This window comes from Tabrizicola sp. (assembly GCF_030373185.1).
Taxonomy (GTDB): domain Bacteria; phylum Pseudomonadota; class Alphaproteobacteria; order Rhodobacterales; family Rhodobacteraceae; genus Tabrizicola.
In genome coordinates this window covers 734,881-961,241 of the sequence record NZ_JAUCZH010000001.1, presented here as the reverse complement: position 1 = coordinate 961,241, position 226,361 = coordinate 734,881, and the positions used below count along the sequence as shown (strand labels likewise).

Below are 226,361 nucleotides of genomic sequence, written 5' to 3'. Positions count from 1 at the left end.
GGCAAACGCGACCTTCGTGATGAATTCGAAGACCACGGGTGCGGTGCGCAAGATGAAGGATGCCGACGGACGATTCCTGTGGTCGGACGGCCTGGCAGCCGGTGAGCCTGCGCGCCTGATGGGCTATCCGGTCCTGATCTGCGAGGACATGCCCGATATCGAAGCCGACGCCTTCGCTATCGCGTTCGGCGATTTCCGGTCGGCCTATACCGTGGCCGAACGCCCGGACCTGCGGATCCTGCGTGATCCGTTCTCGGCCAAGCCGAACGTGTTGTTCTACGCAAACAAGCGTGTTGGCGGCGACATCACCGACTTTGCGGCGATCAAGCTGCTGCGGATCGCCGTGTCCTGATCCGGGCAAATGTCCGGTCCCGCAGACGCGGGGCCGGGTGTCTGGGGCTGACTTTCTGGGGGCGTGCCAGATGGCACGCCCTGCTGACTTCTGGACCCCGCGGCGGGTGGAGATCTGACCATGATGTTGACCGAAGAAACCCCGGTGCTTGTGGCCGCCCTGCCGCTGGCCGAGTTGAAAGATCACCTGCGGCTTGGCAGCGGGTTTACCGATGACGGCCTACAGGATGGGCTGATCGAAAGCTATCTGCGTGCGGCACTTGCTGCGATTGAAGGGCGCATTGGGAAGGTGCTGTTTCGCAGGCGCTTTCATTGGGTGCTTGAATGCTGGCGTGACCAGGATGAGCAGGCCCTGCCGGTAGCCCCGGTCGCCGGAGTTCTGAGCCTGACCCTTGTCGATGCAGATGGCACGGAGGCGCTGGTTCCTGATACCACCTATCGGTTGATTCCCGATTTGCACCGCCCCCGGATTGGCAGCAAGTCGGCCACGCTTCCCAGCATTCCGACCAATGGCCTGGTGAAGGTGGTCTTTGACGCGGGCTTTGGCCCGGGCTGGACTGATGTGCCGGTGGATTTGCGGCAGGCGGTGCTTCTGCTGGCCAGCGAGTATTATGAGCATCGGCATGAGGGCGGCGAACAGTCGGCCGGCCTGCCGTTCGGCGTGGTGACGTTGATCGAGCGGTGGCGGACGGTGCGGATCCTGGGAGGGGGCCGGAAATGAGGCCCCCGCATCTGAACCGCGCGCTGGTGCTGGAGTCTGTGGTGCGAAACCTGGACGGTGGGGGCGGCTATGTCGAGACATGGACTGCGCTTGGCACGCTTTGGGCCGCATTCAATCCCGGCTCCGGCAGCGATGTGCCGGGCGAGGAGCAGATCCTTGGGGCGGTTCGCTACCGGATATCAGTGCGGGCCGCGCCCTCCGGGTCTGCCTCGCGTCCGAAGGCGGGGCAGCGGTTTCGCGAGGGGGACCGGGTGTTCCCGATCCTTGCGGTGGCCGAGGCAGATCCGGCGGGGCGGTTTCTGACCTGTTTTGCGCGTGAGGAGGTGGCGACATGAGCTATGCGGCAGCGGCAGCGCTTCAGACCGCGATCTACCAGCGGCTGACAAGTTTTCCGGCCCTTGCCTCGGTGGCGATCCATGACGCGGTGCCGCCGGATGCGACCGGAACCTTTGTGCTGATCGGCCCGGAGGAAGCGCGCGACCAGTCGGACAGGTCGGGCGCGGGGGCGGATCATCAACTGGTGATCAGTGTGATTACCGATGCGACCGGGTTTCTCTCGATCAAGACCATCGCCGCTGACATTTCGGATGCCTTGATCGGCGTGCCTTTGACCCTGACGCGGGGGGCATTGGTGACCCTTCTGTTCCTGCGCGCCTCGGCCCGCCGGATTTCCGAGGGCGAGACGCGGCGGATCGACCTGACCTTCCGGGCGCGAGTTCAGCTTTGAGCGCCAACAAACATCTGAGGACGGAGAACGGACATGGCTGTGCAAAGCGGCAAGGATCTGCTGATCAAGATCGACCAGACGGGGGATGGACAGTTTGTCACCATCGCCGGGCTGCGGGCAACTCGGATCAGCTTCAATACGGAATCGGTGGATGTGACCAGCCTTGAAAGTCAGGGCGGGTGGCGTGAGCTGTTGGCCGGGGCCGGGGTGAAATCGGCCTCGATCTCTGGGTCGGGGGTCTTTCGCGATGAAAACACCGATGAGCGCGCGCGGCAGATCTTCTTTGACGGGCAGATTCCGGGGTTTCAGGTCGTGATCCCGGATTTCGGTGTGATCGAGGGGCCATTCCAGATCACCTCGATCGAATATGCGGGCAGCCACAATGACGAGGCGACCTATGAGATGGCCATGGCCTCGGCGGGCGCGCTGACCTTTACGGCGCTTTGAGATGGGCGACATGGCCAATCCCTGGGCTGGAGAGGTGGCGATCTGGCTGGACGGCCAGCGCCATGTGGCAAAGCTGACGCTGGGGGCGCTGGCGGAGCTTGAGGAAACGCTGGAGGCCGGATCGTTGATCGATCTGGTGGAGCGGTTCGAGAGCCATCGCTTCAGCACGCGGGATGTATTGGCGCTGATCGTGGCTGGGTTGCGTGGCGGCGGCTGGCAGGGGACGGCTGCAGACCTGCTGTGTGTCGAAATCGGGGGCGGACCTGTTGCTGCGGCACGGGCGGCGGCGGAACTTCTGGCTCGGGCGTTTTCCCTGCCGGGTGAGCCATGAGCGGGATCGACTGGCGGGGTCTGATGCAGGCGGGCTTGCATGGGCTGGGGCTTGAGCCAGCCACCTTCTGGCGGCTGACGCCGGTTGAATTGCGGATGATGCTGGGGCGGGAACAGATGGTCCCGCCCCTGACGCGCGCGCGGCTGGCCGAACTGGCCGCCGCATTCCCCGATGCAAGGGAGGATCAGGGTGATGGCGGATATCGGAACGATGCAGGAGCAGCTGGAAGCGCTCGAGGCGCAATTGGGGTCATCCGTGTCGATGGTGGCGGCGTTTGACGGGGAGCTGGCCCGGATGCGGGAGACGATGGTCTTTACCGGACGCGAGGTGAACACCCTGTCCAGCGGGATCAGCGGTGGTCTTCGAAAAGCGTTCGATGGGCTGATCTTTGACGGGATGAAGTTGAACGACGCACTGAAGACCGTGGCAAATACAATCGTCGATTCCGTTTATGCCATCGCGATGAAGCCCGTGACCGGGGCGCTGGGCGGGTTTCTGGCCCAGGGGGTGTCGTCCCTCATGGGGGCGGGGATGCCGTTTGCCGCTGGAGGTGCCTTTGCCCAAGGCAGGGTGATGCCCTTTGCCAAGGGTGGGGTGGTGTCTTCCCCTACAAGTTTTCCGATGCGGGGTGGGCGCGGCCTGATGGGTGAAGCAGGGCCAGAGGCGATCATGCCGCTGGCACGCGGCCCAGACGGGCGGCTTGGCGTGCAGGCTGGCGGCGGTCGGGCGGTCAGCGTGGTGATGAACATAACGACGCCGGACGTTCAGGGCTTTCAGCGCAGCCAGTCTCAGGTCGCAGCGCAGGTGAGCCGCGCTCTGGCGCGTGGCCAGCGTAACCGTTGAGGGAGAGATCATGGCTTTTCACGAGATACGTTTCCCAGCGAACCTGAGCTTCGGATCGGTTGGTGGACCTGAGAGGCGCACCGAGATTGTCACTTTGGCGAACGGCTTCGAAGAGCGAAACACGCCTTGGGCGCATTCGCGCAGGAGATATGACGCTGGGGTTGGTCTGCGGTCGCTGGACGATATTGAAACGCTGATCGCGTTTTTTGAGGCGCGTGCGGGCCAGATGCACGGCTTTCGCTGGAAGGATTGGTCGGACTACAAGTCTTGTGCGCCATCTGGAACGCCGGGCCCTGAGGATCAGTTGATCGGGACGGGTGACGGGGTGACAACCGTCTTTACGTTGCAGAAGACCTATTTTTCCGGCCTGCAAAGTTACTCGCGCCCGATCCTCAAGCCTGTGGCCGGGACGGTCTTGGTTGCGGTGGCCGGCGATCCGAAGGTTGCGGGGTTGGAGTTCACCGTGAATCACGACTCTGGCGAGGTCAGCTTTGTCCTTGCCCCTGACCTCGGAACGCGGGTGACGGCGGGGTTCGAATTTGACGTGCCAGTGCGATTTGATGCGGACAGTATCCAGACATCGGTCGCTTCGTTTCAGGCAGGCGACGTGCCGGTGGTGCCGATTGTGGAGATCCGGCTATGAGCGGCGCAGCCCTTTACGCGCATCTGGAAAGCGGCGCGACGACAGTCTGCCGGGTCTGGACGGTGCATAGGCGGGATGGCACGGCAATGGGCTTCACCGACCATGATCGCGATCTGTTGGTGGATGGGGTCCACTGCCGAGCCGACACTGGCATGACGGCCCGCACGCTGCAACAGACGACGGGTTTGTCGGTCGACAACTCGGAAGCCATGGGCGCGCTGAGTGATACTGCAATTACCGAGGCAGGCCTGCTTGCGGGCCGGTTTGACGGGGCCGAAGTGCGGGCCTTCTTGGTAAACTGGGCGACGCCAGAGGAGCGGATCGAGCAATTCCGAGGGTCGTTTGGAGAAGTCACGCGATCAGGTGGGGCATTCAAAGCAGAACTTCGCGGATTGAGCGAAGCGCTGAACCGACCTCAGGGATTTGCGTATCAGCCGGGGTGTTCTGCCGTTCTGGGGGACGCGCGCTGCCGCTTTGCGACGGACACGCCCGGATATTTCGCGGCAGGACTGGTCGAGAAGGTGGACGACGGTCGGGTATTCGACTTTGCAACTTTTCCAGGCTTTGACGAGCGCTGGTTCGAGCATGGACGCTTCGAGATACTTTCCGGGCAGGCGGTGGGGCTGGTCGGTGTTGTGAAGAATGATCGTTTGAACGGGGGCGCCCGCCGGATCGAGCTTTGGCAGTCAATGGGTGCGCCGGTCGCTGTGGGTGACAGTTTTCGCATGGTCGCAGGGTGCAACAAGACTGCCGCCACGTGTCGGACCAAGTTCGCCAATTTTCTGAACTTCCGCGGCTTTCCCCATATCCCGGGGGAAGACTGGCTGGCATCCTATCCCGTTCCAGATCGCCCCAGCACAGGAGGCGCACGAGTTTCGGCGACAGATGGATGAGCCATGGTGATCGCATTCTGGCCGAGGCGCGCAGATGGATTGGCACACCTTACCTGCATCAAGCCTCTGTCAAGGGGGCTGGTGCGGACTGCCTGGGCCTTTTGCGTGGGGTCTGGAGGGCGGTCAACGGCGATGAACCCGAAACCGTCCCCCCTTATACTGACGACTGGGCCGAGCCATCGCACAGCGAAGTGCTGATGGAAGCTGCAAACCGCCTGCTGCTTTGCAAGGGACTTTCTGATGTCGCCCAAGGGGATGTGCTTCTGTTCCGGATGCGGGACGGAAGTATTGCCAAGCACCTTGGCATTCAGGCGAACGTCGGGGCGGTGCCGAGCTTTGTGCATTCCTACACCCGACATGGCGTGATCGAGAGCCCGCTGTCGTTGCCTTGGCAGCGCCGGATCGTCGCGCGTTTTGCAATTCCTGAAGGAGCCGGATGAATGGCGACACTTCTACTTTCCGCAGCTGGAGCTGCTGTCGGCGCCGGATTCGGCGGCACTGTTCTGGGCTTGTCTGGTGCGGTGATTGGGCGCGCGATCGGTGCAACACTGGGTCGGGTGATCGACCAGCGGCTTTTGGGCGCAGGATCAGACCCGGTTGATGTCGGCCGGATCGACAGGCTGCGACTGACCGGGGCGGGCGAGGGCGCGTCGATTGGTCAGCTGTGGGGCCGGATGCGGTTGGGCGGACAGATCATCTGGGCCACGGAATTCGCCGAAACCGTCCAGCGTCGCCGAACGGGTAAGGGGGCGCCCAAGCCGAAGGTGAGCGAGTACAGCTATTCGGTCAGTCTCGCGATTGCGCTTTGCGAGGGCGAAATCTTAAGGGTTGGCCGTATCTGGGCCGACGGAAACGAGATTTCGCCACGCGATCTGAACCTGCGGATCTACAGCGGAACCGAAGCCCAGTTGCCCGATCCGAAGATCGAGGCGGTAGAGGGGGCAGGGAGCGCGCCTGCCTATCGCGGCTTGGCCTATGTGGTGATCGAGGATCTTGAGCTTGCCCCCTATGGCAACAGGGTGCCGCAGTTCTCATTCGAAGTCATTCGTGCGGCACAAGGTCCGGCAGTTGACGGTTCAAAGCTGCTGAGTGGTGCCTTGCGCGGAGTCGCACTGATCCCGGGGACAGGGGAGTACGGGCTGGCAACGACCCCCGTTCACTACGCCGAAGGTCTTGGGCGCAATCGGTCTGCGAATGTACATTCTCCTTCGGGGCTTACCGATTTCGCCACCAGTCTTGAACACCTGACCGAGGAATTGCCAGTGGTCGGCTCGGTCGTGATGGTGGTGTCCTGGTTTGGGAATGACTTGCGCTGCGCGAGTTGCGAGATCAGGCCGAAGGTTGAACAAAGCCAGATCGACGGGGTTGGAATGCCTTGGCGCGCTGGTGGAATAGGTCGCTCGGCGGCTCTTGAGGTGCCGAAGGTGGCTGGGGCATCAGTTTACGGAGGGACGCCATCCGATGCTTCCGTCATTCAGGCAATCAGGGCGCTTCGGGAGGCTGGCAAGGAAGTCGTATTCTACCCGTTCATCCTGATGGACCAGTTGGACGGAAACGGTCTTCCAGATCCATGGACAGGTGCCGACACGCAGGCAAAACTGCCTTGGCGCGGGCGCATCACCCTGTCGGCCGCACCAGGGCAGTCTGGATCGCCGGACCGGTCAGCCTTGGCGCAGGCCGAGGTTGACGCATTTTTCGGTGGGGTTGATGGCTCTCAGTTTACGGTCAGCGGCGAAACCATCGGGTTTTCCGGCCCCGCTTCTGATTGGGGCTATCGGCGGTTCATCCTGCATTACGCCCGGCTTTGCGCTGTTGCAGGTGGGGTAGATGCATTCTGCATCGGGTCCGAGATGCGGTCCCTCACCCAGATCCGCGGCGCAGGTGACAGCTTTCCGGCAGTTGCAGCCTTGCGTGCGTTGGCAGCCGAGGTTCGGCAAATCCTTGGACCGGAAGCGAAGATTGGCTATGCGGCCGACTGGTCGGAATACTTCGGCTATCAGGCGGGCGAGGATCTGTACTTCCACCTCGATCCATTGTGGGCAGATTCCAATATCGATTTCATCGGGATCGACAATTACATGCCTCTGTCCGACTGGCGCGAGGGTGAGACCCATGCCGATGCGGATTGGGGATCGATCTACGATCTGGACTATCTGAAAGCCAACGTTGCCGGAGGCGAGGGGTTTGACTGGTACTATGACGGCCCCGAAGGGGCGCTTGCCCAACGACGCATACCAATTACCGATGGTGCCTATGGCGAACCTTGGGTTTTCCGCTACAAGGATTTGAAATCCTGGTGGTCCAATCCGCACCATGACCGGATTGGCGGGGAGCGCGTCGCTGATCCGACTGCCTGGGTTCCCGGGTCGAAGCCATTCTGGTTTACCGAATTCGGTTGCCCGGCAGTAGACAAAGGGACAAACCAACCAAACAAGTTCGTCGATGCAAAATCGTCTGAATCCGGTCTGCCGCTTTGGTCAAACGGCCGCCGCGATGATCTCATTCAGATGCAGTATCTGCTGGCCGTCACATCTTTCTGGGCTGATCCGGCCAATAACCCGGCCTCTGCCCTTTATGATGGTCCGATGGTTGACATGAGCCATGCGCATGCCTGGGCTTGGGACGCCCGACCGTTTCCCGAGTTTCCCGGGCAGATTGACGTCTGGAATGATGGTGACAACTACACCCGTGGCCACTGGCTGAACGGGCGGGCGACGAACCAGCCGCTTGCCGCCGTTGTGTCGGAAATCTGCTACCAATCCGGCGTGACTGACATTGATACCTCCAGCTTGTTCGGATTGGTTCGTGGATTCCAGCAGCCGGACGTCACGACTGCGCGCGCGGCATTGCAGCCCTTGCTTCTGGCCTTTGGATTCGACGTGATGGAGCGTGACGGCAAGCTGAGATTTCGCAACCGGGACGGGCGCGTGATTGCCGAACTCAGGCAAGAGGATCTGGCGCTCTCGCCTGATATGGACGGGTCATTCGAGACGTCGCGCGCAGCGGAAGTCGAGACAGCGGGCCAGGTTCGGCTGGGCTTCATAGATGCGCAGTCAAGCTACGAGGTTCGCGCGACTGAGGCTCGTTTTCCGGATGAGGAAGCACGGGGCGTTTCGCAAAGCGATCTGCCACTAGCACTGACGCGCGCAGAAGGTCTTGCCACTGTCGAGCGTTGGCTGGCAGAAGCCCGTGTCGCCCGCGACGGGGCGCGGTTTGCGTTGCCAAAGTCCAGACTAGGCCTTGGTGCGGGGGACGTGGTTGGCCATGGCGGCCATCGCTACCGCATTGATCGGGTTGAGCAGGCAGAAGGTCAGCTTCTGGAAGCCGTTCGAGTTGAACCCGGGGTCTACTATGCTTCTGACAATGCGGGTGAGAGAATCATAAGCCGTGCTTTCATTCCGCCTGTCCCGGTATTTCCGGTCTTTCTTGATCTGCCGCTCCTGACAGGTGACGAAGTTGCTCATGCGCCATATGTTGCTGTCGTGGCTGACCCTTGGCCTGGCTCGGTCGGGGTGTGGTCGGCCAGTCAGGATTCGGGCTATAACCTGAACCGGTTGATCGCGGCAGCCGCGGTCATCGGGGTCACTGAAACCCCGCTGTCGCGGGCGCGTACCGGGGTCTGGGATCGTGGTACACCTCTGCGTGTCCGCATCGCAGATGGCGAGCTTGCTTCGGCAGATATGGTGTCGGTTCTGAACGGTGCAAATGCTGTGGCGATTGGTGATGGCAGCTCTTCGAACTGGGAAGTGTTCCAGTTTGCCGCAGCCCAGGTTGTTGCCCCAAACACATATGAGCTTTCCAACCGGCTCCGCGGTCAGCTTGGAACGGACGGATTGATGCCAGATGTCTGGCCCGCCGGTAGCACCGTAGTTGTTCTTGACCTTGCGTTGACACAACTGGACCTGCCACTGTCCACGCTTGGTCTTGCCCGATATTACCGGATTGGTGCCAGTTCCCGCGGGTTCGACGACCCAAACACTGTCTTGCGGGTCGAGGTGTTTGACGGTGCAGGGTTGCGACCGTATCCGGTTTCACATCTTCGTGCCGCGATCGGTAGCCTTGCGAGCGTTTCGCTGAAATGGAAACGCCGGACAAGGATCAATGGCGACAGCTGGCAAGCGGTCGAAGTGCCGCTGGGAGAGGAGACTGAAGCCTACCTGATCCGGATCCTTCAGGGCTCAGCGACCATCTCCGAATACAGTGCTTTGGCACCCCAGTTCAGCTATACGGAGGCAATGAAGTTGGCTGACGGGGTGGCTGGTCCCTACCGGGTCGAGGTGGCGCAGGTGTCGGCCCAGTTCGGACCAGGACCCTTCCGGGCAATTGAGGTTGACGGCTGAAATGCGGGATCCTTCCGTCGCGGAGTTGTTGCTTTTCGGGCGGGTTCTGACCCGGGTTCCGGTCACACATCGACCGGCCTTTGCGGGTCGCACTCTGGTCGAGGTCAAGGCTGCGGCGGATCACCTTAGGCTGACCGGGCGATGCCATCCGGAATTTGGTGACGGAAGTCTGATGGCCAGATGCCGCCAGCTTTTCCCGGCGAAGGAACCCATAGCAGATGATCGGGATTTTCTGTCAGCCATGATTGAAGCCTGCAAGGCGCTGTTGCGGCATTCCGGACCTTGATCGATGTCCACACATTTTTGCGTGTCGCTTCCGGTTGCAGATATGTTAGAAGAAGTCTCGTTCAGGAGGCGTCGCAATGTTCGAGACCAAGGCGAAAGTCACCGCAGTCGATCCGGTCTGGCGCCGGGTTTGCGAGGAGGCCGTCGAGGCGATCAGGACTGAACCGCTCTTGGGCGGGCTGATCCATTCCGGCCTTCTGCACCACTCGTCGATGGAACGGGCGCTGGCTTACCGCTTTTCGCTGAAGCTGGCTTCCGGCGAGATGAGCGAGCAGATCTTGCGCGAGATTGCCGACGAAGCATTTGATTCCGATCCGGAACTTGGGGCTGCTGCGCGGTCTGATCTGATGGCGGTCTACGAACGTGATCCGGCTTGCCACCGCTTTTTGCAGCCAATTCTGTTCTTCAAGGGCTATCAGGCCGTGCAGGCCTATCGTGTTGGCCACTGGCTTTGGGTCAACGGGCGCACCGATCTGGCCTATTTCGTCCAGATGCGGGTGTCCGAAATGTTCGGTGTCGACATTCATCCTGCCGCACGGGTCGGAAAAGGGATCATGATCGACCACGCCCATTCCATCGTCATCGGGGAAACAGCGGTGGTTGGCGACAATGTCTCGATGCTGCATTCGGTCACACTGGGCGGGACCGGTAAGGAAGATGGCGACCGCCACCCGAAAATTGGCGACGGTGTCCTGATCGGGGCAGGAGCCAAGGTGCTTGGCAATATTACCGTTGGCCAGTGCTCACGGATCGCGGCGGGGTCGGTGGTGCTGGAGGATGTGCCACGCAATACCACCGTAGCCGGCGTTCCGGCGCGGGTGGTGGGCAAGGCGGGCTGCGCGCAACCGGCGCTCACCATGGACCAGATCCTGAAGTCCGAATGAACCTTCTGGAATGATCCTGTCTCCAAGGTCGATTGCGGCACTGTTCACTGGGCAGGCGATTTCGATTTTCGCGCGTTTCATGACCGCGCCGCGTGCGATCTGGCAGGGCATAGCACCAGAACAGCACCAGCGCGTTTATTTCGCCAATCACAGTTCCAACGGGGATTTCGTGCTTCTTTGGACGGTGCTGCCCGCGCCACTCCGCCGTCAGACCCGGCCAGTTGCCGCGCTGGACTATTGGCTGAAATCGCCACTTCGCGCATTCATCGGCCGCGATGTGTTCAACGCGGTCCTGATCGACCGCCGCCCCGAAGCGCGCACCACGGACCCGGTCGCGCAGATGACCGAGGCGCTGGATCAGGGTGCCTCTCTCATCCTGTTTCCCGAAGGCCAGCGAAACGGCACCGATGCACAGCTTCTGCCCTTCAAGTCAGGCCTCTACCACCTTGCCAAGGCCCGGCCCGAGGTTGATCTTGTCCCCGTCTGGATCGCCAACCTCAACAAGGTCATGCCGAAAGGTGAGATCATCCCTGTCCCCCTGATCTGCACGCTTACATTCGGGGCGCCTCTGCACCTTGCCCCCGATGAGGCGAAGGACAGCTTCCTTGCCCGAGCCGCAGCAGAGCTTCTGGCCCTTGCCCCAGCATCGCAGGTTCAGGAATGACCAGCCCGCATCTTCTTTGGCTGTTGTCGGGGGTCGCGGGCATCCTGATCCTCGCCTCGATCGTGGGCGAGGTTTTGCGCCAGCGCCTGTCGCCCGATGGTGGCAACCCGGTGATCGAGAACCTGAATGCCCGCATCACCGCATGGTGGGTGATGGTAATCCTGCTTGCCATTGCCTTTCTTGCCGGAAAGACCGGCGTCGTTCTGCTGTTTGCGCTTTGCTCTTTCGCCGCATTGCGGGAGTTCTTGACCCTGACCACCCATTCGCGGGCTGATCACTGGTCGTTGGTGGCCTGTTTCTTCGTCGTCTTGCCGCTGCAATATTATTTCGTGCTGATCGACTGGTATGGAATGTATGCGGTCTTTGTGCCGGTCTACGTCTTCCTGCTTTTGCCAGTGCTTTCCGCCCTGCGCGGGTCAACCAAGGATTTTCTGGTCCGCGTGTCGGAAACCCAATGGGCGTTGATGATCTGCGTCTATTGCATCAGCCATGTCCCCGCCCTTCTTTACCTCCAGATCCCGGGGTTCGAGGGGCGCAACGTCATCCTGATCGCCTACCTGATCTTCGTCGTACAACTGTCCGACGTGATGCAATATGTCTGGGGCAAGCTGATCGGCCGCACCAAGATCGCCCCCACCCTCTCGCCCTCAAAAACCTGGGAGGGTTTCATCGGTGGCGCTCTGACCGCCACAGCCATCGGCACCTCGCTTTGGTGGATGACACCCTTTACCGTGGTGCAGGCTGCTGGCATGTGCCTGATCCTGACATTGATGGGCTTTTTCGGCGGGCTTGTCCTGTCGGCCATCAAGCGTGACCGCGGAGTCAAGGATTGGGGCCACCTGATCGCGGGCCACGGCGGTTTTATCGACCGGTTGGATTCGGTGATTTTCGCGGCACCGATCTTCTTTCATATCACCCGCTATTTCTGGTCCACGACATGACAGATCCCGCCCCGGACAACCGCCGCCCGCTGGCCTCGCGGCAATCGGCTTGGGCCGCAGGCCTTGCAAGACTTGCGGTCCAGCGCGGCATTACCCCGAACCAGGTTTCGCAAACCTCTGTCGGCTTCGCAGCACTCGGCTTCACTCTTTACGCGCTGTCGTCCATTGGTCCCGGCCCCATACAGTTGCTGTTGCTCGTCCTCGCCGCAGCGACGATCCAGGCCCGCCTGATCTGCAATCTGATCGACGGCATGGTCGCGGTTGAAGGCGGGCAGGGCGCCAAGGACGGCCCGTTCTGGAACGAAGCCCCGGACCGTGCCTCGGATTTCCTGCTTCTGCTTGGCGCGGGTGTCGCTGCGGGCAGCCCCACCCTTGGGGCCATCGCCGCAACCCTCGCCATCGCTGCGGCTTACATCCGCGAACTTGGCCGCGCCGAAGGATTCCCGTCCGACTTTTCCGGCCCCATGGCCAAACCGCACCGGATGGCCGCGCTGACCATCGGCACTGTCATCGCGGCTTTCTACGCGACAGACTGGACCCTGAACCTGACGCTCTGGGTCATCCTTGCCGGAACCGCAGCCACCATCCTGCGCCGGGCCACCCGCCTGATCTCGGCGATGAAGGCCAGATAAAAAGGGGACGCACGCGGCACCCCCTTGTTCTTTTTCCAAATACTCCCAGGGGGTGCGGGGGGTGTGACCCCCCCCCCGCTTCCGACGTATCAGGCAAGCATTGCCACCGGGTTTTCCAGCCCTTCGATCACCGCCTTCAAAAAGGCCGCCCCAAGAGCGCCGTCGATCACCCGGTGATCGACCGAAAGGGTCATCGACATCACCGTCGCCACGCCCACGGTTCCGTCGGCCAGCACCACCGGCTTTCTGACCCCGGCACCGATCGCAAGGATCGACCCATGCGGAGGGTTGATGACGGCGTCGAAGTTTTCGACACCCATCATCCCAAGGTTAGAGATGGCAAAACTTCCGCCCTGATATTCATGCGGTGCTAGCTTCTTGGTCTTCGCCCGTCCGGCCAGATCCTTCATCTCGGCCGACAGCGCCGACAGTGACTTCTTGTCGGCGTCGCGCAGGACGGGCGTGAAAAGCCCCCCCTCCACCGCAACCGCAACCGCCACGTCCGAAGGCTTCAGCCGCAGCATCCGGTCGCCTGCCCAGACCGCATTGGCGTCCGGAACAGTCTGCAAGGCCATGGCACAGGCCTTGATGATGAAGTCATTCACCGACAGCTTCACGCCGCGCCCTTCAAGCTGCTTGTTCAGCGTCTCGCGGAAGGCCATCAGCGCATCCAGCCGCACCTCGCGACGCAGGTAGAAATGCGGGATGGTCTGCTTGGCTTCGGTCAGGCGGGCCGCAATCGTGCGGCGCATCCCGTCCAGCGGAACTTCCTCGAACTGGCGATCGGCATACATCTTCAGCACGGTTTCGGCTGCCATTCCGGTCGGCATCGCCGCCGCCGCGGGCTTCGCTGGGGCAGGGGCCGCCGCGGGTGCTGCCGCAGGTGCCGAGGCGGGGGCTGCTGCCAGGGGCGCTGCGCCTTCGACATCAGCCCGCACTATGCGACCATGCGGACCCGATCCAGAAACCTTGGTCAGATCGAGGCCCTTCTCCGCAGCAATCCGCCGCGCCAGGGGAGAGGCGAAGACCCGCGCGCCACCGGATGCCGGAGCCGCAGGGGCAGGTGCCGCCGTGGCAGCCGCAACCGGAACTGCCGTCGAAACCGGGGCGCCCACCACTGCCGCAGGGGCAGGGGCCGCATCCGAAACGCTCTCGCCCTCTTCGACCAGAACCGCGATTGGCGTGTTGACCTTCACGCCCGAGGTACCCTCGGCGATCAGGATCTTGCCCATGATCCCCTCATCGACCGCCTCGAACTCCATCGTGGCCTTGTCGGTCTCGATCTCGGCCAGGATCATGCCGGATTTCACGGCATCCCCTTCTTTCACCAGCCATTTGGCCAGCGTCCCCTCTTCCATCGTCGGGGACAGTGCGGGCATCAGAATTTGAACAGCCATTTTCCCCTCCTTACCGGTAGCAGACGGATTTGACGGCGGTCACAACTTCCGCCGGAGTGATCAACGCGAACTTTTCAAGGTTCGCGGCATAGGGCATCGGCACATCCTTGCCCGTGCAGGTGATGACCGGCGCGTCAAGGTAGTCGAAGGCCTTCTGCATGATCGTCGAGGCGATATGATCCCCGATCGATCCGACCGGGAAGCCTTCCTCTACCGTCACGCAACGGTTGGTCTTCATCACCGAGGTCAGCACCGTGTCATAATCGATGGGCCGCAGCGTCCGCAGGTTGATCACCTCTGCGCTGATCCCGTCCTTGGCCAGTTCTTCAGCCGCCGCCAGCGCATGTGCGCAGCCGATCCCGAAGGAAACCAGCGTCACATCAGTGCCTTCGCGCAGGATGCTTGCCTTGCCGAACGGCACGATGAATTCAGGATCGGTCGGCACCTCGAAGGTCCGGCCATACAGGATCTCGTTTTCAAGGAAGATCACCGGATTGGGGTCGCGGATCGCTGACTTCAGCAAGCCTTTCGCATCCGCCGCCGAATAGGGCATGCAGACCCTCAGGCCGGGGATGGCAGCATACCAGGCCGCGTAGTCCTGACTGTGCTGAGCGCCAACCCGCGCCGCCGCCCCATTCGGGCCACGGAACACCATCGGGCTGCCCATCTGGCCACCCGACATGTAAAGCGTCTTGGCCGCCGAGTTGATGATGTGATCCATCGCCTGCATGGCGAAGTTGAAGGTCATGAATTCGACAATCGGCTTCAATCCGCCCCAGCTTGCCCCCGTCGCGATGCCGGCAAAGCCGATTTCGGTGATTGGCGTGTCGACCACGCGCCGGGCGCCAAACTCATCCAGAAGGCCCTGGCTGATCTTGTAGGCACCCTGATATTCGCCGACTTCCTCGCCCATGAGGAACACAGTCGGATCGGCGCGCATTTCCTCGGCCATCGCCTCGCGCAGGGCTTCCCGTACGGTCATCGTCTTGGTAGGGCCTTCGGGCAGGTCGGCATGGGGCCAGCCCTTGACGGCCTGAACCGGGGCAGGGGCCGCCACAGCCGCAGCCACCGCCACGGGGGCCGCAACCGGTGCCGCCGTTTCAGCCGCGGGTGGCGCGGCAGCCGGGGCAGGGGCCACATCGGCGCTTTCGCCTTCCTCAACCATCACCGCAATTGGCGTGTTCACCGCCACGCCTGCCGTGCCTTCGGCGACCAGCAGCTTGCCGACGATCCCTTCATCGACCGCTTCGAATTCCATCGTCGCCTTGTCGGTCTCGATCTCGGCCAGGATCTGGCCGGATTTCACCACGTCACCCTCTTTCACCAGCCATTTGGCCAGTGTGCCTTCCTCCATTGTCGGAGAAAGCGCGGGCATCAGAATTTGCGTTGCCATGATTTCCCCTCCCTCAGGCGTAGATGTCGGTCCAGAGTTCCTCCAGCGGAGGCTCCGGGCTTTCTTTCGAGAACTCGGCCGCCTCATTGACGGTGGCCTTGATCTCCTTGTCGATGGCCTTCAGCTCTTCGTCGCTGGCCAGCCCGCCTTGCGTCAGCAAGTCCCGCACATGTTCGATGCAGTCCTTTTCCGTGCGGATTTTTTCCACTTCCTCGCGCGTGCGGTATTTCGCCGGGTCAGACATGGAGTGGCCACGATAGCGGTAGGTCATCATTTCAAGGATATAGGGGCCTTTTCCAGCCCGGCAGTGCGCCACGGCCTTCTCGCCCGCCGCTTTCACCGCCAGCACATCCATCCCGTCAACCTGTTCGCCCGCAATGCCATAGGCCAGCCCGCGACCGAAGTAGGTGGTGGATTTGGTGGACCGCTTGACCGATGTCCCCATCGCATAGCCGTTGTTTTCAATCACGAAAATCACCGGCAGCGCCCAAAGTTCGGCCATGTTGTAGGTCTCGTAGACCTGGCCCTGGTTGGCGGCCCCGTCACCGAAATAGGTAAAGGTCACGTTGTCATTGCCCAGATATTTATCGGCAAAGGCCAGACCCGCGCCCAGCGGCACCTGCGCACCAACAATCCCGTGTCCGCCGTAGAAATGTTTCTCTTTCGAGAACATGTGCATCGACCCGCCCTTGCCCTTGGAGTAGCCCCCGATGCGCCCGGTCAGTTCGGCCATCACGCCCTTGGGGTCCATCCCGCAGGCCAGCATATGCCCGTGGTCGCGGTAGCTTGTGATGCGCTTGTCGCCTTCCTTGGCGGCGGCTTCCAGACCGACGACCACCGCTTCCTGCCCGATGTAGAGATGGCAGAAACCACCGATCAGGCCCATGCCGTAAAGCTGGCCGGCCTTTTCTTCGAACCGGCGGATCAAAAGCATCTCGCGGTAATATTTCAGCAGGTCTTCCTTCGAGACATTCGGTCTCGCGTCAGGCTTCTTCGCCATCGGGCTCCTCCCAGGGGCATTGGATATGTGGCAGAAAATGGTTGAACGTTAAACCATCCATACACTAACGGGGTTTATTGGGTCAAAGCAAAATTCTGCCAAAGCTTCGTGCAGATGGAATGGCACCCATGCGCCAGACGAAGGGCTTGGGTGCGCTGATGCGGGCTGGTCTGGCAGGTGTTGGAAGGAGGTCTAGCGAATCGCAATCTCATCCGACCGCATGTAACCCAACACGTCGCGGGTTTGCTGGTCGAGAAGATCGAGATCGAGATACTGGTCGGAAAGCCGTCTTGTCAGATTCTGCATCTCGGCAAGCTCATTGGCCAGACGATCGCGCTCTGTCGCCAGATTGGCAGCTTCGGCGTCGATCGCGACACGGCGGAACATGCCGTAATCGCCCTGGACAGCGGCAAAGGTGAAATAGACCCCCAGCGCTGATGCCAGCACCAGATAGATCAGCCCACCCAGCCCCCGTCTTGCCCCTGGTCTTGATTGCGCAGTGCTCATGCTTGCCTCGAATGCCCCTCTTCTTCGGGGGCCTTGGCAGAATCATGACACATTGGGAATCGCTTGTGAATCCCGAAAATGCACCGCTGTCAGAGCCTTGGGCGCCCTGCTTTCGCTAGGCGCCCCCGTGTGTCAGGTGATCGACGCTGCATAGATGCTGTCGATCGCATCTTTCAGCGCCGCGTCGAATTCGGCATCCGTTTGCTGCGCCGACAAGCCTTCGCTAAGCGCGCGGCTGAAGCTGGCGATGATTCCGTGGTTCTGCGCAAGGATCTCGTTCGCCTTCGCGCGCGAATGGCCACCCGAGAGCGCGACAACCTTCAGAACCTTGGGGTGTCGCACCAGCGGCTGATAGAAATCCGGCACCGTCGGCAAGCTCAACTTCAGCATGACCTGGCCTTCAAGCCCCTCCAGCGCTTTGAGGATTTCGTCTTGCAGGATCGCCTCCGCCTCGGGCTTGTCGGTGATCGAGATCGTCACCTCCGGCTCAAGGATCGGCATCAACCCATGCGCTGCAACCTGACGGCCAATGTCGAACTGTTGCGCCACGATGGCCGCAATACCCTTGCGGTTGGCGGCATTGATGACTGACCGTTCCTTGGTGCCGAAGATCCCTGCCTTCACGGCGCGGTCCAGAAGGGCATCAAGGCCGGGCATCGGCTTCATCAACTGCACGCCGTCCGCTTCAGCCTCCAACCCCTTGTCGATCTTCAGGAACGGCACCACCCCGCGCTGTTCCCAAAGGAAGGTCGCGGTCGGAATGCCGTCGATGGTGCGGTCCATCGTTTGCTCGAAGAGGATCGCGCCCACCACCTTGTCACCGGTAAAGGCGGGGGATTTGATGATCCGGGCGCGCATCGCGTGGATCATGTCGAACATCTGCTCTTCGCCGGAATATTCCGTTTCGGCCACGCCATAAAGCTTCAGCGCTTTCGGAGTTGATCCGCCCGACTGGTCAAGGGCCGCAATGAAGCCCCGGCCGTTGCGCACCTGTTCGGTCATCTTCGCATTTGTCATGTCCGTCTCCCACTGGTCCTTTTCGGCATAGCGCGGGCGGGGTCGCCCCTCAAGCCATCAGCGCCTGAACACCGGGCAATTCCTTGCCTTCCATCCATTCCAGAAACGCCCCGCCCGCGGTCGAGATGAAGGTGAAGTCCTCCGCCGCACCCGCCGCGTTCAGCGCCGCCACCGTATCGCCCCCCCCGGCAACCGAGATCAACCCCCCGGCCTTGGTCAACCGCGCCGCGGCCTGAGCGGCTGCATTTGTGGCCATGTTGAACGGCTCGATCTCGAAGGCCCCCAAAGGCCCGTTCCAGATCAAGGTCTTGGCGCCAGAGAACACGACCTCCAAGGCTGCCACCGTCTTCGGGCCGGCGTCCAGAATCATCGCGTCGGGCGGGCAATCACGCACGGCCATCGTCTGACTTTCCGCCCCGGCCTTGAATTCTCGCGCTACCACGATATCCACCGGCAGGTGAATCTGGCAGCCCGCCTTTTGCGCCCGGTGCCGGATTTCCCGCGCGGTTTCGGCCATCTCACGTTCCGCCAGTGACCGACCGACCTCGATACCCTCGGCGACAAGGAAGGTGTTGGCCATGCCGCCGCCGATCACCAGATGGTCAACCTTGGTCACCAGATTGGCCAGAAGCTCGATCTTGGTGGACACCTTGGCCCCACCCACAACCGCCACAACCGGCCGCTCTGGTGCGCCCAGTGCCGCTTCCAGCGCGCGCAGTTCTGCCTCCATCAGGCGCCCGGCGGCGGCAGGCAACAGGCGCGCAAGTCCTTCGGTCGAGGCATGCGCCCGGTGCGCGGCCGAAAAGGCGTCGTTGACAAAGACATCGCCCAGTTTCGCCATTTCGGCAGCCAGTGCCGGGTCATTCTTTTCTTCGCCGGGATGAAAACGGGTGTTTTCCAGCAAGACCACCTCGCCCGAAGCCGCCCCGGCAATCGCCGCAGCCGCAACCGGCCCCACACAATCGGCACTGAACACTACCTTACGACCCAAAGACCCGGCCACCGCGTCCGCAACATGGCCAAGGCTCATCTCCGGCACGACCTTGCCCTTGGGCCGGTCGAAATGCGCCAGCAGCACGACCTTGCCGCCCTTGGCGATGATATCCTCGACCGTGGGGCGGATCTTGTCGATCCGGGTCATGTCGCTGACCCGTCCCGCTTCCATCGGAACGTTGATGTCCACCCGGACCAGCACCACCTTGCCAGCCATCGCCACGTCATCCAGCGTTTTCCAGGGCATCGTCGTCTCCTTCAATCAGGTTGCCCGCTTTTGGCCCCCTTATCACGCGCGCGTCAACAGCTTTGGACGCTTTGCCCTTTCCTTGGGCGGATGCCGCCATTACGGTCCGGCCCGACCGAAACCGAGGAGAGGCGCCGATGCCCGACATCAAGGATCCTGAAAACACCATCATCCTGACGCTCAAGGACGGTGAAGTGGTGATCGAACTTCTGGCCGACGTGGCCCCAAAGCACGCCGAGCGGATGAAGCAGCTTGCCCGCGACAAGGCCTATGACAATGTGGCCTTCCACCGGGTGATCGATGGCTTCATGGCCCAGACCGGCGATGTGGAAAACGCCAACATGGAAAGCCCGAGCTACAACCCGCGCCGCGCCGGCACGGGCGGGTCGCAATATCCGGACCTTCCGGCAGAGTTTTCCAAACTGCCGCATGACCGTGGCACGCTTGGCGCAGCCCGGTCGCAAAACCCGAATTCGGCCAACAGCCAGTTCTTCATCAACTTCAGCGACAACCATTTCCTGAACGGCCAGTATACCGTCTATGGCCGGGTGATTTCGGGCATGGAACATGTCGACAAGATCATGAAGGGTGAGCCGCCGGCCAACCCTGATCGCATGATCACCGTCAGGGTGGCTGCCGATGTCCAGGTTTGACACCTACCTTGCCGCCGGCATCTTCGCGGCCGGTGTTGCGGTCGTGGGGGCTTACGGGCTTAGCCAGTCGGCACAGGCGCAGGGCTTTGAAGACGGCCCCGGCCCGAACCTTGTGATCGACATCGCGGGCGAGGCGAATGGCACCGTGGTCATCGACCTTTTGCCGGATGTGGCCCCGCTGCATGTCGCGCAGATCACCTCTCTTGCGGCCGAGGGTGCCTATGACAACGTGGTTTTCCACCGCGTGATCGATGGCTTCATGGCCCAGACCGGCGATGTGTCGAACGGCAAGGTCGGCGGTGATCTGTCGATGGCCGGGATGGGCGGGTCGAACCTGCCCGACATCCCGGCAGAGTTCACCAAGGATCTCAGCTTTCAGCGCGGCGTCGTGGGCATGGCCCGCTCGCAGAACCCCGACAGCGCCAACAGCCAGTTCTTCATCATGTTCGCCCCCGGCGAATTCCTTGATGGCCAGTATACCATCGTCGGAAATGTCGTCTCGGGCATGGAGGTGGTGGATGCGATCAAGCGCGGCACCGGTCGCAACGGTGAAGTGTCCGGCGCACCGGATGTTATGGTGAAAGTCAGCGTTCAGGACTGACCTGATCACATTGCGGGTGGGCAAGGCTGCCCACCCCGCTTTTCAGCCCATGACGACCAGCGCGTGACGCTTCTTGCCAGCGGTCAGTTTCATCGGCTCGACCAGATGGCTGGCACCATAGCGCAGGCTGACATCGGTGACGATATCGTCATTCACCTTCGCCCCGCCTTCCGCGATCAGCCGCTTGGCGTCCTTGCCGCTGGCCGCAAGGCCCGCCCGCACGAAAAGTTGCACGATTCCCACACCATCGGCCAGTTCGGACGGCTCCAGAGTCACGGTCGGCAGATCGTCGCCAATCCCGCCCTTCTCGAAAACCTCGCGCGCCGTGGCTTCCGCCGCCGCCGCCGCCTCGGCCCCATGCAGAAGGGTGGTTGCATGGTTTGCCAGCAGGATCTTGGCCTGATTGATCTCGGACCCGCCAAGCGCACCCAGCCGGTCGCATTCCTCGACCGGAAGTTCGGTGAAGATCTTGAGGAAGCGCCCCACGTCGGCATCGGTCGTGTTGCGCCAGAACTGCCAGAACTCATAGGGCGACAGCATTTCGCCGTTCAGCCAGACCGCACCTTGCGCCGACTTGCCCATCTTGCGCCCGTCGCTGGTGGTCAGGAGCGGCGTGGTCAGCCCGTAGATTTCCTGATCGATCACCCGGCGGGTCAGGTCGATCCCGTTGATGATATTGCCCCACTGATCCGACCCGCCCATCTGCAACAGACAGCCATAGCGGCGGTAGATTTCTAGGAAATCATAGGCTTGCAGGATCATGTAGTTGAATTCAAGGAACGAGAGCGACTGTTCCCGGTCCAGCCTCGACTTCACGCTTTCAAACGACAGCATCCGGTTCACGCTGAAATGCCGCCCGATGTCGCGCAGGAAGTCCAGGTAGTTGAGGCTGTCCAGCCACTCGGCATTGTTCAGCATGATGGCATCGGTCGGCCCGTCGCCGTAATCCAGATACCGCGCGAAAACCTGATTCAGACCCTCGATATTTGCGTCGATCGCCTCGGGCGTAAGCAGCGGGCGCTCTTCGCTGCGAAATGACGGATCGCCGACCTTGGTGGTGCCGCCGCCCATCAGCGTGATCGGCTTGTGTCCGGTTTTTTGCAGCCAGCGCAGGACCATGATGTTCATCAGGTGGCCCACATGCAGGCTGGGCGCCGTGGCGTCATAGCCAATGTAGGCCGGCACGATGCCCTTGACCAAGGCCTCATCCAACGCCTGATAATCGGTGCAGTCGGCGACAAAGCCGCGCTCGAACATCACGCGCATGAAGTCAGATTTTGGATGGTAGTTCATGGCCGCCTCGGTCTAGGATAGGCGCGGTATAGCTTTGCTAGGGTGCCAAGGGAAGATGCGGAAGGATGGTCCGATCTGGGCGCTTGGCGCCATGTCCGGCACCTCGCTCGACGGGGTGGATGCCGCGATGGTCCAGACCGACGGGATCACGATCCACGGCTTCGGTCCTTCGGCTTACCGCGCCTACACCGCAGAAGAACAGGATACGATCCGCGCAGCCCTTGGCCAGTGGCCGGATGACGCGGGTGTCGCCGCCGCCGCGGAGGTGGTCGAAAACGCCCACGCCGAACTCCTGGCCCGCTTTGCCGGGGCAGAGATCCTGGGGTTTCATGGCCAGACCCTTGCGCATGATCCATCGGGTCGCGGTACCCATCAATGCGGCAATGGCGCCCTGCTTGCCGAGGCGCTTGGTCTGACCACGGTCTGGGATTTCCGGTCCTGCGATGTCACGATGGGCGGGCAGGGCGCACCGCTTGCCCCGTTCTTCCATTTCGCCTGCGCCCGTCACATCGGCGCGACTGAGCCTTTGGCCTTCCTTAACCTTGGCGGCGTCGGCAACATCACCTGGGTCAACCCGCAGGCCGCCGGCCCCGAAGCACCGGACGCGCTTCTTGCCTTCGACACCGGCCCCGCGAATGCACCCCTGAATGATCTGATCCTGCAACGCCGTGGCCTTGCCTTTGATCAGGACGGCAGTCTTGCTTCAGGAGGTGAAGTCGATGACGCCTTCCTGTCCGTGGTCCTGAAGGATGGATGGTTCGACATTCCCCCACCCAAATCCCTTGATCGCAATGATTTCAATGGACTTGTCGAGGGTGTCGAGACGCTGGCCGACGCCGATGCTGCGGCAACGCTGACTGCCATAATCGCCGCTACAGTCGCGACGGCCCAGATCCACTTTCCGGCCCCGGTCTCCCGTATCCTTGTGACCGGCGGCGGGCGGCACAATCCGGTGCTGATGGCAGAACTGCGCCGCCGCCTGGCCTGTGCGGTCGATCCGGTTGAAGCCGTCGGTCTGGACGGCGACATGCTGGAAGCGCAGGCATTTGCCTATCTGGCGGTGCGGGTGATCCGAAAGCTTCCGACCTCAAGCCCTGCAACCACCGGCGCGCCCACATTGGTCGGTGGTGGCCAGATCAGCCGTCCCGACCAACCGGCCTGAGGGGGCATGCCGTCCGCCCGTCTGATCAGCCGCGTGATCTGACCTGAGCCGACAGGAACGGCAGCGAATAAAGCACCAGCGCCGCCCAGATGAGCGAAAAGGCCAGTAGTTTGATCTGGCTGAATGGCTCGTCAAAGATGAACACCGCTGTCAGGAAGATCAGCGTCGGTGCGATATATTGCATGACCGCAATGGTCGACAGCCGCAACCGCTTGGCTCCATTGGCATAAATCATCAACGGCCCCGCCGTCACGATCCCGCAGCCGATCAAAAGCGCATCGTTCCACGCCACCCCTTGCATGAAATGCCCGGACCCGTCTGCCCAAAGCCAGACCATATAAACCAGCGCCAATGGCAACAGGATCAGAACTTCCAGCGCAAAACCCTGATTGGGTCCGATCGGCAGCCATTTCTTCAAGAACGCATAAAAGCCCCAGGTCAGCGTCAGCCCCAGCGCCACCACCGGCAGCCGCCCGGCGTCCCATGTCAGAACCGCGACGGCAACCACCGCCAGCCCGATCGCCACACCTTGCGTCCGCCCCATCCCCTCACGCAGCAAGACCGCCCCAAGAAAGATCGAGAACAACGGGTTGATGTAATATCCCAAGGCCGCATCCAGCGCATGCCCCGACCCGATGGCCCAGACATAGATCCCCCAGTTGACCGAGATCAGCGCCGCCGTCACCGCCCCCATCGCCAGCATCCGGGGGGATCGGAACGCCGCGCGCAGATCGCCCGTCCGCCGCAAGACCCAAAGCACCGCAATCGCCACCGGAACCGACCAGACCACGCGGTGCGCAATCACCTCCACCGGGGGAATATGCGCCAGCGCCTTCATGTAGAGCGGCATAAATCCCCAAAGCAGATAGGCCGTCAGCGCAAAGAGAAAGCCCGAAAGGCTGTCTTCGTTGCGCGCAGCTAGGGGCAGCGCGTCAGCAAGCGGCTGGGGGGCAGGATCGGTCATGCCTGATCCCTACCCAAACCCCGCCCGCCCGACCACGCCAATCTTGTGACCCTTACAATCGTCTAGGCCGCGCCCATTGCGGCCCTGTCCCGGCTTGCTCTTTTTCCAAATACTCCGGGGGTCCGGGGGCTGGCCCCCGGCTTGGCGCAATCCAACCGGGCTAAAGCCTGCGCTCCAGATAGGCCTTGGTAAAGGCCGCATAGCCCTCGGCCGTCACCTGCAACTTGTCGCGCATCAATTGGTGAACCTCCGGCAAGCGGTGAAACGGCACCGCGGGCCAGACATGGTGTTCGGTGTGATAAGGCATGTTCCACGCCAGAAACCGCATCAGCCGGTTGGTGAATGTCGTCCGGGTGTTTTGAAGCATGTTGGCCACGCGCGGGCAGTCGCCGTGTTCGGCCAGAAGATAAAGCCGCAAGGCCGGTTGGCCCAGCAGGACCGGCAAGATCCAGACCCACCACAACAGGGGCGACCAGATCAGGCCCACCCCGACCACAAGATACCCGACCGCCATGCCCCGCGCCTCGGCCACGATCCGCGGCTTGGCGGCTTCGGGCAGATAGTCGCCCTCGGCCCGGCCCGCAGCCAGCGCCGCCATCAGCCGCAGCCCCGACCACCAATAGGGCAGGCCGGACACATGCCACAGCCACGCCCGAAGGGTTTCAGGCTTGCCGCCCAGAAGTTCGGGATCCTTGCCGTCGATATTGGTCCAGCGGTGATGCGCCAGATGGAAATAGCGAAACCACTCGAACGGCAGCAAAAGGAGGAACCCTGCCGCCCGCCCCACCTCATCATTCAACCGGGCGCTGGCAAAGGGGGTTCGGTGCGTCGCCTCATGTTCCAGCGTGAACAGGAACACGATCAGCACGCCCTGAACGGGCAAGAGCGCCCACCAGCCCGGCACGGCGGTGGCAATCAGCCCCCCGACCAGAAGGATGGCCCCCAGATGCAGCGCCAGATGCCGCAGGCCCGGCCCGTCTGACCGGGCAGTCATCGCCTCGCGCAGCTCAGCCGGCAAAGCTGAAACAAAGGCTTTGTGATCCATCATCCCTCCAGCGGCAGATCCCAGTCCGGCGCGGCCAGTTCAAATCCGTCAAAGCGGAACCCCGGGCTGACGGTGCAACTGACCAGCGACCAGTCGCCGGTTGATCGTGCCGCCTGCCACCACCCGGCAGGCACCACCGCCTGCACGACATCCTGACCCAGCACATCCGGCCCCAAGCGATACTCTTTCGCCGCCGTCTCGCCCATCGACAGGACAAGGGGCGCACCGGCATGCCAAAGCCAGATTTCATCGGCATCGACCCTGTGCCAATGGCTGCGTTCCCCGGCTTGCAGCAGAAACAGGATCGCGGTCCCGCTTGCGCGACCGCCAACCTGCGGTCCCGCCCATGTTTCGCGGAACCAACCCCCCTCGGGGTGCGGCTGAAGCCCGAGCTTTGCGATGATCGCCTGTGCCGTCATACCTGTCTCCATTCCCCCGGCGTAAGGCCGTCCAATGTCCAGTCCCCGACCCGCCAGCGGATCAGCCGCAGGCAGGGCAGGCCAACGGCGGCACACATCCGCCGCACCTGCCGGTTCCGCCCTTCGCGCAAGGTCAACTCGACCCAGGCGTCAGGCACCGATTTCCGCACCCGGATCGGCGGCATGCGTGGCCAAAGCCAGTCAGGCTCCGCCACGGCCTGCGCTTTTGCAGGCAGGGTGGGGCCATCGTTCAGCGTCACCCCAGCCCGCAACAGCGCCAGCGCGCTTTCTGTCACCACGCCCTCTACCTGCGCCAGATATGTCTTCTCCAGCTTGTGGCGCGGGTCGGCGATCCGGGCCTGCACCTTGCCGTCATCGGTCAGCACCACCAGCCCTTCGCTGTCGCGGTCCAGCCGACCCGCCGGATAGACCCCCTTCACCGGAACGAAATCCGCCAGCGTCTGCCGCCCGTCACCACCCGAGAACTGGCACAGCACGTCATAGGGTTTGTTCAGCAGGATCAGCATGCCCCTTGCTGCCACGTTCGCGCGGAAATGCAAACGGGCGCCCAAGGGCGCCCGTTGATTTCTTGACTGAAATCTTGCCGGAGTTCTGCAAAGCCCCCTCGCCGACCTCAGCCTCTCAGGATTGACCGGCCGGCATATTCCGCCGTCTCGCCCAGCATTTCCTCGATCCGGATCAACTGGTTGTATTTCGCCAACCGGTCCGACCGCGACAAGGAGCCGGTCTTGATCTGCCCGCAGTTCGTCGCAACCGCAAGATCGGCGATCGTGGCATCTTCCGTCTCGCCCGAACGGTGGCTCATCACGTTGGTATAGCGCGCACGGTGCGCCATATCGACGGCTTGCAGGGTTTCGGTCAGAGTGCCGATCTGGTTGACCTTCACGAGCATCGAGTTTGCGCAACCGGCCTTGATACCTTCGGCGAGGCGGCGCGGGTTGGTCACGAAAAGATCATCACCAACCAGTTGGATCTTGTCTCCCAGACGGTCCGTCAACAGCTTCCAGCCCGCCCAGTCATCTTCCGAACACCCATCCTCGATCGAGATGATCGGGTAATCTGCCGCAAGCCCTGCCAGAAAATCGACGTTTTCCTCGATGGACAGCGATTTGCCTTCGCCCTTCATCTCATACCGACCGCCCTTGAAGTATTCCGTCGCCGCACAATCCAGCGCCAGATAGATATCCTCGCCCGGACGATACCCTGCCTTCTCGATGGATTTCAGAATGAAATCAAGCGCGTCTCTGGCAGAGTTAAGGTTTGGTGCAAAGCCGCCCTCATCCCCGATGCCGGTGTTGTGGCCTGCGTTCTGAAGCTCTTTCTTCAGGGTGTGGAACACCTCGGCCCCCATCCGCACCGCTTCGCGGATGTCGGATGCACCTACCGGCATGATCATGAATTCCTGAATGTCGATCGGGTTGTCGGCATGTTCGCCGCCGTTGATGATATTCATCATCGGCACTGGCAAAACGCGGGCCGAAGTGCCGCCGACATAGCGGTAAAGGGGCTGCGCGGTGAACTCGGCAGCGGCTTTTGCAACGGCCAGCGACACGCCCAGAATGGCATTCGCGCCAAGCCGGGATTTGTTCGGCGTGCCGTCCATCTCGATCATGGTTCGGTCGATGCCGACCTGTTCGGTCGCGTCAAAGCCGACGAGTTCCTCGGCAAGCTCGCCGTTCACCGCGGCTACCGCTTCCAGAACGCCCTTGCCCTTGTAGCGGCTGGCGTCGCCGTCGCGGCGTTCATTGGCCTCATGCGCGCCGGTCGAGGCGCCAGACGGCACCGCGGCGCGGCCCATGGACCCGTCTTCAAGGGTGACGTCCACCTCGACCGTCGGGTTCCCCCGGCTGTCCAGAATTTCGCGGGCGTGAATGTCGATGATCGTGCTCATGGGTCTTCCCCTCAGGCCGAATTGTGCTCTCTCGGACCCTTTACCCCGGCTCACCCCGCATGGGAAGCGCGTTTGCGCGCCCGTTCACGGGCAAAGGCATAAAGACCCGACCCCACAATCAGCCCGGCCCCCAGAAGCGTCAGTGTGTCGGGGCGTTCGGCAAGAAAGATCACCCCCAGCGCCATGGAAAACACCAGCCGCGCATAGCGGAACGGGGCAACCACCGCGACCTCGCCGGTGCGCGTGGCGGCCGTTACCGCCCAGTAGCCCGAGGTGCCAAAGATCACTGCGCCCAGCAGGATCAGCGCCTCTGGCCCCGTCACCCCCCGCGCTCCGCCGGTGATGCCAAGCATCCCGACCCCAAGCACAGTCACCGCCATCAGACCCCATGCCGACACCTGCGCCGTGGTGACATGCCTGGGGATCGCCCGCGACGCAAGATCGCGTATCGTCATGCCTGCCACGGTCACCAGCACCAAAAGCGCCTCGGGGCGAAAGCCGTCGGCCCCCGGCTGGACCACCAGAAGAACACCGGCAAACCCCACCGTAATCGCCGTCCAGCGCCGCCAGCCGACCTTTTCACCAAAAACCAGTGCCGCCCCCATCGTGACTGCCAGCGGCATCGCCTGAAGAACCGCCGCCACCGTTCCCAATGGCACCACCGCAAGCGCCGCCACAAAGCTGGCGGTGCCGATCATCTCACCGATATTGCGTGCAATAACGGCCGGATGCAGCGCGTCCTTGGTCAAGATACGGCGCCCCGTGCGCCAGGCCATCAGCACGAAGACCGGCACGCCAAGCACGCCTGAGATCAGGATTATCTGTCCCAGCGGCAAACCCGCAGCTGCCCATTTCAGGAACAGATCCTCGACCGCGAACAAGGCCATCGCGCCAAGCATCAGCAAGATTCCGGTCAGGTTGTCCCTCTGGGTGTCAGGACGGAGGGTTTCATCGCGGATCATCCCGTCTTCTAGGCGGCGCAGGTGGCGATGGAAAGGGGGGCAGGCCCGCAGGCTGCGCCTTGCCCTTCGGGCGTTCCGCATGCACAAGTTTGCCAAGCGCAAAAGGGGATCTCATGAACCGCAAGGACCGGCTTGATGCCTTCGGAGGCTCTGTCCTTCTGGGGGTGACGCTTTTGCTCGCCTTCAACCAGATCATCGTAAAGCTGGTCAATCAGGGCCTGCAACCGGTGTTCTTCGCGGGGCTTCGGTCGGTTCTGGCCGTCTTCTTCGTCTGGGGCTGGCTGGTCTACATGCGCCGCCCGCCGCGGTTGAAGCGCAAGGTGCTTGGTCCCGGCCTTCTGATGGGTGCGGTCTTTGCCGCCGAATTTCTGTGCCTTTTCATGGCGCTGGACCTGACAACCGTTGGGCGCACTTCTGTCATCTTCTATTCCATGCCGGTCTGGTTTGCGATCCTTGCCCATTTCGGCCTTGGTGAACGGATTACCCCGGTTCGCGCCATTGGCCTTGCTTTGGCATTCATCGGGGCGGCATGGGCGATCCTGACCGGCAGCCAGTCGGGCGAGGGCAGCCTTGCGGGCGATCTTTTCGCGCTGGGTGGTGCGCTTGGCTGGGCTGGAACCGCCTTCATCGCCCGTCGTCCCACAATGCGGGCCGAGGGGCCGGAGATGCAGCTGTTCTGGATGGTGTTGGTATCCGGCCCGCTCCTTTTGCTGGCCGCCCCGTTCTTCGGCCCGTTGATCCGCGATCTGCAACCCGTGCATCTGGCGTTTCTGGTCTTTCAGGCCTCGGTCGTCGTCGCGGGCGGTTTCATAGCGTGGCTTTGGCTGATGTCGGTCTATCCGGCCTCGACCGTCGCATCCTTTTCTTTCCTTACGCCGGTTCTGGCGCTGGGGCTGGGCGCGCTAATTTTTGGCGAATCCGTCACTTGGCCGATTCTTGGAGCGGCACTTCTGGTTGGAGCGGGCATTGTCCTGATCAACCGCCCGACTGGCGCGAAGGCCTGACGCAGCAAGGGAATCGCCTTGCAGATAGTCTTGGCTCTGGTTCGGGTCTGGCTGGCTTTGGCAGGCTCGGCCTTCAAGCGCCCCGGAAACCTTGCAAATCCGGCACTCTTCACAAATTGCTCGAAGGTTGTCCCCAAACCTGTCCACAAGGCCCGGGTCGCAGGGGCCGGTTGTGGCCTGTGTGCCATGCAAAGCGTCAAGCCGCAAAATTTGCATTGAAGCGAAATTTTCTCGTTGATCGGGCGGTGTGATTACGACAGTTTGACGAAGCGGCAGGGGACACCACTAAATCTAGTGCCGCGGCGAACAGGCAAGAAGATCCAGATAAACAGGCATCCCAAGCGGATGCGTCCCTCCTGTCGGTGTTGCCGACGGGAAGGGGGGAGCTTTGCCGTCTTGCCGCGACCGGACGGAACGGCCTTGCCAGTTTTGAGAGATTAATCGGCCGAAACGGCCGCAAAAACGGAGTTCAGGGGCATGAAGATCGAGCGGAAGTTCACCACCGAAGCAACCGGCGCTTATGGGGCGCTGGCGTTCAACACCACGGTTTCCGAAATTCGCAACCCCGACGGCACGGTCGTCTTCCGCAACGACGCGGTTGAGATTCCCGAAGGCTGGAGTCAGGTTGCCTCGGACGTGCTCGCCCAGAAGTATTTCCGCAAGGCCGGCGTTCCGGCCGTCTTGAAGCGCGTGAAGGAAAAGGGAGTGCCGTCCTTTCTGTGGCGGTCGGTTCCTGATGACGAGGCGCTGGCGCAACTGCCGACCGATCAGCGCTTTGTCGGCGAAACCTCGGCCAAGCAGGTGTTTGACCGTCTGGCCGGGGCATGGGCCTATTGGGGCTGGAAGGGTGGTTACTTCACCACCGAAGCCGACGCTTCCGCCTATTATGACGAAATGCGCTTCATGCTGGCCCGCCAGATGGCCGCGCCGAACAGCCCGCAGTGGTTCAACACCGGCCTCCATTGGGCTTACGGCATCGACGGCCCGTCGCAGGGTCACTTCTACGTAGACCATGAGACTGGCAAGCTGACCAAGTCCGCGTCGGCATACGAACACCCCCAGCCCCACGCCTGCTTCATCCAGTCGGTCAAGGATGACCTCGTGGGTGATGGCGGCATCATGGACCTCTGGGTGCGTGAGGCCCGGCTTTTCAAATACGGCTCCGGCACCGGCACCAACTTCTCCTCGCTGCGGGGTGAGGGCGAAAAACTGTCGGGCGGTGGCAAATCCTCGGGCCTGATGGGCTTCCTCAAGATTGGCGACCGCGCCGCTGGCGCGATCAAGTCCGGCGGCACCACCCGCCGCGCCGCCAAGATGGTCATCATCGACATGGACCACCCCGATGTCGAAGACTTCATCAACTGGAAGGTGATCGAGGAACAGAAAGTCGCGTCGCTGGTGGCTGGCTCCAAGATGCACGAGGCCCGGCTCAACGACATCTTCGCCGCGATCAAGGCGTTCGATGGTTCGATGGAAGGTGCCACCGACCCGGCAGCCAACCCCGCCCTGAAAGCCGCGATCAAGGCCGCCAAGAAGGCGATGATCCCTGACACCTACACCAACCGCATCCTGCAATACGCGCGGCAGGGTTTCACCTCGATCGAATTCCCGACCTACGACACCGACTGGGACTCCGAGGCCTATATCTCCGTCTCCGGCCAGAACTCCAACAACTCGGTCCGCGTGACCGATGCCTTCCTGCGCGCGGTCAGGGAAGACAAGCCGTGGGAGCTGATCCGCCGCACCGACGGCAAGGTCGCCAAGACTGTCTCGGCGCGCGAGCTCTGGGACCAGATCGGCCACGCCGCCTGGGCCTGCGCCGACCCCGGCATCCAGTTCCACGACACCGTCAACGCCTGGCACACCTGCCCGGAAGATGGCGCGATCCGGGGTTCGAACCCTTGCTCGGAATACATGTTCCTTGACGACACCGCCTGCAACCTGGCGTCGATGAACCTGCTGACCTTCTTCCACAACGGCAAGTTCGACGCCGAGGCTTATGTCCACGCCTCGCGCCTCTGGACGGTCACGCTGGAAATCTCGGTCATGATGGCGCAGTTCCCGTCCAGGGAAATCGCTCAGCTTTCCTACGACTTCCGCACCCTCGGCCTTGGCTACGCCAACATCGGTGGCCTCTTGATGAACATGGGCCTTGGCTATGACAGCAAGGAAGGCCGCGCCCTGTGCGGAGCGCTGACCGCGATCATGACCGGCGTCAGCTACGCCACCTCGGCCGAGATGGCGAAGGAACTCGGTCCCTTCTCCGGCTACGCCCGCAACCGTGACCACATGCTGCGCGTCATCCGCAACCACCGCGCCGCTGCACACGGCACGGCCTATGAAGGCCTGAACGTTCCCGCCGTTGACCTTGACCACGCGAACTGCCCGGACCAAACCCTTGTCGCGCTTGCCAAATCCGCTTGGGACGAAGCGCTGAGCCTTGGCGAAGCACACGGCTTCCGCAACGCGCAGACCACCGTCATCGCCCCGACCGGCACCATCGGCCTTGTGATGGATTGCGACACGACGGGCATCGAGCCTGACTTTGCGCTGGTGAAGTTCAAGAAACTGGCAGGCGGAGGTTACTTCAAGATCATCAACCAGTCGGTCCCGGCAGCGCTTGAAAAGCTTGGCTACTCTACTGCCCAAGCCGCCGAGATCGTCGCCCATGCCGTCGGCCACGGCTCGCTTGGCCAGGCCCCGGCGATCAACCACACCTCGCTCATTGGCCACGGTTTCGGCCCGCGCGAGATTGAAAAGATCGAATCCGCCCTGCCATCCGCCTTCGACATCAAGTTCGTCTTCAACCAGTGGACCCTTGGCGCCGATTTCTGCAAGGGCAACCTTGGCATCCCCGAAGAAAAGCTGAACGATCCGACCTTCGACCTTCTGCGCCACCTTGGCTTCACCAAGGCCCAGATCGACGCTGCCAATGACCATGTCTGCGGCACCATGACGCTGGAAAATGCGCCGCACCTGAAGCCCGAGCACTACTCGGTCTTTGACTGCGCCAACCCCTGCGGCAAGACCGGCAAGCGTTTCCTGTCGGTCGAATCCCACATCCACATGATGGCGGCGGCGCAGTCCTTTATCTCGGGCGCGATCTCGAAGACGATCAACATGCCGAACAACGCCACCATCGCGGAAACGCTGGCGGCCTATGAGCTTTCCCACTCGCTCGGCATCAAGGCCAACGCGCTTTACCGCGACGGATCGAAGCTGTCGCAGCCGCTGGCAAGCGCGCTGATCGAGGATGACGACGAAGCCGAGGACGTTCTGACCAACGGCTCCTTGATGGAAAAGGCGCAGGTGATTGCCGAAAAGATCGTCGAAAAGGTGATCATCAAGGAAATCGTCCGCAGCAATCGCGAAAAACTGCCGGAGCGCCGCAAGGGCTATACGCAAAAGGCCATCGTCGGCGGCCACAAGGTTTACCTGCGCACCGGCGAATATCAGGACGGCTCGCTTGGTGAGATCTTCATCGACATGCACAAGGAAGGTGCCGGCTTCCGCGCGATGATGAACAACTTCGCCATCGCCGTCAGCGTCGGCCTGCAATATGGCGTGCCGCTGGAAGAATTCGTCGAGGCCTTCACCTTCACCCGGTTCGAACCGGCCGGCATGGTGCAGGGCAATGACTCGGTCAAGAACGCGACCTCGATCCTAGACTACATCTTCCGCGAACTGGCGATCTCTTACCTCGACCGCACCGATCTTGCGCATGTGGCCCCGAAAGGCGCCAGCTTCGACGATCTTGGCCGGGGCGATGACGAAGGCAAGCGCAACATCTCGGAAGTGTCCGACGCCGCCGCGACCCGCGGGCTGGAGGTGCTGAAGCAGATTTCTTCCACCGGCTACCTCAGGAAGCGCCTGCCGCAGGAACTTGTGGTCCTGCAAGGCGGGATGGGGGCGACGGCGCTGGCCAACGGCACCGACCCGGTTTCCACCCTGAACATGCTCGTCCCTGACGCGCGGGTTTCGGGCTTTTCGGAAACGGTCTCGACCTATGCGATCAGCACGGCCAGCATCTCGACCGACGCCCGGTCGAAGGCCAAGCTGCAAGGCTACACCGGGGACTCGTGCAGCGAGTGCGGCAACTACACCATGGTGCGCAACGGGTCTTGCCTGAAGTGCAACTCCTGCGGGGGAACGACGGGGTGTAGCTGATCCCGTCGTCGCAGACGATTGAATCCAACAAGTGGCGGGCATCAAAGGCCCGCCGCCGTTTATTGATACCCAACTGAACTCAAGCGTCCCCCGCGATCTTTGCCGCGAGCAAATCCAAAAAATCTGACTAAAGCTTGCCCCCGCGCCTTTTCTGAATACTCCACGGGAGGTCCGGAGGGTGTGAGACCCTAAGGGGCCAGCTTCAGGCGCGCCACCACCCCCATTTGACCCCGGCCGCGCCGCTGGCTACCATCCGCTGATGAAACCTGATCCCGCACAAGAAATGACCAAGGCCCTGCGCGACGGAGGTGTCCGCGTGACCCGCCAGCGCGAGGCGCTTTTGCGCGTCTTGACCGAGGCGCAGGACCACCCCGACGCGGCCGAACTTCACCGCCGCGCACGCACGCTGGATGACAGCCTGTCGCTGGCCACCGTCTACCGCACGCTTTCTGTGCTGGAACGTGAAGGTGTCGTGCTGCGGCTCGCGCTGGAAAACGGTGGCGCGCGGTATGAGGTGGCGGACGCCCCCCATCATGACCATATCGTCGATCTCGACACCGGCCAGATCACCGAATTCCGGTCGGAAAAGATCGAACAGCTGCAACGTGAGATCGCAGCCGAGATGGGTTACGATATCGTCCACCATCGGCTGGAGCTTTACTGCCGCAAGAAGCGCTGACCCCGGTCAGAGGTGCCGCACCAGCCGCAGCGCGTCATAGATCGCGGCATGGGTGTTGCGCGCTGCCACTGCATCGCCGATCCGGTAAAGCGCAAAGCCGGGCTTGCCGTCGCCTTCGGGCTGGGGGCGGCCATCGATCAGCGCATCGTGGTCAACCGCACCAAGATTGGCCGACAAGGGCTTGAGATCAAAGTAGATATCGGCCAAGGGCTGCGTGCCGTGATTGACCACCACCTGATCATAAAGCGCAGTTTTCGCCAGCTTCATGTAGTCTGATCCGATCGTGGTTTTCAGCTGGTTCCCGGACTTTTCAACCGAAGAAAGCCGGTAGGTCACGGTAAAGGTCACCTCCTTGTCCTGCATCGCGCGCATGTAGGGGACAAGGTTCATCGCCATGACATCGGGGGCAAAGGTGCGGTCTGGGGTCATCACCTCAACCTTGGCGCCTGCCTCGGCAATCAATTGCGCCGCCTGCAACGCGGCATGGTCGCCCGCGTCGTCGTACAAGAGCACGTTCGCGCCTGGCTTCACGTCGCCCGAAAGGATATCCCAGGTCGACACCACCAGATCATTACCCGCGCTCAACACATCGGTTGTGGGCAGGCCACCCGTGGCGATGATCACAACATCCGGGTTTTCTGCTGTTACGTCAGAAGCTTCTGCGAAGGTGTTGAAGCGGAACTCTACCCCTCGTGCAGCGCATTGTGCCATGCGCCAATCGATGATGCCGATCATCTCGCGGCGCCTTGGGCTGCGGGCGGTCAACAGAACCTGTCCGCCCGGCTCGGCCGCAGCTTCGATGACCACGACCTTGTGGCCCCGTTCCGCCGCCACCCGCGCCGCCTCTAGCCCCGCAGGGCCGGCACCGACGATCACTACCTTCTTTTGCCGCGCTGCCGGGGCGATGGCATGGGGCTGGGTTTCCTCGCGTCCGGTCGAGGGGTTGTGGATGCACAGAGCCATTCCGCCCTGATAGATCCGGTCAAGGCAGTAGGTGGCCCCCACACAAGGCCGGATGTCTTCTTCGCGGCCTTCGGTGATCTTCTGCACGATATGCGGGTCGGCCATATGCGCCCGGGTCATGCCCACCATATCCAACTGCCCGGAAGCCACGGCATAGCGCGCGGTCGCCACATCGGGGATGCGGGCGGCGTGGAACGTGGGCAGGCCCACCTCGGCCCGAATCCGGCCCGCGAAATCAAGGTGTGGGGCGGATTTCATCCCTTGAATCGGGATCACATCAGTCATCGCGGGGTCGGTGTGGATCCGGCCCTTGATGATGTTAAGAAAATCAACCAAGCCACTGTCACGAAACAGCTTTCCAATGGCGATGCCTTCGTCGGCGTCAATGCCGCCGGGGGCATCCTCATCCGCCGTATAGCGCACACCCAACAGGAAATCCGGTCCTACGCGTTTGCGGCAGGCGGCCAGCACCTCCAGCGAAAAGCGCGCGCGGTTTTCAAGCGACCCGCCGTAGGGCGCGGGCAAGGCGTTGGTGAAGGGCGACATGAACTGGTCCATCAGATGGCCGTAGCATTCAAACTCCACCCCATCGAGGCCGGCAGCGTGCATCCGTTCAGCTGCATCGGCGTAGTCATTGATAATGCGGGAAATATCCCAATCCTCAACCACTTTCGGAAAGGCGCGGTGGCTGGGTTCGCGCGCAGGCCCCGCGGCGACCACCGGCAGCCAATCGCCCTTGTCCCAGCGAGTGCGGCGGCCAAGATGCGTAAGCTGGATCATCACCGCCGCCCCCGCCTCGTGGCAGTCATCGGCAAGACGCTTCATCCACGGCACCACCTCGTCCTTGTAGGCGAGGATATTGTTGAAGACCGGCGGGCTGTCCTTCGACACCGCAGCCGAGCCCGCCGTCATGGTCAGCGCCACGCCCGCCTTGGCCCGTTCCAGATGGTAAAGCCGGTAGCGGTCTTTCGGCATCCCGTCTTCGGGGTAGGCCGGTTCATGGCTGGTTGTCATGATCCGGTTGCGCAGGGTCAGGTGCTTGATCTGGTAGGACTGAAGAAGCGGATCGGTCGACATGGGCTTGGGACTCGCTGGTAGTGTTTCGAGCAAGACTAGCGAGGGCTGCCGTGTCGCTCAAGCAAAATCGACACATGTGTCGAGTTTGCTGATCTTGTGCCTTGGGGCAGGGAGGGCATAGGGTCTGGGCATGGACACGAAACAGAATGAACGCGGGTGGCGCGGCACGCCGGAACTGTGGCTGGACGCGGCCTATGGGGTGCTGGTGGAAGCCGGGGTCGAGGCGGTGAAGGTCATGCCCCTGGCTGAACGGCTGGGGCTGTCGCGCACCTCGTTCTACTGGCATTTCGCGGACCGCGAGGCGCTTCTGGCCGGGCTTGTCGCAAGGTGGCGGGCGAAGAACACCGGCAATCTTGTGGCGCGCTGCGAAGCGCAGGCGGCAACCATTGCCGAAGCGATGCTGAACCTGATTGATTGCTGGGTAGACCCGGACCTGTTTGACAGCAGGCTGGAATTTGCGATGCGGACATGGGCGCTGACAGATCCGGTCGTTGCCGCCGAGATGGCTGAGGCCGATGCCGTGCGGCTGGCGGCGATCACCGCCCTGTTCAGCCGCTTTGGCTATGACGAAACCGAAGCGGATACCCGGGCGCGGGCGCTATACCTGACGCAGGTCGGTTATATCGCCCTGCGGTCGGCTGAGAGCTTCGAGATGCGGATGGGCCGCATCCCTGCCTATGTGCTGACGTTTTGTGGCAAGGCCCCCACGTCGGCAGAGGTCGCCGCCTTTCGCGCGCGCCACGCCGACAGATAGGGCATCCTGCCGTCGGGCTACTCTGCCGCGTGGGGCGTGGTCTTTCGGCGTGACAACGTGTCTTCCAGCGTCGCAAGCCGCCCTTGCAACAAGGCCATATCCTGTTGCCCGCGTGCGATCCGTTCGGCAAGGACATGGGCTTCGGGGTTCTCCGGCTCCACTTCCTTCTTGCCAAGGAACCGGCCCAGCATCCAGCTGAACAGGCGCGAAAGATCATCCATCACCAGATAAAGCGACGGCACCACGACAAGGCTGAGGACGGTGGACACAATGATCCCCCCAATGACTGCAATCGCCATCGGCGCGCGGAACGCCCCGCCTTCGCCCACGCCAAGCGCCGAAGGCAGCATCCCCGCCGACATCGCGATCGAGGTCATCACGATCGGGCGGGCGCGTTTATGGCCGGCCTCGATCACTGCCGCGATCCGTTCCATCCCGCGCACCCGCATTTCGATGGCAAAGTCGATCAACAGGATGGCGTTTTTCGACACGATCCCCATCAGCATCAAGATCCCGATCAGCACCGGCATCGACAAAGGGTTTTGCGTCAGGATCAGGGCGGCGGCCACGCCGCCCACCGACAACAGAAGCGAGAAGATGATCGTCAGCGGTTGCAGCACCGAATGGAACAAGAGGATCAGGACGAACATCATCAGCAGCACGCCCAGCACCATGGCGTTGACGAAGCTGCCCAGAAGCTCGGCCTGGACCTCGGCGTCGCCCGAGGGAGTGATCTTGACCGAAGGCGGCAAGTTCAACGTCGGCAAAATCTCCATGAACCGCTCGGTTGCCTGGTCCAGCACATAGCCGGGCGCGATATCCGCTCCGAGTGTGGCAACCCGCTGCCGGTCCAATCGTTTCACCGCCGATGGCCCTTCCGCCACCTCCACGGTTGCCACGGCCGACAGCGGCACCGGGCCGGTCGCGGTCTGCACCTTCAGGGCCGAGATGCGGGCAAGGCTGTCGCGCGATGCCTCATCCAGTTGCACCCGGATCGGCACCAGCCGGTTGTCGATGGACAGCTTGCCAAGGGCGGCTGACACGTCGCCGATTGTGGCAACCCGGACCAAGGCTGCAATCTGCTGCACGGTCACGCCCAGACGCGCGGCCTCTTCGGTCTTCGGGGTGATCTGGATTTCGGGCCGGGGCAGGGCAACCTCTGTCGAGGCGTTTTGCAGCATCGGCTCGTCGCGCAGGGCGGCGTCGATCTTGGCGATCGCGTCGTCAAGCGCGCGCTCGTCGTTTGACAGGATGTCAAAGCTGAAGGGCCGTGCGCCACCGCCCATGTTCGAGGCCTTGAACGCCCGCAGATCCGGCACCGCGCGCAGGGCGGCAAAGACCTCGGTCTCGATCTCGGGCTGCGGACGGATACGGCCTTGCAGCGGTGCCTCGGGCAGCATCGGCCCGATCACTGGCAGCATCTGGCCAAGGTCGGAAAGTTTGCGGCCCAGCCCGTTGTCCAGCCGGTCAAGGATGATGGTAAAGGTCGCGCGGCGGATGTCGCGGTCGCCAAGCGGGGTGGACCCGCCCACGACCAGCACCGATTTCACCCCGTCGATATCCTTGATCGCCGCACGCATCGCCTCGGTGGTGTCGGCCGTGTCGTCCAGGGTGCTGCCGGGCGGCAGTTCGACCGAAACCACGATCCGGCTTTCATCTTCCGGCGGGAAAAGACTTCCCGGCACGGCCAGCATTGCCTGAACCGAAAAGATCACCACGACGATGGCCGCTGCCAGCGTGACATAGTAGGTCGGCAGACCCAGCCAGCGGATTTTCTGAAAACGCCACACCCGCGTGGTGTTGCGCACCAGCCAGAGATAGCCGCGCATGACGAAACCGTCGCGCTCGCCGCCCTCATGGCCGCCGGCGTCCTTGGTCCGCATCAGATACGCCGCCATCATCGGCGTGATAAGCCGCGCCACGCCCAGCGAGAACAGCACCGCAATCGCCACCGTCAAGCCGAACTGGCGGAAATACTGCCCGGGAATCCCCGGCATGAAGCTGACCGGCACAAAGACCGCGACGATGGTCGCGCTGGTGGCGATCACCGCAAGGCCGATCTCGTCGGCGGCGTCGATGGCGGCGCGGTAAGGGGTCTTGCCCATGCGGATATGCCGGGCAATGTTTTCGATCTCGACGATGGCGTCGTCGACAAGGATGCCGGTGGCCAGCGTCAGGGCCAGGAAGCTGACAAGGTTCAGCGAAAAGCCCAGCATGTCCATCAAAAGGAACGTCGGCACCGCCGACAGGGGCAGGGCCACCGCCGCAATGAACGTCGCGCGCCAGTTGCGCAGGAAGGCAAAGACCACCAGCACCGCCAGAAGCGCGCCTTCCAGCAGGGTGTGGATCGCGGCTTCATAGTTGCCGTAGGTGTAGAAGACGGAATCATCCACCAGATCAATGCTGACATCGGAATGGTCCAGCCGCAGCTGATCGACCACCGAATTGGTGACTTCGGCCACGCTGACCTCGGACGCGCCTTTTGATCGGAAGACCAGGAAACTGACCAGCGGTTCGCCGTCGATCCGGGTGAAGCTGCGCATTTCCTCATAGCTGTCGATCACCTGCCCAAGGTCGGACAGCCGCACGAAACGGCCCGAGGGCAGGGCAATGCTGGTTGCCGCCAAGGCCTCGACAGTGCCGCTGTCGCCAAGGGTGCGGATCACCTGTTCGCCGGTGCCAAGGCTCAGCTTGCCGGCCCCAAGATTGGCGTTGGTCGCCGCGATCTGCGCGCTGACCGCCTGGGCGGTCACACCGTAGCTGTCCAGCCGGACCGGATCCAGTTCCACCCGTATTTCCCGGTCAGCCCCGCCGATCCGCGTGACCCGGCCAATTCCGGGGCGGCCTTGCAGCGAGCGCGTCACGGTATCATCGACGAACCAGCTGATCTCCTCGATCGTCTTGTCGGGGGCAGAAACGGCGAAGGTCATGATCGCCTGACCTTCGACGTCGATCCTTGTCACGATGGGCGCTTCCACATCGCCCGGAAGATCGCCGCGGATCTGGTCGACCGCGTCCTTCACATCCTGCACCGCCTTGTCGGTCGGCACGTCCATGCGAAATTCGACAGCCGTGGTCGAAAGCCCGTCAGTGACGGTCGAGATGACCTTCTTTACCCCGGTGATGCCGGCCACGGCATCTTCGATTTCCTTGGTGATCTGGGTTTCCATTTCGGCCGGGGCCGCGCCGGACTGACCGACACTGACCGCAACCAGCGGCACGTCGATATTGGGAAACCGCGTGATCGGCAGAGTGTTGAAGCTTTGCCAACCCATCACCATCAACAGGAAGAAGGCCAGAAGCGGGGCAACGGGGTTGCGGATCGACCAGGCTGAAAAGTTCATCGCTGCGCCCTCAGTTCGTGTTGCCGGTGGCAAGGACCGGGTTGATCCGGTCGCCGTCCCGAACAAAGGCTCCGGCCTTGGCCACGACCAGATCACCTTCGGCAAGCCCGTCGGTCACCTCGATGAGCCCGCCATCACGAATGCCAGTTGTCACAACAACCCGTTCGACCACTCCGTCGCGCACCCGCATCACCGTGATGCCTTCGCCCGAGGATCCGACCGCCGTCACAGGCACGGCCAGCCCTTCGCGGTCTTCCACGATGATCTCTGCCTCCACGAACATGCCGGACCGCAGGCGCTCCGGGTCCGAGACCTCGATCCGCGCCTGTCCAAGCCGTGACACGGGGTCGATCGTCGGTTCCACCAGCCGCACCATCCCGGTCAGCGCATCGTCCATCCCGGCGGCCCGCAGCCGCGCCGACTGGCCGGCGGCAAGCCGCAGCAAGTCGCTTTCGGCCACATCGGCCCGCAGTTCCAGCGCGCCGTCGCGGATCAGCACGAACATCGGCAGACCCGCTGCGGTGGCGATAGCCCCCAGCTTGGCATTGCGCGCAATGACCTTGCCGCCCACCGGTGCCTTGACCTCGGTCCGGCTGAGTTGCAGTTCCACGTTTTCCAGCCGCGCTTCGGCCAGCGACAGTTGCGCCCTTGCCGATTCAAGCGACTGGCGCGCCACCGAAACCCGTGCCGTAGCCGCAACCGCATTCGCGTTGGCCGTATCCGCCTGCGCTTGTGGCGCGCTGCCCTGCTCGCGCAAAAGCGCTGTCCGGTCCGCGACCCGCTGCGCTTCGGCTGCGCTGGATTCGGCCTCCACCAGCTGTGCCTCGCCTTGCGCGATGACGGCCCTTGCCGCCGCAAGCGACGCCAACGCCTCGCTTTTCTGAAGGTCCAGCGTAGAGCTGGACAAGACCGCCAGTACCTGACCCTCGGTCACCATGTCACCAACATCGGCCAGCAGCGCCTCCAGCGGTTGGCCTTCGATCAGGGGCGCCACCTGCACCTCTTCGACCGCTGCCACCAGGCCCGAGGCAAAGACCCGGTCGGTCAGCGTGCGGGCGGTCACTTCGGCAACCGTGATGGCCGGAAGGGCTTCGGCAGGGTCTGCGGCCGCAGAGGTCGCCGCTTCGGCCTCTTGGGCGCGCAAAGTGGCAGGAGAAAGGGCCAGGCCGAAAGCCGCAGCAAGAATCAGGATCGGGGTCGCGCGCATGGTCTGTCAGCCTTTTGCGGTGTCGTTGGAAATTTCGGTCAGGATATTCTCGATCGTCTGCACCACCATCGCGGCAAGCGCCGGGCTGGCGGGGCCGCACTGGCTGGTGCGCATTGCCACGGCCTTGACCAGCATGATCAGCATCTGGCAATGCCCGGCATACCTGTCTTCAGCCTCGGTCTGGGCGCGTCCGGTCACCCGCGCGAAGATCGCCGCAAGATGGGTCACGATCATCGCTTCCATCCGCATCGAAGCCGCAGCGATTTCCGGCTTGCGGATCGCGGCAGCGGTGATTTCAGCCCAAAGCTGGCCATCGTCCATGCAGTCTTCAGTCATCCTTGCCAGTATCTTCGCGCGAAGCCCGGACATTGGATCACCCGAGACAAGGATTTCCGCGAAATCGCGCTCGATCTCGGCCAGATCAAGCCCGACCATTGCTTCCACGATTGCGGCTTTCGACGGGAAATAGCGGTAGAAATTGCCAACGCTCATCCCTGCCGCGCGGGCAAGATCCTGCATGGACGCGCCATCAAAGCCCTTTTCGGCAAAGGCCTGCCGGATCGAGAACAGGATCTCGTGGCTACGTTCTTCGGTGGCGGCGGAGGGAAGGGGAAGGGTCATCGGGTTGGGTGCGGCTCGCCGGGAATGAACGTTCATTCACGCAGATAGCCACGCGGCCCGAAAGGTCAAGCAGAATCATGCGCCGCACCCGAGGGCGCTTGGCTTTTGGGCGGATTTAGCCCAAACGGGCGGCCGGCAAGATCAAATGTTGCGCGGGGCGCTTCGGGGGCAGGCAATGGCGGCAGGGTTCAGCTTCAATGTGGCGGCAACCGATGGCGCGGCGCGGACTGGCGCGATCAAGACCACGCGGGGCGAGATTCGCACGCCCGCCTTCATGCCGGTCGGCACCGCGGCCACGGTCAAGGCGATGCTGCCCGAAAGCGTGCGCGCGACGGGGGCGGACATCCTTTTGGGCAATACCTATCATCTGATGCTGCGCCCCACGGCGGAACGGATTGCTGCGCTTGGCGGGCTCCATCGGTTCATGAACTGGGACCGCCCGATCCTGACCGACAGCGGCGGGTTTCAGGTCATGTCGCTTGGCCCCTTGCGCAAGCTGACCGAGGAAGGCGTGCGGTTTTCGTCGCATCTTGACGGTTCCAAACACATGCTTACCCCCGAACGCAGCATGGAGATCCAGCGGCTTTTAGGCTCTGACATCGTGATGTGCTTTGACGAATGTCCCGCACTTCCCGCGACCGAGGCCGAGGTGGCAAAATCCATGCGCCTGTCGATGCGGTGGGCGCAAAGGTCGCGCGATGCCTTTGGCGACAGGCCGGGCCATGCGCTTTTCGGCATCATGCAAGGCGGTGTGACAAAGGATCTGCGCGAGGAATCGGCTGTGGCGTTGACGGGGATCGGCTTTGACGGCTATGCCGTCGGCGGCCTTGCGGTGGGCGAGGGGCAAGAGGCGATGTTTTCCGTTCTTGACTACGCGCCGGGCTTCCTGCCTGCCGACAAGCCGCGCTATCTGATGGGGGTGGGCAAGCCCGATGACATCGTGGGTGCGGTCGAACGTGGCATCGACATGATGGATTGCGTGCTGCCGTCGCGGTCCGGGCGCACTGGGCAGGCGTGGACGGCGCGGGGGCAGGTGAACCTGCGCAACGCCCGCCACAAGGATGACCCCCGCCCGCTGGAGGAGGGTTGCACTTGCCCCGCCTGCACCGGATACAGCCGCGCCTATTTGCACCATGTGGTCAGGTCGGATGAGATCATCGGCTCAATGCTGCTGACCTGGCACAACCTGCACTATTACCAGACCCTGATGCAGGGGTTGCGGGATGCCATCGGGGCAGGGCGCCTTGCGGGCTTCGTGTCTGCCTTTCATGCGCTGCGGGCAGAAGGTGACATTGCCCCGGCCTGAAGCGGGATGGTCGCACTTGATGACCGGAAAAATCACAAGCCGTTAGCGCACGGGCCACATTCTGTGCCAATAATTGCACGATCAATCACTAAATCTGGCCGCATTTCTTGGCCAGCCGGATTTCCATACGCATGGTGGGATCAAGGAAAACGAAGGTGTGATAGAGCATGGCTGAACTGACTTTCTTCGCTCGCCAGGATTCCACTACTGCCAGTAACGCATCGTTGAATCCGATGGGTGGCCAAGCCGAGACTATCACATTCACTGACGCCGTCCCTGGTGGCGACCTGATCTTTGATCCGCCGGGGCCGGGTGACGCGCCGCTGCCCGATCCCGACACCCGGGTGATCATCGGTGGCGTCACCTATGAATTCACCGTCCTGCTGACCGGCACTCTTCCAACCACTGGTCAAGGCACCGCGCAGCTTACCGGGGCAGCCTTGGCGCTTCGTGGCCGTGAAGTGATGGCTATCAGGGTAGTCGTCAATGGTGTTCCGCTTGAGTATTTCTTCGTGCTTGGAGAGCCGCCTGCGACACAGGCCAAGATGGATGCAATTGGCAACGGTGCCATTTCACTACTGAACGTTGTCACCGATGTGCCGTGCTTCTGCTCTGACACCGATATCGCCACTCCGTCAGGGGACCGCAAGATTGAAACCCTGCGGGCTGGCGACACTGTGCTGACCGAGGACGGCCGCGCCGTTCAGATCGCTTGGATCGGGGCCTCGCATTACAGCCAGCAACATGCGCGCGACACGCAGGCCGTGCGCCCGGTCACGATCCGCGCCAATGCGTTCGGTGCGGGCCTGCCGCGGCGGGATCCGACGGTTTCGCCGCAGCACCGGATCGTTGTCGAAGGGCCAGAGTGTGAGCTTCTGTTCGACAGCCCCAGGGTCTTTGTGATTGCCCGCCACCTGCCGGATGCGGTTGCCCATTCGCCTGACCCGGAAGGCGATGTGTCCTACTATCACATCCTGCTCGAAAATCACGAAATCCTGCTGGCCAACGGCCTGCCGGTCGAAAGTTTCCAACCCGCCCGTCGCATGGTCGAAGCCCTGTCCGGAGATGCGCGCGCAACGCTTGACGCCACCCTTGACGTGCTTGGGGCCGAGGCGATGTTGACCCGACCGGATGCCTTGCCGACGCGCGCCTCTTACGAAGCCCACGTCTTGTCGGGTTCCATCGCGGCGCAAAGCCCGCTTGCGGCTTTGGCTTTCGCAGCCGCCGCCGGCCAGCGCCTTTTCGCCTGACCCTCGGTCGCTGATTCTGGTGGCCAGTCTGGTGTTCTCACCGGACACAGGGGCGTGATTGACGCCCGGTCAGGTCTGTTCTGTTAAACGGGTCGGGCCTTTTCCCATCTTGCGGCTACCGGCGCGCAGGTTCAAACTGGCAACAGGTGAACTTGAAACCCTGCCTCAGGGACCACAAGTTAACGCATCTTAGGCGGAGCGGGCCGGGTTGCCGATGGTCGGGGCCCCGTGCGCTGCCGCGAACGAAGGACATGATATGACCGACACCCTGTCCCCCAGCTACCCCGTGCTGCCGCTCCGCGACATCGTGGTGTTTCCGCACATGATCGTGCCGCTTTTCGTAGGGCGCGAAAAATCAGTTCGCGCGCTTGAAGAGGTGATGCAGGACGACAAGCAGATCCTGCTGTCGTCGCAGAAGGATCCGACCGTTGATGATCCGTCGACCGATGGCATCTTTGACACCGGCGTGCTGGCCAATGTGCTGCAACTTCTGAAACTGCCCGATGGCACTGTGAAGGTGCTGGTCGAAGGCAAATCGCGGGTGAAGATCACCGGCTTTGTCGACAACCCGGCTTTCTTCGAAGCAACCGCCGTGCTTCTGGACGAAACCGATGGCGACGAGACCGCCGTTGAGGCGCTGGTTCGTGCGGTGTCCGAGGAATTCGAACGCTATTCGAAGATCAAGAAGAACATCCCCGAAGAGGCGCTTGCCGCGGTTTCCGACACCCGCGAACCCGCGCGATTGGCCGACCTTGTGGCCGGCCACCTTGGCGTGGACGTGAAGCAGAAGCAGGAGATCCTGGAAACGCTCGACGTGGCCGAGCGACTGGAAAAGGTCTACGGCCACATGCAGGGCGAATTGTCCGTCCTTCAGGTGGAGAAGAAGATCAAGTCGCGCGTGAAGACCCAGATGGAAAAGACGCAGCGCGAGTATTATCTGAACGAGCAGATGAAGGCGATCCAGAAGGAACTGGGTGACGGCGAGGAGGGCCAGAACGAGGTCGCCGAGCTTGAGGCCCGCATCGCCAAGACCGCGCTTTCCAAAGAGGCCCGCGAAAAGGCGGATGCCGAGATCAAGAAGCTGAAGTCGATGTCCCCGATGTCGGCCGAGGCGACGGTGGTCCGCAACTACCTTGACTGGCTTCTGGGCGTGCCGTGGGGCGTGAAATCCCGCGTCAAGAAAGACCTTGGCAAGGCGCAGGAACTGCTGGACGCCGATCATTACGGTCTGGAAAAGGTCAAGGAACGCATCGTCGAATATCTGGCGGTGCAGGCGCGCTCGACCAAGCTGAAAGGCCCGATCTTGTGCCTTGTCGGCCCTCCGGGTGTGGGGAAAACCTCGCTTGGCCGGTCGGTTGCCAAGGCGACGGGGCGTGAATTCATCCGCATCTCGCTGGGCGGGGTGCGTGACGAATCCGAAATCCGCGGCCACCGGCGGACCTATATCGGGTCGATGCCCGGCAAGATCATCCAGACGCTGAAAAAGGCCAAGACAACGAACCCGTTGATCTTGCTGGATGAAATTGACAAGATGGGTCAGGATTTCCGGGGTGACCCGGCGTCCGCGCTGCTGGAGGTGCTGGACCCGGAACAGAACTCCACCTTTGTGGACCACTACCTTGAGGTGGAATACGACCTGTCCAACGTGATGTTCATCACCACGGCCAACTCTTACAACATGCCCGGCCCGCTTCTGGACCGGATGGAGATCATCCCGCTTGCGGGCTACACCGAGGATGAAAAGCGCGAAATCGCGCGCCAGCATCTTCTGTCCAAGCAGATCGCGGCGAATGGTCTGAGGAAAGGTGAATTCTCCGTCACGGACGAGGCGCTGAACCACGTCATCCGCTACTATACACGCGAAGCGGGGGTGCGGAACCTTGAGCGCGAAATCGCCAAGCTGGCCCGGAAGTCGGTGACCGACATCCTGAAGAAGAAGACCAAGTCGGTGACCGTCGATCCCGCCAAGGTCGAGGAATATCTGGGCGTGCAGCGCTACCGCTATGGTCTGGCCGAGAAAGAGGATCAGGTCGGTGTCGTCACCGGTCTGGCCTGGACGTCGGTCGGGGGTGATCTGTTGCAGATCGAGGCGCTGAAGCTGCCGGGCAAGGGCCGGATGAAGACCACCGGCAAGCTGGGCGATGTGATGAAGGAATCCATCGACGCGGCGGCAAGTTATGTCCGCTCGATCAGCCCGCAGATCGGGGTGAAGCCACCCAAGTTCGAGACGATGGACATTCACGTTCACGTCCCCGATGGGGCGACGCCAAAGGACGGGCCTTCGGCGGGTCTGGCGATGGTGACCTCGATCGTGTCGGTCCTGACGGGGATTCCGGTCCGCAAGGACATCGCCATGACCGGCGAGGTCAGCTTGCGCGGCAACGCCATGCCGATCGGGGGGCTGAAGGAAAAACTGCTCGCGGCCCTCCGTGGCGGGATCAAGACCGTCTTCATCCCGGAAGAAAACGCCAAGGATCTGACGGAAATCCCGGACAACGTGAAACAGGGTCTGACGATCATTCCCGTCGCCCATGTCCGCGAGGTGTTGGCCAAGGCGCTGGTCCGTCAGCCCGAAGCGGTCGAATGGGATGAGGCCGCCGAAGAGGCTGCCGCCGCCGCCCGTGCCGCACAGGCCCTGCCACCGGCGCAGACCGCCCATTGATCAGCTTGCGCGCCCCGAAACTTCGGGGCGCGCCGCAGCGTCCCGCAAATGCGGTGGTCATCCGCATCCCTTCTTTCTAAGGTTGCGCGGCAACGATAACCCAAAGCTGAAAGCAATCATGGCCCCGCGCATTTCGAAGAAAACGACCGATGACAAGCCGACAAAGGCTGTGAAGCCGTCAAAGACTCCGCAAGCTGGCAGGCTGGCCCCGGACAAGCCCACGGCATCAGCGGCCACCAAGCCCTCGCCAAAGGCTACAGACCAGACCAAGGCAGACACGGTCAGGCTCAAGGATCTTGTCGAAGCGGTGGCTGCCGCGACTGGCACCAAGAAGCCTGCGGCGAAGGCCTCGATCGAGGCTGTGCTTGTTGCAATGGGTGACGCACTGAAGTCGGGATCAGTGCTGGTGCTGCCGCCGCTGGGCAAGCTGCGTGTGGCAAAGACCGCCGGAACCACGCTGACGCTGAAACTGCGGTTGGCCGACGCACCGAAAGCGGGTGGAAAGCCCCTTGCAGACGTCGGCGAGGATAGCTAAAAGCCGCCGCACCGAATACGGAATTCGGGCGATTAGCTCAGCGGTAGAGCGCTTCGTTCACATCGAAGATGTCAGCGGTTCAAATCCGTTATCGCCCACCATTTACCGAACAAGGCGCGCCGCGACGGTGCGCCTTTTTTCTTTGCCAGACCCGGCACAAGGCTTGCCAAGAGCTGCGCCGTCAGGATAGTCAGCGCTGGCGGGCGGTTAGCTCAGTTGGTAGAGCGTCTCGTTTACACCGAGAATGTCGGGGGTTCGAGTCCCTCACCGCCCACCATTCCCCCAAGACAGACAGGAACTTTGCTTGCTGCGGTGGCCTGTTCACCCCCGCACAGACAGCGCGCGCGGCTTTCGGGGTGCTTTTGCGGTCTTCAGGCCTTATCTTGGCATCAAAGGAGACCGCTTATGAGCTGGAACCCAATCCTCGACCCCACCATTCCGATCGGCGATGCCGTTGATGCGATCGAGACGGTGATTGTCCCGCGCGCCCGCGATCTTGGCGGGTTTGAAGTGCGCCGCGCGCTGCCTTCGGCCAAGCGGCAGATGGTCGGGCCGTTCATCTTCTTTGACCAGATCGGCCCGGCCGAATTCCTGACTGGCGAAGGCATCGACGTGCGCCCGCATCCCCATATCGGGCTTGGCACGGTGACGTATCTGATGCAGGGCCGTCTGCACCACCGCGACAGTCTTGGCACCGATCAGTGGATCGAACCTGGCGCTGTGAACTGGATGAAGGCGGGCTGGGGGATCACCCATTCCGAACGCACTGATGGAGAAGTGCGCCAGAAGGGTCAGACGCTGTTTGGTCTGCAAACCTGGCTTGCCCTGCCAAAGGCGCAGGAAGATGACCCGGCGGCCTTTGTCCACACCCCCAAGGCCGCGCTGCCGGTGCTGGAGGGCGAGGGCAAGACCGTCCGACTGATTCTGGGCAACGCCTGGGGGGAGGCCGCGCCCACGCCGACCGCGTCGGAAATGTTCTATGCCGATGCCAGTCTGGCACCCGGCGCCACCATCCCCTTGCCGGATGATCAGGAAGACCGTGGCGTCTATATCCTGCAAGGTGAGGTGACGGTGGGCGGGCAGACCTTCCCGACCGGGCAGATGCTGGTCTTTCGCCCCGGCGACCGGATCGGGGTCACCGCAGGGCCGCAGGGTGCGCGGTTGATGCTTCTGGGCGGGGCCACGATGGACGGCCCGCGCTTCATCTGGTGGAACTTTGTCGCCTCGTCAAAGGAACGGATCGACGCCGCGAAAGAGGCGTGGCGGGCGGGGGACTGGACGCATGGCCGCTTCCGCTTGCCGCCCGAGGACAAGGACGAATTCATTCCGGCGCCTGACACCTGAAAATCGGTCTTCCCGCGCACAGGCCCCATTGACGCCGCCCAACCCCTTGCGTAAGACGGCGCACGTTCGGAAGGCACCTTCCGGGCAGCGAGATGCGCGGTGGTAGCTCAGTTGGTTAGAGTACCGGCCTGTCACGCCGGGGGTCGCGGGTTCGAGCCCCGTCCACCGCGCCAGCCTCGCCCGCCCAAGGTGCCGGAAAAACGCTTCGCGCGGTGGTAGCTCAGTTGGTTAGAGTACCGGCCTGTCACGCCGGGGGTCGCGGGTTCGAGCCCCGTCCACCGCGCCACTTCTTCTGCAAGACCGGGCCAATGTGGCCCCTGTCCTGGGCATTTGATGGCCATTCTTGACAAGATCCCGTTTGCTATTCTGCTGATCGCTGCGCTGGCTCTTGGTCTTGCGCCGTTCTTCCCAGAGCCGCATCTTTGGGAAAAGCTGAAGATGCTGGTGGCAGGAACGCTGGTGAAGCCGGTTGATATCCTTGACCTTTTGATGCACGCGGCACCTGTGCTGCTTTTGGTGGCCAAGATGATCCGCATGGCAACCAGGACCGGGGGCTGATATCCTGTCGTCGGTTCTTGAAGACCCGAGACAGGCTTTGGTGCCATCGGTGCAACCTTACCGACACTGGTTCGTGAACCGAGGCCGATGCTAAAGCTTCATGCGGTAGCGGACATGGCCGTCGTTCTCGCAAAACCGGTCGTAGAGCCGCCGGGCGGTCGTATTGGATATCTCGGTCATCCAGTAAAGCCGCTGCCAGCCGCGCGCCCGGCCGATGGCGACAAGATCCTCGATCAGCGCGCGGCCCAGACCCTTGCCGCGCGCCTCTGGGGCGACAAACAGGTCTTCCAGATAGCCGTCATCCCCCATCACCCAGGTCGAGGGGTGGTGCTGGTGAATGGCAAAGCCCATCGGCTGCCCGTCCATGCAGGCCAGCCGGGCGGTCATGGGGTTGGCCGGGTCCATCAGCCGCGTCCAGGTGAACTCGGTCACGCCAGGGGGCAGGGTCATGTTGTAACCGTCGGTAAAACCCTGCCAAAGCGCAAGGAACGCCTCACGGTCGGCAGGGGTTGCATCACGAATCCCGATCATCCCGCGATCCTTGCCAGAACACGCGCCCAGGACCGGATGCCGTGGTGAAAGCTGTCCAGATCGTATTTCTCGTTCGGAGAATGGATCTGGTCATCATCCTTGCCAAAGCCGATCAGCATCGCGTCCATGCCAAGGATCGACTTGAAGTAACCAGCCACCGGGATCGAACCACCGGCTCCGACAAAGGCGGCGGGGCGGCCCCATTCTTCGGTCAGGGCTTCCCGGGCAGCCTCAAACGCGGGGTCGGCGATCGCCATGACCGAGGCGGGGTCGCCGTCGGTGGCGTGCCAGACAATTTCGCAGTCAGGCGGTATCTGGGCTTCGGCCCATGCGCGGAAGGCGGTCAGGACTTTCGCCGGGTCTTGTTGCGACACAAGGCGGAAGCTGACCTTGGCGTGGGCCTCGGCCGGCAGGACGGTCTTGAAGCCCACGCCGTTATAGCCGCCCCACATGCCGTTCACCTCGGCCGTGGGGCGGGACCAGATCATTTCGAGAGGCGTGCGGTCCTGTTCGCCTGCGGGGTGCGAAAGGCCCACGTCGCCAAGATATTTGGCATGGTCGAAGGCAAGTGACTGCCATTGCTGGCGCAAGCTGTCGGGCAGTTCTGCCACGTCGTCGTAGAAACCGGGGACGGTGACGGCGCCGCTGGCGTCGTGAAGGTTGGCGAGGAGTGCGGCCATTACGTGCAGCGGGTTGCGGGCAAGGCCGCCATACATGCCGGAATGAAGGTCACGCGACGCAGCGCGGACGGTGAATTCCGCTTTCGCCAGCCCGCGCAGCATGGTCGTGATCGCGGGAACAGCGCCTTCGAACAGGCCGGTATCACAGATCAGCGCAAGGTCGGCAGAAAGTTCAGCGCGGTTTTCGGTCAGGAAGGGAATGAGCGAGGGAGAGCTGGATTCCTCTTCACCTTCAAGAAAGATCGTCAGCTTGCCGGGCAGGCTGCCGTGAACGTGCTTCCACGCACGGCACGCCTCAATGAAGGTCATCAGCTGGCCTTTGTCGTCGGATGCGCCCCGGGCGCGGATCACGCGGCCTTTCGGGGTGTCTTGCAGTTCTGGGTCAAAAGGGTCGCGGTCCCAAAGATCAAGCGGATCGACCGGTTGCACGTCATAATGGCCATAAAACAGGATATGGCGGCCCGGGCCATCGGCGTGGCCAACCACCATCGGATGCCCGGGTGTTTGGGCGGCGTGGGCGTCAAAGCCCAGCGATTTCAGATCATTGACCAGCCAGTCCGCCGCGCGTGCGCAATCAGCCTTGTAGGCCGGGTCGGTAGAGATCGACGGAATCCGCAACAGATCCATCAGCCGGTCAAGCGACTGGGGCAGGGTTTCGTCGATGCGCGCAAGGACGGCGTTCAGGGTCATGGCTGTCTCCGGAATGTGATCAATTCGCAGCCTAGCAGGCGGCATGGGACTGTCCAGAGTGGGCCAACCGGAGTATGAAGGCGTCAGCGGGCCGGGTGGAGCAGGGGTTGGGGTGACAATTCGTCCCCTTGGCCTTTCCGGCCGGTTGACCGAAATCAAGGAACCATGGCGACAGGTCCGGCAGGATCGCCGCATAGGGGACCGGAGAAGACGATGGATTACGACAGCGCGCTTGATGCCAGCCTGCAACGCCTGCACGATGAAGGCCGCTACCGGACCTTCATCGATATCGAGCGGCGGCAGGGCCAGTTTCCGCACGCGGTCTGGACCAAACCGGATGGCAGCCAGAAGGACATCACCGTCTGGTGCGGCAATGACTATCTTGGCATGGGGCAGAACCCGGTCGTGCTGGCCGCGATGCATGAGGCGCTGGACGCGACGGGTGCAGGGTCGGGCGGGACGCGCAACATCAGCGGCACCACGGTCTATCACAAACGACTTGAGGCCGAGATTGCCGATCTGCACGGCAAGCAGGCCGCACTGGTCTTTACCAGCGCCTATATCGCCAATGACGCGACGCTTTCGACTCTGCGGTCGATCTTTCCGGGTCTGATCATCTATTCCGACGCGCTGAACCACGCCTCGATGATCGAGGGCGTCCGGCGCGGAGGAGGAGAGAAGCGGATCTTCCGGCACAATGACGTGGCCCATCTGCGCGCTCTTCTGGCGGCCGATGATCCGGCTGCCCCAAAGCTGATCGCCTTCGAATCGATCTACTCAATGGATGGCGATTTCGGGCCGATCGCAGCGATTTGCGATCTGGCGGAAGAATTCGGCGCGCTGACCTATATCGACGAAGTGCATGCCGTGGGCATGTATGGCCCGAGCGGGGCAGGGGTGGCGGAACGCGACGGCCAGATGCACCGCATCGACATCATCAACGGCACGCTCGCGAAGGCCTACGGCGTCTTTGGCGGCTATATCGCCGCCAGCGCGAAAATGGTGGATGCAGTGCGGTCCTATGCGCCGGGGTTCATCTTCACCACCTCGCTGCCACCGGCTGTTGCGGCGGGGGCGGCGGCTTCGGTCCGCTATCTCAAGACCGCCCAGAACCTGCGCGATGCCCAGCAGACGCAGGCAAGGATCCTGAAGACCCGGCTCAAGGCCATGGGGCTGCCAATCATCGACCACGGTTCGCACATTGTGCCGGTTCATGTGGGCGACCCGGTGCACTGCAAGCTGATCTCGGACATGCTGCTGGAGAATCACGGCATTTATGTCCAGCCGATCAACTTTCCCACGGTGCCGCGTGGCACCGAACGTCTGCGGTTTACCCCTTCGCCGGTGCATGGCCCCGGCGATATCGACAGGTTGGTGCGCGCGATGGATGCACTGTGGAGCCACTGTGCGCTGAATCGCGCCGAAGCGGCGGCTTGACCCATACTGCGTGTGCAAAGGCTCTTGCCCTATGCTACCGTTTCCACAATACGAAAAATGAGTGAGTCGCCGGGGAAGGGCGGTTTCACGCAGAGCGGTGGCCAAAGGGGACAGGGCGCAGATGATCGGTTGGAGGTCAAAACCTTCGACAACCGAAGAGGACAAGCCCAAGGGCTTTGACGACTTTGAGTTGCGTCTTGGTGATCTCATGCGGGGCGAGCGTGCCACGCTGGGAAAATCGCTGCTTGATGTTCAGCGAGAACTGAAGATCAAGGCCACCTACATCGCCGCTATCGAGAATGCCGATCTTTCTGCTTTCGAGACTCCGGGTTTCGTGGCGGGCTATGTTCGGTCCTATGCGCGCTATCTGGGTATGGATGCCGAATGGGCGTTTGAACGGTTCTGTGCCGAAGCCGGCTATGCCGTCTCGCATGGGCTTTCGGCGGCGGCGGCACCGCAGCAGATTCTGAAAGCCCGCGCCCGGGCAGAGTTTTCCGAGCCCCTTGCCAACCCGAATGCCAGCTTCGTTCCCCAGGGCGAAGGTTTCCTGTCTCAGGTCGAACCGGCCGCTGTCGGCTCGATTGCCGTGCTTGTGGCGCTGATTTCGGCGATTGGCTATGGCGGCTGGTCGGTGTTGCAGGAAGTGCAGCGCGTGCAGCTCGCCCCGGTGGATGAGGCGCCGACGGTTCTGGCGCAGATCGACCCTCTGGCAAATGCCGGTGGCACCTCGGCGCAAGTGGTCACCACCCGCCCGACCGGCGAGGCTTTGACGGCCGCCGCAGGCCCGGATGTGATGGACCGTCTTTACCGGCCGCAGGCGCTGGATGTGCCGGTGCTGACGTCCCGCGATGGGCCGATTGCCGCGATCAATCCGCGTGATTCTGGTGTGCTGGCTGCAGCGGGTGCAGCTTCGGCCGTTGACACCGCCCTTGCCGAGGCGCTTGGCGAAGACGTGCGGGTGATGGCTGCGGCCCAGCAGGGGATCGAAGTTCTGGCCGTGCGTCCTGCATGGGTTCGGGTCAACGCGGCGGATGGCACCGTTCTCTTTGAAAAGATCCTTGATGCTGGCGAACGTTACGTCGTCCCCGCATTGGAAGAACCGCCAGTCTTCCGCACCGGAAATTCCGGCGCGGTCTATTTCATGGTAGATGGCGTGACCGTCGGCCCCGCCGCACCCGGCGCGAATGTGGTAAAAGACATCGCCCTTTCCGCTGAGGCATTGACCGAGACTCTTGCTCAGGCCGATCTGGACAGCGATCAGGATCTGGCCCGATTTGCCACGGCCGATGCCTCCGGCCTGGTCCCGTCGGACGCCGTGTCAGAGTAACGTCACTAGTCCTTGCCACAAACTCGCATGCTGTTGCCGTCGTCGGCGGCGCGGCCTATCTTCTGCCCGTAGTCGCAGCGGAGCCATGACATGACGCACAACCCCATCCGCCCCTGGCGCAACATCGAGCGTCGGGTCTCGCGGCAGATCCGGGTGGGCAAGGTGCTGGTGGGCGGAGATGCGCCTATCTCGGTGCAGACGATGACGAACACGCTGACCACTGATGTCGCCGCCACTATCGAACAGATCCAGCGTTGCGCGGTGGCGGGGGCCGATATCGTTCGCGTCTCGACCCCTGACAAGGAAAGCACGGCGGCGCTGCGCGAGATTGTGGCGGAAAGCCCGGTGCCGATCGTGGCCGACATCCATTTCCACTACAAGCGCGCGATCGAGGCGGCCGAGGCGGGTGCGGCCTGCCTGCGGATCAACCCCGGCAACATCGGTGACGCCAAGCGCGTGGCCGAGGTGGTGCGGGCTGCCAAAGACCACGGGTGCAGCATCCGCATCGGGGTGAACGCGGGGTCACTGGAAAAGCACCTCTTGGACAAATACGGCGAGCCTTGCCCGGATGCGATGGTGGAATCCGGTCTGGATCACATCAAGCTGTTGCAGGACAACGATTTTCACGAATTCAAGATCAGCGTCAAAGCGTCTGATGTATTCATGGCGGCGGCGGCCTATCAGCAATTGGCCGGGGTCACCGATGCGCCGATCCATCTGGGCATCACCGAGGCAGGGGGGCTGGTTTCAGGCACGGTGAAATCCGCGATCGGTCTGGGAAGTCTGTTGTGGTTCGGCATCGGTGACACGATCCGCGTTTCCCTGTCCGCTGATCCGGTGGAAGAGGTCAAGGTGGGCTTCGAGATCCTGAAATCGCTGGGCCTGCGGCATCGGGGGGTGACGATCATTTCCTGCCCCTCCTGCGCACGACAGGGGTTTGATGTGATCAAGACCGTGTCCGCGCTGGAAGAACGGCTGGCCCATATCACCACCTCACTCAGCCTGTCGATCATCGGTTGCGTGGTCAACGGCCCGGGGGAAGCCCTGATGACCGACATCGGCTTTACCGGTGGCGGCGCGGGCAAGGGAATGGTTTATCTTGCCGGCAAGCAGGACCACACCCTGTCAAACGACCGGATGGTCGACCATATCGTGGAACTCGTGGAACAAAAGGCCGCCGAGATCGAGGCTGCCGAAAAGCTGGCTGCCGAATAGTACTCAGCCGTCGGCACGCACTTCGGCCACGATCTGGCGCATTGCCTCCAGCGGCACATAGCCGCGCACCATCATGCCCTTGGTGACAAAGGTGGGTGTGCCAGAGATTTCCATCGCGTCGGCCAGCGCATGATTGGCCTTGATCACCGCCATCACATCATCACTGTTCATCCGGTCAAGGATTGGCTGCGGGTCATGGCCAAGGTCACTTGCCAGCCGGGCCAGAGTTTCGCCATTTGGTTCGCCACGCAGATCGATCAGCCCGTCATGCGCGGCCTTGTAGGCGAGATCACCATGCAGTTGCAGCACGGCAATCGCAAACTGTGACGACAGAAGCGAGGCTTCGCCCAGGATCGGAAACTCTTTGACAACAAAGCGGATATTGCCGTCCGACTTCACCAGTTCCTCGACCTCGGTATAGGCCTTGCGGCAATAACCGCAGCGATAATCCATGAATTCCACCAGCACGACATCCCCCTCGGGGTTTCCACCGACCCAATCGGAAGGGCTGGCGAAAATCGCGTCGGCATTTGCGGCCAGCATCTCATGATCGCGCTGTGCGGCGGATTGTTCCTCACGCGAATGCAGCACGTCCATCGCTTCGATCAGCACTTCGGGGTTTTCCAGCAGATAGGCGCGGACTTCCTCACGGAAGGCGGCGCGTTCGCTGTCGGACATCCCGGCAGGGCCTTCGGCGAATGCGCCAGTCGTGGCAAGGCTGGCAGCAAGGCCAAGGGCAAGACGGCGCATTGAAGGCTCCTTCAAGAGGTTCCGCTGCGGCAGGGGCGGGCCGGGCGCACCCTTGCGACGGCGCGGGAAGAATAGGGGCGGCTTGCCGGGAAGATCAAGGCGCTACAGGTGTGCGACATGAGACTTCGCCCAATTGTGATCCTGCTTCGGCGGGGTTTGCCTTTTCGCCGTCAAGCGGGGATAAGTCGCGCGATGCGTGTTTTGACCCTTCCTCGTTTCGCCCGGCTTCTGGCCATGCCGCTTGTGCTTCTGGCGCTGGCCCAGCCGCCCGCAGCGCAAGAGCTTTCGGCACTGGCCAGGCTTCAGGTGGCCGGGTCTTCGATCACTTCGGCCGATGGCGGGCTGGACCTTACCTTGGCCATCAGCCAGCCGGTGCCGTGGCGACTGCGCTTCATGGCCGACCCGCCGCGCCTGTTGCTTGACGCACGCGAGATCGAATGGACCGGAATTGCGGCGTTGGAGGTCTCATCCCCAGCGGTAGCGCTGCGGGCGGGGAATTTCCGGCCCGGCTGGTCTCGTCTGGTGCTGGAACTGGACGGGCCGCAGCGCCTTGCCAGCGCAGAGATGGTGACCGGCGCCGAAGGCGCAGTGATCCGGCTTGCACTGGCCCCAGCGGATGCCGCAAGTTTCGCTGCCGAGGCTGGTCGCCCGGACCTGCCGGAATGGTCCGCGCCTGATCCCGCAGAGATCATGGCACCTTTGCCGGCAGGTGGCGGGCCGCTGATCGTTGTGCTCGACCCCGGTCATGGCGGCATTGACCCGGGCGCCGAACGCGATGGCCAGACCGAAGCCGCCCTGATGCTGACCTTCGCGCGCGAATTGAAGGAATTGTTGTTGCGCGACGGCCGGTTTGCGGTGGTGATGACGCGTGAGGAAGATGTCTTCGTCCCACTGGAAACCCGAACCTCGATAGCGCGCGACGCCGGGGCGGCGCTGTTCCTGTCGCTCCACGCCGATGCCCTTGCAGAAGGCGATGCGCAGGGGGCAACGATCTACACGCTGGCAGATGAGGTGACAGATGCCGCCAGCGCCGCCTTGGCCGAACGCCATGACCGCGATGACCTTCTGGCCGGGATCGACCTTTCCGATCAGGATGATCAGGTGGCCGAAGTGCTGATGGACATGGCCCGCACCGAAACTCAGCCCCGCACCGACCGGTTGTCGGATGCAATCGTCGCGGCGATCAAGCGGGCCGAGATCCGCATGCACCGTCGCCCGCAGCAAACCGGCGGGTTTTCAGTGCTGAAATCACCCGATATCCCTTCGGTTCTGCTGGAACTGGGGTTCTTGTCGTCAGAACGTGACTTCAACCGCTTGTCAGACCCGAAGTGGCGGGCGCGGATGGCCGGGGCGATCCGCGCCGCCATCCTGCAATGGGCCGAGGAGGAAGCGGCCCTTCGCGCGCTGGTCGCGCCCTGAGCCTTTGCGGAAGGCCGCCGTCACCGGATTTGTGATCGGCCAAGGTTTTGACGCGCGCGCGCGTCTGGTATAGTGCAGAGGCTTGACCAAAAAAGGGGCAACGGGTTGCTCAGATTCATCGGCAATGTTCTGGGCGGGCTGTTCACCTCGGTGACGCTGGGACTGTTCTTTGCGGCCCTGACGGTGGGCGGCATTTTCTACATGTATTCCCGTGACTTGCCGAGCCATGAAAGCCTTGCCCAGTATACCCCCCCGACGATCAGCAGGATCTATTCGGGTGAAGGCCGGATCATCGACGAATTCGCGCGCGAACGGCGGTTGTTCGTGCCGTCCGAAGACATCCCCGATCTGGTCAAACAGGCCTTCATCAGCGCCGAGGACAAGAATTTCTACAGCCACCATGGCTATGACACCCGTGGCATGGTCGCGGCCTTGGTCGAGGCGGTCCAGACCCGGGGGGAACGGGTGCGCGGGGCATCCACCATCACCCAGCAGGTGATGAAGAACTTCCTTTTGTCGTCAGACCGCACGGCGGAACGCAAGATCAAGGAAATCATCCTTGCCGCCCGGGTCGAAACCGCGATGAGCAAGGACAAGATCCTTGAACTTTACCTGAACGAGATTTTCCTTGGCCAGAACTCCTATGGGGTGGCGGCCGCTGCGCAAACCTATTTCAACAAGTCGCTGGCCGATCTGACGGCCGCCGAGGTCGCCTATCTTGCGGCCCTCGCGCAGCGCCCCGGCACCCTGCATCCGGTCCGCGACCAGAAAGACGCGCTCGCCCGCCGTGCCTATGTTCTGGGTGAAATGCATGACAACGGCTACATCGACGCCGAGACGCTGGAAACGGCCCGGGCAGAGCCGCTTTTGACCGTTCAGGGCGGCGATTTCGAAGCATTCCGGGAATCGCTGCCTTCACGCGATTACTTCACCGACGAGATCCGGCGCCAGTTGTCCGGCAGCTTCGGGGAAGAGGAATTCTTTTCTGGCGGCCTGACGATCCGCGCCACCGTCGACCCTGACCTGCAAACCGCCGCCGCCGCTGCCCTGCGCGCCGGTCTGGAAAGATATGACCGTGCGCAAGGCATCTGGCGCGGAACCGGCAAGACCATTCCGGTCGAGCAGTTGGCGTCCGAGGAAAGCTGGCGCGCGGCGCTGGCCGAGATCGAGGTGCCGCGCGACATTGCCACATGGTTCCCCGCTGTAGTGCTTGAGGTTGGCACGAATTCCGCGCGTGTCGGCATCGAAGGCGTAGCCGATTCCGCCGAGGGCCATTTCATCCCGGCCGATGATGTCACCTGGGCGCGCAAGCGGCTGGCCGATGGCAGCCTTGGCCGCAAGGCGCGGGTGGCTGGCGATCTTCTGGAACCGGGCGAGGTGGTCCTTGTCCGGGCGGTCACCAATGACGACGGCACCTTCCGGCGCTGGTCCTTGCGTCAGGTGCCTGAAGTGCAGGGCGCTTTCATGGCCATGGACGTGAATACCGGCCGTGTTCTGGCGATGCAGGGCGGTTTCAGCTATCAGGACTCGGTCTTCAACCGCACCACTCAGGCAACGCGCCAGCCGGGCTCCAGTTTCAAGCCTTTCGTCTATGCGGCGGCGCTGGACTCGGGCTTCACCCCTGCAACCATCGTCGTGGACGCCCCGATCGAGATTGACACCCCGCAGGGTCTTTGGACGCCGAAGAACGCCTCGAACAAGTTCTACGGCCCCACGCCCCTGCGCACCGGGGTCGAACAGAGCCGAAACCTGATGACCGTGCGGATCGCGCAGGAAATCGGGATGCAGACTGTTGCGGGCTATGCCGAACGCTTTGGCGTCTATGACCGGATGGGTCCGTTCCTTGCCAACTCGCTCGGGTCGCAGGAAACCACCTTGTTCAAGATGGTTGCCGCCTATGCGATGTTTGCCAATGGTGGCGAGCGGGTGGAACCCACTCTGGTTGACCGGGTGCAGGACCGCTTTGGCCGCACGATCTATCGCCATGACCAGCGCGTCTGCGAAAACTGCGCCGATCCGATCTTGCCGGCGGGTCAGGGGGTGAAGATCACCTCAAACCGCGAGCGGGTGATGAACGCGATCACCGCCTACCAGTTGACCAGCATGATGGAAGGCGTCGTCCAGCGCGGCACCGCGGCCGGGATCAACCTGCCCGTGCCGATTGCGGGGAAGACCGGCACCACGAATGACAGCAAGGACGTCTGGTTCATCGGTTACAGTTCAACCATCGCGGCGGGCTGCTACATCGGCTATGACCAGCCCCGCACCATGAGCGGTGCCTCGGGCGGCGGGTTCTGCGGCCCGGTCTTCGAAAGCTTCATGAAGACCGCGATCAAGGAATATGGTGGTGCGAAATTCGCCGTGCCGCCGGGGGGATATTTCATCAAGATCGACCGGTTCACCGGCCAGCAGCTTCCCGATGATGCAAGCGGTGATTATGTGGTGGCCGAATATTTCCGGCAGGGCGAAGAGCCGATCTTCGGCCTTGGCGCCTTGGTCGATGGCGGCTTTGCCATGGGGTCCAATCTGCCGCTTTTCGCCTATGGCGAAGGTGAGGGCAGCGATAGGGGTACCACCGTCACCAATGCCGAAGGGGAATCCGTCGTCGTGCCGAAGAAGGCCGATTTCGGAACCGTCGCATCCGGGGGGCTTTACTAGCCATTCTCCCATTGCAGCGCCGCACCCTTGCCGGGGCGCGGGCTTGCCGTTATCACCGCCCGCTGAAACAGACTACAGGATCAGACCCGACATGCGTGCCGAGACCCAGCAACAGATCGAAGCGATCCAGAAATCGCTGAAGCTTCTGGCGCAGCGGATGGATTGGGAAACCGCGCCGCACCGGCTTGAGGAATTCGACGCCATGATCGAGGCGCCGGACCTGTGGAACGATGCCGCCAAGGCGCAAAAGCTGATGCGGGAACGGCAGGCACTGATTGATGCCGTTGGCACCTACAAGCTGATCGACAGCGGCTTGCGCGACAATGTCGAACTTATCGAACTGGGCGAGGCCGAGGGCGATGCAGAGATTGTCACCGAAGCCGAAAAGGCCTTGGCCGATCTTGCCAAGCTGGCCGCCGCGAAAGAGCTTGAGGCGCTGTTGAACGGCGAGGCGGACGCCAATGACACCTTCCTTGAAATCAACGCGGGGGCAGGGGGAACGGAAAGCTGTGACTGGGCGTCGATGCTGGCGCGGATGTATGTCCGCTGGGCCGAAGCACATGGCTATACCGTTGAACTGCAATCGGAATCCGAAGGTGACGGCGCGGGGATCAAATCTGCCAGCTACAAGATTTCCGGTCGCAACGCCTACGGCTGGCTGAAGTCCGAGGCGGGGGTGCATCGGCTGGTGCGGATCAGCCCCTATGATAGTGCGGCGCGGCGGCATACGTCATTTTGTTCGGTCTGGGTCTATCCGGTGGTTGATGACAACATCGATATCGAGGTCCTGGACAAGGATATCCGCATCGACACCTTCCGGTCGTCCGGTGCGGGTGGCCAGCACGTCAACAAGACCGACTCGGCCGTGCGGATCACCCACTTCCCGACGAATATCGTTGTGACCTCCAGCCTGAAGTCGCAGCACCAGAACCGTGATATCGCGATGAAGGCGCTGAAGTCGCGGCTTTACCAGATGGAACTGGACAAGCGGAACGCGGCCATTCTGGAAGCCCATGAAAACAAGGGCGACGCAGGCTGGGGCAACCAGATCCGGTCTTATGTGCTGCAACCTTACCAGATGGTGAAGGACTTGCGCACCGGCTATGAAACCTCGGACACGCAAGGCGTGCTGGACGGCGATCTGGACGGGTTCATGTCGGCCACGCTGGCGATGAACGCATCGGGCAAGAAGCGCAGCGATTTTGCGGATGTCGAATAGCGGCATGGGCGCGCGCAGGGGCTTGCCTGAACGGCCCGGCACCGCCTAACATTTGGGCATGACAACAACCCATCCGCCTGCAGCGCCCGAAATCAACGAGCTTGACCTTTCCGACCTGAAGGCCAGCCTTGCGCTTGGCTGGCAGGATTTGCGCCGCGCGCCGCTTTATGGCTTGGGCTTTGCCTTGGTCTATGTGTTGGGCGGCTGGCTGATCTGGTGGGCGACCACGACCAAGGGTCAGATCTGGTGGACGCTGCCCGCCAGTGCGGGGTTTCCGATCCTTGGCCCGTTCATCGCCTGCGGGTTTTATGAAATCTCGCGCCGCTTGCAGGCGGGCGAGGCGCTGGATGCGGGCATCTTCGGGGTGATCTGGCGGCAAAAGGATCGGCAGATCCCCTCGATCGCGGCGGTGATCGTGGTGTTCTTCCTGTTCTGGAACTTTCTGGCCCACATGATCTTCGCGCTGTTTCTGGGCAATGCGCCGATGACCAATGTGTCATCTTCGCTGGCGGTCTTTGCCACGCCCGAGGGGATGGCGATGCTGGCCGTCGGCACCACCGTCGGGGCGGTCTTTGCGACGCTTCTGTTCAGCCTGACGGTGGTCAGCCTGCCGATGCTTCTGGACCGTGAGGTGGATTTCGTGACCGCGATGCTGACCAGCTTTGCCTTGGTGCGGGAAAATCCGGTGGTCATGCTGGGTTGGGGCGCGTTGATCGGGGTGGCGCTGTTTGTCGGGATGTTGCCGGGATTTCTGGGCCTCTTTCTGGTGCTGCCCTTGTTCGGGCATGCCAGCTGGCACCTATACCGCCGCGCCATCACCTGACGCTGCGACCGGTGGTCAGCGCCAAGAGGGCGGCAAGTGCCGCCATCAGCGCCCCAAAGATCGCCACCTGGCCAAATGCCGCGCCGGTTGTTGCCAGATGGTCGGCACCCTGTCCCGCCGCACCAAAGCCGGGGCCATCCGGCCCGTACAAAAGACAGCGGGCACCGAGGTACCCCCCGATGCCCGCAAAAGAGTCATGTCAGGTCAATTCAGCCCGCGTCGCCCGCAGCCGGGGCGTCCAGCCGCATTGACGGGGCCGCAGCTGCCGGCCGACCGGTTGCCAGCGGATCTTCCTGCCGCTGGACCGAGCCTTCGAAATGCGCGCCCGATTCGATGGCGATGGTCTTGTGGATGATGTCGCCTTCAACCCGTGCGGTCGAGGTCAGGCGGACCTTCAGGCCGCGCACCCGACCAATCACCCGGCCATTGACCACGATGTCATCGGCGACGATTTCGCCCCGGATCGTGGCGCTTTCACCAACCGTCAACAGATGGGCGCGGATATCGCCTTCAACGGTGCCTTCTACCTGAATGTCACCGGTGGTGCGCAGGTTGCCAACCACGGTCAGATCGGAAGACAGGACCGACACCGCCGCCTTGCCCTTCGGGGCGGAGGGGGTGAAGTCCATGCTGGGTTTGGTCATCGTTGCCTCCGGGGCTTTGGGCTTTTCGATCTCGGCCTTTGGGCCCGGCTCGTTGATGCGGCTTTTAGAAAACATTTTTCGCTGCCTTTATGAAGGTCATCGGGTTCACGGCGGCACCGCCAAGGCGGACCTCGTAGTGGAGATGGGTGCCAGTCGATCGGCCTGAATTGCCCATATCACCGATCCTGTCCCCGCGCGAGACCCTTTGGCCCACCTCGACCCGGATCTGGCTGAGATGCGCATAGCGTGTCTCGATGCCGAAGTCGTGCCGGATCTTGACCAGCCGACCATAGCCATTGTCCCAGCCAGCATGCGTGACAACCCCGTCACCCGTCGCATGGATCGCTGTGCCATAGGCACCCGCCATGTCGGTGCCTTCGTGCATCCGCGTGCCGTAACCCTTGGGATCCTTGCGATAACCAAAGCCGCTGGTCCAGCGAAAGCTTCCCTTTACCGGCATCGCAAACGGCAGCTTGAAGGCGGCGATCCGATACAGGTTCATCCGGTCAAGCCCGCCAAGGATGGCGTTGGCGCGCAGTTCTTCCGGCGTTGGGCCGCTACCCGAGGTCGAAAAGCTGATCGGCGTCAGTGGTCCGCCCTGACCGGAGTATCCCTTGCGGACCGTATCCAGCAGGTCGTCGGGCGACATCCCCGCCTCGCGGAACATCTTGTCCAAGGGTTCTACCGACACGGTGACGGCTTCTTCGAGTTTCGAAAAGATCGCATCGTTTCGCAGTTCGAGGCTGCGCTTTTCTTCGGCGATGGTGCGGGTTTCTTCACGCGCCGCATTTGCTTCGGACAGCATCGCGTCACGTTCTTCCGCCGTCAGGCCAAGCGCGCCGGTCAGGATTTCCAGCGTAGCCAGCGCGTCGCGGGCGCGGCCCATTTCGGTTGCGCCGCCGGATTGTTCGTTCAGCGCCACAGTCACGCGGTCCGCCTCAAGCCGGGCTTCGTCCCGTTCCTTGATAGTGCGGCGCAAGGTGTTCTGGATCGCGTCTATCCCGGTTTCCAGTTCCCGCCGGCGGTCTTCCGAGGCAAGCAGGCGTTCCTGCATTTCTGAAACCTGCGCAAGTGCCACGTTAAAGCGCTCCTGCGCCCGGGCAGCCTCATCGGCGCGCAGGTCGCGGTCGCTGGACAGGGCATTCAGCCGCTGTTCGTAAAGCGCCTGCTGACGTGCAGATTGTTCGCGCGCCGATCCGGCGCCGATGCTGTCCATCATGATCAGCGCGGTCGCGACGATCGTCCATGCAAGCGCCAGCGTCCCGCCGACCAGCGCGATGACTTGCGTGGTCGAGCGCAAGCGGATGAATCGGGTCTCGGTGTCGGACTTCAGGAACAGCCGCTGTTCGGGAAAGTGCCGTTCAAGGCTTTGATGCATCCGATAGGCGAGGCGGTTCAGCACGTTTGGGTCATCCGGTTCATGGCCTCTTTTCGGCTGGAAGGTTCCGCGTCCCAAGGCCATGCCCGCGCGGCTTGCAGACTGCTTAGCCAGCCCGTTTCAGGGCCGCAACAATTTTGACCGGATAGAGAGTTTTTCCGCGTGCTACAGGGTTTTTATCGGCAAGAAACCGCCGATCATCATGGGCTATTGCGGGCTCCGGTGGCTGACTCGGCAATCTCGCCTTCTGCAAGCGGCCAATAGAAATCGGGCGGCAGGCCCGCGTCGGCGCGCTTTGCTTCGTTGAAGGGTGGTTTCAGGTTGCCGTGAAAATACTGGCGCACAAGGCGGTGGAACACCTCTTTGGGGTCGGTGCCGTCGCGGCCGCAAAGCCAATTGAACCACTTGGATCCATAAGCGACATGGGCCACTTCTTCGCCGTAGATCACCTCCAGCGCCGCAATGGCCTGCGCCTCTCCGGCCTTGCGGAAGATCTCGATCATGCCGGGGGTCACGTCCAGCCCGCGCGCCTCCAGCACCATCGGGACCACGGCCAGGCGACCGTGCAGATCCCTGGCCGTGTCTTCTGCCGCGCGCCACATGCCGGCATGGGCGGGCATGGCGCCATAGTGGCTGCCCATCGCTTCCAGACAGTCGCAGATCAGGTTGAAATGCTTGGCCTCTTCGTCGGCGGCCTTCACCCAGTCATCGTAAAAGCCCATCGGCATCGGCTGGTCTGAGAAGCGGGCGATGATGTCCCAGTGCAGATCGACTGCATTAAGCTCGATATGAGCCACGGCGTGCAGAAGGGCAATGCGGCCCAGCGGGCTGCCGGGGCGGCGACGGGGGACATTCCTTGGGTCCAGCAGCTCGGGCCGGGCGGGGCGCGCGGGCTGCAAGGGCGGGGTGGCCCGACCGATGGCCGGGGTCTGGCCCGCCGCACGCGCGGCGAACCAGACGGCGGCATGGCGGCGGCCAAGGGCGGTCTTTTCCCGCCCGTCGGCGGTGGCCAGCACCTCGACCGCCATTTCGGCCAGCGTCTTCGTCATGTCGTGATCCTTCCCGCGGGGCCAGAATTCTTCGACGAAGACTCTTGGCCGATCCCAGTGCCGATCTCAGTGCCGGTCACAGGGCCTGCACGGCGGCAAGAACCTCATCTGCGTGGCCCTTGACCTTGACCTTGTTCCAGACTCGCGCCACTTGTCCCGCGGCGTCAATCAGGACCGTTGTCCGCTCGATCCCCATGTAGGTCTTGCCATACATGCTTTTTTCCAGCCAGACGCCGTAATCTTCGCAGGTGTGGCCGGTTTCGTCCGAGGCCAGCACGATGCCAAGCCCGTACTTCTTGCAGAACGTGTCATGGCTCTTCACGCTGTCTTTCGAGATGCCGATGACCGTGGCCCCCGCAGCGGCAAAGTCGGACAGGCGGGCGTTGAAATCCTGCGCTTCCAGTGTGCAGCCGGGGGTGTCGTCCTTGGGGTAGAAGTAAAGCACCACCTTGCCCGGGCGCAGCGCCGACAGGGTAATCGTCGCGCCCCCTTCTGCGTCCCCGTCGCGGGGCAGGGTGAAATCAGGGGCGGTCTGTCCTGCGGAAATCATGGGCGGCTCCTTGCTGTGCGCTGCATTGTGACTTTCGTTCTAGTTGCCTTCGGGCAAAGATAAAGGCAAGCAGACGCGAACCTTTCGCCGGAGGCAAATCCGGCACGCAAGAACAAGGTCGAGCAGCAAAAGCGGGGCAAGCTGACGGACATGCAGGAAACAGGGCCGGGCCAGGATCGCGGGACAGCTCCCGGGAACCGTCTGGCTGGACTGGCCCCTGCCGCCGCCGCGCAGCCAGTCGGACCCCTTGTCGTGCCTGCGCCCCGAAAATCGCGGCGCAAGCGCACGCGGTTCAGTCTGACGGTTGTCCTGACGCTGGTCGTCCTGGCGCTGGGGTTCGGCTATCTGACCCTTGCCTATAGCGGCAAGACACTTCGGTTGCCCACCTTCGTTGTGGCCGAGGTCGAGGCGCGGATGAATGCGGGACTTGCCGGCACCCGTCTGCCGCCCGGCACCGTGGTATCCCTTGGGGATGTGGAGTTTGCGGTGGATGGCGCTTTTGTGCCGCGCTTCCGGCTGGAGGATATCCGCCTGATCGAAAGCGCGGGCCGGTCGTTGCTGACCCTGCCCGAGGCGCTTGTCACCTTCGACCCCGAGGCGCTGATGTCGGGCAAGATCCGCACCAGTTCGATCCGGCTGATCGGGGCGCGGTTGTCGGTCCGGCGCGACCGGAGCGGCCAGCTTGACCTTGAGCTGGGTGGAGCAGGGTTGGGGGCCGGGCCGAAAAGTCTGGGTGAAGTGCTGACAGCGGCTGACGCGCTGTTTTCTGCGCCTGCCTTGGCAAGCTTGCGGGTGATCGAGGCCGAGGCCCTGACCCTGACACTGAACGACGATCGGGCGGGGCGGTCGTGGCAAGTGGGCGACGGGCGTCTGACCATCGACAACAAGCCAGACGCCGTGGCCGCCGAACTGGGGCTGACCTTGCTGGATGGGTTGGTCCCGGCGCAGGCCACCGTGACCATTGTCGCTGCCAAGCGTGGCAGCGTCGAGGGGGATGCCAAGGCGGCTGGCGCGCGGCTGAGCGCGCGGGTCGACAATATTGCCGCCGCCGACCTGGCGGCCATGGCGCCACCCCTGGCCTGGCTTGGGATCTTGCAGGCACCGATCTCGGGCGCGCTTTCCGCCAGCATCGCCGCAGATGGCGCGATTTCCGGGCTGGAAGCCGATCTTGAACTTGCCACGGGCAGTATCGCTCCGGGGGAAGGGGCGCGACCGATCGCTTTTGACCGGGCCGCGATGTCGCTGCGCTATGATCCGGTGACGGCCCGTCTGACATTGACCGATCTTGCAGTGGAAAGCGCGTCCCTGCGACTGCGGGCGCGGGGGCATGGCGATCTTCTGGCACCAGACGGTGCGCCGTTGGCCGAAGGTGATCTGCCCGACAGCGTGCTGGCCCAGATTGCCTTTTCCGAAGTGGTGGTCGACCCGGAAGGCCTGTTCGAAGAACCGGTGCGCTTTTCGCAGGGCGCGCTGGATCTGCGGTTACGGCTTGACCCGTTTCGGCTGGACATCGGGCAACTCGCACTGGTCGAGGCGGGAGAACGGCTGTTGCTGTCCGGGTCGGTGCAGACGGGTGAGGCGGGCTGGAAGGCCGCGCTGGATGTCGTGCTTGACCGGATAGATTCCGAACGCCTGCTCAAGCTCTGGCCAGTGTCGGTGGTGCCGTTGACCCGTACTTGGTATGCTGAAAACGTGGGTCAGGCGACGCTCAGCGATGTCCGCGCCGCAGTGCGCCTCTCGCCCGGCACTGATCCGCGCTTCAGTCTTGGCTATGAATTCGCCGAGGCAGAGGTGCGGTTTGTCCGCACCTTGCCACCGGTTCTGAACGCACGCGGCCACGCCACGCTTGAGACGCAAAGCTATACTGTCATGCTGGACCAAGGCCATGTCATCGCGCCAGAAGGCGGGCGGATCGAGGCGGATGGATCGGTCTTTCAGGTGATCGACATCACCCAGCGCCCGGCAACGGCGAAGATCACTCTGATCACCTCATCGGCGCTGACCGCCACATTGTCGCTTCTGGATCAGGAACCGTTCAGCTTCTTTTCCCGCGCAGGCCAACCGGTAAACCTTGGTGCCGGGCGCGCTGAACTTGTGACGACCCTTCTGATGCCGCTGAAACCGAAGGTGACCTTGCCCGACGTCAGCTTTGTCGTGGCTGGCCGGATCGTTGATTTCACTTCGCCCGCGCTGGTGCCGGGGCGCATCCTGACCTCGCCTGAAGTGACCGTCGCGGTGGATACCGATGGGCTCTCCTTGTCCGGCAAGGGTATGCTGGACCTGATGCCGGTTGATCTGACTTACCTGCAAGGCTTCGGTCCGGAACAGAATGGCCGGGCGCGGGTGAACGGTACGGTGATGCTGTCCGATGCGGTGCTGCGCGACCTTGGGATCGAATTTCCCGCCGGAGCAGTGCGCGGCGAAGGGGCTGCGGCCATCGACATCGCATTGGTCAAGGATCAGCCACCGCAACTGACGCTGACCTCGAACCTTGTCGGCCTTGCGCTGCGGATTGATCCGCTTGGCTGGTCGAAAGCGGCCAATGCGCGCGCAAGCCTTGATCTTGAGGCGCGGTTGTCGGCGCAGCCAAGGGTTGACCGGCTGGCCCTGACCGCGCCTGGTCTGACGGCGGAAGGAGAGATTACCACGACCGCTTCCGGCGGGCTGGACAAGGCCAGCTTTACCCGCGTCCGGGCGGGGGACTGGCTGGATACCCCGGTCACCCTGTCGGGCAACGGGCGGGGTCAGGCGTTGGATGTGGCCGTTTCCGGTGGCAGGCTTGACATGCGCTTCATGCCAAAGACCGGCAGCGGCACCGATGCATCGGGGCCGATCCGGGTCAGACTTGACCGGTTGATCGTGTCGGAAGGGATCACGTTGACCGGCTTTCAAGGCGATTTCGGGTCACGCGGCGGCTTCAATGGACGGTTCAGTGCCGGCGTGAACGGTCAGGGTGCGGTGCAGGGGCTGGTCGCCCCGGCCAATGGCGGCAGCGCAGTCCGCATCACCTCGGACAATGCAGGCACCGTCATGGCGGCGGCTGGGATCTTCGAGAACGGGCGCGGTGGAACCCTTGACATGACCCTGTCGCCGCGCGGGCCAGAGGGACATTACAACGGCAAAGCCAGTTTCGAGCGGTTGCGGGTGCAGGGCGCGCCTGCGCTTGCCGAACTTCTCAGTGCCGTGTCTGTGGTCGGTCTGCTGGAACAGATGGGCGGCGAAGGACTGGCCTTCAACAATGGCGAGGTGAATTTCATCCTGACCCCGGATGCGGTGGAAATCACCCAGGGCTCGGCGGTGGGGGCTTCGCTTGGGATCTCGTTTGCCGGGCTTTATCTGACGGCAGGCGGGCGTCTGGATTTGCAGGGGGTGATTTCCCCGATCTATCTGGTCAACGGCATCGGCCAGATCTTTTCGCGCCGGGGTGAGGGGCTCTTTGGCTTCAACTACCGGCTGACCGGCACGGCCGAGGCGCCGAACGTGTCGGTCAATCCGCTTTCGGTGCTGACCCCGGGCATGTTCCGCGAGATATTCCGTGCCGCCCCCCCGAACCTGAAGGACAGCGGCGGATGAAACTTGCCGATTTCGATTTTGACCTGCCTGAGGCGCTGATTGCCACAAGGCCCGCGCGGCCCCGCACCTCGGCCCGGCTCTTGCTGGCTGAAGGTGACAGGATCAGCGACCGCCGGGTCAGCGACCTGTTGGATATCCTGCAGCCCGGGGATCGATTGGTGCTGAACAACACCAAGGTGATTCCCGCCCGGCTGTTCGGCACCCGCCAAAGGGGCGATGCGGTGGCCAAGATCGAGGTCACGCTTCTGGACCCCCGCCCGGATGGCTGGCGCGCGCTGGCCAAGCCCTTGCGCAAGGTGGCGGTGGGTGAGGTGATCCGGTTTTCAGACCGGCTTTCTGCCACCGTGGCCGCCAAGACCGAGACCGATCTGACCCTGACCTTCGCCCTGACGGGCGAGGATTTTGACGCGGCCCTTGCCGATGCCGGGGTGATGCCCTTGCCCCCCTATATCGCCGCCAAGCGCGCCGCCGATGATCAGGACCGCACCGATTACCAGACCGTCTTCGCCCGCCACGCCGGGGCCGTGGCCGCCCCGACCGCGAGCCTCCACTTTGACGAGCCGCTGTTGCGCGCACTTGCCGCCAAGGGGGTCGATCTCACCGAAGTCACGCTTCATGTCGGCGCAGGCACCTTCCTGCCGGTCAAGGTCGAGGATGTGACCACCCACCGGATGCATGCCGAATGGGGCCGCGTGACCGCCGCCGCCGCCGCCGAGATCAACGCGACAAAACGGGCAAGGGGCCGGATCATCCCGGTCGGCACCACCGCGCTGCGGCTGATCGAAAGCGCCGCCAGCCCCGATGGCACCCTGCACGCTTGGGAAGGTGAGACGGATATCTTCATCTACCCCGGCTACCAGTTCCGCGTTACCGATGCTCTGATGACCAATTTTCACCTGCCGAAATCGACGCTGGTGATGCTGGTCGCGGCATTGATGGGCGAGGCACGCATCCGTGCCATCTATGATCACGCGGTCCGGACCGGCTACCGGTTCTTCAGCTATGGTGACAGCTCGCTTTTGATCCCGGATGCCGGGGGCAAGGCATGATGCGCCGCTCTGTTGCCGGCGTTCCGCGGGCGGTCGTGAACCGCCCTCCGGCTGTCGCTGAGGATCGGCTGCGCCTTGACCCAGTCGTTATACCTGACAATTGTCGCTTGGTTCCGAAGTGCGGCTTGCCGCAGTGACACCCAACAGAAAGCCCGCCTCATGTTTCTTGTCCTGCGCAATTCCTGGGCCTTGCTGATCGGGATCATGCTTTTGATGCTAGGCAACGGGATGCAGGGGACACTCCTCGGCATCCGCGGCAGCATCGAGCAGTTCACCACGCTTCAGATGTCGATCGTAATGTCGTGCTATTTCGTGGGTTTCCTCTTCGGCTCGCGCATGGCACCCGAGATGATCCGCCGCGTCGGACATGTGCGGGTCTTTGCAGCACTTGGGTCGATGATTTCGGCGGTGCTGGTCATGTACGCCGTTGCGCCGAACTGGATCGCCTGGGCGCTGATGCGGGTGTTGATCGGGTTTTCCTTCTCGGGCGTCTACATTACCGCCGAAAGCTGGCTCAACAACGCCTCCACCAACGAGACGCGGGGGCAGGCGCTGTCGCTTTATCTGATCATGCAGATGATCGGGATCATCTCGGCGCAGGTTCTGCTGAACACGGGCGATCCGTCAGGCTATATCCTGTTCGTCATCCCCTCGATCCTGGTGTCGCTGGCCTTCACGCCGATCCTGCTGTCTGTCACTCAGGCCCCGGCCTTCGAATCGACCAAGCCGCTAAGCTTTCGCAAGCTTTTCAAGGCCTCGCCGCTTGGCTGCGTTGGCATGTTCCTGCTGGGCGGGGTGTTCTCGGCCCAGTTCGGCATGGCTTCGGTCTGGGGAACACAGGCCGGGCTTTCGGTCCGCGACATCTCGATCTTTGTGGCCTTCATCTATGTTGGCGGGCTGGTGCTGCAATATCCGATCGGCTGGGTGTCCGACCGGATGGACCGGCGCAAGGTGATCCTGTGGCTGTCAGTCGCGGGCGCGGTCTTCCTGATGATCCCGGTGATCTACGGCCTTCTGCCCTTTGCCTCGACGCCCTTTGTCCTTCTCGTCCTGGTCGGCGCGGTGGGGGGGGGGATTTCGAACCCGCTCTATTCGCTGCTGCTGGCCTATGTGAACGATTACCTCGACAATTCCGACATGGCGGCCGCCTCGGCGGGTCTGATGTTCATCAACGGGCTTGGCGCGATCGGCGGGCCGATCCTGACCGGCTACATCATGGCCGCGATGGGCCCGGACGGCTTCTTTCTGTTCATGGCGGTCCTGTTCGCGGCCTTGGCGGCCTATACCGCCTGGCGGATGCAGCGGCGCCAGCGGGCCCCGGCGCCGCATGCCAGCTTTACGCCGATGTCGCCGAACCTTTCGGTCATCGCCGTCGAAGCCGCGCTGGAGAAAAGCGAAGGCGCCGCGCGCCGCAACGAGGACTAGCCGGCGTTGCGCCCAAGGTTCAAACCTGTCACGATTTGACGAAAGAAGGGGCGCGCGCATGTCTGACCCATTGGAAGTGCTTGATTTCTGGCTCAACGAGATCGGGCCGAAAGGCTGGTATGCCGGGGGCGAGGCGATTGATGCCGCTTGCCGCGACAGGTTCGGCGATCTGTGGCAGGCGGCCCATGATGGCGGGCTGGAACACTGGGTCGACGGCACTGTCGGCACGCTCGCCTATCTGATCGTGACCGACCAGTTTCCCCGCAACATCCACCGCGACAGCCCGCTTGCCTTCGCCACCGACGCCCGCGCCCGGACTGCGGCGCGCAAGGCCGTGGCCGAAGGCTGGGACATGAAGGCCCCCGAACCGGAACGCCAGTTCTTCTACATGCCTTTTGAGCATTCCGAAGACCCAGCCGATCAACAGCTTGCGGTGGAATATCTGACCGAGCGGATGTCGTCCGAACCGGACATGGCCCTGCATGCCCGCGCCCATGCCGAAGTGATCCGCCGCTATGGCCGCTTTCAGACCCGCAACGCGGCCCTTGGTCGGGTCAATACGCCCGAGGAACAGGCCTATATGGACGAAGGCGGCTACATGGCGCTGGTCAAAAGCCTTGGCGCTTAGTCATGCGCCTGGCGCATAGGGCTGCGGCAACCCCTGCGTTGCTTGGGCGAAGGAAATAGTTTAAGGGCAAACTACTTTTCCAGGGAGGGAAGAATGGCAGGCCAGAACTTCGACGTCATCGTGATTGGGGCAGGACCGGGGGGCTATGTTGCCGCGATCCGGGCCAGCCAGCTTGGCCTGAAGGTCGCCATCTTGGAACGCGAACATCTGGGCGGCATCTGCCTGAACTGGGGCTGCATCCCGACCAAAGCCATGCTCCGCTCGGCCGAGGTTTATCACCTGATGCACCGCGCCAAGGAATTCGGCCTTGGTGCCACGGGGATCAGCTATGACCTGCCCGCCGTCGTTGCCCGGTCGCGGGGTGTGGCCAAACAGCTCTCGGGTGGCATCGGCCATCTGATGAAGAAGAACAAGGTCACCGTCTTCATGGGCGCGGCCACGATCCCCGCCAAAGGCACGGTCAGCGTCAAGACCGACAAGGGCGTCGAGACCCTGACCGCGAAATCCATCGTGCTCGCCACCGGCGCCCGCGCGCGGGAACTGCCGGGGCTGGAAGCCGACGGCGATCTGGTCTGGTCCTACAAGCACGCTTTGGTGGCCTCCCGGATGCCAAAAAAGCTGCTGGTCATCGGGTCAGGCGCCATCGGTATCGAATTTGCCTCGTTCTTCAACACGCTTGGCGCCGATACCACTGTGGTCGAGGTGATGGACCGGATCCTTCCGGTGGAAGACGCCGAAATCTCGGCCTTCGCCAAGAAACAATTCGTCAAGCAGGGCATGAAGATCATGGAAAAGGCGGCGGTCAAGAAGCTGGACCGCAAGCCCGGGCAGGGCGTCACAGCCCATATCGAAAAGGACGGCAAGGTCGAAACCCACGATTTCGACACGGTGATCAGCGCTGTTGGCATTGTCGGCAACGTCGAAAACCTTGGGCTTGAGGCGCTGGGGGTCAAGATCGACCGCACCCATGTCGTGACCGATGAATACTGCCGGACCGGCGTTGACGGGCTTTATGCCATCGGTGATATCGCCGGCGCGCCATGGCTTGCCCACAAGGCCAGCCATGAAGGCGTGATGGTTGCCGAGCTTATCGCCGGAAAACACCCGCACCCGATCAAGCCGAACTCCATTGCCGGCTGCACCTATTGCCACCCGCAGGTCGCCTCGGTTGGCCTGACCGAAGAAAAGGCCAAGGCCGCAGGATATACTCTCAAGGTCGGTCGCTTCCCCTTCATCGGCAACGGCAAGGCGATTGCGCTGGGCGAGGCCGAGGGCATGGTCAAGACCATCTTCGACGCCAAGACCGGCGAGCTCTTGGGCGCCCACATGATAGGTGCGGAAGTGACCGAACTGATCCAGGGCTATGTCGTCGGTCGCAGCCTTGAGACCACCGAGGAAGACCTGATGAACACCGTCTTCCCGCATCCGACCCTGTCCGAGATGATGCACGAAGCCGTGCTGGACGCCTACGGCCGCGCTCTGCATATCTGACCCCCACAGCGGCTTCCTCTCTGCTTAAATATCCCCCGCAGAGCGGGAGCCAAGCGGGCTTTGCCCGCGCAGGTGACCCAAAAGGCGCGCGGCGGCATTTGCCGCCGCTCCGCAAGATCACCGTCGCCACTGGCGCATCGCGTGGCGCAAGGCTACCAAGGCGGCATGCGCGCCCTGCCTCCGATGGTCCTTGTTCTTCTCTTGTGGTTTGCCGGGCTTGGGGCCGCGGCGCAGTTCGGCAAGATTTCCATTCTTTATGAACCCTTGCGCGGCACCTATGGTGGCTATGGCGAGGTGGCGCTTGGTCTTGTCGTGTCAATCGTGGGTATGGTCGGGCTGATCTTCGGCACCACGGCGGGGCTTCTTGTTGCCCGGGTCGGCCCGCGCCGGGCGATTGTGGCGGCCCTTGCGGCAGGGGCGGCGATGTCGGCGCTGCAATCGCTGTTCCCGTCCTATCCCTTGATGCTGGCCAGCCGGATCATCGAAGGTGCCTCGCATCTTGCCATCGTCGTGGTCGGCCCGACGATGATCGCCGCCTTGGCACCCGAGGCGAAGCGGCCCCTTGCAATGACGCTTTGGTCTTCGTTTTTCGGCGTCACCTATGCGGTTCTGGCGCTGATCGGGCCCCTGGTCACGCCAGGCGGTCTGTTTCTTGGCCATGCCGGATTCATGGCAGGGCTGGCGCTGATCCTTGCCGCGACCTTGCCCGCAGACCCAAAGGCCGCCCCGGCCCCGCTGGCGAACCTTTTGGGTCAGCATGCGCAGATCTATGCCTCGCCCCGGCTTGCGGCCCCGGCGATGGGGTTTTTCTGCTATACTTTCCTTTACGTTGCTGTCCTGACCCTCTTGCCGCCCGAAACGCCCGCAGCCCAACGTGCGCTGATTGCGGCGGGGATGCCGCTTGCTTCGATCGCGGTGTCGCTGACCCTTGGGGTCTGGCTTTTGCGCCATCTGACGCCGGTGCGGCTGGTCCAATGGGGCTATGGGGTGGCGATTCCGGGTTTTGTGCTGGTCTGGCTGTTCTGGGGCAATGGGGCAGGGATGGTGCTGGGCGGGTTCTGGCTTTCTGCGGCTCTTGGCATCGTGCAGGGCGCCAGTTTTGCCGCGATCCCGGAACTCAACGCAACGGCGCAGGACCGCGCGCGGGCAGCGGGGGCGGTGGCGCAACTGGGCAACCTTGGCACCACCAGCGGAACGCCGGTTCTGGCGGCGCTTCTTGCCTCCGCTGGCCCGCTGGGACTGGCGCTTGCCGCCGCCATTCTCTGTATGCTTGGTATCGGCTTGCATGCCGTGCAGGCAAAGCGCCGCCTCTTGCGCGCGGATTGACGCCCGTTCACTTTTCGTTCACAAATACGGGTTGGAGACTCGCCCACAAAGCCCTATCTGTTGCGGCGGTATCCGGGGGTTAGCATGGCCGAACAGAAGTTCATCGAGGTGCGGGGCGCGCGCGAGCATAACCTCAAGGGGGTGGATGTCAGCATCCCGCGCGATCAGCTGGTGGTGATCACCGGGCTTTCCGGGTCAGGCAAGTCGTCGCTGGCCTTTGACACGATCTATGCCGAAGGCCAGCGCCGCTACGTCGAATCGCTGTCGGCATATGCCCGGCAATTCCTTGACATGATGGGCAAACCGGACGTCGATCATATCTCGGGCCTGTCGCCTGCGATCTCCATCGAACAGAAGACCACCTCGAAAAATCCGCGCTCTACCGTCGGCACCGTGACCGAGATTTATGACTACCTGCGCCTTTTGTTCGCCCGCGTCGGCACGCCCTACAGCCCCGCGACCGGCCTGCCGATCACCGCGATGCAGGTGCAGGACATGGTGGATGCGGTCATGGCGATGCCGGAAGGCACCCGCGCCTATCTCTTGGCGCCGATCATCCGCGACCGCAAAGGCGAATACAAAAAGGAATTTCTCGACCTGCGCAAACAGGGGTTCCAGCGCGTCAAGGTCAACGGCACCTTTCACGAGTTGGAGGATCCGCCGACGCTCGACAAGAAGTTCCGCCACAACATCGACGTGGTGGTTGATCGGATCGTGGTCAAGGAAGGCATCGAAACCCGGCTGGCCGACAGCTTTCGCACCGCATTGAACCTTGCCGACGGCATCGCGGTGATTGAACTTGCCGATGGCAGCGATGAGCCGCAGCGCACCACCTATTCCGAAAAATTCGCCTGCCCGGTTTCAGGCTTTACCATCGCCGAGATCGAGCCGCGCCTGTTTTCCTTCAACGCCCCTTTCGGCGCTTGCCCGGTCTGTGACGGGTTGGGGATGGAGCTGTTCTTCGACGAACGGTTGGTGGTGCCGGACCAGAACCTGACCCTGATGCAAGGCGCTATCGCACCCTGGGCCAAGTCGAAATCTCCCTACCTTACGCAGACGATGGAGGCACTTTCCAACCATTACGGCTTCAACCTGAAAGCCAAATGGAAAGACCTGCCCGACACCATCAAGGAGCTTTTCCTGCAAGGGTCGAAGGGCGAGGAAATCCAGTTCCGCTACGATGAAGGTGGCCGCGTCTATCAGGTCAAACGGGTCTACGAAGGGATCATTCCCAACATGGAGCGCCGCTACCGCGAAACGGATTCCGCCTGGAGCCGTGAGGAGATGGAGCGGTATCAGGCCAACCGGGCCTGCGGTGCCTGTGGCGGGTATCGCCTGAAGCCCGAGGCATTGGCGGTCAAGATTGCCAGGCTGCACATCGGGCAGGTGGTGCAAATGTCGATCACCGAAGCCTATGCCTGGATCGAAGGCGTGGCCGAGACGCTGACGAAGCAGCAGAACGAAATTGCCCGCGCCATCCTGAAGGAAATCCGCGAACGCCTTGGATTCCTTGTGAATGTTGGGTTGAACTACCTGACCATGAGTCGCGCCGCAGGCACGCTTTCCGGCGGTGAATCGCAGCGTATCCGCCTGGCATCCCAGATCGGGTCAGGCCTGACTGGCGTGCTTTATGTGCTGGACGAACCCAGCATCGGCCTCCACCAGCGCGACAATGACCGCTTGCTGACCACGCTGAAGAACCTGCGCGATGCCGGGAACACCGTGCTGGTGGTGGAACATGATGAGGACGCGATCCGTGAGGCGGACTATGTCTTTGACATGGGGCCGGGCGCGGGCGTGCATGGTGGAATGGTGGTCAGCCACGGCACGCCCGCCGAAGTGGCCGCCGACCCGGCCAGTCTGACCGGCCAATATCTGTCAGGCGCCCGGGAAATCGCGGTGCCGAAGGTGCGGCGCAAGGGCAATGGCAAGAAACTGACGGTCGTGGGGGCCACGGGCAACAACCTCAAGAACGTGACCGCAGAATTTCCCTTGGGCAAATTCGTATGCGTCACCGGGGTTTCCGGAGGCGGAAAGTCCTCGCTGACGATCGAGACCCTGTTCAAGACCGCCGCCACCCGGCTGAACGGCGCGCATGAGACGCCCGCGCCATGCGAGACGATCAAGGGGTTTGAACACCTCGACAAGGTGATCGACATTGACCAACGCGCCATCGGCCGTACTCCGCGTTCCAATCCAGCGACTTACACCGGGGCCTTCACCCCGATCCGCGACTGGTTCGCCGGTCTGCCGGAATCGAAAGCGCGTGGGTATCAGCCGGGGCGGTTCAGCTTCAACGTCAAGGGCGGGAGGTGCGAGGCCTGCCAGGGCGATGGCGTGTTGAAGATCGAGATGAACTTCCTGCCCGATGTCTATGTGACCTGTGAGACCTGCAAGGGCCAGCGCTACAACCGGGAAACCCTGGAAGTGAAGTTCAAGAACAAAAGCATAGCGGACGTTCTTGATATGACATGCGAAGACGCGGCGGCGTTCTTTCAGGCCGTTCCCGCGATCCGCGAAAAGATGGACGCGCTGTGCGAAGTGGGTCTGGGCTATATCAAGGTTGGCCAGCAGGCGACCACGCTCTCAGGCGGCGAGGCGCAGCGGGTGAAACTCTCGAAAGAGCTTTCTCGCAGGGCCACCGGCCGGACGCTCTATATTCTGGATGAGCCGACCACGGGCCTGCACTTCGAGGACGTCAGGAAACTTCTGGAAGTGCTTCATTCGCTTGTGGAACAAGGCAATACCGTCGTGGTGATTGAACACAACCTTGATGTGGTCAAAACCGCCGATTGGGTGATCGACATCGGCCCCGAGGGCGGTGACGGTGGCGGTGAGATCGTTGCTGTCGGCACCCCGGAAGACATCTGCAAGGTCGAGGTCAGCCATACGGGCCGCTATCTGAAAGACCTTCTCAAACCCCGGAAAATGGCGGCGGAGTGATCCGCCGCCATTCTAATAAAGCATTCACGCCAAGGGTTTAATCCAGCGCCTTGAAGTTCAGGCTGGCACCATCCTTGATGCCCGAGAACCAGCGGGCGGTCACGGTCTTGGTCTTGGTGTAGAACTTGAAGGCGTCCGGCCCATACTGGTTCAGGTCACCAAAGGCCGATTTCTTCCAGCCGCCGAAGCTGAAGTAGGATAGCGGCACCGGGATCGGGAAGTTGATGCCCACCATGCCCACGTTGACCCGGCTGCCAAAATCACGCGCGGTGTCGCCGTCGGCGGTGTAGATCGCGGTGCCGTTGCCATATTCGTTGTCCATCACCAGCTTCAGCGCCTCGTCATAAGACCCGGCGCGGACGGTGGACAGGACCGGCCCGAAGATCTCCTGCTTGTAGATCTCCATGTCGGGGGTCACGTTGTCAAAAAGCGAGGGGCCAACGAAGAAGCCGTTCTCATAGCCCTGAATCTTCAGGTTGCGGCCATCGATCACCAGCTTGGCGCCCTGGTCCACGCCCGAACCGATCAGCCCCAGCACGCGTTCTTGCGCCTGCTTGGTGATCAGCGGCCCGAAATCCACATCATTTCCAGCGGTATAGGGGCCGACCTTCAACTTTTCGATCCGCGGGATCAGCCGTTCGATCAGCGCGTCGGCGGTAGCCTCGCCCACCGGAACCGCAACCGAAATAGCCATGCAGCGTTCGCCCGCAGCACCGTAGCCCGCCCCCACCAGCGCATCGGCGGCCTTGTCGAGATCGGCGTCCGGCATGATGATCATGTGGTTCTTGGCACCGCCAAAGCACTGGGCGCGCTTGCCGTTCGTGGCGGCGCGACCGTAGATATATTGCGCAATCGGCGTTGATCCGACAAAGCCCACGCCCTGAATGACCGGGTTGTCAAGGATGCCGTCCACCACTTCCTTGTCACCGTTCACAACCTGCAGCACGCCGTCCGGCAGACCCGCTTGCTTCAGCAGTTCGGCAAGCAAGAGTGAGGTTGAAGGGCAGCGTTCGCTTGGCTTCAGGATCATCGCATTGCCGGAAGACAGCGCCGGGCCGATCTTCCACAAGGGGATCATGGCGGGGAAGTTGAACGGGGTGATCCCGGCCACCACGCCAAGCGGCTGACGCATGGCGAAAAGGTCGATGCCGGGGCCGGCACTGTCCATCATCTCGCCCTTGAGCATGGCAGGCGCGCCCATGCAGACCTCGATCACCTCAAGCCCGCGCTGCACATCGCCCTTGGCGTCGGGGATGGTCTTGCCATGTTCGCGGGCCACAAGTTCGGCCAGCTTGTCCATTTTTTCATTGATCAAGGCGCCAAAGGCCATCATCACCCGCGCGCGGCGCTGCGGGTTGGTTGCGGCCCAGCCGATCTGGGCCTTGGCGGCCTCATCGATCGCGTGGTCAAGTTCGGCCAGCGTGGCTAGCGCGACGCGCGCCTGCACTTCGCCGGTGGCGGGGTTGTAGACGTCGGAAAAGCGGCCCGAAGCGCCCTTGACCCGTTGCCCGTTGATCCAGTGACCGATCTCTTGCATGGAATCCTCCCGAAGTTGCTGACACCCTATTACGCTTGCACAAACGCCAGACAAAGCGGCAAGATACCAAAAGTGTTTTGCATAAATGCAGAGGGCCGGGAGTGGACTGGGACGATCTGCGCATCTTTCTTGCCGTCGCTCGCACGGAAAGTCTGTCGGCAGCGGGCAAGCGGCTGAAGATCGACCCGGCTACAGTCGGCCGCCGCGTTGCCCGGCTGGAGGAAGCAACTGCCACCCGGCTGTTTGCCAAATCACCACAAGGCTATGCGCTGACCGAGGAAGGCGCTCGCCTGGTTCCCCACGCCGAGGCCGCCGAACGGGCTTCGCTGGCAGCGGAAGAAAGCCTGTCCGGCCCCGGTGGGTTGACCGGGCAGATCCGCCTTGGTGCGCCGGATGGCTGCGCGAACTACCTGTTGCCGCAGGTTCTGGCCCGGATCTGTGACGCAAATCCCGGTCTGGAAGTGCAGATCGTGGCCCTTCCGCGGGTCTTCAACCTGTCAAAGCGCGAGGCCGACATGGCCATTGCTGTCTCACGACCTGAAGCCGGTCGGCTGACGGTGCAAAAGCTGACCGACTATCACCTGCACCTTGCCGCCAGCCGCGACTATCTGGCCGCGCATCCCTTGACCGGCCCCGATGATCTGCCAAGCCACCGCTTCATCGGCTATATCCCCGACATGATCTTTGACAAGGAACTGGATTACCTTGCCGAAATTGGCGCAGGGCCGGCGGCTCTTGCCTCCAACTCGGTCTCGGTGCAGTTGAACTGGCTGCGCCACGGGGCAGGGGTCGGGGTGGTGCATGACTTTGCCTTGCCTGCTGCGCCGGAACTCGCGCGTGTGCTGACCGACCGGATCAGCCTGACCCGCGCCTTCTGGCTGATCCGGCACGAAGGTGACGGGCGGCTTGACCGGCTGAACCGATTCGCCGATCAGCTGACCCGCGAGGTCCGGGCAGAGATGGCGCGGCTGGAGTCGGCAGTTCGGCTGAGTGAAACGCAGGCTTGACAGAATCCCGTGCCAGCCCGACCCTTGACCTCCGGTCAGGAGGAGGGGCCGTCTCATGCTCGTGCAACAAATCCTCAAATCCAAGGGTGATGATGGTGTCGTGACCGTCCCACCCGGAACCAGTGTCAGCAAGGCGGCGGAACTGCTGTCGTCCCGACGGATCGGGGCCGTCATCGTCTCGCCCGACGGCAAGCGCGTTTCGGGAATCCTTTCCGAACGAGATATCGTCCGGGAACTTGGCAAGCGTGGCGTTCCCTGCCTGTCGGATACGGTAGATTCCCTGATGACGGCGAAGATCGTCTCCTGCACGCGCAACGAAAGCACCGACGAAGTGCTGGGCCGGATGACCGAAGGCCGCTTTCGCCACATGCCGGTGATGGAGGGCGACCAGATGGTTGGCCTGATTTCGATCGGTGATGTGGTGAAGGCCCGTCTGATGGAGCTTTCGGCCGAAAAAGAAGCGCTGGAAGGCATGATCAAGGGTTTCTGACCCCGGTCAGGGCAGCAGTCTTCCGCTTTGGCCGGTGCTGCCGCTGGCTCTTGGCAAAGGATGGGCGGCAGGTTTTCCCTTGCGCCCGGGGGCGCAATATTGTTGCGTGCGCAGGCAGCGGGGGGCAGAGGGGGCGATCCATGCGCATCGGGCTTTACCCGGGGACTTTCGATCCGGTTACCCTTGGCCATGTCGACATCATCCAGCGTGCAATGGCGCTGGTGGATCGGCTGGTGATCGGTGTGGCCATCAACCGTGACAAAGGCCCGCTTTTCACGTTGGAAGAGCGTGTGGCCATGGTGGAGGCGGAATGCTCCGCGATCACCGCCAAGACTGGCGGCGAGATCGTCGTCCATCCGTTCGAGAACCTGCTGATCGACTGCGCCCGCGATGTTGGGGCCAGCATCATCATCCGCGGCCTTCGGGCGGTCGCTGATTTTGAATATGAATTCCAGATGGTTGGCATGAACCGCGCGCTTGATGCCAGCATTGAAACCGTGTTCATGATGGCCGATGCCCGGCGGCAGGCGATTGCGTCAAAGCTGGTCAAGGAAATCGCGCGGCTTGGCGGGGATGTGTCGCAGTTCGTCACGCCGCCCGTAGTCGTGGCGCTGAAGGGCAAGTACAGCTGACATGCAAAGGGGGCCAAGCGGCCCCCGGATCGTCGCGTAGTGTGCGGCCTGTCGCTCAGGCAGCCTTGCCGTAGACGGCTTCGCGCGCGATGCGGTCGGCGTCGCCGGGGTAGATGCCGATATCCAGAGCTACGTCCAGCGGCAGGTTGGCAATCTCGTCACGGGTCTGGCGATAGGCCGCATAATTGCGGGCGGCGGTCTTCAGCATGTCGATCACGGTAATCATCTTTATCGTCCTTTCACTTGCGAAGGGTCTGCTTCTCCTCATCGCGTGGTCAGTATGTAGGAAAGGCGTTAGCGCAAACAACGGCCAATGCTGCGGTGCGGCTATGCGCAATATGCATGGCTTGAAAGTGAAAAAAGGCGCCCGAAGGCGCCCTTTCCCCAGCAAATACAGATATTTCAGATCAATTTTCCCATCACCACAGCGGTATCAGCCATGCGGTTAGAGAAGCCCCATTCGTTGTCATACCAGCTCAGGATTGACACGAAGGTGCCGTCCATCACCTTGGTCTGGTCCATGTGGAACACCGATGAATGGGGGTCATGGTTGAAATCAGACGACACCAGCTTTTCTTCCGTGTAGCCCAGAACACCCTTCAAACGGCCATCCGCCGCCGCCTTGATCGCTGCGTTCACCTCTTCGACCGAGGTCGCCCGCTTGGCGATGAACTTCAGGTCCACCACGGACACGTTCGGCGTCGGCACCCGCATCGCGAAACCGTCCAGCTTGCCCTTCAGTTCCGGCAGGACCAGCCCCACCGCCTTGGCCGCGCCGGTGGAGGTCGGGATCATCGACAGAGCCGCCGCGCGGCCGCGGTAAAGATCCTTGTGCATCGTATCCAGCGTCGGCTGGTCGCCGGTGTAGCTGTGGATGGTCGTCATCATCCCCTTCTCGATCCCGATGGCCTGGTTCAACACCTGCGCCACGGGCGACAGGCAGTTGGTGGTGCAGGATGCGTTCGAGACGATGATGTCATCCTTGGTCAGCGTGTCATGGTTCACGCCGTAGACGATGGTCTTGTCGGCGCCGTCGCCGGGGGCCGAGATCAGTACCCGCTTGGACCCGTTTTCCAGATGCGCCTGGCATTTTTCCTTGGAGGTGAAGATGCCGGTGCATTCCATCACGATATCAACATCTGACCATGGCAGGTCGGCCGGATTGCGCAGCGCCGTCACCAGCATGTTTCCGCGGCCCACGTCGATCCAGTCGGCGCCGGTGGTCACGGTGGCGGGGAAGCGCCCATGCACCGAATCGTAGCGCAAGAGGTGCGCGTTGGTCTCGACCGGGCCAAGATCGTTGATCGCCACGACCTCGATGTCCGTGCGCCCCGATTCCACGATTGCCCGCAGCACGTTGCGGCCAATGCGGCCAAACCCGTTGATGGCGACTTTAACCGTCATGATCTTTCCTCCGAAGCTGAATCGGCGCGTTCCGATAGCGCTAACAAAGCGATATCGGTCAGAAATGCAACCTCAGTCTGACGCTGTCAGCGCCAGAATGCCACCCATTCGACCAGATCAAGGAACTTGCGCGCCAGAAAGAAGACGGCTGATGCGTCATTCAATGTCGCATCGGCGACAATCGCAGTGGCAAGGATCGCTCCCAGCCAGAACGCGATGACATTGGTCAAGGCAGGCCCTCCGGTTGGGGCCATTGCCCCGTTACTGCGCGAGTCGTCCCATCACACCGGCGACATCGGCCATCCGGCATGAGAACCCCCATTCGTTATCATACCATGCCAGAACCCGCACGGAACGCCCTGCGACCTTGGTCTGGTCCGGCGCGAAGATGCAAGATTGCGGCGTATGGTTGAAATCGATCGAGACCTTGGGCTCCGGGTCATAGGCCATGACCATGCCCATGTATCCCGCGCAGGCTTCCCTTACGATTTCGTTGACCTCGGCCACAGTCACCGATTTCTCGGCGATAAAGGTCAGATCGACAGCCGAGACATTCGGCGTCGGCACCCGGATCGACGAGCCCTCCAGCCGACCCGCTAGTTCCGGCAGCACCTCGCCAATCGCCTTGCCGGCCCCGGTAGAGGTCGGGATCATCGCCATCGCCGCCGCACGGGCGCGATAAAGATCCTTGTGGCGGCGGTCCAGCGTCGGCTGGTCGCCGGTATAGGAATGGATCGTGGTCATGATGCCGGATTCGATTCCGATTGTGTCGTTCAGCACCTTCGCCAAAGGCGCGAGGCAGTTCGTCGTGCAGGACGCGTTCGAGACCACCAGATGATCGGGCAAAAGGCTGCGGTGGTTCACGCCGTAAACCACCGTCAGATCGGCGCGTTTGGCCGGGGCCGAGACCAGCACCCGTTTGGCCCCACGCCCCAGATGCACGGCGGCCTTGTCCCGGTCATTGAACTTGCCGGTGCATTCCAGCACCACGTCCACGCCCTGCCAGTCAAGCTCTTCGGGGTTGTAGGTCGACATCATCCGGATCGGCCCGCGCCCAAGGTCAAGTCCTGCATCCGATACTTTCACCGCGCCGGGAAAGCGGCCATGCACAGAGTCATAGCGCAAGAGATGCGCATTGGTTTCCACCGGGCCGGTCGCGTTGATCGCCACCACCTGCACATCGTTGCGGTTCGATTCCGCGATATGGGCCAAGGTGCAGCGCCCGATGCGTCCGAAGCCGTTGATGCCGATGGTGATGGTCATGTCTTGCCCCTGCCTTGGAATAGCCTGCCTGCGCCATAACGGCTGACCATAGGGCTGAAAAGTCGGAAAGCGACAAGAAAACAGCATGTTAGCGCAATCTTCGCCTGTTTGCGCTAACCTTTTGCAGGGCTATGCCGAATCTGCGTTCCGCGCTACGCCATGGGCCTGACCGGCAGGAGCCAGACATGAGCGGACTTCTCGCATTACTTGATGACGTGGCCGCGATTGCCAAGGTGGCCGCAGCCTCGGTTGACGATATCGCCGCTGCGGCAACCAAGGCCGGGGTCAAGGCGGCGGGGGTGGTGATTGATGACGCCGCTGTCACCCCGAAATATGTGCATGGTTTTTCAGCCGACCGCGAGTTGCCGATCATCTGGCGCATCGCGCTGGGGTCAATGAAGAACAAGCTGATCATCCTGTTGCCCGCGCTTCTGGCGCTGGATCATTTCCTGCCGCAGGCGATCACGCCCCTCTTGATGCTGGGCGGGGCCTATCTGTGCTTTGAGGGCGCGGAGAAGGTGGTCCACGTGCTGTTCCCCCATGCCGACCCTCAGGTCGAGGCGGATTTTGACACCCGAGACCCCGCCCATCTTGAAGAAGAAAAGGTCGCAGGCGCGATCAAGACCGATTTCATCCTGTCGGCCGAGATCATGACCATCGCCCTTGCCACAATTGAGAGCCCAAGCTTCTGGATGCAGGCGATCACGCTGGCGGTGGTAGGGGCGTTGATTACCGTGGCGGTCTATGGCGCGGTGGCGCTGATCGTGAAGATGGATGATGTCGGGATGCACATGGCTGCGACCGGGCGCACAACTGGCGGCCGGGCGCTGGGGCGTGGGCTCGTCTTGGCAATGCCGAAGCTGATGGCGGTCTTGTCCACCGTCGGCACGGCGGCGATGCTGTGGGTCGGCGGCAGCATCGTGCTGCACGGGCTGGAGGTGACTCATCTTTGGCCCTGGCCGTATGAGACCATCCACCACATCGCCGTGGCGGCCACGCAGTCCCTTGAGACGAGCAGGGGCTTTGCGGAATGGATCGTGACCGCCTTTTTCGACGGGGCCTTCGGGCTGATCCTTGGGGTGTTGCTGATCCCGCTGGCCACACGGATCATCGGGCCACTTTGGGCGGTCATGACCGGAAGGAAGGCCGCGGCCCATTGACCCTTCCAATCAGGCCGGGACGGGCAAGCCCAAGAATTTTTGACAAAAACTCTTGGGCGTCCAGCGTCAGAGCAGCGATTTGGCCTTGGCCACTGTCGCCTCGGCGGTGATGCCGAATTCGGCGTAAAGCCGTTCCATCGGGGCCGAAGCACCGAACGAGGACATGCCAACAAAGCCTGCCTTGGCCTCACGCCCGCGTTCGCCCAGAAGCCAGCGATCCCAGCCCATGCGCACGCCGGCCTCGATGGCCACACGCACGGGGCCTGCGGGCAGCACCTTCTTGCGCCATGCTTCGTCTTGTGCGGCGAACAGCTCCATCGACGGCATCGACACGACGCGGGTGCCGATCCCTTCAGCCTCCAGCGCCGCGCGGGCCTTGAGCGCGATTTCCACCTCGGACCCGGTGGCGATCAGGATCACCTGCCGCTTGCCCGTCGCCTCGGCCAGCACATAGGCCCCCTTGGCGACCATGTTCTGCGCCGTATGGGTCTTGCGCACCGCAGGCAGGTTCTGGCGGCTGAGTGCCAGAACCGAAGGCCGGGTCTTTTCGGTCAGCGCAATTTCCCACGCTTCGGCCACTTCGACCATGTCGGCGGGGCGGATCACAAGCGTGTTCGGGGTGGCACGCGAAATCGCCAGATGTTCGACCGGCTGGTGGGTCGGGCCGTCTTCGCCCAGACCGATGGAGTCATGCGTCATCACATAGACCACCGGCACCCCCATCAGCGCCGAAAGCCGCATGGACGGGCGGGCATAGTCGGTAAAGCACATGAAGGTGCCGCCATAGGGCCGCACGCCGCCATGCAGCGCCATGCCGTTCATCGCGGCGGCCATGCCATGTTCGCGGATGCCGAAATAGACGTAACGGCCCTTGCGGTCATCAGGCGTGAAGGTGCCAAGGTCTGCAGTCTTGGTGTTGTTGGACCCGGTCAGGTCGGCCGACCCGCCGATGGTTTCCGGCATTGCCGGGTTCACCGCTTGCAGGACCTTTTCCGATGCGGAACGGGTGGCCAGCTTCGGCATGTCGGCCACGGCCTGCTTCTTCACCGCGCGGATGGTCGCGGCCAGCTTGGCTGGAGCTTCACCCGCGAAGATGCGCGCGAATTCGGACTGCCTGGCGGGCGACAGGGCAGCCATCCGCGTCTCCCATTCTGCGCGGGCCTTGGCGCCTTTGGCCCCAAGGCTTTCCCACCAGCGCTTGATGTCGGCAGGCACCTCGAACGGGCCGCCGGGCCAGCCGTAGCCCTCCTTGGCGGCCTGAAGCTGCGCCTTGTCGGTCAGCGCGCCATGGCCTTTCGAGGTATCCTGCGCGGCATGGCCCAGCGCGATATGCGTCTTGCAGGCCACCAGCGCCGGACGGGCCGAGGCCTTGGCCGCCGTCAGCGCCCGGTCGATGTCTTCGGGATCGTGGCCGTCACAGGCAAACACATCCCATCCCGAGGCCGCAAAGCGCGCCTTCTGGTCGGTCACATCAGAGATCGACACCTTGCCATCGATAGTGATGCCGTTGTCATCCCACAGCACGATCAGCCGCGACAGCTGCTGCTTGCCGGCAAGACCGATCGCCTCCTGGCTGACGCCCTCCATCAGGCAACCGTCACCGGCGATGACCCAGGTATGGTGGTCCTGCACCTTGGCCCCCCAGCGCGCGCGCAGGTTTTCTTCGGCCATCGCAAAACCCACGGCGTTGGCGATGCCCTGGCCCAGCGGGCCGGTGGTGGTCTCCACGCCCGCAACATGGCCGTATTCCGGGTGGCCGGCGGTGATGGCACCCCACTGGCGGAAGGCCTTGATCTGGTCCAGCGTCATGTCCTCATAGCCGGTCAGGTACAGGAGCGCGTAGATCAGCATCGACCCATGCCCCGCCGACAGGATGAACCGGTCACGATCCGCCCAGCGCGGCGCCTTGGGGTCGAACTTCAGGTGCTTTTCAAAAAGCACGGTTGCCACATCGGCCATGCCCATCGGCATGCCCGAATGGCCAGAGTTCGCGGCGGCCACGGCGTCAAGCGCGAGAGCGCGGATCGCGGTGGCGCGCATCCAGTGATCGGGGTGCTTGGCGCGGAGGGTCTGGATGTCCAAGGCGGGATTCCTTTGGCTGAGGGCGTGTCTGGCTTTGCCAGCGTCCTACCCACCGCCACCGGCAAGATCAAGCACACAGCCCAAGGCCTTGGGAAGAAAGGCCCGTCCCCTTTGCCCGCTTTCGCGCTAAGATCGGTCTTGACCCCGGGCGGGCGATTCGCTTTGTGAACCGGGGGGCTGGCGCAGGATGGCCGGACTTTGACGGAAGGGGTTTGCGATGCAGGACATAGCCGCGCTCGAACAGCGGATCACGGCAGCGCTGGAACGGATTGGCAAGGGGGTGGACAAACTTGCCGCCGCACCGCGCGCCGATGCCAGCCCGGTTGCAGCCCCAGTTGCTGCATCGGTTGCTGCATCGGTGGCCGACGCCGCCTTGCGGGCGCAATTGGACGAGGAAAAGGCCCTGACCGCGCAATTGCAGGAACGTCTGCGCGTGGCGAAAGACCGCGAACCGAAAGGTGATCTGCGCGAAAAGGTGGAAAAGCTGACCCGTCTGCTTGATGTGCAGGGGCTGGAACTGCAACGGATGCGGCGCACCAATGCCGCGCTGCGCGACCAGCTTGCCGCCTTGCGTGAAGCGCAGCAGGCCGGGGTGACCGAGCCCCAGCTTATCAACAAGTCCCTCATGGCCGAACTGGAAGCCTTGCGCGCCCTGCGGCTGACCGAAGTGGCCGAGATGGACGAAATCCTTGCAGCCCTTGAACCCCATCTGACGGAGGCCGGACATGCCTGATCTAGAAGTCACCATCGGCGGCAAGGGCTTTCAGGTTTCCTGTCAGCCAGGCGAGGAGCATTTCCTGCGGTCCGCCGCCGCGATGCTGGATGCCGAAGCCGCGCCGCTGGTTGCCCAGATCGGGCGGTTGCCGGAAGCAAAGATGTTGCTTATGGCGGGGCTTCTGCTGGCCGACAAGACAGCGGCGGTCGAAGATGAACTGCGCACCCTTCGCGCCAAGCTGGCAGAACTTGAGGCCCGCCCCGCAGCAACCCGGGACGTAGCAGTAATTCCATCTCAAGTCGTTGAAACGCTTGCTGAAATTGCAGCACGCGCCGAAGCGATGGCCGCCAGAATCGAAGAAAAGGCATGATGCGCGCGCTTCTGACGGCCGCTGCTTTGCTTTTGGTCCCCGGCAACCTTGCCGCCGCTTCCGACTTCACGACCCAGCGCTATGCCTGTGACCGGGGGGTCATGGTGCCTGCCACCTATGTCAATGCGGCGGAGGGGGGCGCGGCCGAAGGGGGGGTCGTCGTCCTGCATGTCGATGGGGCGCAGCTCACGCTGATTTCCGAACCCTCGGCATCCGGCGCGCGCTATGGCTGGCCATCTGGTGGGTCGGGTTATGTCTGGTGGACAAAGGGTGACGAGGCGACATTGTATTGGAAAACGCCCGAAGGCGAGGAGCCACTTCTGACCTGCGCCGCGTCAGGCTGAGTTTGCATGACAGGGAAAACCTGAGCCTGAACAGGGCGGGCAATCCTGCCCACCCTGCCACCAGCAAGAAGAGTCAGGCGTTGGCTTCTCGGATCTTGTCGGCGGCGGCCTTGTCGAATGTAACACCCTTGGCCTCGAACAACTGGTCCAGTTCACCCGACAGGGTCATCTCGGTGATGATGTCGCAGCCGCCGACGAATTCGCCCTTCACATAAAGCTGCGGGATCGTCGGCCAGTCGGAGAAATCCTTGATTCCCTGCCGGATCTCGGCATCGGCCAGCACGTTCACATCGGCAAATTCCACGCCCATGAAGTTCAACACACCCGCCACGCGGCTGGAAAAGCCGCATTGCGGCATCATCTTGGTGCCTTTCATGAACAGCACCACGTCGTTCTTGTCGATGGTGGTCTTGATGGTCTCAACGGCGGTCATCGCACGCTCCTTCGGGTTATCTGTCATCCCGGGCGGCAAGATAGGATGCCATCCGCCGCTCCATTTCCAATTGCCGTGCCTGACGGATCTGGGCGTCCTCGTCGGTCTTGCCCCGGTTGCGGCGCGCCCGGATGACACTGACAATGCCAAACAGCGCCATCACAGCCATCCCCAACTGACCAAGTGCCGAGCCCGTCATCTTAGTCCGGTGCCTTCGTCGTCAGCGCCAGCGCATGAAGTTCGCCCTGCGCGCCGTCCATCTTGCCCTTCAGCGCCGCATAGACCGCGCGCTGCTGCTGCACCCGGTTCAACCCGCGAAAACTTTCGTCGATCACTTCGGCCGCAAAATGCGCGCCGTCGTCACCTTGCACGCTGATCCTGGCGTTCGGAAAACTGGCGCGCAGCAGGGCTTCGATGTCGCGGGCTTCGATGGGCATGGCAACTCCTGTCGTTCCTGGCAAATGTAAGCCGTGGGGCAGGGGCCTGCAAGGCTCCTTGCCGGGGCAATATCAGCCGCGACGCGCCAGCCATTCTGCCCGCATCATGCCAAACAGGTGCAGGTCCACCGCCCGGCCAAGCGAGGGTCGCCACCACTGGGCGCGCTGCACGCCTTCGCGCAGGCAGCCGGCGCGCTCGTAGACCTTCATCGCCCGGGGGTTTTCGCCGCTGGCATCGAACCAGATCCGCGCGGCACCCAGATCGCGGAAGGCGTGATCAAGAAGCGCATTGAAGAAGGCATCACCCCGCCCGGTCCCCGTACTTTCCAAGGCGATGCGGAACAGTTCCACCGCGCCAGAGGGATCGCCGATCTGGCGAAAGACGGCAAAGCCCCTGGCCGCGCCCTCCTCCCAGATCACCACTCGCGCGGCCAGGCTGTCGATCCAGCCTTGCAGCGTCACCACATCGGAATCACCGATGAACGGCGCATAGTCCGGCCGCGTCGTCAAGCTGCGGATAAAGGCGATGTCGGCCGTTGTGCCGGGGCGCAGCGTCACACCCCGACCGCTGCCGCAAAGGCGCTGCGGTAAAGGCGCGACAGATCGGCCAGCGCGGCCACATCCGCACCAAGCGCCACGTTGTCCCCGCCGAACCGCCCGACAGTTGCAACCGGCACGCCCGCTGCCTTGCCCGCCGCTATCAGGGCAGCGGCTTCGGTGGCCGCCACCGCAACCAGATAGCGCGCCTGATCTTCGCCAAAGAGCGTCGGGATATCACCTGCCTCCAGCGTCACTCCAAGGCCCGCGGCTTCAGCCATCTCGAAACCCGCCAGCGCCAGCCCGCCATCGGAAAGGTCGGTGCAGGCATGGAACGCCTTGCGGTTGGCCCCGATGAAATCACCGCAGCGCTTTTCAGCCGCAAGGTCCACCGAGGGCGCATCGCCCGCCTCGATCCCGAACGCCTCGGCCAGAAGCGCCGATTGCCCCAGATGCCCGCGCGTCTCTCCGATCACCACGGCCAGATCGCCTGCGACCGGCTGCCCCGAAATCAATTCGTCAAGGGAGCTGAGTATCCCCACCGCGCCAATCGTCGGCGTTGGCAGGATGCCCTTGCCGTCGGTTTCGTTGTAAAGGCTGACGTTGCCCGAAACGATCGGCATGTCCAGGGCCGCGACCGCCGCACCGATGCCTCTGATCGCGCCGACGAATTGCCCCATGATTTCAGGCTTTTCCGGGTTGCCGAAGTTCAGGTTGTCGGTCGTGGCCAATGGCCGCGCGCCCACGGCCACAAGGTTGCGATACGCCTCGGCCACCGCCTGCTTGCCGCCTTCAAACGGGTTGGCCTTCACATAGCGTGGGGTCACATCGCTGGTGAAGGCCAGTGCCTTGCCCGTGCCATGCACCCGCACCACGCCCGCGCCCAGACCGGGGGCGACGATGGTGTCGGCGCCGACCTGACTGTCATACTGTTCCCAGACCCAGGCCTTGTGGGCGTAAGAGGGCGAACCGATCAGCGCCTTCAACGCGTCAATCGCCCCAATCTCTGGCACCGCACCCAAAGCCGCCGCCGCAGGCGTTTCAATCCACGGGCGGTCATATTCCGGCGCTGAAGACGCCAGCTTCGACAGGGGAAGATCCGCCTTCACCTCATTGCCTTGCAGGATCAGGAAGCGGTCTTCTGGAATCGTCTCACCGACAATGGCGAAATCCAGATCCCATTTGACGAAGATCGCCCGCGCTTCAGCCTCCATTTCCGGCTTCAGCACCATCAGCATCCGTTCTTGGGATTCCGACAGCATCATTTCATAGGCGGTCATGTTGGTTTCGCGTTGCGGCACGTCATCCAGTTGCAGCTTGATGCCAAGCCCGCCCTTGTCGCCCATCTCCACCGCCGAGCAGGTCAGGCCAGCAGCCCCCATGTCCTGAATGGAAATCACCGCACCCGAGGCCATCAGCTCAAGACAGGCCTCCAGCAGACGCTTTTCGGTAAAGGGGTCGCCCACCTGCACCGTGGGGCGCTTTTCCTCGATGGTGTCGTCGAATTCGGCGCTGGCCATGGTAGCCCCGCCGACGCCATCGCGCCCGGTCTTGGCCCCCAGATAGACCACCGGCATCCCCACGCCCGAGGCGACCGAGTAGAAGATCTTGTCGGCATCCGCCAAACCGGCGGCAAAGGCGTTCACCAGGCAGTTGCCGTTGTAGCTGGCGTGAAACCGCACCTCGCCGCCCACGGTTGGCACGCCGAATGCGTTGCCATATGACCCGACACCCTCGACCACGCCCTTGACCAGATGCGCTGTCTTGGGGTGCGAGGGCAGGCCAAATGACAGCGCGTTCATCGCCGCGATGGGGCGCGCGCCCATGGTGAAGACGTCGCGCAGGATGCCGCCGACGCCGGTCGCGGCGCCCTGATGTGGCTCGATATAGGACGGATGGTTGTGGCTCTCCATCTTGAAGACCACCGCCTGCCCGTCACCGATATCCACGACACCCGCATTCTCCCCCGGCCCGCAGATCACCTGCGGCCCCGTGGTCGGTAGCTTCTTCAGATGGATTTTGGAGGACTTGTAGGAACAATGCTCGTTCCACATCGCCGAGAAGATGCCAAGCTCGGTAAAGCTGGGCTCTCGGCCCATGATCCCCAAAAGCCGCTCCCACTCATCGGGTTTGATCCCGTGCGCGGCGATCAGGTCAGGCGTGATCATGGGCTCGGTCATGGGATCCCCTCTGGCAGCTTGGCCGCCTCATAATGGAAAGACGGGGGAAGGGCAAACCGCCCCCGCTGCCACAGGCGCAAAAATTTTCGCCAAAAATCTTTCCCTCGCCCCGCCTTCCTGTCGAAATCCTCCCACCCCGCACGTCCTTGGTCTAGGATCAGGCGCAAACCCACAGCCTTGTCCGCCACCGAAAGGATAGCTGATGAAATACCTCCTCCTCCTCTACGCAGCTCCCGATGCCGAGCCCGCCTATGGCACGCCCGAATTCGAGGCCATGATGGGCGAATACATGACCCATTCCGACCGAATGAAGGATGTCGCGACCTTCATCGCGGGCGAAGGCTTGCAGCCGGTCGAGACTGCTACGACCCTGCGGAAGCGTCAGGGCAAGGTCGAAACCATGGACGGCCCCTTCGCCGAGACCCGCGAACATCTGGGCGGCTTCTACCTGATCGATGCGCCCGACCTTGATGCGGCAATGCGCTATGCGGCCGAGATTCCGGCGGCCCGCTATGGCTCGGTCGAGATCAGGCCGGTGATGGAGTACTGATGGCCCGGGCCGCGCTGGAAGATGTCCTGCGCCACGAAAGGGGGCGGCTTCTGGCCGCCCTTGTCGCGCGCATTGGCGACTTTCCCCGCGCCGAGGATGCGCTGCAGGACGCCGCCGCTGCGGCGCTGGTGCATTGGGGCAGGGCGGGGGTGCCGGCCAATCCCCTGGCCTGGCTTCTGCGCGCCGCGCTTCGCAAGGCCATCGACAGCTACCGCCGCGATGCCTCGCTGACGCGCCACCGTGACGCTGTCACGGTGCTGGCCGAAGAAGAAGCCGCCGATCCCGACCCGCAAGCCATTCCCGATGACCGCCTGCGGCTGATCTTCACCTGCTGCCACCCGGCGCTGGAGGAAAAGACCCGCATTGCCCTGACGCTGCGCAGCCTGTGCAGCCTCTCGACCGCCGAAGTGGCCGCCGTGTTCCTGGACGCCGAACCGACCCTGGGCCAGCGCCTTTCCCGCGCCCGCGCCAAGATCGCCGCCGCCGGCATCCCCTTTGCGGTTCCCGGACCCGAGGATCTGCCTGAAAGGCTGAACTCAGTCCTGACCACCGTCTATCTGATCTTCACGGCGGGGTATGCCCAAGGCCCGCGAACGGGCTTCGACCTCTGCACCGAGGCGATCTTTCTCGCGCGCCTCCTCGTCACCCTTGCGCCCGATCAACCCGAGGTCGAGGCCTGCCTCGCGCTCCTCCTGCTAACCCATGCCCGCGCCGGGGCCCGGATCAGCGCCGAAGGTGTAAGCCTGCCGCCCCGCGATCAGGATCGCAGCCGCTGGAACGCCGCGATGCTGGCCGAAGGGCAGGGGCTGCTTGACCGCGCCATCGCCCGCCGCCGCCCCGGCCCGTTTCAGCTCAAGGCCGCCATCGCCGCGCTGCATTCGGCCGACGCGGGCTCCGACTGGCCGCAGATTGCCGCCCTCTATGCGCGCCTATTGGCCATTGAGCCGACCCCGGTCATCCGCCTGAACCATGCCGTGGCCCTTGCCGAGGCCGGACATCTGCCCGTGGCCTTGCGCATTCTGGCGGACCTGTCCGAAACCCTTGCCGATTACCAACCCTATCACGCCGCCCGCGCCGAATACCTGTCGCGCCAGGGCAGCCACACCGAGGCCCTTCAGGCCTATGACCGCGCCATCGCGCTTGCCACCGCTCCTGCGGATCAGGCCTTCCTGCAGGCCCGTCGCGCCGCGCTGGCGTAAAAAAAAGGCCGAGCTTCCGCTCGGCCAAGTCCAACAGGGAGGTATGAAGAAACGAGAGCACGCTCATCGTTGCTTCGAAGCTGCAAATAGAGGCGCTTGATGGCGCAAACAAGGGCGGACTGCCCGCAAATTCGGCATTGCCGGTATGCGTTTGCTGCATGGCAGAAATTCGGCCGGCGTCAGGCGGCGGCCTCATCGTGCTGGCGGCGGCGGAAGGCCATGATCTCTTCGGTCACGAAATCCCGGAACGCGGCCACGCGCTTTGAATGGCGCAGCTCTTCGGGATAGGCAAGGAAGACCGGGACTTCGGCGCTTTGCACATCGGGCAAGACCCTGACAAGGTTTGGAAAATCCTCAATCAGATAATCCGGCAGCACCCCGATTCCCAGATGGTTCAGCACCGCCTGCAAGACGCCGAAATAGTTGTTTACCGTCAGAGTTGACGGGATGTCATGCGCCATCAGCTCTTGCACAAGGATCGCCCCTGCCGCCACCTGCGGCGTTCCGGCATGCTGGCTGATCAAACGGTGCGCGCTCAGGTCATCAAGCGTTTCGGGCGTGCCATGTCCGGCAAGATATTCCGGCGTTGCGTAAAGCCGCATCTGGATGTTCATCAGCCGCTTCCTGATCAGGTCGGCCTGTGACGGTTCCTTCATGCGGATCGCCACGTCTGCTTCGCGCATCGGCAGGTCAAGGACACGTTCTTCCAGCATGAGGTCAATCTTCAGCGCCGGGTATTTTTCATAGAGCCGCGCCAGACGCGGGGCGAGCCACAGGGTGCCGAAGCCTGTGGTCGTGGTGACGCGCAATTCGCCAAACACCTCATCCTCGCTGTCGCGGATGCGGGCTGCGGTGGCGTCCAGCCGTTTGACCATGGCTTGTGTCGCGTCAAACAAGAGTTCGCCCTGTTCCGTCAGGATCAGCCCGCGTGCATGGCGGTGAAACAAGGTCACCGCCAGACTTTCCTCCAGCGCGCGGATCTGGCGGCTGACGGCCGATTGCGACAGGTGCAGCACATCCCCGGCGTGGGTCAGGCTGCCTTTCTCCGCCACGGCGTGAAAGATCCTCAGCTTGTCCCAATCCATATGCGGCCCCTCAAAATGCGTGTGGCACCCTATCATGCCTGACCCTAGATAAGGAAACCTGAACTCAAGTAAACCCGGCCAACCTTACCCCGGCGATGGGCCGCTTGGCCCTTTCGCGGGCCGAGGCTCCGTCCTATGATCGTCAGAACGGCAGCGTGCGGCCCGTTTCAGCGCGACGCGAAGGGGAAGACATGGCGGTTGGCATTTTTGATTCGGGCCTTGGCGGGTTGACTGTTCTTGATGCGGTGACAAAGCGGCTGCCTGAGGTTCCCTTTGTCTATTTCGGCGACAATGCCCATGCGCCTTACGGCGTCCGCACCGCCGACGACATTTTCAACCTGACCTGCGCCGCGACCGAGCGGCTTTGGGAGGAAGGCTGCGATCTGGTGATCCTTGCCTGCAACACCGCCTCGGCTGCGGCGCTGAAGCGGATGCAGGAAACCTGGGTGCCGCCGGAAAAGCGCGTCCTCGGCGTTTTCGTCCCCCTGATCGAGGCGCTGACCGAACGCCAGTGGGGCGACAACTCCCCCCCGCGTGAGGTTGCCGTCAAACACGTCGCCCTTTTTGCCACCCCCGCCACCGTCGCCTCCCGTGCCTTCCAGCGCGAACTGGCCTACCGCGCCATCGGTGTCGATGTTGAAGCCCAGCCCTGTGGTGGCGTGGTTGATGCCATCGAACAGGGCGACGAAATCCTCGCCGAAGCCCTCGTCCGCTCCCATGTCGAGGCGCTGAAACGCCGGATGCCCCACCCCGAGGCGGCGATCCTTGGCTGCACCCATTACCCCCTGATGGACAAGGTCTTTCAAGAGGCGCTGGGGCAGGGCGTCAAGGTTTACTCCCAAGCCAACCTCGTGGCCGAATCGCTGGGCGATTACCTGACCCGCCGCCCGCAATTCCGCGGCCTTGGCACCCAGTCGAAATTCCTGACCACGGGCGACCCGCGCTCGGTCAGTGACCGCGCCACGCAATTCCTGCGCAAGCGCGTGGTCTTCGAAGCGGCCTGAGCCGCCCCAGATCCTTCGCACCTGATCCACGTTAGGGACAGGCCTTGGCCCATGGCGTATCCAAGGATCATACGCCCCCAACCAATTCCGGTCTGCGGGCGTTCCGGAGTTTCCCATGTACAAGCTTTCAGCGCCGCTTCTGATCTCGATCCTTCTGGCCACCGGCGCGCAGGCCAAAGAAGACAAGATCAAGGACATCAAGGTCGAGATGGACCTGGCGGCCATCGTGAACCCCCTTGCCGCCGAACGGCTGGGCACCTTGGCCACCGACCTGCAAGGCGCCATCGCGGCCCGTCTGGCCGACCGTGTCGCCGAAGAAGGCAAGGTTCTGACCGTCGACATCTCGGAAGCCGAGCTCAGCAACGCCTTTACCGACGCTGCCGGTCTGGCCGAAACGAAACTTGTCGGTCTGGTGCACGTCACCGATGAAAACGACAATTCCAACTTCAACTCGTATCAGCTGACCGTAACCGTCGATCAGGCGCGCGCCTTCTTCCCCGCTGATACCGACGAGGCCAGCCTGACCGCTTCCAGCGATGCCTATTACACCTCGCTGATCACGGCCTTTGCCGATGCCGTGGCCGTGCGCATCGACGAATGACCAAAGGGGTCTGACTGTCCCTCCAGACCCTTCCCGGTGCAGGGCGGGCCGCAAGGCCTGCCCTGTGTCCGTTCACCCCCGCATCGCCCCAAAAGCATAGCGGTAGGCCAAAGCCACACCCCCCGCACCGCCGACGATATTGCCAAGCGTGACCCAGAACAGGTTCCCCGCCACCCCCGCCAGCGTGACCTCGGCCCCCGCCCAGATCCCTGCCGGAAACAGGAACATGTTGGCCACCGAATGTTCCAGCCCCATCGCCACGAACCCCGCCACTGGCCAGAGGACCGCGAGTATCTTGTCCGTCGCCGTGCGGGCCGCGAAACTCAGCCAGACCGCAAGGCAGACTAGTGCATTACACAAGGCGCCGCGCAGGAAAGCCTCAACCGGGTCAAGGCCCGCCTTGGCCACCGCCGCCCGCGCCGCCGTGTCACCCATCGGCCCGTCCATCAGGCCTGAAAGGCCAAAGGCCAGCGCCAGCCCGACCGCGCCCACCAGGTTGCCAAGCCAGACAATCCCCCAGTTGCGCAGCAGCGCGCCGGGCGTGATCCGGCCATCCACCGCCGCCATCACCATCAGCGCATTGCCGGTGAACAGCTCGGCCCCGCCCACGATCACCAGGATCAGCCCCAGCGCAAAGACCGCGCCCCCCAGCACACGGGCCGGGCCAAAGCCGGGGTCCACTGCCGCCATCGCCACGCACCAGAACGCCGCACCAAAGCCGATGAAGGCCCCCGCCAGCAGCGCCAGCGTTCCCAGACGGTGCAAGGGCAGGGCGGCCTTGGCGACCCCCGCCGTCTCGATCAGCGCGGCGATTTCGGCGGGTTTGTAGGCGTCATGGCTGTCGGCTGGCATCCTGTCCCCTCGTTTGGCGTCAGGATAGCCGGGAATGCGCCAGCCGAAAGTGAAAAGGCACGCCGCAGGGGCGTGCCTTTCAGGTTTGAAGATGCTTCAAAGGTTCATCTTCACGCCACGGAAATCATTCGCAAAATCCAGAAGAAGGTAGACCCGCGTTCAATCCTTGGAACGGCCAACGTAGGAATTGTCTTCTGTGTTGATCTCGATCCGGGTGCCGGGGCCGATATGCGGCGGCACCATCACGCGAAGCCCGTTTGAACAGATCGCGGGCTTGTAGGAAGACGACGCAGTCTGGCCCTTCACCACTGGTTCCGTCTCGGTGATTTCGACCACCACGCGCTGCGGGAATTCGATGGCGATGGCGACGCCTTCAAAGGTCTTGAGATAGACCTTCATCCCGTCGGTCAGGAACACCTTGCCGTCACCCACCACATCGGGGTTCACGGTGATCTGTTCATAGGTCTCCGGCTCCATGAAATGGAAGCCTTCGCCGTCTTCGTAAAGATAGTCATACTCGCGTTCGTCCACGGTGGCCTTTTCGACCATTTCGGTCGTGCGCCAGCGTTCTGCCACCTTCACACCGTCCGAAATCCGCCGCATGTCCACGCTGGTGGTGGGCGTTCCCTTGCCGGGGTGGAAGTTTTCCGACTTGAGAACGACGTAAAGCCTGCCGTCCATCTCGACGACGTTGCCCTTGCGAAGCGAGGAAGCGATGACTTTCAAAGTGCGGTCCTTGTGATTGGCTGTCTTGTGAATGGCTGGCCGGAACATTAGACCGGCGTCGCCGCGCGAAGTAACGCATCCCGACCGGAAATTCCAGATGAATCCCGACAAGGCCCAGACTGGCCACCAGCCCGACACCTGGTGGACCCCCGCCCGCCACGCTGACCGCAGGCCGCTGCTCTTGGCGCGCAACCGGATTCAGGCGGCGATCCGGGGCTGGCTGGCGGCGGATGGCTTCATCGAGGTTGACCCCGCTGCGCTGGCCATTTCGCCGGGAAATGAGGCGCATCTGCACGGGTTTGTCACCGAGGCGATCGGCAATGACGGGCTGCCCCGGGCGATGTATCTGCACACCTCGCCGGAATTTGCGATGAAAAAGCTTCTAGCGGCGGGCGAGACGCGGATACACGCCTTTGCCCATGTCTGGCGCAACCGGGAACGGGGCGCGCTTCATTCGCCAGAGTTTACCATGCTGGAATGGTATCGGGTGGGCGAAGGCTATGACCGGCTGATGGCCGATACAGTGGCCTTCCTGCGCCTTGCGGCCGAGGCGGCGGGGGCAAGGCTGCTGCGGTTTCGCGACCGGACCTGTGATCCTTTCGCGGCCCCTGAACGGCTGTCTGTGGCCGACGCGTTCCAGACCCATGCGGGCGTGGACCTTCTGGCCTCGATCAACCCTGATGGCACCACCGATGCCGCGCGTCTGGCAGTGGAACTGGACCGGATCGGCCTGCGCCGAGCCGACGATGACACCTGGTCGGATATGCTGAGCCGGGTGCTGTCGGAAAAGGTGGAGCCACATCTGGGGCAGGGGCGGATCACCATCCTTGACCATTACCCCGCTGCCGAGGCGGCCCTTGCCCGCAAACTGCCGGGCGATGCCCGGCTTGCCGAACGGTTTGAGGTCTATGCCTGCGGGGTCGAACTGGCCAATGGCTTTGGCGAACTGACCGACCCCGCCGAACAACGCCGCCGCTTTGTCGCCGAGATGGACGAAAAGGCCCGGGTCTACGGCGAACGCTACCCCCTGGACGAAGATTTCCTTGCCGCCCTTGCCCTGATGCCACCGGCTGCGGGCATTGCTATGGGCTTTGATCGGGTGGTGATGCTTTCCACCGCCGCACCGCGCATCGACGATGTGATCTGGACCCCGGTTGCCTGATGCCCTTGCAATAAGCCGCCCTCCGGCGCAAAGAAGGCCCGGTATTTTACGCTTTGGGAGAGGGATCATGACCCACCGCATCGCCATCCTCGGGGCCTCGGGCTATACGGGGGCAGAACTTGTCCGCCTGATCGCCAGCCACCCCGCCATGCGGATCGTGGCGCTTTCGGCTGATCGCAAGGCAGGCATGGCAATGGCCGATGTGTTCCCCTTCCTGCGCCACCTTGATCTGCCAAGGCTGCAAAAGATCGACGAGATCGATTTTTCCAATGTTGAATTATGCTTCTGCGCTCTTCCTCATGCGACGACGCAAGAGGTGGTGGCCAGATTGCCGCGCGATCTGAAGATCGTGGACCTGTCGGCCGATTTCCGGCTGCGTGACCCGGCGGCTTATGAAAAATGGTATGGCCAGCCGCACAGCCAGCCCGATTTGCAGCGCGAAGCTGTCTATGGCCTGACCGAGTTTTACCGCGAAGACATCCGCAGCGCCCGGCTGGTGGCTGGCACCGGCTGCAACGCTGCAACCGGGCAGTTCGCGCTGCGGCCCCTGATCGCGGCGGGTTGCATCGACCTTGACGATATCCTGATCGACCTCAAGGCCGGGGTTTCCGGCGCGGGGCGGTCGTTGAAGGAAAATCTGCTGCACGCCGAGTTGTCGGGCGGCACGCACAGCTATTCCGCCGGTGGCAAGCACCGGCACCTGGGTGAGTTTGACCAAGAGTTCTCACTGGTCGCCGGACGTCCGGTTCAGGTGCAGTTCACCCCGCATCTTCTGCCGATGAACCGGGGGATTCTGGCCACGGTCTATGTCAAGGGTGACGCGAAGATCGTGCATCAGGTGTTTGAAAAGGCATATGAAAACGAGCCGTTCCTGAAGGTTCTACCCTTTGGTTCGCTGCCCTCGACCCGCGATATCGCGGGGAGCAATTTCTGCCATCTGGGCGTGATCGGTGACCGGATCGCCGGGCGCGCGGTGGTGGTGGCGGTGCTGGACAACCTGACCAAGGGGTCATCCGGGCAGGCGATCCAGAACGCCAACCTCATGCTGGGGATCGAGGAGACCGCGGGCCTGATGCTCGCGCCGATGTTCCCCTAGGCGGTCTTGATCAGGGTCAATGCATTCCTAACTCCAAAGTTGGCAGATGCCTGTCAGGGTCAAGGACGCGAAAAGATGAACGGCAAGCAGGAATTCCGGGGTCTGAAGGGCCTGAAGAAACAGCGGCGCATCCAGATCGTTGCGCTGGCCGTGGTCGCGCTGATCGGGTCAACGGCGCTGATCGGCTATGCCATGCGCGACGGCATCAACTTCTTCCGCAGCCCCAGTCAGGTGGTCGCAGAACCGCCGGACGCGGGCGAAACGTTCCGCATCGGCGGTCTGGTCGTCGAGGGTTCGATCATCCGGGGAGAAGGGACCGAGGTTGCCTTTGCTGTGACCGACACCAATGCAACCGTTCCGGTTCGCTATACCGGCGTGCTGCCGGATCTGTTCTCCGAAGGGCAGGGCATGGTGGCGCTTGGCCGGATGGAGGGGGAAACCTTCGTGGCCACCGAGGTGCTGGCCAAGCATGACGAAACCTACATGCCCAAGGAAGTGATGGACGCCTTGAAGGAACAGGGCGTTTATCAAGACCCGGAAAGCTGAAACGACACTGATCGCCGTGAGGCCCCGCAAAGGTCAGGCGCGCGCTGGGGCAGGGGCCGGTTAACCCCGATTTGCAAGGCTGCCTCCGGGAAAACCGGGGGTGCCTATGCCAGCTGTCCAGAAACCGAATGTGCGCGATATCGCCGCTGAAATCGTCGCCCGCGAAGGCGGTTTCGTGAATGACCCCGATGATCCCGGCGGGGCCACGAACCACGGGGTCACCATCCACACCCTGCGCCGTCTGGGCATCGACGTGAACCGTGACACCCGGATCGACGTGGCCGATGTGAAGGCGCTGACCCGGTCTCAGGCCGTGGAAATCTATCTGGAACATTACTATACGCGCCCCGGCATCGCCGGTTTGCCAGAGGTCATTCAGGCCTCGGTGTTCGACATGTATGTCAACGCGGGCGGCAACGCGGTGAAGATCCTGCAACGGCTGTTGTCCGACATGGGCTATCCTTGCGACCCGGATGGCGCGATTGGGCCGCAAACCATCCGTGCCGCGCAGATGGCGCATGAGGCGGCCTCGGCGCATCTGGCCGATGCCTATGGGATCGCGCGGCGGAATTACTATTACGCCCTTGCCGACACGCGCCCGGCCAGCCGCAAATTTGCCCGGACGAAGGCTGGGGGCAAAGGCGGCTGGATCAGGCGGGCAGAGGAATTCATCTCACCGCGCTATCACCTATCTGATGCCCAGCACGCGGCCCGGGTGGCAAAATGGGGGTGATCGGCAAGCTGATCGGCGGCCCCGGAGCCGTGGCCGCCCTGGGCGAGGCGGCCCGAGGCGTGGCCGAGGTCTTCACCCCATCGGCCACCCGAAGGATGGAGCTGTCGGCCGAGGCGCAGATGGCGGCGCTGCACCAGTTGGGTGAGGAGTACCAGCACCCGGCCTTGTCATGGTTCGATCGTCTGGTGAACGGGCTGAACCGCTTGCCCCGGCCACTTCTGGCCTTTGGAACACTGGGGCTTTTCAGCTATGCGATGGTGGACCCCGAGGCGTTTGCCAAGCGGATGGTCGGCCTCAACGCCGTGCCAGAGCCGCTTTGGTGGCTACTCGGCGCGATTGTCGCCTTTTACTTTGGCGCGCGGGAAACCCATTACTTTCGCCACCGGGCGGTGGCATCGCCCTTCGCCTCTTCCGCCCCTGCAGAAGAAAATGCCGCATTGGCTGACTGGCGGCAGGGCTAGGCGGTCCCGGTCCTGATCCTTGACCTCTGGCGCACCCTCTGGCATGGCCTAGGGCGTCAGAGGATGTGATCAAATGAACCTTTTCGCCGATATCCGTGCGCTTGTGGTAGCCGAACTTCAGGCCTTGATGGCCGAAGGTTTGCTGCCTGCCGGGCTTGACCTTGCCAATGTCGCGGTCGAACCGCCGCGCGATGCGGGCCATGGCGATATGGCGACAAATGCGGCCATGGTGCTGGCAAAATCGGCCGGGATGGCGCCGCGCGCGATTGCCGATGCGCTGGCGCTGAAGCTGATGGAAGACCCGCGCATTGCCGGTGCCGATGTGGCTGGTCCGGGGTTTCTCAACCTGCGGCTTGATCGCGCCGCTTGGCAGGGGCTGGTTCGCGCGGTGCTGGACGCCGGGACGGGCTATGGCCGTTCGGCGCTTGGGTCGGGCCGCAAGGTCAACGTGGAATTTGTCAGCGCCAACCCGACTGGCCCGATGCATGTCGGCCATGTGCGCGGCGCGGTTGTCGGTGACGCGTTGTCGCGGCTTCTGGCCTATGCCGGCTGGGACGTAACGCGGGAATACTACATCAACGACGGCGGCGCGCAGGTCGATGTGCTGGCGCGGTCCGCCTATGAACGCTACCGCGAGGCCAACGGCCTTGAACCGGAAATCCGCGAAGGGCTTTATCCCGGCGATTACCTTATACCGGTCGGAGAGGCGCTGAAGGCCAGATATGGCGACAGCCTGCTGGCCGAGGGCGAAGAGGTCTGGCTGGCCGATGTCCGCGATTTCGCGATTGACATGATGATGACCCGGATCCGCGAGGATCTGGCGGCCCTCGGCGTCCAGATGGATGTCTATTCCAGCGAGCGCGCGCTTTACGGCACGGGCCAGATCGAAGCCGCGATCAAGACTCTGCGCGACATGGGGCTGATCTATGAAGGCGTGCTGGAGCCGCCGAAAGGCAAGGAACCCGAAGATTGGGAACCGCGCGTCCAGACGCTGTTCCGGTCAACCGCGCATGGCGATGACGTGGACCGTCCGGTGCAGAAATCGGACGGGTCATGGACCTATTTCGCCCCCGACATCGCCTATCACTACAACAAGGTGCAGCGCGGCTTTGATGAGCTGATCGACATTTTCGGCGCCGACCATGGCGGCTATGTCAAACGGATGAAGGCGGCGGTTGCGGCTTTGTCAAACGGTCGGGTGCCTCTGGACATCAAGCTGATCCAGTTGGTGAAGCTGTGGAAGAACGGCGAGCCGTTCAAGATGTCGAAGCGGGCTGGAACCTTTGTCACCCTGCGCGACGTGGTGGAAGAAGTGGGGGCCGATGTCACCCGTTTCATGATGCTGACGCGCAAGAACGACGTGGCGCTGGATTTCGACTTTGACAAGGTGATGGAACAGTCAAAGGACAACCCGGTCTTTTATGTACAATACGCCAACGCCCGGGTTAACTCGATCCTGCGCAAGGCGCGCGAAGCGGGGATTGACGTTTCAGACAGCACGCTTGCCGCGTCGCACCTCTCCCATCTCGGGCATGAGGCTGAACTGACGATGATCCGCAAGCTGGCCGAATGGCCGCGCCTGGTGGAAATCGCCGCCAAGGGGAACGAGCCGCACCGGGTGGCGTTTTACCTTTACGAGCTTGCCTCGGACTTCCACGGGCTGTGGAATCGCGGCAATGACGACCCCTCATTGCGCTTCCTGCAAGAGGATATGGCCACTTCTGCGGCGAAAATCGCCCTTGCGCGGGCCGTGGGCGTTGTCATTTGCGCTGGCCTTGGTATCCTTGGCGTCACTCCGGTCGAGGAAATGCGCTGACCACAAGCGCCCGGTCGGGGACAAGGCGTAATGCAGGGCCGGACAAACCGACCCGCAGGCAGGGGCAGCAGATGGCAGACGCGGATTATGACGATATCGGCGGCTATCCCGAAGCGCGGCAGGGGCTTGGCATGCCCGATGCCGCACGGGTGCAGCGCTGGGTAAACCTTGCTGGCGGGGTGGCCTCGCTTGCGCTTGTGGTCGGGCTTGGGGTCTGGGGTTACCGCCTTGCGGTGCGTGATGTGACCGGGGTGCCGGTGGTGCAGGCGCTGGAAGGGCCGATGCGGATCGCCCCGGCAGACCCTGGCGGTGAAATTGCCGATCATCAGGGCCTTTCAGTCAATACCGTGGCCGAGGTGGGCATCGCGGCCCCTGTGCCGGACCGGTTGATCCTTGCGCCGCGCCCGGTGGACCTTGCACCCGAAGACATGGCCGGCATTGCAGACCCGCTTGCCTCAGGCGCGGCACCCGGGCTGGCTGATGTTTCGGCCCCATTGGCAAGTCCTGCGGCAATGGATCCGGCGGATGCCAATCTGGCGCTTGCCGCCGCCCCGCCGGTGGAAAGCGCCAACCCGACCGAGATCGCCGTTGACGCCGCCTTGGCCGAGGCCTTGGGTCTGGACATCTCTGCTGTTTCCGCGCCGGATGTATCGCCAGAACTGGCCCCTGATCTTGCCCCCGACCTTGCGGCAGAGGTCGCGGCGCTTGCCCCTGCCGGGGCGCTTGTCCTTTCGCCCCGGCCAAGGGCGCGGCCAGATCGCGCCCCTTCCAATGTCGCCCCGACCGCCCAGGCCAGCCCGACCGCCGAGGCCAGCCTGCCCGCAGCAAACGAGATTGACCCGGCCACAATCCCGATTGGCACTCGCCTTGTGCAGTTCGGTGCCTTTGACAGCGCCGATGAGGCGCGGGCAGAGTGGGCGCGGCTGGCGGGCCGTTTCGGCGATCTGATGGCAGGCAAGTCAATGGTCGTGCAACCGGCGGAAAGTGGTGGGCGCACCTTCTGGCGCCTGCGCGGTCATGGCTTTGAAGACGAGGCCGATGCCCGCCGTTTCTGTTCGGCCTTTGTCGCACAATCGGCCATCTGCATTCCGGTTCCGCAACGATGACCACCAGCACGGGTGCTGCGATCTTTGGTTGCGCTGGTCCGGTGCTTCTGGCCGATGAGCGCGCCTTTTTCCGCGAGGCGGACCCGTTCGGCTTCATCCTCTTTGCGCGCAACGTTGAAACCCCGGACCAATTGCGCTGCCTGACTGCTGATCTGCGCTCAGCGGTCGGCCGGGACGCGCCGATCCTGATCGATCAGGAAGGGGGCCGGGTTCAGCGCCTGCGCGCCCCGCATTGGCGGGAATGGACCCCGCCCTTCGACACCGTGGAAGGCGCCGGAACTCTGGCCAAGGCGGCGCGGATCATGCGGCTTCGTGCCGAGGTCATCGCGGCGGAACTGACCGATGTCGGGATTGATGCCAACTGCGCGCCGGTGGCCGATGTGGCCTTTCCCGAAACGCATCCCTTCCTGCGCAACCGCTGCTATGGCACCGATCCCGCCACTGTCACCACGATCGCGCGGGCGGTGGCCGACGGGCTTCTGGCTGGTGGCGTTCTGCCGGTGATAAAGCATCTTCCGGGGCATGGCCGGTCGCACCTCGACACCCATCTTGCCTTGCCGACGGTGGACGCGGGGCTTGAAGACCTGCGCGCTACGGATTTCGCGCCGTTCCGGGCGCTGAATGATCTGCCGATGGCGATGACCGCACATCTGGTCTTTGCAGCACTTGACCCCGACCGTCCCGCCACACAATCGTCAACCATGATCCGGCTGATCCGCGAAGACATCGGCTTTCAGGGCCTGTTGATGACCGATGATCTGAACATGGAGGCGCTGTCTGGCACGCTTGCAGACCGCACGGAGCGCTCGATGGCGGCGGGGGTGGATATTGCGCTCCATTGCAAGGGTGATCTGGGTCAGATGCAAGAGGTGGCCAGTGCCGCCGGAACCATGACCGATGCGGCCATGGCCCGGGGCAGGGCGGCACTTGCCCTCAGGCGCAAGGTGACGGCTGACCTGCCTGCCCTTATGGCGGAGCTGGCCGATGGCTGAAGATGACAGCTGGGATCAGCCCGAACGCCTGCCCACTGAAGACCGTCTGGCGGCAGAAGCCCTGATCGTCGATGTCGACGGGTTCGAGGGGCCGCTTGACCTTTTGCTGACGCTGTCACGGACACAGAAGGTTGATCTGCGCAAGATCTCGGTCCTGAAGCTGGCGGAACAGTATCTTGGATTTGTCGAACAGGCCCGCAGCTTGCGGATCGAACTGGCGGCCGATTATCTGGTGATGGCAGCCTGGCTGGCCTTCCTGAAGTCGCGCCTTTTGTTGCCGCCTGAACCGGGCGAAGCCGGGCCAAGTGCCGAAGACCTTGCCGCCCATCTGGCGTTTCAGCTTGAACGTCTGGCCGCAATGCGCGACGCCGCCGCCCGCCTGATGGCGCGGGATCAATTGGGGCGGGATTTCTTTGCCCGAGGCGTGCCGGAAGATGTGACCCACCACCGCAAGGTGACCTATACCGCCACGCTTCTGGATCTGATGCGCGCCTATGCCCGGATCCGCACCAAGGATGAATTCCGCCCCTTCGTTCTTGACCGCGAACATGTCTTCACGATGGAACAGGCGCTGGACCGGCTGCGCGGGCTGATCGGCTATGCCGGGGATTGGGCCGACCTGACCAGTTTTCTGCCTGACGGCTGGAATGTCACCCCCATGGCCCGCCGCTCTGCAACCGCGTCGCATTTTGCCGCCGTTCTGGAATTGGCCAAGGCCGGGCAGATCACCTTGCGTCAGGGCGATGCTTTCGCCCCGATCCAGCTGCGGCGGAGAGAAACGTGATGGACGCCGAAGAACAAAGCCTGTTTGACGCGCCGCCCATGGGCGAACAGGAACGCATGGTCGAAGCGATCCTGTTTGCCATGGCCGAACCGGTGACGCTTGCCGAACTGACCGCGCGTCTGCCACACGGGGCCGACCCGGCCGAGGCGCTGGTCCACTTGCGCAAGCGTTATGACGGGCGGGGGGTCAATCTGGTCAAGATCGGTGACGCCTACGCCTTCCGCACCGCGCCTGACCTGGGCCATCTGATGCGCCGCGAAACGGTAGAGACGCGAAAGCTCAGCCGCGCCGCGATCGAAACACTGGCAATCGTTGCCTATCATCAGCCAGTGACACGCGCCGAGATCGAGGAAATCCGTGGTGTCGCCGTCAGCCGTGGCACGGTGGATCAGCTTCTGGAACTGGACTGGATCCGCCTTGGCCGCCGCCGGATGACCCCGGGCCGGCCGGTGACCTTTGTCGTGACCGAGCATTTTCTTGATCATTTCGGGCTTGAATCGGCCCGTGACCTTCCGGGCCTGAAAGAACTGCGCGCGGCGGGATTGCTGGACAACCGGCCAGCGCCGGGGCAACTTGCAGCTTCCGACGACGACGAGGACTCCGGGGTCGGCCAGACCGAACTTTTCGAGGATTGAGAGGGAGCGAATGGATATCAACCGCCTGATCGGCATGGTGACCAAGATGTTCGTCCGTTCGGCGGTCGATACCGGGATCAACTTTGCCGCACGCAAGGGCAAGCCCGATGCCGAAATGTCGCCCGAAAAACGCAAGCAGGCTCAATCCGCCAAGGCAATGGCCAACAAGGCCAAGAAGGCCGCGCGGCTGGGGCGGCGGTTCATGCGCTGACCGGGGCGAGCTTGCCTGCAGATCAGCCGATGCGGAACTGCTTGGCCAGTTTCAGTCCCTGACCTTGATAATTTGACGCAATTCCAGCGCCATACAGGGTTTCGGGTCGTTCGCTCATCTTCTCATAGACCAGCCGCCCGACCACCTGTCCGTGTTCCAGCACGAAGGGGGCTTCATGGCAGCGCACTTCCAGCACGCCGCGCGATCCGGTGCCACCGGCGGCGGCATGGCCGAAGCCAGGGTCGAAGAAGCCTGCGTAATGCACCCGGAATTCCCCCACCATCGCCAGATAGGGCGCCATTTCGGCGGCATAGTCGGGTGGGATCGTCACCGCCTCGCGGCTGACAAGGATGTAGAAGGCGCCGGGGTCAAGGATGATGCGGCCATCGCGGCTGTGCAGCTCTTCCCAGAAATCCGAGGCGGGGTAATGGCCGATCCGGTCAAGGTCGACCACGCCCGCATGCGGCTTGGCGCGGTAGCCGACCAGCGTGCCGCTTGCCGGGCGCAGATCGACCGAAAAGCCCAGGCCTTCGGAAATCACCGCCTCGCCCGACACCAGCGGGTCAGCCTTGTGCAGTGCTGTCAACGCGGCGTCCGACAACACCGCCTGACCTTGCCGGAAGCGAATCTGGTTCAGCCGTTGCCCGGCGCGGACCAGCACCGAAAAGCTGCGCGGGCAAACCTCGGCGTAAAGCGGGCCTTGGTAACCTTCTGGAATCCGGTCGAATTCGATTCCGCCATCAGTGATGGTGCGGGTCAGAAGGTCCAACCGCCCTGATGAGCTTTTGGCATTGGCCACCGCCGTGACGCCCGCAGGCAGGGCCAGCCGCTCGGCCAAGGGGATCAGATAGACGCAGTTCTTTTCCAGCACCGCGCCATCGGTCAGGTTGACCTTGTGCATGGTGAATTCTTCCAGCCGATCCTGCACCCTGCGGCCCTTGCCGGCCAGAAACGACGCTCGCACCCGGTAAGCCACGGCCCCAAGCCGCAGATCAAGGCTGGCGGGTTGCAGCTGGTCTTCCAGCACCGCCGGATCAGCTGCAATGGCCCCTTGGGCAATCAGCCCGCGCAAGGCCTGAGACGGCAGCACACCATTTGTCATCGCATCCCCGCCCCAGTTGATGAATACGAAACCGCCCGCGCTGCCGGTTGGCAGGCGGGCGGCTTTGTAGTGGTCGGGCCGGAGAGATTCGAACTCTCGACCTCCCGCCCCCCAGACGGACGCGCTAACCAGGCTGCGCTACGGCCCGACACGAGGCGATACATACTGATATTCCGGGCCGGGGCAAGCAGGAAAGCACATTGCGCGGTTCAGCCTTGGCCGCCTTCGGCGCGGTTGGCCATTTGCGCCCGCAAGGCAGCAAGACGGCGCGCCAAACTGGCCAGTTCAGGCGCGGAAGCAGACCGAGCCTTGGGCGACAACCCCCTGACAAGGCTTGCAAAGCTGGCATCATCGCGCAGCGTCGGCTGGCGGCGCGTGGCGGCAGTTGGCAAAGGGGGAGCAATCGGGCCGGTATCGGGGGAAGTGGTCGCCGGAAGGTCAAACAGCGGCAGAACCTGCTGCTGTGGGGCGCTTCGTGTCGCCGAGGGCAGCGCAGCGCTTTCGTCAGTGACAATTACCTCTTTCTGCGGGCTTATTGGCCCCGCACTGACCGGAGCCGTCCCGGTTGGCGCGTTGCCTGCATCTTCTGCCGCAGTCTCTGGCTCTGCCAGATCGGGCAATCCGGTCGCAATCGGTTCAGGAACGGCGACAAGATCCTCGACACTTACCGAATCGTCTGCAAGGCCAGCAACATGGCGCACCCCATGGTCGCGCAGAATCTTTTGAACTCCGCGGATCGTCAGCCCCTCGTCATGCAACAACCGCTTGATCCCGGACAGCAGCGCCATGTCGGATGGCCGATAATACCTCCGGCCGCCGGCGCGCTTTACGGGCTTGATCTGCGGAAACCGGCTTTCCCAGAACCGCAGCACATGGGCCGGCGTTTCCAGAACCTCGGCAACCTCGCTGATGGTGCGGAAGGCGTCAGGAGACTTGTCCATCCGCTAAAACCCCTTCAGCGCTTCTTTCCGGCAGCGACGCGGTCCTTCATCAGGTGCGAGGGACGGAAGGTCAGCACACGGCGCGGCAGGATTGGCACTTCCTCGCCCGTCTTCGGGTTGCGACCGACCCGGGCCGACTTGGAGCGGACCGAAAATGTCCCGAAGGAGGAGATCTTCACCGTCTCACCCTGAGCCAAGGCGTCGGACATGTGCTGAAGCACGGATTCGACCAGATTGGCAGATTCATTGCGGCTTAGGCCAACTTCGCGAAATACGGCTTCGCTGAGGTCCATCCGGGTCAACGTCTTTTCGCTCATCTCGTCCCCCAAGAGTTTGTCTTCACGATCATTTTCATGACCATGCGGCGGATGGATTTACGAGTCAATATCAACCACTTGGGACACGCGCTTAAAGGCACTTACCAGCGCAGGACGACCGACCCCCACGCCAGCCCGCCACCGATGGCCTCGGTGACCAGAAGATCGCCCGGCTTGATCTGCCCGCGCGCCTTGCCCACCGACAGCGCCAAGGGGATCGAGGCGGCGGATGTGTTGCCATGATCCTGTACGGTCACGATCACCCGATCCATCGACACCTGCATCCGTTTTGCGGTGCCTTCGATGATGCGGATATTGGCCTGATGCGGCACGATCCAGTCAACATCGTCCGGGGTCAGCCCGGCTTTCTCCAGCGCGTGATGGGCTGTTTCTGCAAGTTTTTCAATGGCATGGCGAAACACTTCCTTGCCTTCCATCACCAGATGGCCCGTTGTCCCGGTAGAGGTGCCGCCATTCACATAAAGGATGTCACGGAAACGGCCGTCGGAGTTCAGATCGGCCGAAAGGATGCCGCGGTCAGCCGCAGTCCCTGCTCCGTCGGAGGCTTCAAGCACCAGTGCGCCCGCGCCGTCGCCGAACAGAACACAGGTTCCACGGTCCTTCCAGTTCATCAACCGGCTGAAGGTTTCCGCCCCGATCACGAGGGCCCGGTTTGCCTGCCCCGACAGGATCAGCGCATTTGCCGTGGTCAGTGCATAAACGAAACCCGCGCAAACCGCCTGCACGTCAAAGGCATAGCCGCGAGTCATCCCCAAGGCGGCCTGCACCATGGTGGCGACTGACGGAAAGGTCAGATCTGGGGTCGAGGTGGCAACGATGATTGCGTCGATATCACCGGCCACCAGCCCGGCATCCGCCAGTGCCGCAACCGCCGCACGGGTCGCAAGATCCGAGGTCATCTGCCCTTCGGCCGCGAAATGGCGCTGTTCTATGCCGGAACGGGACCGGATCCATTCATCGGAGGTCTCTATGATGGCTTCGAACTCGGCGTTCGGGACCACGCGGTCGGGCAGGTAATGCCCGACGCCCTTGACTGTGGCGCGTATCGTCATTCGGTCGGACTGCTCCCCGTCCCGCTATTGGTGCCGGACTTATCTTGCGCGGCATCCTGCCCCGCCACTTCGGCCGATGCAACCCGGGCTGCCAGCCGTTCGATGAAGCGGGCCTGCGCCAGCTGATGGGCCAGCCCGATGGCCGCTGCCACCCCGGTCGCATCGGCCGAGCCATGCGACTTTACCACCGTGCCGTTCAGCCCCAGAAATACCCCGCCATTCACCCGGCGCGGGTCGATCCTGCGTTGCAGCCGACCAAGCGCGCCCCGGGCCAGAAGCGCTCCGAGCTTGGCCATGAGCGTGCTGGTCAGCGACTGACGCAACAGGTCGCCCACCGTCCGGGCAGTGCCTTCGATGGCCTTCAATGCAACATTGCCGGTAAAACCATCGGTCACGATCACATCGACGCGGTCCGAAAGGATATCAGTGCCTTCGACAAAGCCGATATAGTCAAAATCGCCCGCCTCGGCGCGCTGACTCATGAGCGCATGTGCCTCCTGAAGCTCGGCCCGGCCCTTGTGTTCTTCTGTGCCGACGTTCAGCAGACCAACCCGCGGCCGGGCAATGGACAGGCCATTGCGGGCGTAGGACGCCCCCATGAAGGCAAACTGCAGAAGATCACCGGCATCGGCCTTCACATCGGCGCCCATGTCCAGCATGACATTCATCTTGCCCGCGGTGGGCGTAGGGAACAGGCTGGCGATGGCGGGACGGTTCAGCCCGGGCAGCTTGCGCAGCCGCAGCATGGATACCGCCATCAGCGCGCCCGTATTGCCGCAGGACACCGCCGCCTGTGCTTCGCCTTCCTTGACGCTGTCGATCGCCCCCCACATCGAGGTGCCGGCCCCGTGGCGCATCACCTGCGCGGGCTTGTCCTCCATCGTCACGACGCGTTGGGCGTGACGCAGGGTGCAGCGGTTGGCAAGAATTGCGTGGCGCGCCAGCAGGGGGGCCAGAACAGATTCATCACCATGCAGGATGGCGGCCATCTGCGGATGCTGAGCCATGGAATCAGCAAGACCGGCAACCACCGCTGCCGGCCCCAGATCGCCACCCATGGCATCAACCGAAATCACCACGCTTTCAGAAGCCGGGACGGGGGCCGTAGCAGACGCAAACTCGGGTCCGATGGCCATGGGATCTGTCGCGCGGGTGGCGCGGCTTACGCCGCGTCCTCGTCGATATCAACTTCGCGGGCCATCGAGACGATTTCGCGCGAATCGTAGTGACCGCAGGACGGACACACATGGTGCGGACGCTTCAGTTCACCACAGTTCGGGCAATCGTTCGGGTTTGCGGCAACCAGCGAGTCATGCGCGCGACGCATGTTGCGCTTGGATTTCGTGGTGCGGTTCTGCGGGACAGCCATGTCACAACCTCGGGCAGTGGGGACAGGCCCCGGGATTTCCTTTGCGAAGCGGCACGGTCAGGGATGCTACGGCAATAGCCGACCGATGCTGCTTCACAGCTTGAATGAGGCGCGATACATACTCGGATTTCGGGCATGCGCAAGCCCTTTTCCGCAGGTCGGCGCGGGCTTTCACCCATCTTTGCCACCATCCCCGTCTGGCTTTGTGGCCAGCTTTCCTGCAAGGGCGGCAAGGCCCGCAAACGGCTTCAGGTCCGCGTCCGACAAAGGTGACACCCCTTCGCCTGCATGCACGACAGAGCCCAGTTCCGCCCCCGGAGCACGGGGGTAAAGCGGCAGCGCCAGCATCAGCGCTTCGGCGGCGATCTCGGCGATGTCGATCACCTCGGGCATCGGATCTACGGTGTCGTCCTCGGGCATCTCCATCTCGTCGGCGTCGGGCTGGTCCAGACCTGCGACATAGCGGCGGCGCACCGCTTCGGTGATCCGCGACCGAACCGGGGCCAGGGTCACGATACAGGGCTGGTCACATTCGGCCGTCAGCGTGCCGGTCAACAGCATCGCATCGCGCCCGTCCGGCGCGATCTGACCGGAAAATTCCAGTTTGGGCAGCGCAAGCAGGCCCATTTCACCTGCCAACGCCTGACGCAGGGTTGCGCCGGGGGCATAGGCAAAGCGTGTCGGCTTGCGCGGGCTGAGGCCGCCGGTGCGGAACTTGGTGGGTCGAACAGGGTCGGCATCGGTCATGAATTTGGCCTTTGGCGCAGGGAATGACGGCAGTAAACCCCGATATGGCGTTCCATTCTTGAACAAGGGGCCTGCCTTCTGATATCCCGAACACCAAGGGTTTTGAAGAACCCGCGTCGGCAACGGCGTTTCAGCGGGCATGAGGGCAGTTATGGCGGTATTCCGATTGGCGCGGACGATCCTCGCGATCTGCCATGGCACGCGCAGACAAGGCGCGGTTCTGGTGCTTGCGGCAGGCATTGCCGCTTGCTCTCCGGTCTTTCGCAACCACGGTTATGTGCCGGCTGAAGACGAGCTTGCCCAGATCGAAATCGGTAGTGACACGCGCGAAACGGTGGGCCAGAAGATCGGCCGGCCGTCAACCTCGGGCCTTCTGAACGATGAAGGCTGGTACTATGTGCAAAGCCGCTATGAACACCTAGGCCCGCGCGCCCCGAAAGAGATCGAGCGTCAGTTGCTGGCGATCACCTTCAATCAGGCGGGGGTGGTCGAAAACATCGGTCGTTACGGGCTGGAAGACGGCAAGGTCGTCGAGATTTCACGACGCGTGACCGAGACAAACATCAAGGGTCTAAGCCTGATCCAGCAACTTCTGGGCAACTTCGGGCGCTTGCAGGCCGGAGATCTGCTGGGCGAGTAGCCCAGCCAGCCTCAGTCTTCCGGCTCGAACCGCAGCGCCACGCCATTGATGCAATAGCGCAGGCCGGTTGGGGCAGGGCCATCGGGAAACACATGCCCCAGATGCGCCGCGCAGCGATTGCAATGCACTTCGGTGCGCCGCATGAACCAGCTGTTGTCAGACTGTTCGCCCACCATTTCGGCATCCAGCGGCGCATAGAACGAGGGCCAGCCGGTGCCGCTGTCGAACTTGGTTGCCTGATCGAACAGGGGCGCATCACAGCAGATGCAACGATAAGTGCCGGGGGCCTTGGGAAAGTCATCATGGGTGAAGGCACGTTCGGTGGCATGTTTGCGGGTGACCTTGAAGGCCAGATCGGACAGTTGCGCCTGCCATTCGGCATCGGTCTTGGTAATCTTGTCCATTGCGGGGACTCCTGTTCTACCGCTCTAATCTAGGATGTGGTTTGGCGGGGGGAAAGGGTGTGCAGCCAGTGAAGCGGGGCGGATTGGTGGCGCGGCTGGCAGATGGGTCGGCCGACCTTGCCCGGGTGCTTGATTTCCGCCGGGCTGCCTTTTCCCGGACGAGCGGGCAGGAAGAAGATGCCCAGGACGCGCTTTCGGCGCATGTCATGGTTGAAAGCGCCGCAGGAGAACTGCTTGGCTATTTCCGCGTCATGCTGTTTGGCTGGGGTGCGGGGCTGGCGCAGGGCTATGCGGCACGCTTTTACGATGTGGCCCCGCTGGAACGCTACGGCCGACCGATTGCCGAGATGGGCCGCTTTTGCCTTGCCCCGGGTGGAGTGCATCCGGATGTCCTGCGTCTGGCATGGGGGGCAATGACGCGGCTGGTGGATGAAGGGCAGGCGGGGCTTCTGGTCGGCTGCGCGTCGTTCCGGGGTGCGGACTGGCGGCCGCATAAGGCGGGTCTGGCACTTCTGGCGGCCGAGTTTCTGGGACCAGAGGCGCACCGACCGGGGTACAAGGCGGCCGAAGTGGTCGATTTCCCGGCTCTGGCGGGGCCGGTTGTTGACCGCCGAACGTCACTTGCAGCGCTGCCACCCTTGCTGCGGACCTATCTGGGCATGGGCGGCTGGGTCAGTGACCATGCGGTCGTGGACCGCGAACTGGACACGCTCCACGTCTTTACCTGTGTCGAGGTGGACCGGGTTCCGCCCGCCCGCGCGGCATCCTTGCGGGCGGTTGCACGGTAGTGCGGGCCGATCAGGCCCGTCCGCGACGCCCGCCACGACGCCCGCCTGCGGCCTGGCTGGCGGCGGACGAGGCTTCGGCGAAGGTCATGCCGCCTTCCACCGCTTCCAGCACCTTGGCAAAGCGGATCCATTCGCCGCCGTTGGCGTCATGGTTCATGAGGAAGTTGGCGGCGCGGATCGCCTCCATTTCCTGCTGGCGGACGGGGTTCATGATCGCGGATGTCATGCCGGCACCAATCGCCATCGGCAGGAAGGCGCCGTTGATCCCGTGACGGTGCGGCAGGCCAAAGCTGATGTTTGACGCGCCACAGGTGGTGTTCACGCCCAACTCCTCACGCAAACGCCGCACCAGCGCGAAGACCTGCTGGCCCGCCGAGCCCATTGCTCCGACCGGCATGACCAGCGGGTCAACCACGATATCATGCGCCGGAATTCCGTAATCGGCAGCGCGCTCGACGATCTTTTTCGCCACCGCAAAACGCACATCGGGATCCTGGCTGATGCCGGTATCGTCGTTGGAAATCGCCACTACCGGCACGTTGTATTTCTTGACCAGCGGCAGAACCAGTTCCAGACGGTCTTCCTCGCCGGTGACGGAGTTCAGAAGCGGGCGGCCCTCGCAGGCCATCAGCCCCGCTTCCAGCGCGCCCGGCACCGACGAGTCGATGCACAAAGGCACGTCGACCGTCTGCTGGATGATCTCGATCAGGGCTTTCATGAGCGGCGGCTCGACGAAGTTGTTGTCGGCATAGCGCGGGTCGGTGGCCATCTTGTTGGTGAAGACCGCGCCCGAGTTCACGTCAAGCACCGTCGCCCCGCAGGCCACCTGTTCCAGCGCATCCTTGATCACGGTCTCGAAGTTGCCCGCCTCCAGTTCCGCCGCCAGCTTCTTGCGCCCCGTGGGGTTGATCCGTTCCCCGATCACGCAGAAGGGCTCATCAAAGCCGATGATCACGGTTTTCGTTTTGGATTCAATGACAGTGCGGGTCATTCTTCAACCTATCTCTTATGCGTTTGCGGGAACGCCAGAGGCGCCGCCATTGTCGGTGACCCACTGGGCATTGGTCTTTATGCCACCCAGGGGGAAGAAATGGACCTGTTCGATCCCGAAATCGGGATTGGCGGCCTTTTCGGCGGCAAGGCCAGCCAGAACCTCGGTCGGTTCATAGGGCAGGAGCAGTTTGGTCACGTCCATAGCCCGCTTTTGCAAAACGCGCAGGCTGGGTCCAACCCCGCAGGCAATGGCGAACTTGATCAGGGTTTGCAGCTTGGCCGGGCCGGCGATGCCGATATGCACCGGCAGCTTCACGCCTTCGGCCTGCAACCGGTTGACCCATGCGATGACCGGTTCGGCCTCAAAGCAGAACTGGGTCGCCATCGCCATCTGGGCATCCGTCCGCTCCATGAACGCCGATTTCCAGCGCGCGGCTTCCATCACCATGCGGTCCGATCCGTCGGGGTCGATATCCTTGTTGCCTTCCGGGTGACCGGCGACATGCAGACGCTCAAAGCCACCAAACGCGCCGGATTCAAGCAGTTGCATCGAGGTTGCGAAGTCGCCAACCGGCTGGGCCACGCCACCGGCCAGAAGCAGGCCCTGCTTCACGCCCACATCCTTGTAGCGCGCGACCCAATCGGTCAACGTCGCCTTGTCCTTGATGATCCGCGCCGGGAAATGCGGCATCACGTCAAAGCCTTCGGCCCCGATCCGTCTGGCGGTGGCGACCATTTCCTCGATCGGGGTGCCGTCGATATGGGCGATATAGACGCGGGTGCCGGTGGGCAGGATATCGCGGAAGGTTTCGACCTTTTCGGCGGTGCGCGGCATCACCTCGATGGAGTAGCCCTTGAGAAAGGCCTCCAGCGGCTGTGCTGCGGGTGCGTCGTCCTTGCGGCGGAAGTTGAACAGGGCCATCACGGTCTCCTTGAGGGTCGGGGGCAGGGACATGCGGCTCAGGCCTTGGCCCAGCCATCCGATTCGATCAGCAATTTCAGGCGCGCGGTGTCAAACTCGGCTTCCAGACGCGCGGCTTCGGTGGCGACGATCTGGTCGGGATCACCCTCGATCTCACCGACCACCGCCTTGCGCCATTCGGCAAGATAGCTGTCGGTATCGCGCGCACCGACCTTCATGGCGCAGCGGTCGATGGCTTGTTCGAAACGCTCGGAAAGCTGGATCTTCGATCCGCGCCGGCCCTTGCCGACGATGACCTGAGCCGGGATGTCGCGCCAGTAGACGATGGTGACTTCGGCCATGATCCGGTGATTCCCCTTGGCTTGCCTGCTGCTACTGATAGTCGCCGATCCACGACAGCCGGTGTCGGTTTTCGACATGGCGTATGATGGATGCGACCCCGCCGGTCGCATGCGGCGAGGTTAACCAACCGCATGGCCGGACGCCAGCATGCGGGATCTGAGAAATCTTCATAAAGGAAATGAAGCTCGGTCAGAAACAGAACCGGCCCCCAATCACGGGGGCCGGTTCAAGTGTCGCAGAATGCCGGTATCAGAAGCGGTAGTTCAGGCCCAGTTGCAGTCGGCCAAAGCTTACATCCGTGTAACATTGGGCAACACATACCGTCGGCAGTTCCAGCCGCCCAAGGTCCGTGTGCAGGTATTCGGCCGAGACTGTGATTTTCCGGGTGACGAAATGTTCCACGCCAATTCCTGCGGTCCAGCCCGAGAGGCTGTCCTCGCCCAAGACACTGGTGCCGTCATTGGCAGTCCCCATGGCATCGGCGCGCGTAGCACCAGCGCTGCCAAAGATCAGCGTCTTGCCCAAGGCCCACCCAAGGCGACCGCGCAGGGTAGCAAGTTTTTCCACGCTGGTTTCGCAACCGGGTCAGAAGAAGTTGACGCTCGTTGTCGGGTTGGCAGTGATCTCCCCGGAAGAAATCGCGAGCGCCACGCCGTAGACCAGATTGCCGCGCTGCCAGTCGTAGCCCGCAGAAACGGTGGGAAAGGTGCCTGAAAAATCGTCCGGGTTAGATGCGGCGCTTTCACCACGCTCGGCAAAGAAGTTGTCACCATTCGGACGTGAGGCCGCGATGCCGAAATGCAGGCCTTGCCAGTCTTGCACATCCGCAATCGGCGCGATCATCGGTTCTTCAACCGGCGTCACTGGTCCGCCGGCAGATACGGGCAGGGAAGCCAGAGCGAAAAGAAGGGCAGCGCCCAGTAGTCTGGTTTGGGATGTCATCATGATCTCCATGCACTAAATTCTGATATCATAGAGAGTCTTGGACGCTGCGCATAGTGCGGCCCTGGCCCGCTGCCGATGTGGTGACGGCAGGCATATAGAAATACGACTTTCTGCTTGGCCAGCCCGGACGGTGATGCTTGTCATGAAGGCAAAAGACAACTACCTTCCACTTTAACCAAATATGGAGGGCGGCATGACGCCCGAGCGTCCCCATAGGGCGGACGCAACTGACGCGCAGGTCGAGACGCCCGAGGATGTTTCCCGCGCCGATGCTCCGTCTGCCCTGACTGACCCAGGGTCAGCCCCGCTTTACGCGGCGCTTGATCTTGGTACGAACTCTTGCCGGATGCTGATTGCCCAACCTCAGGGCAGTCAGTTCGTCATCTTGGACAGCTTTTCTAAGTCGGTCCAGCTTGGCGTTGGGCTTGAAGCTTCGGGCCGGCTGAGCCGGTCTTCGATGCTGCGCACGATACAGGCGCTTCGGATCTGCGAAAAGAAGCTGGAAAAGCACTCTGTCCGTCGCATGCGTCTGGTTGCGACCGAAGCCTGCCGCCGCGCGCGCAATGCCCGTGATTTCATCCGCCAGGTGCGCCGCGAAACCGGCCTCTCGCTGGAGATCATCGCCCCCGAGGAAGAGGCGCGGCTTGCCGTCATTTCCTGCGCGCCCCTCGTCAGCCCCACGACCGAGCAGCTTCTTGTCGTGGATATCGGCGGCGGGTCTACAGAACTGGTGTGGATCGACCTGTCGGCCGTTGCGCCGCATGACCGGCCAAAGGCGATCATGCGTCTGCACATGGGCTTTGATGCCCAGGGCGAAGGGGCCGTGGCGCGGGTGGTGGACTGGATTTCGGTGCCACTTGGGGTGGCGACGCTGAAAGACCAGTTCATCGACGTGGATGACGACGCCGCCCGCTTTGCGCTGATGAGCTGGTTTTTCGAAGAGAACCTTGCCAGCTTCAGCCCCTACAATGCCGAAAACCCCCGCGAAGGGTTCCAGATCGTCGGCACCTCTGGCACGGTCACCACGGTTGCGGCCAGTTTCCTGAACCTCAAGCGCTATGACCGGGCCAAGGTGGACGGGTTGCAGATGACCTCGGACCAGATCGACATCGTGATCCGCGATTACCTGTCGCTTGGCCCCGAGGGCCGCCGCAATGACCCTCGGATCGGCCGTGACCGGCATGCGTTGATCATGTCGGGGGCGGCGATCTTGCAGGCGCTTATGCGGATATGGCCGACGGACCGCTTGTCGGTGGCCGACCGGGGGCTTAGGGAGGGGCTTCTTTATGCGCAGATGAGCAGCGACGGCATTCTTGGGGACGGGCCTTACACATGACGGAAAAACCGACCTCGGGCCGCGGCCAGCGGGAACTTCGGGTGCGGGTCAAGACCGCCAAGGGCAGGAAACTGTCGTCAACGCTCTGGCTCGAACGCCAGTTGAATGACCCCTATGTCATCCGCGCCAAGAAAGAGGGCTATCGCGGCCGCGCGGCCTACAAGATCCTTGAACTGGATGACCGCTACGGATTCCTGAAGCCCGGAGCGCGGGTGGTGGACCTTGGCTGCGCGCCGGGGGGCTGGTGCCAGATCGCGGTCGAACGGGTGAACGCCTTGGGGCAGAACCCGAAAAAACCCATCGGCACCGTTCTGGGGATCGACCTGCAAGAGGTGGAACCGATTTCCGGCGCCGAGATCCATCAGCTGGATTTTCTGGCCGATGATGCCGATGACAAGGTCAAGGGCTGGCTTGGGGGCCGTGCCGATGTGGTGATGTCGGACATGGCTGCCTCGGCCAGTGGCCACAAGGCGACCGATCACCTCCGGATCGTGGCACTGGTCGAAGCGGCGCTGGCCTTTGCCTTTGACGTGCTGGAAGACGACGGCACCTTTGTTGCCAAGGTTCTTGCCGGGGGCGCGGAAAACCAGATGCAGACCCTGCTGAAGAAGAACTTCCGCAAGGTGGCGAACGTCAAACCCCCTGCCAGCCGAGCCGACAGTTCGGAGAAATTTGTGGTGGCCATGGGGTTTCGCGGGCGCGAGCTGGCGGACCGGCCAGGGCAGGATGATCCTGAAGACTGATCCGATCCCTAAAATTCAAATGAAAAAGGCGCCCGAGGGCGCCGTTTTTCCACAGTAACGGCTGTTTCAGCCGCCCCAGCTGCGAACCGGACCGCAATCCATATGCACGAAGTTCGACCGCGAGTATTTTCCAACGCCACCGGAAGCACAAGCCACTGCCGCCTTGGCCATCTGGCCAACCGACCGCGACTTCAGCCGCAGGTCAGCCGCCTGACCAACCATGTGCAGCGAGTTCTTCGCCACCCCGCGCGACTTTGAGCGCAGCATCGCATTGGTCTTGGCCGACCGGTAGCCCGACAAGAGCATGTAGGGTTCAGAGACATCCATCAGCCGGTGCGACGCGGCCATGATGTCGATGGTCCGCATGTCGATCCGGGTGGTATCGTCGGAACGCCAATCACGCATGAAGTAGTTGATTTCCTTCAGGACTTCCGGAACGTATTCGCCATCGATCCAGTAGATCGTGTCAAGGCTTTCACCCGTGCGGCCCGAATACATCCGGATACGGCGAATATCGCCTGACCCTTTCAACAGCCCGAAAGCATTTGAATAGGTCGGTGCTGCCATCACTGCGGTTGCCGCGAACACGCCAAGAAGGCCACGCCGCGTGACACCGTAAGTCCGTTGATCCGTCATTCTAACGCCTGTCCCCGTAGCTGTCTTTGACTGCCTTAGCGCAGCTTTCGTGCAACTTCTTCCCCAAGTGCAACGGTGTTATTGCACAAGACGAATCGAAGCCCAAGCGCAGATTGCCCGCCGGTTCCCCAGCACAACCTTAATCGGCAAATTTTCGCTGAACGCCGGACAAATGGCACGAAAACTCGGCGGCTGTTGTCGGTTTGCATCGGTTGCCCTCAGACTGTCCATGGGGTGGAAACAATCCAACCGCAACTTCGCAGATAGACAGGTTTGTGAATGGACAGTCGTCCCATTTTCACGAAAACATGAGCCATACGCCAATTCGTTGGCCAAGTGATTGAGAATGAGGGCCGAATGAACCTTTTCCTGCTGCAAGCTCTGCCCCGGCGTGCGCTTGTCCTGTCGTTGGCCCTTGTGATGGCTCCGCTTGATGCCACACCTGTGCTGGCGCAGGCTTCAGCCTTTTCACAATCCCTTGCCGCCGCCGCGTCTGACAATGAGGTCATCGCCGAATGGTATCGCAAGACCGGCTATGAACCGCTCTGGACCGGTGCCGATGATGCAGAACGCCGTCAGGCCTTTCTGACCGCCATCGCCACTGCTGCGGATCACGGGCTTCCGGTGCAGCGCTATGACGCTGCGGCCCTTGCCGGCGCCCTGCGCGCGGCGACGACCGAAGGTGACCGGGGGCGGCTCGAAGTTGCGATGACTCGCGCCTATCTGGCATGGGCGCGCGACCTGACCTCGGGCGCGATCGACCCCGCCAGGGTTGATGCCGGCATTGTCAGAGAGATCGACCGGATCGACCCGCGGACCCTGTTGTCACGCCTTGCCAATGGCAAGGCCGAGACGGTGCTGGCCCGGCTTCTGCCCCACTCGCCCGCCTATCTGCATCTGATGAAGGCGAAAATCCGGCTTGAGGCGGAAATTGCCGCCGGTGGCTGGGGCGCGCCGCTCGCGGTCAGCCCGCTGGAGCAGGGCATGACCGGACCGGCCGTCGTGGCGCTGCGCGACCGGTTGATCAAGATGGGCTATCTGGCCCCGACCGCAACCGCCAGCTACGATCGCACCTTGCAGACGGCGGTGCAGAATTTCCAGATCAGTCATGGGCTTGTCGCCGATGGTCGCGCCGGGGAAGGCACCATCCTTGAACTGAACATCCCGGCAGAGGGGCGTCTGAAATCCGTGATCGTCGCCCTTGAACGCGAACGCTGGATGGATATCGACCGCAGCACCCGCCACATCTGGGTCAATCTGCCCGACTTCCGCGCCAAGATCATCGACGGCGGCCGCACGGTCTTTGATACCCGCGTGGTGATCGGCAAGAACGTCCCTGACCAGCGCAGCCCGGAATTTTCCGACCAGATGGAACATATGGTCATAAACCCGTCATGGGGGGTGCCACGCTCGATCATCGTCAAGGAATATCTGCCCCTGCTGCAACAGAACCCCAATGCGGTCGGCCACCTTCAGGTCATCGACGGGCGGGGCAGGGTGGTGCCGCGCGGGGCGGTCAACTTCGCCGCCTATTCGGCGCGCAGCTTTCCCTTCGGCCTGCGCCAGCCGCCATCGGATGGCAATGCGCTGGGGAAGGTGAAGTTCATGTTCCCCAATGTCCATAACATCTATCTGCATGATACTCCGTCCAAATCCCTGTTTGGCCATGACGTGCGCGCCTACAGTCATGGCTGCATCCGGGTGGCCGATCCCTTCGATCTGGCCTATGCGCTGCTTGCGCTTCAATCCGATGCCCCGGAAGATGAATTTCAGGTCCACCTGAAGTCTGGCAAGGAAACCACGGTAAAGCTGCAAAAGTCCGTGCCGGTGCATCTGGTCTATTTCACGGCCTACCCGGACGCCAAGGGCCGGATCGGGTATCGCCGTGATGTCTATGGCCGGGATGCGGCGCTGTTCAACGCGCTGGCCGAAGCCGGGGTGGCCTTGGCCGGGGTTCAGGGGTAATCCTGCCGCCAGGGACGCAGCCGGAGCTTTGCCATGCCGCACACCATCCGTGATATCGCGCTGGCCCTTGGGGCCGAGGCGGCGGGCGATCTTGACCTGACGGTTACTTACGCGGCCGAACCGCAGGCGGCTGGCCCCGATGATCTGGCGCTTGCGATGGACCCGCGCTACGGCGACGGGATCATCAGGGGGCAGGCCCGGGCTGCAATGGTCTGGCCGGGTGCCGACTGGCAGGCGATGGGCCTGAAGGCTGTGATCTTTGCCCCGCGCGGGCGGCTGGCCATGGCGGGCCTGACGCGGCTGATGGACCCCGGCCCGGATCTGGCGCCCGGCGTGCATCCGATGGCCATCGTGCATCCCTCGGCCGAGATCGGCCCGGGTGCTGCGATCGGCCCATTTGTCACCATCGGCGCGGGTGTGGTTCTTGGGCCGAGTGCGCGGATTGTCAGCCATGCCTCCATCGCCGAGGGGGCGCGGGTCGGCGCGGATTGCCTGATCCTGCAAGGTGCGCGGATCGGTGCGCGGGTCACCATCGGTGACCGCTTCATCTGCCAGCCCGGTGCCGTCATAGGTGCGGACGGGTTTTCCTTTGTGACACCCGAAAGGTCCGGGGTCGAAGAGATCCGCGAAACCCTTGGCAGCCGCGCTGACATCAAGGAACAAAACTGGACGCGGATTCATTCGCTTGGGGCTGTAAGCATTGGGGATGACGTGGAAATCGGCGCGAACGTCTGTATCGATCGTGGCACGATCCGCGACACGTCCGTCGGGTCCGGCACCAAGCTTGATAACCTTGTCCACATTGGCCACAACGTCCAGATCGGGCGCGACTGCCTGCTTTGCGGGCAGGTTGGCATCGCCGGATCGGCCCGGATCGGGGACCGGGTGGTGCTTGGCGGGCAATGCGGCGTCAATGACAACATCTTCGTTGGCAATGACGTGATTGCGGGCGGTGCCACCAAGATATTCACCAACGCTCCGGCGGGGCGCGTGCTTCTGGGATACCCGGCGGTCAAGATGGAGACGCATGTCGAAATGCAAAAGGCGCTGCGCCGCCTGCCGCGCCTTGCCAGCCGGGTGGCCGCCCTGGAGAAGGGCGTTCCCTTCGCCCCGGAAGCCGAGTAGGAAACCCTGACGGGCAGCCGGGAATTGAGGCAGACAAAGGTGCAGCCAGAAGTGCGGGCAGAAATCGAAACGGCGGTGATCGAGATTCTGGCGGCTCAGTTGCTGCTGCCCTCGTCAGGGGTTTCGCCAGACGCGCGGGTTGATGACCTTGGCCTTGACAGTCTGGGCAAGGTCGAGGCGATCTTTGCGCTGGAAGAACGCTTCGGGATCACCATCCCTTTCAACGCCAATGAACCCGACCTGCCAGAGTTCGACTTTGCCTCGGTCCCGGATATCGTTGACGGTGTGGCGAAACTTATTGCCGATCGGGCATGAGACGGGTCGTCATAACGGGCATCGGCACCGTGAACGCGCTGGCCAAGGATGTTCCGGGAACCTTTGCCGCACTCGCGGAAGGCCGTCCGGGGATCGGCCCTCTGACCTGCCGTGACGCAGACCGTCTGACCATCCGCATCGGTGCCGAGGTTCGTGACTGGGCGCCCGATCTCGACCCCGCGCGCCTGCCGCTTTTTGACCGGGTGACCCAATACGCGCTGGTCGCGGGGGCCGAGGCGATGGCGATGGCGGGCCTTCCATCGGACCATTCTGCGGGCCTTGGGCCGCGGGGTGGGGTGATCCTTGGCACGGCGGCTGGCGGGATCAGCACATGGGAGGACAGCTACCGCGCGGTCTTCGCCGAAGGGAAGTCCCGCGTCTCGCCCCTTGTGGTGCCGCGCTTGATGCACAATGCCGCCGCCTCGCACCTGTCGATTGCGCATGGGCTTCAGGGGCCGGTCCTGTCGGTGTCATCGGCCTGTGCCGGCGCCAATCACGCGATGGGCCTTGCGCTGCAACAGATCAGGCTTGGCGCGGCGGACGTGATGCTGACAGGCGGGGCCGAGGCGATGCTGTGCTTTGGCGGGGTCAAGGCATGGGAGGGACTGCGCGTGCTGGCCCCCGATGCATGCCGCCCATTCTCGCTTGGTCGCAAGGGGATGGTGATCGGCGACGGGGCCGGGATGCTGGTATTCGAGGCAGAAGACCACGCCCGCGCCCGTGGTGCGAGCATTCTGGCCGAGGTGGCCGGGTTCGGCATGAACGCTGACGCTGGCGACATCGTGGCCCCCGATCCGGGCGGTGCAGTCCGTGCCATGCTGGCCGCGCTCAAGGATGCCGGCCTGGACCGCGACGACATTGGCCATATCAACGCGCACGGCACCGGCACCTTGGTGAATGATCGGTCGGAAACCCTTGCAATCCTTGAGGTTTTCGGTGCGGCGCCGCCCCCTGTTTCTGCGACCAAATCCATGCACGGCCATGCCATCGGGGCGACCGGCGCGTTGGAGGCCATTGCCTGCATCCTTGCACTGACCAAAGGGATCCTGCCCCCGACGATCGGCTATCTCGGTGCGGATCCGGATTGTGCGCTGGATGTGGTGGCGAACGATGCGCGCGTCGCCAGCCCGAAGGTGGTGTTGTCGAATGCTTTTGCCTTCGGCGGGCTGAACGCGGTTCTGGCCTTTCGCGCGGCCTGAACGCAAACGGCCGGCCCATTCGGACCGGCCGTGCATGCGCAGTTCAGCGCTGCGCTATTCGTTGCCCGCGGGGGCTGTCGCCGCATCGGCCGCATCATTGGCAGCATCGACCGCCGCAAGCCCGGCGGTAAAGCCTTTCAGCGACACTTTCAGTTCCACCTGTTTGTCGGGTGCGACAAAAGGCACGATCACGATCGTCGCCGCCGCCCCCTTCTTCATCTGCGCCACTTCCTCGGCGGTAAAGCCAAGCCGTGCCACGCAGCCGATCTGGGTGCAGAAGGTGAAGGGATAGGCCTTGGGCTTGGCGCTGTCGATCTGCAGCGTCATGCCGGCGGTCAGCAGCGTTTCAAGCGGTGCAATGAAGGTAGCCCCGGCGACGGCTGGCCCCGGCGAGCCCTTGGGCAGGCCGAACATGGTGAACTCGGCCACCGAATTGTCATCCTGATCCTTCAACAGCATGTAAAGCTGACATGGGTCAATCCCGCTTTCGGTGCGCACGCAACGCTGTTCCCATGCCTCAAAGTTGGCGGCGGTATAGGTGTCCCCAATCCCGTCGCCGCCTCCAAGTTCCGTCCCCATCGACAGCCCGTCGGCAGTGGCAGCGTCGGCGATGGTATCCGTTGCTGCGGCTTCATCGGAGGCGGGGGCTTCTGTCGTCTGGGCCATCAACGGCGTTGCGGTCAGGGCAAGAAAAAGGGCAAGCGCAGTGGTCTTGGTCATTGCCATCTTGGGCGGATCCTTTGGTCGGACGGTAATTGTGGCAGGTCATTAGCATGACCGGCTGGCCAAGTCAGGTCGGAAAGCGCGCTTCAGCGGGGTTCTGCCTCAAGGCTTGGGCAAGCCACATTCCGCAACCGGGAAAAAGAATGAAAAAGGGCCAGCAGAACCGGCCCTTTTCGAATTTTCTTATTGCTCCCTGTCGGACTGGCCGACTTCATGGGTTCGGACGCTACGGCGGATTTTGAGGCCCGTCAACGGGATTCTGCCGGGGTCAGTCATGTGGACGTCATAAAAAAACCGCGCCTTTTCAAGGGCGCGGCCAGTCCACAGGGAGGAAGTCACCAACGGAACCATGATGAACACAGCCCCGGCACGTTCAGACTGGCACAAAGGGCTTAACAATGTATTTTGACTGCGGAAAACATCGGCGGGAAAGATGGCGGCCGGGCCGCCGGATCCGGCTCTCATCGGATTTGTGAGGTGACTTGTGGCCAATGAAGAACAGTCGGTGGACAGCATTTTTGTCGGTGGCGGTGGCGAAGCCTATGGCCAGCCGCAGTCCCTGCTGCTGAGATATGGCAACCGGCACGGGCTGGTTGCCGGCGCCACCGGCACCGGCAAGACGGTCACGCTGCAAATCCTTGCCGAAGGCTTTTCGGCGGCCGGGGTTCCGGTATTTCTGTCTGATGTGAAAGGTGATCTTTCCGGCATCGCTGCCTCTGGTTCGGCAACCCACATACTGCACGAGCCCTTCTCCAGGCGCGCGGCCACCATCGGGCTTGATCTGCAATACCGCGCCTTTCCGGTGATCTTCTGGGATCTGTTCGGCGAAAAGGGTCATCCGGTCCGTGCGACCCTGTTCGAGATGGGGCCGCTGCTGCTGTCGCGCCTGCTGGAGCTGTCCGAGGCGCAGGAAGGTGTGCTGAACGTCGCATTCCGGCTTTCGGACGAAGAGGAACTGCCGCTCCTGGACCTGAAGGATCTGCAAGCGCTGCTGACCTTCGTCGCTGAAAACGCCAACGCGATTTCTGCGCGCTACGGTCTGGTGTCAAAGGAATCGATCGGTGCAATCCAGCGGCGGCTTTTGGTGCTGGAAAATCAGGGCGGGGCCGGATTGTTTGGCGAACCCGCGCTGGATCTGGCCGACCTGATGCTGACCGACGCGGAAGGCCTTGGCCGGATCAGCATCCTCGCCGCTGACAAGCTGATGCAGTCGCCCCGGCTTTACGCAACCTTCCTGCTTTGGCTTCTGGCCGAACTTTTCGAGATGCTGCCCGAGGTGGGCGACCCAGACAAGCCAAAGCTGGTCTTCTTTTTCGACGAGGCGCATCTCTTGTTCGATGATGCCCCGAAGGCGCTGATTTCAAAGGTGGAACAGGTCGCGCGACTGATCCGCTCCAAGGGTGTGGGGGTCTACTTCGTGACCCAGAACCCCGCCGATGTGCCAGAAACCATCCTTGGCCAGCTTGGCAACCGCGTGCAGCACGCCTTGCGCGCCTTTACCGCCAAGGATCAGAAAGACCTGCGGATGGCGGCACAGACCTATCGCCCGAACCCTGCCTTTGCCATCGAAGACGCGATTCGCGACGTTGGCACGGGTGAGGCGGTGACGTCCTTGCTGGAGGCCAAGGGCATCCCCGGCGTCGCCCAGCGCACCCTGATCCGTCCGCCGTCCAGCCAGCTTGGCCCGCTGGATGAAGCCATGCGCGCTTCGATCATCGCCGCTTCGCCGGTGGCCGGAAAATATGACACCACGATTGACCGCGACAGCGCCTGGGAGCGTCTGCGCGCCCGAGCCGAAAAGACCGCGCGCGAGGCGGCCGAAACCGAAGCGCGCATCGCCGAGGAAAAGCAAGAGTTTGACCGCGCCCGCCGCTACGACGGCAAGGCCAGAACGCCGTCAAAGTCTGGCAGCAGCAGGTCCGATTCCGTCGGCACCGCCTTTGCCAAAAGCTTCGCCCGCCAGCTTGGCACAAAGTCCGGTCAGGCACTGGTGCGCGGGGTGCTTGGCTCGATCTTCGGCAAGCGATAGCCGCAAAACCTTGCGGTTTTGCATCTTGCCCGGGTGACAGTGGGCAGGATTTCAGGTCAAGTCGACCAGCCCATTTCCGGAGTCAGCAATGAAACGATCACGCATCAACGATATCATGCGCGCGGCGGACGATCTCATCCGCCACCACGGCTTTGTCCTGCCACCCTTCGCCTATTGGACGCCCGAGGCGTTCAAGGCCCGCACCGATGCCGGGACAATCGTGCAAACCCGGATGGGCTGGGACATCACCGATTACGGGCAGGGCCGGTTTGATGACATGGGCCTGTTTCTGTTCACCCTGCGCAATGGTCGGCTGGCTGATCTGCAACGCGGCGGCGGCATGTGCTATGCTGAAAAGCTGCTGATTTCCCGGCAAGATCAGCTTTCCCCGATGCATACCCATGTCATCAAGGCCGAGGATATAATCAACCGCGGCGGGGCTACTCTGGTGATCGAGCTTTACGGGTCGGACGATCACGGCAACTTCGCCGAGGATCGCGGCGGCAGCGTGCATTGCGACGGCATCGCGCGGGCCTATGGTCCGGGTGAAAAGCTGCGGCTTGCCCCCGGCGAAAGTGTCACGCTGATGCCCGGCGACTGGCACGCCTTCTGGGGCGAGGGGGGCGATGTGCTGATCGGTGAGGTGTCAACCGTGAACGACGATCTCACCGACAACATCTTCCGCGAGCCGATTGGCCGCTTTGCCGAGATCGAGGAGGACGAGCCGCCGCTGCATCTGCTGGTCAGCGATTACGACAGCTGGCTTTAATACCTTGGCCATGAATTGAAACGGGGGCGCCATTGGCGCCCCGTTTGCGTTGCAAGCCTGTGCGGTTCAGTCCACGGCAGTTGGGGGCGGGCAGGCGCCGTCAACCAGTGCCGTGGCGCAAACCGGGGTGGCGGTTGCCTCCGTTGTCTCGGGCGCCGCCACTGCCGGGGCCGCTGCCGGCACGACAACCGGGGCGGTCCCCAACGCGATCGAGGGTGGCGGAAGCACGTTCAAGGCAGGCACCGCGCCTGCCGGAATTACCGGCTCTTCGACCTTCTTCTTTGCTGGAACGATCGGCTTGGGGATATAGAGCCCTTTCGGCATTTCGCCCGCCGCAGTCAGCACGACAACCTTTTCGCCACCTTGCAGGCGGTTATAAAGGTCAATCACGTCCTGATTGATCATCCTGATGCAGCCAGAAGATGCATTGCGACCGATCGACTTCCATTCCGGCGTGCCGTGGATGCGGTAGCCGTAGTCGATGCCGTTCGATTTGAGATAGATTGCCCGCGCGCCCAAGGGGTTGGTCGGCCCGCCCGGCTGACCCTTTTCCCATCTCGCCAGCTTCGGATCGCGTTCGATCATTTCCCGGGGAGGTGTCCACGTTGGCCATTGCTTCTTTTCGACGACATCAGCCTCGCCCGACCATTCAAACCCGGCGCGGCCCACGGAAATGCCGTAGCGGATCGCCTTGTTCTTTCCGACCACATAGTAAAGCAGCCTGGTCTTGGGGTTGATGATGATTGTGCCGACCGGCTGGTCGGTTTCATAGGCCACAACCTGTCGGCGGTGGGTTTCGGGGATCTGTTCCACCGGCAGGGCCGGGATCTGGATGCCGGCATCCATTGACGCCAGATAGACATTCTCGTCCGGCTTTGGCAGCGGCTGGTTCGAGGCCGATGGGCTGACCGTTGGGTCCACGCAGGCAGCGAGGGCGAAAAGGGCAAGCGCTGCGGGAAGGGCCGCCAGCCTGCGGCCAAGGGAAATCTGCGTCTGGCGCATCAAGAAACTCACTTTTTCCGGCCCGCAAGCTTCCTGCCCGGGCTAAACTACGGCTTCACGGTAACTTAGCCGTGACTGTCCGTCAAACCGTGCAGGGGACGGAACGCGATCACGGGCGCGTGAAAACCGCGTCAAAAGGTGGAAAAAAGCGCCTTTCAGACCCTTATCCGGCTGCCACTGCGTCTACCTCGACCAAAAGCGCAGGCGATGCCAACCCCGCGACGATCAGCAGAGTCGCGGCAGGCGGCGGGTTTTCCTCCACCCAAAGGTCGCGCCGGACGCGGTAGGTGGCCACGGCCTCGGGGCTGTTTTCGGTCAGGTAGACCGTGATCTTCATCAGGTTGGCCCTGCTCATCCCGGCCGCCTCCAGCGCCCGGTCAACATTGGCCAGGGCCACGTCCAGCTGCGCGGCCAGACCCTCGGCCAGGGTGCCATCCGGGTGAATGCCGATCTGGCCAGAAATCTCCAGCCGTCGGGTCGCCCCTTCGGCCAGCGCGCATTGATTGTAGCGCGAGGCGGGTTGCGGCATCGTCGCCGGGGTCCAGAGCCTGATCATCACGTCACCGCCGCGCGGGCTTTGAACTCGGGCTTGTCCCACGTGCCGTAGTCCATGATCCGTGCCAGCACGCTGACGGCGCGCGCCACGTCATCTTCATCGATGTACAGCGGGGTAAAGCCAAAACGCAGGATGTCGGGTGCGCGGAAATCGCCAATCACGCCTTCATGGATCAGCGCCTGCATGATCGCATAACCCTCGGGATGGCGGAAGCTGACCTGGCTGCCCCGCATCAGGTGTGAACGGGGCGTTGCCAGTTGCAGCATCGGTGCGCGGCTTTCCACGCCCTTGATGAACTGATCCTGCAGCCGCAGCGACTGGGCGTGAACCTCGGCCAGATCGACGCCGTCCCAGACATCCATCGCGGCTTCCAGTGCCGCCATCTGCAACACGGGTGGCGTGCCGACGCGCATCCGTTCGATCCCCTGACCGGGGCGATAGCTCAGGTCAAAGGCAAAGGGTGCTTCGTGGCCCAGCCAGCCGGACAGGGCAGGGCGCGCCACCTCGGCATGCCGGGGGGCCACATAGATGAAGGCCGGGCCACCGGGGCCGGAGTTCAGGTATTTGTAGGTGCAGCCCACCGCGAAATCGGCACCCGCGCCAGCAAGATCCACCGGCAGCGCACCCGCCGAATGGGCCAGATCCCAGACGGTGATCGCCCCCATTTCATGCGAGCGCCGGGTGATCTCGCGCATGTCGTGCCGCCGCCCGGTGCGGTAGTCGACCTCGGTGAGCATGACCACGGCAACGGTGTCATCAATTGCTGCCATCGCTTCTTCGGGGGCCACGGTCTTCAGCCGGTATTGCCCGCCAAGTGTGCGGCACAGCCCTTCGGCCATGTAAAGATCAGACGGGAAATTCCCGGTATCGGACAAGATCACCCGGCGCTTTGGGTTCATCTCCAGCGCCGAGGCAAGCGCCTGATAGACCTTGATCGACAGCGTATCACCCAGAACCACCGTCCCCGGCGCCGCGCCGATCAACTTGCCCACCCGGTTACCAAGTGCCGCGGGTTGCGCCATCCATCCGGCCTTGTTCCAGCCGCGGATCAGCATCTCACCCCATTCGGCCTGCACCGCATGATCAACCCGTGCGGGCGCGGCCTTGACCATCGGCCCGAGGGAGTTTCCATCCAGATAAACCACCCCCTCGGGCAGGTGGAACAAGGCCTTCTTGGCTGCGAAATCGATGGGCATGGCTGTCTCCTTCTCCTTGCCGTTATCGGGGCTTCCTTTTGCAATGCCAAGCCGGAACTGCGGCGCTTGCACCTTGCGCCATGCTCTGCCTAGATCGGCCGTCACGAATGGAGGCCGATATGCGCCCGATGTTGCGCAAGATCCTTGCCCTGATCGACCTGCCGCCCGCCTGGCTGGCCGCGCATGTGGCTGCTGCATGGGTGCTTTCGCTGATCTCGCCAGCGCTGTTCGGCGCCGCCGGCGACTGGCTTGGTCGCGCCCTGGTCATTCTTGGTGTCGTCATCACCGTCATTGCCGCCGCCCAGATGACGCTGCACCGCACCACCGTCATTCCTCGCCGGAAGCCTGCCGCACTGGTGACCACCGGGCTTTTTGCCGTTTCGCGCAACCCGATCTATCTGGCCGATGCCGTGATCCTGCTGGGGGCGATCCTGTGGCTGGACGCGATCTTGGCGCTGCCCTTGGTCGCGGTCTTCGTCTTGCTGATCCAGACCCGTTTCATCCGCGACGAGGAGACGCGATTGACCATGGCCTTCGGGCCGGAGTTTGATCTTTGGGCCGCACACACGCCACGCTGGATCGGGGGCCGGACCCCAAGGAAATGAACAGCCCCGGTGCGACAAACTGGGGTTTGAAATATTGTTGCGCGGTGATAAGTGCATCAGGCTGGTTTATGGCGCAGACGGCAGAAGCGGGGGGCAGTCTTGAAAATCGGAGCACTGACAGAGGTTTTTCCGGGTGAAAACCGGGTAGCGATGACACCGGACTCGGCCACCCAACTGCTCAAGTTGGGCCATTCCTGCTGCATCGAGGCCGGGGCAGGGGCAAAGGCGGGTTTTTCCGACGCGCTTTACAGCGCGGCCGGGGTGACCGTGCTGCCGACTGCCGCCGATGTGATTGCCGCCTCTGACGTGATCGTCAAGGTGCGCGGGCCTGAGGCCGCCGAACTTGGCACGCTGGCCGAAGGTCAGACGCTGATCAGTTTCTTCTGGCCCGCCCAGAACCCTGAACTGCTGGAAGCCGCAGCGAAGAAGAACCTGACCGTGGTCGCGATGGACATGGTGCCACGCATCAGCCGCGCGCAGAAGATGGACGCGCTGTCGTCGATGGCAAACATCGCCGGCTACCGCGCGGTGATCGAGGCCGGTAACAACTTTGGCCGCTTCTTCACCGGTCAGGTGACGGCAGCGGGCAAGGTGCCACCAGCCAAGGTGCTGATCGTTGGCGCGGGTGTGGCGGGTCTTGCCGCCATCGGGACAAGCGTTTCACTTGGTGCCATTGTCCACGCCTTCGACGTGCGCCCCGAAGTGGCCGAGCAGATCGAATCCATGGGTGCAAGCTTCGTTTTCCTGGAATTCGAGGCTTCACAGGACGGCGCCGCGACGGGTGGCTATGCTGCCCCCTCGTCGCCTGAGTTCCGCGAGAAGCAACTGGCGAAGTTCCGCGAGCTTGCGCCGGAAATGGACATCGTTATCACAACCGCCCTGATCCCCGGCCGACCCGCGCCGAAGCTCTGGACCGAGGACATGGTTGCGATGATGAAGCCAGGGTCGGTGATCGTCGACCTTGCGGCCGAACGTGGCGGCAACTGTGATATGACGGTGCCGGACCAGAAGATCGTGACGGAAAATGGCGTGACCATCGTAGGTTATACCGACTTCCCCAGCCGGATGGCGGCGCAAGCCTCTACCCTTTATTCCACCAACATCCGCCACATGCTGACCGACCTTACGCCGAAGAAAGACGGCGTGATCCTGCACAACATGGAAGATGACGTGATCCGCGGGGCCACCGTGGCCCATGTCGGCGCGGTGACCTATCCGCCGCCACCGCCGAAGATCGCGGCGATTGCCGCAGCCAAGCCGAAGGAAAAGGTCAAGGAGCTGACGCCCGAGGAACGCCGCGCGCAGGAAGTGGCGGCCTTCAAGGCGCAAACCCGCAGTCAGGTTGGCCTTCTGGTGGTCGGCGGCGCGCTTTTGCTGGCGGTGGGTCTGGTGGCTCCGGCCAGCTTCATGCAGCATTTCATCGTCTTCGTGCTGGCGGTGTTCGTGGGCTTCCAGGTGATCTGGAACGTCAGCCACTCGCTGCACACCCCGCTCATGGCAATCACCAACGCGATCTCGTCGATCATCATCCTTGGGGCGTTGATGCAGATCGGGTCGGGTTCGTTCATCGTGATCGTTCTGGCCGCTCTGTCGGTATTCATGGCCGGGATCAACATCTTCGGCGGCTTCCTTGTCACCCGGCGCATGCTCGCCATGTTCCAGAAATCGTAAGGAGAGCCCGACGATGGATTACGGTTTCACCACCGCCGCCTATGTTGTTGCGGCTATTCTATTCATCCTGTCCTTGGGCGGTTTGTCGGGTCAGGAAAGCGCCAAGCGCGCGGTCTGGTATGGCATGGCCGGTATGGCTCTGGCGGTAACCGCCACGCTGATCGGGCCGGGGGCTGGGCTTTGGGCCTTGTCGCTGGTGTTGGTGCTGGCGGGCGGGACGATCGGCTGGGTCGTGGCCAACCGCGTGCAGATGACCGAGATGCCGCAGCTTGTGGCGGCGATGCACAGCCTTGTCGGCCTTGCGGCGGTGTTCGTGGGCTTCAACGCCGATATCGAGCTTGGTCGCGTGCTGGGCATGGACAGCGTCGCGCGGCAAGCGCTGGACGGTTTTGCCGCCGTTCTGGCCAAGAAGGACGCGGTCGAGGTGTCGATCCTGCGGGTTGAGGTGTTCCTTGGTGTCTTCATCGGGGCTGTGACCTTCACCGGGTCGGTGGTCGCTTTCGGCAAGCTGGCCGGCAAGGTCGACACGACGGCGAAAAAGCTGCCGGGCGGGCATTTCCTGAACGCGGCAGCGGCCATCGGCGCGGTCGTGCTTGGCGTGATGTATTTCAACGAGGCGGGTATCTGGACGCTGGCGCTGATGACGCTTCTGGCCTTCTTCATCGGCTATCACCTGATCATGGGGATCGGTGGGGCCGACATGCCTGTGGTCGTGTCGATGCTGAACAGCTATTCCGGCTGGGCGGCGGCGGCCATCGGCTTCAGCCTTGGCAATGACCTTCTGATCGTGGTCGGCGCTTTGGTCGGCAGCTCGGGTGCGATCCTGTCCTACATCATGTGCAAGGCGATGAATCGGTCGTTCATCAGCGTCATCCTTGGCGGTTTCGGTGGCACGACTGGTCCTGCGATGGAAATTGCCGGCGAACAGATTGCCATCGATACCGAAGGTGTCGCGGCGGCGCTGAATGACGCGGATTCGGTGATCATCATCCCGGGCTACGGCATGGCCGTGGCCCAGGCGCAGCAGTCGGTCTCTGAGCTGACCCGCAAGCTGCGCGCGCGCGGCAAGACCGTGCGCTTTGCGATCCACCCGGTCGCTGGCCGCCTTCCGGGCCACATGAACGTGCTTCTGGCCGAGGCCAAGGTGCCTTACGATATCGTGCTGGAAATGGATGAGATCAACGAGGATTTCCCAACCACGGATGTGGCCATCGTCATCGGGTCCAATGACATCGTGAACCCGGCAGCGCAGGAAGACCCGAACAGTCCCATCGCGGGGATGCCGGTGCTGGAATGCTGGAAGGCCAAGCAGGTGTTCGTGTCCAAGCGCGGCCAAGGCACCGGCTATTCGGGCATCGAGAACCCGCTGTTCTACAAGGACAACACCCGGATGTTCTACGGCGACGCCAAGAAGTCGCTGGATGCGCTGTTGCCGCTGATCGACTGACCGCTTGCGGGGTGGGCAGATCAGCCCACCCCGCGCATCAGCCTTCAGCGAAACTGCAACACCTGCCCGGCATACCCCGGTATTCCAGCATTTTGCTGGCAAGCAGGGACCGCGCGGCCTAACTCTTGCGGCAAGACAGCCAAAGGCCCGCCATGCCCCCGATCCCGGATCACCCGCTTCGCTATGCCACCGTGAATGAGCTGCACGCGCGGCCCTTTCCGTCGCTGGAGGTGCCATCGACCGCCGTTTATGTGGCGATCAAGGAACCGGTGCAGGCGCAGAATCGTGACCGCTCCAAGGATCTGGCCCATCTTCTGTCACTGCTTGACCGTCACGGCAGCGCCCATCCGCAACCCGGTGCCACACATTTTCAGGGGCCAATCGGCCGGGCCGATCTGAAATGGGAAAGCCACACCGAGTTCGTGACCTATACCGCCTTTTCGCGCGGCGCTTCCAAACGTCCCTTTGACCCGGCCGAGGCGGAGCTTTTGCCCGAAGACTGGTTGGCGACCGCGCCGGGTCGTCGCCTGACCTCGGTCCTGATCCGGATCGAGCCGATGCCGGCTTCGGACGAAGCGCTGTTTGCGCAACTGGATGACTGGTTTGTGCCGGAAAGCCTTGCCGTCAGCCGTGTTGTCGATGGGGCTGCCGTGATCGCCGGGGATTTCCGCATCGATCCTGCCGGACACATGCGCTTTGCGGTTTTCGTCAAGCCCGGCACTGGCCCGCGCCGGGTCGGCCGGATCGTCCAGCGCCTGTGCGAGATCGAAACCTACCGCGCCATGTCGATGCTGGGCCTGATGCGGTCGCGCGATCTGTCGGCGCGGCTGAACACGCTTGACCCGCGGCTTTCGGCGCTGGTCTCTGGTCTCGACAATGCCGAACCGGCCCCCGAAGCGGCCCTGCATGACCTTCTGACCATCTCGGCGGAACTGGAAAGCCTTGCGGTGCAGTTTTCCTTCCGATTCGGTGCCACGGCGGCCTATGAGGCGATCGTGAACCAGCGGATCGAGGTTTTGCGCGAAACCCGGATCGAGGGCCGCCAGACCTTTGCCGAATTCATGATGCGCCGATATGATCCGGCGATGCGCACGGTCAAATCCGCCGAGGGGCGATTGCAGGCCATGGCCGACCGCGCCCAGCGCGCGGCCGAGCTTTTGCGCACGCGGGTTGATGTGGAACGATCGGCCCAGAACCAGAAGCTTCTGGAAAGCATGGACAAACGCGCCGATCTGCAGCTGCGGCTGCAACGGACGGTCGAGGGGTTGTCGGTGGTGGCGATCAGCTATTATGCGGTCAGCCTTGCGGCCTATCTGGCCTATCCGCTGGCCAAGGCGTTGAACATGGGCAAGGAAGCCCTGACGGCTGCACTTGTCCTGCCGGTGGTCGGTCTGGTCTGGCTGCTGGTCCGCCGGATCCGCAAGGCGTTGCACTGACGCCACGTTGCGCAGGGTCAAGGCGGTTTGAGCCGGGGCCTGCGATCCTGCCCGTCGTCAAGCGACGGAGGCGGCGATGATCTGGCTGAAATGGGGGCTTTACGCGGCGGCAGGGCAGGCTCTGGTCTGGGCTGGATTGGCGCTTTACGGCAATTGGCGCTGGCAGGCGCGCACCGCGGCACTGGTGTCAGACCTGACAGCAAGCAGAACGCCGGTTTCCCCGGGCCGCTATGATCCGGCCGCACTTGACGACCTGCCTCCCCCCGTTCAGCGCTTCTTTCGTGCGGCCCTGACCCCCGGTCAGCCGATGGTGGCGGGGGTAACGCTTGCCCATGCCGGAACCTTCAACATGGGTGAGGTGGTGGACAACTGGAAACCCTTCACCTCTCGGCAGGTGGTTGAAATCTCGCGGCCCGGTTTTGTCTGGGATGGCACGATCCGCATGGCGCCGGGGTTGCCGGTGCGGGTCCATGACGCCTATGTCGCGGGCGAAGGCGTGCTGATCCCCGCCCTTTTCGGGCTTTTAAAGCTGACCGAGTTGCGCGGCACCGGCGATATCGCCGAAGGCGAGGCGATGCGCTATCTGGCCGAGGCCGCATGGTATCCGACCGCGCTTCTACCGGGGCAGGGTGTTGACTGGTCCGGCATTGACGATTCCAGCGCCCTTGCCACGCTGACCGATGGCCCGCTGACGATCAACCTGACCTTCCGATTTGGCCCGGACGATCTGATCGCCTCGGTCCGCGCCGAGGCCCGGGGCCGCACGCTGGCCGGCGCGGTGATCCCGACCCCTTGGGAAGGCCACTGGTCCGACTACCAGCCTCAGGACGGCATGATGGTGCCGATGGCGGGCGAGGTGGCTTGGATCCTGCCGGAAGGGCCAAAGCCCTATTGGCGGGGCCGGATCACCGACCTTGCCTTCCGCTTTGCCGATTAGCGGCCCCGGATGCGCGGGTCCAGCGCGTCGCGCAGCCCGTCACCGATGTAGTTGACGCTCAGCACCGTCAGCGAGATTGCAAGGCCGGGGAAGATCACCCGCTCGGGATACATCTGCATGTATTCAAGGCCTTCATAGAGTAGCCGTCCCCATGTCGGGAAATCTGGTGGAAAGCCAAGGCCAAGGAAGGACAGCACGGATTCCGTGATGATCGCCTCGGCCACACCCAGCGTCGCGGCCACCATCACCGGGGACACGACGTTCGGCAGGATGTGCCGCAGGATCACCCGGCGCGGCGTCGCCCCGATCGATCGTGAGGCCAGCACATATTCCCGTTCCTTCAGCGCCAGCACCTCGCCCCGGACAATCCGGGCCGCATGCATCCAGCTGGTCACACCGATGGCAAAGACGATCAGCAGGAACGCCCCCATCTCCGGCCCAAGCTGACGCGAGAGCTTGTCCCGAAAGAGCATCACCATGACAAGAAGCAGCGGGATCAGCGGCAGCGCAAGGAACATGTCGGTCAGCCGCATCAACGGGCCGTCCAGCCGCTTGAAATAACCCGCCAGCACCCCGATCAGCGTGCCAAGGAAGACCGCGATGATCATCGCCACAAAGCCCACGGCCAGACTGACCTTGCCAGCCGCCATCATCCGCTGCATCTGGTCTCGGCCCAGCTGGTCGGTTCCCATCGGATGCGACATGCCCGGACCAAGGTTCTTGCTTTTCAGTGCTTCGACCACAGTCAGCTTTTCCGGCGCCCAGACCAGCGGGCCAAGGATCGAAAACAGGATCAAGAGGCCAAGCACCACCAGCCCGAACACAGCCCCGCGATGCTTGCGAAACTGCGCCCAGACAGCGGCCCGCAGGGTTTCCGGCGCGGCGACGCCAAGATTGGTGTCAGTCATAGCGGATCCTCGGGTCAAGCATGCCATAAAGAAGGTCGGCAATCAGGTTGAACATCACGATCAGGATCGCGAAGATGAAGGCCAGCGTCTGCACCATCGGCAGGTCATTGCCTCGGATCGCCTGAATAAGCGCCGATCCGATGCCATTCACCCCGAACAGGTTCTCGGTGATGATCGCGCCGCCGAAGATCGAAGGGATGCCAAGTGCGATGACCGTGACCACCGGGATCAGCGAATTGCGCAGGACGTGTTTCAAGATCACCGTGCGTTCGTCCAGGCCCTTGGCGCGGGCGGTGCGGACGTAATCCTGGCCCATGTTTTCCAGCATGGAAGACCGCATGTAACGGCTGATCGCGGCGGCATTCGCCAGCCCCAGCACCATCACCGGCATGGCCATCTGGCGAAGTTGTTTAAGAAAGCTTTCCCAGTCGGTGACTGTCAGCGTGGTATCGTATTTCGTCGGAAACCAGCCCAGACCGACCGCGAAGATGATGATGAAAAGTGTGCCGGTAAAGAAGGTTGGCACCGAAAAGCCGATCATTGCGAACATGGTGCCGAACTGGTCGAACAGCGAATATTGCTTGTAGGCCGAATAGATCCCGATCGGCAGCGCGATCAGCACACCCACAAGATAGGCGGTGCCGATCACGGTCAGCGTCTGCGGCAGGCGTTCCCCGATCAGCGGGAACACCGGGGACCGGCTTTGATAGCTGATGATCCGCTGCATGCCCTCGGCGTAATTGGTGCCGAAGATCGCGTCGAACCCGTTTAGCGGTTCGACCCAGAAGAACTGCTTCAGCCAAAGCAGGTATCGGACGTGGACGGGTTCGTTCACACCAAGCGCTTCAAGAATCTTGGCGCGCACTTCCGGCGGCACGGTAAGCGGAATTTCTGACGCCGGGCTGCCGGGGGCAAGATCGACCAGAAGAAAGATGACAAGACTGATCAGAAGAAGCGTGGGGATGGCCAGTAACAGCCGTCTCAGCGTGAATGTGAGCATGGGGCAGGTGCCTCGGATCAGCTGTCTTGCGGGAAAAAACGGACGGAGACCATTTGGCCTCCGTCCGAAGGATGGGCAGAACCGCCCATCCCGAGGGTTCGGATCACTTCACGCGGAACCAGTCCTGGACGTTCCAAAGTTCGGTGTCCCAGGTGTTCAGAACCGCACCGCCAAGGGTGTTCGAGGCAGCCGAAAGACGGCCACGGTCCACCAGCGGCACCACGACATAGCTGTCTTTCGTCAGCATCTCGTTCAGCTTGATCGCGATTGCGCTGCGTTCGCCCATATCGGCAGTCTTGGACAGTTCGTCCACCAGCGCGTCATAGGCCGGGTCGCAGAAGCGGTTGATGTTTTCACCCTGCCACTGGTTGTCCGGGCCGGGGATCTTGTCGCACTTGTATTGTGCCAGGTAGGGCTCCGGGTCGGTACCGTCGAAGTTGTTGGCGTACATTTCAACGTCCGAATAGAACTTCTGGAACGTGTCGGGCGAGCCGGCGTCACCGCCGAAGAAGACCGAAGCGTCGATGTTCTTCAGTTCCACATCCGCGCCAAGTTCCGTCCACCAATCCTTGATGACCGCCTGAAAGTCCTGACGAACCGGGTTGGTCGAGGTCTGGTAGACCAGCTTCAGCGGCATGCCATCCTTTTCACGGATACCGTCGCCATCGCTGTCGACCCAACCCGAGGATTCCAGCAGCGCTTTGGCGCCTTCCATGTCCTGCGTGATGCAGTCGGTGTTGGGCGAGGCGAACATATCCGGTGCCGGCACCAGGTTGCACGTCGCGCGGCCAGCGGCGCCATAGCCGATGTCCACCAGGATCTGCCGGTCGATCGCCATCGACAGCGCCTTGCGGACGTTGATGTCGGACAGGAACGGGTGCGGATGCTTGGTCGTCGACCGCTCACCTTCCGGCAGGTCCGGAGAGGGGTTGGTCATGTTCATCTCGATCCGCTCGACCAGCGTGCCGAATCCGTTCAAGAGAACGCCTTTGCCAGCGGCCGACATCTGCGCCTGCTGCTCGGGGTTGATCTGGGTGTTCCAGGCATAGTCAAACTCGCCTGTTTCCAGAACGGCGCGTGCAGCGGCACCGGCATCGCCGCCGCCCTTGACGGTCATGGTGGCGAAGGCAGGCTTTGCAGGGTCGCGGTAGTTCGGGTTCGCGGCCAGCGTCACCACGTCATTCACCTTGAAATCGGTGACGACGAAAGGCCCGGTGCCGACTGGCTTGAAGTTCTGGTCGGTGCAGGTTGAAGCCGCCGCGCCAAGGCAGTTGGCAAACTGCGCCGCTTGCAAGACCGGCGAGGTGCCGCCGACAAAGGCGGTGTAGGGGTTCGGCTTCGGGGCGTTGAAAGTGATGACGATTGTCAGATCGTCCGGCGTATCGATCGAGGCGATGCCTTCATAGCGCGCAGCCTGGGCGCAACCACCCTCGGGATGGGTGCAATAGTCATAGGTGAACTTCGCGTCAGCCGAGGTCACCGGTGTGCCGTCAGACCACAGAAGGCCCGGCTTCAGCTTCCAGGTGATCTGGGTCAGGTCTTCGGTGATCCCGCCGTTGTCCACGGTCGGCACCGATTCCGCCAAACGCGGGAAGACCACGCCCTTTTCATCAAAGCCCGCGAGGCCTTCGAGAATGAGCGAGGCCGTTTCCACGTCCTTGGTGCCGGAGGACAGGTAGGGGTTCAGGATCGACGGCGCCTGCCAGTAAAGCACGTTCACGTTGCCATCGGCACCGCGCTCGGCAAAGGCCGCGGGCGCAAAGGCCATCGCGGCGGCAGCGCCCAGAAGGGCGGTTGTCAGTTTCATCGAGTCTCTCCTTGTTGGTTACGCTCTGTTGCCTCTGGTGCGCCGGTTGATCCGGCGGCGGATGTATTGGTGTAAAGGTGGCAGGCGACCAGTCGCCCCGGCTCGACCTCGGCAAGGTCGGGCTTCACGGTCCGGCAGATGTCCATGACCTTGGGGCAACGGGTGCAGAAATTGCAGCCCTTTGGCGGGTTTGCGGGTGAAGGCACATCGCCCGACAGGATGATCCGGCGCCGCTTTGCGGCGATGGCCGGATCAGGTTCGTTCACCGCAGACAAAAGCGCCTCGGCGTAAGGGTGCAAGGGGCGGGCATATAGATCGTCGCGCGGCGAAAGCTCTGCGATCTTGCCCAGATACATCACCGCAACCCGGTCCGCGATATGGCGCACCATGGAAAGATCGTGGCTGATGAACAGATATGTCAGCCCCAGCTTTTCCTGCATGTCTTCCAGAAGATTCACCACCTGCGCCTGAATCGACACATCCAAGGCGGCGATAGGTTCGTCACAGACGATGAACTTGGGGTCCAGTGCAAGGGCGCGGGCAATGCCGATCCGCTGGCGCTGCCCGCCGGAAAATTCATGCGGGAACCGGTTGGCGAAACGGCGGTTCAGCCCGACGGCATCCATCAGCTCGTGGATCCTGTCCAGCTTTTTCGCCTCGGCCCAATCGGTATGTTCGTCCAGTGGCTCACCGATGATGCGCGACAGGGTCATGCGCGGGTTCAGGCTGGCTTGCGGATCCTGAAACACCATCTGCATGGTCGGGCGCTTCTTGCGCAGGGCCTCGGGCGACAGGCTGGCAACATCCTCGCCGTCGATGATCACCCGGCCCGCCGTGGGTTCATAAAGCCGCAACAGCGCCCGGCCAACGGTGGATTTTCCGCACCCGGATTCGCCGACCAGCCCGAGGGTTTCGCCGGCGTTGATGGTGAAGGACACCCCATCCACCGCCTTCACGTCGCCGGTATGGCGGCGCAACACGCCCGAATAGATCGGGAAATGCATCGTCAGGCCTTCGACCTGCACCAGCGGGCTTGCGGATTTCGGCACAGGGCGGGCGTCAAGCATGCACGGCCTCCTGTGCTGCGGGGGCTTGCCAGTGGCAGGCGACATCATGGCCACGCCCGACGGGTTGCCCGTCAACCGCCCGCCGAGCCGGGTTGGCGGCATCGCAGGCCGCATGCCGGTATTCGCAGCGCGCACGGAACGGGCAGGCGGACAGCGCCGCTGTCAGGATCGGCGGCTGGCCTTCGATCACCTTGAGCCGCGCCTCACGCACGCCGGTGATCTTTGGCACGGTCTGCAACAGCGCCCGGGTGTAGGGGTGCTGCGGATTGGCGAAAAGCTCGGCCACCGGGGCTTGTTCCACCACTTGCCCGCCATACATCACCAGCACTCGGTCCGCGATTCCGGCAATGACGCCAAGGTCATGCGTGATCCAGATGATCGCCATGCCCAGCTTCTGGCGAAGTTCCTTCACCAGTTCCAGGATCTGCGCCTGAATGGTGACGTCCAGCGCTGTCGTCGGCTCGTCCGCGATCAGCACATCGGGGTCACAGGCCAGCGCGATGGCAATCATCACCCGCTGCCGCATGCCGCCGGAAAACTGGTGCGGATAAGACTTCAGCCGGCTCTTGGCATCGGAAATGCCGACCAGTTCCAGAAGTTCCGCCGCCCGCACCGCAGCCTCGGCTTTTGACAGGCCCATGTGCTTGCGCAACGGTTCCATCACCTGATCGCCGATCGTGAACACCGGGTTCAGGCTGGTCATCGGGTCTTGAAACACGAAACCCACCTTCGCCCCGCGCACCTGGCGCAAGGCATCGGGGGTCATCTTCAGCAGATCCTCGCCATTCAGCAAGACCTCGCCCTTGCGGATATCCGCCGGGGGCGCGGGCAAAAGCCGGATCAGCGACATCATGGTGACCGACTTGCCAGAACCACTTTCCCCCACGACGCCCAAAAGTTCACCACGTTCAAGATGAAAGCTGACGTCATTGACGGCGTGAATCTCGCCTCCGCGGGTGCGGAATACGGTTTCTAGGCCCCTGACTTCAAGGACAGGCAAGGCCTGATCGGCCATCAAAGACTCCCCGCGTCGTTTCTTAGTTCTTGTTATTCTTGGGTCTTTTTGACCCTGCCAGCCAACGGTTGCCCGCAGTCAACGCAACTGTTTCCGATTTTCCAGACTCTATCAATCCCGATTTGCAGCCCGATTCCACAGCCATCCTCCGGCAGAATGACTGATCGGCCCGTCATTCTGCCAGATATTGACAGGGACAGGGCCGCCCGACAGTCTCGCTACAACATCTTGAAAGGTGCAAAGTGAAATCCCCGACACTGTTGACGTCACGTCAGATCCTTGACCGTCTGGTCAGTTTTCCGACAGTAAGCCGCGGGTCCAATCTGGACCTGATCGACTGGCTGGAAAGCTATCTTGGCGGCCACGATATCACCGCCCATCGCCACTGGAACGAAGACGGCACCAAAGCCGCGCTTTTCGCCCATGTCGGGCCATGGGAGCCGGGGGCGGTGGTGCTTTCGGGCCATTCTGATGTGGTCCCGGTCGATGGACAAAGCTGGACGACCGACCCCTGGACCGTGACCGAACGCGACGGCAGGCTTTATGGGCGCGGCACCTGTGACATGAAGGGCTATGTCGCCCTGGCCATCTGGGCGCTGGTTGAAGGTCAGCGTCGCGGCCTGACCACGCCCCTGCAACTTGCCCTCTCGTATGACGAGGAGGTCGGCTGCACTGGCGCCCCGCCGATGATCGCCGCGATGCAGGGCATCTTGCCGAAGGGCAGCGCGGTGATCGTGGGAGAGCCTTCCCGCATGGGGCTGATCACCGGCCACAAGGGCGGGACTGGGTACCATGTTCATGTGAAGGGGTATGAGGTCCACTCCTCGCTTCTGCCTCAGGGGGTCTCGGCCATCATGGAAGGAGCGCGGCTGATCCAGTGGGTCAACGACCAGAACGCAGTCCTCCAGGCGGGCGCCCCCGGCCCGGCCGCCGCCCAGTTCAACCCGCCCTTCACCACGCTTCACGTCGGCATGATCGAAGGCGGCACCGCGCATAACATCACCGCCGCCGATTGCCGCTTTGCGTTGGAGATGCGCGTCGTGCCGGGTGAGGAAATCACCGAATACGAAGCGCGTTTTGAGGCCGAAGCCGCCCGCCTTGACGCCGCGCTGAAGGCCGTCCGTCCCGAGGCTGGCGTCCAGCTTGACCAGTTCTTCGGGGTGCCGGCCCTTGTCCCTGAAATCGACGGCCCGGCTGAAGCGCTGGTTCGTCGCCTGACCGGTGCGAACACCACCGGCGTGGTCAGCTATGGGACCGAGGCCGGCCAGTTTCAGGAAGCAGGCTACTCCGCCGTGATCTGCGGTCCCGGTGACATAGCCCAAGCCCATCAGCCCGACGAGTTTCTTGAGGTGGCGGAATTCGAAGCCGGGCAGCGGTTCATGGAAACCTTGCTGGAGGCGCTGGCATGACATTCCCGATCCATGACGCCTCGCCGATCCGCTTTGCTGGCCCGCTTCCGGCCCGGTCAGATGTCGTCATCATCGGGGGTGGCGTGATCGGGGTCATGACAGCGTGGTTTTTACGCAAGAAAGGCCTGTCCGTCACCCTGTGCGAAAAGGGCCGGATCGCGGGCGAACAGTCGGGCCGCAACTGGGGCTGGGTGCGCCAGCAGGGCCGCGACCCGGGTGAATTGCCGATCATGGTTGAAAGCCTGTCGATCTGGAAACACCTTGCCGCCGAGTTTGGCGACGGGCTTGGGTTCAAGCAGACCGGGGTGCTTTACCTTGCCAAGACTGACCGGGAAATGCAGGGGTTTGCAGACTGGACCGAACATTCCCGCGCCCATCAGCTTGATACCCGGCTTCTGACCGGGGCCGAAACCATGACGATGCTGAAAGGTGCGGTCGCCCCGTGGAAGGGCGCGCTTTACACCGCATCGGATGGTCGGGCCGAGCCTTGGCTTGCCGTCCCGACCCTTGCCGCTGCCGCCGAAGAACGCGGTGTTGCGATCATGGAATCCTGTGCGGTGCGCGCGCTTGATATCGCCGCAGGCCGTGTCATCGGCGTCGTCACCGAACATGGCCGCATCGCGTGCGATCATGTGGTGCTTGCGGCGGGGGCGTGGTCGCGGCTGTTTCTTGCCCGCCATGGGGTGAAGATCCCGCAACTGTCCGTCCTTGCCTCGGTCGCGGCCACCGAACCGATGCCCGAGATCTTTCCCGGCAATGCCGCCGACGATGATTTTGCCTTTCGCCGCCGTGCCGATGGCGGCTATTCCATCGCGCCCGGCGGGTCTGAACATGACTTCTTTCTTGGCCCCGATGCCTTGCGCAGCATCCGCCCCTATCTGCCGATCCTGAAGAAAGACCTGCGCCACGCGCGCTTTCGCCCGATGGCGCCGAAAGGGTTTCCAGACGGTTGGCGCACCCCCCGGCGCTGGTCGGAAGACGAGGCGTCCCCCTTCGAGGCCACCCGCATCCTCAACCCCGCGCCGAACCTGAAGACGCTGGGAAAGGTGCAGGACGCTTTCGCGCGCGCCTTTCCCGGTCTTGGTCGGCCAAAGTTGAAAACCGCATGGGGCGGGATGATCGACACGCTGCCCGATGTGGTGCCGATCGTCGATCACGCGCCGATCCCCGGCCTGACCATCGCCACGGGGATGAGCGGGCATGGCTTTGGCATCGGTCCCGGCATGGGCCGGGTGCTGGCCGACCTTGTGACCGGCGGTGCGGTCGGCCACGACCTTTCACGGTTCCGCTTCAAACGCTTTAGTGATGGCACAAAGATCGCGCCTGGACCCAGCCTGTGATCCCTCTTGCCGATCCGGTCCCAAAAGCCCACCCTCAGGCGTAAAGGAGTCCCCCTCATGCCCCCGAAGAACCGTTTTGCCGAACTCTTGCCCGAAATCACCGCCTGGCGCCGCGATTTCCATGAGCATCCCGAACTTCTGTTCGACGTTCACCGCACCGCTGAAAAAGTGGCCGATCTCTGCCGCTCTTTCGGCTGCGATGAGGTGGTGACCGGCATTGGCCGCACCGGGGTAGTGGCTGTTATCAAAGGGAAATCGGATACAAGGGGCCGCACCATCGGCCTGCGCGCCGATATGGATGCGTTGCCGATCAAGGAACAGACCGGGGTGCCTTATGCCTCCAAGACACCGGGCAAGATGCACGCCTGCGGTCATGATGGGCATACCGCGATGCTTCTGGGGGCCGCGAAATACCTGGCCGAGACACGGAATTTCGACGGCACCGTCGTCTGTATCTTCCAGCCAGCCGAAGAAGGCGGCGGTGGCGGGCGTGAGATGGTTCAAGACGGGATGATAACCCGTTGGAATATTGATGAAGTTTACGGAATGCATAACATGCCCGGCATTCCTGTCGGCCATTTTGCCATTCGCCCCGGTGCGATGATGGCTGCCGCCGATCAGTTCGAGATCGTGGTGACGGGCAAGGGTGGCCACGCTGCGAAACCGCATGACTGTGTGGACACGACCGTGGTCGCCGCGCATATTGTTGTGGCATTACAAACGATTGCAAGCCGCAACGTAGACCCGTTGAAGCAGGTCGTGGTCAGCGTCTGCACGGTCGAGACCGATTCCACCGCGCATAACGTCATTCCTCAGGTCGTGAAGATGAAAGGCACTGTCCGCACGATGGATCCCGGGGTGCAGGATTATGTCGAAGCGCGCATCGGCCAGATCGTCGAAGGCACGGCACTTGCCTTGGGCGCGCGGGCGGATGTGCAATATAGCCGTGGCTATCCCGTTACGATAAACGCGCCGGAAAACACTGAATTTGCAGCAGAAGTCGCGATGGCAGTCTCTGGAAAGGTCGATACTGATACGGCACCCTTGATGGGGGCGGAAGACTTCAGCTTCATGCTGAACGAACGCCCCGGGGCCTATATCTTCCTTGGCAATGGCGATACGGCGATGGTCCATCACCCGGCATACAATTTTGACGATGCCGCCATCCCCTTCGGCTCCAGCTGGTATGCCGGCATGGCCGAGGCCCGTATGCCTGCGGCCTGAGGGCCAGAGAAAGACTGACGGCCAGAGAAAGACTGAGGGCCAGAGAAAGACGCCTGCAAGCGCGGCCGATGTTGACCCCATGGCCGCTGGGGTAGGCCTTCTTGCAGGCTTGCGGGACAGGCGGCTCTGCCCGATACTCGTCAGCGATTGAGGACCACGGGAACCGCATGGGACGCACCGGCCAGCTTGACGCGGCAAAGGCTCGGTCGGCGTGTGTCGAGCTTTTGGTCATCGAATTGATGAACCGTCTGCTTGATCCCGGCCCGGACGGTATCGATGCGGCGCTGGATGATGCCTTGGCCCGACTGGGGGCGGCGTGCGGGTTTGACCGCAGCTTCCTTTTCCGCATTCGGCCAGGCGGCACGCGATACAACAGCCATGAATGGGTGGCCCCGGGTGTGGCCGCGCTGAAAGACCGGATGCAGTCAGTCCAGCCTACAGACCATTCCACATGGCAGGCGGCGTTTCTGGCCGGCAAGGCCGTGGCTGTGGCCAGCCGTGCTGCATTGCCACCGGACATGCCCGAACGGCTGTTTCTGGAAAAGATCGGCGTCCATTCCTCGCTGATGCTGCCGTTGCGGGATGGTGACAGGCTGCTGGGGATCTTCGGCTTTGACAGCGAAAGCCCGGATCGCCCCCTGACGGAAGACGAGGTTTTCCTGCTTGGGTCGGTGGGTCGTGCTGTAGCCTCGGTCCTGCTGCGGACCGATGCGGCAAAGGCCGAAGCCGAGGCCCGCGGTCATCTAGAGGCCACCTTGCGGGCGCTTCCCGATCTGGTGATCGAAATCTGCCCGGATGGCCATATCGTTGCCTGTCACAGTGACAATCTGCCGTGGCTTTCCAGTCTGGTTCATGCCGGCATGGGGCGGCATGCCCGCGATATCCTGCCTGAACCTCTGGCGCGGACGCTGACGGAAATGATTGAGGATCCACCTGCCGCCGGTACCGCCCGCACCCGAAGGGTCGGTGTGTCTACACTTGTCGCACCGCATTGGTATGAGGTTTCGGTCGCGCCGCTTGGCCTCGACCCAGCCCAGGGTCAATCAGGGGCCGTCGCGGTGATCCGTGACATGTCCTCGTCGCAGACCACAAGCGAAATGGCATCTTACCGCGAAGGCCAGTTCACCGCCTTTTTCGAGATGTGTCCGCATCCGATCCTGCTCAATGACTTTGACACCGGGGAATTGCTGGACGGCAACCGTGCCTTCAAGCAGGTGTTCGGCATTGATCCGCAGCACTCGACGGGGCAGGGCGTGCGGCACATTCTGCCGACCGATGCCTTGTGGCTGATTGACCATGCCGTCGCTGCAATGAAAGCCACCGGAAGCTATGGCCCGGTCGAGGCCACCTTGCGCCGTGGGGATGGGCGCCGCTTTCCGGCGGTGTTGCGCGGGTTCATGAGCATTGATCCGAACGGACGGCGCATGGTCTGGGCCTTGATCGAGGATGTGACCGAGATCAGGGCCAAGGAAGCTGCCCTGCTGGCCGAACAAGCCGCGCTGGAGGCGACAAGAGCGCGCTTCGTTTCGGCAATCGAGGCGTTGGACGATGGATTTGCCATCTTTGACGCCGATGATCGGCTGGTCTTGTGGAACATGCCCTATGCCAGGGTTTTTGCCGGGATTGCCGACCTTCTGGTCGAGGGCGCGCTTTATGACGATCTTTTGCGCGCCGCGATCGAGCGTGGCATCTTCGGCGCCGAGGGCGAGCGCGATGAGGCCAGCCTCCGGCGGCGTCTTGACCGCCCGCTGACCGAGATCTGGGACGGCGAAGATGTCTTCGCCGACGGGCGCCTGATCTGGGTGCGCGAACGCTCGACCCCCGAGCGTGAGACCGTGGGGCTTTACGAAGATGTCACCGCGCGCCGACTTGCCGACCGCCGCTTGCAGCAAGTGGTTGAGGGCGGCGAGGTTGCGGTCTGGGATTGGGCGGCAGAGACCGGACTCAGCGCGATGAATGACCGCTGGCGGGCGATGCTGGGCCGCGAAGATGGCATGGCTGACCTGCCTGACTTGATGGCGTTGATGCACCACCACGATCTGCCCGTCGCCCATGATCTGCACCGGGCGCTGTTTCAGGGTGGGATCGACGATTTCGACCTGCTGTATCGGATACGGCATCAGAACGGGCATTGGGTCTGGCTCTTGTCGCGCGGTAAGGTGCTGTCCCGGCGGAGTGACGGCACGCCAAGGCGGATCTCGGGGGTGACGCTGGATGTTTCGGCCAGGACCGACGCCGAACAGCGCCTGACCCGGCTGATCGACGGCGCCCGCGTTGGCACATGGGAACATGATCTGCGCCAAGAGGTGACGCTGATCAACGACAGGTGGGCGGAAATCCTTGGCTATCGGGCGGTCGAGTTGAACCCGCTGCCGCTGGAGCGCTGGTTGGGCCTGATCCATCCCGATGACTTGCCCGCAATGCTGGAAGCAACCGCCCGGTCCTTTGCCGAGGGACAATGGACGGTCGAGTATGAAATGCGTCTGCGCCACCGGGAGGGACATTGGGTCTGGGTGCTGTCGCGTGGTCAGGTGACGGAATGGGATGCCGAGGGAAATCCGTTGCAAATCAGCGGGGTGCATCTTGACATCTCGGCCGCCAAGGCGCTGGAGGCGGCGTTGGCGCGCGAACGCGACACGCTGGCGCGGATCATGGAAACCTCGGTTTCCGGGATCGTTGCGGTGGATGGCGCTGGCCGGGTGGTCTTTGCCAATGCGGCGGCGGAAGCGGTTCTGGGCCGCCCTATTTTGCCCGGCGATGACCTGCCGCAAATTCTGGCGTCTGCCAGTGTCACCGATCTTGTCGGCGCCAGCGTGGCCCCCCCGGACTTTCCGGTGAACCGGGCGCTTGCGGGGCTGGCCGTTCAGCACGACCTGCGCCACGCGATCCTTTGGCCCAATGGCACCCGGCGCGTGCTGTCGATCAACGCGGCCCGGCTTTCCGCGCCGGGGACTGATCTTGCCGTGCTGTGTTCGCTGACCGACATCACCGACGCCGTCGAAAGCGAAGACCGCTTGCGTGCCGCCATGACAGCGGCCGAGGCGGCAAACCGGGCCAAATCGGATTTCCTTGCCGCCATCAGCCACGAAATGCGCACCCCCCTCAACGGGGTGCTTGGCATGGTTGAGGTCTTGAACGCCAGACTTGCCGACACCGACCAGCGCGTGATGCTGCGGATCATCCGCGAGTCTGGCGAGCATCTCTTGTCGGTCATCAACGACATTCTTGATCTGGCCAAGATCGAGGCCGGGCGTTTCTCGCTTGATCCCGGCCCCTTGGACCTGTGCGATATCGTTGACCGGATCGTGGCCCTGCACCGGGTTCGGGCCGAAGAAAAAGGCATCCGCCTGACCGCCGATTGCCACGGCAGCCACCAAGACGCCCAGCGTTTTGGCGATGAAAAGCGGTTGATCCAGATCCTGCACAACCTTGTCGGCAATGCGATCAAGTTTACCGATGCGGGCGAAGTTGTGGTGCGGGTCGATGCAACCTCGGCCACGCTGCTGGAGATCTCGGTGTCCGACACCGGCATTGGCATGTCCGAGGCCGATATCGCCCGTGTATTCGAGGATTTCACCCAAGGTCAGGGTGGTATTTCGCGGCGCTACGGTGGCACGGGGCTTGGTCTTGCCATCGTGCGGCGGCTGGCGCGGATGATGCGGGGCGATGTGTCGCTGATCGCCGCGCCGGGGCAGGGGCTGACGGCGCGGGTGACGCTTGCGATGCCCTTGAATGACGGCCCCGCGCAGCAAGCCAAGCCGCTGCCCAATGCCGAACTGCCGCCGATGACGGTGCTGGCGGCGGAAGACAACGCCACGAACCGGATCATCCTTGCCAGCCTGTTGCAGACGCTTGGGGTCAGCGTGGAAATCACCACCAGCGGCGATGAGGCGCTGGAGCGCTGGCAACCGGGACGCTTTGACGCGGTGCTTCTGGACATTGCCATGCCGGGCCGTGACGGAATCTCTACTCTTGCCGCCTTGCAGGCCAAGGCCGCGGCGCTTGGGGTGGCCCCGCCGCTGGCGGTGGCCGTCACGGCCAATGCGATGACCCATCAGGTTGACGACTACCTGTCACGGGGTTTTGCCTGCTGCGTTGCCAAGCCGCTGCGGCCGGAACGGCTGACCGAGGCGCTGCTGATCTGTCACGCCGGACTCAGGCCAGAATGATCTCGATGCCGGCCCGGTTCAGAAGGGTGGCCAGCGCCCCCTCGGGGATTACATCAGTCACAAACCGGTGGAAGGCGTCCGGGGCTGCGATCCGCACCGGGGCGGTTTGGTCGAACTTGGTCGCATCTGCGGCGATGGTTGCCACCTCGGCACAGTCAATGATGGCACGGCTGAACTCGGCCTCGCGCAGGTCGTTCAGCATGAAGCCGGTTCGCCCGTCCACCGCCACCGCCGACAGGATCGCATGACGCACCCGGAACTGGCGCACGAAGGCCAGGGCCTCGGCACCGAAAGCGCCGCCGTCATGGGGTCGCAACTCACCCCCCGCCATGAAGACCCGGTTGCCCCCACGCCCGGCCAATGTCTGCGCCACCGCCAGCGAATTCGTCACCACCAGAAGATCGCGGTGATCGCGCAAAGCCTGCGCCACAAAGGCCGTGGTCGACCCCACATCCAGAAACAGCGAGGCCCCGTGTTCGATCAACCCCGCAAGCCGCGCAGCAATCCGCCGCTTGGCATCAATGTTGACGCCCAGCCGCAGCGCAAAGCTGGGTTCGGCTCCCCAGTCGCGCAATTGTGCTCCGCCATGGACCCGGGTCAGACCGCCCATTGATTCCAGCCGTTTCAACGTCCGGCGCACGGTTTCCTCGCTGACGCCAAGGGTGACCGACAGATCCTTGATTCGGGCCGACCCCGATTGCATCAGCAGATCAAGGATTGCGCGTTCGCGTTCATTTTGCAGCATCTGACTGCCCAGGTTCGAGGGATAATGTGATGTTATGTCTTTTCACCTGCCTAATTCAACAAGAACCACTCAACACCACACAAATGATCACAAATCCCTTTGACAGACTGCCCCTTGGCGCCCACTCTTTTTTTTCAAGGACTGTTTGCGGGCAATCCCTCATCCGCAAGTTGACCTTCATTCTTGGTGCGCCAGTGGTCTGGACCCTCTGACGCATCCTTCGGGCGGGCCTGACCCCTTGGGTCCGCCCGTCCTGCACATTGAGAAGCCGCGCCCGTGTCACGATCACACCGCCCCATTGCTTGCAGGCCGAAATGAGTGTCTTGCAGGATCCTCTGGCCCGCGCGCTGTCTCTGCCGATCTGGTCGGGGCAGGCGACGGCCGTGGCCCTAGGTGGGGGCATCACCAACCTCAATGTGTTGGTCACCGATGCCAAGCGCCGGGCGGTGGTGCGGATTGGCGACGACATTCCGGTTCACCAGATCATGCGCTTCAATGAACTGGCGGCCAGCTGCGCCGCCCATGCCGCCGGTGTTTCGCCTGCCGTGATCCACCACGAACCCGGCGCACTTGTGATCGACTTTGTCGAAGGCCGCACGATGACTGCCGAAGACCTGCGCCAGCAGGATCTGCTGGAACAGGCTTTGGCCATTGTGATGCATGCCCACCGCGACATTCCCCGACACCTGCGCGGCCCTGCACTGTGTTTTTGGGTGTTTCAGGTGCTGCGCGACTATGCCGCCACCCTGTCGGACGGGTCTTCGCGCCATCTGCCGCTTTTGCAGGGGTTGATGGACGAAGCCGCCATGCTTGAATCCGCCGTTGGCCGCATTGAACTGGTCTTTGGCCACAACGATCTTTTGCCAGCCAATTTTCTGCATGACGGCCGCCGGATGTGGCTGATCGACTGGGATTATGCCGGGTGGAACTCGCCGCTATTCGACCTTGGCGGACTGGCGGCCAACAATGAGCTGGACGCCGCACAAGAAGGTTGGCTTTTGACCGCTTACTACGGCCAGCCGCCCGATGCAGACCTGTGGCGGCGCTTTCGCGCGATGAAGGCGGCCGCGGCCCTGCGTGAGGCGATGTGGTCCATGGTCCAGGAAATCCACTCTGGCCTTGATTTCGACTATGCCGCCTATACGGCCGATTACCTTGAAACCTACCGCGCCGCCCTGGCCGCCTTCAGGACATCCCAATGACCGACCTTCCCACCACCGCCCGTGCCGTCATCATCGGGGGCGGGATCGTCGGCTGTTCCGTGGCCTATCACCTTGGCAAGCTCGGCTGGAGCGATACCGTGCTTCTGGAGCGCAAGAAGCTTACCTCCGGCACCACCTTTCACGCGGCGGGGCTGGTCGGCCAGTTGCGCACCAGCGCCAACATCACCCAGCTTCTTGGCCATTCGGTCGCGCTTTACAAGACGCTGGAGGCGGAGACCGGGCTACAGACCGGCTGGAAGATGAACGGGGGGCTGCGCCTTGCCTGCAACGCCGAACGCTGGACCGAAGTGAAGCGCCAGGCCACCACGGCACATTCCTTCGGGCTTGAGATGCACCTGCTGACCCCGAAGGAAGCGCAGGATCTCTGGCCCCTGATGACGATCGACGATCTGGTGGGGGCCGCCTATCTGCCGACCGACGGGCAGGCCAACCCCTCGGACATCACCCAGTCGCTTGCCCGGGGCGCGCGGATGGCGGGGGTGAAGATCTTCGAGGATACGCCCGTCACCCGGATCATCGTCGAAGACGGCCGGATCCGGGGGGTAGAGACCCCCTTCGGCACCATCGAATGTGAAAAGGTGGTCTGTTGCGCTGGCCAGTGGACCCGCAGCCTTGCGGCGACTGTTGGCGTCAACGTCCCCCTCGTTTCGGTTGAACATCAATACATGGTCACCGAAAGGATCGAGGGGGTGACCCCGACCCTACCCACCCTGCGCGACCCGGATCGGCTGACCTACTGGAAGGAAGAGGTCGGCGGCCTTGTCTGGGGCGGGTATGAACCGAACCCGAAACCCTGGGCGCAAAACGGCATCCCGGAGGGCTTTCACTTCGAACTGCTCACCAGCGATTTCGACCACTATTCCCAGTTCATGGATGACGCCATCGCCCGCGTCCCGGCCCTTGCCAATGCCGGCGTCAAGCAGCTGATCAATGGGCCGGAAAGTTTCACGCCCGACGGGAACTTCATTCTGGGCGAGGCCCCGGAGCTGAGGAACTTCTTCGTCGGCGCCGGTTTCAACGCCTTCGGCATCGCATCCGGCGGCGGGGCCGGTATGGCGCTGGCCGAATGGGTCGCCACCGGGTCTGCGCCCTATGACCTCTGGCCGGTGGACATTCGCCGCTTCGGCCCGCCCCACAGGGTGACGGACTGGGTCCGCAGCCGCACGATGGAGGCCTATGCCAAGCACTACACGATCGCCTGGCCGGCCGAGGAAATGCGCTCTGCCCGACCCACCCGGCGCTCGCCGCTTTATGCGCAACTGAAAGCGGCGGGGGCCTGTTTCGGCGAAAAGCTGGGCTGGGAACGTCCGAACTGGTTCGCGGCTCCGGGGGAAGTGGCTGAAGACCACTATTCCTACCAGCGCCCCGGCTGGTTTGATGCCGTGGGCCGCGAACACAGGGCCGCACGCGAGGGTTGCGTCGTGATCGACCAGACCTCCTTCGCCAAATTCGCGCTCAAGGGGCCGGATGCGGCCAAGGCACTGAACTGGATCGCGGCGGGGAACGTGGACCGGGCTGTCGGCAGCCTGACCTACACCCAGATGCTGAACGAAAAGGGCGGCATCGAATGTGACCTGACCGTGGTCCGCCGCGCGGCGGATGAATTCTACATCGTCACGGGGACCGGGTTTGCCACACATGATTTCGACTGGATTTCCCGTAACTTGTGCGGGAATGTTCAACTCTTCGATGTGACCTCCGGGTCGGCCGTCCTTTCCGTCATGGGGCCACGCTCACGCGATATCCTGCAATCGCTTTGCCCTGATGACCTGTCCAATGCAGGCTTCCCCTTTGGCTCGGCCCGCACGATTTCCATCGCCGGCTGCGCGGTCCTTGCCCTGCGTGTGACTTACGTTGGCGAACTTGGCTGGGAACTGCACATGCCCACCGAAGTTGCCGTCACGGTCTACGAGGCCCTGATGGCAACCGGCCAGGTCACCAACGCCGGCTACCGGGCCATCGAGACGCTGCGGCTTGAAAAAGGCTACCGCGCCTGGGGCAGCGACATCGGCCCCGATCACACCCCGGTCGAGGCGGGCCTTGCCTGGGCCTGCAAGATGAAATCCGGCCTGCCGTTCCTTGGCCGCGAGGCCGTGGCCGTGCAACTGGCAAAGGGCGTGAAGAAGCGCCTCGCTACCTTCAGCGCCGCGCCCGAGGTGATCTTGCTTGGCCGAGAAACGATCTACCGAAACGGCGAACGCGTCGGATGGCTTTCATCCGGCGGATTTGGCCACACTGTCGGCAAGGCCATCGGCCTCGGCTACATCCGCCACCCGGAGGGCGTGACGGAAGACTTCATCCGCTCAGGCACTTACGAGTTGGAAGTCGCGTCTGAGCGCGTCCTTGCCCAGGTCCACCTTGCTCCGCTCTATGACCCGCAAAATACGCGAGTCAAAGCCTGATCTGCTCTTTTGAGAAATACTCCACGGGGGTGCAGGGGTGTGAACCCTCCGCTTCTAGCCGTCAAACCGCGTGGCCCCCCGGCGCTTCTCGTCAACCGGTTGGGTCAGAATGGTCGCCTGATGTGCGCGCTGATCGCAATTTGCGCGCGGGCAGACCCGGCAGTTGATCCCGATCGGGACCATCCGCGCGCCCGTCACGGAAAACGCCTCGGCATAGCCGATCTCGCCGGCATGCTCGATCATGCAGCCCATCGCCACCGCAAGCCGGTTGTCCTGCGCATGCCGGATCCAGGTTGGCCGGTCCACCGTTCGCGAGAATACGAAGTACTGAGATTTATCTGGCATTTCAACAAATTGCTGGACGATCTTCCCAGGAGTCCGAAAGCTGGTATGCACGTCCAGCCGCGGACAGGCGCCACCATATTCGGCCAGATGAAAATCGGTCGCATTGAACCGCTTGGTCACATTGCCGCCCTTGTCGATGCGCAGAAAGAAGAACGGCACCCCCTGCGCGCCTTCGCGTTGCAGAGTGGTGGCGCGGTGGCAGGCTTGCTCGAAGCTGACGCCAAAGCGGGTGGCGATATGGTCAAGGTCATATTTGGTGGCCCGCGCCTCGGCCAGAAACGCCGCATAGGGCATCAGAACGGCCGCAGCGAAGTAGTTTGCCAGTTCCACCCGCAGCCGCGCCACCCCGCGCGGATCGGCAAGGCCCGTCCTGTCGATCAGCCTGTCCAGAAGCGCGCGTTGTTCGAGAAGGCCGCACATATGGACCAGCTGGAACGTGCGGTTGGTATGGTCCAGCGCTTCGGACAAAAGAATCTCGCGGCGCGTTTCGTCATATTGGCGCAGCGTTCCGGGCAGATCCTCGACGCGCGCCAGTCTGACCGAAATGCCAAGCCCATCCTTCAGACGCCGCTTCAAGGCGACATAGATTTCATCCCGCTCGACCGGAGCCGGCCAGAAGGCTTCGGCCGCCTCTTCAAGATCGCGGAAATGGTTGCGGTGCCGGCGAAACACATTATGCACCGCGGCCTCGGGCGTGGCGTTGATCGCCCGCGCGTCGCCTTCGTTCAGCGACAACAGCTGGTCTGTCGCTGCCTGCCAACTGCGATGCAGCCGCAGGAAGGCCGCAGCGAGATCAGGCGCGTGTACAAGTGCGGCACGAAGTTGGGTCAGGTCCGGCCGCGCATCTGTGAAGATCGGATCTTGCAGCGCGGCCCGCAGGTCGGCCAACTGGCCTGAACCATCCTCTTCAGCAATCTCGCGCCAGTCGACTCCGTATGCCTCAAACAGTTTCAGCATCACGTAGACAGAGACTGAACGTTCGTTGTTTTCCAAGAGGTTGACATAGGAAGGGCTGATCCCGAGCGCCCGCGCCATGGCTCCTTGCGTTTCGCCACGCTCCATCCGCAAGCGACGCAGATGCGGGCCGATAAAGGTTTTCTGCATACCGTTGCACACCTCTTGGGGTTTGTGAGATTTACAATATTACATAAAATGGCACTTGTAAATTCTCGCATTTACAGCGCGACCCGCTTTGCTTTTGCACATCTCGGGAATGGTGACAGGAGATGGTCAACCAACGGAGGAAGCCATGACCAAAGCGATGCGCACCGGAATCAACCACCTTTTCATCCCCGGCCCGACGAATGTGCCGGAAGACGTGCGCATGGCGATGAATGTGGCGATGCAGGATCAGCGCGGGCCTGAATTCGGGGCGCTGACGCTGGGCATCCTGGCCGACCTCAAGCGCGTGTTTCGCACCACGTCCGGGGAGGTGATGCTGTTTCCTGGCTCTGGCACCGGTGCTTGGGAAGCTGCCATAACCAACACCCTCAACCCCGGTGACCGGGTTCTGATGGCCCGGCACGGCCAGTTTTCCACGCTCTGGGCCGAGATGGCGACGCGGCTTGGCCTTGTGGTCGATGTTATTGACGTGGCATGGGGGGCAGGGGCGCCGGTCAACGAATTCATGCGCAAGCTGGCCGCTGATCGCAAGGGCGAGATCAAGGCCGTCTTCGTCACCCATAACGAGACCGCAACCGGCGTGACCAGCGACATCGCCGCCGTCCGCCGCGCGCTGGACGATTGCTTCCATGACGCGCTGCTCTTTGTTGACGGCGTATCCTCGGTCGGCTCGATCGACTTTCGCATGGATGACTGGGGCGTCGATCTGGCAGTGACCGGCAGCCAGAAGGGGCTGATGTGTCCGGCGGGTCTTGGGATCCTTGCGGTGTCGCAAAAGGCGATGAAGGCTTCCGAAACCTCGACCATGCGCCGCGCCTATTTCGAGTTCCGCGACTTCCGGCAGACGGTTGAGACCGGCTATTTCCCCTATACCCCGCCGACGCAGATCCTCCACGGCCTCCGCCGCGCGCTGGACCGGATCAACGCCGAAGGCCTCGACAACGTCCTCGCCCGCCACACCCGCCTTGCCGAAGGCGTGCGCCGCGCTGTCGCCGCCTGGGGCCTTCAGTCCTGCGCCGAACACCCATCGCTTGCCTCGAACACCGTCACCGCGATCCGGGTGCCGGACGGGGTGGATGCGCGCGACGTGATCCGTATCGGGTATGAGCGTTACAACACCTCTTTCGGGTCGGGCCTTGCGCGGCTGGCAGGCAAGGTGTTCCGGATCGGCCATCTTGGCGATCTCAACGAAGGCATGTGCCTGACCGCCATCGCCGTCGCCGAAATGGCGCTGGTCGAGGCCGGGGCGGATATCGAATTCGGTTCGGGCGTTGCAGCCGCACAGGCTTGGTATGCCCAAGGGCGCACCGAGCAAGCCGCCCTTCGCATGGCCGCAGAATAGCAGGGAATACAACAAGATGAGCCACACACTTCATCCGCTGCGCATGCAGCGGCTCCAGCGGTCTGAACTCGCGGTGCCGGCCTCGAACCCCGGCATGATCGACAAGGCCGCCGACGGCCCCGCCGATTACGTCTTCCTCGATCTGGAAGACGCTGTCGCCCCCCCGGAAAAGGAACAGGCCCGCAAGAACTGCATCCAGGCGCTGAACGACATCGACTGGGCGGCCAAGGGCAAGACGGTTTCGGTCCGCATCAACGGCCTGGATACCCATTACATGTACCGCGACGTGGTCGATGTGATGGAACAGGCGGGCGACCGGGTGCATACCCTGCTGGTTCCCAAAGTCGGCGTCCGCGATGACCTCTACATGGTCGAGGCCATGGTCAACCAGATCGAACAGGCGCGCGGGTTGACCACCCGTGTCGGCCTTGAGGCGCTGATCGAAACCGCCCTCGGCATGGCGAACGTCGAAACCATCGCCCAGTTCGGTGGTCGGTTGGAGGCGCTGCACTTCGGCGTTGCCGACTATGCGGCCAGCATGCGCGCCCGCACCGTGAATATCGGCGGCCTCAACCCGATGTATCCCGGCGACCAGTGGCATGCCGCGATTTCCCGCATGGTCATCGCCTGCCGCGCCTACGGCCTTCGCGCCATCGACGGCCCCTTCGGCGATTTTTCGGACCCTGAGGGCTACAAGGACGGCGCCCGCCGCGCCGCTGCCTTGGGCTGCGAAGGCAAGTGGGCGATCCACCCCAGCCAGGTCGCCTTGGCCAATGAGGTCTTCAGCCCGACCGAGGCCGAAGTCACCAAGGCCCGCCGCATCATCGAGGAACTGAAACTGGCCGAAGCCCAAGGCAAGGGCGCCGCCAGCCTCGACGGCAAGATGATCGACGCGGCATCCGAAAAGATGGCGCGAAATCTGTTGGCCGTGGCTGACGCCATCGCCGCGCGCTGACAGGGCAGGGTGGGCAATACTGCTGACCTGTCATAAGGTTACGGGAGGAACCTCATGGACATCCACGAATATCAGGCCAAGGAAATCCTCGCCCGCTTCGGCGTGCCAGTCCCCAGGGGCGGCCTTGCCTACAGCCCCGAACAGGCCGGCTACCGCGCCCGCGAACTGGGTGGCGCGGCTTGGGTGGTCAAGGCCCAGATCCACTCTGGTGGCCGGGGTGCCGCTGGCGGGGTGAAACTCTGCCGCGATGAGCATGAGGTGACCAGCTTTGCCGCCACTCTTTTCGGCAAGCAATTGGTGACCAAGCAGACCGATGCCAATGGCAAGGGCGTCTACCGGCTTTGGGTCGAGGCGGCCAGTGACATCGCCCGCGAAATGTATCTGGGCTTCGTCCTTGATCGGAAATCCGAGCGCATCATGATCGTCGCCTCGGCCCATGGCGGGATGGAAATCGAGGATCTGGCGGAAACCGACCCCGATTCGCTTCGCCGCATGACCATCGATCCCGCCGTTGGCCTGTCCGAATTCCAGGCCCGCGAACTGGCCTTTCAGCTTGGCCTGAAAGGCGGCCAGATCGCCCAGATGGTGACGATCCTCAAGGCCTGCTACCGCGCTTACCGTGACCTTGACGCCGTGATGGTGGAGATCAACCCGCTGGTCGTTACCGGATCGGGTGATCTTGTGGCCCTTGATGCCAAGATGTCCTTTGATACCAACGCGCTATTCCGCCGTCCTCAAGTGGCCGAACTTCGTGACCGCAGCCAGGAAGACCCGCGCGAAAGCACCGCCGGGGACCATGGTCTGGCCTATGTCGGGCTTGATGGTGACATCGGTTGCATCATCAATGGCGCTGGCCTTGCGATGGCGACGATGGACATGATCAAGCTGGCCGGGGGCGAACCGGCCAACTTCCTCGACATCGGCGGCGGCGCCTCGCCCGAACGTGTCGTTCGCGCCTTCCGCACCGTGCTGGCCGACCCGAATGTTTCCGTGATCCTTGTCAACATCTTCGCCGGGATCAACCGCTGCGATTGGGTGGCCGAAGGGGTTGTGAAGGCATATCAAGAGGTTGGCCTGACCATCCCGGTCGTCGTCCGCCTTGCCGGCACCAATGTCGACGAGGGCAAGCGCATCATCGACACCTCGGGCCTGCCGCTGATCTCGGCTGACACCCTCGCCGAGGCCGCCGCCAAAGCTGTCGCCGCCCGTCCCGCAAAAGCAGCATAGGGAGAAACCAATGGCCATTCTCATCACCGAATCCACGCGCGTCATCGTGCAAGGCATGTCCGGCCGCATCGGGGCCTTCCATGCCGCCGACATGATCCGGCACGGCACGAATGTCGTTGGCGGCGTTACCCCGGGCCGGGGGGGAGAGTCCCACCTCGACCGTCCGCTGTTCAACACCGTCCGCGAGGCGGTAGAGGCGACAGGCGCCGAGGCCTCGCTTGTCTTCGTGCCCCCCCCCTTTGCCGCCGACGCGATCATGGAAGCCGCCGACGCCGGGATCAAGACCGCCGTCTGCGTCACCGACGGCATCCCGTCGCAGGACATGATGAAGGTCAAACGCTTCCTGAAGCGCTACCCCGAGGAGCGCAAGATGCGCCTGATCGGCCCGAATTGCGCCGGGATCATCAGTCCCGGAAAGGGTTTCATGGGCATCATGCCGCCCCATATCTACATGCCCGGACGGATAGGCATCGTCGGTCGCTCTGGCACTCTGGGCTATGAGGCGGCCAGTCAGATGATGACGCTTGGCATTGGGGTCTCGACATCAGTCGGAATTGGCGGTGATCCGATTAACGGCAGCAGTTTCAAGGACATCCTGGCCCTTTTTGAAGCGGACCCCGACACCGACGCCGTGATGATGATCGGCGAGATCGGTGGCCCGCAAGAGGCCGAAGCCGCCGCCTTCGCCCGCGATCACATGACCAAACCCGTGGTCGCCTATATCGCTGGCCTGAGCGCCCCGAAGGGCCGCAAGATGGGCCACGCCGGGGCGATCATTTCAGCATTCGGCGAATCTGCGCAGGAAAAGGTCGAGATCCTCGAGGCCGCGGGCATCACAGTTGCCCCGAACCCCTCGGCCATGGGCGAAACCATGGCCCGGGTTCTCAGCCACCGTCAGGCGGCCTGAACCGCCCGGGCCAGAGCGCAAAAATGTTCCAGACCAATCTCCTCGGCCCGCGCGGTCGGGGGGATGCCCACGCTTTCCAGCATCGCCTCGATCCCCGGTCCCATGCCCTTCAGGCTTGATCGCAACATCTTGCGCCGCTGGTTGAAGGCCATGGCAGTTACGCGCTGCAATACACCGAAATCGCAAGGGAATCGTGGGCAGGGCAGGGCGGTCAACTGCACCACTGCCGAATGGACCTTGGGTGCGGGCGTAAAGGCCTCGGGCGGCAGGGTCATCACGATCGCCACATTGCAGCGCCACTGCGCCAGAAGCGCCAACCGTCCAAAGTGATCCGTCCGGGGCTTGGCAACGATCCGCTCGGCCACTTCCTTTTGAAACATCAGAGTCAGGCTGGTCCAGTAGGGTGGCCAGGGGACCGACAGCCAGCGGATCAACAGTTCCGTCCCGACATTGTAGGGCAGGTTCGCCACCACTTTGATCGGGGGGGTCAAATAGGACAGAACGTCCACCTCCAGCGCATCGCCGATCATCACCTTCAGCCGCCCCGGCGCGCTGGCGGCAATTTCCTCCAGCGCCGGCAGACAGCGTGCGTCCTTTTCCACCGCCAGCACCCGCCGCGCGCCCTCGGCCAGAAGGCCGCGGGTCAACCCCCCTGGACCGGGGCCAACCTCCAGCACATCGCAGCCCGAAAGGTCGCCCGCCGAACGTGCAATCTTGGCGGTCAGGTTCAGGTCTAGCAGGAAATTCTGCCCAAGCTGCCGCTTGGCCACCAGATCATGCGCCCGGATCACCTCTCGCAGAGGCGGCAGCCCGTCTATCGTTCCCAATTCCGCCCCTTGCTCTTTTCTCAAATACTCCGGGGGTGCGGGGGCTGGCCCCCGCTCCCACAGCTACCGCCGCGCCGCCATGTCACGCGCCATCCGCAGCGCCGCAATCAGGCTCGTCGCATCCGCGATCCCGCGCCCCGCAATGTCATAGGCCGTGCCATGATCGGGCGAGGTGCGCACGAAGGGCAGGCCCAGCGTCACGTTGACCCCCCCGGCAAAGTCGATGGTCTTGATCGGGATCAGGGCCTGATCGTGATACATGCAGATCGCGGCATCATAGCCCGCCCGAGCGGCAGCATGAAACATGGTGTCCGCCGACATCGGCCCCCGGATCGCCATCCCCTCCGCGGCCAGACGTGCGACGAGGGGTCGGATCATCCGCTCGTCCTCCCAGCCCATCGCGCCGCCTTCGCCCGCATGCGGGTTCAGGCCCGCCACGGCCAGCCTTGGCACGTCAAGGCCGAAATCCCGGATCAGCGCAGCATGGGTGATGCGGATGGTGTCTTCCAGTAAAGACTCGGTCAGCGCGCCAGGCACATCGGTGATCGGGATATGGATCGTCACCGGCACCACCCGCAGTTCCGGGCAGGCCAGCATCATCACCACCCGGTCTACCCCGGCCAGATGGGCAAGAAACTCGGTATGACCGGGAAAGGCAAAGCCCGCGCCATCCTTCAGCGCTTTCTTGTGGATCGGCGCGGTGCAGATTGCCGACGCCTCGCCCGCCATGACCAGCGCAACCGCCCGTTCGATCACCGCAATGACACCCGCGGCATTGGCCGGGTCAGGCTGACCGGGCAGGGCGGTTGCAGAGAAGTCGTGGCAAAGCACCGGCAGGTCGGTTGCACCAAGCGCTTCGGCGCAAGATGAGACGGCCTGCCAACGCACACCCTGCGGCAGATGCCGCGGGTCGCCCAGCCAGACGAAACGCTCACCCGCTTCCCAGGCCTTTGCTGCAACCTCCGGCCCGATGCCGGATGGATCGCCGCAAGTCAGGACAACCGGTGCCGTCACGGCGTGCGGATGATGGCAGCCGATCGCAGTTCTTCCAGATAGCCTTCGGCCATGCCTTCAAGTTTCTGGTTGATCACCTGTTCACGCACTGCATCGCGGCTGATCGGTTCTTCCTGCGTCTGTTCCCGACCGCAAAGCATCAAAAAGCGCCGGAAGCCGCTGCGCGTCAGCGCGACAGAGGTTTCTCCCGGGTCCAGCCGGGCAAGTTCCAGCCCGACATCCCCCGGCACTTCGGCTGCGGATTGCTTTGTCACTGTCAGCCGGTCTTCGGGCAAACCCTCTGCCTGACCATAAAGATCGAGGCAGCGGTCAACCGAGGCCCGCAGCCGGGCGATTTCAGCCGCATCATCGGGAACCAGAAGCTCGGCCCATTCGACGGTGACGGAAATCGGTTCTGCGCTTTGGTCTTCGGCAACGTCGCGCAACTGGAGCAGCACGACAGCACCCGGCACCACGACCGGATCCGACACCTCGCCGGGGCCAAGCGCCAGCACCGCCGCACCGATGGCCGCTGGCAGGTTGGCCAAAGGCACCCAGTCCAGACGCCCGCCGTTCCCCGCCGTAGGAGCCGCCGAGTATTGCCGTACGGCGGAGGCGAAGGCACCTTCGCCGCTGATGGTTTGCGACAGCCGATCGGCCAGCGCCAACGCCTCTTGCTCGCCACCTTCAGGGGCGGGGATCACGAGTTCCGACACCAGAACCCGCAAAGCGCGGGGCCGGGCCGATGCTTCCAGCGCCCGGTCGATATCGTTTTCGTTCACCGGGACGCGACCGACAAAGCGCGCCCGAATGGCCTTGCGCCACAAAAGACCAGCTGACACGAAATCGCGGAATGTTTCGGCCGAGATGCCGACCTTCTGGAACTCATCAATCAGGCCTTCGGCATTCAGATTGGCACGCGCGGCGAACTCTTCCATGCCTTGCAGCACTTCCTGATCGGTCAGGCTCAACCCCAGACGTTTCGCCTCGGTCTGGCGCAGCCGGTCTTCGATCAGCGCCTTCAGCGCCTCGTCTTCCGGGTTGCCGGGGGCGCGCAGAACCTGAAGGAACATGGCCCGTTGCGCCACCTCGTATTCGGTGATCACCCGATTGTTCACATAGATCCGGGGCGCGAACAGATCTTGCGCCATGCCCGGCCCGATTGGCACCAAGGTGGCCAAAGCCACGCCACAAACCAGTGCCTGCCGTCTCAGAAAGGAAAATGCCATCGCCTCAGCCGCTCTTTCCTGCTTCCCGCGGGTCTTTGCCCGCCGCTTCCACCGCCCGACCCATCAATTTCGGCATGTCCGTGCCGGCCCACCGGTCACACCACTGCCAAACCCGACCAGATCGAGCGACAAAGAGAAATCCGTCGTGGGGGTCACACTAGTCGAGGACGTGAACCGACGCGAGAGGGAAACATCAAACCGCAGGCATTCGTTCAGGAACTCCACACCCAGCCCTGCAACGGTGCCACGGTCGGCAACAAAATCATAGCGGCCGGACAGTTTTCCCGTCCAGTTGCCGTCCAGCCGCCGACGTGCATCGAAAGTCAGTTCCTGCGTCGGGTCCGGCCGGTTCTCCAGCGGGTCTGCCACGGCATAGATCATGCTGGTTGCAAGCGCTGTCTTCGGGCCGTTCAGTGCCAGCCGTGCTTCGCCCTTGGTCAGGTTCAGATCATCGTCCAGCACCGCTCGGGCGGTCAGGGCGATCCCGCTTGCCAGATCGAAGTTCACCGCCGCCAACCAGTCGGACCGGCTTCCATCAAGGCCGGAGCCCGGGCCGAACTGGCCAAGGTCCGCCTCGCGGAATACCCGGCCCAACGTCACACCGACCGACCAGCCTTGCGGGTCATGTCGGGTCCAGCTGATGCCAAGATTGGCGCGGGGACCACGTTCCACGGCATCAGATCCCGGAAAACGGTCAAGTGCATAAAGGCTGCCCTCGTCAAATTCGACCAGAACCGAATCCTCGTTCGGCAGGCTTTCGGTGTCGGAGGACGACCAAATCAGCTGCACCACCGGTTCGATTACATGGGTGGCGCCGCCGGCGCCTGCCTTCAGCCATGGCCAGCGCAGTTCAACGCCAGCGCTGCCATGGGTGCGGGTGGTGTTGCCCTGATAGACCGCATCCTGCGAGATCGAATAGGCATCTGCCGTCGCTTCGCCCAGAAATGTGGCTTCGATTCCTGCCGGCAAAAGGAAGCTGCGCCGCCAGTCGATCCGCGCCGAAATCCGCCCAAGATCACGGCCATCGGCAATCCCGTCCAGGTCGGCATCAAGCGGATTGTCCGAGGTCCGGTAATGGTTATGGGTTTGCAGCCTCAGCCCGCCTTCACCGCCAAGCGGACCCAGCGAAAAGCGGCGGTGAAAGGTCAGATTGGCGATCAGCGACGGGATGGTCGTGTTGTCTTCGCTGTCGCGGAGGGTCTGAAAGCTGATGATCCGGGCCGAGATATGCTCATTGCGGCGCGTCCGGCTGGCTTCGATCCGGCTGTCCAGCCGGTCGACGTTGCCGATGCCGTAGTCAAGAAGATAGGCCGGGTCGGTGACTGTCTGCCCCTTGAACGTCAGGCCGAAGTTAAGCGGCAGGGTGAAGGCCGCATCGACGAAAAGATAGCCACGCGTCTTGCCCGGGATCAGGTCGTCGCGGGTGAGCGCGCCGTTCAACTCGACTGCTCCGGTGGCAAACGCCTGACGATACCGCAGTTCCACCGTCTGGCTGTTGCGCAGGGTCAGGTAGGGGGTCACGGTCAGGTCGGCCGACTTCCCCAAGGTGATGAAGTAGGGCAGTTTCAATCCGGTCCCAAGGTCCGAGGTTGTCCGCACGGATGGCATCAGAAACCCGGTCGCGCGGTCCAGGGTGGGGTCGGGCATCCGCAGGCGCGGAACGTAGAACACCGGCACTCCGCCAAGGCGGAACTGGGCATTGTCAAAGTAGATCTGGCGCTCCACCTCGTCATGCACCACGCGGCGTGCGCGGATTTCCCATAGCGGGGTCGGGTTGTCGGCGCAGACCTTGCAGGACGAAGCGGCTACGGTTTCCAGCGTGGTCCGCCGACCGGCAACCCGGGTGATCCGGTTTGCGGCAAGCTGCAACTGCCGGTTCAGCACCAACCGCGCGCTGGTCAGGATGCCTTCGCTCAGGTCAGCGGCAAGTTCGGCCTGTGACGCAAGGATCAGCACGTTGCCGCTTTCTTCGGTCAGCACGATCGGTCCGGTGATTTCCAGCCGGTCGGTGGCCTGATCATAGACAATGCGCGAGGCCTTCAAACGTCGGCCCTTGTAGAACACCTCGACATTGCCTTGGGCGATGAGGCGCGTGTCGCCGGTAATTTCCAGCCGGTCGGAAATCAGCGTGGCCTGATCCTGCGCAAGGGCTGGAAAGGCCAGTGCGAGGCAAAAGCCAATCAGGGCCAGAAGACGCAACATCAGCCGTCCTCCAGGTGAAGCAAGAGCCCAAGGGCCATCAAGGAGGCGGCGAGGGGGGGCGACCAGGCAGCCACAAGGATCGGGATCTGTCCCGTATCCCCCAGAGCCTGAGCGAAATTGCGCAGAAAGTAGATGCCAAACCCTGACAGCATTGCATAAACCACCATCCGCCCGGTTCCGCCGGACCGCACATGCCGCATTGTGAACCCCGCCGCCACCAGCACCATCGCCGCCATCAAGAGGGGCTGAGCCAGTTCCATCTGAAACCAGAGCTGGTAGGCGCGCGCCGAAAACCCGGCGCGTTCCAGATCGGCCACATAGCCCGGCAGATCCCAGAAGGCGATGGCGGACGGGGTGCCGAAACTGTCGCGGATCCGTTCTGCCGTCAGGTCCGAGGGCAGAGTGATCTTGCCCGCATCGGCAATTGCTGCAAGCTCCGGGTTTGGCTGGCGCAGATCCCAGCTTTTCGTGGAGGTAAGCTCCCAAGCCCCGGCAACCAGCCGCGCCGACTGCGCCTCGATCCGCGAGATGGGCAGTCCCTTGTCATCAAAGCCAAGGAAGGTGACGCCAAAAAGCTCGGTCCCGTCCAGATTTGATCTGGCGGCCTGAATGACCGTCTGGCCGTCCTCTGCCCCCTGGCGCAGCCACAGACCGGTGTCGGCCACCGAAAGCACCGATCCGCCACCCTGCGACAGGGCCGAGCGTTCCGCGTCATAGGCTTTGGACGTGGCAGCCACCAACGGGTTGAACAAGGCGATTGTCAGCAGCCCAAGCGCGACCGCTACTGCAAGAGGGGTCAGAAGAAAACGCAAGCCAGAACGCCCCGACGCCCGCACCACCACCAGTTCCGACGAGCGCGCGAGCCCAAGGAAGTTCGCAATCGCCCCCATGATCAGGATCAGCGGCAAAATCCGGTACAGCGTTTGTGGCACATTCAGCAGCGACAGCCGGGCCGCATCACCAAGCCCGACGCCCGCGCCGGAAAAGCGGCGCAACTGTTCGATCATGTCGACCAGCATCAGGATGGCGAAGAAGATCAGGAAAACCCGCCCCACGGTGCCAAGAAACCGCCGCGCAATGTAAAGGCTGAGCGTCATGCCGCCGCCTCCGGCCTGTCACGTTCTGTGCGCCGGTGTTTCGGCCGTTGCGCCTGCCACAGGATCAGGCCTGCCAGCGCAATCCCCAGAAGTGGGGCCAGATACACCAGTGGCCAGGCCCCCGCTGTCTGGATCGCAACGCTGCCACCCCAGGTCCAGACCAGTTGCACCCCGATGATCAGGCCAACTGCCAGACCCATCTGCCGCCAAAGCCCAAAGCGCGAGAATCCGCCCAGCATCAGCGCGGCAAAGCCGATCAGCGGCGCCGCAATCGCCATGAGCGGCGCGGCCAGACGGGAATGGCCCTCTTCAAGCATTTGCGCCGGGCTTGCGCCAATTTCGGCGCCCACGGTTTCATCAGCGGCCAAGAGGTCCGGGGTCGACAAGGCGTTCAGCCCCGCCCGGCCGCCACCGGTCACCGAGACCAGCCCTGCAAGATCCAGCGTGAAATCGGCAAAGCGGGTTATGGCCAACCGCCCGTCGGCGCGCGACAGCGTCTGGGTCGACCCATCCAGCATGACCAACTTGGGTGCAATCGCGCCCCGCACCAGAAAAGCCTTCCGTGCGGTGTGGGTCACCCGCTCGTTCTGGCCGCGCTCATCTGCCAGAAACAGGTCAACCAACTCTCCGTGCGGGGTGATGTCCCGGATGTAAAGCGTGATCCCTGCGGCCGGATGCATGAATTGCCCAGCATTCAGGAACCGCGCGGTGATGTTTTCCGAAATTTCGGCGCTGCGCGCGCTCAAGGCCCGCTGACTTGCAGGCACCAGAACATTGGTCAACACCAGTTGCATCACCATCACGACCAGCCCGAAATACAGCACCGGCCGTGCCAGCCGGAATGCCGAAAATCCGGTGGCCTGCATCACCACCAGCTCACTTTCCTGCATCAGGCGGTTCACGACATAGACGCTGGCCGCAAAGGCAGCCACGGGCAGAACCAGCCGGATCGCGTTCGGCAGCGTCAGGATGGTGAACTCCAGAAACACCAGCGCCGACTGGCCATCGCCGATCAGCTGGTCAAACAGGCCAACCGCCCGGTTCACCCAGTAGACTGCCACAAGCACCAGCGCAAAAAAGCCAAACAGCTGAAGCAGTTGCGACAGGAGATATCTGTCGAATCTAGACACGCGCGCCTCAGCCCCTACAAGATGTTGTCCGACCCTAACGGAATTCGCCAGCGGCGAAAACTCATATCTGGCCATTCCCGAAGCCTGACTGTAGCCTTCCGGCGAAGGCCCGCCCAGTGTGGGGTTCCCCCTCTTTTGCATAAAGATGCTGCTCATGTCCCAACCGCTTCCGATCCAGTTCCAGACCGTTGATCTTGAAACGCTGGCCGCTGCCACCGGCCGGATAGCCGTGCTGGCCGATTCTGGCAGCCCTCTCAGCCCGGCCCTGCGAAGGCTGGACCGGCTGACCAAGGGCGCGCTGGCCCGGGCGCTGGCGTCGGACGCGTTTGGCAAGCTGAAGCCGGGTGAGGGGATGGACCTTGCCTTCCCCGCCGGGCTTGCCGCCGATGCGCTGCAACTTCTGCATCTGCCAAAGCGCACCGACGTCGCAACCGCCCGCAAGGCCGGCGCCGCAATTGGCCGGGCGCATGGGGCTGGTGGCACGCTTGTGCTGGCCGAAGCCCATGCCCGCGCGGCCGACATCGCCTTTGGCCTTGCGCTGCGGGCCTATGATTTCAACGCCCACAGAAGCGGCGAAAGGCCCACCCCCGGCCCGGTGACGATGATGGTCGCGGACGCCGAGGCCGTGGCTCGCGCCGCAGCCCCGATGGCCGCCGTGGCCGAAGGCGTGTTCTTTACCCGCGATCTGGTGAATGAACCGGCCAACATCCTGACCACCCATGATTTCGCTGCCCGCCTTGCCGCGATGCAGGAACTCGGGCTGGAGGTCGAGATTCTGGAGGAAGACCAGCTGATGAAGCTGGGCATGCGCGCGCTTTTGGGTGTGGGGCAGGGGTCTGAAAGCCCCTCAAAGGTCGTGGTCATGCATTGGCACGGCGGGGCGAAGGGCGAAGCGCCTTTCGCGCTGGTCGGCAAGGGGGTGGTCTTTGATACCGGCGGGATATCGATCAAGCCGGCCGGCGGCATGGAAGACATGACGATGGACATGGGCGGCGCGGGCGTCGTGGCCGGGGTCATGCGCAGCCTTGCACTGCGCAAGGCCAAGGCCAATGTCGTGGGGCTGGTCGGCCTGGTGGAAAACATGCCCGACGGTCGTGCGCAGCGCCCCGGCGACGTGGTCCGCTCTATGAAGGGCGACACGATCGAGGTGATCAACACCGACGCCGAAGGCCGGCTCGTTCTGGCCGATGTGCTCTGGTATGCGCAGGAACGGTTCATGCCGACCGGCATGATCAACCTTGCCACCCTGACCGGCGCAATCATCGTGGCCTTGGGCCATGAAAACACCGGCGTCTTTTCCAACAACGATGACCTGTGCAACGCCTTCCTGAAGGCAGCGGCGGCGGAAGGCGAGGGCGCATGGCGGATGCCGATGGGCGAGGCGTATGACGCCAAGCTCAAATCCCGGGTGGCCGATATGGTCAATTCCTGCGGCCGTGACGCAGGCGCGGTGACGGCGGCACAATTTCTTGCCCGCTTCGTCAAGCCGGACATGCCTTGGTGCCACCTTGATATCGCCGGGACCGCGCTCTTGAAATCCGATTCCACGCTTGCGCCAAAGGGCGCGACGGGTTGGGGCGTGATGGCGCTGGACCGGTTGATTCGCGACCGGTTCGAAAAGGGCTGACCGGGAAACCGGGGGGCGGTCATGGGCGTCGTGATGTTCTACCATCTCACCCGGTCGGCCCCGGTCGACACCTTGGCGGTGAACCTGCCGCGCGCGCTGGATCAGGGCTGGCGGGTGCTGATCCGTGGCACTGCCGCCGCCGCCCTTGACCGGCTGGATGAAGAGTTGTGGCTGAAAGGCGGCGACGCAGGCTTCATTCCGCATGGCCGCGAAGGTGGGCCGCAGGATGTCGATCAGCCGGTTCTGATCGGGCAGGGGGCCGGGACGAATGGTGCCAAGGTGCTGGCGCTGGTTGACGGGGCAGCGGCCGAGGATGCCGAGATTGCTGCGATGGAGCGGGTCTGGGTCTTGTTCGACGGGCTGGACGAAGGCCGATTGCAGGCCGCCCGCGCCCAGTGGAAGGCGATGACTGGGGCCGGTCATGCCGCGCAATACTGGTCGGAAGACAGCGGTCGCTGGGAGAAGAAAGCCGAAAGCGTCGCGGGCTGAGCTTCTTCGGTTTCCCGGTTCCGCCGAAGGCGACCTACTGGCGCAAGATCAGCCGCCCGCCGGCAAATTCCATGCGGAACTGGCCGAGATAATCCATCCCTAGCAGGGAACCCGGCATGTCACCCTCGGTCACGAAGGCCCTGAAATCGCGGTTCTGAAACGGGCCAAGCTCTACCACTGGCAGCGTCACCCGCGCGGTTCTGACCACTCCGTTCGCGGTGCGCGCTTCGCCCAGAAACATCAGGCTGGCCGGGTCGATCCCAAGCCGGGCGGCATCGTCATCGCCCAGCACCATCCCGGTCGCCCCGGTATCGACCATGAACCTGATCGGTGTGCCGTTGATCATCAGCGTCAGGTAGTAATGCCCGTCCTGCGCGCGCGGCACCTCGACCGTTCCGGCCTCGCTGACCATCTGCTGCGGCATCACATCCTGCCGGATGTCGGACCAGAGCCCATAGCCCGCCATCACGCCGATGAAGATCAGGCCCCACGCCATCCCCATCCGCAGCGCCTGACCCATGCGCTGGCGAAACTCGACCATCACCCAGCCGCCGAGGGCGACAAGGATGATGCCAAGATAGGCAATGCGTGCGAAGGAGTCCGCGTCCATGAACATCTCCGGTGTTTTCACCGATATGGGGGCTGGACCCCGCCAGCGAAAGATCAGCCGATCAATCCCGTGCCTCTTATGCCGTCAATCACGAACTGCACCGACAGCGCCGCCAGAAGCATGCCCAGAAGCCGGGTGATGACGATCGTTCCGGTCCGGCCCAGCATCCGTTCCAAAGGTGGTGAGGCGAGAAGGAAGCCGTAGGTCACCACCATCATGGCCAGCATCAGGCCAAGGACGGCCAGCGTTCCGGGCCAACCGGGGCCGGCCTGGCCGACCAGAAGGATCATCGTTGCAATCGCGCCCGGCCCGGCGATGAGGGGGATGGCAAGGGGAAAGACCGACGGGTCATGGTCGGGGTCGGCTTGCTGGCCTTCACGCCGCTGGGTGCGGCGTTCAAAGAGCATGTCGAGCGCGGTCAGAAACAACAGGATCCCGCCCGCGATGCGGAAGGCGGGCATGGAAATGCCGATGAACCCAAGGATTGCTTCGCCTGCAAGGCCGAAGAGCAGCAAGAGGACCGCCGCAATGATACATGCCCGCCGCGCCATTGCCCGGCGCTGGTCTGGCGTCATGCCCCTGGTCAGCGCAATGAACAGCGGCACAAGGCCCGGCGGGTCGATCACCACGAACAATGTAGCGAAGGCGGTGATCAGGAAGGCAATTTCCGGCATCTGGTCCTCGGGCTTGGGGGCAGGGTAGCGCGGTGAGCCTTGGTTTGGAAAGCTGAAACCTGCGGGACCGGAAGGCCAGCCCCCCGGAACCCCCCGAGATATCTGGAGACAGAAAATGCCGGTCAGTCAGGAGAGGCGTGCAAGCGCGCCCGGCTTTTGCGATCAAGGGGCAGGGTCTGACAGAAAGCGGGTTTGGCCGCTAAGCATTCACGGATTCGAGCTTTTCCTGTGCGGCCAGCCACATCGCCTCGGCCCGGTCCAGCGCGCCCATCACCTCGGCGTATTTGGCGTTCCAGGTGACCAGTTCACCCTTGCGCGCGTCTTCGTAAAGCGCGGGGTCGGCGAGTTTGGTGGCCAGCTTGTCGCGCATGTCATTCAGTTTCGCCAGCCGGTCCTCGCATTTGCGCACCTCTGACTTCAGGGACTGAACTTCGTCTCGGCTGGCTTTCCTTGGCTTTTCAACGGGTTTCGGCGCGGCCTTCACATCTTCTTCCCCGGCCAAAAGCTGGCGGCGGTAAGCCTCCAGATCTTCGGTATAGGGGATAACTGCGCCGCCTTTGACCAACCAGAGGCGGTCCGCCACAAGGCTGAGCAGGTGCATGTCGTGGGACACAAGGATCACCGCGCCGGAATACGCGGTCAGCGCCTCGACCAAGGCTTCGCGGGATTCGATGTCAAGGTGGTTGGTCGGTTCGTCAAGGATCAGAAGGTGCGGTGCGTCGATGGTGGCCAGCAGCAGCGACAGCCGCGCCTTCTGGCCACCGGACAAACGACCCACCACGGTATCGGCCTGATCGGCCATCAGGCCAAAGCCCGCCAACCGCGCCCTGAGGCGGGCCTGCATTTCGGTGGGGCGAAGGCGCTGAATATGCTGAAGCGGGGTTTCGTCGATGTGCAGCTCATCGACCTGATGCTGGGCGAAATAGCCGATGCGCAGCTTGGAAGACCGGGCCAGCTTGCCTTCGCAGGCTTGAAGTTTGCCTGCCAACAGTTTGGAAAGCGTGGATTTGCCTTCGCCATTGCGGCCAAGAAGGGCGATCCGGTCGTCCTGGTCGATCCGCAGGTTCAGCTTGCGCAGGATCGGCGGGCCGCCATAGCCCACGGCCGCGCCATCAAGGTTGATGATCGGGGGTGACAGTTCTTCAGGTTCGGGGAAGGTGAAGACGACCTTCTTGGCCTCTTCCGGGGCGGTGATCGGGGTCAGCTTTTCCAGCATCTTGACGCGGGACTGTGCCTGAACGGCCTTTGATGCCTTGGCCTTGAACCGGTCAACGAAGCTTTGCAGATGGGCGCGGCGGGCGTCGACCTTCTTCGCCTCGGCCGTCAGGACGGCGCGGCGTTCGGCCATCTGGCGCGCGAACTGGTCATAGGGGCCGGTCCAGTAGGTCAGCTTTTTTGCGTCCAGATGCAGAATGCCCTGCACGGCACGGTTCAGAAGGCCGCGGTCATGGCTGATGATCAGGACGGTATGGGGGTATTTCTGAAGATAGGCCTCAAGCCAGAGCGCGCCTTCAAGGTCAAGGTAGTTGGTCGGCTCGTCCAGAAGCAAATAGTCAGGCTGAGCAAACAGCACCCCGGCCAGCGCCACGCGCATCCGCCAGCCACCCGAAAAGGCCGAACAGGGCATCAGCTGCTGGGCCGCGTCAAAACCCAATCCTTTCAGGATGTTGGAGGCGCGGCCTTCCGCTGACCATGCATCAATATCGGCAAGGCGTGACTGGATATCGGCAATGCGGTGCGGGTCGGTGGCGGTTTCTGCCTCGGCCAGAAGACCGGCGCGTTCGGTATCGGCGGCCAGCACCGTGTCAATCAGCGAGGTTTCAGACGACGGCACTTCTTGCGCCACGCCGCCGATCTTGGCGCGCTGGGGCAGGGTGATCGTGCCACCCTCCAGCGCCAGCTCGCCGCGGATCAGGCGGAAAAGCGTGGTCTTGCCCGCGCCATTGCGCCCCACGATACCAACCTTGTGGCCGGTGGGAATGGTGGCCGAGGCCCCTTCGAACAAAGGGCGGCCTTCGACGGAATAGGTGATGTCTTCTATTTTCAGCATGGCCGCTGCCTGCCTGATACCGCGCGCGGCGTCAATGCCGCGACGTCTTTTCATCAGGGGCAGGGCATGATAGCTGCGCCGCGTCCCATTCCGGCATGCAAGTGCCACAACCTACGGAGAGCCCCATGGCCACTGAACGCACCCTGTCGATCATCAAACCCGATGCCACCAAGCGCAACCTGACCGGCAAGATCGTTGCCAAGTTCGAAGAGGCTGGCCTGCGCGTCGTCGCCTCCAAGCGCATCCACCTGACGCCCGCGCAAGCCGGTGAGTTCTATGCCGAGCACAAGGAGCGTGGCTTTTACGGCGAGTTGGTGGCCTACATGGCCTCCGAGCCGGTGGTGGTGCAGGTCCTGGAAGGCGAAGGCGCTATCCTGAAGAACCGTGAAGTGATGGGTGCAACCGATCCGGCTGCCGCCGCAGACGGCACGATCCGCAAGGAATTTGCGCTGTCCAAGGGCGAAAACTCGGTCCACGGTTCGGATTCGGAAGCTGCCGCCGCGCGGGAGATCTCGTTCTTCTTCTCGGGCCTTGAACTGGTCGGCTGATCTCGGTCGAAAAGAATGCAGGAAGGCCCGGTCGTTGTGCCGGGCCTTTTTCATTGCGGGTCGGCAGCCGGGGAGTGGGCTTTGCATGGATACGATTTTCGGATAATCAGTATTATGTCATACAAACGGGGCTGGAAAGGCTGCAATTGCCGGGATATGAGGCTTTTACAGCGAAAGGATGCCGTATTGCCCTTCAATCGTTCCATCAAGATTGCCCCCTCAATCCTTGCCGCCGATTTCGCGAATTTTGGCGCGGAATGCCGCGCGATTGAAGCCCAGGGCGCCGACTGGGTGCATGTCGATGTGATGGACGGCCACTTCGTGCCGAACCTGACGTTCGGCCCGGCGATGTGCGCCGCCTTGCGTCCCCATATCAAAGGCGTGATGGATGTGCATCTGATGATCGCCCCGGTCGACCCCTACCTTGAGGCCTTTGCCAGCGCTGGTGCCGATATCATCACCGCGCATGTCGAGGCTGGCCCGCACATTCACCGCACGCTGCAAGCCATTCGTGGGCTTGGAAAAAAGGCAGGTGTTGCCTTGAACCCCGGTACTCCGGTCGAGGCAGTTGCGGACCTTCTGGACATGGTTGACATGGTCTGCGTCATGACTGTCAACCCGGGCTTTGGCGGGCAGAGTTTCCTGTCTGGCCAGTTGGCAAAGATCGCGCGGCTGCGCAGCCTGATCGGGGATTGCCCCGTGCATATTGAAGTGGACGGCGGCGTTACGGTTGAAACGGCACCGCTGGTTGCCAAGGCCGGTGCCGATGCGCTGGTGGCCGGATCGGCGGTGTTCAAGGGCGGATCGGTAGCGGATCCTGGGGGATATGGGGTGAATATCCGGGCCATCCGCGCTGCGGCCGAGGCCGCCATTGGCTGAGCTTCCAGCCATCATTTTCGATCTGGACGGCACATTGATCGATTCGGCGCCAGATATCCATGCGACGGCAAATAAAGTGTTTTTGGGCAAGGGGTTACAACCCTTTCCTTTTGAGGTTGTCCGGGGATTCATCGGTAATGGCGTCGGCGTTCTGGTAAGCCGTCTCCTGCAATCACAGGGGCTGGATGGTGCTGGTCCATTGCAGGCCGAACTGGTGGCAAGCTTTGTGAAGTTGTACGAAGAAGCCTTTGATCTTACAGTTCTTTATCCTGGTGTTCTGGAGGCTCTGGAAGCCCTTGCCGCACAAGGGCATCCGATGGGTATTTGCACCAACAAGCCCGAGGCCCCTGCCCGCGCCGCCCTGCGGCATTTCGGGTTGGACCGTCACATGCGCATCCTGATCGGTGGCGACAGTCTGGCACAGCGCAAACCCGATCCGGCACCTCTTCAGGCCGCCATTGCGGCACTTGGGAATGGCCCGGCGCTTTTCGTGGGTGACAGTGAGGTTGACGCCGAAACGGCGCAAGCGGCGGGGATAGCTTTGGCGCTCTTCACCGAGGGCTACCGCAAGGCCCCGGTCGAAGTGCTTGGCGCGAAACTGGTTTTCAATGATTTCCGCGCCCTGCCCGGCCTTGTCTCTCATCTTTCGGTGCGTCTGTGATTGGCTCTCCCCGGCTGTTTTGCGACGACTGACGAGATCCTGAGCGATTTGCCTCTTGGCCGGGCAAAGCAGTCTCGACAGACAGGATTGCCGGTCCTATCACTCGCTGCACGGCAAGGGTGACCTTGCGGCAACGTGCTGCAACCTCTGGGGTCACATCCAGCTTGAAGGATGTAGATAATGACCGAATTGACGATCCTGCCACTTCTTAACCGTATTGCTGCTGCCTCCAGCATTGATGAGGCGTGGAAATTGGCCACTGGGTATTTTGGAGGCCTTGGTTTTCAACGGGCGAACTATGGTTTCACCCGGTTCCGGCATCTCAAGACCATTGGCGACCCGGATGATGCGCTGTTTCTGACCACCTGTGACGGCGACTATGTGAAGCGCTATTTTCTGGGCGGCTTTTACGCCAAGACGCTGGTCTTTCGTTGGGCTGAACGGTCTTCGGGCATCTGTACCTGGACCTGGGTCAAGGAGGCGTTCGAGGCGGGCCGTCTGACTGCCGAGGAAGCCGAGGCCGTGCGCCAGAATGCAGGCATGGGGGTAAGCGCTGGCATTTCGGTCAGCTTCCCCGAGGTGTCGTCGCGCTCGAAAGGGGCGCTTGGGCTTATTGCCGATCCCGGCATGACAAATGTCGAGGTTGATGCACTTTTTGCAAGGAAGCAGGCAGAGATCCTTGCCGTTGCCAACATGATGCATCTGGCCATTGTCCATCTGCCGCAACTGAGCCGACACCGTGCGCTGAGCCCGCGTCAGCGCGAGGCGCTGGAATGGGTGGCCGATGGCAAGACCACGCAGGATGTGGCCTTGCTCATGGGGGTATCGGCGGCGATGGTCGAAAAGCATCTGCGTCTGGCGCGCGAGGCGCTTGCGGTTGAAACCACGGCGCAGGCGGTAGCGAAGGGTGCGCTTCTCAACATGATCTTTCAGCGCGCGTCAGAGCCGGAACTTGCCACACTCTAGGGCGAGGTATGGATTACCCTACTCGCTTGACGGCGGGGAATCCGCCACGAAACGGAACTTGGTGCGGCAGTCATCTGCCATGTGTGGTGGTTCGGGGCCATTGCGGCCCAGCGTTCCCGGTCCTTGCAATGCGCGTGCTTATCCCCAAGGCTGGCGACAGGACAGATCGGCGCGGCTTTCCCCCGAGCCGCGCCGTTTTCTGCCTGGAAGCCCAACAGAAAAGGGCCGGAGCATTGCTGCACCGGCCCCCTGCATGAATTGCCGACAGTTCAGCCTTGAAGCGCCTTCGCAACTTCGGCGGCGAAGTCTTCCGACTTCTTCTCGATCCCTTCGCCCACGGCAACGCGCGCGTAGCCGGTGATTTCCACGCCGGCTTCCTTGGCCGCGGCTTCCACGGTCAGGTCGGGGTTGATCACGAAGGCCTGACCCATCAGCGTGTTTTCCGCAAGGAAACGCTTCATCCGGCCCGGGATGATGTTGTTGTGAATCACGGCATCGGGCTTCGGCTTGTCGGCGGCTGCGTTTTCTTCCAGCGCCTTGGCGGTCTGCACGGCCAGTTCACGCTCCAGCACGACCGGGTCAAGCGTGGCTTCCGACAGCGACAAGGGCGCCGTTGCGGCAATGTGCATCGCGAACTGCTTGCCGATGGCCTGCGCCTTGTCGGCGGGGCCTTTCAGCGCAACGAGGACGCCGATCTTGCCCATGCCTTCGGTTGCAGCGTTGTGGACGTAGGACACCACGGTGTCACCCTCCAGAACGTGCAGGCGGCGGAAAGTCATGTTTTCACCGATCCGGGCGATCGATTCCTGAATCACGTCTTCCACGGTCTTGCCGTTCAGCGCGGCGGCCTTGACCACCTCGACTTCATCGCCGGTGGTCAGCGCCACATTGGCGACATCGCGGACCAGCGCCTGAAAATCGGCGTTCTTGGCAACGAAGTCGGTTTCCGAGTTGATCTCGACCGCAACGCCGCGACCGTCCTTGACGGCAACCCCGATCAGGCCTTCGGCGGCCACACGGTCAGCTTTCTTGGCGGCTTTCGCCAGACCCTTGGTGCGCAGCCAGTCAACCGCGGCTTCCATGTCGCCATTGGCCTCGGTCAGCGCCTTCTTGACGTCCATCATGCCTGCGCCGGTGGCTTCGCGCAGTTCCTTCACCATCTGTGCGGTGATCGTCATGTTTTCCACTCCTGAAATTCGGATCCCGGCGGGGTAGACCCGCCGGGTGACAAGCTTGTGACGCGCAAAGCCGATCAGGCTTCGGCTTCGACTTCGGCTTCAGCGACGACGGCTTCTTCCGGCGCAGCTTCAAGCGCGCCAAGATCGACACCAGCCGCACCCATCTGGGCCGACATGCCGTCAAGTGCGGCACGGGCGATCAGGTCGCAGTAGAGCTGGATCGCGCGGGCGGCGTCGTCGTTGCCCGGGATCACATAGTTCACGCCCTTGGGCGAGCAGTTGGTGTCAACCACGGCCACGACCGGGATGCCCAGCTTTTGCGCTTCCAGAACGGCAAGGTCTTCCTTGCCCACGTCCACGATGAAGATCAGGTCCGGGGTGCCGCCCATCTCGCGGATCCCGCCAAGCGAGGCCTGCAGCTTGGACTGGTCACGTTCCATGCCAAGGCGTTCCTTCTTGGTCAGGCCTTCGCCGCCTGCGCCGAGAACTTCGTCCAGCTGCTTCAGGCGCTGGATCGACTGGGAAACGGTTTTCCAGTTGGTCAGCGTGCCGCCCAGCCAGCGGTGGTTCATGTAGAACTGCGCGCAACGCTCGGCCGCTTCGGCGACGGGCTTTTGCGCCTGACGCTTGGTGCCGACGAACAGGATGCGGCCGCCCTTGGCAACCGTGTCGCGCACGACTTTCAGCGCCGCGTCCAGCATCGGGACGGTCTGGGTCAGGTCGATGATGTGAATGCCGTTGCGGTCACCATAGATGAACTCGCCCATCTTGGGGTTCCAGCGAGCGGTCTGGTGGCCGTAGTGAACGCCAGCTTCCAAGAGCTGACGCATGGAGAACTCGGGAAGAGCCATGCCTTATCCTTTTCCGGTTTGATCCTCGGTGCGGCCGTCTTCACCCCCGGATGGGGGCAACCGGTGGACCCCACGGGATTTCTCCCCGCAAAAGCCCCAGCCACACCTGTGAAGTGGCGGGGCATTACCCCGCCCCACCCGGCGTTGCAAGCGGAAATCGCCCGTAATTGGCTGTAAACTGGGCTGGACCGGGCCGAAAGCGGCCCTTTGTTGTCGCAAGCCATGGCGCAAGGCCGCCTCGGGTGGCTAAAGTTGCCACTGGGGTCTGGCGTTGCAAGGGGTTGCCATGAAAATCAGGTCAGTCACGGCGGTGCCGGTCAACATCCCGTTTCACGCGCCTTACCGGTTCAGCTATGGCGCGATTGCGTCGCTGACCAAGACGGTGATCCGGCTGGAAACCGAAGACGGGGTGACGGGCCTTGGCGAATGTGCCGATGGTGACCGCGCGGCTGATGTGATCGCGGCGGGTGCGCGGCTGGTGGGCATGGACCTGCGCGACATCCATCTGGCCGAGGCAAAGCTGGTTCCCGCCATGCGCTATACCCCTTGGGGCAATGTGCTTTCGGCCCGCAGAGTGTTCGCGGGGATCGAGATGGCCATGTGGGACGCGCGGGGCAAGACCGAAGGCGTGCCGCTTTACCGGCTTTTGGGTGGCGCGGTCCGGCTGGAAATTCCGCTGACCGAGTATTTCAGCTATCGCTGGCCCGGGGCCAACCACCCCGGCGAAGGCTCACCCGTCGAGGTGGCGCGCTATTGTGCTGCGATGATCGAACGCCACGGCGCGACGATCTTTGAAGGCAAGGTCGGGGCCGTGGCGCTGGAGGAAGAGGTGCAGATGGTGCGCGAGGTGCGCGCAGCCATCGGCGACCGCACCCTGCAACTGGATGCCAACGGCGGCTGGACGGTGCCAACAGCGCGTGACGCCTTGCGCCGCCTTGCGCCGTTCGACATCAGCTGGTTTGAAGAACCGGTTGAAACCTATGAGGAAATGGCGGATCTTCGCCGCCATTCAGACATCCCGTTTTCTGCCCATATGATCGACTTGCCAAAGGCTGTTGCTCTGCGCTGCCCCGATTGTATCGTGACCAACGTAAACGAACACGGCGGCATCCGCCGCACCGCCGATTTTATCCGCGCCTGCGAGGCGTTCGGCGTGGGCTTCCGCTTTCACAGCGGCGAGACGGGGATCGCAAGTGCCGCCTACCTGCACCTGTCGGCCGCAATGGAACATGTGCGCGGGGCCAGCCAGACGCTGTTTCACTGGTACGCCGATGACGTCATCGAAGGCGGCCCGCATGCGCTTGAAGGTGGCGTGACGCGTGTGCCGGATGGCCCCGGCCTTGGCGTAACGCTGGATGAAGGCGCGCTTGCCCGTTGCCACGAACGCTATCTGGCCGAAGGGGCGTTTCCCGATGGCCGATCGGGTGGCTATGGCAGCCTATTCCGCAAACGTTGAACCGGTCTGGATGAACCGATTACCGCGTGTGATGCCGGTGGAAATGACCTGACGCCGCCCCGACATGGCGGTGATCCGACCCGCAACAGCCGCCGATGACCCTGAGGTTCGGCAAAAGCGCCCCGAGGTCTCGGTATAGCTGGCCAAACTCGTCAGGGTCGCCCGCGTCCAGTTCGGTGGACTCGTCAAGCTCGGCATGGCTCATGCGCGACGCGTTGGCCCTGATACCGCCGATCCGCGACACCCAGCTCCCCTCCAGCACGCCGCTGAAATGGGTGGGATGCGCGCAGTTGACCATATAGTAGACCGGCGCGCCGTCCGTCGCGGCATCTGTCGTGGCAATCGCTTGCGACAGCGTTTCGCGCGAGGGCAGCCTGCCATCCGTCTCAACCGTGAAGGATACTGCCACTGGCACCCCTGCGGCTTGTGCCGCCCGCACCACGCCGATTGCTTCGCCGGAATGGGTCATGGTGGCGGCGGTGATCAATTCTACTCCGGCTTCTGCCAAAGCCTCGACCTGTACCCTGTGGCAGGCATTGGCTTCGTCCCCGGTCAGCGTGCGCTCCAGCGCGTAGCCGTCACCCGAAGGGCCAAGCACGCCGTTCAGCAGGACCGGCATCCCCTCCGCCTCTGCCCCGGCCCGGAAGCCTGCGCAAAATGCCGCCGCCTCGGCATTGATCCGCCGGATCGCGGTCCCATCAAGGCCCATTACCGCGCCCCAGGAGGTGCCAGCGCGCCAGGTCGGCGTATCCAGCACCAACCCGGTGTCCGCGTTCCGTGCAAGCGCCGCATAGACATGGAAATAGCGGGTCAGGGCGTCGCGACCGGTTTCGCTGTCCAGCAAGGTAAATGCCGCGAAACTGGGCAACTCCTGCCCTTCGTTGAAGATCATTGTCGTCTCCAGTCCGCCGTCCGTCAGCCATGGCGTCCGGGCTGCAAGCAATTGTTCCAGTCTTTGCATGGCGATATCCCCGAAATTGCAGGGTTGGCCAATCCATGACGACGGGGGTGGCAGACCTGCGGACGGGTCGCAAAAAAAATCAGAACGGGTTCGCAAAGGGGGCAGACACCGGCGACCGCAGCTTGCAGTTTAGCACGTTCTTTCACATTCAAGAAACCTGCTGAACGGCGCAGTAGGTTGGCCGGTGAGTTCATTTGCCCTCCAGACCTTGCCACCCGGGCAGGCACCCGCGCCAAGGCCACCTGCTGACGTCACAAAGCCTCGGATAGCGGCTTGCCCGCCCCGCCAATTCGCGGCAGAAGGCAGGCATGTCCGCTCCTCCTGACATCCTTTGCATCGGTTCGATCCTTTGGGACATCATCGGTCGCAGCCCGACGGCGATGCGGCTTGGGTCCGATGTGCCGGGCCGGATCACCCGGCTACCGGGCGGTGTGGCGATGAACATCGCCATGACCCTGCGCCGTTTCGGTCTGAGCCCTGCCCTGCTGACCGCGATCGGCCGGGATGCGGAGGGTGACGAACTCGTTGCCGCCTGTGACCGGATGGGGCTTTTGACTGGTCATATCTACCGGTCCGATGATCTGCCGACAGACCGCTACATGGCCATAGAGGGTGCCAACGGGCTGATTGCCGCCGTGGCTGACGCCCATTCGCTTGAAGCGGCGGGTGACAAGATCCTGCGGCCGCTTGAAGACGGGCGGCTTGGGTGCGCGCATACCCCATGGCCCGGCCTGATCGCGCTTGACGGCAACCTGACCGAGGCGCTGCTCTCGGACATTGCCATTTCGCCGCTGTTTGCCGCCGCCGATCTGCGGGTCGCCCCGGCCTCGCCCGGCAAGGCGGAGCGGCTGCTGCCGCTGCTGGCCCATCCGACAGCAACGCTCTATGTGAACCTTGAAGAGGCCAATATCCTTGCCAAGTCCAACTGCACCACCGCCCCCGAGGCCGCCGAGGCGCTCTTGGCGCGCGGTGCCAGCCGGGTTCTGGTGACCGATGGCGGGGCTTTGTCTGCCGAAGGCCAGCGCGGCGGCGGGGTGATCGAGGATGCTCCGCCTCCGGTTCTTGTAACCCGTGTGACAGGCGCGGGCGATACATTCATGGCCGCGCACATCGTGGCAGAGACACGAGGGGCTGACCGGATGGTCGCGCTGGATGCCGCCCTGCGCGCGGCCGCAAGCTATGTTTCAGGAGAGATCGGCGCATGACCTTCCCCCTAATCCTGTCACCCGAGGTGGCCGAGGCGCGGCGCAACGGCACCCCGATTGTGGCCCTTGAAAGCACAATCATCACCCACGGCATGCCATTTCCGCAGAATGTGGAAACAGCCGCTCGGGTAGAGGCCGAGGTCAGGGCGCATGGCGCGGCTCCGGCAACCATCGCCATCATGGACCACCAGATTCATGTCGGCCTGACCGAAGCCGCCTTGCAGGCGCTTGGGCAGGCGACCAACGTGGCCAAACTGTCGCGCGCCGATCTGGCGGCCTGTCTGGCCAAGGGCGGCACCGGGGCAACCACGGTTGCCGCCACAATGATCTGCGCGCAGCTTGCGGGGATCGAGGTATTTGCCACCGGCGGCATTGGTGGCGTGCATCGCGGGGCAGAGACCAGCTTTGACATCTCGGCTGACCTGCGGGAACTGGCGGAAACGGCGGTGACGGTGGTGGCGGCGGGGGCGAAAGCGATTCTCGATCTGCCGAAGACGCTGGAATACCTTGAAACGCTGGGCGTGCCGGTCATCGCCTATGGCCAGGATGAATTTCCCGCCTTCTGGTCGCGGTCCTCGGGCCTGAAGGCGCCTTTGCGGATGGACCAGCCCGCCGACATCGCCGCCGCGCATATCCTGCGCGCACGGCTTGGTCTGCCGGGTGGGCAATTGGTGGCCAACCCGATCCCCTTGGCCGATGAACTCCCCCGGGCCGAAATCATGCCCCATATCGAGGCCGCGCTGGCCGAGGCTACGGCCCAGGGCATCGCGGCCAAGGCGGTGACGCCCTTCCTTTTGCAGCGCATCTTCGAACTGACCGAGGGCCGGTCGCTGCGGTCCAATATCGGGCTGGTGCTGAACAATGCGCGGCTGGCGACGGGCATCGCTGCCGAAATCGCCCGGCAGCGCGCCGAAAGCTGATTGCTGGCCATTGGCAAGGGGCCAAGGGGCTCATAGATTGGGGCTGCGCGCCCCTCCTGCCCCGCTGGAGCCTTGATGTCAGACCCGCAGACTTCCCGCCGCCGCAGCATCCTTGCCAGCTTGCGCGGCAGTTTTCTGACCGGTCTGGTGGTGGTGTTGCCGATCGGCCTGACGGCCTATTTCGTCTGGACCCTGATCGGCTGGATCGATGCCTGGATCCTGCCGCTGATCCCTGCCGCCTACCAGCCCGACGCGCTGGTCGCCCATTACATCGGCCCGGACGCGAACTTTCCGGTGCGGGGGCTGGGCGTGCTGGTCTTTCTGGTCTTTACCGTCTTCATCGGCTGGATGGCCAAGGGTCTGTTCGGACGGTCCATCATCCGCTGGAGCGAAGACAAGGTGGACCGGATGCCGATCATCCGGTCACTCTATGGCGCGATCAAGCAGGTGGCGGAAACCTTCTTCAACAAGAAGGAACAAAGTTTCGATCAGGTCTGCCTGTTGGAGTTTCCGCGCGAAGGGTCTTTTGCCCTTGGCTTCCTGTCGACCCGACCAAAGGGTGAACTGGCGCAGCGGCTTGCCGCGCTTGGCCCGGATTTTTCCGCCGTGTTCGTGGGGCTGACGCCGTTCACATCGGGGATGTTGCTGTTCGTGCCGACCAAGGATCTGGTGATCCTTGACATGAAGATTGACGATGCCGCCAAGCTGATCGTGTCGGGCGGGCTGGTCTATCCCTTGCCGAAAGAGCCAGCCTGACACCGATCTGGCCTGACCCGGCCTTTATCTATCCCTGACCCAACAGACCCGGCAGGTTCACCCCCGGCTCGGCCCCGATGTGGCAGGCGTCGGTGGCAAGAAAGCGGTCCGCCGCCGCGCGGCCTGCCGTCTTCAATCGGTCCAGAAGCTGTGGGTTGGGGGCGGTCTTGCTGTTGGCCGACAGGTTGTTCATCAACCCGTCATCGGCGATCATGTGAAGTCGCACCTCCTTCATCTTGCCCTTTTCCATCCGACCTTCGGCAATCAGACGGCGCACGAAGTTCACGGCGCGAAGTTCGCTGAGCAGGCTTGCGTTGAAGCTGATCTCGTTGATCCGGTTCTGGATATCCAGCGGGGTCTCCGGCACTTGGTCGCGCCGCATCGGGTTGATCGACACGATCAGCACATCTTCCGGCAAGTCCGGTTCGTAAAGCGGGAACAGGGCCGGGTTTCCGGCATAGCCGCCGTCCCAATAGCTTTCGCCATCAATCGTGACCGCCTGAAACACCGTGGGCAGACAGGCCGAGGCCATCAGCGCCTCGGGCGTGATGGCGGTGCCGGAAAACACCTTGATCTTGCCGGTGCGGACATTGGTGGCACTGACAAAAAGGCGCGGGCCTTCCCCGGCGCAGACCCGGGCAAAGTCCAGATCACGGACCACAGGCTCCAACGGGTTTTGCCAGCTGTCCCCCCACGCATAGGGCGAATAGAACTGCGCAGCCAGACCTTGGGGCGAAACGGGCAGCAAGGCCTCGGACGCGCCTTGCCAGAATCGCATGGCGGGCAGAAAGGGTTGCAGCCATGGGATCATGCGAAAATCGCCGATCTCGCCAACCCGATGCCAAAGCCGGTCAAGCCGTTTGCGCGCAGCCCCGCGCCCGCCGGCAATCAGCCCGGCCTTCAGCGCCGCCCCGTTCAGCGCACCCGCAGAGGTGCCGGAAATCGCGGTGATTTCCAGATCATCTTCCTCAAGCAGACGGTCAAGCACACCCCAGGTGAAGGCGCCATGCGCGCCGCCGCCCTGAAGTGCCAGATTGACCCGCCGCTTTGCCGGGGGCTGCGGCGCGGGCGTCACAGGGCCGTCCATCCGCCATCAATGGAAATCGTGGTTCCGGTCACCTGATCGGCCGCCGCCGAACAAAGGTAAACCGCCGTCCCACCAACCTGTTCGACGGTTGCAAACTGACGCGAGGGCTGGCGCAGCAGCATCACCTCGCGGATCACCGTTTCCCGGTCCATCTTGTGGGCCTTCATCTGGTCGGGGATCTGCGCCTCGACCAAGGGGGTCAGCACATAGCCCGGACAGATCGCGTTGGCGGTGATACCCTGCCCCGCACATTCAAGGGCCACGGTCTTGGTCAGCCCGACAACCCCATGTTTGGCCGCGACATAGGCGCTTTTGTAGGGGCTTGCGGTAAGCCCATGCGCGGAGGCCACGTTGACCACCCGCCCCCAGCCCTTGGCCCGCATCCCCGGCAAGGCGGCTGCCGTGGTGTGAAAGGCCGATGTCAGGTTGATCGCGATGATCGCATCCCATTTGTCGACCGGGAATTCATCCACCGGGGCCACGAACTGGATGCCTGCGTTGTTCACCAGAATGTCGCAGCCGCCCGCCTGTTCGATCAGCGCCCGGCAATCGCTGCCCTTCGACATGTCGGCGGCGATGTAGCGTGCGGTCACGCCATGGCGCGCGCCAAGGTCGCGGGCAAGGTCATGATCTTCGGCCCGGTCGGTGAAGCTGTTCAGCACCACCTCTGCCCCGGCGGCGGCCAGTGCTTCGGCCACGCCCAGCCCAATGCCCGAATTCGACCCTGTGATGATCGCCCGCTTGCCTGCCAGTGTCATGGCTTTCCCCTTATGCTGCATCTGCGAAACAATGCCATGTGCGGCGGCCAAGGGGAAGCTTTGCACAGCGCATAAAAAAAACGCCGGCACGAAGCCGGCGTTAAGTCTTTGAGGCAGGTTTCATACAGGCAAGAAACCTATCGAGCAGTAGGACTTGTATAATCGTCTCTCCGCCGATGGCCAAGCTAAAAGTTTGAAATGGCACGATGACGGCCCTAGACTGGCCGTCAATCACACCGCCAGCAGTCAGGAAGATCGCCACGATGTTCAGCGCAATTCGCCAAAGTCTATGCCGCCTTGTGGCACCTGCAGCGCTTGTCCTTGCGGCAGGCGTCGCGGGCGCAGAGCCCCAGCATGGCATAGCTATGTATGGCCAACCGGCTTTGCCCCCGGATTTTGTGTCCCTGCCGCAGGCAAACCCCGATGCGCCGAAGGGGGGCAGCATCACTTTCGCGGTCAATGGCAGCTATGACACGCTGAACCCTTTCATCACCAACGGCTCGGCGGCGGAAGGCATTGCCCCCCTGACCTTCGAGACGCTGATGGCACGCAGTTTCAACGAGCCATTCACGCTTTACGGTCTTCTGGCCGAATCGATCACCACCGATGACGGGCGGACCTTCGTCGAATTCACCCTGCGTGAGGCAGCCCGATTCTCTGACGGCAGCCCGGTTACGGTGGAAGACGTGCTGTGGTCGTATGAGACTTTGGGTACACTGGGCCACCCGCGCTATCACGGGGCCTGGAAGAAGATCGCCACCGCCGAGGCGACGGGGCCACGCAGCCTGCGCTTTACCTTCAACGTCGAAGACCGCGAACTGCCGTTGATCCTTGGCCTGCGCCCGATCCTGAAGAAGGCGGATTTCGACGGCAAGGCGTTCGATGTGACCTCGCTGGACCGGCTGACCGGGTCCGGGCCTTACCTTGTCGACAAGGTCGATCCGGGCGTGAACATCAGCTATCGGCGCAACCCCGATTGGTGGGGCAAAGACCTGCCGGTCAATCAGGGTCAGTGGAACTTTGATACCATCCGATACGAATATTTCGGCAACCCGGTCGCGGTGTTCGAATCGGTCAAGAACGGTGCGATCACCGCCTACCGCGAGGATAATCTGGCCAAATGGGCCAGCCGCTACGACTTTCCGGCCATCACCTCGGGCGAGATGGTCAAGCTTGAGGTGCCGCATGACCGCCCGTCAGGCATCATCGGGCTGGTGATGAACACCCGCCGCGCGCAATTTGCCGACTGGCGGGTGCGCGAAGCGATGATCCAGATGTTCAACTTCGATTTCATCAACCAGACGGTGACGGGTGGTGCCGCCCCGCGCATTGCCTCGTATTTCTCGAACAGCCCGTTTGCCATGACCCCCGGCACCCCGGCCGAGGGCAAGGTTCTGGCCCTGCTGGAACCCTTTGCCGCCGATCTTCTGCCTGGCACGATCGAAGGCTACGCGCTTCCGGAAAATGACGGCACTCCGGCCAACCGCGCGGCCTTGCGTCGCGCGATGGCCCTCTTGGAAGACGCCGGCTGGACCGTGGCCGCTGACGGTATCCTGCGCAATGCCGAGGGCGCGCCCTTCAGCTTTGAAATCCTGCTGACCATCGGTCAGGACGAGGCGGCGACCATTTCGGCCATCTATGTCGAAGCGCTGAAGGCCATCGGGATCGACGCCAAGGTCACCATGCTGGACAGCGCGCAGATGAAGACCCGCACCGATACTTTCGATTTCGACATGACCTACATGATCCGCACCATGTCGCTTTCGCCGGGCAACGAACAGTTCCTTTACTGGGGGTCCGACGTGGCCGAAGCCGAAGGGTCGCGCAACTGGATGGGTGTGAAATCGTCGGCGATTGACGCGATGATCGGGGCCATGCTTTCAGCCGGGGGGCAGGACGACTTTACCGCCGCCGCGCAGGCGCTTGACCGGCTTCTGACCGCCGGGCGCTATGTCGTGCCGTTCTGGTTTGCCGACCGCAACCTGATCGTGCATCGCAAGGAATTGCGCCACCCCGAGACGGTGCAGCTTTACGGCGACTGGGGAAATTCCTATCTTCCCGCGCTGTGGTGGTATGAAGAATGACCCCCGGGAACAAAAGAAAAGGCAAGAGCATGTGCAAACTCGCACTGATCGGACTGGCACTTCTGACCTTGTCGGCCTGCAACACGGTTGGCGGTGTCGGGCAAGACATCACCGCCGGGGCTGAAACGGTAAAGAGCATGTTCTGAGCCAGAGGGGGGGGGGCGCCCGTCAGACCAGTGACGTGACCCACAGGATCGTCGCGTCATCGTCGGACAGGCTGATCACGTTGTGGCCCATGGCGGCGTCGTAATAGGCACTGTCGCCCCGCCGCAGATCAACCGGTTCGTAGAATTCGGTATAAAGCCGGACGACACCGGTCAGGACGTACAGGAATTCTTCGCCGTTGTGGCGCACCCAGCCGGCGAATTCGTCAAAACTGCGGGCGCGGATCGTGGCACGGTAGGGCAGCATCTGCTTTTTCAAAAGGCCCGCCGCCAGAAGCTCATGTTCATAGGTTACGGTGGCTTGCGCCTGCCCTTCTCCGGCCTTGGTGACAGCCATCCGCCCGTTGATCTGCGCCTTCGATGGTGGTGTGAACAGTTGCGGCACCGAGATTGACAAGCCCCCGGCCAGCTTTTTCAGCGCGTCATAGGTCGGGCTCATCTGTCCGTTCTCGATCTTTGACAGGGTGGACCGGGCAAGCCCTGCGCGTTTTGCAGCTTCTTCCAGCGTCCATCCTCGGCTGCGGCGCAACTCGCGCACGCGGTCGCCAAGGTTCAAAGGCTCCACATGCGTCTCACCGCCCGCCTCGCGGGCCACACGGATCATGGTCTTGGGGTCTGTCGGCTGCATGGCTTTGCGATAGTCCAGCACACCCGGCCTTGCAACTGCGATGCGGGCTTCTTAGGCAATGTGGATGCAATCCCTGATCGACACCCGCCCGTTTCCGGCCCTGCCGCCCGTGTTCAATCTGGCCGGTCATGTGCTGGCGCGTGGGCGGTCCAGCCCGGAAAAGACGGCGCTGGTGATGCTGCATCCTGACCGGGACGCGCTGTTTTCCTACCGCGAGGTTACCGCGCAGGTGCTGGGGGCGGCCACAGCCCTTTTGGCGCTTGGGTTGCGCCCGGGGGACCGGGTGTTGATGCGGCTGCAAAACGGATTGGGCTTTCCGGTGGTCTTTCTTGGGGCCATTGCGGCAGGGCTGGTGCCGGTGGCCACTTCGGCCGCGCTCACGGTGGCCGAGGTGACGCGGCTGGCGCTGCGGGTTGACCCAAGGCTGATCGTGGCCGATCCCGGCGTGGCCCTGCCCGACCACCCTGCCCCACGCCTTGCCCCTGATCCTGTAGCCTGGGGCAAGCTGCCCCCGGCAGATTTCCACTTGGGTGATCCGGGGCGCGAGGCCTATGTCGTTTTTACCTCTGGCTCCTCTGGCCAGCCCGAGGCGGTGTCGCATGCCCACCGCGCCATCCTTGCGCGCGCCGCGATGCATGTGGCGTGGGAGGCTTTGGGGCCTGACGACCGGCTGTTGCATGCCGGGGCGCTGAACTGGACCTATACGCTTGGCGCCGGGCTCTTGGACCCGTGGACGGTGGGGGCAACCGCGCTGATCCCGGCACCGGACACGCCGACCGCCGCCCTTCCAGCACTTTTGGCCCGGGCCGAAGCCACCATCTTTGCCGCCGTTCCGGGCGTCTTTCGCCAGATGCTGCGCGCAGGGCTGCCCACCCTGCCCCAGCTTCGCCACGCGCTTTCGGCGGGTGAGTCCCTGCCCACCACCCTGCGCGTGGACTGGCAACGCCAGACCGGCACCGATGTGCATGAGGCGCTGGGGATGTCGGAACTGTCGACCTATATCTCGGGCGCGCCGGGTCGTCCCGCGCCGGCTGGAACGGCGGGACTTGTCCAGCCCGGCCGCCTTGTCGCCTGCCTTGACGATGCGGGCGACCTGGTGCCGCGCGACACGCCGGGCGAGCTTGCGGTTTCCACCGCCGACCCGGGCTTCATGCGCGGCTATCTTGGTCGACCTGCCCCCGAAGGCCCGTGGTTTCGCACCGGCGATATGGTGCGGATGTCTGCCACCGGGGCGATCACCCATCTGGGCCGCCGCGATGACTTGATGAACGCGGGCGGGTTCCGCACCTCTCCGCTGGAGATCGAGGCCGCGTTTCACGACCTGCCCGGCCTGACCGCCTGCGCGGCGACCGAGGTCGAGGTCGCCCCCGGCACCCGGATCATCGCGCTTTTCTACGAAGCCGGGTGCGGGATCGACGCCGCACCTCTGCGCCAGCGCGCCGAACTTGCCCTTGCCCGCTACAAGCAGCCAAGGCATTACCAGCAGGTTGAAACCTTGCCCCGCACCGCCAATGGCAAGCTGATCCGCCGCGCGGTTGCCGCCCTATATCAGAGACCAGACCCATGATCCGCCTTGATATCTTTTCCGACCCTGTCTGCCCGTGGTGCTTCATCGGCAAGGCCAATCTTGAGCGCGCGATCATGGATCACCCGGTCCACCCCTTCGCCATTCAATGGCACCCGTTTCAGCTGAACCCCGATCTGCCGCCCGAAGGCATGCCGAAACGCGCCTATCTGGAGGCCAAGTTCGGCGGCCCCGCCAAGGTGGACGCGATCCATGACCGGTTGCGCGAAGTGGCCCGTGCGGCCGGGGTGGACATGGACCCGGACATCCCCCAGCGGATGCCCAATACCCTGAACGCCCACCGCCTGATCCATTGGGCGGGGATCGAGGCCTGCCAGCCCGATGTGGTAGACCGCCTGATGCGCGCCTACTGGGCCGAGGGGCGCGACATCGGTGATCTGGATACCCTTGCCGATATCGCAGGAGAAGCGGGCATGGACCGTGCCGCGACGCTGCGGCTGCTGCATTCAGACGCCGACGCCGATGATATCGCCGCCCGCGACGCCGACGCCCGCGCGAAAGGTGTTACGGCGGTGCCGACGTTTCTGGTTGCGCAACAATATGTTGTTTCTGGCGCGCAGCCACCTGATTTGTGGACAAAGGTCATCGCCGAATTGACGCCGCCCGCCGAAGGCCTGGTCAATTGACCGCAAACCCCGTCGCGCAGAAGACAGTCTCACAGACCGAGTTTGTTGCCATCGTGGCGATGCTCTTTGCCACCATCGCAATCTCTATTGACGCGATGCTGCCAGCCCTGCCCGACATCGCCGCCGCCCTGTCGCCCGAGGCACCGAATGCGGCGCAACTGGTGGTCACCAGCTTCGTGCTTGGCATGGGGATCGGCACGCTGTTTGCCGGGCCGCTGTCCGACACCTTCGGCCGCAAGCGCGTGATCATGCTGGGATCGGCGGTTTATGCCATGGCGGCGCTGGCCTGCTATTTTGCCCCTTCGCTTGAACTCTTGCTGGCTGCGCGCGTGGTGCAGGGGATAGGCTCTGCCGCGCCGCGCACCGTATCCATCGCCATGGTGCGCGATATGTTCAGCGGGCGCGAGATGGCCCGGATCCTCAGCTTTGTGATGATGATCTTCACGATCATCCCGGCCATTGCCCCTTTGATGGGTCAGGGCATCATCGCCCTTGCCGACTGGCACGCTATCTTTCTGGCCTATATCGCCTTTTCCGCGATCACGATGCTGTGGCTGGGCCTGCGCCAGCCGGAAACCTTGCCCGCCACAGCGCGCCGGCCCCTGCATGTGGCCTCGCTCTGGTTGGCGACAAAGGAACTTGGCCGACACCGTGTGATCGTGATTTCCACGCTGGTGCAGGCGCTGACGCTGGGTGCCTTGTTCGCCACCCTTTCGTCGATGCACGGCATCTTCGAGGCCCGCTTTGACCGGGCGGAAACCTTCCCGCTCTGGTTTGCCTTCATCGCTGTCGGGTCCATGTCCGGCAGCCTGTTGAACAGCCGGATCGTGATGACGCTTGGCATGCGGCGGGTGATCACCGTCACTTTCGCCGCACAGCTTGGGCTGACCTTGCTGTGCCTTCTGGTCATCGCCACTGGTCAGATGCCTGAATTCCTTGCCTTTCCGGCGCATCTTTTATGGTCGATCGGGCTTTTCAGCATGATGGGGCTGACCATGGGCAACCTCAACGCCCTCGCGATGGAGCCGGTGGGGCATATCGCCGGCCTTGCCGCGTCGGTCATCTCATGTCTGGCAACTGTCGGATCGGTCTTGCTGGCAATTCCGGTGGGCCTTGCCTTCAATGGCACCGTTTTTCCGCTGCTGGCTGGTGTCTCCGTGCTGCTGGCCGCAGCCCTTGCGTTGATGCGTTTCGGTCTGCGCCCGGCTTAGGCCTTCTTCCCGGCCTTCACCACTTCCGCAAGATCGCGGGCGATGTTGAAGGCGCCCTTGATCCGGTCGGCCTCGGTCTTCATCTCGCCGGTCAGCACGATCTTGTTGCCGTTGACCCGCGCTGCCGGCCCTTGCGCCTTCAGGAAATCGACCAGCCCGGCGGGGTTGGCGAACTTGTCATTATGAAACTGGATCGTCGCGCCCTTCGGCCCGGCATCCAGTTTGGAAATCCCTGCCCGCTTGCACATCGCCTTGATCCGCACGATCAGCATCAGAGTGTTCACTTCCTTCGGCAGCGGCCCGAACCTGTCGATCAGTTCTGCCGCGAAGCCTTCCAGTTCCACCTTGGTCCCAAGGCTGGACAGGCGCCGATATAGCCCAAGCCGAATGTCCAGATCGGGGATGTAGCTTTCCGGGATCATCACCGGCACCCCAAGGTTCAACTGCGGGCTCCAGCCGTCATCGACCGTAGTCAGGCCCTGCAATTCACCCGATTTGATCTTGGCAATCGTGTCTTCCAGCATCTGCTGATAAAGCTCATAGCCGACTTCGCGGATATGGCCGGATTGTTCCTCGCCCAGAAGGTTGCCCGCGCCGCGCAGATCAAGGTCATGGCTGGCAAGGTTGAACCCTGCGCCAAGGCTGTCGAGGCTGCCCAGAAGCCGCAGCCGCTTCGTCGCCTGCGGTGTCAATGGCGCGCGGGGTTTTGTGGTCAGGTAACAATAGGCGCGCGTCTTTGACCGGCCGACCCGCCCACGGATCTGGTAAAGCTGGCTCAGGCCGAACATATCCGATCGGTGGACAATCATGGTGTTTGCGGTGGGAATATCCAGCCCACTTTCAACAATCGACGTTGCGACCAGTACGTCATGCTTGCCATCGTAGAACTGGTTCATCCGGTCATCGAGGTCGCCCGCCGCCAATTGACCGTGCGCCACGACGTAGCTCACCTCTGGCACATGGGTTTTCAGGAACTCTTCCACCTCGTGCAGATCGGCGATCCGCGGCACCACATAGAAGGACTGCCCGCCGCGGAACCTTTCGCGCAAAAGCGCTTCGCGGACTGTGATTGTATCGAATTCGGAAACGTAGGTGCGGATTGCCAAGCGGTCCACCGGTGGCGTGGCAATGATCGACAGATCCCGCACCCCGGTCAGCGACAGTTGCAACGTGCGCGGAATTGGCGTGGCGGTCAGGGTCAGCACATGCACCTCGGACCGCATTTCCTTCAGCCGTTCCTTGTGCGTTACGCCGAAATGCTGCTCCTCGTCGATGATCAGAAGCCCAAGGTTCTTGAAGCTGATCCCCTTGGCCAGAAGCGCATGCGTGCCGACCACGATATCGACCGATCCGTCGCTGATCGCCGCCCGTGTGGCATTGGCATCCTTTGCGGAAACAAAGCGCGACAAGGGTCTGACCGATATGGGAAATCCGCGAAAGCGTTCAGCAAAGCTGCGGTAGTGCTGGCGCGCCAGCAGCGTGGTCGGGCAGATCACAGCCACCTGCATGCCGGACAGGGCCGCCACAAACGCCGCCCGCATCGCCACTTCGGTCTTCCCGAACCCCACATCGCCGACGATCAGGCGGTCCATCGGGCTGCCCTTCTCAAGGTCCGCCACCACATCGGCGATGGCTGAAAGCTGATCGTCGGTTTCCTGATAGGGGAAGCGGGCGGCGAAGGCCTCCCAGATCGAATGGGGCGCCTCAAGGATTGGCGCATGGCGCAGCGCGCGTTCCGCAGCGATCCGCATCAGCCGGTCGGCGATTTCCTTGATCCGTTCCTTGAGCTTGGCCTTCTTGGCCTGCCACGCCCCGCCGCCCAGCCGGTCAAGTAGCCCTTCCTCATGGCCATAGCGGCTAAGAAGTTCGATATTTTCAACAGGCAGGTAGAGTTTTGCATTTTCCGCATATTCCAGCATCACGCAGGCATGCGGAGCGCCAAGGGCGGTGATCGTCTCGATCCCCAGATAGCGGCCCACGCCGTGTTCGACATGCACCACCAGATCACCGGGGGAAAGCGTGTCCACCTCGCGCAGAAAGTTGTCAGCCTTGCGCTTGCGCCGGGGTTTGCCGACCAGCCGGTCGCCAAGCACATCCTGTTCGGAAATCACCGCCAGACCGGGGGCGACAAATCCCGCCTCCAGCGGCCAGACGATCTGGAATAGCCCGCCTTTGCCCCCGGCCTTCCCCTCGGTCAGGTCGCGGAAATCAGAAATGTCCTTGGCCCCCGTCAGCCCATTGTCGGCCAGCAACCCCTTCAGCCGTTCGCGCGCGCCGTCCGACCATGAGGCGACGACCACATGACCGTCGCGCGCCAGAACCTGAACATGTTCCGCCAATGCCTGGAAAAGATTGATCTTCTCTTGTTGGCGCTCTGGCGCGAAGCTGCGTCCGGCCCGCGCGCCAGCGTCCAGAACCCCCGGCCCGGGGCTTTGCGGCAAGGGGGAAAGCTGGATCACCCTATGCCCGGCTACCGCACTTTCCCATGCGGCGTCGTCCAGATACAGCTCCCCGGGCGGCACAGGTTTGTAGACCGTATCGATCCGCCCCTTGGCCCCCATTGCTTCGTGGCGCGAGTCATAGCCGTCGTCGATCGCCTCCCACCGGGCCAGGCGTGCCGGGGTTACCTGATCGTCCAGCACAACGCTGGCACCCGGCAAGTAATCGAAGATCGTTTCAAGCCCGGCATGGAAGAACGGCAGCCAATGCTCCATCCCCTGATGCTTGCGGCCGGCGCTGACCGCTTCATACAGAGGATCGTCCGTGCCAGCAGCGCCAAAGCTGATCCGGTAATTCTGGCGGAACCGGGCAATCGAACCTTCATCAAGGATGATTTCCGAGACGGCCGAAAACTCCACCCGCTTCAGCTTTTCGATGGTCCGCTGGGTTTCCGGGTCAAACCGCCGCGCGCCGTCCAGCACGTCTCCGAAGAAATCCAGCCGGATCGGCCCCCCGGGACCGGGAGGGAAGATATCCACGATCCCGCCGCGCAGCGCGTAGTCGCCCGGTTCGGCCACGGTAGAGACCGGTGAAAACCCCATCCGCGCCAGAAACCCCTTCAGCCGCGCCTCATCCACCCTTTCGCCCACGACGGCGCGGAACGATGCCGCGCGCACCACGTCCCGCGCGGGGATCCGCTGTGTCGCGGCGTTGAGCGTGGTCAAGAGGACGTAGCATCCGGAAAGGCCTTCGGCCAGAACCGCCAGTGTCGCCATGCGCCTTGCTGAAATCTCGGGGTTGGGGCTGACACGGTCATAGGGCAGGCAATCCCATGCCGGGAAATCAAGCACTGGCACATCCGGCGCCATCACGGCCAGCGCCGCGCGCATCGCCTCGGCCCGCTTGTCATCGCGGGCGATATGGACAACCGGCCGCCCCCGCGCCAGTTCGCGGGACAAAAGCAGGGCGTCAAAGCCCTCGGGCGCGCCGCCCAGTATGATGCGTTCGGCGGTCATGAAGGATCCGGATCAGTTCAGGATGGAGATGTTGACGTTGGTCCACATGCCATACATCGCGGTAACAAAGACCGCCACCATCCCGATGCTTTGCGTCCACCTGCGGTGAACAAGCAGACGGCGATAAAGCGGCTCCCCAAGATTCTCGCCGGCAGCGATCCTGCGGCAGGTCCGCACACTCAGCCACACAACAACCGACATCGGTCCCAGAAGCATGAATACCGCCTGGGCAAACTCGATCTTGTAGTAGAAGCCCAGGACGGCAAGGGCAGAAAGCCAGAAACAGGCAAGGCCGACAATCACCGGGGCGCCCCTGTCAACCATGGTCAGAAGCCGACCAGAATTGATCCGGACAAGGTCTTCGACATCGGTCTGGGCTTGTCCACCTTCACGCCGGCCACGCTGGATCATGTCATGCGGGACGCCAAGCACCCAATGGCTGGTCGAGGACCAAAGCACCGCAAGCGCGATCCAGTACCAAAGATTGGAGAAGGACCGCATGTCGATCACCTCGAAAACCGTGTCGAACAAGTCCACCTTTCGGGTCTTCCTTTCTGGTTGCCCCGCATTGCCGCCCCAGATGCGAGCGAGGTCTCTTGAGGCGCGTCACATTCCATGGCAGGCAGGAAGCTAACTCGCAAGCCCCCGCTTGCAATGCCAGTCAAGGAGCGTGCGCATGCAGCCCGTTTTTGCCCCCTTTCCGCAAGGCCGCTTTCGCCGGACGCGCCGCAGCGAGGCTTTGCGCGCGCTTACCCAAGAGGTCAGCCTGACCGTGGGCGACCTGATCTGGCCGGTCTTCGTGCGTGACGGGGTAAATGTGCGCGAGCCTGTCGCCTCGATGCCAGGGGTGGAACGGCTTTCGGCCGAACTGGTGGTCGAAGCGGCCGCGATGGCGCGGGATCTGGGCATTCCGGCGATCTGCCTGTTTCCCTATACCGATCCGGCCCTGAAGACCGCTGATTGCCGCGAGGCGTGGAACCCCGAAAATCTGGCAAACCGGGCGATCCGCGCGATCAAGGCGCAGGTGCCGGAGATTGCGGTCATGACGGATGTCGCGCTTGACCCCTACAACGCACATGGCCACGACGGGTTGGTGCAGGACGGCATCATCCTGAACGACGAAACCATCGAGGCACTGGTCAGGATGACCCTGGCCCAGGCTGAAGCGGGGGCCGATATCCTTGGTCCCTCGGACATGATGGACGGTCGGATCGGCGCGATGCGCAGTGCGCTTGAAATGGCGGGCCACAAGGATGTGGCGATCCTCAGCTATGCGGCGAAATATGCCTCGGCCTTCTATGGGCCGTTCCGGGATGCTGTCGGTGCGTCGGGGGCGTTGAAGGGTGACAAGAAGACCTATCAGATGAACCCGGCCAACAGCGACGAGGCGCTGCGACTGGTGGCGCGTGACCTGTCGGAAGGGGCGGACATGGTGATGGTCAAGCCCGGCATGCCCTATCTGGATATCTGCCGCCGGGTGAAGGATGCCTTCGGGGCGCCGACCTATGCCTATCAGGTGTCGGGTGAATACGCGATGATCCGGGGGGCGGCGCTGAACGGCTGGATCGACGGTGAAAAGGCAATGCTGGAAAGCCTGATCGCCTTCAAGCGCGCCGGCTGTGACGGGATACTGACCTATTTCGCCCCCGAAGTTGCGCGGCTTTTGCGGCATCAGTGAAACTGGCCCTGCACGGTCGTTGTCAGATCGTTCAGGGAAAACGGTTTTGGCAGAAAGACCGAATTCGGGATCCGGGCCTGATCTTCCGACATTCCATCTTCGGCGTAGCCCGAGACGAAGACAACCCGGACATTGGGGCGGTCTTGCAACGCCTGCCGCACCCAAGTCGGGCCGTCCATGCCGGGCATGATGACATCGGTGACGAAGACATCAACCTCCAGCGTGGAATCCTCAAGGATCGCCAGCGCGTCTTCGGCGCTTGCGGCCTCCAGCACTGTATAGCCGCGCAGGCGCAGCGCCCGGCCCGCAAAGGCGCGCACCGGTGCCTCATCCTCTACCAGAAGCACCACCCCTTCGCCCTGCCGGGCCGACGCGCGACGGGTTTCCGGCTCGGCCGGTTTGGGCGCTTCGCCGTTGAAGACCGGGAAGTAGATCGAGAAGGTTGACCCTGCGCCCGCCACCGAATCCACAAAGATGAAGCCGCCTGACTGCTTGACGATCCCGTAAGCCATTGACAGGCCGAGCCCGGTGCCTTCGCCAACGCGCTTGGTGGTAAAGAACGGCTCGAAGATCTTATGAAGGTTTTCTCCAGTGATGCCGATGCCCTGATCCTTTACCCGGATCACCGAATAATCCCCTGCCGGCACCGAGGCACGGTCACGCTTCAGATCTTCTGCCAGGGTAAGCGGTTCCGTCTCGATCTCGATGCTGCCGCCGTTCGGCATCGCGTCGCGGGCGTTGACCACCAGGTTCATCAGCACCTGTTCCAACTGCCGTCGGTCGGCGCGGATCGGAAGCAGCGGGCGTGCCGCCTTCTGACCAAGATGTGACAGTTTAAGACCCACCCGTTCCAGCACCAGCCGGTTCAGCAGATGGGTCAGATCCGACAGCACGTCTTCCAGATCAAGCCGCTCCGGCTTCAGGGTCTGCTTGCGCGAAAAGGCCAGAAGCTGCCCCACCAGTGATGCCGCCCGGTTGGCATTCTGACGGATCTGCTCCAGATCGGAGAAATCGCTGTCTTCGCGGCCATGACGCAGCAAAAGCAGTTCGCAATGGCCCGAGATTGCTGTCAGCAGGTTATTGAAATCATGCGCAATTCCTCCGGCAAGCTGGCCAATTGCCTGCATCTTCTGGCTTTGGACGAATTGCGCTTCCAGCGTCTTCAGGCGCGTGGCATCGTTCAGCACGGCCAGCACCGAGATCCGCCCGCCGTCGTTGAACCGATGCAGACTGACCTGAAGGAAGGTTTCCTCGTCTGCCTTGCGGGCGCGAAGCACTTCGGTTCCCCCGGGCAAGCGGCCCGCGACGACATCAGCCAGCCAGTCCGATACCGGCCGGCCCAGCCCTTCAAAGAGGTCGTGAAACAGCATCGACCGCAGTTCGCCTTGCAGCATCAGATCGCGTGCCACCCGATTTGCGCTGCGCAGAACACCGTCAGGGCCAAATGTCATCAGCGCCACGGGAACATCTTCCAGATCGCCGCCTGCCGCATCGCCAGCGGGGCGGTCCACCCTGATCTGTTCGCCCATGTCGCCGCTTGATGTGGTGAATTCGTCAATCCGCCAGAAATAGCGATCTGGGCCGGAGCGATGCACCGCCAGCCGCAGTGTTCCGGTTCTTGTCGGCACATCATGGCGTGCCGCACCCGCCGTTTCGGCCTCGTTCTGCAGCCGCAGGAGCAGCATCCCGGGGTTGAGGACGTTGCTCGACAGGGCCTCGATCATCGAGCGGCTGTCAGTGCCAAACCGGGTTTCCGCGGCGAGGTTGCGCAATATCACATGACCCGCAGCGTCGGTCGAGAAACATGCGGCAGCATCATCAGCGACCAGCCGGAAGGTCCGACCCTGTTCAATGGCCAATACGGATTTGTGCCACAGCCCAACGCCGGCCAGCACCAACCCGAGGATCCCAAGGCTCAGCCCGGTGAAGCCCCCAACGGACCCAAGTGCGACCCAGCCACCAGCCCAGTTGCCCAACAGAGCCGCCCCGACGCCAGAAAACGCAAGGCTTGCCGCAAACGGCCAACGATCTGGACGAAAGAGCGTTCTGCTTCCGGATCCGACCAAATTCCCGCCCGCCGCTGCCCGTGCCGGCCCCCACCTTCGCAGCGAAAAGGTTAATTGATGCTTAACGCGACCCTAGCTCAGGTCGTGATGCGCGCAGGGGTTGCAACGATCAGTCATTGGATCGACGCATGATTGCAAGAAAAAACCCGTCTCCTCCAGACAATGGCGTCAGCGCAAGCTCTTGTTCAAGCTGCCAGCCCTGATGCGCTGCAAGGAAGGTTTCACGCTGCTGGGTGTTTTCGCTGCGCAAGAGCGAACAGGTGGCATATGCCAACCATCCTCCGGGCCGGACCATGGCCGCGGCTCTTTTCAGGATCGAGCCCTGTTCGCTCAGCAAGGTTGCCAGACGGTCCGGCGTCAAAGCCCATTTGCCCTCTGGATCACGCCGCCAGCTGCCAGATCCCGAACAGGGGGCATCGACAAGGACCAGATCAAACGGAGCTTCTGCCTCAGGCGTGGCGGTCAGGCTGACCTCAACCCCGGCGCGGCGGGCGCGCTGTGGCAGATCGGTCATGCGGCGCGGGGCGATGTCATGGGCGAACAGGTCCAGCCGAGCGCGAGCGGCCATGGCAAGTGTCTTGCCACCCCCCCCCGCACAATGGTCCAGAACACGCATTCCGTCGGTCAGCGGCAAGGCAAGGATCACGGCCTGCGAGGCTGCGTCCTGCAATTCCACCAGCCCCGACTGATAAGCGCCCGAGTTTTGCAGGCGACGGGCATTTTCGGTGATCTCAAGCGCGGTTTGCGCCAGCGGATGCGGCCGGGCCGCAATACCCTCTGCGGCGAGGGCGGCGATGGCCCCGGAAAGGTCAGTCTTGCCGGTGTTCACGCGGACAAAGACCGGCGCGCGCTGGCGCATTGCGGCCAGCACAGCCGGGCAATCCGGCCCAAGGCTTTGCCGCAACTCGCCCAGCAGCCAATCGGGCGCATCAAGGGATTCATCGGCATCCGGCTCATGGCCAGTGTCGGCTTTGCCTGGCGGCGGGGGGGCATGGCCGACCCCGTCAAAGAGCAACTCCTGGCCAACCTCGCGGCAAATGCCAAGGACCAGGCCCCGGCCTGTCAGCCCGCCCCCGCGCGCCGCCGCCGATCGCCGCCGCCGCAAGGCATCAAACACCAGATCGCGCACCGCAGCCCGATCCCCCGATCCGGCAAAGCGGCTGGCCCTGCCCCAGTTCGTCAGCGCGCGTTCGATGGGCGAGCCTGCAAGGTGCCGGTCAAGGATTTCAATGGCGGCTGACAGTCTGGCCGATGGTGTCATGTTGCCCCTGATGTATGGACTTTGGCAAACTGCCCCCGCCTGTGACGACACGCCTGTGACCGCCCGCCTTGACCGGCTGAGTGGCGGTTTCAGCCAACCCGGTAGTTCGGGCTTTCGCGGGTGATCTGCACGTCGTGGACGTGGCTTTCCTTCAGGCCAGCCCCGGTGATCCGCACGAACTTGCACTGCGTCCGCATTGCAGCCACGGTGCCACAGCCGGTGTAGCCCATCGCCGCGCGCAGGCCGCCGACCATCTGGTGAATGACCGCCGCAGCGCTGCCCTTGTAAGGCACCTGCCCTTCAATCCCTTCTGGAACCAGCTTGTCAGACGCCGCGTCCTTCTGGAAATACCGGTCCGCCGACCCCCGCGCCATTGCACCAAGGCTGCCCATGCCTCGGTAGGCCTTGAAGGACCGCCCGTTCCACAAGATCACCTCGCCGGGGGATTCGTCCGTCCCGGCGATGGCGCTGCCCACCATGGCGCAGGACGCCCCCGCCGCAATCGCCTTGGCGAAATCGCCGGAATACTTGATGCCGCCATCGGCAATCACCGGCACGTCGCCCGCCGCACGGGCCGAATCCATGATCGCGGTCAGCTGTGGCACGCCCACGCCCGCCACGATCCGGGTGGTGCAGATGCTGCCCGGCCCGATCCCGACCTTTACCGCATCAGCCCCCGCCCCGATCAGCGCCCGCGTCGCCTCGGCCGTGGCGACGTTGCCTGCCACCACCTGCACCGTGTTCGACAGCCGCTTGATCCGTTCGACCGCGCGGGCCACGCCTTCGCTATGGCCATGCGCGGTGTCGATCACCACCAGATCGACACCCGCATCAATCAGAGCCTCGGACCGGGCAAAGCCCGCATCGCCCACGGTTGAGGCCGCCGCCACCCTTAGCCGCCCCAGATCATCCTTGCAGGCCTGCGGGTTCAGCACGGCCTTTTCGGTATCTTTCAGCGTCAAAAGTCCGGTCAGTTTGCCCTGCCCGTCCGTGACCAGCAGCTTTTCGATCCGCCGCGCCTTCATCAGGCTGATGGCCTGCGCCCGGTCCACCGGTTCACGCAGCACCGCCAGATTGTCTGATGTCATCATCACCGAAACCGGAGTGCGGTCATCGGACGCAAATCGCATGTCGCGGTTGGTCACGATGCCCAGCACCTTGCCCGTCGCATCAACCACCGGAAAACCGGTGATCGAATAGCGTTCCATCAAGGCCTTGGCATCGGCAAGGGTCTGATCGGGGGTCAGGGTGATCGGCTGATAGACGACGCCGCTTTCAAACCGCTTCACCCGGCGCACTTCACGCGCCTGCGCCTCAAGATCAAGGTTGCGGTGGATCACCCCGATCCCGCCCGCCTGCGCCATGGCAATCGCCATCCGGCCTTCGGTCACGGTATCCATCGCGCTGGACAGCAGCGGGATGTTCATCCGGATCGCCTTGGTCACGAAGGTTGATGTGTCGGCATCCGACGGCAACACGCTTGATGCCGCTGGCACCAAAAGCACGTCATCAAAGGTGAGAGCCTCACGAATCTCCATGAAAAAACCCTTTCGGAGGTGGCGTCGTTTGGCGGTTTGCCTTTTCACGCGCGCGCAGGCTTGGCAAGGGGAAATGCGCCCCCTTGCGGCTTTGGCTGGCCCATGCAGAGTGTCCACGCCAGAAGGAAGCCAGCCGATGCGCGTTGCCATTGTCGAAAATACCCAGATCACCCATCACGGACAGGTGGGCGTGGCGCTGCATGAACGCGCGGCGCTGATCGACCTTTGGAAGCCCTGGACCGGGGCCGCCTTGCCCGCCGGGGTCGAGGCGGATGCGCTGGTGGTCTTTGGCGGCGAACAGTCGGCCACCGATGATCACACCCACCCCTATCTGCCCGATCTGGCCCGTTTGATGGCCGACTATACTGCGGCAGACCGTCCGGTTCTGGGAATTTGCCTTGGCTCGCAATTGCTGGCACGGGCATTTGGTGCCGAAAACCGGCTTGGTGTGGCACCGGAATTCGGTTGGGTCGATGTCGGGCTGACCGCGGCCGGGCGGGTCGATCCGGTCTTGTCGGTGCTGCCTGAAACCTTCCCGATCTTCCAATGGCATTCCGACACTTTCACCCTGCCCGGCGGGGCCGTGCATCTGGCGACAAGCGCAAACGCCGCAGCACAGGCCTTCCGCATCGGCCGCGCGACCTATGGCACCCAGTTTCACTTCGAGGCCAGCCGGGCCGTGGTCAGTGACTGGGTGGCGAAGTTTCCCGAAGGTATCGACCGGATGGCACCGGGCTGGGCCGAACGCCACCCCTTGGAAGCTGAAACCCGAGGGGCTGCGGCCGATGCGCATGGGCTGGCGCTTGCGCGGGCCTGGGTCGGGCTGATCTGAGGTTTCTGCGGGCCTAAGCCTCGGCGGCGTTTGTCACCTGACCAAGACGCCCGCCCGGCCAGCGCTTCAGCACCCACCAGGCAATTGCCGGTATGGCCGCAAGCCCGATCGTCAGAAGCGCAAGCCCCGGTACCTTCCATATGCCGGCTTGCAGCAGCATGGCCTGTGTCAACGCAGCCAAAGGAAAGGTAAAGCTGCCCCAAAGCGGCGTCACGCCACTGACCGTCACCCAGCGGCCCGCCGCGACCAGCCCCAGCGCGAAGACCAGCGCAAGCCCCAGAAAGCCCAGAGCCATTTCGGATTTTCCCAGCAAGGCCGCGACGATGGCCATCAGGCTGGCGGGCGCCACATGGATCGCCAGCAGCGGGCGGAGCGGCACCGGCGGCACATTGCGAAGAAATTGCAGCCCGCTCAGGCCCCAGATCAGGACCGCAACTGGCAAGGTCAGCCAGAACAGCGCTTCGGCCAACCCCGTCCAGCCCAGCAGAAGGGATGCCGGGGCCGCGACGATGAAACCCACGAAGCTCAGATGCCACGTCGGGTTCACCTCGCGTCCGGCGGGTGGCAGGCTGATCAGAAGCCGGATCAACAGCACGGCAAGGACCGCATGCACACAAAGGGCAAGGACCAGAAGCGCCGAGGCCGCGCCCGGCACATAGGGCGCAAGTAGCGCCGCCGCCGCCATCCCACCCATTGCCATGGCAGCAAGCCCAGCCCGACCGGGCAGAACCCGCAGATCATCCATCACCACTGACGGGCGGCGTGCCAGCTTTGCCGCATAGGCGAAGGCCGCGAATGCCCAAAGCGGAACCACAAGGCCGGCAAGAAGTTGACCTGCCGCCGCGGGCAGGCCAACCAGCGCCAATGCAATGGCCAAAGCCTGAGCCAACCCCAAAAGCCCCAGAATTGGCGAGAAAATCGCCGGCGGGGTCTTGGCGAAGGCGGCCACCTTGCGTGGCGGAAACTCTGGCGGTGGATAGCGTTTCGGACGGGCATCTTGCGGGTTCATCGGGTTCTCCTTGCCCCTGTCATACCGCAGCATTGCGTCTTGGCAATGGCGCTTGGTGGCCCTTGCCTGGACCTAGTGCCGCAAGACCGGGAACCAGTCCTCGCGAAGGCGGTCACCCGGTTGCATCCCATGCCCCGGAAACGGCGGCGAGGTTGGCCCGGGCCGTTCCACATAGCGCGCGTCATCCCCCACCAGACGCAGCGAAAACGCCCGCCGCCGGGTGGCGGCACTGTTGCCGCGCGCGCCGTGCAGGGTGCGGAAGTTGAAGGCCACCGCATCACCCGGCTCCATCTGCCATTCGCGGATTTCCATCCCTTCGGCCTCCGGGTCCGGGACGGGGATATAATCATGCTCGCCGGGGTAGAAGTTGGTCTCGGCCATCCAGCGGGTGGGAATCACATCCTTTGGCCACAGGTGGCTGCCAGCCACGCAGCGCAGCGCCGCCTCGCGCACCGGATCAAGCGGCGACCAAAGGCTGACGGTCTGGCGTCCTTCGACAAAGTAATACGGCCCGTCGGTGTGCCATGGCGTCGGCTTTGTGGTGCCGGGTTCCTTGACCAGCACATGATCGTGGAACAACTGCACCCGGTCCGACCGCATGAGTTGCGCGGCCACCTCTGCCGCTTCGGACTGACGGATGACGGCGCCAAATTCGGGAATGCGGGACCAGTTGCAATAATCGTCGAAGAAATAGCCCGGCTCTCCGGGTTTCAGGGTGGCCATCTGATGCGTTGGACTTGCCATATTGCGGGCGATGCCGGCGCGCAGCATGTCGACCCAATCAGCCCAGAGCCCCTTGATCAGCACCACACCGTCGCGTTGATAGGTCTCGATCATCTCATCGGTTACCGTAACCATCTGGCCCCCCATTTTTCGCCACCCTGCCCCGGGCGCGGTGCAAGGGCAAGCCTCAGGGCAAGACCAGAAGCGTCGCCCCCAATGGCCGCAATGCCGCGCCCGATCCAAGTTTGAAACGTGCCAGACCTGGCGCTGCATCCGTGTTGACGGACCCAAGGTCAAGCCAGCACACGCCTTCTGTCTGCAGCGCCTCGGCGGCGCGGACCAGCATCAGGCGGTGGACCCCGGCCAGCCGCGCCACAGGCGATGCCCAGCCAAGATGATAGCTGGCTGAGCGACCGTGCCGGACAAAGGCCATCGCGGCCTGAAGCTGGCCATCCTTGCGCCATTCCCACAGCCGCAAGGCGCTGCCCGGCAAGGCAAGGGTGAAGGCAGCCGGAAGTGCGCGATAGCGCCGCATGCTGCGTTGCAGCCCCTCGGCGCGGAGCAGTGGGCCAAGGACCGCGCAGTCTGTCGCCCGGGGGGCCAGCCCGGCGCGTTCTGCCAAAGCCAGACCGTTGCGCCATTTTCCCGCCATTCTGGTGCGCAGGTTGCCAGGCGGATCGGGGCAGAGATCCCAGACCGCGTGATGCACGGGCGTGACAAGGGGGATCAGGCCGACCCCGACAAGCGCCGCTTCGGGTGTGGCAAGCGTGACCCCGAACCGCCGCGCCATCCCGCGCAGCGCAGTTCTGCGAACCGAGGCCCCTGCCGCCTCCGTCCAGACCGGCCCGCGTGAGATCAGGCGGAAGGGGCCACGGTCAACCGCCAGCGCAAAGCCGATGCCAAGATCGACCCATTGCGCCTTTGCGCCGCAGGCAACCGCGGCCCGGCCATAGACCGCGCTTTGCTGAAACGGCAGAAAGAAAGGGTGCGTGTCATCACCAAGAACCATGCCGCCATTAACGGCAGGGAAAGATTTCAATGACCTTAATCCAAGCCATGAAACGGGTATCCCTGACCAAGACCCCTGCCCCGGCCCCAAGGCTTACGCTTTGGGTGCCGGTGTTCATCGCCGCTGCACTCAGCCTGTTCTGGCTTGGGATCGTGGCACTGACCTACCTGTAAAGCAGCGACCGTCCATTCGCAAAAAGATGCACCTTGTTCGAATCCGCTGTCAGCTTAACTTCGGTGCGGCGCAACTCCGGGCGAATTCCCGGCAGCTTTGCCACAATTTGCGCGCCATCGGCGGTTTTCTGGAAGTAAAGCAGGGTAACTTCGCCCAAGGCCTCGGTGATCTCGACTGTCCCCGCATGAATCGCGTCACCGTCGGTTTCGGTGAAATCCTCGGGGCGCACGCCGATCTTTACCTTGAGGCCCTTGTCGGCACTTTGCGTCGGGACATGCGTGCGCGCCAGCCCGCCATTTTCCAGACGCACTACGGTGGTTTCGCCGGTCTCGATCACCTCGCCGGGCAAAAGGTTCATCGACGGGCTGCCAATGAACTGTGCCACAAATTCATTCTCGGGTCGCTCGTAAAGTTCCAGCGGGGTGCCGACCTGGCTGATCCCGCCGCCTGCCAGCACCACGATCCGGCTGGCAAGGGTCATCGCCTCAACCTGATCATGCGTGACATAGACCATGGTCGAGTTTGGCATCGCCTCTTTCAACTGGGCAATCTCGATCCGCGTTGCCACCCGGAGGGCGGCATCAAGGTTCGACAGCGGTTCATCGAAAAGATAGACCTTGGGATCGCGCACAATGCTGCGCCCGATTGCTACGCGCTGTCGCTGGCCACCGGACAAGGCCTTGGGCAGGCGGTCAAGATAGGGCGTCAGTTGCAGGATGCGCGCGGCCTTGTCGACCGCCGCGCTGATTTCCGCCGGAGATTTCTTGGCGATCTTCAGAGCAAAGCTCATGTTGTCGCGCACAGTCATGTGCGGGTAAAGCGCATAGGACTGGAACACCATCGCGATGCCGCGCTGTGCGGGTGGCACATCGTTCATCCGCACACCGTCGATGCTGAAATCGCCACCGGTGATGCGTTCGAGGCCAGCGATCATCCGCAACAGCGTGGATTTCCCGCAGCCCGATGGGCCGACAAAGACGATAAGTTCGCCCGTCTGGATCTCGAGGTTGATGTCCTTCAACACCTTGACCTCGCCATAGGCCTTTTCGACGTTCTTCAAGACCAGTTCAGCCATGGTATCCCTCCCCCTCAGCTCCGCCGGGCCAGACAAATGCCCCAAGGGGCCAGCGTCACGCGGCCCCCTGTGGCGGTCTGGCTTCCCAGTTCCGTTCCGATTGTTGTCCATTGACCCTCGGGCAGGCCGATTTCGGCCACCGTGTCCCCAAGGTTGAAGGCGCAGAAGAGATCTTCATCTCCTCTGCGCCGGAAACTCGTTACCCCACCCACGGCGACGATGTTGTCCATCGAGCCGCTACGCAATACTGGATACTCCCGGCGAAAGGCCAAGGCGCGACGGTAATGCGACAGGATAGAGGAGTATTCGTGATCTTGTCGTGCCACCGACAGCGGCAAATGTGGCGATTTCACCGGCAGCCATGGTTTGCCAGTGCTGAACCCCCCACTGGCGTTGTCGGTAACCCAGACCATTGGCGTTCGCGCCCCGTCGCGGCCCTTGAATTCGGGCCAGAACTGGATGCCGTAGGGGTCTTGCAATTCTTCAAGACCCAACTCGGCTTCAGGCAGGCCCAACTCCTCGCCCTGATAAAGGCATAGCGAACCGCGCAGGCAGACCAGAAGCGTGGCATAGGTCTTGGCGGCAGCCTCGGACAGGCCCCAGCGGGTGATGTGCCGCACGGTGTCGTGGTTGGAATATGACCAGCAGGGCCAGGCGTCAGGGGCGGCAGCCCGCATCCGCTCGAAAGTTTCGACCAGCAAGGGAGCGGTCAGCCGGGTCGGTTGCAGCATCTCGAACGGGTAGCACATCTGCACCTTGTCGCCGCCGCTGGTATATTCGGCCATGATTTCAAGGCCCCGCTGGGCATCGCCCACCTCACCCACGGCCGCGGCGTTGTATGGGTTGAGGACGGCGCGGAATTTCCGCAGGAATTCAAGGTTTTCCGGCTGGTTCTTGGAAAAGAGGTGCAATTGGTGATTATAGGGGTTCACCGAAGGCGCGATCGAGTCATTGCGCAATTCCTTGGGCAAGGACGGGTTGTCGCGCAAATATTTGTCGGCAAAGTAGAAGTTGATCGTGTCCAGCCTGAACCCGTCCACGCCCCGCTTCAGCCAAAAGCGCGCAACATCCAGCAGCGCCTCTTGCACCGGTTCGTGGTGCAGGTTGAGGTCGGGTTGCGAGGTCAGGAAGTTGTGCAGGTAATACTGTTCGCGCCGGCCATCCCATGTCCAGGCCGAGCCGCCGAAGACCGAAAGCCAGTTGTTCGGGGGCGTGCCGTCCGGCTTTGGGTCGGCCCAGACATACCAGTCCGCCTTCGGATTGGTCCGGTCCTTGCGGCTTTCGGCAAACCACGGGTGGGCATCCGCAGTATGGGACAATACAAGGTCGATCATCACCCGCAAGCCAAGGTCGTGCGCGCGGCCGACCAGCGCGTCGAAATCAGCCAGCGTGCCGAACATCGGGTCAACGTCGCAATAATCGCTGACGTCATAGCCGAAGTCCTTCATCGGGCTTTTGAAGAACGGGCTGATCCAGATCGCATCCGCGCCAAGACCAGAAATATGGTCCAACCGAGTGGTGATCCCGGCCAGATCGCCGATCCCGTCGCCGTTGCTGTCCTGAAAGCTGCGCGGATATATCTGATAGATCACCGCGCCCCGCCACCAATCCGGGTCCGCCGCCAGCACCTTGCGCCCTTCCCTTTCCATCAGGCTCACTTGACCGACCCCGCCAGCAAGCCGCGCACCAGATAGCGCTGCATGGCGAAAAAGACCGCCAACGGCACGGCGATCGACACGAATGCCGCCGTCGCCAGGATCTCCCAGTTGCCGCCACGGGTTCCCATCAGTTCGACGATCTGCTTGGTCATCACGGTTGTCTCGCCACTTGAATCGAGCAGGAAGACAAGGGCCACCAGAAGGTCGTTCCAGGTCCAGAGGAACTGGAAGATCGCGAACGAGGCCAGCGCCGGGAAGGAAAGCGGCAGCACGATCTTGGTGAAGATCTGGAAATCCGTCGCGCCGTCGACCTTGGCGTTCTCGATGATGTCGCGCGGCAGGCCAACCATGTAGTTCCGCAGAAGGTAGATCGCCAGTGGCAAGCCAAAGCCGGTATGGGCAAGCCACACCCCCAGATAGCTTTTGCCGATCCCGATATCGTTGTGGAGCTTTAAAAGCGGGATCAGCGCGAGTTGCAGCGGAACGACCAAGAGGCCGACAATCGCGGCAATCAGCAGCGCCCTGCCCGGAAAGTCCATCCAGGCCAGCGCATAGGCCGCAAAGGCCGCCACCAGAATCGGTATGATCGTCGCCGGGATCGTCACGGTCAGCGTGTTGAAGAAGGCCTTGGCCATCCCGTCAACGTTGCGCTGATCAAACAGAATGGCGCTGTAATTGTTCAGCGTGAACTCGGGCGGTGTTTCGGCCGTGGTAAAGACCCGTGGCAGGCGCTGGTCGCCGAAATCGCTGGGTGCGGCAAGTGTGTAGTCGCCGTTCTCCCGTACGGTCAGGGCCTGACCCTCGCCAAGATCAACCGTCTCGCCCGGGCCATAGGCCTGTGGCTCGCGGCTGTTGGTTCCCCAGGCGCCCACGGTCACGCCCGTGCGGCCGAAAAGATTGCCGGAAATGGTGAACTGCCCGTCCACCTCGACCACATCGCCCTCGATCCGGATGGCCGGGTTCTGGCGTTCCTGGGTGCCAAGCGAAGACCACCAGCCCGAGGTGGCAATCTGGTCCGAGGTCCGGAACGACGACACGAACAGCCCCACCGTCGGGAAAAGCCACAGCGCCACCAGAAGCGCCATCGAGATATGGACCGCCCAGGTCAACCCGGATTTCTTGCCCACGATGTTATCCATGATCTGCTCCTGTCCAGTCGCGGGCCATCAGCGCATCTCCTTGCGGGCGTTGTAGACGTTCCAGACCAGGATCGGCGTGACCAGCAGCATGATCACCATGGCTGCCGCCGACCCCACGCCCCAGTCATTGGCGCGGAACAGCTTGTCATACATGTAGTTCGCCAGAACCTGCGTTTCCCACTGGCCGTTGGTCATCGCGTAGACGATGTCGAAGACCTTGAGCACGACGATGGTGATCGTGGTCCAGACCACGACTATTGTCCCCATGATCTGTGGCACCTTGATCTGAAAGAAGATCTGGAACGGGTTTGCCCCGTCGACAATCGCCGCCTCGATGGTGTCTTCCGGCACACCGCGCAGCGCGGCGGACAGGATCACCATGGCAAAACCGGTCTGGATCCAGACCAGCACCGCCATCAGGAAGAAGTTGTTCCAGAACGGCATGGTCAGCCAGGTCTGCGGCTCGCCATAGGGCAGGCTTGCCGTGGCAATGCCAAGGATGCCGAAGATCGACTTGTAGATCAGCCAGACCGCCCCCGCCCCGACCAGCACCGCCGCCGCCGTGCGCCAGCCCGACACCGGGCCGTTGCGCTGCACTACTGGCTTTGCCAGCGCCCATGTCATCAGCGCGATCGCTACGGCAAATCCCGCCACCAGCAGGATCGGCACCAGCTTCAGGAACAGGAAAGACCAGATGCTGCCCTCGTCAAAGCTCAGCCAGACCGCGTTCATCACACCGATCTGCTCTTGCCCGGCGGGCCTTGTGTCATAGACCAGTTTCCAGATCACCGCCGCGCCGACAAAGGAAATCGCCATCGGCATGAAGATCAGCGACTTGGCGACATTGCCCCATTTGATCCGGTCCGACAGCTGCGCGGCCAGAAGACCAAAGGCAGTCGACGCGGCAGGCACCACGATCAGCCAGAAGAGGTTGTTGGTCAGTGCCTCCCAGAACTTGGGCTCGCCGCTCATCTTGACATAATTCTCAAAGCCCACGAACTCGAACCCGCCCCCGGCAACCCGCTGGGTCAGCGACAGATGGATCGTGGCAAACACCGGATAGGCCAGGTAAAGCCCAAGTGCCACCAGAGCAGGCATCAGGAACAGCCAGGGCCGGACCATGTTGGCGCGGTTGATGTTGCGACCGGCCATTGCTCCCTTGGCCGGGAACAGAACCTTGTCGAGGAAGAGGTTCGAGAAGTAGTAGTACGCGATACAGCCGCCGACGCCGACGACAATCGTGATCAGGCCCTGAAGTGCCGGATGCATTGGTGGTCCTCCTCCCGGTGTCACGCTCCCCTGGTGGACCGGCTGCACCGGTTCTTTGTCTTGCGGCCTTGCCGGGCCGTGAATAGCCCCTCCCGAAGTCGCGCACCCCGGGAAGGGCAGTTTTTTCGTAGCTTGTTACTTCAGACCGTCCCAGGTGGCCTGGATCGCATCGGCAACCTCTTGGGCCGACTTGCCACCGGCATAATCGACCATGCCGGTCCAGAAGGCACCCGCACCAACGCCGCCCGGCATCAGGTCAGAGCCGTCGAAGCGGAAGGTGTCGGCACCCAGCAGGATTTCGCCCATCTTCTTCAGGGTGGCGTCGCCATAAAGTTCGGTGTTCACGCCCTTGTGCGGCGTCAGGAAGCCGGATTTGGCCATCCACACTTCATGCGCGATCGGGGTCTTCAGCCAATCCACGAAGGCGCGCGCCGCCGGGCTGTCCTTGGTGATGCCGAACAGGGTGCCAGCACCCAGAACCGGCTTGCCAAGATCCTTCTCGGCATAGGCCGGGAAATAGAAGAAGTCGGCGTCAACGCCCATCTCGGTGCCTTCGGGGAAGAAGGACGGGATGAACGAGGCTTGACGATGCATCATGCATTGCGGCGGCGAGGCGAACAGACCCTTCGGGCTGTCGCGGAAGTCGGTGGTGGCCACCGCCCCCTTGCCGCCCGACACGCGATCACCGTCGATGAACCAGCCGAACTCGTCGATTGCGGCCACGACCTTGGCGTCATTGAACGGCAAGTCATTGCGGACCCAGGCGTCGTAGTCAGCCGGGGTCTGGGTGCGCAGCATCAGATCCTCGACCCAGTCGGTCGCGGGCCAGCCCGTCGCGCCGCCCGATCCCAGACCGATGCACCAGGGGGTCACGCCATCGGCAACCATCTGGTCAGTCAGGGTTTTCAGCTCTTCCATGGTCTGCGGCACTGCATAGCCCGCATCCTCGAAGTTTTCCGGATTGTACCAGACCAGCGACTTCACATCGACCTTGTAGAAGAAGCCGAAGAGGCCCGGATTACCGTCCGGACCGGCAAAGCTGGCAAGATCCACCCAGGACTGGCCAGCGGCATAATTGTTGCGCAGCCAGTCGGCATCGGCATCGGTCAGCGGGGCGACAAAGCCCAGCTTGGCAAGGTCTGCCGTCAGGCCAGGCTGCGGGAAGACCGAGATGTTGGCCGACGAACCGGCTTCGGCGTCGATCCGGACCTGCTGCTCAAAGCTGTCGGAGCCAACGTATTTCACGTCAACGCCGGTTGCGGCCTCGAAATAGGCCAGCATCGATTCGACCAGTTCCTGGTCAGGGCCAAGCCACGGCCCGGCAATCGTCAGGACTTCGCCGGCGACCCCGGTGTTCGCGGCCTTGAATTCCTCGAATGAGGCCCAGTTGAACGCACCTTCGCCCACAGGAAACGAAAGATCCTGCGCGACCGCGCCAGATGCCATCAGCGCCAGCGCAGCCGCGCTGGCATAGAGTTTGCACTTCATGTTTTTCCTCCCGGTACCCCCGCCCTCATGGCGGGGCGCTAAGCCAAGGGCGGTAGAATCGCTTCAAACCGCTTTGGATGGCTGAGCCTCGCTTATCACAGGTGATGTGTCAATCCAAAGCGCCTTCAAATCATGCAGGACATCCTGAATCCGCCTTGAATCTACGCCGTAATCGTTTACGGAAGTCGGCGATATGTTTTGACGCACCCAGGATGTGTGGCTAAGGTTTGGGCGGTTGAAACCGTTTTGAGCAGCAGGACCAATGAATCTGAAGGAACTCGCCACCAGACTGGGGTTGTCGCCCACCACGGTGTCGCGTGCCTTGAACGGTTATCCCGAGGTGAACGAAGCCACGCGTGAACGTGTGGTTGCGGCCGCAAAGCGGCACAACTACCATCCGAACACGCGTGCCATCCGTCTGGCCACCGGTCGTGCCATGGCCGTCGGCCACGTCATTCCGATCGCCACCCGACACGAGATCGTCAATCCGGTCTTTGCCGATTTCATCGCGGGCGCGGGCGAAACCTACAGCCGCAACGACTATGACATGGTCCTGTCCGTCGTCCCCGACGATGACGAGGAGAAAACCTATCGTGGCCTGAAATCCAAAGGCAATGTCGACGGAGTCATCGTCCACGCCCCCCGGATGAAAGATCCCCGCATCCCTCTGTTGCGAGAAATCGGCCTGCCCTTCGTCGTCCATGGCCGCGCCACCGGCACGGCCGAGCCCTATTGCTGGCTTGACGTGAACAACCGTCGTGCCTTCCAGCGCGCGACCGAGTTTCTGCTGGACCTTGGCCATGTCCGTATCGGCCTGGTGAACGGCTTGGAGTTCATGGATTTCGCGATCCGGCGTCGCACCGGCTATGTCGATGCCTTGTCGGCCCGGGGAATCGCCCCGGATCCGGCACTCATGGCTTCGGGCGAAATGACCGAGATCGCGGGCTTCCGGTCGGCGCAGGCCATGCTTGCCCTGCCCGATCCGGCGACGGCCATCCTGGCCTCGTCGATGATTTCGGGCATGGGGGTGCGACGGGCTGTCGAAAGCGCAGGGCTTGTCGTGGGTCGTGACGTCTCGATCATCATCCATGACGATGACCTGTCCTACATGAAGAACGGCGAGGATGTGCCGATCTTCACCGCAACCCGATCTTCGGTGCGCGAAGCCGGGCGCCTTGCGGCCGAAATGCTGCTAGGCGTGATCGCCCATCCCGACTCCGGCCCGCAGCAACGCTTGCTCGAGGCTGAACTGATCATCGGCCAGTCAACTGGCCCCGCACTCAAGAACTGAGCCCATGTCATTGTCGCGCTTCGACTTTCCCGAAGACTTTGTCTTTGGTGCCGCCACTGCAGCCTACCAGATCGAAGGATCCGCCTTCGGGGCTTGCGGCCCGTGCCATTGGGACAGCTTTGCCGCGACGCCCGGCAACGTGGTGCGAGCCGAAGACGGTGCGCGGGCATGCGACCACTATCACCAGTGGCCTGCCGATCTTGACCTGTTGCAGGCTGCAAATCTTGACGGCTACCGCTTTTCGACCTCTTGGGCGCGCGTCATGCCGGATGGGGTGAACGTCAACCCTGAAGGTATGGATTTTTATGACAGACTTGTTGATGGCATGCTTGCGCGCGGCCTGAAGCCTTTTCAGACGCTGTATCATTGGGAAATGCCCTCGGCGCTGGCCGACCTTGGCGGCTGGACCAACCGCGAGACCTGCTACCGTTTCGCGGATTTCTCCGAGGCGATAACCCGCCGCCTTGGCGACCGCGTCGCCAGCATCGCCACGGTGAACGAACCCTGGTGCGTCGCGTGGCTGTCGCATTTCATCGGCGCCCACGCCCCCGGCCTGCGCGACATCCGCGCCACGGCCCGGGCAATGCACCATATCCTGCTGGCGCATGGTCTGGCGGTGGAACGCCTGCGCGGGATGGGGCAGAAGAACCTTGGGATCGTGCTGAACTTCGACCACGCCTCCCCGGCATCAGGAAGCGCCGAAGATCGTTTGGTATCAGACCTTTGGGACGGTATCATGAACCGCTGGTTCATCGAGGGGATCGTGCGCCAGGACTACCCTGCCGATGTGCTGGAAGGCCTTGGCCCCCACATGCCCGCAAACTGGCAGGAAGACATGCCTTTGATCGGGCAAAAGCTCGACTGGCTGGGGGTGAACTACTACACCCGACACCTGCACGCCCATGCTCCCGGCACGGCCTGGCCGTCGCTGCGCGATGTCCCCGGCGACCGTCCGCGAACCCAGATGGGTTGGGAGATCTACCCCGAGGGGTTGCATCATTTCCTGACCCGGATGGCCCGTGATTATGTGGGTGATCTGCCGATCTATGTCACGGAAAATGGCATGGCCAATGCCGACCAACTGGAAGATGGTGCCGTAACAGACCGGATTCGCGAAGATTTTCTGTTTTCCCATCTTGCTGCGACAAAGCGGGCAATCGCCGATGGGGCCAATGTGAAGGGCTTTTTCTACTGGTCCCTGCTCGACAACTACGAATGGGCCGAAGGGTATGAAAAGCGCTTCGGTCTGGTCCATGTCGATTTTCAGACACTGGTGCGCACGCCCAAATCCTCCTATCACGCCCTCGCACGCGCGCTGGCTCGCAACGACTAGGAGGCCCCGATGACCCTTGCGATTCTCGCCGATATCGGAGGCACCAACACCCGCGTTGCGCTGGCCGATGGTCCCCGGGTGCGCCTTGACAGCATCCGCCGCTTTCCCAACGCCGAGTATCAGGCGCGCGGGCAGGACATTGCCCATGTGTTGCAGGACTACCTTGCCCAGACAGATGCCAAGGTCAGTGGCGTCTGCGTGGCGGCAGCAGGCCCGGTGCAAGATGGTGTGGCGACCATGACCAATCTTGACTGGGTGATGGACGCGGCCAAGCTTTCCGCGGCGACCGGTGCGAAGAAAGTTGCCATTCTCAACGATTTGCAGGCCCAAGGTCAGGCGCTTGGCCATATCCCGGCTGAAAACCTGCGGCGCGTCATCGATGGCCCGGTCAAGACCGGCGCGCCGATGCTGGTCGTTGGGCTTGGAACCGGGGTCAATGCCGCCCCGGTCCATCCCGGCCCGCAGGGCCGCGTGGTGCCGCCGTCGGAATGCGGCCATGTCAACATGCCGGTGCGAACGGCTGAGGACTTCCGCCTTGCCCGCTTCATTGAAGCGCGCCTTGCCGCCGAAGGAGAAGTCCCCCACGCTGGCGTGGAAGAGGTTCTGGCGGGGCGTGGCCTTGCCAACCTTCACGCCTTCGCTGCCGCCGAAGCTGGTCAGCCGGATAGCCGCACTTCCGCCGAAGTCCTTGCCGCGCTGGCCACAGCCGACGGCACCGCAACACATGCCGCACGGCTTTATGTCCATATCCTCGCCCAGACCCTTGCCGATCTGGCCCTGATCCACCTGCCCTATGGCGGCATCTACCTGATCGGAGGCATGTCCCGCGCCATGACCCCGCATTTCGCAACCTTCGGGTTGGCGGAGGGCTTTCGCGATGCTCGCCGTGTGGACCTGCTCCAGAAGGATTTCTCGGTGACAGTTGTCGAAGATGACTACGCTGCGCTTACCGGCTGCGCTGCCTATCTTGCCAGCAAGGCTTAGGACTGCAAGCAGACATCAGCCTTTCATCTGTCCGCAAATATCCTCAGGGGGGAGAGGTGCATTTGCACCTCGGGGGCGGAACGCCCCCCGATTCTTGATGCAAGGGCTTGCGCCGCAGGGCGCTCCGCAAGGTCATTGCCCCAGCGGCAGGCGTTCCTTCAGAAATTGCAGCGCCACGCCCAGACCATCGGGCGCGATCCCGTGACCGGTTCCCTGCATCACATGGCCATAGGTCGGAAAGCCAGCGGCCAGCAAAGCGTCGCCTGCGCGGCCCATGTCGTCAAACGGCACCACCGGATCCTGATCGCCATGCATCAACAGGACCGGGGGTTTGACCAAAGCCTCTGCCACCAGCCGTTCGGGCCTTAAAAGCCGCCCGGAAATCGCCACCACACCGGCAAGCGATTCGGCCCGGCGCGGGGTGACATGCAGGCTCATCATCGCGCCCTGACTGAAGCCGATCACGGCCATCCGGTCAGCCGCAAGCCCGGTCTCGGCCAGCCGTGCATCCAGAAACCCGTTCAGATCCTCGGCGGCCGCGTCCAGCCCGGCGTCAGCCGCCGCCTGAGGTGACCCGTCGATCCAGGGGATCGGAAACCACTGATAGCCAAAGCCGCCGCCCACGCAGCGTTCGGGCGCGTCGGGGGCCAGAAATGCCACGCCCGGCAGGTGCGGCGCCAGCACGTCGGCAAGGCCCAGAAGGTCTGCCCCATCCGCGCCATAGCCATGCAGGAACACCACGAGGGCCGATGGTGTCGCCGCCCCCTTCCGTCCGAACCGCAATTCCCGCATCACGCTATCCCGTCCCGTTCCTTGGCCACCCGGTAATAGGCCCATAGGAGCCGCGCCGCAACCGACCGCCAGGGTGACCAGGCCTCGGCCATGACCCGCAGCACCTTATCGCTTGGCCGCGTCTCAAGCCCGAACAGCATCCGCGTGGCCTCCTGCAAGGCAAGGTCGCCCGGCGCAAAGACATCCGCCCGCCCCAGCGCGAACATGGCGTAAATCTCCGCCGTCCAGACCCCGATCCCCGGCACCGCGATCAGCCGCGCCACAACCTCGGCATCCGGCATCTGGCGCAGGGCGTGAAAATCAATCCCCGCCCCGGCCAAGGCCCGGCCATAGCGCGCCTTTTGCCGCGACAGCCCCGCCGCCCGCAGATCATCGTCTGAAGCATAGGCCATCACCGAGGCCTCGGTCAGCCCGACCGCCTCCAGCCGCGCCCAGATCGCCCGCGCGCTGGCAACCGAAACCTGCTGGCCCACAATCGCGCGCAAGAGGGCGGCAAACCCGTCCGGCTCGCGCCGCAGGGGCAGATCACCCACAAGCGGCAAGGCACGCGCAAAGGCAGGCTCGCACTTGGCGAGCCATGCGGCCCCTTCGGCCACACAGTCTAAGGTTTGGATGATCCGGCCCACCATATCTTCTGTCTACAAATCTCCCCGCCGGAGGCAACCACCGTTTGCCCCTTGCCCTGCCCGCGTCAGGCTCTTACCGATACGGGAATGAGCACTGATGCCCTCGCCAAACGCAACGTCCTTGTCCTTGTCGCAGCCCAAGCCATCCTTGGCGCGCAGATGCCGATGATCTTCACCATCGCCGGACTTGCCGGATCAACCCTTGCACCGAACGCGTGTTGGGCGACGCTGCCGATCTCGATGACGGTGATCGGGTCGATGCTGACCGCCACGCCCATTTCGGCCTTCATGCAGCGCCACGGCCGGAGGGCAGGTTTTGTCGTCGGCGCGCTTGGCGGCGCGCTTGGGGCGGCGATCGGGGCTTACGGCCTTGCGACCGGCAGTTTCCTTCTGTTCTGCATCGGGGCGCTCTTCACCGGGGTCTACATGTCGGCGCAGGGTTTTTACCGCTTTGCCGCCGCCGACACCGCGTCTGATGCCTTTCGCCCCAAGGCGATCAGCTGGGTCATGGCGGGGGGGCTGTTGTCGGCCGTTGTCGGCCCGCAACTGGTCAAGGCGACATCTGACCTGATGGCCGTCACCTTCCTTGGCAGCTATCTTGCGGTGATCGGGCTGAACCTTGCCGGAATGTTCCTGTTTCTTGGCCTCGACATACCGAAACCCCGCCCTCCCGTCGCGGGCGCACCGATCGGGCGCACCCGGGGCGAGTTGTTGCGTACCCCGACCATCGCTGTCGCAATGATCTGCGCCACGGTATCCTACGCGCTGATGAACCTTGTCATGACATCTTCACCGCTGGCGGTCGTCGGCTGCGGGTTCGAGACCGGGAATGCCGCTGATGTCGTCACCGCGCATGTGCTGGCGATGTATGCGCCAAGTTTCATCACTGGTCACATCATTGCGCGTTTCGGGGTTGAACGGGTGATCGCCCTTGGCCTGACCATCCTTGCCGCCGCCGGCGCGGTGGCCATGGCGGGGGTCGAGCTGGAAAACTTCTTAATCGCCCTTGTGCTGCTGGGCATCGGCTGGAACTTCGGCTTCATCGGGGCCACCACCATGCTGACCTCGGCACAGCGCCCCGAGGAGCGTGGCCGCCTGCAAGGTCTGAATGATCTGATCGTGTTTGGCGGCGTCACCATGGCCAGTTTCTCGTCTGGCGGCCTGATGAACTGTTCGGGTGGCTCGGTCCAGGCGGGCTGGCAAATGGTCAATCTTGCGATGCTGCCGTTCCTGATCCTTGCCGGGGGCGCGCTGATCTGGCTTTGGCTGAAACCCGCCGAAACCCGCGCCTGAGGGTCTTGGCCCCGCCTACCAGCGCCCGGTGAAGGCCTGCCAGATCAGCCGCCCGCGCCTTTGAAACTCGGACAGGCCCAAAGCTGCGTCCGTGCCGTCACCCACCTGCCGCAAGATCGGTTCCGCCTGCCATCCCGCCAAAAGTGCCGGGGCCACAGCCTTTGGCACAACGCGCCGCCCGGCCCGTGCCGTGGCCAGCCGCGCCAGCCCGTCGCGGGCCAGATCCAGCGGGGTGATCCCATCGGGCAATGGCACCCTGCCGCGCGCCTGCAAGGCCGGCACCGCGCGCAGATAGCCCGCCGCCGCCGCCGCCCAGCCATAGGCGCGGAGCGGGGCCTCCGCCGTGTCCGGCGCACCAAGCGCGCGGGCGGCGAGCCACATCAGCCCCGCGCCGGTGTCTTCCAGATAGGTGTTCAACGCCTCGGCGCTGTCATGTGGCTCGCGGTGGATATCCCAGCGCCGCGCCGCGATCAGCCGGTCAAGCACCGCAATCGGCAAGCCGAAATCGCGGATCAGGTCGTGCAGCGGCCCAGCCACCTCATGCGCCCTCGCCGCACCCGAGGCTGCGTTCTCCACCACATCGCGCCACCATTGCAGGCGCATTTCCGCGATCAGCGGTTCTTCGGTCACCCAAGGCGCGCGGGCCACCTCAAGATTGAAGGCGTAAAGCGGCAAGAGCTGCGGGCGCAGATGCACGGGTGCGGCCATGACGGCAAGAAACCGGTCCGGGTCGCCGCGTTCCACCAATGCAGCGCAGGCGGCAAGGGTCATTGCGGGACCGCCACGATCAGATGATAGCCATATTCCGCGCCATGGTGCCGCCAAAGCGCAATCTCGCTGCGAAACCCGGCCACAAGCTCTGCCGTTTGTGGATCGACGGCCATGGCGTCCAGCCGCCGTTCCAGTGGCAGATAATAGGCGTCCCACGCGCTGTCGGGCAGCCAGAACCCGTCCAGGCAACGCCAGCCGGCGGCTGCGACTTCGGCCTGAAGACCTGAGACATCGCGCAAGGGTATCCCTTCCGCAGCAAAGAAATCCGCGACGTCCGGCGAGACGTCCCGGCCCCGCAGCACAAGATCGGTAAAGACCACTCGCCCCCCGGGGGCCAGCTTTCCGCGCCATGCCGCCAGCGCCGCCCTGATCCCCGGCCCATAGATCGCCCCGCCCGACCAGATCAGGTCATATGGCCCGCCCGGTGGATCAGTCATATCTGCCACTTCGGCGCGCACTTGCGGAAGCCGCGCCCTGATCGCGGCGATGAAGGGCTCGGCAAGGTCAATAGCCGTAACCTGGCCCGCTGGCACCAGCGCCAGAAGCGCGGGCAGATCCGCCCCCGTCCCGCAACCCGCATCCAGCACCGAGGCGGTTGGCGCAAGCCCGCCGCAGGCCCGCCGCAGGCTATCCGCATCCCCCGGAGCGCACCGGTCAAGGCCATCGAAGAGGTCGAAGATCGTCACACAGCACCTGCGGGCTGGCCGATGTCGCGGATCAGCTTCCACTGGATCGCATCCAGCAGCGCCTCAAAGCTCGCGTCCACTATGTTCGCACTTACTCCCACGGTGGACCAGCGCCGCCCCTGCCCGTCTTCGCTGTCGATGATGACACGGGTGACCGCCTCGGTGCCGCCATTGGTGATCCGCACCTTGAAATCCACCAGCTTCATGTCGTCGATGCAGGCCTGATAGGGGCCAAGATCCTTGCCAAGCGCCTTGGCCAGCGCGTTGACCGGGCCACGGTCGGACCCCGCCTCGTCCATGCTGTCGGACACCGACATCATCTTGCGATCCCCGATCTTGACGACCACCACCGCCTCGGAAAGCGAGATCATCCGGTCATAGCGGTTCTTGCGCCGTTCGACCGTAACCCGGTAGCGCTTGACCTCGAAGAACTCGGGGCAAAGGCCAAGCTCGCGGCGGGCGACAAGCTCGAAACTGGCCTGCGCGCCGTCATAGGCATAGCCCTGATCCTCGCGTTCCTTCACGACCTCAATGATCCGGCCAAGACGGGGGTCTTTCGGATCGACCTTGATCCCCGCCGCCGCCAGCCGGGCGCGCAGGTTTGACTGACCCGCCTGATTGGACATCGGAATGACGCGCTCATTGCCAACCAGCGCCGGGTCGATGTGTTCGTAGGTGGTGGGGTCTTTAAGGATGGCGCTGGCATGCAGCCCCGCCTTGTGGGCAAAGGCTGACGCACCGATATAGGGGGCTGACCGCAACGGTACCCGGTTCAGGATATCGTCCAGCATCCGAGAGGTCTTGAGCAGCCCCGCCAAGGCCTGCTGGCTGACACCGGTCTCAAACCGGCTGGCGAAGGGTTCCTTCAGAAGCAGCGTCGGGATCAGCGAGGTCAGGTTGGCATTGCCGCAGCGTTCGCCCAGCCCGTTCAGCGTGCCTTGCACCTGACGGCACCCCGCCTCGATCGCGGCAAGGGTATTGGCCACGCCATTGCCGGTATCGTCATGGCAATGGATGCCCAGCCGGTCGCCGGGAATGCCAGCGGCCACCACCTCGGCCATCACGCGGCTGATCTCGGCGGGCAGCGTGCCACCGTTGGTGTCGCACAAGACCACCCACCGCGCGCCCGCCTCCAGTGCGGCGGTCAGGCAGGACAGGGCGTAGGCGGGGTTGGCGCGGTAGCCGTCGAAGAAATGTTCGGCGTCCAGCATCGCCTCACGCCCCTTGGCAACAAGATGGCGGATGGATGACGCTATGGCCTCGCGGTTTTCGTCCAGAGTGACGCCAAGTGCTGTGATGACGTGAAACTCATGCGTCTTGCCGACAAGGCAGACGGCGGGGGTATTGGCGTTCAGAACGGCGGCAAGAACGTCGTCATTCTCGGCCGACCGGCCCACGCGGCGGGTCATGCCGAAAGCGGTCATCGTTGCTTTGGTTTCTGGCGGGGCGGCGAAAAACTCGCTGTCGGTCGGGTTCGCGCCGGGCCAGCCGCCTTCGATGTAATCGACGCCAAGGGTATCCAGCGCCCGGGCGATCTGGACCTTTTCGGTGGTCGAGAACTGGACCCCCTGGGTCTGCTGACCGTCGCGGAGCGTGGTGTCGTAAAGGTAAAGGCGTTCGCGGGTCATTGGAGCGCCTCCAGTTTCGCCGGGTCAAAGTCCGAGCCGGGGACGAGTTCCACGCCGGACTTGGACATGCGGACTTCGACGCCTGCGGCTATCAGGGCGGACTTGAGGGCATCGACGGCGGAGAAGTCCTTGGAGTCTATTGCTTGTTTCCGCAGGTGATCGAGCCGCTGTGCAAGCTCAGCGAAATCGGGAGAAGAACCGCTGCCCGCACTCAGAGAAAGCCAACTGTTACGAAAACGCTGGCGTTCAGAATCAGGAAGAAGCCCAAGCCAGCGCGCGTTATCAAGTAGAGCCTGAGGTTGATCTTGCAAAGCTCGCAAGCGAACCAATGCCATATGCGTGTTTAGATCTTCTGCCAATGCTTCAACGAGCGACCTATCAGCCACGAACTCTTCTGCCGGTGTTGGATCAAGCTCCCAAGTCTGAAGATGCCAATTTGCCAGCGTTCGGTCAGCGTCCTTCCGCTTGGCTTCGGTCCAGTCCATCGGGCTGCGATAATGCGTCATCAGGAACACGAACCGGATCACCTCGCCCGGGATGCCCTGATCCAGCAAATCCCTGACCGTGAAGAAATTCCCCAAACTCTTGGACATCTTCTTGCCCTCGACCTGCAACATCTCGTTGTGCAGCCAATAGTGGGCAAAGTCGCCGTGGGGGTGGGCGCAGGCGGATTGGGCGATTTCGTTTTCGTGGTGGGGGAATTGCAGGTCCAGGCCGCCGCCGTGGATGTCGAAGGACTGGCCCAATAGTTCATGCGCCATGGCGCTGCATTCGATGTGCCAACCAGGGCGGCCCCTGCCCCAGGGCGAGGACCAGCCGGGTTCTTCGTCCGAGGAGGGTTTCCACAGCACGAAGTCCATCGGGTCTTCCTTGAAGGGCGCGACCTCCACCCTTGCGCCGGCGATCATGTCATCGACGCTGCGGCCAGAAAGCTTGCCATAGTCCTTGTAGCTGCGGACCCGAAAGAGGACGTGGCCGTCCTTGGCATAGGCATGGTCGGACGCGATCAGCCCATCGATCATCGCGATCATCTGGGTGATGAATTCGGTGGCGCGAGGCTCGGCATTTTCAGACACAACGCCCTTGATACTCGGCCTGAGCGCCCCCAGCGCGTCCATGTCGGCGTGATACCAGGCGATGGTTTCCTCGGTCCGCTGGTGGATCAGCTCTTCCAGCGTTCCCGGCGCGCCGGCCTTCTGGCGACGCAGCGCCTCGGCGTTGATCTTGTCATCGACGTCGGTGAAGTTGCGGACATAGGTGACGTGATCCGCCCCGTAGACGTGGCGCAGAAGGCGGTAGAGTGTGTCAAAGACGATGACCGGTCGGGCGTTTCCAAGGTGGGCGCGGTCATAGACCGTGGGGCCGCAGACATACATCCGCACGTTCTTGGCGTCGATCGGAACGAAGTCTTCCTTCTTCCGGGTCTTCGAATTGGTCAGGCGGATCGTCACCATGTCAGTCGTCCCAATACGCGGCATCCCACGCGCGGGGTTCGGCTTTTTCATCCAGGGGAATGACGAAGCGCCCGCGCGACCGAAGTCAGCGGGTAATGCAGCAGATGCAGATGTTGCGCAATGTCGTCATGCGGTTTCGGTAGCACGCGCGCGGCCCCGCGCGCAAGTGGCCCGAGGTGGGGCGGTCCGGGATCGGGCGGTTGCTGCCCCGGCCCTTTCAGTGGCCGGGGGGCAAAGCGGTCGCTGAACCCGAAGGTGGGCCTCAGTTGCCGGAGCGGGTGAACGATCCGCGATTGTCGGGGCCGGTTCCCAGCCAGCCGGCGACAGTGCGTGCGACATGCGCGCTGATCATGGATTTCTGCGTCTGGCCCTTGGCGCGGGCCGCGCGCATCTGGTCCCCCGAAAGCGCGGGCAGTTCGGCGCGGATATCGGTCGGGGCAAGCAGCACCTCGCCCGTGCGTGCATCCAGGATCTGCGCGGTGAAATTGATGTTGTGGACGCCAG

At 63.0% G+C, this 226,361-nt stretch carries 210 protein-coding genes and 5 tRNA genes (2 of these 215 only partly in view); 115 read left to right on the top strand and 100 right to left on the bottom strand.

The annotated features are described in order from the left end of the window. The 16 genes from QUV21_RS04635 to QUV21_RS04560 all read left to right on the top strand — a co-directional run. Positions 1–352: the 3' portion of a phage major capsid protein gene (locus tag QUV21_RS04635; protein ID WP_300853417.1), read on the top strand. Its footprint begins 857 nt before the window's first position; 352 of the gene's 1,209 nt are visible here — the last part of the coding sequence; the start codon falls outside the window, past its left edge; the stop codon is at positions 350–352. 120 nt (positions 353–472) lie between these two features. Continuing rightward, positions 473–1,072 carry a head-tail connector protein gene (locus QUV21_RS04630; protein WP_300853416.1) on the top strand — a complete coding sequence of 200 codons (600 nt, stop codon included), beginning with the start codon at positions 473–475 and terminating at the stop codon, positions 1,070–1,072. After that, positions 1,069–1,407 carry a head-tail adaptor protein gene (locus tag QUV21_RS04625; RefSeq protein WP_300853415.1) on the top strand — a complete coding sequence of 113 codons (339 nt, stop codon included), beginning with the start codon at positions 1,069–1,071 and terminating at the stop codon, positions 1,405–1,407. The genes QUV21_RS04630 and QUV21_RS04625 overlap by 4 nt, the downstream gene beginning before the upstream one ends. Further along, the gene (locus QUV21_RS04620) at positions 1,404–1,799 is read left to right on the top strand and encodes a DUF3168 domain-containing protein (protein WP_300853414.1); all 396 of its coding nucleotides are present in this window, start codon (positions 1,404–1,406) and stop codon (positions 1,797–1,799) included. The genes QUV21_RS04625 and QUV21_RS04620 overlap by 4 nt, the downstream gene beginning before the upstream one ends. Positions 1,800–1,832: 33 nt before the next feature. Further along, positions 1,833–2,246, top strand: coding sequence for a phage major tail protein, TP901-1 family (locus QUV21_RS04615; RefSeq protein ID WP_300853413.1), 414 nt, complete (start codon positions 1,833–1,835; stop codon positions 2,244–2,246). Between the two features lie 10 nt (positions 2,247–2,256). Continuing rightward, positions 2,257–2,577 (top strand): gene transfer agent family protein, encoded by a 321-nt coding sequence (locus QUV21_RS04610; protein ID WP_300853412.1) that lies wholly within the window; start codon positions 2,257–2,259, stop codon positions 2,575–2,577. Next, entirely contained in the window at positions 2,574–2,855 is a 282-nt protein-coding gene (locus tag QUV21_RS04605) for a rcc01693 family protein (RefSeq protein ID WP_366907503.1), read from the top strand. Before QUV21_RS04610 ends, QUV21_RS04605 begins: the two co-directional genes overlap by 4 nt. Continuing rightward, entirely contained in the window at positions 2,770–3,420 is a 651-nt protein-coding gene (locus QUV21_RS04600) for a phage tail tape measure protein (RefSeq protein ID WP_300853411.1), read from the top strand. Before QUV21_RS04605 ends, QUV21_RS04600 begins: the two co-directional genes overlap by 86 nt. A gap of 10 nt (positions 3,421–3,430) precedes the next feature. Beyond that, on the top strand, positions 3,431–4,063 hold the full coding sequence (locus QUV21_RS04595) for a DUF2460 domain-containing protein (RefSeq protein ID WP_300853410.1): 633 nt from the start codon (positions 3,431–3,433) through the stop codon (positions 4,061–4,063). Beyond that, the gene (locus tag QUV21_RS04590; protein WP_300853409.1) at positions 4,060–4,956 is read left to right on the top strand and encodes a DUF2163 domain-containing protein; all 897 of its coding nucleotides are present in this window, start codon (positions 4,060–4,062) and stop codon (positions 4,954–4,956) included. Before QUV21_RS04595 ends, QUV21_RS04590 begins: the two co-directional genes overlap by 4 nt. After that, positions 4,953–5,396: a peptidase gene (locus QUV21_RS04585; RefSeq protein WP_300853408.1), complete on the top strand. Its 444-nt coding sequence runs from the start codon at positions 4,953–4,955 to the stop codon at positions 5,394–5,396. Before QUV21_RS04590 ends, QUV21_RS04585 begins: the two co-directional genes overlap by 4 nt. Next, positions 5,397–9,296, top strand: a complete 3,900-nt coding sequence (locus QUV21_RS04580; RefSeq protein ID WP_300853407.1) for a glycoside hydrolase/phage tail family protein — start codon at positions 5,397–5,399, stop codon at positions 9,294–9,296. 362 nt (positions 9,297–9,658) lie between these two features. Continuing rightward, entirely contained in the window at positions 9,659–10,465 is an 807-nt protein-coding gene (gene cysE / locus QUV21_RS04575; RefSeq protein ID WP_300853406.1) for a serine O-acetyltransferase, read from the top strand. Positions 10,466–10,475: 10 nt separating this feature from the next. Continuing rightward, a complete protein-coding gene (locus QUV21_RS04570) occupies positions 10,476–11,129 on the top strand; it encodes a lysophospholipid acyltransferase family protein (RefSeq protein ID WP_300853405.1) in 654 nt (217 codons plus the stop codon). Next, a complete protein-coding gene (locus QUV21_RS04565) occupies positions 11,126–12,070 on the top strand; it encodes a phosphatidate cytidylyltransferase (protein ID WP_300853404.1) in 945 nt (314 codons plus the stop codon). The genes QUV21_RS04570 and QUV21_RS04565 overlap by 4 nt, the downstream gene beginning before the upstream one ends. Then, complete coding sequence (locus QUV21_RS04560; protein WP_300853403.1) at positions 12,067–12,702, top strand: CDP-alcohol phosphatidyltransferase family protein; 636 nt, start codon at positions 12,067–12,069, stop codon at positions 12,700–12,702. Before QUV21_RS04565 ends, QUV21_RS04560 begins: the two co-directional genes overlap by 4 nt. A gap of 89 nt (positions 12,703–12,791) precedes the next feature. Here the strand turns inward: QUV21_RS04560 and QUV21_RS04555 are convergent, their stop codons facing one another. The 6 genes from QUV21_RS04555 to QUV21_RS04530 all read right to left on the bottom strand — a co-directional run bounded on the left by QUV21_RS04555 (position 12,792) and on the right by QUV21_RS04530 (position 19,256). Beyond that, the gene (locus tag QUV21_RS04555; RefSeq protein ID WP_300853402.1) at positions 12,792–14,099 is read right to left on the bottom strand and encodes a pyruvate dehydrogenase complex dihydrolipoamide acetyltransferase; all 1,308 of its coding nucleotides are present in this window, start codon (positions 14,097–14,099) and stop codon (positions 12,792–12,794) included. Positions 14,100–14,109: 10 nt separating this feature from the next. Continuing rightward, positions 14,110–15,492 carry a pyruvate dehydrogenase complex E1 component subunit beta gene (locus tag QUV21_RS04550; protein ID WP_300853401.1) on the bottom strand — a complete coding sequence of 461 codons (1,383 nt, stop codon included), beginning with the start codon at positions 15,490–15,492 and terminating at the stop codon, positions 14,110–14,112. A 13-nt stretch (positions 15,493–15,505) separates the two neighbouring features. Further along, a complete protein-coding gene (gene pdhA, locus QUV21_RS04545) occupies positions 15,506–16,492 on the bottom strand; it encodes a pyruvate dehydrogenase (acetyl-transferring) E1 component subunit alpha (RefSeq protein WP_300853400.1) in 987 nt (328 codons plus the stop codon). Positions 16,493–16,684: 192 nt separating this feature from the next. Then, positions 16,685–16,999, bottom strand: coding sequence for a septum formation initiator family protein (locus QUV21_RS04540; protein ID WP_300853399.1), 315 nt, complete (start codon positions 16,997–16,999; stop codon positions 16,685–16,687). A 132-nt stretch (positions 17,000–17,131) separates the two neighbouring features. Next, positions 17,132–18,016 carry a fructose bisphosphate aldolase gene (locus QUV21_RS04535; RefSeq protein WP_300853398.1) on the bottom strand — a complete coding sequence of 295 codons (885 nt, stop codon included), beginning with the start codon at positions 18,014–18,016 and terminating at the stop codon, positions 17,132–17,134. Positions 18,017–18,065: 49 nt separating this feature from the next. Beyond that, positions 18,066–19,256 carry a phosphoglycerate kinase gene (locus tag QUV21_RS04530; RefSeq protein ID WP_300853397.1) on the bottom strand — a complete coding sequence of 397 codons (1,191 nt, stop codon included), beginning with the start codon at positions 19,254–19,256 and terminating at the stop codon, positions 18,066–18,068. A 137-nt stretch (positions 19,257–19,393) separates the two neighbouring features. Here QUV21_RS04530 and QUV21_RS04525 point away from each other — a divergent pair, with 137 nt between their 5' ends. Together QUV21_RS04525 and QUV21_RS04520 are read left to right on the top strand one after the other, a co-directional pair. Beyond that, a complete protein-coding gene (locus QUV21_RS04525) occupies positions 19,394–19,909 on the top strand; it encodes a peptidylprolyl isomerase (protein ID WP_300853396.1) in 516 nt (171 codons plus the stop codon). Continuing rightward, positions 19,896–20,510: a peptidylprolyl isomerase gene (locus tag QUV21_RS04520; protein ID WP_300853395.1), complete on the top strand. Its 615-nt coding sequence runs from the start codon at positions 19,896–19,898 to the stop codon at positions 20,508–20,510. Before QUV21_RS04525 ends, QUV21_RS04520 begins: the two co-directional genes overlap by 14 nt. 42 nt (positions 20,511–20,552) lie before the next feature. Here QUV21_RS04520 and tyrS read toward each other — a convergent pair whose 3' ends face one another. Continuing rightward, positions 20,553–21,803, bottom strand: coding sequence for a tyrosine--tRNA ligase (gene tyrS / locus QUV21_RS04515; RefSeq protein WP_300853394.1), 1,251 nt, complete (start codon positions 21,801–21,803; stop codon positions 20,553–20,555). A 55-nt stretch (positions 21,804–21,858) separates the two neighbouring features. On the opposite strand from tyrS, the gene QUV21_RS04510 reads away from it, so the two are divergent. Continuing rightward, the gene (locus tag QUV21_RS04510; RefSeq protein WP_300853393.1) at positions 21,859–22,965 is read left to right on the top strand and encodes an anhydro-N-acetylmuramic acid kinase; all 1,107 of its coding nucleotides are present in this window, start codon (positions 21,859–21,861) and stop codon (positions 22,963–22,965) included. Between the two features lie 25 nt (positions 22,966–22,990). Here the strand turns inward: QUV21_RS04510 and rarD are convergent, their stop codons facing one another. The 6 genes from rarD to QUV21_RS04480 form a co-directional block, all read right to left on the bottom strand. Next, positions 22,991–23,929 carry an EamA family transporter RarD gene (gene rarD, locus QUV21_RS04505; RefSeq protein ID WP_300853392.1) on the bottom strand — a complete coding sequence of 313 codons (939 nt, stop codon included), beginning with the start codon at positions 23,927–23,929 and terminating at the stop codon, positions 22,991–22,993. A 160-nt stretch (positions 23,930–24,089) separates the two neighbouring features. Then, positions 24,090–24,977 carry a fatty acid desaturase gene (locus QUV21_RS04500; RefSeq protein ID WP_300853391.1) on the bottom strand — a complete coding sequence of 296 codons (888 nt, stop codon included), beginning with the start codon at positions 24,975–24,977 and terminating at the stop codon, positions 24,090–24,092. Beyond that, positions 24,974–25,393 carry a cupin domain-containing protein gene (locus tag QUV21_RS04495; protein WP_300853390.1) on the bottom strand — a complete coding sequence of 140 codons (420 nt, stop codon included), beginning with the start codon at positions 25,391–25,393 and terminating at the stop codon, positions 24,974–24,976. Before QUV21_RS04495 ends, QUV21_RS04500 begins: the two co-directional genes overlap by 4 nt. Beyond that, a complete protein-coding gene (locus QUV21_RS04490) occupies positions 25,390–25,920 on the bottom strand; it encodes a pseudouridine synthase (RefSeq protein ID WP_300853389.1) in 531 nt (176 codons plus the stop codon). The genes QUV21_RS04495 and QUV21_RS04490 overlap by 4 nt, the downstream gene beginning before the upstream one ends. 107 nt (positions 25,921–26,027) lie before the next feature. Continuing rightward, a complete protein-coding gene (gene eno, locus QUV21_RS04485) occupies positions 26,028–27,305 on the bottom strand; it encodes a phosphopyruvate hydratase (protein ID WP_300853388.1) in 1,278 nt (425 codons plus the stop codon). 50 nt (positions 27,306–27,355) lie between these two features. Beyond that, positions 27,356–28,267 (bottom strand): DMT family transporter, encoded by a 912-nt coding sequence (locus QUV21_RS04480; RefSeq protein ID WP_300853387.1) that lies wholly within the window; start codon positions 28,265–28,267, stop codon positions 27,356–27,358. 113 nt (positions 28,268–28,380) lie between these two features. Here QUV21_RS04480 and QUV21_RS04475 point away from each other — a divergent pair, with 113 nt between their 5' ends. From QUV21_RS04475 to QUV21_RS04465, 3 genes are all read left to right on the top strand, one after another. Further along, complete coding sequence (locus QUV21_RS04475) at positions 28,381–29,271, top strand: DMT family transporter (RefSeq protein WP_300853386.1); 891 nt, start codon at positions 28,381–28,383, stop codon at positions 29,269–29,271. A gap of 477 nt (positions 29,272–29,748) precedes the next feature. Beyond that, entirely contained in the window at positions 29,749–33,438 is a 3,690-nt protein-coding gene (locus QUV21_RS04470; RefSeq protein ID WP_300853385.1) for a vitamin B12-dependent ribonucleotide reductase, read from the top strand. Positions 33,439–33,697: 259 nt separating this feature from the next. After that, on the top strand, positions 33,698–34,117 hold the full coding sequence (locus QUV21_RS04465) for a Fur family transcriptional regulator (protein ID WP_300853384.1): 420 nt from the start codon (positions 33,698–33,700) through the stop codon (positions 34,115–34,117). 6 nt (positions 34,118–34,123) lie between these two features. Here QUV21_RS04465 and QUV21_RS04460 read toward each other — a convergent pair whose 3' ends face one another. Further along, positions 34,124–36,157, bottom strand: coding sequence for an NADH:flavin oxidoreductase (locus tag QUV21_RS04460; protein WP_300853383.1), 2,034 nt, complete (start codon positions 36,155–36,157; stop codon positions 34,124–34,126). A 130-nt stretch (positions 36,158–36,287) separates the two neighbouring features. Here QUV21_RS04460 and QUV21_RS04455 point away from each other — a divergent pair, with 130 nt between their 5' ends. Next, positions 36,288–36,911: a TetR/AcrR family transcriptional regulator gene (locus tag QUV21_RS04455; protein ID WP_300853382.1), complete on the top strand. Its 624-nt coding sequence runs from the start codon at positions 36,288–36,290 to the stop codon at positions 36,909–36,911. A 17-nt stretch (positions 36,912–36,928) separates the two neighbouring features. Here QUV21_RS04455 and QUV21_RS04450 read toward each other — a convergent pair whose 3' ends face one another. From QUV21_RS04450 to QUV21_RS04440, 3 genes are read right to left on the bottom strand one after another with little or no spacing between them, the layout of a single operon-like run. Beyond that, positions 36,929–40,255 (bottom strand): efflux RND transporter permease subunit, encoded by a 3,327-nt coding sequence (locus tag QUV21_RS04450; protein WP_300853381.1) that lies wholly within the window; start codon positions 40,253–40,255, stop codon positions 36,929–36,931. 10 nt (positions 40,256–40,265) lie between these two features. Beyond that, the gene (locus tag QUV21_RS04445; RefSeq protein ID WP_300853380.1) at positions 40,266–41,462 is read right to left on the bottom strand and encodes an efflux RND transporter periplasmic adaptor subunit; all 1,197 of its coding nucleotides are present in this window, start codon (positions 41,460–41,462) and stop codon (positions 40,266–40,268) included. A gap of 6 nt (positions 41,463–41,468) precedes the next feature. Next, positions 41,469–42,083 (bottom strand): TetR/AcrR family transcriptional regulator, encoded by a 615-nt coding sequence (locus QUV21_RS04440; RefSeq protein ID WP_300853379.1) that lies wholly within the window; start codon positions 42,081–42,083, stop codon positions 41,469–41,471. Positions 42,084–42,258: 175 nt separating this feature from the next. Between QUV21_RS04440 and tgt the strand changes: the two genes are divergently transcribed. The 10 genes from tgt to QUV21_RS04390 all read left to right on the top strand — a co-directional run bounded on the left by tgt (position 42,259) and on the right by QUV21_RS04390 (position 49,738). Then, on the top strand, positions 42,259–43,389 hold the full coding sequence (gene tgt / locus QUV21_RS04435) for a tRNA guanosine(34) transglycosylase Tgt (RefSeq protein ID WP_300853378.1): 1,131 nt from the start codon (positions 42,259–42,261) through the stop codon (positions 43,387–43,389). 167 nt (positions 43,390–43,556) lie between these two features. Beyond that, complete coding sequence (locus QUV21_RS04430) at positions 43,557–44,639, top strand: Hint domain-containing protein (RefSeq protein WP_300853377.1); 1,083 nt, start codon at positions 43,557–43,559, stop codon at positions 44,637–44,639. A gap of 256 nt (positions 44,640–44,895) precedes the next feature. Continuing rightward, the gene (gene lon, locus QUV21_RS04425) at positions 44,896–47,301 is read left to right on the top strand and encodes an endopeptidase La (RefSeq protein ID WP_300853376.1); all 2,406 of its coding nucleotides are present in this window, start codon (positions 44,896–44,898) and stop codon (positions 47,299–47,301) included. Between the two features lie 118 nt (positions 47,302–47,419). After that, on the top strand, positions 47,420–47,836 hold the full coding sequence (locus tag QUV21_RS04420) for an HU family DNA-binding protein (protein ID WP_300853375.1): 417 nt from the start codon (positions 47,420–47,422) through the stop codon (positions 47,834–47,836). Positions 47,837–47,862: 26 nt separating this feature from the next. After that, positions 47,863–47,937: transfer RNA gene (locus QUV21_RS04415), tRNA-Val, on the top strand. Positions 47,938–48,037: 100 nt separating this feature from the next. Continuing rightward, positions 48,038–48,113 (top strand) — tRNA-Val (locus QUV21_RS04410). A gap of 128 nt (positions 48,114–48,241) precedes the next feature. Further along, positions 48,242–49,180 (top strand): pirin family protein, encoded by a 939-nt coding sequence (locus QUV21_RS04405; protein ID WP_300853374.1) that lies wholly within the window; start codon positions 48,242–48,244, stop codon positions 49,178–49,180. Between the two features lie 96 nt (positions 49,181–49,276). Beyond that, positions 49,277–49,353: transfer RNA gene (locus QUV21_RS04400), tRNA-Asp, on the top strand. Between the two features lie 36 nt (positions 49,354–49,389). Next, positions 49,390–49,466: transfer RNA gene (locus QUV21_RS04395), tRNA-Asp, on the top strand. 47 nt (positions 49,467–49,513) lie between these two features. Beyond that, the gene (locus QUV21_RS04390) at positions 49,514–49,738 is read left to right on the top strand and encodes an RND transporter (RefSeq protein ID WP_300853373.1); all 225 of its coding nucleotides are present in this window, start codon (positions 49,514–49,516) and stop codon (positions 49,736–49,738) included. 90 nt (positions 49,739–49,828) lie between these two features. Here QUV21_RS04390 and QUV21_RS04385 read toward each other — a convergent pair whose 3' ends face one another. Continuing rightward, positions 49,829–50,269 carry a GNAT family N-acetyltransferase gene (locus tag QUV21_RS04385; RefSeq protein WP_300853372.1) on the bottom strand — a complete coding sequence of 147 codons (441 nt, stop codon included), beginning with the start codon at positions 50,267–50,269 and terminating at the stop codon, positions 49,829–49,831. Continuing rightward, positions 50,266–51,639 carry a M20/M25/M40 family metallo-hydrolase gene (locus QUV21_RS04380; protein WP_300853371.1) on the bottom strand — a complete coding sequence of 458 codons (1,374 nt, stop codon included), beginning with the start codon at positions 51,637–51,639 and terminating at the stop codon, positions 50,266–50,268. Before QUV21_RS04380 ends, QUV21_RS04385 begins: the two co-directional genes overlap by 4 nt. A gap of 213 nt (positions 51,640–51,852) precedes the next feature. Between QUV21_RS04380 and hemA the strand changes: the two genes are divergently transcribed. The 3 genes from hemA (at position 51,853) to ispG (ending at position 55,618) form a co-directional block, all read left to right on the top strand. Then, complete coding sequence (gene hemA, locus QUV21_RS04375; protein WP_300853370.1) at positions 51,853–53,076, top strand: 5-aminolevulinate synthase; 1,224 nt, start codon at positions 51,853–51,855, stop codon at positions 53,074–53,076. Between the two features lie 121 nt (positions 53,077–53,197). Then, the gene (locus QUV21_RS04370; protein WP_300853368.1) at positions 53,198–54,403 is read left to right on the top strand and encodes a helix-turn-helix domain-containing protein; all 1,206 of its coding nucleotides are present in this window, start codon (positions 53,198–53,200) and stop codon (positions 54,401–54,403) included. Between the two features lie 90 nt (positions 54,404–54,493). After that, the gene (ispG, locus tag QUV21_RS04365) at positions 54,494–55,618 is read left to right on the top strand and encodes a flavodoxin-dependent (E)-4-hydroxy-3-methylbut-2-enyl-diphosphate synthase (protein WP_300853367.1); all 1,125 of its coding nucleotides are present in this window, start codon (positions 54,494–54,496) and stop codon (positions 55,616–55,618) included. 3 nt (positions 55,619–55,621) lie between these two features. On the opposite strand, the gene QUV21_RS04360 is transcribed toward ispG, so the two are convergent. Continuing rightward, a complete protein-coding gene (locus QUV21_RS04360; protein ID WP_300853365.1) occupies positions 55,622–56,368 on the bottom strand; it encodes a DsbA family protein in 747 nt (248 codons plus the stop codon). 234 nt (positions 56,369–56,602) lie between these two features. Here QUV21_RS04360 and QUV21_RS04355 point away from each other — a divergent pair, with 234 nt between their 5' ends. From QUV21_RS04355 to QUV21_RS04340, 4 genes are all read left to right on the top strand, one after another. After that, positions 56,603–57,787, top strand: a complete 1,185-nt coding sequence (locus tag QUV21_RS04355; RefSeq protein ID WP_300853490.1) for an N-acetylmuramoyl-L-alanine amidase — start codon at positions 56,603–56,605, stop codon at positions 57,785–57,787. A 105-nt stretch (positions 57,788–57,892) separates the two neighbouring features. Further along, a complete protein-coding gene (locus QUV21_RS04350) occupies positions 57,893–60,445 on the top strand; it encodes a penicillin-binding protein 1A (protein WP_300853364.1) in 2,553 nt (850 codons plus the stop codon). Between the two features lie 91 nt (positions 60,446–60,536). Next, on the top strand, positions 60,537–61,664 hold the full coding sequence (gene prfB / locus QUV21_RS04345) for a peptide chain release factor 2 (RefSeq protein ID WP_300853363.1): 1,128 nt from the start codon (positions 60,537–60,539) through the stop codon (positions 61,662–61,664). Between the two features lie 58 nt (positions 61,665–61,722). Beyond that, the gene (locus QUV21_RS04340; RefSeq protein WP_300853362.1) at positions 61,723–62,487 is read left to right on the top strand and encodes a DUF2189 domain-containing protein; all 765 of its coding nucleotides are present in this window, start codon (positions 61,723–61,725) and stop codon (positions 62,485–62,487) included. On the opposite strand, the gene QUV21_RS04335 is transcribed toward QUV21_RS04340, so the two are convergent. The 5 genes from QUV21_RS04335 to QUV21_RS04315 all read right to left on the bottom strand — a co-directional run bounded on the left by QUV21_RS04335 (position 62,480) and on the right by QUV21_RS04315 (position 66,108). Next, positions 62,480–62,638 (bottom strand): hypothetical protein, encoded by a 159-nt coding sequence (locus QUV21_RS04335; RefSeq protein WP_300853361.1) that lies wholly within the window; start codon positions 62,636–62,638, stop codon positions 62,480–62,482. The two genes, QUV21_RS04340 and QUV21_RS04335, sit on opposite strands and share 8 nt — an antisense overlap. A 58-nt stretch (positions 62,639–62,696) precedes the next feature. Then, positions 62,697–63,206, bottom strand: coding sequence for a polymer-forming cytoskeletal protein (locus QUV21_RS04330; RefSeq protein WP_300853359.1), 510 nt, complete (start codon positions 63,204–63,206; stop codon positions 62,697–62,699). Further along, positions 63,196–64,533, bottom strand: a complete 1,338-nt coding sequence (locus QUV21_RS04325) for a M23 family metallopeptidase (protein ID WP_300853358.1) — start codon at positions 64,531–64,533, stop codon at positions 63,196–63,198. Before QUV21_RS04325 ends, QUV21_RS04330 begins: the two co-directional genes overlap by 11 nt. Before the next feature lie 176 nt (positions 64,534–64,709). Further along, on the bottom strand, positions 64,710–65,558 hold the full coding sequence (locus QUV21_RS04320) for a ferritin-like domain-containing protein (RefSeq protein WP_300853357.1): 849 nt from the start codon (positions 65,556–65,558) through the stop codon (positions 64,710–64,712). Between the two features lie 76 nt (positions 65,559–65,634). Further along, a complete protein-coding gene (locus QUV21_RS04315; protein WP_300853355.1) occupies positions 65,635–66,108 on the bottom strand; it encodes a peroxiredoxin in 474 nt (157 codons plus the stop codon). Positions 66,109–66,360: 252 nt separating this feature from the next. Between QUV21_RS04315 and QUV21_RS04310 the strand changes: the two genes are divergently transcribed. The 7 genes from QUV21_RS04310 to uvrA all read left to right on the top strand — a co-directional run bounded on the left by QUV21_RS04310 (position 66,361) and on the right by uvrA (position 78,543). Next, positions 66,361–69,681 (top strand): hypothetical protein, encoded by a 3,321-nt coding sequence (locus tag QUV21_RS04310; RefSeq protein WP_300853353.1) that lies wholly within the window; start codon positions 66,361–66,363, stop codon positions 69,679–69,681. Beyond that, positions 69,678–70,730, top strand: a complete 1,053-nt coding sequence (gene queA / locus QUV21_RS04305; protein WP_300853352.1) for a tRNA preQ1(34) S-adenosylmethionine ribosyltransferase-isomerase QueA — start codon at positions 69,678–69,680, stop codon at positions 70,728–70,730. Before QUV21_RS04310 ends, queA begins: the two co-directional genes overlap by 4 nt. Before the next feature lie 159 nt (positions 70,731–70,889). Further along, positions 70,890–72,155, top strand: coding sequence for an MFS transporter (locus QUV21_RS04300; protein WP_300853351.1), 1,266 nt, complete (start codon positions 70,890–70,892; stop codon positions 72,153–72,155). Between the two features lie 58 nt (positions 72,156–72,213). Continuing rightward, complete coding sequence (locus QUV21_RS04295; protein ID WP_300853349.1) at positions 72,214–72,783, top strand: DUF924 family protein; 570 nt, start codon at positions 72,214–72,216, stop codon at positions 72,781–72,783. A gap of 93 nt (positions 72,784–72,876) precedes the next feature. Next, on the top strand, positions 72,877–74,274 hold the full coding sequence (gene lpdA, locus QUV21_RS04290) for a dihydrolipoyl dehydrogenase (protein WP_300853348.1): 1,398 nt from the start codon (positions 72,877–72,879) through the stop codon (positions 74,272–74,274). A 165-nt stretch (positions 74,275–74,439) separates the two neighbouring features. Continuing rightward, complete coding sequence (locus tag QUV21_RS04285) at positions 74,440–75,600, top strand: MFS transporter (protein ID WP_300853346.1); 1,161 nt, start codon at positions 74,440–74,442, stop codon at positions 75,598–75,600. An 84-nt stretch (positions 75,601–75,684) separates the two neighbouring features. Then, positions 75,685–78,543 (top strand): excinuclease ABC subunit UvrA, encoded by a 2,859-nt coding sequence (gene uvrA, locus QUV21_RS04280; RefSeq protein WP_300853345.1) that lies wholly within the window; start codon positions 75,685–75,687, stop codon positions 78,541–78,543. A gap of 37 nt (positions 78,544–78,580) precedes the next feature. Here the strand turns inward: uvrA and QUV21_RS04275 are convergent, their stop codons facing one another. After that, complete coding sequence (locus tag QUV21_RS04275) at positions 78,581–80,080, bottom strand: CoA-acylating methylmalonate-semialdehyde dehydrogenase (protein ID WP_300853343.1); 1,500 nt, start codon at positions 80,078–80,080, stop codon at positions 78,581–78,583. A gap of 101 nt (positions 80,081–80,181) precedes the next feature. Here QUV21_RS04275 and QUV21_RS04270 point away from each other — a divergent pair, with 101 nt between their 5' ends. The 3 genes from QUV21_RS04270 to coaD all read left to right on the top strand — a co-directional run bounded on the left by QUV21_RS04270 (position 80,182) and on the right by coaD (position 82,209). Then, complete coding sequence (locus tag QUV21_RS04270; RefSeq protein ID WP_300853342.1) at positions 80,182–81,087, top strand: LysR family transcriptional regulator; 906 nt, start codon at positions 80,182–80,184, stop codon at positions 81,085–81,087. A 55-nt stretch (positions 81,088–81,142) separates the two neighbouring features. Continuing rightward, positions 81,143–81,577: a CBS domain-containing protein gene (locus QUV21_RS04265; RefSeq protein WP_300853341.1), complete on the top strand. Its 435-nt coding sequence runs from the start codon at positions 81,143–81,145 to the stop codon at positions 81,575–81,577. A gap of 140 nt (positions 81,578–81,717) precedes the next feature. After that, the gene (coaD, locus tag QUV21_RS04260; RefSeq protein ID WP_300853340.1) at positions 81,718–82,209 is read left to right on the top strand and encodes a pantetheine-phosphate adenylyltransferase; all 492 of its coding nucleotides are present in this window, start codon (positions 81,718–81,720) and stop codon (positions 82,207–82,209) included. Between the two features lie 55 nt (positions 82,210–82,264). On the opposite strand, the gene QUV21_RS04255 is transcribed toward coaD, so the two are convergent. The 4 genes from QUV21_RS04255 to gap (QUV21_RS04240) all read right to left on the bottom strand — a co-directional run bounded on the left by QUV21_RS04255 (position 82,265) and on the right by gap (QUV21_RS04240) (position 84,876). Continuing rightward, positions 82,265–82,435, bottom strand: a complete 171-nt coding sequence (locus QUV21_RS04255; RefSeq protein ID WP_300853338.1) for a hypothetical protein — start codon at positions 82,433–82,435, stop codon at positions 82,265–82,267. 176 nt (positions 82,436–82,611) lie between these two features. Beyond that, positions 82,612–83,613, bottom strand: a complete 1,002-nt coding sequence (gap, locus tag QUV21_RS04250) for a type I glyceraldehyde-3-phosphate dehydrogenase (RefSeq protein WP_300853337.1) — start codon at positions 83,611–83,613, stop codon at positions 82,612–82,614. A gap of 86 nt (positions 83,614–83,699) precedes the next feature. Next, a complete protein-coding gene (locus tag QUV21_RS04245) occupies positions 83,700–83,843 on the bottom strand; it encodes a hypothetical protein (protein WP_300853335.1) in 144 nt (47 codons plus the stop codon). A 31-nt stretch (positions 83,844–83,874) separates the two neighbouring features. Continuing rightward, positions 83,875–84,876, bottom strand: coding sequence for a type I glyceraldehyde-3-phosphate dehydrogenase (gap, locus tag QUV21_RS04240; RefSeq protein WP_300853334.1), 1,002 nt, complete (start codon positions 84,874–84,876; stop codon positions 83,875–83,877). A 185-nt stretch (positions 84,877–85,061) separates the two neighbouring features. On the opposite strand from gap (QUV21_RS04240), the gene QUV21_RS04235 reads away from it, so the two are divergent. Beyond that, the gene (locus QUV21_RS04235; RefSeq protein ID WP_300853333.1) at positions 85,062–86,036 is read left to right on the top strand and encodes a DUF808 domain-containing protein; all 975 of its coding nucleotides are present in this window, start codon (positions 85,062–85,064) and stop codon (positions 86,034–86,036) included. Between the two features lie 66 nt (positions 86,037–86,102). On the opposite strand, the gene tkt is transcribed toward QUV21_RS04235, so the two are convergent. Then, positions 86,103–88,118, bottom strand: a complete 2,016-nt coding sequence (gene tkt / locus QUV21_RS04230) for a transketolase (RefSeq protein WP_300853331.1) — start codon at positions 88,116–88,118, stop codon at positions 86,103–86,105. 217 nt (positions 88,119–88,335) lie between these two features. Here tkt and QUV21_RS04225 point away from each other — a divergent pair, with 217 nt between their 5' ends. Genes QUV21_RS04225 through QUV21_RS04215 form a run of 3 tightly spaced genes read left to right on the top strand, consistent with a single transcriptional unit; the run spans position 88,336 to position 89,547 of the window. After that, on the top strand, positions 88,336–88,851 hold the full coding sequence (locus QUV21_RS04225) for a hypothetical protein (RefSeq protein ID WP_300853330.1): 516 nt from the start codon (positions 88,336–88,338) through the stop codon (positions 88,849–88,851). After that, complete coding sequence (gene zapA, locus QUV21_RS04220; RefSeq protein ID WP_300853328.1) at positions 88,844–89,203, top strand: cell division protein ZapA; 360 nt, start codon at positions 88,844–88,846, stop codon at positions 89,201–89,203. Before QUV21_RS04225 ends, zapA begins: the two co-directional genes overlap by 8 nt. Continuing rightward, positions 89,200–89,547 carry an MliC family protein gene (locus QUV21_RS04215; RefSeq protein WP_300853326.1) on the top strand — a complete coding sequence of 116 codons (348 nt, stop codon included), beginning with the start codon at positions 89,200–89,202 and terminating at the stop codon, positions 89,545–89,547. The genes zapA and QUV21_RS04215 overlap by 4 nt, the downstream gene beginning before the upstream one ends. 73 nt (positions 89,548–89,620) lie before the next feature. Here QUV21_RS04215 and grxD read toward each other — a convergent pair whose 3' ends face one another. The 5 genes from grxD to purL form a co-directional block, all read right to left on the bottom strand. Then, entirely contained in the window at positions 89,621–89,980 is a 360-nt protein-coding gene (gene grxD, locus QUV21_RS04210; protein ID WP_300853325.1) for a Grx4 family monothiol glutaredoxin, read from the bottom strand. Positions 89,981–89,996: 16 nt separating this feature from the next. Next, positions 89,997–90,179: a hypothetical protein gene (locus QUV21_RS04205; RefSeq protein WP_300853323.1), complete on the bottom strand. Its 183-nt coding sequence runs from the start codon at positions 90,177–90,179 to the stop codon at positions 89,997–89,999. Position 90,180: 1 nt separating this feature from the next. Continuing rightward, the gene (locus QUV21_RS04200) at positions 90,181–90,417 is read right to left on the bottom strand and encodes a BolA/IbaG family iron-sulfur metabolism protein (RefSeq protein WP_300853322.1); all 237 of its coding nucleotides are present in this window, start codon (positions 90,415–90,417) and stop codon (positions 90,181–90,183) included. Positions 90,418–90,489: 72 nt separating this feature from the next. After that, on the bottom strand, positions 90,490–90,975 hold the full coding sequence (locus QUV21_RS04195; protein ID WP_300853321.1) for a GNAT family protein: 486 nt from the start codon (positions 90,973–90,975) through the stop codon (positions 90,490–90,492). Then, on the bottom strand, positions 90,972–93,134 hold the full coding sequence (gene purL / locus QUV21_RS04190; RefSeq protein WP_300853320.1) for a phosphoribosylformylglycinamidine synthase subunit PurL: 2,163 nt from the start codon (positions 93,132–93,134) through the stop codon (positions 90,972–90,974). The genes QUV21_RS04195 and purL overlap by 4 nt, the downstream gene beginning before the upstream one ends. Before the next feature lie 202 nt (positions 93,135–93,336). On the opposite strand from purL, the gene QUV21_RS04185 reads away from it, so the two are divergent. Both QUV21_RS04185 and QUV21_RS04180 read left to right on the top strand, forming a co-directional pair. Further along, entirely contained in the window at positions 93,337–93,684 is a 348-nt protein-coding gene (locus QUV21_RS04185; RefSeq protein WP_300853319.1) for a YciI family protein, read from the top strand. Continuing rightward, positions 93,684–94,883: a DUF6596 domain-containing protein gene (locus QUV21_RS04180; protein WP_300853317.1), complete on the top strand. Its 1,200-nt coding sequence runs from the start codon at positions 93,684–93,686 to the stop codon at positions 94,881–94,883. Before QUV21_RS04185 ends, QUV21_RS04180 begins: the two co-directional genes overlap by 1 nt. Positions 94,884–95,062: 179 nt before the next feature. On the opposite strand, the gene QUV21_RS04175 is transcribed toward QUV21_RS04180, so the two are convergent. Beyond that, positions 95,063–95,968: a LysR family transcriptional regulator gene (locus QUV21_RS04175; protein ID WP_300853315.1), complete on the bottom strand. Its 906-nt coding sequence runs from the start codon at positions 95,966–95,968 to the stop codon at positions 95,063–95,065. Positions 95,969–96,159: 191 nt separating this feature from the next. Between QUV21_RS04175 and QUV21_RS04170 the strand changes: the two genes are divergently transcribed. Together QUV21_RS04170 and QUV21_RS04165 are read left to right on the top strand one after the other, a co-directional pair. Continuing rightward, the gene (locus QUV21_RS04170) at positions 96,160–96,972 is read left to right on the top strand and encodes an aspartate/glutamate racemase family protein (protein ID WP_300853314.1); all 813 of its coding nucleotides are present in this window, start codon (positions 96,160–96,162) and stop codon (positions 96,970–96,972) included. Positions 96,973–97,087: 115 nt separating this feature from the next. Continuing rightward, the gene (locus QUV21_RS04165) at positions 97,088–97,573 is read left to right on the top strand and encodes a hypothetical protein (RefSeq protein WP_300853313.1); all 486 of its coding nucleotides are present in this window, start codon (positions 97,088–97,090) and stop codon (positions 97,571–97,573) included. Positions 97,574–97,645: 72 nt separating this feature from the next. Here the strand turns inward: QUV21_RS04165 and QUV21_RS04160 are convergent, their stop codons facing one another. Beyond that, positions 97,646–98,425 carry a formate/nitrite transporter family protein gene (locus QUV21_RS04160; RefSeq protein ID WP_300853311.1) on the bottom strand — a complete coding sequence of 260 codons (780 nt, stop codon included), beginning with the start codon at positions 98,423–98,425 and terminating at the stop codon, positions 97,646–97,648. A 159-nt stretch (positions 98,426–98,584) separates the two neighbouring features. Beyond that, entirely contained in the window at positions 98,585–99,151 is a 567-nt protein-coding gene (gene efp / locus QUV21_RS04155; RefSeq protein WP_300853310.1) for an elongation factor P, read from the bottom strand. A gap of 97 nt (positions 99,152–99,248) precedes the next feature. Here efp and epmA point away from each other — a divergent pair, with 97 nt between their 5' ends. The 11 genes from epmA (at position 99,249) to QUV21_RS04100 (ending at position 108,693) form a co-directional block, all read left to right on the top strand. Further along, positions 99,249–100,313 carry an EF-P lysine aminoacylase EpmA gene (epmA, locus tag QUV21_RS04150; protein ID WP_300853308.1) on the top strand — a complete coding sequence of 355 codons (1,065 nt, stop codon included), beginning with the start codon at positions 99,249–99,251 and terminating at the stop codon, positions 100,311–100,313. 67 nt (positions 100,314–100,380) lie between these two features. Continuing rightward, on the top strand, positions 100,381–101,409 hold the full coding sequence (argC, locus tag QUV21_RS04145) for an N-acetyl-gamma-glutamyl-phosphate reductase (RefSeq protein ID WP_300853307.1): 1,029 nt from the start codon (positions 100,381–100,383) through the stop codon (positions 101,407–101,409). A gap of 102 nt (positions 101,410–101,511) precedes the next feature. Next, positions 101,512–101,955: a cytochrome c maturation protein CcmE gene (gene ccmE / locus QUV21_RS04140; protein ID WP_300853489.1), complete on the top strand. Its 444-nt coding sequence runs from the start codon at positions 101,512–101,514 to the stop codon at positions 101,953–101,955. Positions 101,956–102,061: 106 nt separating this feature from the next. Beyond that, positions 102,062–102,688 carry a holin-associated N-acetylmuramidase gene (locus QUV21_RS04135; RefSeq protein ID WP_300853306.1) on the top strand — a complete coding sequence of 209 codons (627 nt, stop codon included), beginning with the start codon at positions 102,062–102,064 and terminating at the stop codon, positions 102,686–102,688. Beyond that, positions 102,679–103,149 (top strand): holin family protein, encoded by a 471-nt coding sequence (locus QUV21_RS04130; RefSeq protein ID WP_300853305.1) that lies wholly within the window; start codon positions 102,679–102,681, stop codon positions 103,147–103,149. Before QUV21_RS04135 ends, QUV21_RS04130 begins: the two co-directional genes overlap by 10 nt. A 73-nt stretch (positions 103,150–103,222) precedes the next feature. Next, positions 103,223–104,965 (top strand): arginine--tRNA ligase, encoded by a 1,743-nt coding sequence (gene argS, locus QUV21_RS04125; RefSeq protein ID WP_300853304.1) that lies wholly within the window; start codon positions 103,223–103,225, stop codon positions 104,963–104,965. A 71-nt stretch (positions 104,966–105,036) separates the two neighbouring features. Then, on the top strand, positions 105,037–106,071 hold the full coding sequence (locus QUV21_RS04120; RefSeq protein ID WP_300853302.1) for an SPOR domain-containing protein: 1,035 nt from the start codon (positions 105,037–105,039) through the stop codon (positions 106,069–106,071). Further along, on the top strand, positions 106,068–107,063 hold the full coding sequence (locus QUV21_RS04115) for a glycoside hydrolase family 3 protein (RefSeq protein WP_300853301.1): 996 nt from the start codon (positions 106,068–106,070) through the stop codon (positions 107,061–107,063). Before QUV21_RS04120 ends, QUV21_RS04115 begins: the two co-directional genes overlap by 4 nt. Beyond that, the gene (locus QUV21_RS04110; RefSeq protein WP_300853299.1) at positions 107,056–107,847 is read left to right on the top strand and encodes a ScpA family protein; all 792 of its coding nucleotides are present in this window, start codon (positions 107,056–107,058) and stop codon (positions 107,845–107,847) included. The genes QUV21_RS04115 and QUV21_RS04110 overlap by 8 nt, the downstream gene beginning before the upstream one ends. Continuing rightward, entirely contained in the window at positions 107,844–108,482 is a 639-nt protein-coding gene (scpB, locus tag QUV21_RS04105; protein WP_300853298.1) for an SMC-Scp complex subunit ScpB, read from the top strand. The genes QUV21_RS04110 and scpB overlap by 4 nt, the downstream gene beginning before the upstream one ends. 10 nt (positions 108,483–108,492) lie before the next feature. Then, a complete protein-coding gene (locus QUV21_RS04100; protein WP_300853297.1) occupies positions 108,493–108,693 on the top strand; it encodes a hypothetical protein in 201 nt (66 codons plus the stop codon). Between the two features lie 22 nt (positions 108,694–108,715). On the opposite strand, the gene QUV21_RS04095 is transcribed toward QUV21_RS04100, so the two are convergent. The 8 genes from QUV21_RS04095 to QUV21_RS04060 form a co-directional block, all read right to left on the bottom strand. Next, positions 108,716–109,795 carry a 2'-deoxycytidine 5'-triphosphate deaminase gene (locus tag QUV21_RS04095; RefSeq protein WP_300853295.1) on the bottom strand — a complete coding sequence of 360 codons (1,080 nt, stop codon included), beginning with the start codon at positions 109,793–109,795 and terminating at the stop codon, positions 108,716–108,718. Between the two features lie 70 nt (positions 109,796–109,865). After that, positions 109,866–109,943 (bottom strand) — tRNA-Pro (locus QUV21_RS04090). A 61-nt stretch (positions 109,944–110,004) separates the two neighbouring features. After that, entirely contained in the window at positions 110,005–110,736 is a 732-nt protein-coding gene (locus tag QUV21_RS04085; RefSeq protein ID WP_300853294.1) for a MerR family transcriptional regulator, read from the bottom strand. A gap of 14 nt (positions 110,737–110,750) precedes the next feature. Then, positions 110,751–111,110 (bottom strand): integration host factor subunit alpha, encoded by a 360-nt coding sequence (gene ihfA / locus QUV21_RS04080; protein WP_300853488.1) that lies wholly within the window; start codon positions 111,108–111,110, stop codon positions 110,751–110,753. Between the two features lie 44 nt (positions 111,111–111,154). Then, complete coding sequence (locus QUV21_RS04075) at positions 111,155–112,126, bottom strand: beta-ketoacyl-ACP synthase III (protein WP_300853293.1); 972 nt, start codon at positions 112,124–112,126, stop codon at positions 111,155–111,157. Further along, complete coding sequence (gene plsX, locus QUV21_RS04070) at positions 112,123–113,262, bottom strand: phosphate acyltransferase PlsX (protein ID WP_300853291.1); 1,140 nt, start codon at positions 113,260–113,262, stop codon at positions 112,123–112,125. Before plsX ends, QUV21_RS04075 begins: the two co-directional genes overlap by 4 nt. A 26-nt stretch (positions 113,263–113,288) precedes the next feature. Next, the gene (rpmF, locus tag QUV21_RS04065; RefSeq protein ID WP_300853290.1) at positions 113,289–113,495 is read right to left on the bottom strand and encodes a 50S ribosomal protein L32; all 207 of its coding nucleotides are present in this window, start codon (positions 113,493–113,495) and stop codon (positions 113,289–113,291) included. 171 nt (positions 113,496–113,666) lie between these two features. Then, positions 113,667–114,242: a DUF177 domain-containing protein gene (locus tag QUV21_RS04060; protein WP_300853289.1), complete on the bottom strand. Its 576-nt coding sequence runs from the start codon at positions 114,240–114,242 to the stop codon at positions 113,667–113,669. Positions 114,243–114,393: 151 nt separating this feature from the next. Here QUV21_RS04060 and bamE point away from each other — a divergent pair, with 151 nt between their 5' ends. Then, entirely contained in the window at positions 114,394–114,882 is a 489-nt protein-coding gene (gene bamE, locus QUV21_RS04055; protein WP_300853287.1) for an outer membrane protein assembly factor BamE, read from the top strand. Between the two features lie 11 nt (positions 114,883–114,893). Here the strand turns inward: bamE and msrB are convergent, their stop codons facing one another. Further along, positions 114,894–115,286, bottom strand: coding sequence for a peptide-methionine (R)-S-oxide reductase MsrB (msrB, locus tag QUV21_RS04050; protein ID WP_300853286.1), 393 nt, complete (start codon positions 115,284–115,286; stop codon positions 114,894–114,896). Between the two features lie 59 nt (positions 115,287–115,345). Between msrB and QUV21_RS04045 the strand changes: the two genes are divergently transcribed. Further along, on the top strand, positions 115,346–116,074 hold the full coding sequence (locus QUV21_RS04045) for a GNAT family N-acyltransferase (RefSeq protein ID WP_300853284.1): 729 nt from the start codon (positions 115,346–115,348) through the stop codon (positions 116,072–116,074). 10 nt (positions 116,075–116,084) lie between these two features. Here QUV21_RS04045 and QUV21_RS04040 read toward each other — a convergent pair whose 3' ends face one another. From QUV21_RS04040 to QUV21_RS04020, 5 genes are all read right to left on the bottom strand, one after another. Beyond that, on the bottom strand, positions 116,085–117,065 hold the full coding sequence (locus QUV21_RS04040) for a methyltetrahydrofolate cobalamin methyltransferase (protein ID WP_300853283.1): 981 nt from the start codon (positions 117,063–117,065) through the stop codon (positions 116,085–116,087). Positions 117,066–117,080: 15 nt separating this feature from the next. After that, the gene (locus tag QUV21_RS04035; protein ID WP_300853281.1) at positions 117,081–117,989 is read right to left on the bottom strand and encodes a methylenetetrahydrofolate reductase; all 909 of its coding nucleotides are present in this window, start codon (positions 117,987–117,989) and stop codon (positions 117,081–117,083) included. A 38-nt stretch (positions 117,990–118,027) separates the two neighbouring features. After that, positions 118,028–118,330 carry a virulence factor gene (locus QUV21_RS04030; protein ID WP_300853280.1) on the bottom strand — a complete coding sequence of 101 codons (303 nt, stop codon included), beginning with the start codon at positions 118,328–118,330 and terminating at the stop codon, positions 118,028–118,030. 250 nt (positions 118,331–118,580) lie between these two features. Beyond that, positions 118,581–118,898, bottom strand: a complete 318-nt coding sequence (locus tag QUV21_RS04025) for an outer membrane beta-barrel protein (protein WP_300853278.1) — start codon at positions 118,896–118,898, stop codon at positions 118,581–118,583. An 18-nt stretch (positions 118,899–118,916) separates the two neighbouring features. After that, positions 118,917–119,285: a hypothetical protein gene (locus QUV21_RS04020; protein WP_300853277.1), complete on the bottom strand. Its 369-nt coding sequence runs from the start codon at positions 119,283–119,285 to the stop codon at positions 118,917–118,919. A gap of 184 nt (positions 119,286–119,469) precedes the next feature. Between QUV21_RS04020 and QUV21_RS04015 the strand changes: the two genes are divergently transcribed. Further along, positions 119,470–120,612: a Ppx/GppA phosphatase family protein gene (locus QUV21_RS04015; protein WP_300853276.1), complete on the top strand. Its 1,143-nt coding sequence runs from the start codon at positions 119,470–119,472 to the stop codon at positions 120,610–120,612. Next, a complete protein-coding gene (locus tag QUV21_RS04010) occupies positions 120,609–121,355 on the top strand; it encodes an RlmE family RNA methyltransferase (protein WP_300853274.1) in 747 nt (248 codons plus the stop codon). The genes QUV21_RS04015 and QUV21_RS04010 overlap by 4 nt, the downstream gene beginning before the upstream one ends. Before the next feature lie 66 nt (positions 121,356–121,421). Here QUV21_RS04010 and QUV21_RS04005 read toward each other — a convergent pair whose 3' ends face one another. Further along, entirely contained in the window at positions 121,422–121,991 is a 570-nt protein-coding gene (locus tag QUV21_RS04005) for a DUF882 domain-containing protein (protein ID WP_300853273.1), read from the bottom strand. 420 nt (positions 121,992–122,411) lie between these two features. Here QUV21_RS04005 and QUV21_RS04000 point away from each other — a divergent pair, with 420 nt between their 5' ends. From QUV21_RS04000 to QUV21_RS03985, 4 genes are read left to right on the top strand one after another with little or no spacing between them, the layout of a single operon-like run. Beyond that, entirely contained in the window at positions 122,412–123,956 is a 1,545-nt protein-coding gene (locus QUV21_RS04000; protein WP_300853487.1) for a L,D-transpeptidase family protein, read from the top strand. Positions 123,957–123,989: 33 nt separating this feature from the next. Next, complete coding sequence (locus QUV21_RS03995) at positions 123,990–125,081, top strand: UDP-3-O-(3-hydroxymyristoyl)glucosamine N-acyltransferase (protein ID WP_300853271.1); 1,092 nt, start codon at positions 123,990–123,992, stop codon at positions 125,079–125,081. Positions 125,082–125,105: 24 nt separating this feature from the next. Beyond that, complete coding sequence (locus tag QUV21_RS03990) at positions 125,106–125,396, top strand: phosphopantetheine-binding protein (protein WP_300853269.1); 291 nt, start codon at positions 125,106–125,108, stop codon at positions 125,394–125,396. Further along, positions 125,393–126,595, top strand: a complete 1,203-nt coding sequence (locus QUV21_RS03985; protein WP_300853267.1) for a beta-ketoacyl-[acyl-carrier-protein] synthase family protein — start codon at positions 125,393–125,395, stop codon at positions 126,593–126,595. The genes QUV21_RS03990 and QUV21_RS03985 overlap by 4 nt, the downstream gene beginning before the upstream one ends. 54 nt (positions 126,596–126,649) lie before the next feature. Here QUV21_RS03985 and QUV21_RS03980 read toward each other — a convergent pair whose 3' ends face one another. Further along, complete coding sequence (locus QUV21_RS03980; RefSeq protein ID WP_300853266.1) at positions 126,650–127,315, bottom strand: invasion associated locus B family protein; 666 nt, start codon at positions 127,313–127,315, stop codon at positions 126,650–126,652. Between the two features lie 487 nt (positions 127,316–127,802). On the opposite strand from QUV21_RS03980, the gene QUV21_RS03975 reads away from it, so the two are divergent. Together QUV21_RS03975 and QUV21_RS03970 are read left to right on the top strand one after the other, a co-directional pair. Further along, positions 127,803–129,347 carry a helicase HerA-like domain-containing protein gene (locus QUV21_RS03975; RefSeq protein WP_300853264.1) on the top strand — a complete coding sequence of 515 codons (1,545 nt, stop codon included), beginning with the start codon at positions 127,803–127,805 and terminating at the stop codon, positions 129,345–129,347. Between the two features lie 88 nt (positions 129,348–129,435). Further along, positions 129,436–130,116, top strand: a complete 681-nt coding sequence (locus QUV21_RS03970; RefSeq protein WP_300853263.1) for a D-lyxose/D-mannose family sugar isomerase — start codon at positions 129,436–129,438, stop codon at positions 130,114–130,116. A 66-nt stretch (positions 130,117–130,182) separates the two neighbouring features. On the opposite strand, the gene QUV21_RS03965 is transcribed toward QUV21_RS03970, so the two are convergent. From QUV21_RS03965 to kynU, 3 genes are all read right to left on the bottom strand, one after another. Next, positions 130,183–131,118, bottom strand: coding sequence for a L,D-transpeptidase (locus QUV21_RS03965; RefSeq protein ID WP_300853261.1), 936 nt, complete (start codon positions 131,116–131,118; stop codon positions 130,183–130,185). Between the two features lie 163 nt (positions 131,119–131,281). Further along, a complete protein-coding gene (locus QUV21_RS03960) occupies positions 131,282–131,674 on the bottom strand; it encodes a RidA family protein (protein ID WP_300853259.1) in 393 nt (130 codons plus the stop codon). After that, positions 131,674–132,870 (bottom strand): kynureninase, encoded by a 1,197-nt coding sequence (gene kynU / locus QUV21_RS03955; RefSeq protein ID WP_300853257.1) that lies wholly within the window; start codon positions 132,868–132,870, stop codon positions 131,674–131,676. Before kynU ends, QUV21_RS03960 begins: the two co-directional genes overlap by 1 nt. Positions 132,871–132,989: 119 nt before the next feature. On the opposite strand from kynU, the gene QUV21_RS03950 reads away from it, so the two are divergent. The 5 genes from QUV21_RS03950 (at position 132,990) to QUV21_RS03930 (ending at position 138,966) form a co-directional block, all read left to right on the top strand. Next, positions 132,990–133,475 carry an isoprenylcysteine carboxylmethyltransferase family protein gene (locus QUV21_RS03950; RefSeq protein ID WP_300853256.1) on the top strand — a complete coding sequence of 162 codons (486 nt, stop codon included), beginning with the start codon at positions 132,990–132,992 and terminating at the stop codon, positions 133,473–133,475. A gap of 99 nt (positions 133,476–133,574) precedes the next feature. Further along, a complete protein-coding gene (locus QUV21_RS03945; protein ID WP_300853255.1) occupies positions 133,575–135,146 on the top strand; it encodes a Re/Si-specific NAD(P)(+) transhydrogenase subunit alpha in 1,572 nt (523 codons plus the stop codon). A 13-nt stretch (positions 135,147–135,159) separates the two neighbouring features. Next, positions 135,160–136,593 carry an NAD(P)(+) transhydrogenase (Re/Si-specific) subunit beta gene (locus QUV21_RS03940; protein ID WP_300853254.1) on the top strand — a complete coding sequence of 478 codons (1,434 nt, stop codon included), beginning with the start codon at positions 135,160–135,162 and terminating at the stop codon, positions 136,591–136,593. 152 nt (positions 136,594–136,745) lie between these two features. Then, the gene (locus tag QUV21_RS03935; protein ID WP_300853253.1) at positions 136,746–138,029 is read left to right on the top strand and encodes a DUF3422 family protein; all 1,284 of its coding nucleotides are present in this window, start codon (positions 136,746–136,748) and stop codon (positions 138,027–138,029) included. A 76-nt stretch (positions 138,030–138,105) separates the two neighbouring features. Continuing rightward, a complete protein-coding gene (locus QUV21_RS03930) occupies positions 138,106–138,966 on the top strand; it encodes a DUF6544 family protein (protein WP_300853251.1) in 861 nt (286 codons plus the stop codon). On the opposite strand, the gene QUV21_RS03925 is transcribed toward QUV21_RS03930, so the two are convergent. The 5 genes from QUV21_RS03925 to QUV21_RS03905 form a co-directional block, all read right to left on the bottom strand. Then, positions 138,963–139,874, bottom strand: a complete 912-nt coding sequence (locus QUV21_RS03925) for an ABC transporter permease (protein ID WP_300853250.1) — start codon at positions 139,872–139,874, stop codon at positions 138,963–138,965. The two genes, QUV21_RS03930 and QUV21_RS03925, sit on opposite strands and share 4 nt — an antisense overlap. Continuing rightward, positions 139,867–140,874, bottom strand: coding sequence for an ABC transporter permease (locus QUV21_RS03920; protein WP_300853249.1), 1,008 nt, complete (start codon positions 140,872–140,874; stop codon positions 139,867–139,869). Before QUV21_RS03920 ends, QUV21_RS03925 begins: the two co-directional genes overlap by 8 nt. A gap of 103 nt (positions 140,875–140,977) precedes the next feature. After that, positions 140,978–142,681, bottom strand: coding sequence for a peptide ABC transporter substrate-binding protein (locus QUV21_RS03915; RefSeq protein WP_300853247.1), 1,704 nt, complete (start codon positions 142,679–142,681; stop codon positions 140,978–140,980). Beyond that, a complete protein-coding gene (locus QUV21_RS03910) occupies positions 142,678–143,748 on the bottom strand; it encodes an ABC transporter ATP-binding protein (RefSeq protein WP_300853246.1) in 1,071 nt (356 codons plus the stop codon). Before QUV21_RS03910 ends, QUV21_RS03915 begins: the two co-directional genes overlap by 4 nt. Next, the gene (locus tag QUV21_RS03905) at positions 143,741–144,763 is read right to left on the bottom strand and encodes an ABC transporter ATP-binding protein (protein ID WP_300853245.1); all 1,023 of its coding nucleotides are present in this window, start codon (positions 144,761–144,763) and stop codon (positions 143,741–143,743) included. The genes QUV21_RS03910 and QUV21_RS03905 overlap by 8 nt, the downstream gene beginning before the upstream one ends. Before the next feature lie 242 nt (positions 144,764–145,005). Here QUV21_RS03905 and argE point away from each other — a divergent pair, with 242 nt between their 5' ends. The 4 genes from argE (at position 145,006) to QUV21_RS03885 (ending at position 152,905) form a co-directional block, all read left to right on the top strand. Continuing rightward, positions 145,006–146,172 carry an acetylornithine deacetylase gene (argE, locus tag QUV21_RS03900; RefSeq protein WP_300853244.1) on the top strand — a complete coding sequence of 389 codons (1,167 nt, stop codon included), beginning with the start codon at positions 145,006–145,008 and terminating at the stop codon, positions 146,170–146,172. After that, a complete protein-coding gene (locus tag QUV21_RS03895; protein ID WP_300853243.1) occupies positions 146,169–147,512 on the top strand; it encodes an FAD-binding oxidoreductase in 1,344 nt (447 codons plus the stop codon). The genes argE and QUV21_RS03895 overlap by 4 nt, the downstream gene beginning before the upstream one ends. 57 nt (positions 147,513–147,569) lie before the next feature. Then, complete coding sequence (locus QUV21_RS03890; RefSeq protein ID WP_300853242.1) at positions 147,570–148,736, top strand: M20 aminoacylase family protein; 1,167 nt, start codon at positions 147,570–147,572, stop codon at positions 148,734–148,736. Positions 148,737–148,903: 167 nt separating this feature from the next. Further along, positions 148,904–152,905, top strand: a complete 4,002-nt coding sequence (locus QUV21_RS03885; protein ID WP_300853241.1) for a PAS domain-containing protein — start codon at positions 148,904–148,906, stop codon at positions 152,903–152,905. Here QUV21_RS03885 and QUV21_RS03880 read toward each other — a convergent pair. Further along, on the bottom strand, positions 152,892–153,650 hold the full coding sequence (locus QUV21_RS03880; RefSeq protein ID WP_300853240.1) for a DeoR/GlpR family DNA-binding transcription regulator: 759 nt from the start codon (positions 153,648–153,650) through the stop codon (positions 152,892–152,894). The genes QUV21_RS03885 and QUV21_RS03880 overlap by 14 nt on opposite strands. 314 nt (positions 153,651–153,964) lie before the next feature. Here QUV21_RS03880 and QUV21_RS03875 point away from each other — a divergent pair, with 314 nt between their 5' ends. Beyond that, a complete protein-coding gene (locus tag QUV21_RS03875) occupies positions 153,965–154,852 on the top strand; it encodes a choline/ethanolamine kinase family protein (protein ID WP_300853239.1) in 888 nt (295 codons plus the stop codon). Next, positions 154,849–157,275 carry an FAD-dependent oxidoreductase gene (locus tag QUV21_RS03870; RefSeq protein ID WP_300853238.1) on the top strand — a complete coding sequence of 809 codons (2,427 nt, stop codon included), beginning with the start codon at positions 154,849–154,851 and terminating at the stop codon, positions 157,273–157,275. The genes QUV21_RS03875 and QUV21_RS03870 overlap by 4 nt, the downstream gene beginning before the upstream one ends. Before the next feature lie 54 nt (positions 157,276–157,329). Here QUV21_RS03870 and QUV21_RS03865 read toward each other — a convergent pair whose 3' ends face one another. Beyond that, positions 157,330–158,724, bottom strand: coding sequence for a short-chain fatty acyl-CoA regulator family protein (locus QUV21_RS03865; RefSeq protein ID WP_300853236.1), 1,395 nt, complete (start codon positions 158,722–158,724; stop codon positions 157,330–157,332). A gap of 145 nt (positions 158,725–158,869) precedes the next feature. On the opposite strand from QUV21_RS03865, the gene QUV21_RS03860 reads away from it, so the two are divergent. Genes QUV21_RS03860 through sucD form a run of 4 tightly spaced genes read left to right on the top strand, consistent with a single transcriptional unit; the run spans position 158,870 to position 163,173 of the window. Further along, positions 158,870–160,084 (top strand): aminotransferase class V-fold PLP-dependent enzyme, encoded by a 1,215-nt coding sequence (locus QUV21_RS03860; RefSeq protein ID WP_300853235.1) that lies wholly within the window; start codon positions 158,870–158,872, stop codon positions 160,082–160,084. 16 nt (positions 160,085–160,100) lie between these two features. After that, on the top strand, positions 160,101–161,039 hold the full coding sequence (locus QUV21_RS03855) for a CoA ester lyase (protein ID WP_300853234.1): 939 nt from the start codon (positions 160,101–160,103) through the stop codon (positions 161,037–161,039). 54 nt (positions 161,040–161,093) lie between these two features. Then, entirely contained in the window at positions 161,094–162,266 is a 1,173-nt protein-coding gene (locus tag QUV21_RS03850) for a malate--CoA ligase subunit beta (RefSeq protein ID WP_300853233.1), read from the top strand. Between the two features lie 10 nt (positions 162,267–162,276). Beyond that, on the top strand, positions 162,277–163,173 hold the full coding sequence (sucD, locus tag QUV21_RS03845; protein WP_300853232.1) for a succinate--CoA ligase subunit alpha: 897 nt from the start codon (positions 162,277–162,279) through the stop codon (positions 163,171–163,173). On the opposite strand, the gene rsmA is transcribed toward sucD, so the two are convergent. The 6 genes from rsmA to lptF form a co-directional block, all read right to left on the bottom strand. Further along, on the bottom strand, positions 163,161–164,000 hold the full coding sequence (gene rsmA / locus QUV21_RS03840) for a 16S rRNA (adenine(1518)-N(6)/adenine(1519)-N(6))-dimethyltransferase RsmA (protein WP_300853231.1): 840 nt from the start codon (positions 163,998–164,000) through the stop codon (positions 163,161–163,163). The genes sucD and rsmA overlap by 13 nt on opposite strands. Before the next feature lie 63 nt (positions 164,001–164,063). Further along, positions 164,064–165,014, bottom strand: a complete 951-nt coding sequence (gene pdxA, locus QUV21_RS03835; protein ID WP_300853230.1) for a 4-hydroxythreonine-4-phosphate dehydrogenase PdxA — start codon at positions 165,012–165,014, stop codon at positions 164,064–164,066. Then, on the bottom strand, positions 165,011–166,222 hold the full coding sequence (locus QUV21_RS03830) for a peptidylprolyl isomerase (protein ID WP_300853228.1): 1,212 nt from the start codon (positions 166,220–166,222) through the stop codon (positions 165,011–165,013). Before QUV21_RS03830 ends, pdxA begins: the two co-directional genes overlap by 4 nt. 63 nt (positions 166,223–166,285) lie before the next feature. Then, a complete protein-coding gene (lptD, locus tag QUV21_RS03825) occupies positions 166,286–168,424 on the bottom strand; it encodes an LPS assembly protein LptD (RefSeq protein ID WP_300853227.1) in 2,139 nt (712 codons plus the stop codon). Then, positions 168,424–169,521: an LPS export ABC transporter permease LptG gene (gene lptG / locus QUV21_RS03820; protein ID WP_300853225.1), complete on the bottom strand. Its 1,098-nt coding sequence runs from the start codon at positions 169,519–169,521 to the stop codon at positions 168,424–168,426. Before lptG ends, lptD begins: the two co-directional genes overlap by 1 nt. Beyond that, entirely contained in the window at positions 169,518–170,651 is a 1,134-nt protein-coding gene (gene lptF / locus QUV21_RS03815) for an LPS export ABC transporter permease LptF (protein WP_300853224.1), read from the bottom strand. The genes lptG and lptF overlap by 4 nt, the downstream gene beginning before the upstream one ends. Positions 170,652–170,805: 154 nt before the next feature. Between lptF and QUV21_RS03810 the strand changes: the two genes are divergently transcribed. Together QUV21_RS03810 and QUV21_RS03805 are read left to right on the top strand one after the other, a co-directional pair. Continuing rightward, the gene (locus QUV21_RS03810) at positions 170,806–172,278 is read left to right on the top strand and encodes a leucyl aminopeptidase (protein WP_300853222.1); all 1,473 of its coding nucleotides are present in this window, start codon (positions 170,806–170,808) and stop codon (positions 172,276–172,278) included. Positions 172,279–172,299: 21 nt separating this feature from the next. Further along, positions 172,300–172,767: a DNA polymerase III subunit chi gene (locus tag QUV21_RS03805; RefSeq protein ID WP_300853221.1), complete on the top strand. Its 468-nt coding sequence runs from the start codon at positions 172,300–172,302 to the stop codon at positions 172,765–172,767. 34 nt (positions 172,768–172,801) lie between these two features. Here QUV21_RS03805 and QUV21_RS03800 read toward each other — a convergent pair whose 3' ends face one another. The 3 genes from QUV21_RS03800 to QUV21_RS03790 form a co-directional block, all read right to left on the bottom strand. Next, positions 172,802–173,377: a TIGR02281 family clan AA aspartic protease gene (locus QUV21_RS03800; protein ID WP_300853219.1), complete on the bottom strand. Its 576-nt coding sequence runs from the start codon at positions 173,375–173,377 to the stop codon at positions 172,802–172,804. 53 nt (positions 173,378–173,430) lie between these two features. Further along, complete coding sequence (locus QUV21_RS03795) at positions 173,431–174,051, bottom strand: MarC family protein (protein ID WP_300853218.1); 621 nt, start codon at positions 174,049–174,051, stop codon at positions 173,431–173,433. 199 nt (positions 174,052–174,250) lie between these two features. Further along, positions 174,251–176,101, bottom strand: a complete 1,851-nt coding sequence (locus QUV21_RS03790; RefSeq protein ID WP_300853217.1) for an ABC-F family ATP-binding cassette domain-containing protein — start codon at positions 176,099–176,101, stop codon at positions 174,251–174,253. 125 nt (positions 176,102–176,226) lie between these two features. On the opposite strand from QUV21_RS03790, the gene ndk reads away from it, so the two are divergent. The 4 genes from ndk (at position 176,227) to QUV21_RS03770 (ending at position 179,155) form a co-directional block, all read left to right on the top strand. Then, positions 176,227–176,649 (top strand): nucleoside-diphosphate kinase, encoded by a 423-nt coding sequence (ndk, locus tag QUV21_RS03785; protein ID WP_300853215.1) that lies wholly within the window; start codon positions 176,227–176,229, stop codon positions 176,647–176,649. A gap of 186 nt (positions 176,650–176,835) precedes the next feature. Continuing rightward, on the top strand, positions 176,836–177,528 hold the full coding sequence (rpe, locus tag QUV21_RS03780; protein ID WP_300853214.1) for a ribulose-phosphate 3-epimerase: 693 nt from the start codon (positions 176,836–176,838) through the stop codon (positions 177,526–177,528). Then, on the top strand, positions 177,521–178,189 hold the full coding sequence (gph, locus tag QUV21_RS03775) for a phosphoglycolate phosphatase (RefSeq protein ID WP_300853213.1): 669 nt from the start codon (positions 177,521–177,523) through the stop codon (positions 178,187–178,189). Before rpe ends, gph begins: the two co-directional genes overlap by 8 nt. Before the next feature lie 180 nt (positions 178,190–178,369). Beyond that, positions 178,370–179,155, top strand: coding sequence for a LuxR family transcriptional regulator (locus QUV21_RS03770; RefSeq protein ID WP_300853212.1), 786 nt, complete (start codon positions 178,370–178,372; stop codon positions 179,153–179,155). A 269-nt stretch (positions 179,156–179,424) separates the two neighbouring features. Here the strand turns inward: QUV21_RS03770 and tsf are convergent, their stop codons facing one another. Both tsf and rpsB read right to left on the bottom strand, forming a co-directional pair. Continuing rightward, positions 179,425–180,333: a translation elongation factor Ts gene (gene tsf, locus QUV21_RS03765; protein ID WP_300853210.1), complete on the bottom strand. Its 909-nt coding sequence runs from the start codon at positions 180,331–180,333 to the stop codon at positions 179,425–179,427. A gap of 74 nt (positions 180,334–180,407) precedes the next feature. After that, on the bottom strand, positions 180,408–181,184 hold the full coding sequence (gene rpsB, locus QUV21_RS03760) for a 30S ribosomal protein S2 (protein WP_300853209.1): 777 nt from the start codon (positions 181,182–181,184) through the stop codon (positions 180,408–180,410). 286 nt (positions 181,185–181,470) lie between these two features. Here rpsB and QUV21_RS03755 point away from each other — a divergent pair, with 286 nt between their 5' ends. Next, positions 181,471–182,640, top strand: a complete 1,170-nt coding sequence (locus tag QUV21_RS03755; RefSeq protein ID WP_300853208.1) for a mandelate racemase/muconate lactonizing enzyme family protein — start codon at positions 181,471–181,473, stop codon at positions 182,638–182,640. 19 nt (positions 182,641–182,659) lie between these two features. Here the strand turns inward: QUV21_RS03755 and QUV21_RS03750 are convergent, their stop codons facing one another. Then, a complete protein-coding gene (locus QUV21_RS03750) occupies positions 182,660–183,601 on the bottom strand; it encodes a homocysteine S-methyltransferase family protein (protein ID WP_300853207.1) in 942 nt (313 codons plus the stop codon). 308 nt (positions 183,602–183,909) lie between these two features. Between QUV21_RS03750 and QUV21_RS03745 the strand changes: the two genes are divergently transcribed. The 3 genes from QUV21_RS03745 (at position 183,910) to QUV21_RS03735 (ending at position 186,482) form a co-directional block, all read left to right on the top strand. Further along, positions 183,910–184,806 carry a PfkB family carbohydrate kinase gene (locus QUV21_RS03745; protein WP_300853206.1) on the top strand — a complete coding sequence of 299 codons (897 nt, stop codon included), beginning with the start codon at positions 183,910–183,912 and terminating at the stop codon, positions 184,804–184,806. Further along, on the top strand, positions 184,803–185,726 hold the full coding sequence (locus QUV21_RS03740) for a pseudouridine-5'-phosphate glycosidase (RefSeq protein ID WP_300853205.1): 924 nt from the start codon (positions 184,803–184,805) through the stop codon (positions 185,724–185,726). Before QUV21_RS03745 ends, QUV21_RS03740 begins: the two co-directional genes overlap by 4 nt. Positions 185,727–185,801: 75 nt before the next feature. Continuing rightward, complete coding sequence (locus QUV21_RS03735) at positions 185,802–186,482, top strand: DUF502 domain-containing protein (RefSeq protein ID WP_300853204.1); 681 nt, start codon at positions 185,802–185,804, stop codon at positions 186,480–186,482. A 28-nt stretch (positions 186,483–186,510) separates the two neighbouring features. Here QUV21_RS03735 and QUV21_RS03730 read toward each other — a convergent pair whose 3' ends face one another. Further along, positions 186,511–187,569 carry a patatin-like phospholipase family protein gene (locus QUV21_RS03730; RefSeq protein ID WP_300853203.1) on the bottom strand — a complete coding sequence of 353 codons (1,059 nt, stop codon included), beginning with the start codon at positions 187,567–187,569 and terminating at the stop codon, positions 186,511–186,513. Next, positions 187,554–188,327 carry a 3-hydroxybutyrate dehydrogenase gene (locus tag QUV21_RS03725; RefSeq protein ID WP_300853202.1) on the bottom strand — a complete coding sequence of 258 codons (774 nt, stop codon included), beginning with the start codon at positions 188,325–188,327 and terminating at the stop codon, positions 187,554–187,556. Before QUV21_RS03725 ends, QUV21_RS03730 begins: the two co-directional genes overlap by 16 nt. Before the next feature lie 365 nt (positions 188,328–188,692). On the opposite strand from QUV21_RS03725, the gene QUV21_RS03720 reads away from it, so the two are divergent. Continuing rightward, positions 188,693–190,411: an extracellular solute-binding protein gene (locus tag QUV21_RS03720; protein WP_300853200.1), complete on the top strand. Its 1,719-nt coding sequence runs from the start codon at positions 188,693–188,695 to the stop codon at positions 190,409–190,411. Positions 190,412–190,579: 168 nt separating this feature from the next. Here QUV21_RS03720 and QUV21_RS03715 read toward each other — a convergent pair whose 3' ends face one another. Further along, positions 190,580–191,203: an XRE family transcriptional regulator gene (locus QUV21_RS03715; protein ID WP_300853198.1), complete on the bottom strand. Its 624-nt coding sequence runs from the start codon at positions 191,201–191,203 to the stop codon at positions 190,580–190,582. Between the two features lie 64 nt (positions 191,204–191,267). Between QUV21_RS03715 and QUV21_RS03710 the strand changes: the two genes are divergently transcribed. The 3 genes from QUV21_RS03710 to QUV21_RS03700 are packed head-to-tail and all read left to right on the top strand — an operon-like array spanning position 191,268 to position 194,625. Then, entirely contained in the window at positions 191,268–192,770 is a 1,503-nt protein-coding gene (locus QUV21_RS03710; protein ID WP_300853196.1) for a class I adenylate-forming enzyme family protein, read from the top strand. Then, entirely contained in the window at positions 192,767–193,414 is a 648-nt protein-coding gene (locus tag QUV21_RS03705) for a DsbA family oxidoreductase (RefSeq protein ID WP_300853194.1), read from the top strand. The genes QUV21_RS03710 and QUV21_RS03705 overlap by 4 nt, the downstream gene beginning before the upstream one ends. Before the next feature lie 59 nt (positions 193,415–193,473). Continuing rightward, on the top strand, positions 193,474–194,625 hold the full coding sequence (locus QUV21_RS03700) for an MFS transporter (RefSeq protein ID WP_300853486.1): 1,152 nt from the start codon (positions 193,474–193,476) through the stop codon (positions 194,623–194,625). Here QUV21_RS03700 and mfd read toward each other — a convergent pair. After that, positions 194,622–198,080, bottom strand: coding sequence for a transcription-repair coupling factor (gene mfd, locus QUV21_RS03695; protein WP_300853193.1), 3,459 nt, complete (start codon positions 198,078–198,080; stop codon positions 194,622–194,624). The two genes, QUV21_RS03700 and mfd, sit on opposite strands and share 4 nt — an antisense overlap. A gap of 12 nt (positions 198,081–198,092) precedes the next feature. Then, positions 198,093–198,617 (bottom strand): component of SufBCD complex, encoded by a 525-nt coding sequence (locus QUV21_RS03690; RefSeq protein WP_300853191.1) that lies wholly within the window; start codon positions 198,615–198,617, stop codon positions 198,093–198,095. Positions 198,618–198,756: 139 nt separating this feature from the next. On the opposite strand from QUV21_RS03690, the gene hemB reads away from it, so the two are divergent. Further along, positions 198,757–199,758 carry a porphobilinogen synthase gene (hemB, locus tag QUV21_RS03685; RefSeq protein ID WP_300853190.1) on the top strand — a complete coding sequence of 334 codons (1,002 nt, stop codon included), beginning with the start codon at positions 198,757–198,759 and terminating at the stop codon, positions 199,756–199,758. On the opposite strand, the gene QUV21_RS03680 is transcribed toward hemB, so the two are convergent. The 3 genes from QUV21_RS03680 to guaB all read right to left on the bottom strand — a co-directional run bounded on the left by QUV21_RS03680 (position 199,752) and on the right by guaB (position 204,623). Next, on the bottom strand, positions 199,752–201,734 hold the full coding sequence (locus tag QUV21_RS03680) for an ATP-binding protein (protein WP_300853188.1): 1,983 nt from the start codon (positions 201,732–201,734) through the stop codon (positions 199,752–199,754). The two genes, hemB and QUV21_RS03680, sit on opposite strands and share 7 nt — an antisense overlap. A gap of 199 nt (positions 201,735–201,933) precedes the next feature. Beyond that, positions 201,934–203,085, bottom strand: coding sequence for an RsmB/NOP family class I SAM-dependent RNA methyltransferase (locus tag QUV21_RS03675; RefSeq protein WP_300853187.1), 1,152 nt, complete (start codon positions 203,083–203,085; stop codon positions 201,934–201,936). An 89-nt stretch (positions 203,086–203,174) separates the two neighbouring features. Further along, positions 203,175–204,623 (bottom strand): IMP dehydrogenase, encoded by a 1,449-nt coding sequence (guaB, locus tag QUV21_RS03670; protein WP_300853186.1) that lies wholly within the window; start codon positions 204,621–204,623, stop codon positions 203,175–203,177. A 136-nt stretch (positions 204,624–204,759) separates the two neighbouring features. Between guaB and QUV21_RS03665 the strand changes: the two genes are divergently transcribed. Then, the gene (locus QUV21_RS03665; protein ID WP_300853185.1) at positions 204,760–205,455 is read left to right on the top strand and encodes a type 1 glutamine amidotransferase; all 696 of its coding nucleotides are present in this window, start codon (positions 204,760–204,762) and stop codon (positions 205,453–205,455) included. 13 nt (positions 205,456–205,468) lie between these two features. Here QUV21_RS03665 and QUV21_RS03660 read toward each other — a convergent pair whose 3' ends face one another. The 3 genes from QUV21_RS03660 to QUV21_RS03650 form a co-directional block, all read right to left on the bottom strand. Continuing rightward, positions 205,469–206,464: a tellurium resistance protein gene (locus QUV21_RS03660; RefSeq protein ID WP_300853184.1), complete on the bottom strand. Its 996-nt coding sequence runs from the start codon at positions 206,462–206,464 to the stop codon at positions 205,469–205,471. Positions 206,465–206,536: 72 nt separating this feature from the next. Continuing rightward, positions 206,537–207,322 (bottom strand): phytanoyl-CoA dioxygenase family protein, encoded by a 786-nt coding sequence (locus QUV21_RS03655; protein WP_300853182.1) that lies wholly within the window; start codon positions 207,320–207,322, stop codon positions 206,537–206,539. 52 nt (positions 207,323–207,374) lie between these two features. Further along, positions 207,375–208,226 (bottom strand): GNAT family N-acetyltransferase, encoded by an 852-nt coding sequence (locus QUV21_RS03650; RefSeq protein WP_300853181.1) that lies wholly within the window; start codon positions 208,224–208,226, stop codon positions 207,375–207,377. Here QUV21_RS03650 and QUV21_RS03645 point away from each other — a divergent pair. Further along, the gene (locus QUV21_RS03645; RefSeq protein ID WP_300853180.1) at positions 208,226–208,369 is read left to right on the top strand and encodes a hypothetical protein; all 144 of its coding nucleotides are present in this window, start codon (positions 208,226–208,228) and stop codon (positions 208,367–208,369) included. The genes QUV21_RS03650 and QUV21_RS03645 overlap by 1 nt on opposite strands. Here the strand turns inward: QUV21_RS03645 and ugpC are convergent. The 5 genes from ugpC to QUV21_RS03620 all read right to left on the bottom strand — a co-directional run bounded on the left by ugpC (position 208,360) and on the right by QUV21_RS03620 (position 214,999). Further along, on the bottom strand, positions 208,360–209,445 hold the full coding sequence (gene ugpC, locus QUV21_RS03640; protein WP_300853179.1) for a sn-glycerol-3-phosphate ABC transporter ATP-binding protein UgpC: 1,086 nt from the start codon (positions 209,443–209,445) through the stop codon (positions 208,360–208,362). The genes QUV21_RS03645 and ugpC overlap by 10 nt on opposite strands. 14 nt (positions 209,446–209,459) lie before the next feature. Next, complete coding sequence (locus QUV21_RS03635) at positions 209,460–211,094, bottom strand: alpha-amylase family glycosyl hydrolase (protein WP_300853178.1); 1,635 nt, start codon at positions 211,092–211,094, stop codon at positions 209,460–209,462. Between the two features lie 5 nt (positions 211,095–211,099). After that, the gene (locus QUV21_RS03630; RefSeq protein WP_300853177.1) at positions 211,100–212,242 is read right to left on the bottom strand and encodes a carbohydrate ABC transporter permease; all 1,143 of its coding nucleotides are present in this window, start codon (positions 212,240–212,242) and stop codon (positions 211,100–211,102) included. A 27-nt stretch (positions 212,243–212,269) separates the two neighbouring features. Then, positions 212,270–213,511 (bottom strand): sugar ABC transporter permease, encoded by a 1,242-nt coding sequence (locus QUV21_RS03625; protein WP_300853176.1) that lies wholly within the window; start codon positions 213,509–213,511, stop codon positions 212,270–212,272. A 135-nt stretch (positions 213,512–213,646) separates the two neighbouring features. Continuing rightward, on the bottom strand, positions 213,647–214,999 hold the full coding sequence (locus QUV21_RS03620) for an ABC transporter substrate-binding protein (RefSeq protein ID WP_300853175.1): 1,353 nt from the start codon (positions 214,997–214,999) through the stop codon (positions 213,647–213,649). A gap of 262 nt (positions 215,000–215,261) precedes the next feature. On the opposite strand from QUV21_RS03620, the gene QUV21_RS03615 reads away from it, so the two are divergent. Genes QUV21_RS03615 through QUV21_RS03605 form a run of 3 tightly spaced genes read left to right on the top strand, consistent with a single transcriptional unit; the run spans position 215,262 to position 218,607 of the window. Next, positions 215,262–216,290, top strand: a complete 1,029-nt coding sequence (locus QUV21_RS03615; protein WP_300853174.1) for a substrate-binding domain-containing protein — start codon at positions 215,262–215,264, stop codon at positions 216,288–216,290. Positions 216,291–216,294: 4 nt separating this feature from the next. Then, on the top strand, positions 216,295–217,623 hold the full coding sequence (locus QUV21_RS03610) for a GH1 family beta-glucosidase (protein WP_300853173.1): 1,329 nt from the start codon (positions 216,295–216,297) through the stop codon (positions 217,621–217,623). Positions 217,624–217,632: 9 nt separating this feature from the next. Then, positions 217,633–218,607, top strand: a complete 975-nt coding sequence (locus QUV21_RS03605; RefSeq protein WP_300853172.1) for an ROK family protein — start codon at positions 217,633–217,635, stop codon at positions 218,605–218,607. A 132-nt stretch (positions 218,608–218,739) separates the two neighbouring features. Here the strand turns inward: QUV21_RS03605 and QUV21_RS03600 are convergent, their stop codons facing one another. Together QUV21_RS03600 and QUV21_RS03595 are read right to left on the bottom strand one after the other, a co-directional pair. Next, entirely contained in the window at positions 218,740–219,402 is a 663-nt protein-coding gene (locus QUV21_RS03600) for a dienelactone hydrolase family protein (RefSeq protein WP_300853171.1), read from the bottom strand. After that, a complete protein-coding gene (locus QUV21_RS03595) occupies positions 219,399–220,028 on the bottom strand; it encodes a DNA-3-methyladenine glycosylase 2 family protein (RefSeq protein ID WP_300853170.1) in 630 nt (209 codons plus the stop codon). Before QUV21_RS03595 ends, QUV21_RS03600 begins: the two co-directional genes overlap by 4 nt. A gap of 84 nt (positions 220,029–220,112) precedes the next feature. On the opposite strand from QUV21_RS03595, the gene QUV21_RS03590 reads away from it, so the two are divergent. Continuing rightward, positions 220,113–221,318, top strand: a complete 1,206-nt coding sequence (locus QUV21_RS03590; RefSeq protein WP_300853169.1) for an MFS transporter — start codon at positions 220,113–220,115, stop codon at positions 221,316–221,318. A 15-nt stretch (positions 221,319–221,333) separates the two neighbouring features. Here the strand turns inward: QUV21_RS03590 and QUV21_RS03585 are convergent, their stop codons facing one another. From QUV21_RS03585 to QUV21_RS03565, 5 genes are all read right to left on the bottom strand, one after another. Next, complete coding sequence (locus tag QUV21_RS03585; RefSeq protein WP_300853168.1) at positions 221,334–222,089, bottom strand: squalene/phytoene synthase family protein; 756 nt, start codon at positions 222,087–222,089, stop codon at positions 221,334–221,336. Then, on the bottom strand, positions 222,086–222,775 hold the full coding sequence (locus QUV21_RS03580) for a class I SAM-dependent methyltransferase (RefSeq protein WP_300853167.1): 690 nt from the start codon (positions 222,773–222,775) through the stop codon (positions 222,086–222,088). The genes QUV21_RS03585 and QUV21_RS03580 overlap by 4 nt, the downstream gene beginning before the upstream one ends. Next, positions 222,772–224,403 carry a citramalate synthase gene (gene cimA / locus QUV21_RS03575; RefSeq protein WP_300853166.1) on the bottom strand — a complete coding sequence of 544 codons (1,632 nt, stop codon included), beginning with the start codon at positions 224,401–224,403 and terminating at the stop codon, positions 222,772–222,774. Before cimA ends, QUV21_RS03580 begins: the two co-directional genes overlap by 4 nt. Beyond that, complete coding sequence (gene cysS / locus QUV21_RS03570) at positions 224,400–225,857, bottom strand: cysteine--tRNA ligase (protein ID WP_300853165.1); 1,458 nt, start codon at positions 225,855–225,857, stop codon at positions 224,400–224,402. The genes cimA and cysS overlap by 4 nt, the downstream gene beginning before the upstream one ends. Positions 225,858–226,119: 262 nt before the next feature. Next, positions 226,120–226,361: the 3' end of a DUF6778 family protein gene (locus QUV21_RS03565; protein WP_300853164.1), read on the bottom strand. Its footprint extends 376 nt past the window's final position; the window shows 242 of its 618 coding nt (coding positions 377–618); its start codon lies off the right edge, out of view — the gene reads right to left on this strand; it ends in the stop codon at positions 226,120–226,122.

What these genes read in the sequence shown, in the direction of transcription:
- QUV21_RS04630 (WP_300853416.1), top strand. Translation starts at nt 473, where the DNA reads ATGATGTTGACCGAAGAAACCCCGGTGCTTGTGGCCGCCCTGCCGCTG.
- QUV21_RS04625 (WP_300853415.1), top strand. Translation starts at nt 1,069, where the DNA reads ATGAGGCCCCCGCATCTGAACCGCGCGCTGGTGCTGGAGTCTGTGGTG.
- QUV21_RS04620 (WP_300853414.1), top strand. Translation starts at nt 1,404, where the DNA reads ATGAGCTATGCGGCAGCGGCAGCGCTTCAGACCGCGATCTACCAGCGG.
- QUV21_RS04615 (WP_300853413.1), top strand. Translation starts at nt 1,833, where the DNA reads ATGGCTGTGCAAAGCGGCAAGGATCTGCTGATCAAGATCGACCAGACG.
- QUV21_RS04610 (WP_300853412.1), top strand. Translation starts at nt 2,257, where the DNA reads ATGGCCAATCCCTGGGCTGGAGAGGTGGCGATCTGGCTGGACGGCCAG.
- QUV21_RS04605 (WP_366907503.1), top strand. Translation starts at nt 2,574, where the DNA reads ATGAGCGGGATCGACTGGCGGGGTCTGATGCAGGCGGGCTTGCATGGG.
- QUV21_RS04600 (WP_300853411.1), top strand. Translation starts at nt 2,770, where the DNA reads ATGGCGGATATCGGAACGATGCAGGAGCAGCTGGAAGCGCTCGAGGCG.
- QUV21_RS04595 (WP_300853410.1), top strand. Translation starts at nt 3,431, where the DNA reads ATGGCTTTTCACGAGATACGTTTCCCAGCGAACCTGAGCTTCGGATCG.
- QUV21_RS04590 (WP_300853409.1), top strand. Translation starts at nt 4,060, where the DNA reads ATGAGCGGCGCAGCCCTTTACGCGCATCTGGAAAGCGGCGCGACGACA.
- QUV21_RS04585 (WP_300853408.1), top strand. Translation starts at nt 4,953, where the DNA reads ATGAGCCATGGTGATCGCATTCTGGCCGAGGCGCGCAGATGGATTGGC.
- QUV21_RS04580 (WP_300853407.1), top strand. Translation starts at nt 5,397, where the DNA reads ATGGCGACACTTCTACTTTCCGCAGCTGGAGCTGCTGTCGGCGCCGGA.
- cysE (WP_300853406.1), top strand. Translation starts at nt 9,659, where the DNA reads ATGTTCGAGACCAAGGCGAAAGTCACCGCAGTCGATCCGGTCTGGCGC.
- QUV21_RS04570 (WP_300853405.1), top strand. Translation starts at nt 10,476, where the DNA reads ATGATCCTGTCTCCAAGGTCGATTGCGGCACTGTTCACTGGGCAGGCG.
- QUV21_RS04565 (WP_300853404.1), top strand. Translation starts at nt 11,126, where the DNA reads ATGACCAGCCCGCATCTTCTTTGGCTGTTGTCGGGGGTCGCGGGCATC.
- QUV21_RS04560 (WP_300853403.1), top strand. Translation starts at nt 12,067, where the DNA reads ATGACAGATCCCGCCCCGGACAACCGCCGCCCGCTGGCCTCGCGGCAA.
- QUV21_RS04555 (WP_300853402.1), bottom strand. Translation starts at nt 14,099, where the DNA reads ATGGCTGTTCAAATTCTGATGCCCGCACTGTCCCCGACGATGGAAGAG.
- QUV21_RS04550 (WP_300853401.1), bottom strand. Translation starts at nt 15,492, where the DNA reads ATGGCAACGCAAATTCTGATGCCCGCGCTTTCTCCGACAATGGAGGAA.
- pdhA (WP_300853400.1), bottom strand. Translation starts at nt 16,492, where the DNA reads ATGGCGAAGAAGCCTGACGCGAGACCGAATGTCTCGAAGGAAGACCTG.
- QUV21_RS04540 (WP_300853399.1), bottom strand. Translation starts at nt 16,999, where the DNA reads ATGAGCACTGCGCAATCAAGACCAGGGGCAAGACGGGGGCTGGGTGGG.
- QUV21_RS04535 (WP_300853398.1), bottom strand. Translation starts at nt 18,016, where the DNA reads ATGACAAATGCGAAGATGACCGAACAGGTGCGCAACGGCCGGGGCTTC.
- QUV21_RS04530 (WP_300853397.1), bottom strand. Translation starts at nt 19,256, where the DNA reads ATGCCCTGGAAAACGCTGGATGACGTGGCGATGGCTGGCAAGGTGGTG.
- QUV21_RS04525 (WP_300853396.1), top strand. Translation starts at nt 19,394, where the DNA reads ATGCCCGACATCAAGGATCCTGAAAACACCATCATCCTGACGCTCAAG.
- QUV21_RS04520 (WP_300853395.1), top strand. Translation starts at nt 19,896, where the DNA reads ATGTCCAGGTTTGACACCTACCTTGCCGCCGGCATCTTCGCGGCCGGT.
- tyrS (WP_300853394.1), bottom strand. Translation starts at nt 21,803, where the DNA reads ATGAACTACCATCCAAAATCTGACTTCATGCGCGTGATGTTCGAGCGC.
- QUV21_RS04510 (WP_300853393.1), top strand. Translation starts at nt 21,859, where the DNA reads ATGCGGAAGGATGGTCCGATCTGGGCGCTTGGCGCCATGTCCGGCACC.
- rarD (WP_300853392.1), bottom strand. Translation starts at nt 23,929, where the DNA reads ATGACCGATCCTGCCCCCCAGCCGCTTGCTGACGCGCTGCCCCTAGCT.
- QUV21_RS04500 (WP_300853391.1), bottom strand. Translation starts at nt 24,977, where the DNA reads ATGATGGATCACAAAGCCTTTGTTTCAGCTTTGCCGGCTGAGCTGCGC.
- QUV21_RS04495 (WP_300853390.1), bottom strand. Translation starts at nt 25,393, where the DNA reads ATGACGGCACAGGCGATCATCGCAAAGCTCGGGCTTCAGCCGCACCCC.
- QUV21_RS04490 (WP_300853389.1), bottom strand. Translation starts at nt 25,920, where the DNA reads ATGCTGATCCTGCTGAACAAACCCTATGACGTGCTGTGCCAGTTCTCG.
- eno (WP_300853388.1), bottom strand. Translation starts at nt 27,305, where the DNA reads ATGAGCACGATCATCGACATTCACGCCCGCGAAATTCTGGACAGCCGG.
- QUV21_RS04480 (WP_300853387.1), bottom strand. Translation starts at nt 28,267, where the DNA reads ATGATCCGCGATGAAACCCTCCGTCCTGACACCCAGAGGGACAACCTG.
- QUV21_RS04475 (WP_300853386.1), top strand. Translation starts at nt 28,381, where the DNA reads ATGAACCGCAAGGACCGGCTTGATGCCTTCGGAGGCTCTGTCCTTCTG.
- QUV21_RS04470 (WP_300853385.1), top strand. Translation starts at nt 29,749, where the DNA reads ATGAAGATCGAGCGGAAGTTCACCACCGAAGCAACCGGCGCTTATGGG.
- QUV21_RS04465 (WP_300853384.1), top strand. Translation starts at nt 33,698, where the DNA reads ATGAAACCTGATCCCGCACAAGAAATGACCAAGGCCCTGCGCGACGGA.
- QUV21_RS04460 (WP_300853383.1), bottom strand. Translation starts at nt 36,157, where the DNA reads ATGTCGACCGATCCGCTTCTTCAGTCCTACCAGATCAAGCACCTGACC.
- QUV21_RS04455 (WP_300853382.1), top strand. Translation starts at nt 36,288, where the DNA reads ATGGACACGAAACAGAATGAACGCGGGTGGCGCGGCACGCCGGAACTG.
- QUV21_RS04450 (WP_300853381.1), bottom strand. Translation starts at nt 40,255, where the DNA reads ATGAACTTTTCAGCCTGGTCGATCCGCAACCCCGTTGCCCCGCTTCTG.
- QUV21_RS04445 (WP_300853380.1), bottom strand. Translation starts at nt 41,462, where the DNA reads ATGCGCGCGACCCCGATCCTGATTCTTGCTGCGGCTTTCGGCCTGGCC.
- QUV21_RS04440 (WP_300853379.1), bottom strand. Translation starts at nt 42,083, where the DNA reads ATGACCCTTCCCCTTCCCTCCGCCGCCACCGAAGAACGTAGCCACGAG.
- tgt (WP_300853378.1), top strand. Translation starts at nt 42,259, where the DNA reads ATGGCGGCAGGGTTCAGCTTCAATGTGGCGGCAACCGATGGCGCGGCG.
- QUV21_RS04430 (WP_300853377.1), top strand. Translation starts at nt 43,557, where the DNA reads ATGGCTGAACTGACTTTCTTCGCTCGCCAGGATTCCACTACTGCCAGT.
- lon (WP_300853376.1), top strand. Translation starts at nt 44,896, where the DNA reads ATGACCGACACCCTGTCCCCCAGCTACCCCGTGCTGCCGCTCCGCGAC.
- QUV21_RS04420 (WP_300853375.1), top strand. Translation starts at nt 47,420, where the DNA reads ATGGCCCCGCGCATTTCGAAGAAAACGACCGATGACAAGCCGACAAAG.
- QUV21_RS04405 (WP_300853374.1), top strand. Translation starts at nt 48,242, where the DNA reads ATGAGCTGGAACCCAATCCTCGACCCCACCATTCCGATCGGCGATGCC.
- QUV21_RS04390 (WP_300853373.1), top strand. Translation starts at nt 49,514, where the DNA reads ATGGCCATTCTTGACAAGATCCCGTTTGCTATTCTGCTGATCGCTGCG.
- QUV21_RS04385 (WP_300853372.1), bottom strand. Translation starts at nt 50,269, where the DNA reads ATGATCGGGATTCGTGATGCAACCCCTGCCGACCGTGAGGCGTTCCTT.
- QUV21_RS04380 (WP_300853371.1), bottom strand. Translation starts at nt 51,639, where the DNA reads ATGACCCTGAACGCCGTCCTTGCGCGCATCGACGAAACCCTGCCCCAG.
- hemA (WP_300853370.1), top strand. Translation starts at nt 51,853, where the DNA reads ATGGATTACGACAGCGCGCTTGATGCCAGCCTGCAACGCCTGCACGAT.
- QUV21_RS04370 (WP_300853368.1), top strand. Translation starts at nt 53,198, where the DNA reads ATGATCGGTTGGAGGTCAAAACCTTCGACAACCGAAGAGGACAAGCCC.
- ispG (WP_300853367.1), top strand. Translation starts at nt 54,494, where the DNA reads ATGACGCACAACCCCATCCGCCCCTGGCGCAACATCGAGCGTCGGGTC.
- QUV21_RS04360 (WP_300853365.1), bottom strand. Translation starts at nt 56,368, where the DNA reads ATGCGCCGTCTTGCCCTTGGCCTTGCTGCCAGCCTTGCCACGACTGGC.
- QUV21_RS04355 (WP_300853490.1), top strand. Translation starts at nt 56,603, where the DNA reads ATGCCGCTTGTGCTTCTGGCGCTGGCCCAGCCGCCCGCAGCGCAAGAG.
- prfB (WP_300853363.1), top strand. Translation starts at nt 60,537, where the DNA reads ATGCGTGCCGAGACCCAGCAACAGATCGAAGCGATCCAGAAATCGCTG.
- QUV21_RS04340 (WP_300853362.1), top strand. Translation starts at nt 61,723, where the DNA reads ATGACAACAACCCATCCGCCTGCAGCGCCCGAAATCAACGAGCTTGAC.
- QUV21_RS04330 (WP_300853359.1), bottom strand. Translation starts at nt 63,206, where the DNA reads ATGTTTTCTAAAAGCCGCATCAACGAGCCGGGCCCAAAGGCCGAGATC.
- QUV21_RS04320 (WP_300853357.1), bottom strand. Translation starts at nt 65,558, where the DNA reads ATGACGAAGACGCTGGCCGAAATGGCGGTCGAGGTGCTGGCCACCGCC.
- QUV21_RS04315 (WP_300853355.1), bottom strand. Translation starts at nt 66,108, where the DNA reads ATGATTTCCGCAGGACAGACCGCCCCTGATTTCACCCTGCCCCGCGAC.
- queA (WP_300853352.1), top strand. Translation starts at nt 69,678, where the DNA reads ATGAAACTTGCCGATTTCGATTTTGACCTGCCTGAGGCGCTGATTGCC.
- QUV21_RS04300 (WP_300853351.1), top strand. Translation starts at nt 70,890, where the DNA reads ATGTTTCTTGTCCTGCGCAATTCCTGGGCCTTGCTGATCGGGATCATG.
- QUV21_RS04295 (WP_300853349.1), top strand. Translation starts at nt 72,214, where the DNA reads ATGTCTGACCCATTGGAAGTGCTTGATTTCTGGCTCAACGAGATCGGG.
- lpdA (WP_300853348.1), top strand. Translation starts at nt 72,877, where the DNA reads ATGGCAGGCCAGAACTTCGACGTCATCGTGATTGGGGCAGGACCGGGG.
- QUV21_RS04285 (WP_300853346.1), top strand. Translation starts at nt 74,440, where the DNA reads ATGCGCGCCCTGCCTCCGATGGTCCTTGTTCTTCTCTTGTGGTTTGCC.
- uvrA (WP_300853345.1), top strand. Translation starts at nt 75,685, where the DNA reads ATGGCCGAACAGAAGTTCATCGAGGTGCGGGGCGCGCGCGAGCATAAC.
- QUV21_RS04275 (WP_300853343.1), bottom strand. Translation starts at nt 80,080, where the DNA reads ATGCAAGAGATCGGTCACTGGATCAACGGGCAACGGGTCAAGGGCGCT.
- QUV21_RS04265 (WP_300853341.1), top strand. Translation starts at nt 81,143, where the DNA reads ATGCTCGTGCAACAAATCCTCAAATCCAAGGGTGATGATGGTGTCGTG.
- coaD (WP_300853340.1), top strand. Translation starts at nt 81,718, where the DNA reads ATGCGCATCGGGCTTTACCCGGGGACTTTCGATCCGGTTACCCTTGGC.
- QUV21_RS04255 (WP_300853338.1), bottom strand. Translation starts at nt 82,435, where the DNA reads ATGATTACCGTGATCGACATGCTGAAGACCGCCGCCCGCAATTATGCG.
- gap (WP_300853337.1), bottom strand. Translation starts at nt 83,613, where the DNA reads ATGACGGTTAAAGTCGCCATCAACGGGTTTGGCCGCATTGGCCGCAAC.
- gap (WP_300853334.1), bottom strand. Translation starts at nt 84,876, where the DNA reads ATGACCATCACCATCGGCATCAACGGCTTCGGACGCATCGGGCGCTGC.
- QUV21_RS04235 (WP_300853333.1), top strand. Translation starts at nt 85,062, where the DNA reads ATGAGCGGACTTCTCGCATTACTTGATGACGTGGCCGCGATTGCCAAG.
- QUV21_RS04225 (WP_300853330.1), top strand. Translation starts at nt 88,336, where the DNA reads ATGCAGGACATAGCCGCGCTCGAACAGCGGATCACGGCAGCGCTGGAA.
- zapA (WP_300853328.1), top strand. Translation starts at nt 88,844, where the DNA reads ATGCCTGATCTAGAAGTCACCATCGGCGGCAAGGGCTTTCAGGTTTCC.
- QUV21_RS04215 (WP_300853326.1), top strand. Translation starts at nt 89,200, where the DNA reads ATGATGCGCGCGCTTCTGACGGCCGCTGCTTTGCTTTTGGTCCCCGGC.
- grxD (WP_300853325.1), bottom strand. Translation starts at nt 89,980, where the DNA reads ATGACCGCCGTTGAGACCATCAAGACCACCATCGACAAGAACGACGTG.
- QUV21_RS04205 (WP_300853323.1), bottom strand. Translation starts at nt 90,179, where the DNA reads ATGACGGGCTCGGCACTTGGTCAGTTGGGGATGGCTGTGATGGCGCTG.
- QUV21_RS04200 (WP_300853322.1), bottom strand. Translation starts at nt 90,417, where the DNA reads ATGCCCATCGAAGCCCGCGACATCGAAGCCCTGCTGCGCGCCAGTTTT.
- purL (WP_300853320.1), bottom strand. Translation starts at nt 93,134, where the DNA reads ATGACCGAGCCCATGATCACGCCTGACCTGATCGCCGCGCACGGGATC.
- QUV21_RS04185 (WP_300853319.1), top strand. Translation starts at nt 93,337, where the DNA reads ATGAAATACCTCCTCCTCCTCTACGCAGCTCCCGATGCCGAGCCCGCC.
- QUV21_RS04180 (WP_300853317.1), top strand. Translation starts at nt 93,684, where the DNA reads ATGGCCCGGGCCGCGCTGGAAGATGTCCTGCGCCACGAAAGGGGGCGG.
- QUV21_RS04175 (WP_300853315.1), bottom strand. Translation starts at nt 95,968, where the DNA reads ATGGATTGGGACAAGCTGAGGATCTTTCACGCCGTGGCGGAGAAAGGC.
- QUV21_RS04170 (WP_300853314.1), top strand. Translation starts at nt 96,160, where the DNA reads ATGGCGGTTGGCATTTTTGATTCGGGCCTTGGCGGGTTGACTGTTCTT.
- QUV21_RS04165 (WP_300853313.1), top strand. Translation starts at nt 97,088, where the DNA reads ATGTACAAGCTTTCAGCGCCGCTTCTGATCTCGATCCTTCTGGCCACC.
- QUV21_RS04160 (WP_300853311.1), bottom strand. Translation starts at nt 98,425, where the DNA reads ATGCCAGCCGACAGCCATGACGCCTACAAACCCGCCGAAATCGCCGCG.
- epmA (WP_300853308.1), top strand. Translation starts at nt 99,249, where the DNA reads ATGAATCCCGACAAGGCCCAGACTGGCCACCAGCCCGACACCTGGTGG.
- argC (WP_300853307.1), top strand. Translation starts at nt 100,381, where the DNA reads ATGACCCACCGCATCGCCATCCTCGGGGCCTCGGGCTATACGGGGGCA.
- QUV21_RS04135 (WP_300853306.1), top strand. Translation starts at nt 102,062, where the DNA reads ATGCCAGCTGTCCAGAAACCGAATGTGCGCGATATCGCCGCTGAAATC.
- QUV21_RS04130 (WP_300853305.1), top strand. Translation starts at nt 102,679, where the DNA reads ATGGGGGTGATCGGCAAGCTGATCGGCGGCCCCGGAGCCGTGGCCGCC.
- argS (WP_300853304.1), top strand. Translation starts at nt 103,223, where the DNA reads ATGAACCTTTTCGCCGATATCCGTGCGCTTGTGGTAGCCGAACTTCAG.
- QUV21_RS04120 (WP_300853302.1), top strand. Translation starts at nt 105,037, where the DNA reads ATGGCAGACGCGGATTATGACGATATCGGCGGCTATCCCGAAGCGCGG.
- QUV21_RS04115 (WP_300853301.1), top strand. Translation starts at nt 106,068, where the DNA reads ATGACCACCAGCACGGGTGCTGCGATCTTTGGTTGCGCTGGTCCGGTG.
- QUV21_RS04110 (WP_300853299.1), top strand. Translation starts at nt 107,056, where the DNA reads ATGGCTGAAGATGACAGCTGGGATCAGCCCGAACGCCTGCCCACTGAA.
- QUV21_RS04100 (WP_300853297.1), top strand. Translation starts at nt 108,493, where the DNA reads ATGGATATCAACCGCCTGATCGGCATGGTGACCAAGATGTTCGTCCGT.
- QUV21_RS04095 (WP_300853295.1), bottom strand. Translation starts at nt 109,795, where the DNA reads ATGACAAATGGTGTGCTGCCGTCTCAGGCCTTGCGCGGGCTGATTGCC.
- QUV21_RS04085 (WP_300853294.1), bottom strand. Translation starts at nt 110,736, where the DNA reads ATGGACAAGTCTCCTGACGCCTTCCGCACCATCAGCGAGGTTGCCGAG.
- QUV21_RS04075 (WP_300853293.1), bottom strand. Translation starts at nt 112,126, where the DNA reads ATGACGATACGCGCCACAGTCAAGGGCGTCGGGCATTACCTGCCCGAC.
- plsX (WP_300853291.1), bottom strand. Translation starts at nt 113,262, where the DNA reads ATGGCCATCGGACCCGAGTTTGCGTCTGCTACGGCCCCCGTCCCGGCT.
- rpmF (WP_300853290.1), bottom strand. Translation starts at nt 113,495, where the DNA reads ATGGCTGTCCCGCAGAACCGCACCACGAAATCCAAGCGCAACATGCGT.
- QUV21_RS04060 (WP_300853289.1), bottom strand. Translation starts at nt 114,242, where the DNA reads ATGACCGATGCCGACCCTGTTCGACCCACCAAGTTCCGCACCGGCGGC.
- bamE (WP_300853287.1), top strand. Translation starts at nt 114,394, where the DNA reads ATGGCGGTATTCCGATTGGCGCGGACGATCCTCGCGATCTGCCATGGC.
- msrB (WP_300853286.1), bottom strand. Translation starts at nt 115,286, where the DNA reads ATGGACAAGATTACCAAGACCGATGCCGAATGGCAGGCGCAACTGTCC.
- QUV21_RS04040 (WP_300853283.1), bottom strand. Translation starts at nt 117,065, where the DNA reads ATGACCCGCACTGTCATTGAATCCAAAACGAAAACCGTGATCATCGGC.
- QUV21_RS04035 (WP_300853281.1), bottom strand. Translation starts at nt 117,989, where the DNA reads ATGGCCCTGTTCAACTTCCGCCGCAAGGACGACGCACCCGCAGCACAG.
- QUV21_RS04030 (WP_300853280.1), bottom strand. Translation starts at nt 118,330, where the DNA reads ATGGCCGAAGTCACCATCGTCTACTGGCGCGACATCCCGGCTCAGGTC.
- QUV21_RS04020 (WP_300853277.1), bottom strand. Translation starts at nt 119,285, where the DNA reads ATGGAGATCATGATGACATCCCAAACCAGACTACTGGGCGCTGCCCTT.
- QUV21_RS04015 (WP_300853276.1), top strand. Translation starts at nt 119,470, where the DNA reads ATGACGCCCGAGCGTCCCCATAGGGCGGACGCAACTGACGCGCAGGTC.
- QUV21_RS04010 (WP_300853274.1), top strand. Translation starts at nt 120,609, where the DNA reads ATGACGGAAAAACCGACCTCGGGCCGCGGCCAGCGGGAACTTCGGGTG.
- QUV21_RS04005 (WP_300853273.1), bottom strand. Translation starts at nt 121,991, where the DNA reads ATGACGGATCAACGGACTTACGGTGTCACGCGGCGTGGCCTTCTTGGC.
- QUV21_RS04000 (WP_300853487.1), top strand. Translation starts at nt 122,412, where the DNA reads ATGGCTCCGCTTGATGCCACACCTGTGCTGGCGCAGGCTTCAGCCTTT.
- QUV21_RS03995 (WP_300853271.1), top strand. Translation starts at nt 123,990, where the DNA reads ATGCCGCACACCATCCGTGATATCGCGCTGGCCCTTGGGGCCGAGGCG.
- QUV21_RS03985 (WP_300853267.1), top strand. Translation starts at nt 125,393, where the DNA reads ATGAGACGGGTCGTCATAACGGGCATCGGCACCGTGAACGCGCTGGCC.
- QUV21_RS03980 (WP_300853266.1), bottom strand. Translation starts at nt 127,315, where the DNA reads ATGACCAAGACCACTGCGCTTGCCCTTTTTCTTGCCCTGACCGCAACG.
- QUV21_RS03970 (WP_300853263.1), top strand. Translation starts at nt 129,436, where the DNA reads ATGAAACGATCACGCATCAACGATATCATGCGCGCGGCGGACGATCTC.
- QUV21_RS03965 (WP_300853261.1), bottom strand. Translation starts at nt 131,118, where the DNA reads ATGCGCCAGACGCAGATTTCCCTTGGCCGCAGGCTGGCGGCCCTTCCC.
- QUV21_RS03960 (WP_300853259.1), bottom strand. Translation starts at nt 131,674, where the DNA reads ATGATCAGGCTCTGGACCCCGGCGACGATGCCGCAACCCGCCTCGCGC.
- kynU (WP_300853257.1), bottom strand. Translation starts at nt 132,870, where the DNA reads ATGCCCATCGATTTCGCAGCCAAGAAGGCCTTGTTCCACCTGCCCGAG.
- QUV21_RS03950 (WP_300853256.1), top strand. Translation starts at nt 132,990, where the DNA reads ATGCGCCCGATGTTGCGCAAGATCCTTGCCCTGATCGACCTGCCGCCC.
- QUV21_RS03940 (WP_300853254.1), top strand. Translation starts at nt 135,160, where the DNA reads ATGGATTACGGTTTCACCACCGCCGCCTATGTTGTTGCGGCTATTCTA.
- QUV21_RS03935 (WP_300853253.1), top strand. Translation starts at nt 136,746, where the DNA reads ATGCCCCCGATCCCGGATCACCCGCTTCGCTATGCCACCGTGAATGAG.
- QUV21_RS03930 (WP_300853251.1), top strand. Translation starts at nt 138,106, where the DNA reads ATGATCTGGCTGAAATGGGGGCTTTACGCGGCGGCAGGGCAGGCTCTG.
- QUV21_RS03925 (WP_300853250.1), bottom strand. Translation starts at nt 139,874, where the DNA reads ATGACTGACACCAATCTTGGCGTCGCCGCGCCGGAAACCCTGCGGGCC.
- QUV21_RS03920 (WP_300853249.1), bottom strand. Translation starts at nt 140,874, where the DNA reads ATGCTCACATTCACGCTGAGACGGCTGTTACTGGCCATCCCCACGCTT.
- QUV21_RS03915 (WP_300853247.1), bottom strand. Translation starts at nt 142,681, where the DNA reads ATGAAACTGACAACCGCCCTTCTGGGCGCTGCCGCCGCGATGGCCTTT.
- QUV21_RS03910 (WP_300853246.1), bottom strand. Translation starts at nt 143,748, where the DNA reads ATGCTTGACGCCCGCCCTGTGCCGAAATCCGCAAGCCCGCTGGTGCAG.
- QUV21_RS03905 (WP_300853245.1), bottom strand. Translation starts at nt 144,763, where the DNA reads ATGGCCGATCAGGCCTTGCCTGTCCTTGAAGTCAGGGGCCTAGAAACC.
- QUV21_RS03895 (WP_300853243.1), top strand. Translation starts at nt 146,169, where the DNA reads ATGACATTCCCGATCCATGACGCCTCGCCGATCCGCTTTGCTGGCCCG.
- QUV21_RS03890 (WP_300853242.1), top strand. Translation starts at nt 147,570, where the DNA reads ATGCCCCCGAAGAACCGTTTTGCCGAACTCTTGCCCGAAATCACCGCC.
- QUV21_RS03885 (WP_300853241.1), top strand. Translation starts at nt 148,904, where the DNA reads ATGGGACGCACCGGCCAGCTTGACGCGGCAAAGGCTCGGTCGGCGTGT.
- QUV21_RS03880 (WP_300853240.1), bottom strand. Translation starts at nt 153,650, where the DNA reads ATGCTGCAAAATGAACGCGAACGCGCAATCCTTGATCTGCTGATGCAA.
- QUV21_RS03875 (WP_300853239.1), top strand. Translation starts at nt 153,965, where the DNA reads ATGAGTGTCTTGCAGGATCCTCTGGCCCGCGCGCTGTCTCTGCCGATC.
- QUV21_RS03870 (WP_300853238.1), top strand. Translation starts at nt 154,849, where the DNA reads ATGACCGACCTTCCCACCACCGCCCGTGCCGTCATCATCGGGGGCGGG.
- QUV21_RS03865 (WP_300853236.1), bottom strand. Translation starts at nt 158,724, where the DNA reads ATGCAGAAAACCTTTATCGGCCCGCATCTGCGTCGCTTGCGGATGGAG.
- QUV21_RS03860 (WP_300853235.1), top strand. Translation starts at nt 158,870, where the DNA reads ATGACCAAAGCGATGCGCACCGGAATCAACCACCTTTTCATCCCCGGC.
- QUV21_RS03855 (WP_300853234.1), top strand. Translation starts at nt 160,101, where the DNA reads ATGAGCCACACACTTCATCCGCTGCGCATGCAGCGGCTCCAGCGGTCT.
- QUV21_RS03850 (WP_300853233.1), top strand. Translation starts at nt 161,094, where the DNA reads ATGGACATCCACGAATATCAGGCCAAGGAAATCCTCGCCCGCTTCGGC.
- sucD (WP_300853232.1), top strand. Translation starts at nt 162,277, where the DNA reads ATGGCCATTCTCATCACCGAATCCACGCGCGTCATCGTGCAAGGCATG.
- QUV21_RS03830 (WP_300853228.1), bottom strand. Translation starts at nt 166,222, where the DNA reads ATGGCATTTTCCTTTCTGAGACGGCAGGCACTGGTTTGTGGCGTGGCT.
- lptD (WP_300853227.1), bottom strand. Translation starts at nt 168,424, where the DNA reads ATGTTGCGTCTTCTGGCCCTGATTGGCTTTTGCCTCGCACTGGCCTTT.
- lptG (WP_300853225.1), bottom strand. Translation starts at nt 169,521, where the DNA reads ATGACGCTCAGCCTTTACATTGCGCGGCGGTTTCTTGGCACCGTGGGG.
- QUV21_RS03810 (WP_300853222.1), top strand. Translation starts at nt 170,806, where the DNA reads ATGTCCCAACCGCTTCCGATCCAGTTCCAGACCGTTGATCTTGAAACG.
- QUV21_RS03805 (WP_300853221.1), top strand. Translation starts at nt 172,300, where the DNA reads ATGGGCGTCGTGATGTTCTACCATCTCACCCGGTCGGCCCCGGTCGAC.
- QUV21_RS03800 (WP_300853219.1), bottom strand. Translation starts at nt 173,377, where the DNA reads ATGGACGCGGACTCCTTCGCACGCATTGCCTATCTTGGCATCATCCTT.
- QUV21_RS03795 (WP_300853218.1), bottom strand. Translation starts at nt 174,051, where the DNA reads ATGCCGGAAATTGCCTTCCTGATCACCGCCTTCGCTACATTGTTCGTG.
- QUV21_RS03790 (WP_300853217.1), bottom strand. Translation starts at nt 176,101, where the DNA reads ATGCTGAAAATAGAAGACATCACCTATTCCGTCGAAGGCCGCCCTTTG.
- ndk (WP_300853215.1), top strand. Translation starts at nt 176,227, where the DNA reads ATGGCCACTGAACGCACCCTGTCGATCATCAAACCCGATGCCACCAAG.
- QUV21_RS03770 (WP_300853212.1), top strand. Translation starts at nt 178,370, where the DNA reads ATGACCGAATTGACGATCCTGCCACTTCTTAACCGTATTGCTGCTGCC.
- tsf (WP_300853210.1), bottom strand. Translation starts at nt 180,333, where the DNA reads ATGACGATCACCGCACAGATGGTGAAGGAACTGCGCGAAGCCACCGGC.
- rpsB (WP_300853209.1), bottom strand. Translation starts at nt 181,184, where the DNA reads ATGGCTCTTCCCGAGTTCTCCATGCGTCAGCTCTTGGAAGCTGGCGTT.
- QUV21_RS03755 (WP_300853208.1), top strand. Translation starts at nt 181,471, where the DNA reads ATGAAAATCAGGTCAGTCACGGCGGTGCCGGTCAACATCCCGTTTCAC.
- QUV21_RS03750 (WP_300853207.1), bottom strand. Translation starts at nt 183,601, where the DNA reads ATGCAAAGACTGGAACAATTGCTTGCAGCCCGGACGCCATGGCTGACG.
- QUV21_RS03745 (WP_300853206.1), top strand. Translation starts at nt 183,910, where the DNA reads ATGTCCGCTCCTCCTGACATCCTTTGCATCGGTTCGATCCTTTGGGAC.
- QUV21_RS03740 (WP_300853205.1), top strand. Translation starts at nt 184,803, where the DNA reads ATGACCTTCCCCCTAATCCTGTCACCCGAGGTGGCCGAGGCGCGGCGC.
- QUV21_RS03735 (WP_300853204.1), top strand. Translation starts at nt 185,802, where the DNA reads ATGTCAGACCCGCAGACTTCCCGCCGCCGCAGCATCCTTGCCAGCTTG.
- QUV21_RS03730 (WP_300853203.1), bottom strand. Translation starts at nt 187,569, where the DNA reads ATGGACGGCCCTGTGACGCCCGCGCCGCAGCCCCCGGCAAAGCGGCGG.
- QUV21_RS03725 (WP_300853202.1), bottom strand. Translation starts at nt 188,327, where the DNA reads ATGACACTGGCAGGCAAGCGGGCGATCATCACAGGGTCGAATTCGGGC.
- QUV21_RS03720 (WP_300853200.1), top strand. Translation starts at nt 188,693, where the DNA reads ATGTATGGCCAACCGGCTTTGCCCCCGGATTTTGTGTCCCTGCCGCAG.
- QUV21_RS03715 (WP_300853198.1), bottom strand. Translation starts at nt 191,203, where the DNA reads ATGCAGCCGACAGACCCCAAGACCATGATCCGTGTGGCCCGCGAGGCG.
- QUV21_RS03710 (WP_300853196.1), top strand. Translation starts at nt 191,268, where the DNA reads ATGCAATCCCTGATCGACACCCGCCCGTTTCCGGCCCTGCCGCCCGTG.
- QUV21_RS03705 (WP_300853194.1), top strand. Translation starts at nt 192,767, where the DNA reads ATGATCCGCCTTGATATCTTTTCCGACCCTGTCTGCCCGTGGTGCTTC.
- QUV21_RS03700 (WP_300853486.1), top strand. Translation starts at nt 193,474, where the DNA reads ATGCTCTTTGCCACCATCGCAATCTCTATTGACGCGATGCTGCCAGCC.
- mfd (WP_300853193.1), bottom strand. Translation starts at nt 198,080, where the DNA reads ATGACCGCCGAACGCATCATACTGGGCGGCGCGCCCGAGGGCTTTGAC.
- hemB (WP_300853190.1), top strand. Translation starts at nt 198,757, where the DNA reads ATGCAGCCCGTTTTTGCCCCCTTTCCGCAAGGCCGCTTTCGCCGGACG.
- QUV21_RS03675 (WP_300853187.1), bottom strand. Translation starts at nt 203,085, where the DNA reads ATGACACCATCGGCCAGACTGTCAGCCGCCATTGAAATCCTTGACCGG.
- guaB (WP_300853186.1), bottom strand. Translation starts at nt 204,623, where the DNA reads ATGGAGATTCGTGAGGCTCTCACCTTTGATGACGTGCTTTTGGTGCCA.
- QUV21_RS03665 (WP_300853185.1), top strand. Translation starts at nt 204,760, where the DNA reads ATGCGCGTTGCCATTGTCGAAAATACCCAGATCACCCATCACGGACAG.
- QUV21_RS03660 (WP_300853184.1), bottom strand. Translation starts at nt 206,464, where the DNA reads ATGAACCCGCAAGATGCCCGTCCGAAACGCTATCCACCGCCAGAGTTT.
- QUV21_RS03655 (WP_300853182.1), bottom strand. Translation starts at nt 207,322, where the DNA reads ATGGTTACGGTAACCGATGAGATGATCGAGACCTATCAACGCGACGGT.
- QUV21_RS03645 (WP_300853180.1), top strand. Translation starts at nt 208,226, where the DNA reads ATGACCTTAATCCAAGCCATGAAACGGGTATCCCTGACCAAGACCCCT.
- ugpC (WP_300853179.1), bottom strand. Translation starts at nt 209,445, where the DNA reads ATGGCTGAACTGGTCTTGAAGAACGTCGAAAAGGCCTATGGCGAGGTC.
- QUV21_RS03635 (WP_300853178.1), bottom strand. Translation starts at nt 211,094, where the DNA reads ATGGAAAGGGAAGGGCGCAAGGTGCTGGCGGCGGACCCGGATTGGTGG.
- QUV21_RS03630 (WP_300853177.1), bottom strand. Translation starts at nt 212,242, where the DNA reads ATGGATAACATCGTGGGCAAGAAATCCGGGTTGACCTGGGCGGTCCAT.
- QUV21_RS03625 (WP_300853176.1), bottom strand. Translation starts at nt 213,511, where the DNA reads ATGCATCCGGCACTTCAGGGCCTGATCACGATTGTCGTCGGCGTCGGC.
- QUV21_RS03620 (WP_300853175.1), bottom strand. Translation starts at nt 214,999, where the DNA reads ATGAAGTGCAAACTCTATGCCAGCGCGGCTGCGCTGGCGCTGATGGCA.
- QUV21_RS03615 (WP_300853174.1), top strand. Translation starts at nt 215,262, where the DNA reads ATGAATCTGAAGGAACTCGCCACCAGACTGGGGTTGTCGCCCACCACG.
- QUV21_RS03610 (WP_300853173.1), top strand. Translation starts at nt 216,295, where the DNA reads ATGTCATTGTCGCGCTTCGACTTTCCCGAAGACTTTGTCTTTGGTGCC.
- QUV21_RS03605 (WP_300853172.1), top strand. Translation starts at nt 217,633, where the DNA reads ATGACCCTTGCGATTCTCGCCGATATCGGAGGCACCAACACCCGCGTT.
- QUV21_RS03595 (WP_300853170.1), bottom strand. Translation starts at nt 220,028, where the DNA reads ATGGTGGGCCGGATCATCCAAACCTTAGACTGTGTGGCCGAAGGGGCC.
- QUV21_RS03590 (WP_300853169.1), top strand. Translation starts at nt 220,113, where the DNA reads ATGAGCACTGATGCCCTCGCCAAACGCAACGTCCTTGTCCTTGTCGCA.
- QUV21_RS03585 (WP_300853168.1), bottom strand. Translation starts at nt 222,089, where the DNA reads ATGACCCTTGCCGCCTGCGCTGCATTGGTGGAACGCGGCGACCCGGAC.
- cimA (WP_300853166.1), bottom strand. Translation starts at nt 224,403, where the DNA reads ATGACCCGCGAACGCCTTTACCTTTACGACACCACGCTCCGCGACGGT.
- cysS (WP_300853165.1), bottom strand. Translation starts at nt 225,857, where the DNA reads ATGGTGACGATCCGCCTGACCAATTCGAAGACCCGGAAGAAGGAAGAC.